General features: G+C 72.8%; 135 protein-coding genes and 1 pseudogene (2 of these 136 running past the window's edge). 53 read left to right on the top strand and 83 right to left on the bottom strand.

Translation table 11 applies throughout. The features are described 5' to 3' along the window. Together ACQPXB_RS24720 and ACQPXB_RS24715 are read right to left on the bottom strand one after the other, a co-directional pair. Nucleotides 1-26,834, bottom strand: the 5' portion of a protein-coding gene (locus tag ACQPXB_RS24720) for a type I polyketide synthase (protein ID WP_432856763.1). The gene continues 3,958 nt to the left of window position 1, outside the view; 26,834 of the gene's 30,792 nt are visible here — the first part of the coding sequence; its start codon is at nt 26,832-26,834; its stop codon lies off the left edge, out of view. Nucleotides 26,835-26,891: 57 nt separating this feature from the next. Then, a pseudogene (locus ACQPXB_RS24715) lies at nt 26,892-27,179 on the bottom strand (acyl carrier protein); the annotation flags it as partial. Between the two features lie 173 nt (nt 27,180-27,352). Here ACQPXB_RS24715 and ACQPXB_RS24710 point away from each other — a divergent pair. Further along, a complete protein-coding gene (locus ACQPXB_RS24710) occupies nt 27,353-29,005 on the top strand; it encodes a flavin monoamine oxidase family protein (RefSeq protein WP_432844594.1) in 1,653 nt (550 codons plus the stop codon). Nucleotides 29,006-29,105: 100 nt separating this feature from the next. Here ACQPXB_RS24710 and ACQPXB_RS24705 read toward each other — a convergent pair whose 3' ends face one another. Together ACQPXB_RS24705 and ACQPXB_RS24700 are read right to left on the bottom strand one after the other, a co-directional pair. Beyond that, on the bottom strand, nt 29,106-30,071 hold the full coding sequence (locus ACQPXB_RS24705; RefSeq protein WP_432844593.1) for an ACP S-malonyltransferase: 966 nt from the start codon (nt 30,069-30,071) through the stop codon (nt 29,106-29,108). Further along, nucleotides 30,068-31,474: a class I adenylate-forming enzyme family protein gene (locus ACQPXB_RS24700; RefSeq protein WP_432844592.1), complete on the bottom strand. Its 1,407-nt coding sequence runs from the start codon at nt 31,472-31,474 to the stop codon at nt 30,068-30,070. The genes ACQPXB_RS24705 and ACQPXB_RS24700 overlap by 4 nt, the downstream gene beginning before the upstream one ends. Nucleotides 31,475-31,697: 223 nt before the next feature. Here ACQPXB_RS24700 and ACQPXB_RS24695 point away from each other — a divergent pair, with 223 nt between their 5' ends. The 4 genes from ACQPXB_RS24695 to ACQPXB_RS24680 are packed head-to-tail and all read left to right on the top strand — an operon-like array spanning nt 31,698 to nt 35,590. Beyond that, nucleotides 31,698-33,110 carry a glycosyltransferase gene (locus ACQPXB_RS24695; RefSeq protein ID WP_432844591.1) on the top strand — a complete coding sequence of 471 codons (1,413 nt, stop codon included), beginning with the start codon at nt 31,698-31,700 and terminating at the stop codon, nt 33,108-33,110. Nucleotides 33,111-33,137: 27 nt separating this feature from the next. After that, nucleotides 33,138-34,196, top strand: a complete 1,059-nt coding sequence (locus tag ACQPXB_RS24690; RefSeq protein ID WP_432844590.1) for a DegT/DnrJ/EryC1/StrS family aminotransferase — start codon at nt 33,138-33,140, stop codon at nt 34,194-34,196. Nucleotides 34,197-34,223: 27 nt separating this feature from the next. Continuing rightward, on the top strand, nt 34,224-35,393 hold the full coding sequence (locus ACQPXB_RS24685; protein WP_432844589.1) for a cytochrome P450: 1,170 nt from the start codon (nt 34,224-34,226) through the stop codon (nt 35,391-35,393). Between the two features lie 14 nt (nt 35,394-35,407). Then, nucleotides 35,408-35,590 (top strand): ferredoxin, encoded by a 183-nt coding sequence (locus ACQPXB_RS24680; RefSeq protein ID WP_432844588.1) that lies wholly within the window; start codon nt 35,408-35,410, stop codon nt 35,588-35,590. Nucleotides 35,591-35,641: 51 nt separating this feature from the next. Here ACQPXB_RS24680 and ACQPXB_RS24675 read toward each other — a convergent pair whose 3' ends face one another. The 5 genes from ACQPXB_RS24675 to ACQPXB_RS24655 all read right to left on the bottom strand — a co-directional run bounded on the left by ACQPXB_RS24675 (nt 35,642) and on the right by ACQPXB_RS24655 (nt 81,630). Continuing rightward, on the bottom strand, nt 35,642-36,076 hold the full coding sequence (locus tag ACQPXB_RS24675; RefSeq protein ID WP_432844587.1) for a hypothetical protein: 435 nt from the start codon (nt 36,074-36,076) through the stop codon (nt 35,642-35,644). 177 nt (nt 36,077-36,253) lie between these two features. Further along, complete coding sequence (locus ACQPXB_RS24670; RefSeq protein ID WP_432844586.1) at nt 36,254-43,339, bottom strand: SDR family NAD(P)-dependent oxidoreductase; 7,086 nt, start codon at nt 43,337-43,339, stop codon at nt 36,254-36,256. A 23-nt stretch (nt 43,340-43,362) separates the two neighbouring features. Further along, nucleotides 43,363-52,995 (bottom strand): SDR family NAD(P)-dependent oxidoreductase, encoded by a 9,633-nt coding sequence (locus ACQPXB_RS24665; protein WP_432856459.1) that lies wholly within the window; start codon nt 52,993-52,995, stop codon nt 43,363-43,365. A gap of 30 nt (nt 52,996-53,025) precedes the next feature. Beyond that, a complete protein-coding gene (locus tag ACQPXB_RS24660; protein ID WP_432856456.1) occupies nt 53,026-80,430 on the bottom strand; it encodes a type I polyketide synthase in 27,405 nt (9,134 codons plus the stop codon). 165 nt (nt 80,431-80,595) lie between these two features. Next, complete coding sequence (locus ACQPXB_RS24655; RefSeq protein WP_366582063.1) at nt 80,596-81,630, bottom strand: GDP-mannose 4,6-dehydratase; 1,035 nt, start codon at nt 81,628-81,630, stop codon at nt 80,596-80,598. 281 nt (nt 81,631-81,911) lie between these two features. Here ACQPXB_RS24655 and ACQPXB_RS24650 point away from each other — a divergent pair, with 281 nt between their 5' ends. Beyond that, nucleotides 81,912-82,673: a thioesterase II family protein gene (locus ACQPXB_RS24650; protein ID WP_432856452.1), complete on the top strand. Its 762-nt coding sequence runs from the start codon at nt 81,912-81,914 to the stop codon at nt 82,671-82,673. 53 nt (nt 82,674-82,726) lie between these two features. On the opposite strand, the gene ACQPXB_RS24645 is transcribed toward ACQPXB_RS24650, so the two are convergent. From ACQPXB_RS24645 to ACQPXB_RS24615, 7 genes are all read right to left on the bottom strand, one after another. Beyond that, entirely contained in the window at nt 82,727-85,474 is a 2,748-nt protein-coding gene (locus ACQPXB_RS24645) for an AAA family ATPase (RefSeq protein ID WP_432856449.1), read from the bottom strand. Nucleotides 85,475-85,478: 4 nt separating this feature from the next. Beyond that, a complete protein-coding gene (locus ACQPXB_RS24640; RefSeq protein ID WP_432856446.1) occupies nt 85,479-86,165 on the bottom strand; it encodes a LuxR C-terminal-related transcriptional regulator in 687 nt (228 codons plus the stop codon). Nucleotides 86,166-86,698: 533 nt separating this feature from the next. After that, nucleotides 86,699-89,506 (bottom strand): AAA family ATPase, encoded by a 2,808-nt coding sequence (locus ACQPXB_RS24635; protein WP_432856443.1) that lies wholly within the window; start codon nt 89,504-89,506, stop codon nt 86,699-86,701. Nucleotides 89,507-89,512: 6 nt separating this feature from the next. Beyond that, on the bottom strand, nt 89,513-92,158 hold the full coding sequence (locus ACQPXB_RS24630) for an AAA family ATPase (RefSeq protein WP_432856440.1): 2,646 nt from the start codon (nt 92,156-92,158) through the stop codon (nt 89,513-89,515). Between the two features lie 223 nt (nt 92,159-92,381). Beyond that, a complete protein-coding gene (locus ACQPXB_RS24625; RefSeq protein WP_432856437.1) occupies nt 92,382-95,210 on the bottom strand; it encodes an ATP-binding protein in 2,829 nt (942 codons plus the stop codon). Nucleotides 95,211-95,316: 106 nt separating this feature from the next. Continuing rightward, nucleotides 95,317-96,078, bottom strand: coding sequence for a DeoR/GlpR family DNA-binding transcription regulator (locus tag ACQPXB_RS24620; protein WP_366582056.1), 762 nt, complete (start codon nt 96,076-96,078; stop codon nt 95,317-95,319). 355 nt (nt 96,079-96,433) lie between these two features. Next, complete coding sequence (locus tag ACQPXB_RS24615; protein WP_432856434.1) at nt 96,434-96,619, bottom strand: hypothetical protein; 186 nt, start codon at nt 96,617-96,619, stop codon at nt 96,434-96,436. 308 nt (nt 96,620-96,927) lie between these two features. Here ACQPXB_RS24615 and ACQPXB_RS24610 point away from each other — a divergent pair, with 308 nt between their 5' ends. Then, nucleotides 96,928-97,329 (top strand): ABC transporter substrate-binding protein, encoded by a 402-nt coding sequence (locus ACQPXB_RS24610; RefSeq protein ID WP_432856431.1) that lies wholly within the window; start codon nt 96,928-96,930, stop codon nt 97,327-97,329. Nucleotides 97,330-97,336: 7 nt separating this feature from the next. Here ACQPXB_RS24610 and ACQPXB_RS24605 read toward each other — a convergent pair whose 3' ends face one another. The 5 genes from ACQPXB_RS24605 to ACQPXB_RS24585 all read right to left on the bottom strand — a co-directional run bounded on the left by ACQPXB_RS24605 (nt 97,337) and on the right by ACQPXB_RS24585 (nt 103,473). Next, nucleotides 97,337-98,197 (bottom strand): hypothetical protein, encoded by an 861-nt coding sequence (locus ACQPXB_RS24605; protein ID WP_432856428.1) that lies wholly within the window; start codon nt 98,195-98,197, stop codon nt 97,337-97,339. 35 nt (nt 98,198-98,232) lie between these two features. Continuing rightward, nucleotides 98,233-99,087, bottom strand: a complete 855-nt coding sequence (locus ACQPXB_RS24600; RefSeq protein ID WP_432856425.1) for a LysR family transcriptional regulator — start codon at nt 99,085-99,087, stop codon at nt 98,233-98,235. 88 nt (nt 99,088-99,175) lie between these two features. Continuing rightward, nucleotides 99,176-99,544, bottom strand: coding sequence for a DoxX family protein (locus ACQPXB_RS24595; RefSeq protein WP_432856422.1), 369 nt, complete (start codon nt 99,542-99,544; stop codon nt 99,176-99,178). A 115-nt stretch (nt 99,545-99,659) separates the two neighbouring features. Further along, a complete protein-coding gene (locus ACQPXB_RS24590) occupies nt 99,660-102,020 on the bottom strand; it encodes a glycosyl hydrolase family 95 catalytic domain-containing protein (protein WP_432856419.1) in 2,361 nt (786 codons plus the stop codon). A gap of 217 nt (nt 102,021-102,237) precedes the next feature. Further along, complete coding sequence (locus ACQPXB_RS24585; protein WP_432856415.1) at nt 102,238-103,473, bottom strand: lipase family protein; 1,236 nt, start codon at nt 103,471-103,473, stop codon at nt 102,238-102,240. A gap of 107 nt (nt 103,474-103,580) precedes the next feature. On the opposite strand from ACQPXB_RS24585, the gene ACQPXB_RS24580 reads away from it, so the two are divergent. After that, entirely contained in the window at nt 103,581-104,264 is a 684-nt protein-coding gene (locus ACQPXB_RS24580) for a TetR family transcriptional regulator (protein WP_432856412.1), read from the top strand. On the opposite strand, the gene ACQPXB_RS24575 is transcribed toward ACQPXB_RS24580, so the two are convergent. Together ACQPXB_RS24575 and ACQPXB_RS24570 are read right to left on the bottom strand one after the other, a co-directional pair. After that, nucleotides 104,206-104,982, bottom strand: a complete 777-nt coding sequence (locus ACQPXB_RS24575) for an SDR family oxidoreductase (RefSeq protein WP_432856409.1) — start codon at nt 104,980-104,982, stop codon at nt 104,206-104,208. The genes ACQPXB_RS24580 and ACQPXB_RS24575 overlap by 59 nt on opposite strands. Nucleotides 104,983-105,079: 97 nt before the next feature. Next, a complete protein-coding gene (locus ACQPXB_RS24570; RefSeq protein WP_432856406.1) occupies nt 105,080-105,517 on the bottom strand; it encodes a winged helix-turn-helix transcriptional regulator in 438 nt (145 codons plus the stop codon). A 152-nt stretch (nt 105,518-105,669) separates the two neighbouring features. On the opposite strand from ACQPXB_RS24570, the gene ACQPXB_RS24565 reads away from it, so the two are divergent. Together ACQPXB_RS24565 and ACQPXB_RS24560 are read left to right on the top strand one after the other, a co-directional pair. Then, entirely contained in the window at nt 105,670-106,863 is a 1,194-nt protein-coding gene (locus ACQPXB_RS24565; RefSeq protein ID WP_432856403.1) for a thiolase family protein, read from the top strand. A 60-nt stretch (nt 106,864-106,923) separates the two neighbouring features. Continuing rightward, nucleotides 106,924-108,222, top strand: coding sequence for a serine hydrolase domain-containing protein (locus ACQPXB_RS24560; protein ID WP_432856400.1), 1,299 nt, complete (start codon nt 106,924-106,926; stop codon nt 108,220-108,222). A 3-nt stretch (nt 108,223-108,225) separates the two neighbouring features. Here the strand turns inward: ACQPXB_RS24560 and ligD are convergent, their stop codons facing one another. The 5 genes from ligD to ACQPXB_RS24535 all read right to left on the bottom strand — a co-directional run bounded on the left by ligD (nt 108,226) and on the right by ACQPXB_RS24535 (nt 115,997). Beyond that, complete coding sequence (ligD, locus tag ACQPXB_RS24555) at nt 108,226-109,167, bottom strand: non-homologous end-joining DNA ligase (RefSeq protein WP_432856397.1); 942 nt, start codon at nt 109,165-109,167, stop codon at nt 108,226-108,228. A gap of 35 nt (nt 109,168-109,202) precedes the next feature. Then, a complete protein-coding gene (locus tag ACQPXB_RS24550) occupies nt 109,203-110,732 on the bottom strand; it encodes a hypothetical protein (protein WP_432856394.1) in 1,530 nt (509 codons plus the stop codon). Between the two features lies 1 nt (nt 110,733). Further along, nucleotides 110,734-112,269 carry a hypothetical protein gene (locus ACQPXB_RS24545; RefSeq protein WP_432856391.1) on the bottom strand — a complete coding sequence of 512 codons (1,536 nt, stop codon included), beginning with the start codon at nt 112,267-112,269 and terminating at the stop codon, nt 110,734-110,736. Between the two features lie 34 nt (nt 112,270-112,303). Further along, a complete protein-coding gene (locus ACQPXB_RS24540) occupies nt 112,304-113,791 on the bottom strand; it encodes a hypothetical protein (protein ID WP_432856389.1) in 1,488 nt (495 codons plus the stop codon). 157 nt (nt 113,792-113,948) lie between these two features. Next, complete coding sequence (locus tag ACQPXB_RS24535) at nt 113,949-115,997, bottom strand: DHA2 family efflux MFS transporter permease subunit (RefSeq protein ID WP_432856386.1); 2,049 nt, start codon at nt 115,995-115,997, stop codon at nt 113,949-113,951. A gap of 149 nt (nt 115,998-116,146) precedes the next feature. Between ACQPXB_RS24535 and ACQPXB_RS24530 the strand changes: the two genes are divergently transcribed. Further along, nucleotides 116,147-117,259, top strand: coding sequence for a threonine synthase (locus ACQPXB_RS24530; protein WP_432856383.1), 1,113 nt, complete (start codon nt 116,147-116,149; stop codon nt 117,257-117,259). A gap of 12 nt (nt 117,260-117,271) precedes the next feature. On the opposite strand, the gene ACQPXB_RS24525 is transcribed toward ACQPXB_RS24530, so the two are convergent. After that, on the bottom strand, nt 117,272-118,210 hold the full coding sequence (locus ACQPXB_RS24525) for a catalase family peroxidase (protein WP_366582038.1): 939 nt from the start codon (nt 118,208-118,210) through the stop codon (nt 117,272-117,274). 287 nt (nt 118,211-118,497) lie between these two features. Here ACQPXB_RS24525 and ACQPXB_RS24520 point away from each other — a divergent pair, with 287 nt between their 5' ends. The 7 genes from ACQPXB_RS24520 to ACQPXB_RS24490 all read left to right on the top strand — a co-directional run bounded on the left by ACQPXB_RS24520 (nt 118,498) and on the right by ACQPXB_RS24490 (nt 129,735). After that, nucleotides 118,498-119,895, top strand: a complete 1,398-nt coding sequence (locus ACQPXB_RS24520; RefSeq protein WP_366582037.1) for an amino acid permease — start codon at nt 118,498-118,500, stop codon at nt 119,893-119,895. A gap of 140 nt (nt 119,896-120,035) precedes the next feature. Continuing rightward, on the top strand, nt 120,036-121,007 hold the full coding sequence (locus ACQPXB_RS24515; protein ID WP_366582036.1) for a LacI family DNA-binding transcriptional regulator: 972 nt from the start codon (nt 120,036-120,038) through the stop codon (nt 121,005-121,007). A 97-nt stretch (nt 121,008-121,104) separates the two neighbouring features. Then, on the top strand, nt 121,105-122,394 hold the full coding sequence (locus tag ACQPXB_RS24510; protein WP_432856378.1) for an ABC transporter substrate-binding protein: 1,290 nt from the start codon (nt 121,105-121,107) through the stop codon (nt 122,392-122,394). Further along, nucleotides 122,391-123,362 (top strand): carbohydrate ABC transporter permease, encoded by a 972-nt coding sequence (locus ACQPXB_RS24505; RefSeq protein ID WP_432856375.1) that lies wholly within the window; start codon nt 122,391-122,393, stop codon nt 123,360-123,362. The genes ACQPXB_RS24510 and ACQPXB_RS24505 overlap by 4 nt, the downstream gene beginning before the upstream one ends. Continuing rightward, a complete protein-coding gene (locus ACQPXB_RS24500) occupies nt 123,359-124,183 on the top strand; it encodes a carbohydrate ABC transporter permease (protein WP_366582033.1) in 825 nt (274 codons plus the stop codon). Before ACQPXB_RS24505 ends, ACQPXB_RS24500 begins: the two co-directional genes overlap by 4 nt. Nucleotides 124,184-124,192: 9 nt before the next feature. Beyond that, a complete protein-coding gene (locus ACQPXB_RS24495; RefSeq protein ID WP_432856372.1) occupies nt 124,193-127,057 on the top strand; it encodes a glycoside hydrolase family 2 TIM barrel-domain containing protein in 2,865 nt (954 codons plus the stop codon). Continuing rightward, nucleotides 127,054-129,735: a glycoside hydrolase family 38 C-terminal domain-containing protein gene (locus ACQPXB_RS24490; protein ID WP_432856369.1), complete on the top strand. Its 2,682-nt coding sequence runs from the start codon at nt 127,054-127,056 to the stop codon at nt 129,733-129,735. The genes ACQPXB_RS24495 and ACQPXB_RS24490 overlap by 4 nt, the downstream gene beginning before the upstream one ends. A gap of 3 nt (nt 129,736-129,738) precedes the next feature. Here ACQPXB_RS24490 and ACQPXB_RS24485 read toward each other — a convergent pair whose 3' ends face one another. Continuing rightward, on the bottom strand, nt 129,739-130,425 hold the full coding sequence (locus ACQPXB_RS24485; RefSeq protein ID WP_366582030.1) for an NUDIX hydrolase: 687 nt from the start codon (nt 130,423-130,425) through the stop codon (nt 129,739-129,741). Between the two features lie 83 nt (nt 130,426-130,508). On the opposite strand from ACQPXB_RS24485, the gene ACQPXB_RS24480 reads away from it, so the two are divergent. Continuing rightward, nucleotides 130,509-131,510: an SPFH domain-containing protein gene (locus tag ACQPXB_RS24480; protein WP_366582029.1), complete on the top strand. Its 1,002-nt coding sequence runs from the start codon at nt 130,509-130,511 to the stop codon at nt 131,508-131,510. Then, nucleotides 131,507-132,361: a hypothetical protein gene (locus tag ACQPXB_RS24475; protein WP_366582028.1), complete on the top strand. Its 855-nt coding sequence runs from the start codon at nt 131,507-131,509 to the stop codon at nt 132,359-132,361. Before ACQPXB_RS24480 ends, ACQPXB_RS24475 begins: the two co-directional genes overlap by 4 nt. Here ACQPXB_RS24475 and ACQPXB_RS24470 read toward each other — a convergent pair. Continuing rightward, entirely contained in the window at nt 132,294-133,166 is an 873-nt protein-coding gene (locus tag ACQPXB_RS24470; RefSeq protein WP_432856364.1) for a helix-turn-helix domain-containing protein, read from the bottom strand. The two genes, ACQPXB_RS24475 and ACQPXB_RS24470, sit on opposite strands and share 68 nt — an antisense overlap. Nucleotides 133,167-133,257: 91 nt before the next feature. Here ACQPXB_RS24470 and ACQPXB_RS24465 point away from each other — a divergent pair, with 91 nt between their 5' ends. Continuing rightward, nucleotides 133,258-134,085 (top strand): SDR family oxidoreductase, encoded by an 828-nt coding sequence (locus ACQPXB_RS24465; RefSeq protein WP_432856361.1) that lies wholly within the window; start codon nt 133,258-133,260, stop codon nt 134,083-134,085. Nucleotides 134,086-134,612: 527 nt separating this feature from the next. Here ACQPXB_RS24465 and ACQPXB_RS24460 read toward each other — a convergent pair. Further along, nucleotides 134,613-136,823: a glycoside hydrolase family 15 protein gene (locus ACQPXB_RS24460; protein ID WP_432856358.1), complete on the bottom strand. Its 2,211-nt coding sequence runs from the start codon at nt 136,821-136,823 to the stop codon at nt 134,613-134,615. A gap of 196 nt (nt 136,824-137,019) precedes the next feature. Between ACQPXB_RS24460 and ACQPXB_RS24455 the strand changes: the two genes are divergently transcribed. Continuing rightward, the gene (locus tag ACQPXB_RS24455) at nt 137,020-137,496 is read left to right on the top strand and encodes a single-stranded DNA-binding protein (RefSeq protein ID WP_432856355.1); all 477 of its coding nucleotides are present in this window, start codon (nt 137,020-137,022) and stop codon (nt 137,494-137,496) included. Between the two features lie 595 nt (nt 137,497-138,091). On the opposite strand, the gene ACQPXB_RS24450 is transcribed toward ACQPXB_RS24455, so the two are convergent. Together ACQPXB_RS24450 and ACQPXB_RS24445 are read right to left on the bottom strand one after the other, a co-directional pair. After that, entirely contained in the window at nt 138,092-138,589 is a 498-nt protein-coding gene (locus ACQPXB_RS24450) for a MarR family winged helix-turn-helix transcriptional regulator (RefSeq protein WP_432856352.1), read from the bottom strand. 65 nt (nt 138,590-138,654) lie between these two features. Further along, nucleotides 138,655-139,017 carry an ArsR/SmtB family transcription factor gene (locus ACQPXB_RS24445; protein WP_364177866.1) on the bottom strand — a complete coding sequence of 121 codons (363 nt, stop codon included), beginning with the start codon at nt 139,015-139,017 and terminating at the stop codon, nt 138,655-138,657. 67 nt (nt 139,018-139,084) lie between these two features. On the opposite strand from ACQPXB_RS24445, the gene ACQPXB_RS24440 reads away from it, so the two are divergent. Beyond that, nucleotides 139,085-140,089, top strand: a complete 1,005-nt coding sequence (locus tag ACQPXB_RS24440) for a cation diffusion facilitator family transporter (RefSeq protein WP_432856348.1) — start codon at nt 139,085-139,087, stop codon at nt 140,087-140,089. A gap of 184 nt (nt 140,090-140,273) precedes the next feature. Here ACQPXB_RS24440 and ACQPXB_RS24435 read toward each other — a convergent pair whose 3' ends face one another. Next, complete coding sequence (locus tag ACQPXB_RS24435; RefSeq protein ID WP_432856345.1) at nt 140,274-140,981, bottom strand: cation transporter; 708 nt, start codon at nt 140,979-140,981, stop codon at nt 140,274-140,276. Nucleotides 140,982-141,483: 502 nt separating this feature from the next. After that, nucleotides 141,484-141,828, bottom strand: a complete 345-nt coding sequence (gene cmtR, locus ACQPXB_RS24430) for a Cd(II)/Pb(II)-sensing metalloregulatory transcriptional regulator CmtR (RefSeq protein WP_386945687.1) — start codon at nt 141,826-141,828, stop codon at nt 141,484-141,486. A gap of 137 nt (nt 141,829-141,965) precedes the next feature. Between cmtR and ACQPXB_RS24425 the strand changes: the two genes are divergently transcribed. Together ACQPXB_RS24425 and ACQPXB_RS24420 are read left to right on the top strand one after the other, a co-directional pair. Further along, complete coding sequence (locus ACQPXB_RS24425; protein ID WP_432856342.1) at nt 141,966-142,583, top strand: hypothetical protein; 618 nt, start codon at nt 141,966-141,968, stop codon at nt 142,581-142,583. A 10-nt stretch (nt 142,584-142,593) separates the two neighbouring features. Further along, nucleotides 142,594-143,406: a helix-turn-helix transcriptional regulator gene (locus ACQPXB_RS24420; protein WP_432856339.1), complete on the top strand. Its 813-nt coding sequence runs from the start codon at nt 142,594-142,596 to the stop codon at nt 143,404-143,406. A 196-nt stretch (nt 143,407-143,602) separates the two neighbouring features. Here the strand turns inward: ACQPXB_RS24420 and ACQPXB_RS24415 are convergent, their stop codons facing one another. The 7 genes from ACQPXB_RS24415 to ACQPXB_RS24385 form a co-directional block, all read right to left on the bottom strand. Then, entirely contained in the window at nt 143,603-144,493 is an 891-nt protein-coding gene (locus ACQPXB_RS24415) for a 2-hydroxy-3-oxopropionate reductase (protein WP_432856336.1), read from the bottom strand. Continuing rightward, nucleotides 144,490-145,317, bottom strand: a complete 828-nt coding sequence (locus tag ACQPXB_RS24410) for a hydroxypyruvate isomerase family protein (RefSeq protein ID WP_432856333.1) — start codon at nt 145,315-145,317, stop codon at nt 144,490-144,492. Before ACQPXB_RS24410 ends, ACQPXB_RS24415 begins: the two co-directional genes overlap by 4 nt. 97 nt (nt 145,318-145,414) lie before the next feature. Continuing rightward, entirely contained in the window at nt 145,415-146,494 is a 1,080-nt protein-coding gene (locus tag ACQPXB_RS24405) for an acyl-CoA dehydrogenase family protein (RefSeq protein ID WP_432856330.1), read from the bottom strand. 121 nt (nt 146,495-146,615) lie between these two features. Next, on the bottom strand, nt 146,616-147,539 hold the full coding sequence (locus ACQPXB_RS24400; protein ID WP_366582013.1) for a 2Fe-2S iron-sulfur cluster-binding protein: 924 nt from the start codon (nt 147,537-147,539) through the stop codon (nt 146,616-146,618). Between the two features lie 34 nt (nt 147,540-147,573). Further along, entirely contained in the window at nt 147,574-149,355 is a 1,782-nt protein-coding gene (locus tag ACQPXB_RS24395) for an NAD(P)H-dependent oxidoreductase subunit E (protein WP_432856327.1), read from the bottom strand. Between the two features lie 10 nt (nt 149,356-149,365). After that, on the bottom strand, nt 149,366-151,303 hold the full coding sequence (locus ACQPXB_RS24390) for a molybdopterin oxidoreductase family protein (protein WP_432856324.1): 1,938 nt from the start codon (nt 151,301-151,303) through the stop codon (nt 149,366-149,368). Nucleotides 151,304-151,335: 32 nt separating this feature from the next. Next, nucleotides 151,336-152,322 (bottom strand): 2-dehydropantoate 2-reductase, encoded by a 987-nt coding sequence (locus tag ACQPXB_RS24385; protein WP_386945695.1) that lies wholly within the window; start codon nt 152,320-152,322, stop codon nt 151,336-151,338. Between the two features lie 292 nt (nt 152,323-152,614). Here ACQPXB_RS24385 and ACQPXB_RS24380 point away from each other — a divergent pair, with 292 nt between their 5' ends. After that, nucleotides 152,615-153,352: a GntR family transcriptional regulator gene (locus ACQPXB_RS24380; protein WP_366582009.1), complete on the top strand. Its 738-nt coding sequence runs from the start codon at nt 152,615-152,617 to the stop codon at nt 153,350-153,352. A 60-nt stretch (nt 153,353-153,412) separates the two neighbouring features. Here ACQPXB_RS24380 and ACQPXB_RS24375 read toward each other — a convergent pair whose 3' ends face one another. From ACQPXB_RS24375 to ACQPXB_RS24360, 4 genes are all read right to left on the bottom strand, one after another. After that, on the bottom strand, nt 153,413-154,816 hold the full coding sequence (locus ACQPXB_RS24375) for an OFA family MFS transporter (RefSeq protein ID WP_432856319.1): 1,404 nt from the start codon (nt 154,814-154,816) through the stop codon (nt 153,413-153,415). Between the two features lie 173 nt (nt 154,817-154,989). Next, nucleotides 154,990-157,128: an acetate--CoA ligase family protein gene (locus tag ACQPXB_RS24370; protein ID WP_432856316.1), complete on the bottom strand. Its 2,139-nt coding sequence runs from the start codon at nt 157,126-157,128 to the stop codon at nt 154,990-154,992. Between the two features lie 11 nt (nt 157,129-157,139). Then, nucleotides 157,140-158,369: a formyl-CoA transferase gene (frc, locus tag ACQPXB_RS24365; protein WP_432856313.1), complete on the bottom strand. Its 1,230-nt coding sequence runs from the start codon at nt 158,367-158,369 to the stop codon at nt 157,140-157,142. Between the two features lie 16 nt (nt 158,370-158,385). Continuing rightward, a complete protein-coding gene (locus ACQPXB_RS24360; protein ID WP_432856310.1) occupies nt 158,386-160,128 on the bottom strand; it encodes a thiamine pyrophosphate-binding protein in 1,743 nt (580 codons plus the stop codon). A gap of 324 nt (nt 160,129-160,452) precedes the next feature. Between ACQPXB_RS24360 and sucC the strand changes: the two genes are divergently transcribed. The 7 genes from sucC (at nt 160,453) to ACQPXB_RS24325 (ending at nt 167,320) form a co-directional block, all read left to right on the top strand. Next, nucleotides 160,453-161,634, top strand: a complete 1,182-nt coding sequence (sucC, locus tag ACQPXB_RS24355; protein ID WP_366582004.1) for an ADP-forming succinate--CoA ligase subunit beta — start codon at nt 160,453-160,455, stop codon at nt 161,632-161,634. A gap of 3 nt (nt 161,635-161,637) precedes the next feature. Then, nucleotides 161,638-162,528 (top strand): succinate--CoA ligase subunit alpha, encoded by an 891-nt coding sequence (sucD, locus tag ACQPXB_RS24350; protein WP_366582003.1) that lies wholly within the window; start codon nt 161,638-161,640, stop codon nt 162,526-162,528. Nucleotides 162,529-162,530: 2 nt separating this feature from the next. Next, on the top strand, nt 162,531-163,040 hold the full coding sequence (locus ACQPXB_RS24345) for a beta-class carbonic anhydrase (protein WP_432856305.1): 510 nt from the start codon (nt 162,531-162,533) through the stop codon (nt 163,038-163,040). A gap of 10 nt (nt 163,041-163,050) precedes the next feature. Further along, nucleotides 163,051-164,193, top strand: coding sequence for a molybdopterin molybdotransferase MoeA (locus ACQPXB_RS24340; protein ID WP_432856302.1), 1,143 nt, complete (start codon nt 163,051-163,053; stop codon nt 164,191-164,193). 26 nt (nt 164,194-164,219) lie between these two features. Continuing rightward, a complete protein-coding gene (locus ACQPXB_RS24335) occupies nt 164,220-165,077 on the top strand; it encodes a LysR family transcriptional regulator (RefSeq protein WP_432856299.1) in 858 nt (285 codons plus the stop codon). 46 nt (nt 165,078-165,123) lie between these two features. Further along, complete coding sequence (locus ACQPXB_RS24330; RefSeq protein ID WP_432856296.1) at nt 165,124-166,056, top strand: LysR family transcriptional regulator; 933 nt, start codon at nt 165,124-165,126, stop codon at nt 166,054-166,056. 103 nt (nt 166,057-166,159) lie between these two features. Continuing rightward, nucleotides 166,160-167,320, top strand: a complete 1,161-nt coding sequence (locus ACQPXB_RS24325; protein WP_432856293.1) for an NAD-dependent formate dehydrogenase — start codon at nt 166,160-166,162, stop codon at nt 167,318-167,320. Nucleotides 167,321-167,381: 61 nt separating this feature from the next. Here ACQPXB_RS24325 and fdhD read toward each other — a convergent pair whose 3' ends face one another. The 4 genes from fdhD to ACQPXB_RS24305 form a co-directional block, all read right to left on the bottom strand. Further along, nucleotides 167,382-168,233, bottom strand: a complete 852-nt coding sequence (gene fdhD / locus ACQPXB_RS24320; protein WP_366581997.1) for a formate dehydrogenase accessory sulfurtransferase FdhD — start codon at nt 168,231-168,233, stop codon at nt 167,382-167,384. Nucleotides 168,234-168,249: 16 nt separating this feature from the next. Continuing rightward, on the bottom strand, nt 168,250-169,605 hold the full coding sequence (locus ACQPXB_RS24315) for an OFA family MFS transporter (protein ID WP_432856289.1): 1,356 nt from the start codon (nt 169,603-169,605) through the stop codon (nt 168,250-168,252). Nucleotides 169,606-169,709: 104 nt separating this feature from the next. Then, on the bottom strand, nt 169,710-170,618 hold the full coding sequence (locus ACQPXB_RS24310; protein ID WP_432856286.1) for an MBL fold metallo-hydrolase: 909 nt from the start codon (nt 170,616-170,618) through the stop codon (nt 169,710-169,712). A gap of 42 nt (nt 170,619-170,660) precedes the next feature. Continuing rightward, a complete protein-coding gene (locus ACQPXB_RS24305; protein ID WP_366581994.1) occupies nt 170,661-171,590 on the bottom strand; it encodes a LysR family transcriptional regulator in 930 nt (309 codons plus the stop codon). Nucleotides 171,591-171,673: 83 nt separating this feature from the next. On the opposite strand from ACQPXB_RS24305, the gene ACQPXB_RS24300 reads away from it, so the two are divergent. The 3 genes from ACQPXB_RS24300 to ACQPXB_RS24290 are packed head-to-tail and all read left to right on the top strand — an operon-like array spanning nt 171,674 to nt 175,058. After that, nucleotides 171,674-172,384 carry a succinate dehydrogenase cytochrome b subunit gene (locus ACQPXB_RS24300; RefSeq protein WP_366581993.1) on the top strand — a complete coding sequence of 237 codons (711 nt, stop codon included), beginning with the start codon at nt 171,674-171,676 and terminating at the stop codon, nt 172,382-172,384. Continuing rightward, complete coding sequence (locus tag ACQPXB_RS24295; RefSeq protein WP_432856281.1) at nt 172,372-174,315, top strand: fumarate reductase/succinate dehydrogenase flavoprotein subunit; 1,944 nt, start codon at nt 172,372-172,374, stop codon at nt 174,313-174,315. Before ACQPXB_RS24300 ends, ACQPXB_RS24295 begins: the two co-directional genes overlap by 13 nt. After that, nucleotides 174,312-175,058: a succinate dehydrogenase/fumarate reductase iron-sulfur subunit gene (locus tag ACQPXB_RS24290; RefSeq protein ID WP_432856278.1), complete on the top strand. Its 747-nt coding sequence runs from the start codon at nt 174,312-174,314 to the stop codon at nt 175,056-175,058. The genes ACQPXB_RS24295 and ACQPXB_RS24290 overlap by 4 nt, the downstream gene beginning before the upstream one ends. Before the next feature lies 1 nt (nt 175,059). Here ACQPXB_RS24290 and ACQPXB_RS24285 read toward each other — a convergent pair whose 3' ends face one another. The 3 genes from ACQPXB_RS24285 to ACQPXB_RS24275 form a co-directional block, all read right to left on the bottom strand. After that, on the bottom strand, nt 175,060-176,010 hold the full coding sequence (locus ACQPXB_RS24285; protein WP_432856275.1) for an alpha/beta hydrolase: 951 nt from the start codon (nt 176,008-176,010) through the stop codon (nt 175,060-175,062). Nucleotides 176,011-176,247: 237 nt separating this feature from the next. Beyond that, nucleotides 176,248-177,462 carry a helix-turn-helix domain-containing protein gene (locus tag ACQPXB_RS24280; protein WP_432856272.1) on the bottom strand — a complete coding sequence of 405 codons (1,215 nt, stop codon included), beginning with the start codon at nt 177,460-177,462 and terminating at the stop codon, nt 176,248-176,250. A gap of 44 nt (nt 177,463-177,506) precedes the next feature. Then, nucleotides 177,507-179,240: a pyruvate dehydrogenase gene (locus tag ACQPXB_RS24275; protein WP_432856269.1), complete on the bottom strand. Its 1,734-nt coding sequence runs from the start codon at nt 179,238-179,240 to the stop codon at nt 177,507-177,509. 106 nt (nt 179,241-179,346) lie between these two features. Here ACQPXB_RS24275 and ACQPXB_RS24270 point away from each other — a divergent pair, with 106 nt between their 5' ends. Then, nucleotides 179,347-180,255, top strand: a complete 909-nt coding sequence (locus ACQPXB_RS24270; protein ID WP_366581988.1) for a LysR family transcriptional regulator — start codon at nt 179,347-179,349, stop codon at nt 180,253-180,255. A 69-nt stretch (nt 180,256-180,324) separates the two neighbouring features. On the opposite strand, the gene ACQPXB_RS24265 is transcribed toward ACQPXB_RS24270, so the two are convergent. Both ACQPXB_RS24265 and ACQPXB_RS24260 read right to left on the bottom strand, forming a co-directional pair. After that, nucleotides 180,325-181,182, bottom strand: coding sequence for an SAM-dependent methyltransferase (locus tag ACQPXB_RS24265; protein WP_366581987.1), 858 nt, complete (start codon nt 181,180-181,182; stop codon nt 180,325-180,327). Nucleotides 181,183-181,331: 149 nt separating this feature from the next. Then, entirely contained in the window at nt 181,332-182,045 is a 714-nt protein-coding gene (locus ACQPXB_RS24260; protein ID WP_366581986.1) for a hypothetical protein, read from the bottom strand. Nucleotides 182,046-182,360: 315 nt separating this feature from the next. On the opposite strand from ACQPXB_RS24260, the gene ACQPXB_RS24255 reads away from it, so the two are divergent. Next, the gene (locus ACQPXB_RS24255) at nt 182,361-183,683 is read left to right on the top strand and encodes a hypothetical protein (RefSeq protein WP_432856264.1); all 1,323 of its coding nucleotides are present in this window, start codon (nt 182,361-182,363) and stop codon (nt 183,681-183,683) included. Here ACQPXB_RS24255 and ACQPXB_RS24250 read toward each other — a convergent pair whose 3' ends face one another. Then, entirely contained in the window at nt 183,684-184,148 is a 465-nt protein-coding gene (locus ACQPXB_RS24250; RefSeq protein ID WP_432856261.1) for a GNAT family N-acetyltransferase, read from the bottom strand. Nucleotides 184,149-184,539: 391 nt separating this feature from the next. Here ACQPXB_RS24250 and pip point away from each other — a divergent pair, with 391 nt between their 5' ends. Further along, complete coding sequence (gene pip / locus ACQPXB_RS24245) at nt 184,540-185,496, top strand: prolyl aminopeptidase (RefSeq protein ID WP_432856258.1); 957 nt, start codon at nt 184,540-184,542, stop codon at nt 185,494-185,496. 1 nt (nt 185,497) lies between these two features. Here pip and ACQPXB_RS24240 read toward each other — a convergent pair whose 3' ends face one another. The 3 genes from ACQPXB_RS24240 to ACQPXB_RS24230 form a co-directional block, all read right to left on the bottom strand. After that, on the bottom strand, nt 185,498-186,673 hold the full coding sequence (locus ACQPXB_RS24240) for a cytochrome P450 (RefSeq protein WP_432856255.1): 1,176 nt from the start codon (nt 186,671-186,673) through the stop codon (nt 185,498-185,500). A gap of 103 nt (nt 186,674-186,776) precedes the next feature. Continuing rightward, complete coding sequence (speB, locus tag ACQPXB_RS24235; RefSeq protein WP_432856252.1) at nt 186,777-187,805, bottom strand: agmatinase; 1,029 nt, start codon at nt 187,803-187,805, stop codon at nt 186,777-186,779. Between the two features lie 121 nt (nt 187,806-187,926). Next, nucleotides 187,927-188,757 (bottom strand): SDR family NAD(P)-dependent oxidoreductase, encoded by an 831-nt coding sequence (locus ACQPXB_RS24230; protein ID WP_432856249.1) that lies wholly within the window; start codon nt 188,755-188,757, stop codon nt 187,927-187,929. Between the two features lie 101 nt (nt 188,758-188,858). Here ACQPXB_RS24230 and ACQPXB_RS24225 point away from each other — a divergent pair, with 101 nt between their 5' ends. Then, a complete protein-coding gene (locus tag ACQPXB_RS24225; RefSeq protein WP_432856246.1) occupies nt 188,859-189,527 on the top strand; it encodes a TetR family transcriptional regulator in 669 nt (222 codons plus the stop codon). Here ACQPXB_RS24225 and ACQPXB_RS24220 read toward each other — a convergent pair. Then, on the bottom strand, nt 189,510-190,049 hold the full coding sequence (locus tag ACQPXB_RS24220; protein WP_432856243.1) for a dihydrofolate reductase family protein: 540 nt from the start codon (nt 190,047-190,049) through the stop codon (nt 189,510-189,512). The two genes, ACQPXB_RS24225 and ACQPXB_RS24220, sit on opposite strands and share 18 nt — an antisense overlap. A 112-nt stretch (nt 190,050-190,161) precedes the next feature. Here ACQPXB_RS24220 and ACQPXB_RS24215 point away from each other — a divergent pair, with 112 nt between their 5' ends. After that, nucleotides 190,162-191,250: a mandelate racemase/muconate lactonizing enzyme family protein gene (locus ACQPXB_RS24215; protein ID WP_432856240.1), complete on the top strand. Its 1,089-nt coding sequence runs from the start codon at nt 190,162-190,164 to the stop codon at nt 191,248-191,250. Here ACQPXB_RS24215 and ACQPXB_RS24210 read toward each other — a convergent pair. The 4 genes from ACQPXB_RS24210 to ACQPXB_RS24195 form a co-directional block, all read right to left on the bottom strand. After that, nucleotides 191,141-192,382 (bottom strand): MFS transporter, encoded by a 1,242-nt coding sequence (locus ACQPXB_RS24210; protein WP_432856237.1) that lies wholly within the window; start codon nt 192,380-192,382, stop codon nt 191,141-191,143. The genes ACQPXB_RS24215 and ACQPXB_RS24210 overlap by 110 nt on opposite strands. A 298-nt stretch (nt 192,383-192,680) precedes the next feature. Further along, nucleotides 192,681-193,409: a GntR family transcriptional regulator gene (locus ACQPXB_RS24205; protein ID WP_432856234.1), complete on the bottom strand. Its 729-nt coding sequence runs from the start codon at nt 193,407-193,409 to the stop codon at nt 192,681-192,683. A gap of 27 nt (nt 193,410-193,436) precedes the next feature. Beyond that, the gene (locus ACQPXB_RS24200) at nt 193,437-193,631 is read right to left on the bottom strand and encodes a hypothetical protein (protein WP_366581974.1); all 195 of its coding nucleotides are present in this window, start codon (nt 193,629-193,631) and stop codon (nt 193,437-193,439) included. Nucleotides 193,632-193,744: 113 nt separating this feature from the next. Then, nucleotides 193,745-195,931, bottom strand: a complete 2,187-nt coding sequence (locus ACQPXB_RS24195; RefSeq protein ID WP_432856231.1) for an FUSC family protein — start codon at nt 195,929-195,931, stop codon at nt 193,745-193,747. Nucleotides 195,932-196,107: 176 nt separating this feature from the next. On the opposite strand from ACQPXB_RS24195, the gene ACQPXB_RS24190 reads away from it, so the two are divergent. Continuing rightward, nucleotides 196,108-196,608 (top strand): MarR family winged helix-turn-helix transcriptional regulator, encoded by a 501-nt coding sequence (locus ACQPXB_RS24190; RefSeq protein ID WP_386945748.1) that lies wholly within the window; start codon nt 196,108-196,110, stop codon nt 196,606-196,608. Here the strand turns inward: ACQPXB_RS24190 and ACQPXB_RS24185 are convergent. After that, on the bottom strand, nt 196,584-198,215 hold the full coding sequence (locus tag ACQPXB_RS24185; protein WP_432856228.1) for an acyl-CoA synthetase: 1,632 nt from the start codon (nt 198,213-198,215) through the stop codon (nt 196,584-196,586). The genes ACQPXB_RS24190 and ACQPXB_RS24185 overlap by 25 nt on opposite strands. Before the next feature lie 124 nt (nt 198,216-198,339). Between ACQPXB_RS24185 and ACQPXB_RS24180 the strand changes: the two genes are divergently transcribed. Beyond that, nucleotides 198,340-200,571: a protein kinase domain-containing protein gene (locus ACQPXB_RS24180; protein ID WP_432856225.1), complete on the top strand. Its 2,232-nt coding sequence runs from the start codon at nt 198,340-198,342 to the stop codon at nt 200,569-200,571. Nucleotides 200,572-200,578: 7 nt separating this feature from the next. On the opposite strand, the gene ACQPXB_RS24175 is transcribed toward ACQPXB_RS24180, so the two are convergent. Then, the gene (locus tag ACQPXB_RS24175; protein ID WP_432856223.1) at nt 200,579-201,052 is read right to left on the bottom strand and encodes a hypothetical protein; all 474 of its coding nucleotides are present in this window, start codon (nt 201,050-201,052) and stop codon (nt 200,579-200,581) included. A gap of 55 nt (nt 201,053-201,107) precedes the next feature. Here ACQPXB_RS24175 and ACQPXB_RS24170 point away from each other — a divergent pair, with 55 nt between their 5' ends. Next, the gene (locus ACQPXB_RS24170; protein WP_432856220.1) at nt 201,108-201,833 is read left to right on the top strand and encodes an FHA domain-containing protein; all 726 of its coding nucleotides are present in this window, start codon (nt 201,108-201,110) and stop codon (nt 201,831-201,833) included. Nucleotides 201,834-202,009: 176 nt separating this feature from the next. On the opposite strand, the gene ACQPXB_RS24165 is transcribed toward ACQPXB_RS24170, so the two are convergent. Further along, on the bottom strand, nt 202,010-203,134 hold the full coding sequence (locus ACQPXB_RS24165; protein WP_432856217.1) for an alpha/beta hydrolase: 1,125 nt from the start codon (nt 203,132-203,134) through the stop codon (nt 202,010-202,012). Between the two features lie 181 nt (nt 203,135-203,315). On the opposite strand from ACQPXB_RS24165, the gene ACQPXB_RS24160 reads away from it, so the two are divergent. The 6 genes from ACQPXB_RS24160 to ACQPXB_RS24135 all read left to right on the top strand — a co-directional run bounded on the left by ACQPXB_RS24160 (nt 203,316) and on the right by ACQPXB_RS24135 (nt 210,295). Further along, nucleotides 203,316-204,248 (top strand): MurR/RpiR family transcriptional regulator, encoded by a 933-nt coding sequence (locus ACQPXB_RS24160; protein WP_432856214.1) that lies wholly within the window; start codon nt 203,316-203,318, stop codon nt 204,246-204,248. A 114-nt stretch (nt 204,249-204,362) separates the two neighbouring features. After that, nucleotides 204,363-205,139, top strand: a complete 777-nt coding sequence (locus ACQPXB_RS24155; protein ID WP_432856211.1) for a hypothetical protein — start codon at nt 204,363-204,365, stop codon at nt 205,137-205,139. A 613-nt stretch (nt 205,140-205,752) separates the two neighbouring features. After that, nucleotides 205,753-207,045, top strand: coding sequence for a sugar ABC transporter substrate-binding protein (locus ACQPXB_RS24150; protein WP_366581964.1), 1,293 nt, complete (start codon nt 205,753-205,755; stop codon nt 207,043-207,045). Beyond that, a complete protein-coding gene (locus ACQPXB_RS24145; protein WP_366581963.1) occupies nt 207,042-208,028 on the top strand; it encodes a carbohydrate ABC transporter permease in 987 nt (328 codons plus the stop codon). The genes ACQPXB_RS24150 and ACQPXB_RS24145 overlap by 4 nt, the downstream gene beginning before the upstream one ends. Continuing rightward, nucleotides 208,025-208,855: a carbohydrate ABC transporter permease gene (locus ACQPXB_RS24140; RefSeq protein ID WP_364048234.1), complete on the top strand. Its 831-nt coding sequence runs from the start codon at nt 208,025-208,027 to the stop codon at nt 208,853-208,855. Before ACQPXB_RS24145 ends, ACQPXB_RS24140 begins: the two co-directional genes overlap by 4 nt. 3 nt (nt 208,856-208,858) lie before the next feature. Beyond that, nucleotides 208,859-210,295 (top strand): glycoside hydrolase family 3 protein, encoded by a 1,437-nt coding sequence (locus ACQPXB_RS24135; protein WP_432856206.1) that lies wholly within the window; start codon nt 208,859-208,861, stop codon nt 210,293-210,295. A gap of 48 nt (nt 210,296-210,343) precedes the next feature. Here the strand turns inward: ACQPXB_RS24135 and ACQPXB_RS24130 are convergent, their stop codons facing one another. From ACQPXB_RS24130 to glyA, 11 genes are all read right to left on the bottom strand, one after another. Continuing rightward, the gene (locus ACQPXB_RS24130; RefSeq protein WP_432856203.1) at nt 210,344-211,348 is read right to left on the bottom strand and encodes a zinc-dependent alcohol dehydrogenase; all 1,005 of its coding nucleotides are present in this window, start codon (nt 211,346-211,348) and stop codon (nt 210,344-210,346) included. Between the two features lie 80 nt (nt 211,349-211,428). Beyond that, nucleotides 211,429-211,590: a hypothetical protein gene (locus tag ACQPXB_RS24125; protein ID WP_432856200.1), complete on the bottom strand. Its 162-nt coding sequence runs from the start codon at nt 211,588-211,590 to the stop codon at nt 211,429-211,431. A 226-nt stretch (nt 211,591-211,816) separates the two neighbouring features. Beyond that, the gene (locus ACQPXB_RS24120; protein ID WP_432856197.1) at nt 211,817-212,653 is read right to left on the bottom strand and encodes an oxidoreductase; all 837 of its coding nucleotides are present in this window, start codon (nt 212,651-212,653) and stop codon (nt 211,817-211,819) included. A 58-nt stretch (nt 212,654-212,711) separates the two neighbouring features. Beyond that, nucleotides 212,712-213,191 carry a hypothetical protein gene (locus tag ACQPXB_RS24115; RefSeq protein ID WP_432856194.1) on the bottom strand — a complete coding sequence of 160 codons (480 nt, stop codon included), beginning with the start codon at nt 213,189-213,191 and terminating at the stop codon, nt 212,712-212,714. A 27-nt stretch (nt 213,192-213,218) separates the two neighbouring features. Beyond that, nucleotides 213,219-215,663, bottom strand: coding sequence for a GcvT family protein (locus tag ACQPXB_RS24110; RefSeq protein ID WP_432856191.1), 2,445 nt, complete (start codon nt 215,661-215,663; stop codon nt 213,219-213,221). Between the two features lie 11 nt (nt 215,664-215,674). Then, a complete protein-coding gene (gene purU / locus ACQPXB_RS24105) occupies nt 215,675-216,517 on the bottom strand; it encodes a formyltetrahydrofolate deformylase (protein WP_432856188.1) in 843 nt (280 codons plus the stop codon). After that, entirely contained in the window at nt 216,502-217,128 is a 627-nt protein-coding gene (locus ACQPXB_RS24100; protein ID WP_432856185.1) for a sarcosine oxidase subunit gamma, read from the bottom strand. Before ACQPXB_RS24100 ends, purU begins: the two co-directional genes overlap by 16 nt. After that, the gene (locus ACQPXB_RS24095) at nt 217,118-219,751 is read right to left on the bottom strand and encodes a 2Fe-2S iron-sulfur cluster-binding protein (RefSeq protein WP_432856182.1); all 2,634 of its coding nucleotides are present in this window, start codon (nt 219,749-219,751) and stop codon (nt 217,118-217,120) included. The genes ACQPXB_RS24100 and ACQPXB_RS24095 overlap by 11 nt, the downstream gene beginning before the upstream one ends. Continuing rightward, nucleotides 219,748-220,026, bottom strand: a complete 279-nt coding sequence (locus ACQPXB_RS24090; RefSeq protein WP_432856180.1) for a sarcosine oxidase subunit delta — start codon at nt 220,024-220,026, stop codon at nt 219,748-219,750. The genes ACQPXB_RS24095 and ACQPXB_RS24090 overlap by 4 nt, the downstream gene beginning before the upstream one ends. 9 nt (nt 220,027-220,035) lie before the next feature. Continuing rightward, nucleotides 220,036-221,268 carry a sarcosine oxidase subunit beta family protein gene (locus ACQPXB_RS24085; RefSeq protein WP_432856178.1) on the bottom strand — a complete coding sequence of 411 codons (1,233 nt, stop codon included), beginning with the start codon at nt 221,266-221,268 and terminating at the stop codon, nt 220,036-220,038. After that, entirely contained in the window at nt 221,265-222,572 is a 1,308-nt protein-coding gene (glyA, locus tag ACQPXB_RS24080; protein WP_432856175.1) for a serine hydroxymethyltransferase, read from the bottom strand. The genes ACQPXB_RS24085 and glyA overlap by 4 nt, the downstream gene beginning before the upstream one ends. An 80-nt stretch (nt 222,573-222,652) precedes the next feature. Between glyA and ACQPXB_RS24075 the strand changes: the two genes are divergently transcribed. Further along, nucleotides 222,653-223,315 carry a GntR family transcriptional regulator gene (locus tag ACQPXB_RS24075; RefSeq protein WP_386945779.1) on the top strand — a complete coding sequence of 221 codons (663 nt, stop codon included), beginning with the start codon at nt 222,653-222,655 and terminating at the stop codon, nt 223,313-223,315. A gap of 21 nt (nt 223,316-223,336) precedes the next feature. Here ACQPXB_RS24075 and ACQPXB_RS24070 read toward each other — a convergent pair whose 3' ends face one another. The 4 genes from ACQPXB_RS24070 to ACQPXB_RS24055 all read right to left on the bottom strand — a co-directional run bounded on the left by ACQPXB_RS24070 (nt 223,337) and on the right by ACQPXB_RS24055 (nt 227,790). After that, a complete protein-coding gene (locus tag ACQPXB_RS24070) occupies nt 223,337-224,962 on the bottom strand; it encodes a flavin-containing monooxygenase (protein WP_432856171.1) in 1,626 nt (541 codons plus the stop codon). Between the two features lie 73 nt (nt 224,963-225,035). Then, nucleotides 225,036-225,794 carry an IclR family transcriptional regulator gene (locus tag ACQPXB_RS24065; protein ID WP_432856168.1) on the bottom strand — a complete coding sequence of 253 codons (759 nt, stop codon included), beginning with the start codon at nt 225,792-225,794 and terminating at the stop codon, nt 225,036-225,038. A 31-nt stretch (nt 225,795-225,825) separates the two neighbouring features. Then, nucleotides 225,826-226,947, bottom strand: a complete 1,122-nt coding sequence (locus tag ACQPXB_RS24060) for an aromatic ring-hydroxylating oxygenase subunit alpha (protein WP_432856165.1) — start codon at nt 226,945-226,947, stop codon at nt 225,826-225,828. A gap of 261 nt (nt 226,948-227,208) precedes the next feature. Beyond that, entirely contained in the window at nt 227,209-227,790 is a 582-nt protein-coding gene (locus ACQPXB_RS24055) for a TetR/AcrR family transcriptional regulator (protein ID WP_366581946.1), read from the bottom strand. A gap of 197 nt (nt 227,791-227,987) precedes the next feature. On the opposite strand from ACQPXB_RS24055, the gene ACQPXB_RS24050 reads away from it, so the two are divergent. Continuing rightward, nucleotides 227,988-229,454: an aldehyde dehydrogenase family protein gene (locus ACQPXB_RS24050; protein WP_432856161.1), complete on the top strand. Its 1,467-nt coding sequence runs from the start codon at nt 227,988-227,990 to the stop codon at nt 229,452-229,454. A 35-nt stretch (nt 229,455-229,489) separates the two neighbouring features. Then, a protein-coding gene (locus tag ACQPXB_RS24045; protein WP_432856158.1) for an amino acid permease crosses the window boundary here: on the top strand, nt 229,490-230,686 show its 5' portion. 381 nt of this gene lie beyond the right edge of the window; the window shows 1,197 of its 1,578 coding nt (coding positions 1-1,197); the start codon lies at nt 229,490-229,492; its stop codon lies beyond the right edge, outside the window.

Here is a 230,686-nt window from a genome sequence, read left to right as displayed (position 1 = left end):
CAGCCGGTGCCGTCCGCGCCGTCGGCGAACGCCTTGCACCGGCCGTCGGGCGCGAGCCCGCCCTGGCGGGTGAACTCGCTGAACGAGTCGGCGGTGGTCATGACGGTGACGCCGCCGACGACGGCCAGCGAGCACTCGCCCGAGCGCAGCGACTGGCTCGCCCAGTGCAGCGCGACCAGCGAGGACGAGCACGCCGTGTCCACCGTGACCGCCGGGCCTTCGAAGCCGAACGTGTAGGCCAGCCGGCCGGACGCGACGCTCGCCGCGAGCCCGGTGCTGACGTGGCCTTCCAGGTCTTCGGCGGCGTGGGCGACGAGGTCGGCGTAGTCCTGGCCGTTGGTGCCGATGAACACGCCCGCGTCGGTGCCGCGCACGGCGGCAGGGTCGATGCCCGCGCGCTCGAACGCTTCCCAGGTGGTTTCGAGCAGCTGCCGCTGCTGCGGGTCCATCGCCAGCGCCTCGCGCGGCGAGATGCCGAAGAACGCGGCGTCGAACAACGGGAGGTCGTGCAGGAAGCCACCGTGCAGGGCGTCGCTGCGGCCGCGGCCGTCGCCGTCGCCGTGGGCCAGCAGGTCGAGATCCCAGCCGCGGTCGGTCGGGAACGGCGTGATGCCGTCGCGGCCTTCGGCCACCAGCTCCCAGAACTCCTCGGGCGAGGTCACGTCGCCGGGCAGGCGGCAGCTCATGCCGACGATCACGACGGGGTCGTCGTGGTCGGCCCCCTGGGTGGAAGGACGAGTGCCCCGCGCCGCGGTGCCGGTCTTGCGCTCGCCGAGCAGCTCGGCGAGGAGGTGGTCGGTGAGCACCGAAGCCGTCGGGTGGTCGTAGACGAGCGTGGCCGGCAAGGCGAGTCCCGTCGCCGCCTTGAGGCGTGTGGGCAGCTCGACGGCCGTGAGCGAGTCGAACCCGAGGTCGCGGAACGCGCGGTCCGGCGCGATCGTCTTGGTCCCGGCGTGGCCGAGGACGCGGGCGACGTTCTGCCGCACGAGGTCCAGCACCACCGCGCGGCGCTCCTGCTCGGGCAGGCCGCGCAGCCGTCCGGTGAGCGCGGATCCCGCCGCGGCGGCCGCGGCGCGCTGGTCGGCCAGCACCTCCCGGGCCTCCGGCAGCCCGGACAGCAGCGGCGACGGGCGCAGGCCCAGCACCGCCTCGAGGAACGGCCGGTGCCGCAGGTCGGCGACCACAGTCGAGGTCTCGTCCGCCGCGACCAGCCGCCGCAGTTCGGTGAGGGCGAGCTGCGGGTCGAGCGCGCCGGGTTCGGTGCCCCACGCGCCCCAGCCGATGGCCGTCGCGGGCTTGCCCTCCGCGCGGCGGCGGGCAGCGAGGGCGCGGAGAGCCGCGCCGGCCGTCGCCTGGGTGGCGTGGGCCGGGGTGCCGACCGAGCCGGAAGCCGAGGCGAAGAGCACGAACGCGTCGAGGTCGGTGGCCAGCTCGTCGAGGACGAGGGCGGGCTCGACGGTCGTGGCCCAGTCGTCGCCGTCGAAGCCGGCGGTGTGGACCACGGCGGTGATGTCGTGGTTCGCGATCAGTTCGACGATCGCCGCCCGATCCGGGCTGGCCAGGAGCACGTCGTCGGCGCCCCATTCGGTGAGGCTGCGGGCGACTTCTTCGCCGAGTGGGCCGGCGGTGGTCACGAGGACGGTGCCGGACGGCGTCCACTCGCCGCGGTCCGGCGCCGGAGCCGGTTCCAGGCGCCGGGCCAGCATGCCGGGCTCGCGGATGGCGAGCTCGTCTTCGTCCCCGGCACCGCTCAGCACGGCGGCCAGGCTGGCCAGCACGTCGTCGTCGAGCGCGGCCGGCAGGTCGACGAGACCACGCCACGTCGCCGAGTGTTCCAGCGCCGCGACGCGGCCGAAGCCCCACACCGCGGCCTGGGCCAGGTCGGCCCCGTAGTCCCGGGTGACCGTCCACAAGGGAGCGTTTGCGGTGCGGGCCAGCTCGCCCGTCTGCTCGACGTTCGGCAGCAGCGACACGACGCCGGTGACGTTCTCGACGTCGGCCAGCTCATCCGCGGCGACCGGCGTCAGGCCGAGACCGTCGACGATCCGCTCGGTCCACTCGTCGTGCTCGTGGACGACGGCGAGCCAGGTGCCGGTGAGGCTGCCCGTGACGGCTGCCGGGACCCAGGTTTCGCGGTACCGCAGGGAGTCCGCGCGGCTGCGGTTGCGCCAGGCGGCCAGCGCCGCGACGTCACCGCGGTCGACGGCGGCCCAGAACTCGTCGTCGGCCACGTGCTCGTCGGCGCGCTCGGGCCAGAACCGCTCGCGCTGGAACGCGTACGGCGGCAGCACCACGCGGGCCGCCCCGGTGCCGGTGAACAGCTCGGACCACCGCACGTCCACGCCGGCCACGAACACTTCGGCCAGCGCGGTCACCGCGGCCTGCTCCTCGTCGCGGTCCTTGCGCAGCAGCGGAACCGCAACCTCGGCGCCGTTCGCGCGGGCCATCGCGGAGAGGGTGCCGTCGGGCCCGAGCTCCAGGAACGCGGTCGCGCCCTGCTCGGCGAGCGCCCGCACGGCGTCGGCGAACCGGACGGTGGCGCGGACGTGCTCGACCCAGTAGCCGGCGTTCGCCGGTTCGGCGAGCGCGCCGGTCACGGTGGAGACCATCGGGATCGCCGGCGCCGAGTACTCCAGTGACTCCGCCACCGTGCGGAACTCGGCGAGCATCGGCTCCATCAGCGGCGAGTGGAACGCGTGCGAGACGGCCAGGCGCTTGGTCTTGCGGTCGGCGAAGTGCGCGGCAACGGCATCGACCGCGGCCTCGGTACCCGCCAGGACGAGCGCGGCCGGTCCGTTGATCGCGGCGATCGCCACGTCGTCCGTCAGGTGCGGCGTGACCTCGTCCTCGGTGGCTTCCAGCGCGAGCATCACGCCGCCTGCGGGAAGCGCCTGCATCAGCCGCCCGCGAGCAGTGACGAGCTTCGCGGCGTCTGCGAGGCTGAACACCCCGGCGACGTGGGCCGCGGCGATCTCGCCGATCGAGTGCCCCGCAACGAACTCCGGCGTGACACCCAGCGACTCGGCGAGCCGGAACAGCGCCACCTCCAGCGCGAACAACGCGGGCTGCGCCCAGCCGGTCTCGTCGAGCCGGTCGGCGTCCTCGCCCCACACGACGTCGCGCAGGCCTTCGGGCAGCACCGCCAGGACCTCGTCGAACGCCTCGGCGAAGACCGGGAAGCGCGGGTAGAGCCCACGGCCCATGCCGAGCCGTTGGGCGCCCTGGCCGGCGAACAGCACCGCGAGCGTCCGATCCTGTGCTTCGCCGCGAGCGAGTTCCACGCCGGCGACGACGACCGAGCGCTGCGCGAACACACTGCGGCCGGCCAGCGTGCGGCCGACGGCCAGCGGCTCACCGGCGACCCGGGCGATCTGCGCGTCCAGCGCCTCCGGCATCTTCGCGGAGTACACCCACGGCACCACGGTCGGCGCCAGCGTCGCCGGCTCCGGTCGCTTGGCCGCCGGGGCCTGTTCCAGGATGAGGTGCGCGTTGGTGCCGCTGATGCCGAACGACGACACCGCCGCACGCCGCACGCGGTCGACCTCGGGCCACGGCCGCGGTTCGGTGGCCAGCTCGATCGCGCCCGACGTCCAGTCCACGTGCGACGAAGGCGCGTCCACGTGCAGCGTCTTCGGCACGGAGCCTTCGCGCACCGCCATGATCATCTTGATCACGCCCGCCACGCCGGCGGCGGCGAGGCTGTGACCGATGTTGGACTTGACCGAGCCCAGCAGCATCGGCGTCTCACGGTCCTGCCCGTAAGTCGCGAGCAGCGCCTGGGCTTCGATCGGGTCGCCCAGCGCGGTGCCGGTGCCGTGGCCCTCCATCACGTCGACGTCCTGAGTGGACAGTCCCGCGTTGGCCAGCGCGGCCCGGATCACGCGTTGCTGCGAAGGCCCGTTCGGTGCGGAGAGGCCATTGGAGGCGCCGTCCTGGTTCACGGCGGAGCCGCGGATGACGGCCAGGATGTCGTGGCCGTTGCGCTTCGCATCGGACAGGCGTTCCAGCAGCACGAGCCCGACGCCCTCGGCGATGCTCATGCCGTCGGCGGCCTCGGCGAACGCCTTGACGCGCCCGTCGGCCGCCATCATGCGCTGGCGGCTGAAGCCGACGAACGTGCTCGGCGTCGCGACCAGCTGCACACCACCGGCCAGCGCCAGCGTGCTCTCGCCGCTGCGCAGTGACTGGCACGCCAGGTGCATCGACACCAGCGAAGACGAGCAGGCCGTGTCGATCGTCACCGCCGGGCCTTCCAGCCCGAAGACATAGGAGATCCGACCGGACAGCACACTCGAGTCGGCGCCGGTCACGCGGTGGCCTTCGGCCCCGTCGGGAGCTTTGAAGGCGGATGAGCTGTAGTCGTCGGCGCTGGCGCCGACGAACGTGCCCGTGCGGCTGCGGCGCAGCGTCGCCGGGTCGATGCCGGCGTGTTCGAACGTCTCCCACGCCGTCTCCAGCAGGAGCCGCTGGCGCGGGTCCATCGCGACGGCCTCGCGGGGCGAGATGCCGAAGAACTCCGCGTCGAAGTCGGTGGCCTGGTCCATGAACCCGCCGTGCGTGGCGTAGGTCTTGCCGGCGCGGTCGGGGTCCGGGTCGTAGAGGTCGCGGATGCGCCAGCCGCGGTCGGCCGGGAACTCCGTGACCGCGTCGGCCCCGGCGCCCACCAGGGCCCACAGGTCTTCGGCCGAGCGCACGCCGCCCGGGTAACGGCAGCCGATGCCGACGACCACGATCGGGTCGCCGTCCAGCGCCTTCGCCGGCGCCGCGACGGCTTCCGGTGCCGCTTGCGCGTCGCCCACCAGGTCGGTCAGCAGCAGCTCGGCGAGCCGCTCCGGCGTCGGGTGGTCGAAGACCAAAGTGGACGGCAGCCGCAGGCCGGTCGCGGCCGTGAGCCGGTTGCGCAGCTCGACCGCGGTGAGCGAGTCGAAGCCCTGCTCACGGAACTCGCGGCGCACGTCGATGGCGTGTCCGGACGCGTGGCCGAGCACCGCCGCCGCCTCCGTGCGGACGAGCTCGGCCAGGAACTTGAGCCGTTCGCCCGGCCGAAGCTCGCCGACGCGACGGCCGAGCGAGCCGGCCACGCCCGTCGCTGAAGCCTTGGCCGCCGTGCGCCGGCCGCCCGTGACGAGGCCGCGCAGTAACGCAGGGACCTCAGTCTGGCGGCGCAGTGCCGCGGTGTCGAGCTTCGCGGCGACGACGAGCGGCTCGTCGGTGCCGACCGCGCCGTCGAACAACGTCAGGCCGTGGGCGGTGTCGATGGGTGGCAGCCCCGCGGCGCTCATGCGCGCCACGTCGGTGTCCCTCAGCTCGCCGGTCATGCCGCTGGCCTGCGCCCACAGCGTCCAGGCGATCGACGTCGCCGGAAGTCCTTGTGCGGCGCGGTGGGCGGCGAGCGCGTCGAGGTAGCCGTTGGCCGCGGCGTAGTTGCCCTGGCCCGGGCTGCCGGTCACGCCGGCCACCGAGGAGAACAACACGAAGTCCGCGAGATCCTCGTCGCGGGTCAGCTCGTGCAGGTGCCACACGGCGTCGACCTTGGGCCGCAGCACCTGCGCCAGCCTTTCGGGCGTCAGGGATTCCACAGTGCCGTCGGCGAGCACACCGGCCGTGTGGACGATCGCGGTCAGCGCGTGCTCGGCCGGCACCGATGCGAGCAGGGCAGCGACGGCGTCGCGGTCCGCGGTGTCGCACGCGGCGAGCGTGACCTCGGCGCCGAGCTCCGTCAGGGCGGCGTGGAGTTCGGCCGCGCCGGGCGCGTCCGCGCCACGGCGGCTGACCAGCAGCAAGTGGCGCATCCCGCGTTCGGTCACCAGGTGCTTGGCCAGCTCTCCGCCGAGCACGCCGGTGCCGCCGGTGATGAGGACGGTGCCCTCGGCGTCCCACGCCCTCGGCTGGGTGAGCACGATCTTGCCGGTGTGTTTGCCCTGGCTCATGAACCGGAACGCGTCGCGGGCGCGGCGGATGTCCCACGTGGTCACGGGCAGCGGCTTCAGCACGCCGGCGTCGAACAGCTCCAGCAGCGCCGCGAGCATTTCCTGCGTGCGGTCGGCGCCGGCTTCGACGAGGTCGAACGCGCGGTAGCGGATCCGCGGGAAGTCCGCGGCCTCGCGGATGTCGGTCTTGCCCATCTCGAGGAACCGGCCGCCGTCGGTCAGCAGCCGCACCGAGGCGTCCACGAACTCGTGCGCCAGGGAGTTGAGCACCACGTCGACCGGCCCGAACTTCTCCGCGAAGTCGAGCGTGCGCGACGAGGCGATGTGATCCTCCGCGACGCCGAGCTCGCGCAGCAGGTGCTGTTTGCCTTCGCTGGCGGTGGCGTAGACCTCGAGGCCGAAGTGGTGCGCCAGCTGGATCGCGGCCATCCCGACGCCGCCGGCGCCGGCGTGGATGAGGACCGTCTGCCCGCGCTGCACGTCGGCGAGGTCGACGAACGCGTAGTACGCGGTCAGGTAGACGAGGGCGACCGAAGCCGCCTCCTGCGCGGTCCAGCCCTCGGGGACGCGCGCCAGGTAACGCTCGTCGGCCACGGTGACGTCGGCGAACCCGCCGTTGAGGACGCCGAACACAGGGTCGCCTGGCCGTAGCCCGGTCACGGCGGAGCCGACGTCGGTGACCACACCCGAGCCTTCGAGGCCGGGCAGGCCGGACTTGCGGGGGTTCATGCCGAGCGCGTCGATCACGTCGCGGAAGTTCAGGCCCGACGCGGCGAGGCGCACGCGCACCTCACGTTCGCCCAGCGGGGCCAGGACTTCGGGGTTCGGGATCAGGAACAGGTTGTCGAGGCTGCCCTTCTGACGGGTGTCCAGACGCCACGGCTCGCCGCCGGCGGGCGGGACGAGCGCGGAGCCGGTGCCGAGCCGGGCGAGCCGGCCCGCGAGCAGCTCACCGGCGCGCACCGCGAGCTGTGGTTCGGCGGAACCGAGCACAGTGGACAGTGCGTCGGCGCCCGTCCCGTCGAGATCGACGAGGGTGAAACGGCCGGGGTTCTCCGACTGCGCCGAGCGCACCAGTCCGCAGACGGCCGCGCCGGCCAGGTCAGTGACGTCCTCGCCGTCGCGGGTGGCCACGGCGCCGCGCGTGACGAACACCAGCCGGGTGTCGGCGAAGCGGTCGTCGGCGAGCCAGCGCTGCAGCAGCGCGAGTGCGTTCGCGGTGGCTTCGTGGACGGCCGCGGGGGTCGCGCCGCTGTGGACCGGGACGAGCACGACGTCCGGGGTGGCGTCGATGTCGTCGAGGTCGGTCACCGTGAGCGCGTGCAGTGGCGCGGCCAGGCGGTCGTCGCCGAGGACCACGCAGGTGCCGGATGCGGCGTCGGAGGTGACCGTGGTCCACTGGAGACGGAACAGGCTGTCGTACGGGCTCGGCTTCGGCGCGGCACCGGCGGCCCGCAGCAGCAGCGACTCGACGGACACGACGGGCGCGCCCTCGACGTCGACCGCGGCCAGCGAGACCGAGTCGCCGCCGGTCGGAGTGAGGCGTACGCGCAGCGTCTGCGCGCCGGTCGCGTGCAGGGACACGTCGGACCAGGTGAACGGCAGCAGCGCCTTGCCGTCGCCGCCGGGGCCGGGCACGAACTTGATGGCGTGCAGCGCGCCGTCGAGCAGCGCGGGGTGCAGGCCGAACGCGGCGGCGGTGTCCTGGCCGCCCGGCTGGTCGGCCAGCGTGACCTCGGCGAACACCTCCTCGCCGCGCTGCCACGCGGCGGTCAGGCCCTGGAACACCGGGCCGTAGCCGAAGCCGTCGGCCGCGGCGCGCTCGTAGTAGCCGGCGAGGTCGAGCGGTTCGGCGCCGACCGGCGGCCAGGGTGCCGTGTCGAAGGCCGCGGTCTTCGAGCCGCTCGCCAGCACACCGCCGGCGTGTTTCGTCCACGGCGCGTCGGCGTCGTCGGCCGGACGGGCGTGGATGCCGAGCTCACGGCGGCCGGCCTCGTCGGGCGAGCCCGCACGGACCTGCAGCACCACGGCGCGGGCCGGGTCGAGCACGAGCGGCGCCGCGATCGTCAGCTCTTCGACGTGGTCGCAGCCGGCGTGGTCGCCCGCGCGGATGGCGAGCTCGAGGAACCCGGTGCCGGGGAAGAACACGGCGCCGCCCACGGCGTGGTCGGCCAGCCACGGGTGCGTGGCCAGGGAGACACGGCCGCTGAAGACCACGTCGTCGCCTTCGGCCAGTGTCATCGCGGCGCCGAGCAGCGGGTGCTCGGCCGAGGCGAGGCCGGCGGCACTCACGTCGCCCGCGGTCACGGACGGCGCGGGCCAGAAGCGCGTGTGCTGGAAGGCGTACGTGGGCAGTGCGACGCGGCTGCCCTCGATGCCCCAGTCGACGTCGACGCCGCTGACGTACAGCTCCGCCGCCGACGTGAGGAAGCGTGCCATCGTGTCCTGGTCGCGCCGCAGCGTGCCGGTCACGACGATCGGCGCCGGGGTGTCCTCCAGGGTCTCCTGGACGCCCATCACCAGCACCGGGTGGGAGCTGATCTCGACGAACACGCTGTGCTGCTCGGCCAGCGCGCGGATCGCCGGCTCGAAGCCGACGCGCCCGCGCAGGTTGCGGTACCAGTAGCCCGCATCCATCGTGGTCGTGTCGAGCCAGGCGCCCTCGGCGCTGGAGTAGAACGGGATCTCGGCCGCGCGGGGCTCGATCGGCGCGAGCAGGCCGGCCAGCTCGGCCTCGATGGCCTCGACGTGCGCGGAGTGCGACGCGTAGTCCACGGCGATCTTGCGCACCCGCACGCCCTCGGCGCCGAGCTGCTCGAACAGCTCGTCCAGGCCGCCGGGATCACCGGCGACGACGACCGAACGCGGCCCGTTGACCGCGGCGATCGACACTCCGCCGGGCAGCCGCGGCTCGACCTCGTCGACGGGCAGCGACACGGACATCATGCCGCCGTGGCCCGCGAGCGTGCGGGCGATGGCCTGGCTGCGCAACGCCACCACCCGCGCCGCGTCCGCCAGTGACAACGCCCCGGCCACGCAAGCCGCCGCGATCTCACCCTGCGAGTGACCCACCACCGCATCCGGCGAAACCCCGTGCGAGCGCCACAACTCGGCCAGCGACACCATGACCGCCCACGACGCCGGCTGCACCACATCCACGCGCTCCAACGTCGGCGCACCCTCGACCTGCCGCAGCACATCCAGCAACGACCAATCCACAAAAGACGAAAGCGCGGCGGCGCACTCGTGCAACCGCTCCGCGAAGACGGGCGACTCCTCCAGCAGCCGGGCCCCCATACCGGCCCACTGAGAACCCTGACCCGGGAACACGAACACCCGCTTGCCGTCGACGTCGGCCACGCCGCGCACGACGGCGCCGGTCGTCTCGTCTCCCCGCAACGCGGCGACGAGATCCGTGGTGTCGTCGCCGACGAACACCGCGCGCCGGGTGAACACCGAGCGGCTCGTGAGCAGCGAGTGGGCGACATCGGCCGGGTGCTCGGTCCGCTCCTCCAGCTGCGCTGCCAGGTTCACGGCCTGCTCGGCCAGCGCCGCGTCGTCCCGCGCCGAGAGGACCCACGGCACGATCCGGGTGGTCTCCTCGCGCTCCGGCGCCGGCTTCGCGACGGGCGCGGCCTCCAGCACGGCGTGGGCGTTGGTGCCGCTGATGCCGAACGACGACACCGCCGCCCGGCGTGGGCGCCCGGTCTCCGGCCAATCCCGCCGGTGCGTCAGCAACGTGACGGCGCCGGCGCTCCAGTCCACATGCGACGAAGGCGCGTCCACGTGCAGTGTCTGCGGCAGCACACCGGCGCGCATGGCCTGGACCATCTTGATCACGCCGGCGATGCCCGCCGCCGACTGCGTGTGGCCGATGTTCGACTTGATTGACCCGAGCCAGAGCGGCTCTTCGCGGTCCTGGCCGTAGGTCGCCTGCAGTGCCTGGGCTTCGATCGGGTCGCCGAGGCGGGTGCCGGTGCCGTGGGCCTCGACGGCGTCGATGTCCGCTGTGGACAGTCCGGCGTCGGCGAGCGCGGCGCGGATCACGCGCTGCTGCGACGGGCCGTTGGGGGCGGTCAGCCCGTTGGACGCGCCGTCCTGGTTGACCGCGGAGCCGCGGAGCACGGCGAGCACCTCGTGGCCGTGGCGGCGCGCCTCGGACAGGCGTTCCAGCACGACCATGCCGACGCCCTCGCCCCAGCCGGTGCCGTCCGCGCCGTCGGCGAACGCCTTGCAGCGCCCGTCCGGCGCGAGGCCGCCCTGCTTGCTGAACTCGCTGAAGCCGTCGGGCCCGGCCATCACCGTGACGCCGCCCGCGAGCGCCATCGTGCACTCGCCGGAGCGGATCGCCTGCGCCGCCAGGTGCAGCGCGACGAGCGAGGACGAGCACGCCGTGTCGACCGTGACCGCCGGGCCTTCGAGGCCGAGGGTGTAGGCGACGCGGCCGGACATCACGCTGGAGGTGTTGCCGGTCAGCAGGTGCCCGGCCAGCTCCGCCGCGACCGAGCCGAGCATCTCCTGGTAGCCACCGTGCGTGGCGCCGACGAACACCCCGGCTCGCCGGCCGCGCAAGGAGTTCGGCGCGATGCCCGCGCGTTCCAGGGCTTCCCACGACGTCTCGAGCACGAGCCGCTGCTGCGGGTCCATCGCGAGGGCCTCGCGCGGCGAGATCCCGAAGAACGCGGCGTCGAAGCCGGCCATCTCCTGCAGGAACCCGCCGTGGCGGGTCTGGCTGAGGCCGAGGAGCTTCTCGACGTCCCAGTTGCGGTCGGTCGGGAACCCGCCGATGGCGTCGCCCGCGGTGTCCACGAGCCGCCACAGGTCCTCGGGCGACCGCACGCCGCCGGGGTACCGGCAGCCCATGCCGACGATCACGATCGGGTCGTCGCCGGTGTGCGCCCGGGTGACCGTGGCAGTGTCGGCCTCCGCGGCCACGTCGCCGAGCAGCTCGCCCAGCACGTGCTCGGCGAGGACGCCCGGCGTCGGGTAGTCGAAGACGAGGGTCGAGGTCAGGCGCAGGCCGGTCGCCGCGACGAGCCGGTTGCGCAGCTCGACCGCGGTGAGCGAGTCGATGCCCTGCTCGCGGAACTCCTTGCGCAGGTCGATGGTCGAGGCCGACGGGTGGCCCAGCACAGCCGCGACCTCACCGCGGACCAGCTCGGCCACGAACCGCGCCCGCTCCGCCTCGGGCAGCGCGACGAGCTGGTGCACCAGCGTCTTCGCCTTGCCCGACCCGGCCTTGGCCGCGCTGCGGCGCGCGCCGGTGACAAGCCCGCGAAGCAGCGCCGGGATCTCGTGCTGCCGGCGCAGAGCCTGTGTGTCGAGGCGCGCGGCGACGACCTGGGGTTCGAGCGAGGCGACGCCGTCGTCGAACATCCGCATGCCGAGCTCGGCGTCGATCGGCTGCATACCGCCGGCGCTCATGCGCTGGAGGTCTGCTTCGGTCAGCTCGCTCGTCATGCCGCTGCCCTGCCCCCACGGACCCCAGGCGAACGAGGTGGCCGGCAGCCCCAACGCGCGCCGGTGGGCGGCGAGGGCGTCGAGAGCCACGTTGGCGGCGGCGTAGTTGGCCTGGCCCGGGCTGCCCATCGCGCCGGCGACCGAGGAGAACAGCACGAAGGCGGCGAGGTCGTGGTCGCGGGTGGCTTCGTGCAGGTACCAGGCGGCGTCGGCCTTCGGCGCCAGCACGCGGTCGAACCGTTCGGGGGTCAGGGAATCGAGCACGCCGTCGTCGAGCACCCCGGCGGTGTGGATCACGGCCGTCATCGGCCGGTCGAAGCCGTCGACGAGCGTGCGCACCGCGTCGGCGTCGCTGGTATCGCACGCGACGACCGAGACGCCGAGCTCGGCCACCAGCTCGGCCGCGCCGGGGGCGTCCGGGCCGCGGCGGCTGGCGAGCACGACGTGCCGCATTCCGCGTTCGGTCACCAGGTGCCGCGCGAGCAGGCGGCCCAGCCCGCCCGTGCCGCCGGTGATGAGCACGGCGCCGTCCGGGTCCCACGGCCGCGGCACGGTGAGCACGAGCTTGCCGATGTGCTTGGCCATGCTCATGAAGCGGAACGCGTCGCGCGCCCGGCGCACGTCCCACGTGGTCACCGGCAGCGGTTCGAGCACGCCTTCGGCGAACAGCCCGGCCAGGGCGGAAAGCATTTCGCGCGTGCGGTCGGGGCCGGCGTCGAAGAGGTCGAACGCGCGGTAGCCCGGAGTCTCCTCGCGGACGTCGGTCTTGCCCATCTCGAGGAACCGCCCGCCTTCGCCCTGCAGGCGCAGGGAAGCGTCGACGAACTCGCCGGCCAGGGCGTTGAGCACCACATCGATGCGGCCGCCGGAGACCGCGCGGAACTTCTCCTCGAAGTCGAGCGTGCGTGAGGACGCGATGTGGTCCTCGGCCACGCCCAGCTCACGCAGGATGTGCTGCTTGCCCGCGCTCGCCGTCGCGTAGACCTCGGCACCGAGGTGGTGCGCGAGCTGGATGGCGGCCATGCCGACGCCGCCCGCGCCGGCGTGGATCAGGATCGACTCCCCCGCCCGCAACCCGGCCAGGTCCACCAGCGCGTAGTAGGCCGTGAGGAAGACCAGTGGCACGCTCGCGGCCGTCTCGGCGGACCAGCCGTCGGGCACCTTCGTCTGGTAGCGCTCGTCCACCACGGCCAGGGAGCCGAAGCCGTCGGGCACCATGCCGAACACGCGGTCGCCCGCGGCCAGGTGCTCGACGTCCGGGCCGGTCTCCACCACCACACCGGTCGCTTCGGCGCCGAGCGGACCGGCTTCGCCGGGGTACATGCCGAGCGCGTTGAGCACGTCGCGGAAGTTGATGCCGCCCGCCTCGACACGCAGGCGCACCTGACGGCCGGTCAGCGGTGCGGCGAGCTCCGGGTCGGCGGCCAGCACGAGGTCGTCGAGGCTGCCCTTGGCCCGGCTGTCGAGCCGCCACGGCGCGCCGTCCGCGGGCGGCAGCAGGGCCGGGCCCGCGGACAGCTTGGCCAGCCGGCCCACGTGCGCGGTGCCTTCACGCACCACGACCTGCGGCTCGCCCGATTCCACGATCCCGGGCAGCAGCGCGAGCGAGGCCGGGTCGTCGTCCACGTCGACCAGCACGTACTGGTCCGGGTTCTCCGTCTGCGCGGCCCGGATCAAGCCCCACACCGACGCGGCGGCGAGGTCGGCGACGTCGGCACCGTCCACGGTGGACACCGCGCCGCGGGTCACGAAGACCAGCCGGGCATCGGGGTGTTCCTGCACGAGGCCGAGCACGCGGCTCGTCACCTCACGCAGTGCGCCGGGCAGGTCCGTACCGCCGAGCACGGGGACGACGACCACGTCGGCGTCCGCAGGGTCCGCCATCACGGCGGGCAACGGGATGTCGAAGTCGGCGCCGAGCACGGCCCAGCGCAAGTCCTCGCCCGCCGGCAGCTGCGGCGCGGCCACCCAGCCGACGCGGTACAGCGACTCGGCCTCCGGGGCCTTCGCCGCGGTCGCCTCGCGCATCACGAGCGTGCCGACGGACAGCACGGGGGCGCCCTCGACGTCGACGGCGGTGAGCGCGACCGAGTCGGGCGCGGTCCGGGTCAGGCGGACCCGCAGCGCGGACGCACCGGTGGCGTGCAGCGACACGTCGTTCCAGGAGAACGGCAGCACGCGCTTGCCGGCGGCGTCGAGGCCGGCGAAGGAGATCGCGTGCAGGGCCGCGTCGAGCAGGGCCGGGTGCAGGCCGAAGGCGTCGGCGTCCTCGACCCGCGCCGGCAGCGCGAGGTCGACGAACGCCTCGTCGCCGCGCTGCCACACCCACTTCAGGCCCTGGAAGGTCTCGCCGTAGCCGAAGCCCTCGGCGGCCAGTGCGGGGTAGAACTCGCCGAGCTCGACGCGTTCGGCACCGGCCGGCGGCCAGGTGGAGATGTCGAGCTCGGCCGTGTGCTCGCCGGTCGCGAGGAGGCCCGAGGCGTGCAGTGTCCACATGGGATCGGGCTCGCCGGCGGGGCTGGAGTGGACGGTCACCTCACGGCGGCCGTCGGCGTCCGCGTCGCCGACCCAGATCTGCACGGCCACCGCGCCGGTGCGCGGGAGCACGAGCGGGACGGCGAGCGTGAGCTCCTCCACGCGGTCGCAGCCGACCTGGTCGCCGGCGCGCAGCGCCAGCTCCAGGAATCCGGTGCCGGGAAACAGGACGTCGCCGCCGACGGCGTGGTCGGCCAGCCACGGGTGCGTCGCCAGCGAGAGGCGGCTGGTGAACAGCGCGCCGTCACCGTGGGCGAGCCGCACGGCCGCGCCCAGCAGCGGGTGCTCCCCCGCGACGAGCCCGGCAGCCGCGACGTCGCCGGCTCCGGAGACGAGGTTCGGCCAGAAGCGTTCGCGCTGGAAGGCGTAGGTGGGCAGGGTGACGCGGCGGCCGCCGCCGGTGTGCGGGGTCCAGTCCACGCGGACCCCGGCGACGTGCAGGGCGCCGAGCGCGGTGAGCGCCGAGCGGTCTTCCGCCCGGTCGCGGCGCAGGAACGGCACCACCACGGCGTCGTCGTCCAGGCAGCCGAGCGCCATCGCGGACAGCACGCCGTCCGGGCCCAGCTCCAGGAACGTGTCGGCGCCGAGGCCGGCGAGCGTGCGGACGCCGTCGGCGAACCGGACCGCCTCGCGGACGTGGCCGACCCAGTACTCGGGCGTCACGAAGTCGCCCGGGCCTGCGGCCGCGCCGGTGCGCGTGGAGACGAGCGGGATCCGCGGTTCGCCGTAGGTCAGGGTTTCCGCGACGGCCCGGAACTCGGCGAGCATCGGGTCCATCAGCGGCGAGTGGAACGCGTGGGACACACTCAGCCGCTTGGCCTTGCGATCGCCGAACTGCTCGGCGACGGCGGTCACGGCGGCTTCGGTGCCCGCGAGCACCACGGACTCCGGTCCGTTGACGGCGGCGATGGTGACGTCGCCGGTCAGGTGCGGCGTCACCTCGTCTTCGGTCGCCCGCAGCGACAGCATCACGCCACCGGCGGGCAGGGCCTGCATCAACCGCCCCCGGGCGGTGACGAGCTTCGCGGCGTCTTCGAGGCTGAACACGCCGGCGACGTGGGCCGCGGCGATCTCGCCGATCGAGTGCCCGGCCAGGAACGCGGGGCGGATCCCCCACGACTCGGCCAGCCGGAAGAGGGCGACTTCCAGGGCGAACAGCGCGGGCTGCGTCGAACCGGTCGCGTTCAGCGCTTCTTCGTCCACGCCCCAGACGACCTCGCGCAACCCGTCGGGCAGCAGGGTGAGGGCTTCGTCGAAGGCCGCCGCGAACACCGGGAACCGGGCGGACAGCTCCCTGCCCATGCCGAGCCGCTGGGAACCCTGGCCGGCGAACAGGATCGCCAGGGTGCGGTCGGCCGCGGAGCCGCGGGCGACCTCGGTGACGGCGTCCGCGTCGGCCAGCACCACGGCGCGGTGCTCGAAGGTGGTCCGGCCGAGCAGCGAGTGGCCGACATCGAGGCGGTGCGCGCCGGTCAGTTCGGTCAGCTGTGCGACCTGGGCGTCGAGGGCTTCCGGGCTGCGCGCGGAAACGACCCACGGCACGAGGTCGCGGTCCTCGACCGGCGCCGGCTCCTCGGCGAGGGCTCCTTCGAGGACGACGTGCGCGTTGGTGCCGCTGATGCCGAACGACGACACGCCCGCGCGACGCGGCCGGTCCGTCTCCGGCCACACGGCCGCCTCCGTGAGCAGCTCGACCGCGCCCGCGCTCCAGTCGACGTGCGTCGAGGGCGCGCCGACGTTGAGCGTCGGCGGCAGGGTGCCGCGCTGCATCGCGAGCACCATCTTGATCACGCCGGCGACTCCCGCGGCGGCCTGGGTGTGCCCGATGTTGGACTTCACCGAACCCAGCAGCAGCGGCGTTTCCCGGTCCTGCCCGTACGTGGCCAGCAGGGCCTGGGCTTCGATCGGGTCACCGAGCGCGGTGCCGGTGCCGTGCGCCTCGACGGCGTCGACGTCCGAAGTGGACAGTCCGGCGTCGGCGAGGGCGGCGCGGATCACGCGTTGCTGCGACGGGCCATTCGGGGCGGTCAGGCCGTTGGACGCGCCGTCCTGGTTGACCGCGCTGCCGCGTACGGTGGCGAGGACGCGGTGGCCGTTGCGCTGGGCGTCGGAGAGGCGTTCGAGGACGAGCAGGCCGACGCCCTCGCCCCAGGCGGTGCCGTCGGCGTCGTCCGAGAAGGCCTTGCAGCGGCCGTCGGCGGCGAGGCCGCCGTGGCGGGTGAACTCGCTGAAGCCCTCAGGCGTCGACATGACCGTCACGCCGCCGACGAGCGCGAGGGAGCTCTCGCCGCCGCGCAGCGACTGCGCCGCGAGGTGCATCGCGACGAGCGACGACGAACACGCCGTGTCGACGGTCAGCGCCGGGCCTTCGAAGCCGAACGTGTAGGAGATGCGGCCGGACACGACACTGGCGGCGACGCCGGTGCCCGAGTGGCCTTCGAGATCCTCGCGTGCGGTGGCAATGAGGGCCCCGTAGTCCTGGCCGTTGGTGCCGACGAAGACGCCGGTGCTCGACCCGCGCAGCGTTGCCGGGTCGATGCCGGCCTGCTCGAACGCCTCCCACGTCGTCTCCAGCAGCAGGCGCTGCTGCGGGTCCATCGCGAGGGCTTCACGCGGGGAGATGCCGAAGAAGCCGGCGTCGAAGTCGGCGGCGTCGTAGAGGAACCCACCGAGATGGGTGGCGCTGCGGCCTCGGCCGTCGCCCGCGAGCCGGTCGAGGTCCCAGCCGCGGTCGGCCGGGAAGTCCGAGATCCCGTGCTCGCCGCCGGCCACGAGGTCCCAGAACTGCTCGGGGGTGGCCGCGCCCCCGGGGAACCGGCAGGCCAGGCCGACGATCACGATCGGGTCGTCGGTCACGCGCGTCGTCGTGGTCACCGGGCGCAGGGCGGCGTCTTCGCCCAACGCCGTGGTGATCAGGTGGGTCGCCAGCGCGGCGGCACTCGGGTGGTCGAACACCACGGTGCTGCTCAACGCCAGACCGGTGGCGGTCTCGAGGCGGTTGCGCAGTTCGACGGCCGTGAGCGAGTCGAAGCCCAGGTCGCGGAACGCGCGGTCGGCGCCGATGCCGGCCGTGCCGGACAGCCCGAGGACCGCGGCGATGTGCTCGCGGACCAGCGTCAGCGTCGTGGCTTCACGGTCCTCTTCGGACAGTTCCAGGAGACGGCCCCGCAGGGTGCCGGTGGCCTGCGGGGCCGCCAGGTCACGCGCGCCGGGCAGCTCGGCCAGCGACCGCGACGCCCGCGCGGCGACGAGCGGCGCCAGGGCTTCGGGGTCGGCCAGGTCGGCGACGACGAGCGTGGGCTCGGGCTCGGCGGCGGCCTGCAGCAACGCGGTGAGCGCGGTCGTCGGCGCGAGGTCGGCGCGCAGCCCGGCGGCCATGCCGTCACCCGCCCAGGCGCCCCAGGCGATCGACGTCGCGGGGCGACCTTCGGCGTGGCGCCGCTGGGCCAGGGCGTCGAGCACGGCGTTGGCCGCGGCGTAGCTCGCCTGGCCTGGGTTGCCGACGGCTCCGGCGACCGAGGAGAAGAGCACGAATTTCTCGACGTCGCCGGCGAGTTCGTCGAGCAGCAGCGCGGCTTCGGCCTTGGGCCGTAGCACCGCGTCGAGCCGCTCGGGGGTGAGGGCGGTGAGCACGCCGTCGTCGAGCACGCCGGCCGTGTGGACGACGGAGGTGATCTCGTGCCGCGCGAACAGACCGGCCAGAGCGTCGCGGTCGGCGACGTCACAGGACTCGACCACCACGTCGGCGCCCGACTCCGCCAGGTCCGCGCGCAGCTCGGCCGCGCCCGGCGCCTCGGCACCGCGGCGGCTCACGAGCACCAGGCGCTCGGCGCCGGCCGCGGCGAGATGGCGCGCGACCTGCGCGCCGAGGGCACCCGTGCCGCCGGTGACGAGCACGGTGCCCGACGGCGCCCACGTCTCGTCCGCGGCCGCGCCGACCGGCACGATCCGGCGGCCGTAGACCCCGGAGGCGCGGACGGCGACCTGGTCCTCGGCCCCGCCCAGCACGGCGGCAAGCCGATCGGCGATCGTCGCGTCGAGCGTGGCGGGCAGGTCGACGAGACCGCCCCACAGCTGCGGGTGCTCCAGCGCGGCCACGCGCCCGAGGCCCCACACACCGGCCGCGCGCGGATTCACCACGGTGTCGGCGGCGCTCACGGCTTCCCGCGTCACCGCCCAGACCCGGGTGCCTGTCTCGGCCAGGATCTGCACCACTTCGGCGGTGCCGGCGGTGTCCACAAGGGACACCACACCCGCCACCTCGCCGACGCGGCCGGCCAGCTGGCCGACGGTCGTGATCTCGGCATCGAGAGCTCCGGCGACGAAGTCAGTCAGCTCGCTGTCCGCCCCCGCCACCACGAGCCAGTCGCCCGGCTTACGTTCACCGGCGGCGATGCGGACCCACGACTCACGGTGCCGCAGCGGCGCGACCGGATCGCTGCCGGCCGGCGGCTCGGGCCAGTAGCGCTCGTGCTGGAACGCGTAGGTGGGCAGGTCGATCCGGTGTGCACCCGGGAAGAACGGCGACCAGTCGACGTCGGCGCCCGCCACGTGCAGGGTGGCCAGCGCCGTGACGGCGGAGAGTTCCTCGGCACGCTCGCGGCGCAGCGCCGGAACGACGACGGCGTCCGGCACGACAGCCGACGCCAGGGCGGACAGTGTGCCGTCGGGCCCCAGCTCCAGGAACGCGTTGGCGCCCTGAGCCGCCAGCGCGGTCACCCCGTCGGCGAAGCGCACGGTCTCGCGCACGTGCCGGACCCAGTGCTCGGGCGAGGCGAGCTCGGCGGCCGTCGCGAGCGCACCGGTCAACGTGGACACGAGCGGGATCGCCGGCTCAGCGAAGCTCAGCTGCTCGACCTCGGCGCGGAACTCGTCCAGCATCGGGTCCATCAACGGCGAGTGGAACGCGTGCGACACGCTCAGCCGTTTCGTCCGGCGGTCCGCGAAACACTCCACGACGGCAGCGACCGCGTCTTCGTCGCCCGCGACCACCACCGACCGCGGCCCGTTGACGGCGGCGATCGAGACGTCCGCGGTGAGCAGCGGCGTGACCTCGTCGTCGGTGGCCTCCAGCGCCACCATCTCGCCTCCGCGCGGCAACGCCTGCATCAGCTTCGCACGAGCGGTGACCAGCCGGGCCGCGTCCGCGAGCGACAGCACCCCGGCGACGTGCGCGGCGGCGATCTCGCCGATCGAGTGGCCGGCCACGAACTGCGGCGCGATCCCCCACGACTCGACGAGCCGGAACAGCGCGACCTCCAGCGCGAACAACGCCGGCTGCGCCCGACCGGTGTCGTTCAGCGCCTCCTCGTCGGTGCCCCACACGACCTCACGCAGGCCGTCCGGCAGCAGCGCGAGAGCTTCGTCGAACGCCGCCGCGAACACCGGGAACCGGGCGTGCAGCTCACGGCCCATGCCGAGCCGCTGCGCGCCCTGCCCGGCGAACAGCACCGCCGGCGTCCGGTCGGCCGCTTCACCGCGGGCGACCTCGGCCCCGTCGACCAGCACCGAGCGGTGGTCGAACGCCGTGCGCGCGGCCAGCGTGTGGCCGACGTCGGTGGTCCGAGCGTCGTGCTCCTCGACGAAGGCACCCAGCCGTGCGGCCTGCGCGGTCAGCGCCTCGGGCGTACGCGCCGAGAGCGGCCACGGGACGAGTCCCGCTCGTGGCTCGACGACCACCGGCGCGGCGACCGGCGGCGCCTGCTCCAGGATCACGTGCGCGTTGGTGCCGCTGATGCCGAACGACGACACCCCGGCCCGGCGCGGGCGGCCGGCGTCGGGCCACGGCGTGTCCTCGGTGAGCAGCTCGACGTCGCCGGCCGCCCAGTCGATGCGCGAGGACCGCTCCCCTGCGTGCAGGGTGCGCGGCAACACGCCGTGCCGCAGCGCGAGGACCATCTTGATCACGCCGGCCACCCCGGCGGCCGCCTGCGTGTGGCCGAGGTTCGACTTGACCGAACCCAGAAGCAGCGGCGTTTCGCGGTCCTGGCCGTACGTGGCCAGCAGCGCCTGCGCCTCGATCGGGTCGCCCAGCGCCGTGCCCGTGCCGTGGGCCTCGACCGCGTCGACGTCCCAAGTGGACAGTCCGGCATTCGCCAGCGCCGAACGGATCACACGTTGCTGAGCGGGACCGTTGGGGGCGGTCAGGCCGTTGGACGCGCCGTCCTGGTTCACCGCGGTGCCGCGGACCAGGGCGAGGACCTCATGGCCGTTGCGCCGGGCGTCGGACAGCCGCTCGACGAGCAGCATGCCGACGCCTTCGGACCAGCCGGTGCCGTCGGCTCCTTCGCCGAACGCCTTGCAGCGCCCGTCGGCGGCGAGGCCGCCCTGCTTGCCGAACTCGGCGAAGATCGACGGGTCGGCCAGCACCGTCACGCCGCCGACCAGCGCCAGCGAGCTTTCGCCGGTCCGCAGCGACTGCGCGGCCAAGTGCAGCGCCACGAGCGACGACGAGCACGCGGTGTCGACGGTGACCGACGGGCCTTCCAGCCCGAAGGTGTAAGACAGCCGGCCTGACATCACGCTGCCCGTGTTGCCGGTGAGCACGAAACCTTCGGCCCGCGCGGCGCCGGTGAGCAGCTGGGCGTAGTCCGCGCTCGACGCGCCGATGAACACCCCCGTCGCGGAGCCGGCGACGGTGCCGGGCCGGATGCCCGCGCGCTCGAACGCCTCCCACGCGGCTTCCAGGAGCAGGCGCTGCTGCGGGTCGGCGGCCAGGGCTTCACGCGGGCTCATGCGGAAGAACTCGGCGTCGAAGTCGGCCGCGCCGGCAAGGAACCCGCCGCGCAGGCCGCCGAGGCCGGTCCAGCCGCGGTCGGCCGGGACGGGGCCGATCGCGTCGCCGCCGGAGGTCAGCAGCTGCCACAGCTGCTCAGGAGTATCGGCGCCGCCCGGGAAGCGGCAGCTCATGCCGACGATCGCGAGCGGGTCGTCGCCGGTCACGCGGGTGGTCCGCGTCGCGGCGGTGGACGTGGTGCCGCCGAGCTCGCCCGCGAGGAACGCGGCGAGCGCGAGCGGCGTCGGGTAGTCGAAGACGAGCGTCGGCGCCAGGCGCAGGCCGGTCGCGGCGGCGAGCCGGTTGCGCAGCTCCACCGAGGTGAGCGAGTCGAAACCCAGGTCGCGGAACGGGCGGGAGACCTCGACGCCGTCGGCCGAGTCGTGGCCGAGCACGGCGGCGATCTCCGAGCGCACGGTGTCGAGCAGCGCCGCCTCGCGGTCCGCTGTGGACAGTCCGGTGAGCCGGGTGTCCGAGCCGGCCGCCGCGGCGCGGCGAGGTCCGCGCACGAGGCCGCGGAACACCTCCGGCACCGCCGGCAGCGCGCGCAGCGCCGTGGTGTCGACCAGCGCGGGGACGACCACCGGGCTGTCGGTGGCGATGGCGGCGTCGAAGAGGGCAAGCCCTTCGGCCAGGGGCAACGGCGGCTGGCCGTCGCGGGCCAGGCGGGCGAGGTCCGCTTCGGACAGTTCGGCCGTCATGCCGGCCTCGGGTGACCACGCGCCCCAGGCGAGCGCGGTGGCGGGCAGGCCGCGGGCGTGGCGGTGGCGGGCGAGGGCGTCGAGGCCGGTGTTGGCGGCGGCGTAGTTGGCCTGGCCGGGCCCGCCGAGCACACCGGTGATCGAGGAGAACAGCACGAAGGCGGCGAGGTCCACCTCGCGCGTCGCCTCGTGCAGGGCCCAGGCGCCACCCAGCTTCGGCGCGGTGACGGCGTCGAACCGCCCGGCGTCGAGCGAGCCGACCACACCGTCGTCGAGCACGCCCGCGGCGTGGACGACCGCCGTGAGCGGGTGCGCCGGGTCGACCCTCGCGACGAGCGCGCGAACCGCGTCCGCGTCGGCGGTGTCGCAGGCCGCGACCGTGACTTCGGTGCCGGGCAGCTCCGCCAGCAGCTCGTCGACGCCGGGCGCGTCCGGACCGCGGCGGCCGGCGAGCAAAAGGTGCCGCACACCGTGCGTGGCGACCAGGTGCTTCGCCAGCGCACGCCCGAGTCCGCCGGTGCCGCCGGTGATGAGCACGGTGCCGTCGGGGTTCCACGCGCGCGGCATCGTGAACACCAGCTTGCCGACGTGCTTGGCCTGGCTCATGTACCGGAACGCCTCCGGCGCGCGGCGGACGTCCCAGGTCTTCGTCGGCAACGGGGTGAGCGTCCCGGCCTCGAACAGCCCCAGCAACGCGGCGAGCAGTTCGCGCGTGCGTTCCGGGCCGGCCTCGACGAGGTCGAACGCGCGATAGCCGGGCACGCCCGCGCGCAAGTCGGTCTTGCCCATCTCCAGGAACCGGCCGCCTTCGCGCAGCAAGCCGAGCGAGGCGTCGACGAACTCGCCCGCGAGCGCGTTGAGGACGATGTCGACGGGGCCGAACTGCCCGGCGAAGTCCAGGGTGCGCGAGGACGCGATGTGGTTGTCGGCGACGCCCAGCTCGCGCAGCACGGCCTGTTTGCTCTCACTGGCCGTCGCGTAGACCTCGAGGCCGAGGTGGTGCGCGAGCTGGATCGCGGCCATGCCGACGCCGCCGGCCCCGGCGTGGATCAGGATCGCCTCGCCGGGCCGGGCCGCGGCGAGGTCGACCAGCGCGTAGTACGCAGTGAGGAAGACCAGCGGCACGCCGGCGGCGTCGGCGTCGCTCCAGGCGTCCGGGACACGCGCGAGGTAGTGCTCGTCGACGACGGCCAGCGGGCCGAAGCCGCCGTCGAGCATGCCGAACACGCGGTCGCCCGGGGCCAGGTCCTGAACCGCCGAACCGACTTCGGTGACGACGCCGGCGAGTTCGGCGCCGAGCGGACCGGCCTCGCCGGGGTACATGCCGAGTGCGTTGAGGACGTCGCGGAAGTTCAGGCCGGCCGCGCGGACGGCGACGCGGACGTCGTGCGCGCCCAGCGGCGCCTCGGCGACCGCGAACGGCAGCAGGGTCAGCGCGTAGAGGCTGCCTTTGCGCCGGCTGTCGAGCCGCCACGGGGTGCCGCTCGGCGGGACGAGCGAGGAGGAGAACCGGGCGAGCCGCGCGACGCGGACCTCGCCGGCCCGCACGACGACCTGCGTCTCGCCGACCGCCAACGCGTTCGTGACCTCAGCCGCGTCGGTGTCGACCAGCGCGAACCGGCCGGGATTCTCCAGTGCGGCCGAGCGCACCAGGCCCCACACCGGGGCGGTGGTGAGATCGGTGATCTCCTCGGTGTCGTCGACGGCGACCGCGCCCCGCGTCACGACGACCAGGCGGGCATCGGCGAACCGCTCGTCGGCCAGCCAGTCCTGCACCACGCCCAGCACCTCGGCCGGCGCGGCGTTCTCGATCGGGTACAGCACGATGTCGGCGGGCGCGAGGTCGGCCAGCGTGTTCGCGGTGTGGCTGCCCGGCACGGCGAGGCCGAGCGGGTCCGCGCCCAGGACGCCGACGGTGCCGGTGAACGGCGTGGCCGGCTGCGTGGGCACCCAGTCGAGCTGCCACAGCGGCAGCTCGGCACCGTCCACAGCGGACTCGAAGCTCTCCGGCGCCGGGCGCACCAGCAGCGAACCGGCCGAGAACACCGGGGCGCCCTCGGGGTCGGTCGCGTGCAGCACCGTGGTGTCCGGTCCGGCCGGGGTGAGCCGTACACGCAGCGCGGTCGCGCCACTCGCGTGCAGGGTCACGTCGGTCCACGAGAACGGCAGGGTCGCGCGCGACTCCCCCGAGGTGAGCGCGGTGGCGTGCAGGGCGGCGTCGAGCAGGGCCGGGTGCACGGCGAACGGCGCGTCGCCCTGCGCGGCCTCCGGCAGGACGACCTCGGCGAACACGTCGTCGCCGCGCTGCCACGCGGCGGTGAGGCCCTGGAACGCCGGGCCGTAGCCGTACCCCGCGGCGGCGAGGCGGTCGTAGGCGCCGGTGACGTCGACCGGCTCCGCGCCGTCGGGCGGCCACTCCTCGGCGAACGCGAAGTCGGCGGAGCCCGAGGCGACCAGCCCGGTGGCGTGGCGGGTCCAGCCGCCGCCTTGCGGGCGCGAGTGGACGGTCAACGTGCGGGTGCCGGTGTCGTCGGCCTCGCCGAGCGCGAGCTGCAGTTCCACGCGGCCGTCCGCGGGCACGAGCAGCGGCGCTTCCAGGACCAGCTCCGCCACACGGTCGCAGCCGGCCTCGTCGGCGGCGCGGATCGCCAGCTCCACCAGGCCGGTCCCGGGCACGATGGCCGTGCCGCCGATCTCGTGGTCGGCCAGCCACGGGTGCGTGGTGCGCGAGAGCGACCCGGTGACCACGAGCCCGGCCGAACCCGCGAGGTCCAGCACGGAGTCGAGCACGGGGTGGTCGAGCGAGCCGCCGCGGCGGGCCCCGGCGTCGAGCCAGAAGTGCTTGCGCTGGAAGGGATACGTCGGCAGGTCCGTGTGCCGGGCGCCCAAGCCGGCGAAGAACTCGGTCCACTTCGGACCGTTGCCGTGGACGTGCAGCGCCGCGAGCGCCGCGTAGGCATCGTGGCCTTCGCGCTGCAATGGGACGGCGACGGCTTCGCTCTCCCCGGCCAGCCCCTGCGCGAGCGGACCGGACAACACGGCGTCCGGGCCAAGCTCCAGGGCGGCCGTCACACCTTCTTCGCGCAGTGTCGCCACGGCGTCGGCGAACCGGACGGCCTCACGGGCCTGGCGCACCCAGTACTCGGGCGAGCCGAGGTCGTGGCGCGCGCCGGTGAGCGTGGAGACGATCGGGATCCGCGGCTCGCGGTAGGCAAGCACGTCGGCGACCCAGCTCAGCTCGTCGAGCGCCGGCTCCATCAGGGCCGAGTGGAACGCGTGGCTCACCGTCAGCTGTTTCGCGCGCAGCCCACGCTCTCGCACCACGGCCTCGATCGCGGCAATCGCCTCCGCCGCGCCGGAAAGCACGACGGAGCCGGGCGCGTTGATGGCGCCGACGCAGACGTCGTCGTGCTCAGCCAGCAAGTCGGCCAGGTCGGCTTCGTCGGCGCCGACCGCGAGCATCGCCCCTCCGGCGGGCAGCTGCTGCATCAGCCGGCCGCGGTGCGCGGCGAACGCGCTCGCGTCGGCGAGCGACCAGATCCCCGCGACGTGCGCGGCGGCCACCTCGCCGATCGAGTGCCCGGTGACCACGTCGGGCCGCAGGCCCCACGACTCCACCAGCCGGAACGCGGCGACCTGGTAGGCGAACAACGCCGGCTGCGTGTACCCGGTCAGGTCGAGCAGCGCCGCCTCGGGCGTGCCGGGTTCGGCGAAGACGACCGAGCGCAGCGGCACGTCGAGGTGCAGATCGAGCTCGGCGCACGCTGCGTCGAAAGCCGCGGCGAACGCCGGGAACCGCTCGTACAGGTCCCGGCCCATCCCGGCGCGCTGCGCGCCCTGGCCCGGGAAAACGAACGCGAGACGCCCGTGCCCCGCGGTGCCGGTCACGACACCCGGGTGCGAACTCCCCGACGCCAGCGCCGCCAGCCCTTCGGCCGGGTCGCCGAGAATCACCGCGCGGTGCTCCAGCGCAGCACGCTCGATGGCGGCGCTGTACGCGACGTCGAGTGCCGAACCGTGGTCCACCACCGCACTCAGCTGCGCGGCCTGGACCCGCAGCGCCTCCGGCGTGCGCGCCGAAAGCACCAGCGGCACCGCGACCTCCGCCGGCTCCACGGGTTCGGTGAGTTCATCCGGCGCCTGTTCCAGCACGACGTGCGCGTTGGTGCCGCTGAACCCGAACGACGACACCGCCGCGCGACGGGGACGGCCGGTCTCCGGCCAGTCGGTGTCCTCGGTCAGCAGCGACAGCGCGCCGGCCGCCCAGTCGACGTGCGGCGTCGGCTCGTCGGCGTGCAGGGTGCGCGGCAGCACGCCGTGGCGCAGCGCCTCCACCAGCTTGATCACGCCGACGACACCGGCCGCGGCCTGGGTGTGCCCGAGGTTCGACTTCACCGACCCCAGCAGCAACGGCCGTTCCCGGTCCCGCCCGTAGGTCGCCTGCAAGGCCGCGGCCTCGATCGGGTCGCCCAGGCGCGTGCCCGTGCCGTGCGCCTCGACGGCGTCCACTTCGGACGGACGCAGGCCCGCGTCGGCCAGCGCCTGGCGGATCACCCGCTGCTGGGCCACGCCGTTGGGCGCGGTCAGCCCGGCGCTCGCACCGTCGGAGTTCACCGCCGAGCCGCGCAGCACGGCGAGCACGCGGTGCCCGCGGGCGCGGGCGGTCGACAGGCGTTCGACGAGCACCATCGCGGCGCCCTCGCTCCAGCCCGTGCCGTCCGCGCCGGCACCGAAGGCCTTGCACCGGCCGTCGGCCGAAAGGCCCCGCTGGCGGCTGAAGGCGAGGAACGAACCCGGCGTCGCCATCACGGCCACGCCGCCGACCAGCGCCTGCTCGCACTCGCCTTGCCGCAGCGACCGCGCCGCGACGTGCAGGGCGACCAGCGAAGCCGAGCACGCGGTGTCGATCGTGAGCACCGGGCCCTGAAGCCCGAGGTGGTAGGCGATGCGCCCGGAGACGACACTGCCGGCCGTGCCCGTGATCAGGTGGCCCTCGGCGCCGTCCCGCGCGTCCTGCAGCCCGGGGCCGTACTCGTGGTTCTCCGCGCCGACGAACACGCCGGTCGCGCTGCCGTGCAGGCTCAACGGGTCGACGCCCGCGCGCTCCAGGACCTCCCACGACGTCTCCAGCAGCAGCCGCTGCTGCGGGTCCATCGCCGCGGCCTCCCGCGGCGAGATGCCGAAGAACCCGGCGTCGAACTCGGCGGCGTCGGAAAGGAACCCGCCGCGGCGCGCGTAGGTGCGGCCCGGCCGGTCGGGGTCCGGGTCGTAGACGGCGGCGACGTCCCAGCCGCGGTCGTCGGGGAACTCACCGATCGCGTCGGTGCCGGTCAGCAGCGCGTCCCACAGCTGCGCCGGCGAGCTGATGCCGCCGGGCAGCCGGCAGGCCGCGCCGACGATCACGACCGGGTCGTCCGGATCCGCGGGCACCACGGCCGGGGCGGTGTCGTCGGAGCTGTCCCCGCGCAGCAGCCCGGCCAGGTGCTCGGCGAGCGCGCGCGGCGTCGGGTGGTCGTAGACGAGCGATACCGGCAGCGCGAGGCCGGTGTCGGCCACCAGGCGGCGGTGCAGCTCCACGGCCGCCAGCGAGCTCACGCCCAGCTCCGCGAACCCGCGGGCCGGATCGTCCACTCCGGACACATCGCCGTCCAGCGCCGCGGCCAGGTGCTGCCGGACCAGGCCGGTCAGCACCCGCACCGCGTCTTCACGCGCTCCGCTCCCGATGCGCTCCAGGAGCGCCGGTCGGTCGACGTGCTCGTCGAAGGCTTCGCTCGTCATGACGCAGAACCACCCCTAAGCAGGCAGGAGGACACCCATCGTGCCCGGATGTTAGGGACGGTCCCGCTGTACTTTCCCTTAGACGACGGCCCTTTCCCGCCGGGATCTCTCGGGTTTTCCCGGACCGCGCGCCCGCACCATCGGAGGCGATCACCGGAGAATGAGGTGCCGAAATGACGCTGGCCGCGACCGAGCGGATGACGATGCTCGTGCCCGACTTCCCCTTCGGCTACGACCGCTGGGTGACCCACCCGGCCGGCCTCGGCGAACTGCCGGCCCACCGGCACGGCACGCCCGTGGCCGTCGTCGGCGGCGGGGTCTCCGGGCTGGTCGCGGCGTACGAGCTCATGCGCCTCGGGCTGCGGCCCGTGGTCTACGAGGCGGGCGAGCTGGGCGGGCGCATGCGGTCGGTGACCTTCGGCGACCACGAGCACGCCGTCGCCGACCTCGGCGCGATGCGCTTCCCGCCGTCGGCGACCACGCTGTTCCACTACATCGAGGCGCTCGGGCTCGAGACCCGGCCGTTCCCGAACCCGCTCGCCCCCACGACCCCCAGCACCGTGATCGAGCTGGGCGGCACCGTGCACCGCGCCCGCACCGCGCGCGACCTGCCGACGGTGTACCAGGAGGTCGCCGACGCGTGGGACAAGGCGCTGCAGGATCGCGCCGAGCTCTCGACCATGGAGAACGCGATCCTGCGCCGCGACGTCGGCCTCATCAAGGCCGTGTGGAACCGCCTGGTCGCCGAGCTGGACGACGAGTCCTTCTACGGCTTCCTCGCCCGCTCCGGCGCGTTCGACTCGTTCCGCCACCGCGAGGTGTTCGGCCAGGTCGGCTTCGGCACCGGCGGCTGGGACACCGACTTCCCGAACTCGATCCTGGAGATCCTGCGCGTGGTCTACACCCACGCCGACGTGGACCAGGTCAGTATCGTCGGCGGCGCGCAGCAGGTGCCGCGCGGGCTGTGGACGCATTCGCCGGACACGGTGTTCTGGCCGAAAGGCACTTCGCTCGCCGCGCTGCACCGCGGCAGCCCGCGCCCGTCCGTGGCGAAGATCCGCCGTGCGGGCCGCGACCTCGTGGTCACCGACGCGACCGGGCGGTCGGAGGCCTACCCGGCGGTGGTGTTCACCCCGCACGTGTGGGCGTTGCTGGGCCGCGTCGACTGCCACGAACCGCTGCTGACCACCGACGAGTGGACCGCGGTCGAGCGCACGCACTACATGAGCTCGTCGAAGCTCTTCGTGCTCACCGACCGCCCGTTCTGGCTCGACGCCGACCCGGACGGTGGCCACGACGTGATGGGCATGACGCTCACCGATCGCTCGCCCCGCGGCGTGTACCTGTTCGACCACGGCCCCGACCGCCCGGGCGTGATGTGCCTGTCCTACACGTGGAACGACGACTCGGCGAAGTTCGCGACGCTCGACGACCACGAGCGCCTGGCCGTGCTCCTGCGCCGGCTCGAGTCCATCTACCCCGGTGTGGACATCGCGTCGCACGTGATCGGCGACCCGGTCACCATCAGCTGGGAGCGCGAACCGCACTTCATGGGTGCCTTCCGCGCCAACCTGCCCGGCCAGTACCGCTACCAGCGCCGCCTGTTCACCCAGTTCCGCCAGCACGACCTGCCGCCGGACCGCCGCGGCTTCTTCCTCTGCGGCGACGACATCTCCTGGACGGCCGGCTTCGCCGAGGGCGCCGTCACCACGGCGCTCAACGCGGTGTGGGGCGTGCTCGACCACCTGGGTGGCACGACTTTCCCGGCCAACCCCGGTCCTGGCGATGTCTTCGCCGAGCTGGCTCCGGTCGAGCTTCCCGGTTGAGCCGCGGCACCCATCGCGAGCTGTATAGTTCGTTATACACAAGTCTCGGTGGACACAGCGAAGGCCCGCCCCCGTGATCGGGGCGGGCCTTCGGTGGTTTTCAGACCCCCTGCGTGACCGGCCGCTGGGCGGTCTTCGGCGTCACCGGCACGACGGTCGCGAACGCGCGTTTCGTCGCCGCCAGCTTGTGGAACAGCTGGTCCGGGCCGGTCACGAACGCGGTGGCCGCTCCCCCGGCCGCCAGCGACGTCACCATCGCCGGCCAGTCCACGGGGTGGTCGAAGGTGTCGAGCAGCATCGTGCGGACCTCGGCGGCGGTGCGGAGCACGCGGCCGTCCTGGTCGGCGATCAGCGGCAGCGCCGGGTCGGTCAGGGCGCACCGGTCGACGAACGGGGTGGCCAGCTCGCGCAGCGGCGTGAAGCGTCGGGCGTGCACGGCCGGGCGCATCGTCTGCATCACGTACGCGCCGGCCTCGCGCATCGTGGCGATCACCTCGTCGAGCAGGCGCTCCGGCAGCGACAACATCACCGAGCCGTCGCCCAGCTCCACCGACAGCTCGAGCCACTCCCCTCGTTCCGCGAAGTCCGCCAGCAACGCCGACACGACGCCGTCGGGCACGCGGACGAAACACTGCGTCACGAGTTCTTCGCCCAGCTCCCCGAAATACGCGACCTCGCAGCGCGCGAGGTCCGCCGTCAGCCGCACGGCGTCCGGAAAGGACAGTGCCCCGGCGAGCACGGCGGCCGGGCGGTGGCCGAAGCTCGCGCCCGCGCAGACGTCCGGACGCAGGCCCAGTTCGGCCGTGGCCCGCTCGGCGCAGGCGAGGGACGCCACGAGGAACGCGACCTGGGAGAACGGCCCGTACGTCGACTCCTCCGCGCGGTATCCGGTCAGCAGCGAATCGCCCAGCGCCTCGTCGGCCGCCCGCACGAGTGGCCGGGCGTACCGGTCCAGCACGAGGAACCGCCCGAGATCCGCGTACGAGGCCGCGGCCATCCCCGGGAACACCGCGGCGGCGCCGCCCCCGCCGGGAAGCGGGGACGGCGCCGGGTGGGGCGAGCTCATGCCGTGACCGCCAGTTCCTGCAGCCGCTTGCTGTCGGGCTTTCCGTTGCGGTTGAGTGGGAACGCGTCGATCACCACGACGCGGCTCGGCACCTCGTACGCGGGCAGCACCTCCGCCATCCGCGCCCGCCAGAACGCCGCGTCGCGGTCCTTCTCGTCCTCCACGAACGCGATCAGCTGGCTGCCGTAGCGCTCGCACGGCACCGCGACGATCTTCGTCAGGCAGCCGGTCTCGGCCACGCGCCGCTCGATCATGTCCGGGTAGAGCGTGTAGCCGCCGCGGTGCACGGCGCGCTTGCGGCCGAGCACGTGCAGGCTGCCGCCGCGGTCGAGGATCCCGAAGTCGCCGCTCGCGAACCAGTCGCCGAGCACCGGGTCGACCTGGCCGTACTCGTCGAGGTAGCCGGCCATCACGTCGGGCGTGCGCACCAGGATCTCGCCGGTCTCGCCCGCGGGCAGCTCGACGCCGTTGTCGTCCACGATCTTCAGCTCGACGCCGCGCACCGGGCGGCCCGTGGCCACCGGGTTGTCGGTCGTGGCGAACGAGACGTTGCCCAGCTCGGTGCTGCCGTAGCTGTCGAGCAGTGGCTTGCCGAACTCGCCGACGTAGGAGTCGACCAGGCCCGGGATCAGCGGCGCCGCGCCGACGCACAGCATCCGCGCGCGGTTCAGCGTCGCGTGCAGCGCCGGGCGCTTGCGGGCGATGTTGAGCATGCTGCGGTAGGTCGCGGGCGTCGCGTCGAACACCGTGGCCCCGCACAGGTCGGCCATCTTCAGCGCGTGGTCGAGCCGCCGGTAGGGGGCCACCACGAGCGAGCACCGCGTGAGCCACGCGATGAGCAGCATCGACAGCCCGTACTGGTGCGAGAACGGCAGGAACGGCGCCAGTACGTCGCTTTCCCGGTGCCCCACCGCGTCGATGTTGCGGCGCAGGTTCTCGAGGAACGAGCCGCCGGACTTCACGATCGCCTTCGGCTTGCCGGTCGAGCCGGACGACCACATCAGCAACCCGTCGGGCAGCTCGGACCACGAGGTGGTGTCGAGCGTCGCCTTCGGCGTGCGCCCGGCCGAGGCCAGGGCCAGCTCGTAGATCGTGATCCGGCTGACGTCGGTGTCCTCGGGCAGCTCGGCGTTCTCGTCCGTCACGCACAGCACCACGCCGGCCCGGTCCATCAGCTCGCCGGTGGACTCGGGCTTCTCCTGGTGGTCGATGAGCGCGACCGACGCGCCCACGTGCATCAAGGCGAGCAGCGCGGTCAGGTAGCCCACCGAGTTGTCCGCCTTCAGCAGCACCCGATCCGAACGGCCGATCCCCCGCGACGCCAGCTCTTCGGCCATCTTCACGGCGTCGCGTTCGAGGTCGGTCAGTGTGCGGACGGAGTCCGTCCCGCAGATCATCGCCATGTTCGGTGAACCTCTTCCTCGACCCTGCGTGGAATGGGTTGCTCCCCCCGGGCGCCGTCACCGGACGGCCCCACCCGAAGCCCAGTTTCCGCGCGGCGATCAAGGGAAACCCCCAGAAACCGCGCTCCCGGACGCGTTTCGCCGCCGGTTCTAGGGATTTTCCCGGCCCCCGCGTGGGATCACAGAGTCCGGACGTGGGCAGCACCGAGCCGAGGAGAAACCCGTGCACGAGACCGACGACCCCGCCGACCCGGACCTCCGGCGGCCGATCCTGTTCGTCAGCTCACCCGAGGCGGGGCTGCTGAACCCGGTGCTCACGCTGGCCGGCGAGCTCGCCCGCCGCGGCGTGCCCGACCTCTGGTTCGCCACCGACGAGAACCGGCGCGGCGCCGTCGAAGAGCTCGGCGGCGACGGCGCGCGCAGCATCGTCGAGTTCGCCTCCCTCGGCGACGTCGTCCCCGAGATGTCGGCGGTGACCTGGGACGACGAGACCTACCGCGCCGTGACGCAGCGCTCGCGGTTCAAGGCCCACCGCGCGGTCATCGAGCACACGCTCGACCCCGGGCTGCGGGTGGCGAAGTACCGCAAGCTCGAGGCCGCGGTCGACAAGATCGAGCCGGCGCTGATGGTGATCGAGAGCATGTCGCAGTTCGCGTTCGAGCTGGCGATCACACGCGGGATCCCCTACGTGCTCAGCGTGCCGTTCATGGCGAGCACCATGCTCACGGCCTACACGCCGTTCGCCAAGAGCTACACCGGCCGCGACTTCCCCGTGCCGCACTCGGGCCTGCCTTACCGCATGACCGCGCGCCAGCGCTGGGAGAACCGCCTGTTCAAGCTGCGCACGCTGGCGATGTTCCTCAAGCCGGAGATGGCGAAGCAGCTGGCGAAGGACAAGGAGGTCCGCGCCGAGCTGGGCATCGCGCCCGAGGCCGGCGGCGTGATGTCCCGCATCGACCACGCACAGCTCGTGCTGTGCTATTCCGTCGCCGGCCTCGACTACCCCTTCCCCGTGCCGGAGCACATGAAGCTCGTCGGCGCGCTCGTGCCGCCGCTGCCGCAGGCGCCCGGCGCCGAGGAGCTCCCGGCGTGGCTCGACGCGCAGGACTCCGTCGTCTACATGGGATTCGGCACGATCACGCGGCTCACCCGTGAGCAGGTCGCCTCGCTCGTGGAGGTGGCGCGCCGCCTCGGCTCGCGCAGGCATTCGGTGCTGTGGAAACTGCCGAGCGAGCAGCAGCACTTCCTGCCCGCCGACCTGCCGCCGACGCTGCGCATCGAGGACTGGGTGCCCTCGCAGTTCGACGTGCTGGCACATCCCAGCGTGAAGGTGTTCTTCAACCACGGTGGCGGCAACGGGTTCCACGAAGGCATCTACTTCGGCAAGCCGCTCGTCATCCGCCCGCTCTGGGTGGACTGCTACGACCAGGCCGTCCGCGGCGCCGACGCCGGCGTGAGCCTCACCCTCGACCGGCCGGACACCTTCGACCCCGACGACGTCACCGACAAGCTGACCCGCGTGCTGGAGCAGTCGCGCTACCGCACGCGCGCCGAGCACTTCTCCCGCGCGCAACGCGAAGCCGGCGGCCGCGAAGCCGCCGCCGACGCCGTGCTCGCGCTGCTCGCGCGCCCCTGACCCCCGAACCCCGAGCGAGGACTCTCCATGGCGTACCAGTACCCGGTGTCCCGGCCGCACCTGACCGGCCACGAGCTCGACTACGTCACCGAGACCATCGGCGACGGCTGGATCTCTTCCCAGGGCCCGTTCGTCCGGCGGTTCGAGGAGGCGTTCGCCGCCTGGAACGGCAGCGCCCACGGTGTCGCGTGCTCGTCGGGCACCACCGCGCTCACGCTCGCGCTGCGGGCGCTGGGCGTCGGTCCCGGCGACGAGGTGATCGTGCCGGAGTTCACGATGATCGCCAGCGCGTGGGCCGTGACCTACACCGGCGCCACGCCCGTGTTCGTCGACTGCGGTGACGACCTCAACATCGACCCGGCCCTGATCGAGGAGAAGATCACCCCGCGCACCAAGGTGATCATGCCGGTGCACATCTACGGCCGCGCCTGCGCGATGGGCCCGATCATGGACCTGGCGCACCAGTACGGCCTGCGCGTGGTGGAGGACTCCGCCGAGGCCCACGGCGTGAAGCCGGTGGGCGACATCGCGTGCTTCTCCTTGTTCGCCAACAAGATCATCACCGCCGGCGAGGGCGGGATCTGCCTCACCGAAGACGCGTACCTGGCCGGCCAGATGGCGCACCTGCGCGCGATGGCGTTCACGAGCGACCACAGCTTCCTGCACAAGAAGCTCGCCTACAACTTCCGCATGACGGCCATGCAGGCCGCCGTCGCGCTCGCCCAGACCGAGCGCCTGGACGAAATCATCGCCGAGCGCGCCAAGATCGAGGCCCGCTACGACGCCGGCCTCGCGGGCATCGACGGCATCACGCTGATGCCCCCGCGCGACGTGCTGTGGATGTACGACCTGCGCGCCACCCGCCGCGAGGAGCTGCGCGCGTTCCTGGCCGACAACGGGATCGAGACGCGGCTGTTCTTCAAGCCGATGAGCCGCCAGCCCCTGTACCTCGACCCGGTCTGGCCCCAGCTCAAGGCGAACACCTTCGCCGAAGACGGCTTCTACCTGCCCACGCACACCGGGCTGACCGAGGCCGACCAGGACCACATCACGGGCAAGGTCCGCGAGTTCTACCAGGCGGGCTGAGCGCCCGTCCGAAGGGAGACACCTGCCATGCCGAGCGCCGAGTCGACGACCCTCGTCGAGTTCCCCGCCCGCCGGGAGGGAGCGCCGTTCCCGCCGCCGGAATACGCGCGGCTGCGCGAGCAGACCGGGCTGGTGCGGTCGCAGCTGCCCGGCGGGAACACCGTGTGGCTCGTGACGCGCCACGACGAGGTGCGCGCCGTGCTCACGGACCCGCGGATCAGCTCCAACCCGGGTCATGAAGGCTTCCCCCGCATCGGGCGCACGGGCGGGGTGCCCGACGTGCCCGGCTGGTTCGTCGCCCTCGACCCGCCCGAGCACGGCCGGTTCCGCAAGACGCTGATCCCCGAGTTCACCGTGCGCAAGATCCGCGAGCTGCGCCCGGCCATCCAGGAGATCGTCGACGGTCGCATCGACGCCATGCTCGCCGGCGGGAACTCCGCGGACCTGGTGGCCGAGTTCGCGCTGCCGGTGCCGTCCCTGGTGATCTCGGCGCTGCTCGGGGTGCCGTATGCCGACCACGAGTTCTTCGAGTCGAAGACGCGCACGCTGGTCTCCTTCTTCTCCACCGACGAGGAGAAGGAGAAGGCGGGCAAGGAGATCCTGCGTTACCTGGGCCGGCTCATCACGATCAAGAAGAAGCGCCCCGGCGAGGACCTGATCACGCAGCTGCTGGCCAGCGAAGCGATCAGCCCGGCCGAGATGTCCGGGGTGTCGATGCTGCTGCTCATCGCCGGACACGAGACCACGGCCAACAACATCGCCCTCGGCGTGGTCACGCTGCTGCTGAACCCGGACTGGATCGGCGACGACCGCGTGGTCGAGGAGATGCTGCGGCTGCACTCGGTGGCGGACCTGGTCGCGCTGCGCGTGGCGACCGAGGACGTCGAGATCGGCGGCCAGCTGATCCGCAAGGGCGAGGGCATCGTGCCGCTCATCGCAGCCGCCAACCACGACGGCTGCCCGTTCTCGAACCCGGCCGAGTTCGACCCCAGCCGCTCGGCGCGCCACCACGTGGCGTTCGGCTACGGCGTGCACCAGTGCCTCGGGCAGAACCTCGTGCGGGCCGAGCTGGAGATCGCGTACCGGACGCTGTTCGAGCGCATCCCCACGCTCGCGCTCGACGCGCCGGTGGCCGAGCTGCCCTTCAAGTACGACGGCGTGCTCTTCGGCCTGCACGGCCTGCCGGTGCGCTGGTGAGGAAGGAGACCGTGATGGAGCTGGAGGTGGACCGCGGCCGCTGTGTCGGCGCCGGCCAGTGCGTGCTGAACGCGCCCGACGTGTTCGACCAGGACGACGAAGGGATCGTCACCGTCGTCGCGGAACCCGGGTCGGACGCCGAAGTGCGCGACGCGGTGCAGACCTGCCCGTCCGGAGCACTGTCCTTCAAGGACTGAAGCTCTTCCGAAGAGCCGCCCCACACGCCGTGGGGCGGCTCTTTCGTGCGGTCAGGCGGGCCGGCAGGCGGCGAGCTCGCGCAGCGCGTCGCGGAGCTGTTCGTGCACGCGTTGCGCGGGCAGCCCGGACTCGGCGGCCAGCTCTGCCGCGGTGCGCCGCTCCCGCAACGCGGACCAGAGCAGGCCGCGGCGGCCGTGGGGCAGGGTCTGGAACGCGTCGAGCAGCAAGGCGTCGGCCGTCGCCTTGGCCAGGCGTTCCGCCGGCACGCGCGGCCGCAGGGTGTCGTGCAACGCGGCGAGCAGCCGGTCGCGGCCTTCGGCGAGGTGGCCTTCGCGGACCAGCCGGCGGCACAGGCGCGCCGCCGAGCGCCGGGAGATCCCCGCACCGCGGGCGGCGCGGAAGACCAGGGCCAGCGACCGGTCGTCCTCGGCGGGCCACGGCGCGCGCACCCAGCCGGGCGCCTGAGCCGACCGGCCCGCAGCCACCCGGGCAACACCGCCACGGCACTGGTCATGAGGCCTCCCGTCGTCGCGTGTCCGTGATCTCTACCCGTTCTTCCGCCGGGGAAAACCCCGCGACGAGAAAAGCCCGGAACTGGGCCGGGCCTGGTCGCCGCCGGGGTCGAAACGGCGATGACCAGGCCCGAGCTGGGGTAGCGCGGCTCAGAGCGTGCTGAGCCACTCCTCGACCGCCTGCGCGGTCAGGGCGGAGTCCTCCTTGGCGAGGGAGAAGTGGTCGGCGGCGACCGTCGTCACGACGTCGGCCGGGACCCGGGAGAGCAGGTCGTCCTGGTCGTGCTCGATCTCGTCACCGAAGAGGTCCACGGCGCACTGCACGAGCAGCGTCGGCGCGGTCGTCCTCGGCGTCTCGAGGTCGGCCATCTTGCTGAACCAGTGGCCCATGGCCGAGAGCCGGGCGCTGTTGAGCGTCACGGTCGGGTTCTCGATCTCCGCGAGGTAGAACCGCGTGGTCTCCACGAAGTCGACGTTCTCACCCGCGCGGTGCTGCATGCTCAGCGTGTCCAGCAGCGCCACGCCGTCCGGGCGCACGCCCCACGTCTGCTCCAGCACGCCCGCGGCGGCGTAGGCCAGCGAGCCGGCGGACGAGTGCCCGACCAGGATGAACGGGTCCCCGTCGCTGGCGTGCAGCACGCTTTCCGCGACCACGCGCGCGGCCGCCGTCGCCGAAGCCGGCACTGGCTCGCCGAGCGCGAAGCCGACGAGCGGCAGCGCGGACACGTGGCGCTTGCCGCGGAAGTGCGCCGCGATCCGCGCGTACTGGTGCACGCCGCCGGTGACCACCGGGGAGCTGATGCAGATCAGCCGCGGCGAGGCCGGCCCGTCGGCGAGGGTGACGGCCTCGGGCAGGTCCTCGAGCTCCGCCGGCGTCTCGAAGGTGTCGCGGATGGCCGCGACGGCCTTGAGCATGCCGAGCGCTTCGGTGAGCTTGCCGCCGTTGGCGGCGCGGAAGAACAGCCGGTCCAGCGTATCGCCGGCGACCGGGGTCGCGGTGCCGGGCGTAGGCGCGTTGGCGGCCGTGACGGAGCCGGCCAGCTCGTCGCGCAGCCATTCGGCCAGCCGGGCCGGGGTCTTGTTGTCGAACACCGCCGTGGACGGCAGCCGCAGGCCCGTCGCCTCGCCGAGTTTCGTGCGCAGCTCCACCGCGATGAGCGAGTCGAACCCGGCCTCGAGGAAGTCGCGTTCGGGGTCGACGGAGCTCGCGTCGCGGTGCCCGAGCAACGCCGCGGCGAAGTCGCACACCAGGTCCTGCAGCAGCTGCCGCTGGGCGGCCGCGTCCAGTCCTCCCAGGCGGTCGCGGACCGACGACGTCGACGACGAGGCCTTCGCCGCCGCTTTGCGCGGCGTCTTCACCAGTCCCCGCAGCAACGCCGGCACCTCGCCCTGCGGCTTGCCGCCACCGGCGACGCGCAGGGCCGCGATCAGCGGTTCGCGTGCCGCGAGGGCGGCGTCGAACATCGCGAGTCCCTGTCCGGTGCCGATCGTCGGCAGCCCGGCGGCGTCGATGCGCTCGACATCCGCGCGGGACAGCTTGCCGGTGATGCCGCTCGACTCGGCCCACAGGCTCCAGGCCAGTGAAGTCGCGGGCAGGCCGAGGGCCGCGCGGTGCTGGGCGAGGGCGTCGAGGAAGACGTTGGCCGCCGCGTAGTTGCCCTGGCCCGGCCCGCCGCTCACGCCGGCGAACGACGAGAACAGGACGAACGCGGCCAGGTCGCTCTCGCGGGTGAGCTCGTGCAGGTGCCACGCGGCGTCGGCCTTCGGCCGCAGCACGGCGCTCAGGCGATCCGGCGTGAGCGACGGGATCACCCCGTCGTCGAGGATCCCGGCGGTGTGGACCACCGCGGTGAGCGGATGGTCGACCGGCACACTGGCCAGCAGCTCGGCAAGTGAGTCCCGATCGGAGGTGTCGCACGAGGCGATCCGCACGGCCGCGCCCGCGCCGGCGAGCTCCTGCCGCAGTTCGTCGGCACCGTTCGCGTCCGCGCCGCTGCGGCTCACGAGCAGCAAGTTCCGCACGCCGCGTTCACGCACCAGGTGGCGGGCCACGTGGCCGCCCAGCACGCCCGTGCCGCCGGTGATCAGGACCGTCCCTTCGGGGTTCCACGCGGGCGGCGCGGTGAGCACGAGCTTCCCGATGTGCCTGGCCTGGCTCATGAACCGGAACGCTTCCCGCGCGTCGCGCACGTCCCAGGTCCGGACCGGCAGCGGCTCGAGCGCGCCCTCGGCGAACAGCGCGAGCAGGCTCTGCAGCATCTCCTGCACGCGGTGCGGGTCGACCTGGCCGAGGTCGAACGGGTGGTACGCGATATCACCCAGCGTCGCGGGGTCGCGCAGGTCCTTCTTGCCCATCTCCAGGAACCGGCCGCCGTCGGCGAGCAGCCGCAATGACGCGTCGAGGAACTCGCCGGTGAGGGCGTTGAGCACGGCGTCCACGCCGCGGCCGCCGGTGGCGCGCGCGAACTTCTCCTCGAACTCGGTGGTGCGCGAGGAGGCCAGGTGGTCCTCGGCGATCCCGAGCTCCCGGAGCGTGTCCTGTTTGGACTCGCTCGCCGTCGCGAACACCTCGGCACCCAGGTACTGCGCCAGCTGGATCGCGGCCATGCCGACGCCACCCGCGCCGGCGTGGATCAGGACGGACTCCCCCGGCCTCAGGTTCGCGAGGTCCACCAGGGCGTAGTAGGCGGTGAGGAACACCAGCGCGACCGACGCGGCGTCCACTTCGGACCAGGCGTCGGGTGTGCGGGCCAGGAAGCGCTCGTCGGCCACGGCGTGGGTGCCGAAACCGCCGCCGAGCATGCCGAAGACGCGGTCGCCCACCTCGAGGTCGGTCACGGCCGGGCCGATCGCGTCGACGACGCCGGCGGCCTCGGCGCCGAACGCGCCCGCTTCGCCGGGGTACATGCCGAGTGCGTTGAGCACGTCGCGGAAGTTCATGCCCGCGGCCGTCACGCGTACCCGGACGTCGCGCCCGGCCGGCTCGTCGAGGAACTCGGGCCGAGGTTCGAGGACCAGGGTGTCGAGGCTGCCCTTGCCGGTGGTGGCGAGCCGCCACGGCACCCCACCCGACGGCGGCACGAGGCTTGTGCCCGTCGCCAGGCGCGCGAGGCGACCCACGCGGACGGCGCCGTCACGGAGCACGACCTGCGTCTCGCCGCTGTCGAGCAGCCCGACGGCGCCGGCGAGAGCACTGAGCGAGGTCGTCGCGCTGTCGATGTCGGCGAGCAGGAACCGGCCGGGGTGCTCCGCCTGCGCGGAGCGCACCAGGCCCCAGACCGCGGCGGCGGCCGGGTCGGGCACGGCTTCGCCTGCGGCCGCGGCGGCCGCGCCGCGCGAGACGAACACCAGCCGCGTGTCGGTGAACCGGTCGTCGGCCGCCCAGTCCTGCAGCACCGTGAGGGCCCGGGCGGTCAACTCGTGCACGGCCGCCGGCCCTTCGGCGCCGGTGACCGGCACGAGGCAGACATCCGGCGCGCTCGTGCCGGCGACGGTGCCCGCGAGCGTCTCGGCATAGCCCGACACGATCTCCCCGGCGACCACCACCTCGTCGGCGACGCCGAACGGGTCGGCCCCGACCACGGCCCAGCGGCGCCCGCCCGCGACCGTCGGCACCTCGGCCGGCACCCAGTCGAGCCGGAACAGCGATTCGCCCGCGACGTCCGGCTTCGCGGCCGGGGCCGCCGAAGCCGCCCGCAACGCGAGACCTTCGACAGTCAGCACCGGACGGCCCGTCACGTCGGCAGCGGCCACGGTGATCGTGCCGGTGTCGTCGCCGGCCAACCGCACGCGGAACGCGGACGCGCCGCCCGCGTGCAGCGTGACACCGCTCCACGCGAACGGGATCCGGCCGCGCGCAGCACCCGAGCCGACGAAGGTGGCGGCGTGCAGTGCGGAGTCGAGCAGGGCCGGGTGCACGCCGTACGCGTCGGCGCCGTCGGCCCGGCCGGGCAGGACGACGTCGGCGAACACCTCGTCGCCCCGGCGCCACACAGCCTGCAGGCCCTGGAACAGCGGGCCGTAGGAGGAGTTCTCGTAAAAGCCGGTCACATCGACGGATTCAGCGCCTTCGGGCGGCCACACCGAGGCGTCGAAGGCGGCGGCCGGTGCGTCCTCGGTGAGCAGGCCGCTCGCGTGCTCGGTCCAGGCCGCGTCCGGGTCGTCGGCCGGTCGCGAGTGGACGGTCACCGGGCGCCCGCCCTGCTCATCCTCCGCGCCGACGCTCACCTGGATCGTCACGGCGTCCTCCGGGCCGAGCACCAGCGGCACCGCCAGCGTGAGGTCCTCGACGCGCCCGGCGCCGACGTGGTCGCCGGCCCGCACGGCGAGCTCCAGGAAACCCGTGCCCGGGAAGAGGATCACGCCGCCGAGCGTGTGGTCGGCGAGCCACGGGTGCGTGCGCGCGGAGATCCGGCCGGTGCACACGACACCGTCGGACCCGGCCAGCGCCACCGTCGCACCGAGCAGCGGGTGCGCGCCGGGGAACAGCCCGGCCGAGGTCACGTCGCCGGTCATCGCGGCCTTGCGCGGCCAGTAGCGCTCGCGCTGGAACGCATACGTCGGCAGCTCGATCGTGCGGGCGCCGTCGAGCAACGGCCGCCAGTCCACGGGCAGGCCCCGCGTGTACGCGGCGGCGAGCGACTTGAGCGCGCGGACCAGGCCGCCGTCGTCACGGCGCAGCGTGCCGGTGACAAGAGTGCGAGTGGTCCCGGTGTCCTCGACGACGCCGGTGACGTTGGCGGTCAGCACCGGATGGCCGCTGGTCTCGACGAAGGCGCGGTGGCCGTCCGCGAGCAGCGCGCGCACGGCGTCCTCGAACCTCACGACGCCGCGCAGGTTGCGGTACCAGTAGTCCGCGGTCATGGGCTCGTCGAGCTTCGCGCCGGTCAGCGTCGAGTAGATCGGGATCTCGGGGGTGCTCGTGGTGACCTCGCCCAGCTCGGCGAGCAGCTCGTCGCGCAGCACCTCGACCTCGGGCGAGTGCGACGCGTAGCCCATCGAGATCCGGCGCACGCGCACGTCGCGCGCCCTGAGGTCGTCGAACAGCCGGTTGAGGGCCCCGAGCTCACCGGACACCGACACGGACCCGGAGCTGTTCACCGCGGCGACCGCGATCGGCGTGTCGGCCAGCAGCTCCTCGACCTCGTCGAGCGGCAGGGGAATCGCGAGCATGCCACCGCGGCCGGCGATCGTGCGCGTGAGCACCTTCGCCCGCAGCGCCACCACGCGCGCGCCCTCGGCGATGCTCAGCGCGCCCGCGACGACGGCGGCCGCGACCTCACCCTGCGAGTGCCCGACCACGGCGTCGGGCTCGATCCCGGAGGAGCGCCACACCGCGGCCAGCGCGACGGTGAGCGCGAACGACGCCGGCTGCACCACGTCGACGCCCTCCAGCGACGGCGCGTCCGGCCCGCCGCGCAGCACCTCGGCCAAGTCCCACTCCACGTACGGGCGCAGCGCTTCGGCGCACTCGGCGATCTTCGCGGCGAACACCGGGCTCTCGTCCAGCAGCCGCCCGCCCATCCCCGTCCACGGCACGCCCTGGCCCGGGAACACGAACACGGTCTTGCCCGACACATCGGCCACGCCCTCGACGACCTCGGGAGCCAGCCGCCCCTCCTCGATGGCGGCCAGGCCGCCGGTCAGATCGGCCCGCTCCGCCCCGACGACCACGGCGCGGTGCGCGAACGCCGACCGCGTGGTCACGAGCGAATGGGCCAGGTCCAGCAGATCGGCGTCCCCGGCAACGCCGTGCAACCGCTTCGCCTGCGCTTTCAGCGCGGCGGGTGTCCGGCCCGACAGCACCCAGGGCACCGCGGCGGGCGCGGGTCGCGCCGGCACCTCGGCGGGCTCGGGATCCGGTGCCTGCTCCAGGATCACGTGCGCGTTGGTGCCGCTGATGCCGAACGACGACACCCCGGCCCGGCGCGGGCGCTCGACCTCGGGCCACGGCCGCTGCTCGGTGAGCAGCTCGACGGCACCGGCCGACCAGTCCACATGGGACGACGGCGTGCTGACGTTGAGCGTCTTCGGCAAGGTCGCGTGCCGCAGCGCCATGACCATCTTCACGATCCCGGCGACGCCGGCGGCGGCCTGCGTGTGCCCGAGGTTCGACTTCACGGCTCCGAGGTAGACGGGCGTCTCCCGCTCCTGCCCGTAGGTGGCGAGCACGGCCTGCGCCTCGATCGGGTCACCGAGGACGGTGCCGGTGCCGTGCGCTTCGACGACGTCGACGTCCTGAGCAGACAGGCCGCCGCTGGCCAGCGCCTGCCGGATCACGCGCCGCTGCGACGGCCCGTTCGGCGCGGTGAGGCCGTTGGACGCGCCGTCGGAGTTCACCGCGGAACCCCGGACGACGGCGAGGATCGGGTGGCCGTTCTTCCTGGCGTCGGAGAGCTTCTCGACGACCAGCATGCCGACGCCCTCGGACCAGCCGGTTCCGTCCGCGTCGTCGGAGAAGGCCTTGCAGCGCCCGTCCTCGGCGAGCCCGCCCTGGCGGGTGAAGCCGGCGAAGCCCATGGCCGTCGACATCACGGTGACGCCGCCCGCCAGCGCGAGCGTGCATTCGCCGCTGCGCAGCGCCTGCCCGGCCAGGTGCAGCGCGACCAGCGAGGACGAGCACGCCGTGTCGATCGTCATCGCCGGGCCTTCGAGCCCGAAGACGTAGGAGATCCGGCCCGACACGACACTCGCGGCGAGCCCGGTGCCGGCGTGGCCTTCCACGTCCTCGCCGGCACCCAGCGCGAGCTCGGCGTAGTCCTGCCCGTTGGTGCCCACGAACACGCCGGTGCTGCTGCCGCGCAACGTCTCCGGGTCGAGGCCGGCTCGTTCGAACGCCTGCCAGCTCGTCTCCAGCAACAGGCGCTGCTGCGGGTCCATCGCGGTGGCCTCGCGGGGCGAGATGCCGAAGAACGCCGCGTCGAACTCGGCCGCGTCGTAGAGGAACCCGCCGACGTCGGTGGCGCTGTGGCCGCGGCCGTCGCCGGCGAGCACGGCCAGGTTCCACTCGCGGTCGGCCGGGAACTCGCCGATGCCGTCGGCGCCGTCGGCCACCAGGCGCCACAGGTCCTCCGGCGAGCGGACACCGCCGGGGAACCGGCAGGCCATGCCGACGATCGCGATCGGCTCGCCCCGGCCGGCCTCGGCGTCGGCCAGCCGCTGCCGCGTCTGGTGCAGGTCGGCCGTGACCCACTTCAGGTAGTCGACGAGCTTGCGGTCCTCCGGCATGGTGCGCACCTTCCTGTGGGCGTTCGCGCGGGTCAGCGGTCGGTCAGCCGGCCCAGTTCGTGGTCGATGAAGTCGAGGACCTCGTCGGCGCTCGCGTCGCTGAGCCGGTCGGCGACGCCGGTTTCCGCCTCTTCGGTCTCCGTGAGCGCCGAGAGCATCCGGCGCAGCCGGGCGGCGATGCCGCCGCGCGTCACGCCGTCGGGCGCCGCCACGCGCAGGCTCGCTTCGAGCCGGTTCAGCTCGGCGTCCAGCGCCGCCTCGGGCGCCGCGCCGTCGGTGAGCTCCTCGCGCAGGTGCTCGGCGAGTACCACCGGAGTCGGGTAGTCGAAGACGAGCGTCGACGGCAGCGGGGTGCCGGCCACCTCCGTGAGGCGGTTTCGCAGCTCCACCGCGGTGAGCGAGTCGAAGCCCAGCTCGCGGAACTCCTGCCCGGCGTCGATCGCCTCGGCGCTGTCGTGGCCGAGCACGGCCGCCGCCGCGGTGCGGACGAGGTCCACCAGCAGTCGGGTCTGCTCGTTCTCGCGCAGCCCGGTGAGCTGTTCGGCCAGCGACTCGCGCGGCACCGCCCGCGCGGCCGCCGCCCGCCGTCGGGTGCCGCGGATCAACCCGCGGAACACAGCCGGGACCTCGCCTTCGACACTCGCGAACCCGCCCCGCCCGACGGCCAGCGGCACGATCCGGCCGGCCCCCGAGGCGACGGCCGCGTCGAACAGCGCGAGCCCTTCGGCCACCTCCAGCGTCGGCAAGCCGGTCGAGCGCATGCGGCGCCGGTCGGACTCGCCGAGCGTGCCGGTCATGCCGCTGGTCTCGGTCCACGGCCCCCACGCGAGCGACGTCGCGGGCAAGCCGTGCGCCACGCGGTGGGCCGCGAGCGAGTCGAGGGCGGCGTTGGCGGCGCAGTAGTTGGCCTGACCGGGGCTGCCCATCGTGCCGGCGATCGAGGAGTAGACGACGAACGCCGCCAGGTCCGCGCCGTGCGTCAGCTCGTGCAGGTGCCAGGCCGCGTCGGACTTCGGCGCCAGCACCGCGGCGACACGCTCGGGTGTCAGCGAGCCGAGCACGCCGTCGTCGAGGATCCCGGCGGTGTGGACGACGGCGGTGAGCGGGTGGGCCGGGTCGACCTCCGCCAGCGCGCGGGTGACTTCGCGCCGCTCGGCGACGTCCGCCGCGACGAAGCGCACCGTCGCGCCGAGGTGGGTCAGCTCGTCCTCGAGCTCGGGCGCGCCGGGGGCTTCGAGACCACGGCGGCTCGCGAGGACCAGGTGCCGTACGCCGCGTTCGCGCACGAGGTGGCGCGCCAGCTCGCGCCCGAGACCGCCGGTGCCGCCGGTGACGAGCACGGAGCCGTCCGGGTCCCAGGGCCGGCCCCACGTCGCGGTCTCCCCGAGGCGCGCGAGCCGGCCCGCGAGGACCTCGCCGCCGCGGATCACGAGCTGCGTCTCACCCACGGCCAGCAGCTTCGGTGCGCTCGCGACCTCGGCGACCGAAGCGGGGTCGGCGTCGACGTCCACGAGCATGAACCGGCCCGGGTTCTCCAGCTGCGCGGCGCGCACGAGCCCCCACAGCGCGGCGGCGGCCGGGTCCTCGATGGGGTCGCCGTCCTCGGCGGCGACGCCGTTGCGCGTCACGAAAACCACGGTGGTGCGGGCGTACTTTTCGGCCGAGAGCTCCTGTACGAGTTTCAACGCGCGTCCGCCGAGTTCACGCGTGGCGGCGAGCGGGTCCGGGCCGAGGCCGGCCATCGGCACGAGCAGCACCTCGGGTACTTCGTCCACTTCGGACAGTGCGGTGGCGGAGCCGGCGCTCAGCGCGCCGGCGAGGCAGAGACCGTCGGCCCCCAGCACCGTGCAGCGGTCGCCCTCGGTGTGCTCGCCGCGCACCGGGGTCCAGGTGAGGTGGAACAGCGAGTCGTGCCGGGTGTCGTGCGTGTGGTGCTCGGGCTCCGGCAGCGCCCGGTACACGCAGGTGTCGACGGAGGCGACGAGCTGGCCTTCGACGTCGAACAGCGCCAGCGCCACGGACTCCGGTCCCGTGCGGATCAGCCGCGCCCGCATCGCCGACGCCCCGGCGGCGTGCAGGGTGAAGCCGCGCCAGACGTGCGGCACCGGGTCCGGCTCCACGTCGAGGTCCGCGAACGCGGCGAGCCGCGACACCGCGTCGGCGAGCGCCGGGTGCAAGCCGAACTCCGCGGCATCCGGGACCTCTTCGGGCAGCGTGACCTCGGCGTAGACCTCTTCGCGGCGGCACCAGACGGCCGTGATGCCCTGGAACGCGGGCCCGTGCTCCACGCGGTCGCCCTCGTGCGGTTCGTGGAACCCCGTGAGGTCGACGGCCGCGGCATCGGCGGGCGGCCACTCGCCGAGCGAGCCCCCGGGCACGGCACCGTCGGCGACGTGACCGCGCGCGTGCACCGTCCAGGCGGCTTCCGGGTCGTCGGCCGGACGGCCGTAGAGCGTGACCGGGCGGCGGCCGGACGCCGGCTCGCCCACGCGGACCTGCACCGCCACGGCGGTGTCCACGACGAGCGGGGCAGCCACGGTCAGCTCGTCGACGCGGTCGCAGCCGGTCTTCTCGCCCACCCACGCGAACAGGTCGAGCAAGCCGGACTCGGGGAACACCGTCTCGCCGTCGACGAGCCGGTCGGCCAGCCACGGCACGGTCTGCGCCGAGAGCACCCCGCTGAACACCGCGTCGGCCGAGCCCGCGAACGGGACCTCCGCCGCGAGCAGCGGATGCCCGGCGACGGCCAGCCCGAGGCCCGCGGCGTCCGCGACGAGCGGGGCGAGCGTCGGCCAGTAGCGCTGGTGCTGGAACGCGTAGGTGGGCACCTCGGTGTGCCGGCCGCCGGCCAGCAGCGGTGACCAGTCCACGGCCACCCCCGCGACGTGCAGCCGGCCCAGCGCCGTGAGCAGCGCGGTCGCCTCGTCGCGATCCTTGCGCTGGGTCGCGACGACGGTCACGTCGTCCACGTTCTGCTGGGCGAGCGCGGCCAGGACGCTGCCGGGGCCGACCTCGACGAACGTGGTCGCGCCCGCGGCACGCAGCGAGCGCACGCCGTCGCCGAAGCGCACGGCCTCGCGGACGTGGCGCACCCAGTAGGCCGGATCGGTCAGCTGCTCGGCGGTGGCGGGCTCGCCGGTGAGCGTCGAGACGATCGGGATTTCGGGCGCGGACAACGAAAGTCCGCGCACGACCGCGGCGAACTCGGCGAGCATCGGTTCGACCAGCGGCGAGTGGAACGCGTGGGAAACGGTGAGCCGGTTGGTCCGGCGGCCCCGTTCGGCGAACCGGTCGGCCAGCGCCAGCACGGCCTGCTCGGCCCCGGCGACGACCACCGACGCGGGCGCGTTCACAGCGGCGATCGACACCTCGGCCGCGAGCTCCGCCGTCACTTCGTCGAGCGTCGCCTCGACGGCGACCATCGCGCCACCGGCGGGCAGCGCCTGCATGAGCCCGGCGCGCGCGGCGACGAGCGTCGCAGCGTCTTCCAACGTCAGCACGCCGGACAGGTGCGCGGCGGTCAGCTCGCCGATCGAGTGCCCGGCGAACTGCGCGGCCCGCAGCCCGAACGACTCCAGCAGCCGGTAGAGCGCGACCTCGAACGCGAACAGCGCCGGCTGCGTGTAGCCCGTGGTGGCCAGCAGGCCGGCCTCGGGTGTGCCGTCGGCGGCGAAGACGATCTCACGCAGCGGGCGGCCCAGGTGGCGGTCCAGCTCGGCCGTCACCGCGTCGAACGCGGCGGCGAACACCGGGAAGCGCTCGTGCAGCTCACGGCCCATGCCCGGGCGCTGCGAACCCTGGCCGGAGAACAGCACGGCCGTCGACTGCTCGGTGGCGAGCCCGCGGCCGGCTTCGGTGATCCCGTCGGGTCCGGCGAGCAGCAGGGCGCGGTGGCCGAAGTGCGGGCGGGCCGCGAGAGTGGCGCCGATGTCGAGGGCGCTCGGCGCGCCGTCCCGGGCCGCGAAGGCGCGCAGCCGTCCGACCTGCTCGTCGAGCGCCGCCGCCGTTTTCGCCGACACCGTCCACGGCACGACGTCCTCGGCGCGCTGTTCTTGCGTCGAAACTTCTTCCGCCTGCTCCAGCACGATGTGCGCGTTGGTGCCGCTCAGCCCGAACGACGACACCCCGGCGCGGCGCGGCCGGCCCACCTCGGGCCACGGCCGCTGCCGCGTGAGCAGCTCGACCGACCCGGCCGCCCAGTCCACGTGCGACGAGGGCGCGTCGACGTGCAACGTCTTCGGCAGCACGCCGTGGCGCAGGGCGAGGACCATCTTGATGATCCCGGCGACACCGGCCGCGGCCTGGGTGTGGCCGAGGTTGGACTTGATGCCGCCCAGGTAGACCGGCGTCGCGCGGTCCTGCCCGTACGTCGCGAGCACGGCTTGCGCCTCGATCGGGTCGCCGAGCACCGTGCCGGTGCCGTGGGCCTCGACGGCGTCGACGTCCTGAGTGGACAGTCCACCGTTCGCGAGGGCCTGGCGGATCACGCGTTGCTGCGAGGGGCCGTTGGGCGCGGTCAGGCCGTTGGACGCGCCGTCGGAGTTCACCGCCGACCCGCGCACGACGGCGAGGACCGGGTGGCCGTTCTTCTTCGCGTCCGACAGCCGTTCGACCAGCAGCATGCCGACACCCTCGGACCAGCCGGTGCCGTCCGCGCAGTCGGCGAACGCCTTGCACAGGCCGTCCTCGGCGAGCCCGCCCTGGCGCGTGAAGCCGGCGAACCCGATGGCCGTGGACATCACCGTGACGCCGCCGGCCAGCGCGAGGGCGCATTCGCCGCTGCGCAGGGCCTGCGCGGCCGAGTGCAGCGCGACCAGCGAGGACGAGCACGCCGTGTCGATCGTGAGCGACGGGCCTTCGAGCCCGAAGGTGTAGGACAGCCGGCCGGACACCACGCTCGCGGCGAGGCCGGTGCTGGCGTGGCCTTCCATGTCCTCGCGGGCCATCGTGACGAGGTTCGCGTAGTCCTGGCCGTTGGTGCCGACGAACACGCCGGTGCGGCTGCCGCGCAGGGTGGCGGGGTCGAGCCCCGCGCGTTCGAAGGTCTCCCAGGAGATTTCGAGCAGCTGGCGCTGCTGCGGGTCCATCGCGAGCGCCTCGCGCGGGGAGATGCCGAAGAAGCCGGCGTCGAAGCCGGTGGCGTCGTCGAGGAAGCCGCCGCGCGCGGTGGCGCTGCGGCCCCGGCCGTCGCCGGCCAGCGCGGCGAGGTCCCAGCCGCGGTCGTCGGGGAAGTCGGTGATGGCGTGCTCGCCGGCGGTCAGCAGCGACCACAGGTCCCCGGGCGAGCGGACGCCGCCCGGGAACCGGCAGGCCATCCCGATGATCGCGACGGGTTCGGTGCCGGCCGCGGTGGCCGCGACGATCTCGCTGCCGGCCGCGTCGCCGCCGGTCAGCTCGGCGAGCAGGTGCGCGGCGAGATCGTGGGGGGTCGGATGGTCGAACACCAGCGTCGAGGGCTGCGTGAGCCCCGTGGCCGCGCCGAGGGCGTTGCTGAGGTCGATGGCGCTGAGCGAGTCGAACCCGAGGTCACGGAAGGCCTTGTCGGCGCCGATCGCGCCCGCTCCGGAGTGGCCGAGCACGGCGGCGGCACGGGTGCGGACCAGCTCGAGGACGGCGGCCGGACGGTCCGCTTCGGACAGTGCGCGCAGCGTGCGGCCGAAGTCCGGTTCGGACGTCTGCTCCCGGCGCAGGTCGCGGGCGCCGGGCAGCTCGTCGAGCAGCGGGCCGGGCCGTGCCGAAAGCAGCGCCGACAGCAACCGGGGCTGCCGCAGGTCGGCGACCACCACGGTGGCTTCGGGTTCGGTGACCGCGTGCGCGAGAGCGGCGACGGCCGGCGCGGGGTCCAGGGCGGTCGAGTCGGCGTGCCGGTCCGCGGCCACGCCCTGGCTCGCCATTCCGTCGCCGGCCCAGGCACCCCACGCGACGGCGGTCGCGGGCAGTCCCGCGGCGCGGCGCCGCCGGGCGAGAGCGTCGAGCACGGCATTGGCGGCGGCGTACCCGCCCTGGCCGGGGTTGCCGAGGGTGCCGGCGACCGAGGAGAACAAGGCGAAGACTTCGAGGTCCTTGCCGCGGGTCAGCTCGTCGAGCACCAGCGCGGAGGTCGCCTTGGCCCGGAACACGGTCTCGAACCGTTCGGGCGTCAGGGCTTCCAGCACGCCGTCGTCGAGGACACCGGCCGCATGCACGACCGCGGTCAGTGGCAGGGGTTCGACCAGCGCGGCCACGGCGTCGCGGTCGGCGACGTCGCACGCGGCGAGCGTGACGCGCGCACCGAGCGCCTCCAGCTGCGCGGCGAGGTCGGCCGCGCCGGGGGCGTCCGGCCCGCGGCGGCTGGTGAGCACGAGGTGCTCGGCGCCGTGTTCGGCCAGCCACCGCGCGACGTGCGCGCCGAGGGCGCCCGTGCCGCCGGTGATGAGCACGGTGCCGTGCGGCTGCCATTCCTCGGCCGTGGTGGCCGGCGCGGAGACGAGGCGGCGGCCGAAGATCCCGGACGGGCGGACCGCCAGTTCGTCCTCTTCGGACTGGCGCAGCGCCTGCGCCAGCAGCTCGATCGTCCGGTCGTCGAGCTCGGCGGGCACGTCGAGGAGACCGCCCCACCCGCGCGGCTGCTCCAGCGCGGCGACCCGGCCCAGGCCCCACAGGGCGGCCGCGGCCGGATCCGTCACCTCGGCGTCGGCTTGGGCCGCGACGGCGCCCCGCGTGACAACCCACACCGGCAGGTCGACGCGGCGCAGCAATGCGGCCGTCGCCGGGGCGTCCGGCAGGAAGGACAGCACGGCGTCACGATCCGTCTCACCGAGCTCATCCGGTTCGACGCGGACCACGTCGCCCGCGGCCTCGAGCACCAGCTCCACCCACGCGCCGGCGTCCGGGGGCACGACGGCGAGCCACCGACGCGGCGCGCCCGGGATCGCGGTGACCGGGCGCCAGACCTCGCGGAACCGCCAGGAGTCCACGGTGGACTTCTCGACGTCGGACTCGGGCCAGAACCGCTCGTGCTGGAAGGCGTACGTCGGCAGGTCCACCCGCTGGGCTCCGGCCAGCAACCCGCCCAAGTCCACGCGCGCGCCGGCGACGTGGAGTGCGGCCAGCGCGGCCACGAACGTCTCTTCCTCGCCGAGGTTGCGGCGCAGCGCGGGCACGACCGGGATCGCGTCGCCGACGCTCTCGCGCGCCATCGCGATGAGCACGGCGTCGGGGCCGAGCTCCAGGAACGCCCGCGCTCCGGCCTGGTGCGCGGCGACCACGGCGTCGGCGAACCGCACCGGCTCGCGGACGTGGCGCACCCAGTAGTCGGCGGTGCGGATCTCGTCACCCGCGAGAGCGCCGGTCAGTGCGGACACGAGCGGGATCTTCGGCGCGGCGAAGGAAATCCCGTCGAGCGCGGCGCGGAAGCCGGCCAGCATCGGGTCCATCAGCGGCGAGTGGAACGCGTGCGACACGCTGAGCCGCTTGGTCCGGCGCCCGCGCGCGGCGAACGTCTCCGCGATCCGCGTGACGTCGGCCTCGGCGCCAGCGAGCACCACCGAGTCCGGCCCGTTCACGGCCGCGATCGAGACGCCGTCGGTGAGCTCCGGGGTCACCTCGGCCTCGGTCGCGCGGACCGACACCATCGCGCCGCCCTCGGGCAACGCGTCCATCAACCGCGCGCGGGCGGCGACAAGGGTGCAGGCGTCGGGCAGCGACAGCACGCCGGCGCCGTGCGCGGCGGCGATCTCGCCGACGGAATGCCCGCCCAGCACGTCAGGCCGGACACCGAAAGACTCGGCCAGCCGCAGCAACGCGACCTCGACGGCGAACAACGCCGGCTGCGTCCACCCGGTGCGGTCGAGCAGCCCGGCGTCCGCACCCCACACGATGTCGCGCACGGGCCGGTCCAGCTTCGGGTCCAGCTCCGCCGCGACCGCGTCGAACGCCTCCGCGAACGCCGGGAACCGCCCGTAGAGCTCGCGCCCCATCCCGAGCCGCTGCGCCCCTTGGCCGGAGAAGACCACGGCGAGCTTGACCCGCCGCCCCGCGAGCCCGGTCGTGACGCCCGGCGCCCAACCGCCGCTGAGCCAGCGCGCCAGGTCCTCCCGTAGCGCCGTGGTGTCGGACCCGACGGCGGCCAGCCGGTGCTCGAACGCCGAACGGCCCGTGAGCAGCGAGAACCCGACGTCGACCGCGGAACCCAGGTCGTGGCCCACCAGGGCGCGGACCTGCCCGCGCAACGCCTCCGGGGTCTTGGCCGACAGCACCCACGGCACCACTCCCCCGGCCGGCTCGGTCTCGACCGGGTCGCTCGCCGGCGCCTGCTCCAGGATCGTGTGGGCGTTGGTGCCGCTCACCCCGAACGACGACACGGCCGCGCGCCGCGGGCGGCCGGTCTGCGGCCACGCCACCTGCTCGGCCACCAGGGTCACCGCGCCGGAGCTCCAGTCCACATGGGACGACGGCGTGCCCACGTGCAGGGTCTTCGGCACCACTCCGTGGCGCATCGCCTCGACCAGCTTGATCACCCCCGCGACCCCGGCGGCGGCCTGCGTGTGCCCGAAGTTCGACTTCACCGACCCCAGCAGCAGCGGGTGCTCGCGCTCCCGGCCGTAGGTCTCCAACAGGCTCCCGGCCTCCACCGGGTCACCCAGCGGTGTGCCGGTGCCGTGAGCCTCGACCACGTCCACTTCGGACGGTTCCAGCCGCGCCGCCGCCAGCGCCTGGCGGATCACGCGCTGCTGCGAACGCCCGTTGGGCGCGGTGAACCCGTTGGACGCGCCGTCGGAGTTCACCGCCGAGCCGCGGACGAGCGCGAGCACCGGATGCCCGTTGCGCTTCGCGTCCGACAGCTTCTCCAGCACCAGGACGCCGACGCCCTCGGCCCAACCGGTGCCGTCGGCGTCGTCGGAGAACGCCTTGCAGCGCCCGTCCGGCGCCAGGCCGCCCTGGCGGCTGAACTCCAGCAACGAACCCGGCGTGGACATCACGTTCACGCCACCGGCCAGCGCCAGCGTGCACTCGCCCGAGCGCAGCGCCTGCGCCGCCAGGTGCAGCGACACCAGCGAGGACGAGCACGCCGTGTCCACCGTGACGGCCGGGCCTTCCAGCCCGAACGTGTAGGAGATCCGGCCCGACGTGGCGCTCGCGGCGATGCCGGTGCCCACGCTGCCGTCGGCGTCGTCCAGTGAGCGCACCATGAGGTACGCGTAATCCTGGCCGTTGGTCCCGACGAACACACCGGTCCGGCTGCCGCGCAACGACACCGGGTCGATGCCCGCGCGTTCCACCGCTTCCCACGACGTCTCCAGCAGAAGCCGCTGCTGCGGGTCCATCGAGAGCGCCTCACGCGGCGAGATGCCGAAGAAGCCCGGGTCGAAGTCGGCGACGCAGTCGAGGAACCCGCCGCGCCGGCTCACTTCCTTGCCGCGCGCGTCGACCTCGCTCGTCTGCAACGCGCGCAGGTCCCAGCCGCGGTCGGCCGGGTAGCCGCCGACCGCGTCGCGGCCCTCGGCGACGAGCTGCCACAGGTCCTCGGGCGACCGGACGCCACCGGGGAACCGGCAGCTCATGCTCACGATCGCGATCGGCTCGGCCGCCGCGGCCAGCAGCTCCCGGTTCTGCCGGCGGAGGCGGTCGGCCTCCTTCACGGAAGCCCGCAGCGCCTCGACAACCTTTTCGCTGGGCGTGGTCATCTCTTCAGCTCCGTCACTCGCTCGGCTGGGTCACTCGGTCGGCTCTTGCCCGGTCAGCGCGGCCCGCACGAGGTCGTCCACGCCCATGTCGTCGATGTCCGCACCCGCGACCGCCTCGCCGCCTTCGGCCAGGCGCAGCAAGGTGTCCAGCACGCCGCTTTCGCGCAGCTTGGCCAGCGGCACCGCCGAGAGCAGCGCCCGCACCCGGGTCTCCTCGTCGCCGGCCTCGGCCGCTTCCGGAGCCAGCTGCTCCAGGAGGTACGCGGCCAGCGCCTCGGGCGTCGGGTGGTCGAACACGAGCGTCGAGGGCATCGTCAGCCCGGTCGCCGCCGTGAGGCGGTTGCGCAGTTCCACCACGCCGAGCGAGTCGAACCCGAGGTCGCGGAACGGCTTGTCCGGTCCCACCACGTCGAGGTCGGCGTACCCGAGCACCTCTGCGGCTCGCACCCGCACGAGGTCCAGCACGGCCTCTTCGCGCTCGTCGGCGGGCAGGCCGGCGAGGCGCTCGCGGAACGCGGACGACTCCTCGGCCGGCGCGGCCGCTGCCGGTTCGACGTAACCCGGCAGGTCGCGCAGCAATGGATTGGGCCGCGCGGGTCCGCCGCTGAAGCCCCCGGCGTCGACCTGGACCACCACCGCCGTCGGACGTGGTTCGGTGACGAGCTGCCGCAGGGCGAGCACGGCCAGATCCGGGTCCATCGCGGCGATCCCGCTGCGGCGCGCGGCAACCTCGGCCGCCGCCCCGGTCGCCATCCCGGCTCCGCCCCAGGCGCCCCACGCGATCGACGTGGCCGCGAGCCCTTCGGCCCGGCGCCGTTCGGCGAGGGCGTCGAGCACCGCGTTGGCGGCGGAGTAGTTGGCCTGCCCCGGGTTGCCGACCACGGCCGACGCCGAGGCGAACAGCGCGAACACCGCGAGGTCGTGGTCGCGGGTCAGCTCGTCGAGCAGGAGCGCCGAACCGACCTTGGCGCGGAACACGGCTTCGAACCGGTCCGGCGTGAGTCCGTCGAGCACGCCGTCGTCGAGCACGCCGGCGGTGTGGACCACGGCGGTGAGCGGCACGTCGGCCGGGATCCCCGCCAGCAGCTCGGTGAGCGAGGCCCGGTCGGCGACGTCGCAGGCGGCGATCGTCACGCGGGCACCCCGGTCTTCGAGCTCGGCAGCCAGCTCGGCCGCCCCGGGCGCGGCCGCACCGCGCCGGCTGGCGAGCAGCAGGTGCCCGGCCCCGGCCTCGGCGAGCCGGCGCGCGACCAGCGCCCCGAGCCCGCCGGTGCCACCGGTGATGAGCACCGTGCCCGTCGGGTCCCAAGTCCGGGCTTCGCCGCCGGCCGGAGCCGGAGCCAGGCGCGCCCCGAACACCGCGGACGGGCGCACGGCGAGCTGGTCCTCCCCCGCCGGGCCGGCGAGGACACCGGCGAAGCGGGCGGCCGAACGCTCGTCGAGCGTCTCCGGCAGGTCGACGAGCCCGCCCCAGCGGTCGGGGTGTTCCAGCGCGGCGGCGCGGCCGAGCCCCCAGCAGGCGGCCTGCAGCGGGCTGGTCACGTCCGTGCCGCCCGCCGGCACCGCACCCCGCGTCACCGCCCACAGCGGCGCGGTGGTCCCCGCGTCGCCCAGCGCCTGCAGCAGGGTCGTGGTGGCCACGAGCCCGTGCGGCACCCCGGACGTCGTGCGTTCGTCGAGGGCGAGTAGCGAGACGACTCCGGTCACCGGACCCGCCGCGCGCAGCTCCTCGGCGAGCGCGGCCCGGTCCTGGCCGCCGACAGCCAGGCGAACCACGTCGGTGCCCAGCGCGGCCACCGCCGCGTCCGTCCAGGCGTCGCCGTCGTGCGTCTCGGGGACGACCGCGAGCCAGGTGCCCGCCGGAGCGGCCTCGGCCGCGCCGGTCAGCGGCGACCAGGTGACGCGATGGCGCCAGGAGTCCACTGTGGACCGGTCGGCGACCGTCTTGCGCCAGCCGAGCAGTGCGGGCAGGACCTGGCCCAGCGCACCGGCGTCGACGTCAAGTGTGCTGCTGAGGTGCTCGAACTCCTCCTCCCGCACGGCCGACCAGAAAGCGTCGTCACGCGAGGACTCGACGGCGGGGGCGGCGCCGAGGGCCTGGCTCTCGGGCCAGAACCGCTCGTGCTGGAAGGCGTACGTCGGCAGGTCCACCACGCGGTGGCGGCCGAGCAAGGCCCGCCAGTCGGGGCTCAGGCCCGCGACGTGCAGCCGGGCCAGCGCCCCGAGCAGCGCGCCCGGTTCGCCGCGGTCCTTGCGCAGCACCGGAACGAGCGTCGCGCGGTCGTCGAGGGTCGCCGCCGCCATCGCGGAGAGGACCCCGTCGGGACCGATCTCCACGAACACATCGGCGCCGGCCTCGGCCAGGCCGGCAACACCGTCGGCGAAGCGGACCGCGTCGCGGACGTGGCGCACCCAGTACTCGGGGGTGAGCACCTCGTCGCCGGCCGGCGCACCGGTGACCGTGGACACGAGCGGCACCGCCGGAGCGGCGTAAGCCACGCTCCGGGCCACCCGTCGGTAGTCGTCCAGCATCGCGTCCATGTGAGATGAGTGAAACGCATGGGAGACCCGCAAACGCCTAGTCTTCCGGCCCTCGGCCGCGAACCTCGCGGCGAGCGCTTCGGCCTCCGATTCGTCCCCGGCCACCACCACCGCGGCCGGGCCGTTGACCGCCGCCACCGAGATCCCCGGCGTGAGCAGCGGCGTGACCTCGTCCTCGCGGGCCTCGATCGACACCATCGCCGACTCGGCCCCCGGCAGCGCGTCCATCAGCGTCGCGCGGGCGGCGACCAGGCGGGCGGCGTCGGCGAGGGAGAAGACGCCGGCCACGTGGGCCGCGGCCAGCTCGCCGATCGAGTGCCCGGCCACCACGTCCGGCCGGATGCCGAGCGAGGTGACCAGCCGCACCAGCGCGACCTCCATCGCGAACAGCGCGGGCTGCGTGTAGCCCGTGCGGTCGAGCAGCTCGGCCTCGGCCGTGCCGGGCTCGGCGAACACGATCTCCCGCAGCGGGCGCTCGAGGTGCGCGTCCAGCGCGGCCACGACCTCGTCGAAGGCCTCGGCGAACACCGGGAACCGGTCGTAGAGCTCGCGGCCCATGCCGGCGCGCTGCGCGCCCTGGCCGGTGAACAGGAACGCGGTGCGGCCCAGTGACCGCGCCCGGCCCTCGCTCACCGACGGGGACGGCGCGCCCTCGGCGAGCGCGGTCAGCCCGGCCAGCAGCTCGGCGGTGTCCGACGCCAGCACCGTCGCGCGGTGCTCGAACGTCGCACGGGTGGTGGCCAGCGCGTACGCGACTTCGGCGGGCGAGAGGCCCGGCTCGTCGAGCAGGCGGTCGCGCAGCCGCTGGGCCTGCGCCTTCAGCGCCGCCGGCGTACGGCCCGAGACCGGCACCAGCACCGGCCCGGCGGACTCCTCGGCCGAGACCGCGGGCTGTTCGGGCGCCTGCTCCAGGATCACGTGCGAGTTCGTGCCGCTGGCGCCGAACGACGACACCGCCGCGCGCCGCACCCGGCCCACCTCGGGCCAGGCCCGGGACTCGCCGACCAGCTCGATCGCCCCCGCGCTCCAGTCCACCTGGGACGTCGGCGCGTCGGCGTGCAGGGTCTTCGGCAGCACGCCGTGCTGCATCGCGAGCACCATCTTGATCACGCCCGCGACACCCGAGGCCGACTGCGTGTGGCCGAGGTTCGACTTCACCGACCCCAGCAGCAGCGGGTGTTCCCGCTCGCCGCCGTAGATCGCGAGCAGCGCCTGGGCCTCGATCGGGTCACCCAGTTTCGTGCCGGTGCCGTGGGCTTCGACCGCGTCCACTTCGGACGGTTGCAGGCCGGCGCCGGCGAGCGCCTTGCGGATCACCTTCTGCTGCGCCGGACCGCTGGGCGCGGTCAGGCCGTTGGAGGCGCCGTCGGAGTTGATGGCCGAACCCCGCACCACGGCGAGGATCCGGTGGCCGTTGCGCACGGCATCGGACTGGCGTTCCAGCACCAGCATGCCGACGCCCTCGGCCCAGCCGGTGCCGTTCGCCTCGTCGGAGAAGGCCTTGCACCGTCCGTCCGGCGACAAGGCGCCGAGGTCGCTGAACTCGACGAAGTTCACCGGCGTCGACATCACCGTGACCCCGCCGGCCAGCGCGACCGAGCACTCACCGCTGCGCAGGGCCTGGGCGGCGAGGTGCATCGCGACCAGCGAAGACGAGCACGCCGTGTCGACCGACACGGTCGGGCCCTGGAGGCCGAACGTGTAGGCCAGGCGCCCGGAGAGCAGGCTCGACGACTGCGCCGTCTGCCAGTGCCCGCCCTCTTCGCCGAGCACGGGCCGGTAGTCGCCGCTGCCGCCGCCCACGAACACGCCCGCGTCGGTGCCGCGCAGGCCGGCCGGGTCGACCCCGGCGCGTTCCAGCGCCTCCCACGCGGCTTCGAGCACGATGCGCTGCTGCGGGTCCATCACCACGGCCTCGCGCGGCGAGATCCCGAAGAAGCCGGGGTCGAAGTCCGCGACGTCGTAGAGGAAACCGCCCTGGCGCGTCACGCTCGTGCCCGGCGTCTCCGGGCCGCCGGCGAACAGCTCGTCCATCGGCCAGCCGCGGTCGGCGGGCATGTCGCCGACCGCGTCGACCCCGTCGGAGACGAGGCGCCACAGGTCTTCCGGCGACCGGACGCCACCGGGGTAGCGGCAGCTCATGCCGACGATCACGATCGGGTCGTCGGTGACCGCCGCCGTGGTCACCACGCCGGCGCCGCTGTCGTCGGCGCCGAACAGCTCGGCGTCGAGGAAGGCCGCCAGCACCTGCGGGGTCGGGTGGTCGAACGCGAGGGTGGCCGGGAGCGCCAAGCCGGTGGCGTCCCCGAGCTGGTTGCGCAGGTCGACCGCGGTGAGCGAGTCGAATCCGAGGTCCTTGAACGGCAGGTCGGCGGCGACCGCGTCGGCGCTCGCGTGGCCGAGGACCAGCGCCGCCTTCTCCCGCACGGCGGCGAGCAGCCGCCGGATGCGGTCCGCCTGCGGCAGTTCGCGCAGTTCCCCGGCGAGACCGGCCGTCTTCTGCGTGACCGCCTCGGTGAACTCGGGCAGCTCGGTGAACAGGTTCGTGGGGCGGGTCCGGGTGAACGCCGGGGCGAACTTCACCCACTCCACGTCCGCGACGATCGCGGCCGGGGCGCTCAATGCCGTCACCGCGGCCGCGGATGGCATCGCGGGAAGACCCGACAGGCGCAGGTGCCCGGCGAGAGCGTCGTCGGTGCCGGCCCAGGCGCCCCAGGCGATCGCCTGCCCGGCCAGGCCACGCAGGCGCCGGCGTTCGGCGATCGCGGCCAGCTGCGCGCCGATCGCGGCTTCGTCGGCGCGGCCGGCCGAGCCCCAGGCTCCGGCGAGGGAACCGAACACGAGGAACGCGTCGAGCTCGCGGTCGCCGAACAGGGTGTCGAGGGTTTCGGCGCCGCCGAGCACCGCGGCGACCGGGTCGCCGTGGCCGGTGCCGTCGTCGGCGTGGACCACGGCGGTCACGTCCGCGACCAGCTCGGCCGACAGCTCGGTGACGACCTCGGCCGGCACGCCCAGCTCCGGAGCGTCCACAAGGGACGGTGCCGTGAGCAGGAGCCGCTCGGCGCCGTGCTCGGCGAGCCACCCGGCCACGGCCAGGCCGGTGCCGGTCGTCCCGCCGGTGACGAGGACGGTGCCCCGCGGCGTCCACCGCTCCCCCGCGACCGCGCGGACGATCCGGCGGGCGAACACGCCGCCGGAGCGGACCGCGACCTGGTCTTCGCCAGCCGCCAGCACCGCGGCCAGCCGGGCGAGGGCACGGTCGTCGGGCTCGGCGGGCAGGTCGACGAGGCCACCCCAGCGTTCGGGTGCGTCGAGCGCGGCCACCCGGCCGAGCCCCCACACCGCGGCCTGCGCCGGGTCGAGGTCTTCGTCGTCGCCGACGGCCACGGCACCTCGTGTGACGCACCACAGTGGAGCGGCGACGCGGTCCAGCAGGTCGGCCGGCGCGACGTCCAGCAGCGACAGCACTCCGGTGAAGTCCGTCTCCGCGGGCAGCGCGTCGAGCTCGGCGGCCACGGCCGTGTCACCCAGGGCGGCCAGGATCGCGGTCACGTACTCGTCGCGCTCCGCCGGGACGAGCACGAGCCAGCGCCCCTCCGCACCGCCGTCGGGCGTGATCGGCCGCCACACCACGTCGTACTTCCACTGCGGCACCCGCGCCTCGTCCTGCCGGCCGCGGCGCCAGCGCGCAAGCGCCGGCACGAGGGTGGCGAGCTGGTCGCCGTCGAGGTCGAGGCTCGCCGACAGCGTCTCGAGGTCGGCGTCTTCGACCGCGGCCCAGAACGCGGCGTCCGCCGGATCCGGCGCGACCTGCGCGTCGAACTCCGGCCAGTAGCGCTCGCGCTGGAACGCGTACGTCGGCAGCACGACACGGCGGGTGCCGGTGCCGGCGAAGTAGGTCTCCCAGTCCACGGCGACCCCGCGACCGTGCAGCCGGCCGAGGGCGCCGGCCCACGCGGCTTCTTCACCCCGGCCCTTGCGCAGCGCGGCGATGGCTTCGGTGTCCTGCCTGAGACCGGCCTGCGCGAGTGCGGTGAGCACCCCGGCGGGACCGAGCTCGAGGAACGTCGTCACGCCCTGGCCGGTCAGCGTCGCGACGCCGTCGGCGAACCGCACCGGCTCGCGCACCTGTCGCACCCAGTATTCCGGCGACGCGAGCTCCCCGGCGGCCGCGACCCCACCGGTCACAGTGGACACGACCGGGATCTCCGGCTCGGCCAGGGTCAATCCGGCGACCACGGCCCGGAACTCGTCCAGCATCGGGTCCATCAGCGGCGAGTGGAACGCGTGGCTGACGGCGAGCCGCTTGGTCTTGCGGCCCGTCAGCCGTGCCACCACCGCGAGCACCGCGTCCTCGGTACCCGAGAGCACCACGGCGTCCGGACCGTTGACGGCGGCGAGCGCCACGTCACCCGAGAGCAGCGGCGTGACCTCGGCCTCGGTCGCCTGCACGGACACCATGGCGCCCCCGGCCGGCAACGCCTGCATCAGCCGGCCGCGAGCGGCGACCAGCGTGCACGCGTCCGCCAGCGAGAACACCCCGGCGACGTGCGCTGCGGCCAGCTCGCCGATCGAGTGCCCGGCCACGAAGTCCGGCCGGATCCCGAGCGAGGCGGCCAGGCGGAACAGCGCCACCTCGATCGCGAACAACGCGGGCTGCGTGTACGCGGTCTCGTCGAGCAGGTCCGAATCCGTGAAGACCACATCGCGCAGCGGGCGGTCGAGCTCGCGATCGAAGTGCGCGAGCACCTCGTCGAAGGCCTCGGCGAACACCGGGAACCGGTCGTAGAGCTCGCGGCCCATGCCGGCGCGCTGCGCGCCCTGACCCGAGAACAGCACGGCGGTGCGGCCGGTCGCGGCCTTCGTCCGGCCCGCCTCGGCGACACCGTCCGAAGTGGACACCAGCACCGCGCGGTGGCGCAGCGCGGCGCGGCCGGTCGCGAGCGTGTAGCCCACGTCCACCGGCGACAGCTCACCGGCGGCCGCGGTCACCCGGGCGATCTGCGCGTCGAGCGCCTGCTCGGTGCGGCCCGAGACCAGCCACGGCACAGCCACCGGCTCGATCACGGCGGGCTCGGCCGGCGCCGGCTCGGGCGCCTGCTCCAGAATCACGTGGGCATTGGTGCCGCTCACGCCGAACGCGGACACCCCGGCGCGGCGCGGGCGGCCGGTCTCCGGCCACTGCGTGACGTCGTCCAGCAGCGAGATCGTGCCGCCGGTCCAGTCGACGTGCGAGGTCGGGCGCTCGCTGTGCAGCGTCTTCGGCAGCACGCCGTGGCGCATCGAGAGCAGCACCTTGATCACGCCGGCGACGCCCGCGGCGGCCTGGGAGTGACCGAGGTTCGACTTCACGGCGCCGAGCAGCAACGGCGTGGTCCGGTCGCGGCCGTAGGTCGCCAGCAGCGCACCGGCCTCGATCGGGTCGCCCAGCTTCGTGCCGGTGCCGTGGGCCTCGACGACGTCGACGTCCGCAGTGGACAGTCCGGCGTCGGCCAGTGCCTGGCGGATCACCCGCTGCTGCGCGAGCCCGTTGGGTGCGGTGAGGCCGTTGGACGCGCCGTCCTGGTTGACCGCGCCACCGCGCACGACGCCCCAGACCTCGTGGCCGTGGCGCACCGCGTCGGACAGACGCTCCAGCACCAGCACGCCGACGCCCTCGGCCCAGGCCGTGCCGTCGGCGTCCTCGGAGAACGCCTTGATGCGGCCGTCGGCGGCGAGACCGTTCTGCGTGCTGAACTCGAGGAACGAGCCCGGACTCGCCATCACCGACACACCGCCGGCGAGCGCGAGCGACGACGTGCCGCTGCGCAGCGCCTGCGCCGCCCACTGCAGGGCGACCAGCGAAGACGAGCAGGCCGTGTCGACCGTGACGGCCGGGCCTTCCAGCCCGAGTGTGTAGGAAAGGCGGCCGGACAGCACACTCGCCGTGGTGCCGGTGGCGATGTGCCCCTGGATGTCGGCGGACGCGTTCTGCAGCAGCTGCACGTAGTCCTGGCCGTTGGTGCCCACGAACACGCCGGTGTCGCTGCCGCGCAGCCCGTCGGCGTCGATGCCCGCGTGTTCCAGCGCCTCCCACGTGGTTTCCAGCAGGAGCCGCTGCTGCGGGTCCATCGCGAGGGCTTCGCGCGGGGAGATGCCGAAGAAGCCCGCGTCGAAGTCCGCCACGTCGGAGAGGAACCCGCCTTGCAGCGTGGCGGAGGCTCCGGCGGCCAGCGCTTCGAGGTCCCAGCCGCGGTCGGCCGGGAACGGCGCCACGGCGTCACGGCCCTCGACCAGCAGCTGCCACAGGTCCCCGGGCGAGCGGATCCCGCCCGGGTACCGGCAGGCCATGCCGACGACGGCGATCGGGTCGTCGTCCACCGCGCGTGCGGCCGGGGCCGACGACACCGGGGTGTCGAGCGTGCCCAGCAGCTCGCCGAGCAGGAACGCGGCCAGCGCGCGGGGGCTGGGGTGGTCGAACACGATCGTCGACGGCAGCGTCAGCCCGGTCGCGGCGGCGAGCGAGTTGCGCAGCTCGACCGTGGTCAGCGAGTCGAAACCGAGGTCCGCGAACGGCTGGTCGGCCTCGACCTGGCCCGTACCGTCGTGACCGAGCACGGCCGCGACCCGCACCAGCACCAGGTCGAGCACGGCGCGGACGCGCTCGGTTTCGGGCAACCCGGCGAGCGTGCGGCGCAGGGCGTTCTCGTCCTGCTGCTCCGCGACGTCGGTCCGGGCCAGGGCACGGACCTCCGGCAGGTCGGCAATCACCGGGTCCGGGCGCACGGTCGCGAAGCGCGGCCAGTCGACGTCCAGCACCGCGAGCGCGGTGTCGCCGGCCTCGATCGCATGCCACATCGCGGTGATCGCCGCGGCGGGGTCGAGCAGGCCGAAGCCGCCGCGCCGCACGCGGTTCGCGATCTCCGCGTCGCCGGCCATGCCGTCGTCGGCCCAGGGGCCCCAGGCGATCGACGTCGCCGGCCGGCCCGAGGCGCGGCGCTGGGCGGCGAACGCGTCGAGGTAGGCGTTGGCGGCGGCGTAGTTGCCCTGCCCCGCGGCACCGAGCGTGCCGGCGACTGAGGAGAACAGGACGAACGCGTCGACGTCGCCGGCCAGCTCGTGCAAGTTCCGCACGGCCGTGGCCTTGGCGGCGAAGACTGTGTCGAACCGTTCGGGGGTCAGGGTGTCGAGCACGCCGTCGTCGACGACGCCGGCGGTGTGGAAGACGGACCGCACCGGGTGTTCGGCGAGCAGGTCCGCAAGGGCGGCGCGGTCGGCGACGTCGCACGCGGCGATCGTCACGCGGGCACCCAGCTCTGCCAGCTCCTCGGCGAGCTCGGCCGCACCTGGCGCATCGGGGCCGCGGCGGCTCGTCAGCAGCAGGTGCTCTGCGCCTTCCGCGGCGAGCCGGCGGGCCACGCGACGGCCGAGACCGCCGGTGCCGCCCGTGACGAGGACGGTGCCGGTCGGCGTGAACGTCGTCTTCGGGTCGGTGGCACTGTGCGCGAGCCGCCGGACGAAAACGCCCGGCGCGCGCACCGCGAGCTGGTCCTCGTCGCCGGACCCGGCAAGCGAGGCCACGAGCCGTGCGGCGACAGCGGAGTCCAGCTCCGCGGGCAGGTCGATCAGGCCGCCCCAGCGGTCGGGGTGTTCCAGGCCGATCGCCCGGCCGAGGCCCCACACCGCGGCCTGGTCCGGGCTCACCCCGGCGTCGGCGCGGCCCACGGAGATCCCGCCGCGGGTGAGAATCCACAGTGGAGCATCGACGTTCGCGGCACCGAGCGCCTGGACCAGCGCCGCAGCGGTGAGGACCCCGGCGGGAGTATGACCTTCGCCGGTCTCGCCGGGCTCCGGCAGCAAGATCACGCCGGCGTAGGGACCGGCGCCGATCTCGTCGACGCTCGGTACCACAACGGTGTCGGTGCCCAGCGTTTCGACGACGCCGCGGGTCCAGCCGGACTCCGCCGGGACCACCACGAGCCACGTGCCCGACAGGCGTCGTTCGGCGGGCCGGAACGGTTTCCAGTCCACGCGGTAACGCCGGCCGTCCACCGTGGCCCGTTCGGTGCGGCGACGACGCCAGGCCGAGAGCGCGGGCACCATCGGCTGGAGCGTCTCGCCGTCGAGGCCGAGCTGCTCGGCCAGCGCCGTCACGTCCTCCTGCTCGACGGCGGACCAGAAGTCGGCGTCGGCGGGATCGGCCGCGACGGGAGCGAGAGCCGCGGGCTCCGGCCAGTAACGCTTGCGCTGGAACGCGTAGGTGGGCAGGTCGACGACCCGCGCGCCGTTGCCGGCGAACACGCCGTCCCACCCGACCGGCACGCCCTGGACGTGCAGGCGGGCGAGCGCACCTAGCGCGGTCGCGACCTCGTCGCGGTCGCGGCGCAGCACGGGCAGCACGAGCGCCGCTTCGGTCAGCGACTCCTGCGCCATCCCCGACAGCACCCCGTCGGGCCCGAGCTCCAGGAACGTCGTGACGCCGTGACCCGCGAGCCAGGACACGCCGTCGGCGAACCGCACGGCGCGGCGGACGTGGTCCACCCAGTACTCCGGCGAGCACACCTGCTCCTCGGTCGCGAGGTTGCCGGTCACGTTCGAGACGAACGGGATCACCGGCGCCGTGAAGCTCACGGATCCGGCGACGCGGCGGAAGTCGTCGAGCATGGCGTCCATGCGCGGCGAGTGGAACGCGTGGCTCACGCGCAGGCGGCGGGTCTTGCGGTCCAGCTCGGCGAAGTGCCGCGCGATGGCCCCGGCTTCGGCCTCCTCACCGGCGATGACCACCGAACGCGGCCCGTTGATCGCGGCCAGGGACACGCCTTCGGTGAGCAGCGGCGTCACTTCGTCCTCGGTCGCCTGCAGCGCGATCATCGCGCCTCCGGCGGGCAACGCCTCCATCAGCCGGCCACGCGCGGCGACCAGCTTGCACGCGTCCTCCAGCGTCAGCACCCCGGCGACGTGGGCCGCCGCCAGCTCACCGATCGAGTGCCCGGCGAGATAGTCCGCGCGCACGCCCCACGACTCGGCGAGCCGGTAGAGCGCGACCTCGACCGCGAACAACGCCGGCTGCGTGGAGGCGGTCCGGTCGAGCAGCTCGGTGTCGGCGCCCCAGATGACCTCGCGCAGCGGCCGGTCCAGCTCCGCGTCGAAGCAGGCGCAAGCGGCGTCGAAGGCGTCGGCGAACACCGGGAACTGCTCGTACAGCTCACGGCCCATGCCCAAGCGCTGGCTGCCCTGTCCGGTGAACAGGAACGCCGTGCGCCCGCGTCCGGCACTGCGGCCGGTCACCAGGTTCCCCGCAGGCGCTCCGTCGCGCACGGCGGTGAGGCCGGCGAGCAGCTCGGCCCGGTCGCCCGCGACCAGGGCCGCGCGGTGGTCGAACGCCGAGCGCGCGGTGGCCAGCGAGTACGCGACGTCCGCGAGCCGCAGGCCGGGCTCGTCCGTGAGCCGGTCCAGCAACCGCGAAGCCTGGGCGCGCAGGGCGTCTTGCGACCGTCCGGAAAGGACGACCGGAACGGCCTGCTCGACACCCGGCTCCTCGACCACGTCGAGCGGCGGTGCCTGCTCCACCACGGTGTGCGCGTTCGTGCCGCTGAGCCCGAACGACGACACCGCGGCGCGGCGCGGCCGGTCACCGCCGGGCCACGGCGTCGTCTCGGTCAGCAGCTGCACTGCACCCGTGCCCCAGTCCACATGGGACGAAGGCTCGTCGGCGTGCAGGGTCGGCGGGAGCACGCCGTGCTCCATCGCCTTCACGACCTTGATCAGGCTCGCGACGCCGGACGCCATCTGGGTGTGGCCGATGTTCGACTTGATCGACCCCAGCAGCAGCGGCCGCTCGCGGTCCTGGCCGTAGGTCGCGAGCAGCGCCTGGGCCTCGATCGGGTCGCCGAGCGCCGTGCCGGTGCCGTGGCCCTCGACCGCGTCGATCTCGCCGGCCGTCAGGCCCGAGTTCGCCAGCGCCGCGCGGATCACGCGCTGCTGCGCGGGACCGTTGGGCGCGGTCAGGCCGTTGGACGCACCGTCCTGGTTGATCGCCGAGCCGCGGATCACGGCGAGCACCGGATGCCCGTTGCGCCGCGCGTCGGACAGGCGCTCCACCAGCACGAGGCCGACACCCTCGGCGAGGCTCATGCCGTCGGCCGAGTCGGAGTAGGCCTTGCAACGGCCGTCGGGCGCCATCGCGCGCTGGCGGCTGAAGCCGATGAACGCGTTCGGCGTCGACATCACCGACACCCCGCCCGCCAGCGCGAGCGAGCTCTCCCCGCCGCGCAGCGACTGGCACGCCAGGTGCAGCGCGACCAGCGACGACGAACAGGCCGTGTCCAGCGTGATCGCCGGGCCCTCGAGCCCGAACAGGTAGGACAGCCGGCCGGACAGCACGCTGGAGAGCGCGCCGGTGATCATGTGGCCCTCGGAGTTCTCGGCACCGGCCGCGGCGCTCTCGCCGTAGTCCTGGTAGCTGGCGCCGATGAACGTGCCGGTGAGGCTGCCGCGCAGGGCCGACGAGTCGAGACCGGCGCGTTCGAACGCCTCCCACGCGGTCTCCAGCAGCAGCCGCTGCTGCGGGTCCATCGACAGCGCCTCCCGCGGCGAGATCCCGAAGAAACCCGCGTCGAAGTCGGCGACGTCGTGCAGGAACCCGCCCTGGGTCGAGTAGGTCTTACCGTTGACGTCGGGGTCCGGGTCGAAGATCGCGTCGGCGTCCCAGCCGCGGTCGGCGGGGAAGCCGGAGATCACGTCACGGCCCTGGGAAACCAGCTCCCACAGCTGCTCGGGTGAACCGACGCCGCCCGGGTAGCGGCAGCTCATGCCGATGATGGCGATGGGCTCGTCGGTCGCGATCGCGGCCGCCGGTCCGCCGGTCGCCACGGTGGCACCGGCGACCTCGGTGCGGAGGAACTCCACCAGTGCCAACGGGTTCGGGTAGTCGAACACCATCGTGGTCGGCAGCGTCAGCCCGGTCGCGGTCGCGAGGCGGTTGCGCAGGTCGACGGCCGTGAGCGAGTCGAAGCCGACGTCGCGGAACGCCCGTTCCTCGGCCAGGTCCGCCGGATCGGCCAGCCCCAGCACGGCGGACGCCTCGGTGCGGACCAGCGCCAGGAGCCGGTCTTCCTGCTCGGCCGGGCTCAGCGCGCGCAGCTGCGCGGCGAACTCGCCTTCCGCCACCGTGCCGGCGGTCTCCTGTTCGGCGGCCTGCAGCAGCTTGACCTCGGGCACCTCGGCGAACAGGTTCGTCGGGCGCATCGCGGTGAACACCGCGTGGTAGCGGTCCCAGTCCACATCGGCCACGGCGACCACGGTGTCGCCGCCGTCGAGCGCCGTGCGCAGGCCCGAGAGCGCGAGCTTCGGGTCCATGAACACCAGGCCGCTGCCGCGGATCTGCGCCGGGTCGACGCGGCCGAGCTGCAGGTCGTCGGCCCAGATGCCCCACGAGACCGACGTCGCCCGCAGGCCGCGGGCGCGGCGGTGCTCGGCGAGCGCGGCGAGGAACGCGTTGCCCGCCACATAGGCGGCGTGCTGGCCACTGCCCCACATGCCGGCGGTGGACGAGTAGAGCACGAACGAGTCGAGGTCCTCGGGCAGCAGCTCGTCGAGCAGCCGCGCGCCCAAGACCTTCGCGCGGATGACCTCCGCGAACGCCTCGATCGACGTCTCGGCCAGCGTCTGCAGGCCGATGAACGCGGCCGTGTGCAGCACGTTGCGGATCTCGCGGCCCGCGTCGCGCAGCCCGGCGAGCATCGCCTCGACTTGAGCGCGGTCGCTGATGTCGCAGGCCACGACCTCGGCCTCGGTGCCCAGCTCGGCCAGCTCCGCGACCAGCTCGCGCGCGCCGGGCGCGTCGAGGCCGCGGCGGCTGGTGAGCACGACGTGCGGCGCGCCTTCGCGGGCGAGCCAGCGGGCCAGGTGCGGGCCGAGCGTCCCGGTCGCGCCGGTGACGAGCGTGGTGCCGGCCGGCGTCCACGCGCGTTCGGTCGTCCCGGCCGGAGCCCGCACGACTCGGCGGGCGAAGACCCCCGACGCGCGCACGGCCAGCTGGTCCTCCCCGGTCGCGCCGGACAGCACGGTCACCAGGCGCGCGACCGCGCGTTCGTCCGGCTGCTCCGGAACGTCGACCACACCGCCCCAGCGATCCGGGTGCTCCAGCGCGGCGGTCCAGCCGACGCCGTGCACCTGCGCCTGGGCCGGGTGGGTCACGGTGTCGGCGCGGTTGGTGGCGACGGCACCGGTGGTGACCGTCCACAGCGGAGCGTCGAGCCCGGCGTCCCCGAGCGCCTGGACCAGCGCGACGGTGAGCGCGAGGCCACTCGCGAGCTCCGGGAACTCGCCGTGGGGCGCTTCGGCGAGCGCCACCAGCGAGACGACGCCGGTGATCTCCTCGTCCACCGGCAGCCGTCCGGCGAGCACGGAGCGGTCGCTGCAGGACTCGTCGAGCACCAGCGTCCGCACCCGCGCGCCGGCGGCGTGCAGGCCCCGGGCGATCTCGGCGCCCTCGTGGCCCTCGGTCGTGACCAGCAGCCAGGTGCCGGACAGGATGCCGCTCGGCAGCCCGGTCAGCGGCTTCCAGACCGGCCGGTACCGCCAGGAGTCCACTGTGGACGCGTCCTGCCGGCGCCGGCGCCAGTTCGACAACGCGGGCAGCACGGCGGCCAGCGAGGCACCGTCGACGTCGAGGCTCGCCGTGAGCGAGTCGAGGTCCTGACCCTCCACGGCCGCCCAGAACTCGGCGTCGGCCGGGTCGGCGTGCACCACGGGCTCCGGCTCGGCCGGGACGGCCCAGAAGTGCTGGTGCTGGAAGGCGTAGGTCGGCAGCTCGATGCGCCCGCCGCCGCGGGTGTACGGCGTGAAGTCCACCGGCACGCCACGGACGAACGCCTCCGCGGCCGAGGTCAGGAAGCGCTGCAGCCCGCCCTGGTCGCGGCGCAACGTCCCGGTCACGGCCGTGCGGCCCGCGCCTTCCAGGGTCTCCTGCACCGGCATGGTCAGCACGGGGTGCGAGCTGATCTCCACGAACACGCGGTGCTGGTCCTCGGCGAGCGCGCGGATGGCGGGCTCGAAGCCGACGCGGCCCCGCAGGTTGCGGTACCAGTAGCTCGCGTCCATCTCCGTCGTGTCGAGCCAGCCGCCGGTCACCGTCGAGTAGAACGGGACGGCGGAAACCCGCGGCGTGATCGGGGCCAGCGCCTCGGCGAGGTCGGTCTCGATCGCCTCGACGTGCGCGGAGTGCGACGCGTAGTCCACGGCGATCTTGCGGGCGCGGACTTCCTCGGCCGTCAGCTCGGCGTGCAGACGGTCGAGCGCGTCCGGGTCGCCCGCCACCACGACGGACGTCGGCCCGTTGACCGCGGCGATCGAAACGCCCTCGGGCAGGCGCGGCTCCACTTCGGACACGGGCAGGCCCACGGACATCATCCCGCCGTGGCCCGCGAGTGTCCGCGCGATGGCCTGGCTGCGCAGCGCCACCACGCGGGCCGCGTCTTCGAGCGACAGCGCACCGGCCACGCACGCGGCGGCGATTTCGCCCTGCGAGTGTCCGACCACAGCGTCGGGCTCCACGCCGTGGGCCTGCCACAACGCGGCCAGCGACACCATGACCGCCCACGACGCCGGCTGCACCACATCCACGCGCTCCAACGTCGGCGCACCCTCGACCTGCCGCAGCACATCCAGCAGTGACCAATCCACAAAAGGCGAAAGGGCCGCAGCGCACTCGTGCAACCGCTCGGCGAACACCGGCGACTCGTCGAGCAGCTGCGCCCCCATACCGGCCCACTGAGAACCCTGACCCGGGAACACGAACACCCGCTTGCCCTCGACGTCGGCCACCCCGCGCACCGCGGTGGGCAGGTCGCCCCGCAGGCCGGCGAGCAGCTCGTCCCGGCCCGTGCCGAATACCACGGCGCGGTGCTCGAACCGGGCCCGCGTGGTCAGCAGGGAGGCGGCGACGTCACGCGGGTCGGCGGTTTCGAGCGTCGAAGCGACGTTCACGACCTGCTCGCGCAGCGCCGCTTCACCTCGCGCCGACACCACGAGCGGAACCAGGCGTTCGGGCTCGTCCGCGTGGTCGGGGACCTCCGTCGCGGGCGGCTCGGCGAGGATCGTGTGCGCGTTGGTGCCGCTGATGCCGAACGACGAGATCGCCGCGATCCGCGGCCGGTCGCCGCGCGGCCACGCGGCGGCCTCGGTCAGCAGCTGCACCGTGCCGGGCGTCCAGTCGATGTGGGCCGACCGGTCACCGGCGTGCAGCGTCCGCGGCAGGACCTCGTGCCGCATCGCCATGATCATCTTGATCACGCTCGCCATGCCGGCCGCCGACTGCGTGTGGCCGATGTTCGACTTCACCGAGCCGAGCAGCAGCGGCTGCTCCGGGTCGCGGTCCCGGCCGTAGGTGGCCTGCAGCGCCTGCGCCTCGATCGGGTCCCCGAGCGCGGTGCCGGTGCCGTGCGCCTCCACGACCTGCACGTCTTCGGTGCGCACGCCGGAGTTGGCCAGCGCCTGGCGGATCACGCGCTGCTGCGCGGGGCCGTTGGGAGCCGAGAGGCCGTTGGACGCGCCGTCCTGGTTCACGGCGGAACCGCGCACCACGGCGAGGATCGGGTGGCCGTTGCGCTGCGCGTCCGACAATCGCTCCACGAGCAGCACGCCGACGCCCTCGGCGAGCGTCATGCCGTCGGCGCCGTCGCCGAACGCCTTGCAGCGCCCGTCGAGCGCCAGCGCGCGCTGGCGGCTGAAGGCGACGAACGGGCCCGGGTTGGCCATCACGGTCGCGCCGCCGGCCAGCGCCAGCGTGCTCTCCCCGCCGCGCAGCGACTGGCACGCCAGGTGCAGCGCGACCAGCGAAGACGAGCAGGCGGTGTCGACGGTGACCGAGGGTCCTTCCAGCCCGAAGGTGTACGACAACCGTCCGGAAAGGACACTCGGCTGGGTGCCGGTGACGACGTGGCCTTCACCCGCGTCGCCGGCCCCGGCGCCGTAGTCCTGGAAGGTCGAGCCGATGAACGCGCCGGTCGGGCTGCCGTGCAGGGTCGCCGGGTCGATGCCGGCGCGTTCGAAGGCCTCCCACGAGGTCTCCAGCAGCAGCCGCTGCTGCGGGTCCATCGACAGCGCCTCCCGCGGCGAGATCCCGAAGAACGCGGGGTCGAACCGGCCGGCGTCGTGCAGGAAACCGCCCTGCGTCGAGTAGGTGGTGCCGAGGTGGTCGGGGTCCGGGTCGTAGAGGCCGTCGATCTCCCAGCCGCGGTCGGCGGGGAACTCGGAAATCGCGTCGACGCCGTCGGCGACCAGCCGCCAGAACTCCTCCGGCGTGTCGGCGCCGCCGGGGAACCGGCAGGCCATGCCGATGATCGCGATCGGCTCGTCACTCGCGCCCGCGGCGGCCACGACGTTCGCCGTGGCGGCGGTGCCCAGCACCTCGGCGCGCAGGAACTCCGCCAGCGCCGTCGGGTTGGGGTAGTCGAAGGCCAGGGTCGCGGGCAGCGTCAGGCCGGTCAGCGCGCCGAGCCGCTTGCGCAGCTCGACCGCCGTGAGCGAGTCGAAGCCGGCCTCGCGGAAGGCCCGGCGCTCCCCCACCTCGTCCGAGGACGCGTGGCCGAGCACGGCCGCCGCCTCGCCGCGCACCAGGTCGAGGAGCAGCCGCAGCTGCTCGGGCTCGCCGAGCGCGCTCAGGCGGGCGGCGAACTCGCCGGCCTCGGCCTCCGGCTCGTCGGCCCGCACGGCCGCCAGGCCCGCGAGCAGCGGGCTCGGCCGCATCGCCGAGAACACCGGCACGTACCGATCCCAGTCGACGTCGGCGACGGTCACAACCGGCCCGCCCGCGACGACCGCGCGGCGCAGCTCGGCCATGGCCGGGGCGGGCGCCATCATCCCGAGGCCGCGGCGGCGCAGGTCACCCGCGACCGCGTCGTCGGTCGCCATCCCCGCTTCGGCCCACGGACCCCACGCGACGGCCGTCGCGGCCAGGCCGCGGGCGCGTCGCTGCTCGGCCAGCGCGTCGAGGTAGGCGTTGCCCGCGCCGTACGCGCTCTGGCCCGCGCTGCCCCACACGCCCGCGATCGAGGAGAACAGCACGAAGAAGTCGAGCGGACGGTCGCCGAGCAGGGCGTCCAGGTTGACGGCGCCGGCGATCTTCGCCGACAGGACCTGGTCGAAGTAGGCCTGATCGATCTCGTTCAGCGGCGTCGCCTGGCCGACACCGGCCGCGTGGACCACGCCCGTCAGGTCCGGCAGCTCCGCGAGCACGTCGGCGAGGGCGTCGCGGTCGGCGACGTCGCACGCGGCCACGGTGACGCGCGCGCCCAGCTCCTCCAGCTCCGCGGCCAGCTCGGCCGCGCCCGGTGCCTCGGCGCCGCGACGGCTGGTGAGGACCACGTGCTCGGCGCCGCTGCGGGCCAGCCAGCGCGCGACCTCCGCGCCCAGCGCGCCCGTGCCGCCGGTGACCAGCACGCTGCCGGACGCGGTGAACGCGCCTTCCGGCGGCAGGTCCTGCGCCGCGTGCCGCACGAGCCGCCGGCCGGCGACCCCGTTCGCGCGGATCGCGAGCTGGTCCTCGCCCTCCGCATCGGCCAGGACCGCGACGAGCCGGCGGGCGGCGGCCGGGTCCAGAGTGGACGGCAGGTCGACCAGACCGCCCCAGCGGTGGGGCTGTTCCAGCGCGACCACACGGCCCAGCCCCCACACCGCGGCCTGCGCGGCGCTGGTCACGGTCTCGTCCGGCGTGGTGGCGACCGCGCCGCGGGTCAGGGTCCAGATCGGCAGCGGGCCGTGGTCCTCCAGCGCGTGGACGAGCGCGACCGTCAACGCCAGCGCGTCGTCCTCGGCCGAGGCCAGCGTGGAGACGATCCCGGTGACCCCGTCGAGGTCGCCCAGGTTCTCGACGGTGCCGGTGCGCACCTCGGCGCCGTGCTCGGTCAGCGCGTCGACCACGTCCTGCGGCGCGTCGGCGGGGCTGACGACCAGCCAGGTGCCCTCGAGCGCGGGCAGCGCCGAGGGCTGCAGGTGCTGCCATTCGACGCGGTAGCGCCACGAGTCCAGCAGCGATTTCTCGTGCCGCGTCTGGCGCCACGACGAGAGGGCGGGCAGCAACGCGTAGAGCGAGGCGTGCTGTTCGTCCTGCAGACCCAGGATCCCGGCCAGCGCGCCGGCGTCGCCGCGTTCCACGGCGTCCCAGAGCCGCTCGTCGGCCGGGTCCGCCGGCACCGAAGCCGAGGGTGTGTCGGGCCAGAAGAACTCGTGCTGGAACGCATACGTGGGCAGATCGATCCGCCGGCCGCCGACGCCGGTGAAGAACTCCGGCCACGCTACGGCGATGCCGCGCGTGTGCAACCGGGCGAGCGCGGTGACGAGCGTGAGCTCCTCGTCCCGGTCCGCGCGCTGGGTCGCGACGACTTCGACGTCGGGCAGGGTTTCCTGGGTCATCGCGGAGAGGACGCCGTCCGGGCCGAGCTCCAGGAACGTGCCGACGCCTTCGGCCGCCAGCGCGCGGACGCCGTCGGCGAAGCGGACGGTGCCGCGGACGTGGTCCACCCAGTAGTCCGGCGAGCACAGCTGCTCCGCCGTCGCGACGGTGCCGGTGAGGTTGGAGACGACCGGCAACTGCGGTGGCGAGTAGGTCAGGTTCGCCGCGACGGCGCGGAACTCCGCCAGCATCGGGTCCATCCGCGGCGAGTGGAACGCATGGCTCACCCGCAGGCGCTTGGTCTTGCGGTCGAACGCGGCGAAGTGCTCGACGATCGGCGTCACGGCCTCGTCGTCGCCGGAGATCACGACGGACGCGGGACCGTTGACGGCCGCGATCCCCACACCGTCGGTGAGCAGCGGCGTCACCTCGTCCTCGGTCGCCTGCAGCGCGGCCATCACCCCGCCGGTGGGCAGCGCCTGCATGAGCCGGGCCCGGGCGGAGACGAGCGCCGTGGCGTCGGCGAGGGAGAACACGCCGGCGACGTGCGCGGCGGCCAGCTCGCCGATCGAGTGCCCGGCGAGGAACGCGGGCTTCACGCCCCACGAGCGCACCAGGCGGTAGAGCGCGACCTCGAACGCGAACAGCGCGGGCTGCGTCCAGCCGGTCTCGTCGAGCGAGCCGTCGCCGGCCGCCAGGACTTCACGCAGCGGCCGGTCCAGGTACTCGTCGAACGCACCGCAGACCTCGTTCAGCGCCTGTGCGAACACCGGGAACCGCTCGGCCAGGTCGCGGCCCATCCCGGCGCGCTGGCTGCCCTGGCCGGTGAAGAGGAACGCCAGCCGTCCGGCCGCCCCGGTCTCGCCGGTGACGAGCGCGGAGTCCGAACGCCCGTCGGCGAGCGCGCCGAGTGCGCGGGCCGCGGTCTCCGCGTCGGTGGCGAGCACGGCGGCGCGGTGCTCGAAGTCCGACCGCGTGGTGACCAGCGAATGCGCGACGTCGGCGACGTGCGCCCCGTCCACAGTGGACCGCAGCCGGGCGGCTTGCGCGCACAGCGCCTTTCCGCTGCGGCCGGAGACCAGCCACGGCAGCACCCGGTCGGTGGTCGGCGCCTCGATCGCCTTCGGCGCGGCCGGCTGCTCCAGGATGAGGTGCGCGTTGGTGCCGCTGATGCCGAACGACGAGACCCCGGCCCGCCGCGGCCGGGCGGACTCGGGCCACGCGGTGTCCTCGCGCACCAGCTCGACCGCGCCGGCTTCCCAGTCCACATGGGACGACGGTGCGTCGACGTGCAGCGTTCGCGGGACCGTGCCGTGGCGCATGGCCTCGACCATCTTGATCACGCCGGCGACACCCGCGGCCGCCTGGGTGTGGCCGACGTTGGACTTGACCGACCCGAGCAGCAGCGGCGTCTCGCGGTCGCGTCCGTAGGTGGCCAGCAGGGCCTGCGCCTCGATCGGGTCGCCCAGCGTGGTGCCGGTGCCGTGGGCCTCGACGACGTCGACGTCGCCGGTGTCCAGGCCCGCGTTCGCGAGGGCCGCGCGGATCACGCGTTGCTGTGAAGGGCCGTTCGGGGCGGTCAGGCCGTTGGATGCACCGTCCTGGTTCACCGCGCTGCCCCGCACGAGGGCGAGCACGGGGTGGCCGTGGCGTTTCGCGTCGGAAAGCCGCTCCAGCACGAGCATGCCGGCCCCCTCGGCCCAGCCGACGCCGTCGGCGGACTCGGCGAACGCCTTGCAGCGCCCGTCGGGCGAAAGGCCGCGCTGGCGCGAGAACTCCAGCAGCGACGCCGGCGTGGACATCACCGTGACGCCACCGGCCAGCGCGAGCGAGCACTCGCCCGACCGCAGCGCGTGCATGGCCCAGTGCATCGCGACGAGCGACGACGAGCAGGCCGTGTCCACCGTGACGGCCGGGCCTTCGAGCCCGAGCGTGTAGGACACCCGGCCGGACGCCACGCTGGGCGAGGTGCCGCTGCCCTGGAAGCCTTCGAAGTCACCACCCGCGAGGACCGCGCCGTAGTCGTTGTACATCACGCCGGCGAACACGCCGGTCTGGCTGCCGCGCAACGACACCGGGTCGATGCCGGCCCGCTCGATCGCCTCCCACGACGTCTCGAGCAGCAGGCGCTGCTGCGAATCCGTGGCCAGGGCCTCGCGCGGGCTCATGCCGAAGAACGCCGGGTCGAACTCGGGCGCGTCGTGCAGGAAGCCGCCGCCGCGCGCGTAGGTGGTGCCGGTCCTGTCGGGGTCCGGGTCGTACAGCCCGGCCAGGTCCCAGCCCCGGTTCTCCGGGAAGCCGGTGATCGCATCGGTGCCGGACGTGACGAGCCGCCACAGCTCCTCGGGCGAGGTCACCCCGCCCGGGTACCGGCAGCTCATGCCGACGATCACGATCGGGTCGTCGGCCGCCGCGGCGCGAGTGGTGCCCACGGTCGCCGCCGGGGCCGAACCGAGCAGCTCCTCCACGACGTGCGCGGCCAGCGCGGCCGCCGTCGGGTAGTCGAACACGACCGTGGTCGCCAGCCGCAGGCCCGTCACGGACCCCACGCGGTTGCGCAGCTCGACCGCGGTCAGCGAGTCGAAGCCGAGGTCGGAGAACGCGCGGGCCGGGTCGATCGCGTCGGCGCCGCCGTGGCCGAGGACCGCGGCCACCTGGGCGCGGACGAGCTCCAGCACGACGTCGGCGCGTTCGGCCTCGCCGAGCCCGCTCAGCCGCTCCGCCAGGCCGACCGCGGCCGACCCCGCGACGACGGACCGCCGGGCCGGGCCGCGGATCAGCCCCCGCAGCAACGGGGGCACCGCGCCCTGCGAGCGCAGCACGGGCAGGTCGAGGCGGACGGGCACGAGCACGGCGTCGCCGGCGGTGAGCGCGGCGTCGAACAGGGCCACGCCCTGCGCCACCGGCAGCGCGGGCGTCCCGGCGCGGGCCATGCGGCTGAGGTCCTCTTCGGACAGCGTGCCGGTCATGCCGCCGGTGCTCGCCCACGGACCCCACGCCAGTGACACGGCCGGCAGGCCCTGGGCCCGGCGGTACTCGGCGAGCGCGTCGAGGAAAGCGTTGGCGGCGGCGTAGTTGCCCTGGCCCGGCGCGCCGAAGACGCCGGCGAACGAGGAGAACGTGACGAACGCGGTGAGGTCGCTCGTGAGCTCGTGCAGGTTCCAGGCTGCGTCGGCCTTCGGGCGCAGCACGGTGTCGAGGCGCTCGGGTGTGAGCGACGCGAGGACACCGTCGTCCAGCACGCCCGCGGTGTGCACGACGGCGCGCACCGGGCGTTCGACCGACGCCAGGGCCGCGGCGAGGGCCTCGCGATCCGCCGCGTCGCAGGCGAGGACAGTGACTTCCGCGCCCTCCTCGGTCAGGTCCGCGACCAGTTCTGCCGCGCCGGGGGCGTCCGGGCCACGACGGCTGAGCAGCAGCAGGTGCCGCACGCCGTACTCGGCCACGAGGTGATGAGCGAACACCGCGCCCAGTCCCCCGGTGCCGCCGGTGACGACCACGGTGCCCTCGGGATCCCACGTGACCTCGTCGGGGGCGACCGGCAGCGCGGCGCGGCTCAGCCGAGCGGCGTAGGTGACGCCCGCGCGCACAGCCAGGTCCGGCTCGTCACCGGAGTAGACCTCGGCGGGCGGCTCGCCGTCCGCGGCCAGATCCAGCAGGCCGAAGCGGCCCGGCAGCTCGCTCTCGGCCGCGCGCACCAGGCCCCGGACGGCCGCGGCCGCCGGGTCGGTGACCGGCTCCCCCGCCACCGAAACGGCACCGCGCGTCACGAAGACCAGACGCTGGTCGCCCGAAGCCGCGTCCTGGAGCAGCCGCAGGGCGTGGGCGGTCAGCGAGTGGGCGTCGCCGATCGGGTCGCCGGTGCCCTCGAGCGGCACGAGCACGACGTTCGATTCGTCCACTTCGGACGCCTGCACGGCGCGCGGACGGACCCACGACACGGCGAAGAGCGCATCGCGCTGAACGGTCGCGGCGGAGTTGAGGTCGTCGGCCGACATCGGCCGCACCGTCAGGGCTTCGACCGAGGCCACGGGCGCGCCCGTGCTGTCGGCGACCGCGATCGACACCGCGTCGCCGCCCGCGGGCGAGAGCTTCACGCGGACCGAAGCCGCACCGGCCCCGTGCGGGGCCACGCCCTCCCACGAGAACGGCAGGCCCGCCGGGCCACCGTCCGGGCGGCCGAGCAGCAGGGCGTGCAGCGTCGCATCGAGCAGCGCCGGGTGGATCCCGAACGCGCCGGCGTCGGCTCCGGGCCCGGCCGGCAGGGCGACGTCGGCGAACACGTCGTCGCCGCGGCGCCACACCGAGCGCAGGCCCCGGAACGCCGGGCCGTAGGCGAAGCCGGCTTCGGCCAGCCGGTCGTACCCGCCGTCGAGGTCCACGGGTTCCGCGTCGGCCGGTGGCCAGGCGGCCGCGTCGAAGGCGACCGACGCGGTGCCCGGGGAAACGGTGCCCGCCGCGTGCTGGGTCCAGGGCTGCTCGTCCTCGCCGTCGGGCCGCGAGTAGACGTTCACGCCCCGGCGGCCGGCCGCGTCCGGCGCGCCGACCCACACCTGCACCTGCACGGCGCCGTGGTCGGGCAGCACGAGCGGCGCGGCCAGGGTGAGGTCTTCGACGAGGCCGCAGCCGACCTCGTCACCGGCCCGCAGCGCCAGCTCGAGGAACGCGGTGCCCGGCAGCAGCACCGCGCCGCGCACGGCGTGGTCGGCCAGCCACGGGTGCGTCCGGGTGGACAGCCGGCCGGTGAGCAGCAGCCCGTCGGAGTTGGCCAGTGTCACCGCGGCGGCGAGCAGTGGGTGGTGCGCCGCGCCGAGCCCGGCGGCGCGCACGTCGTTGAACTGCGCCATCCCGCCCTTCGGCCAGAACCGGCGGCGCTGGAACGCATAGGTGGGCAGGTCGAGCCGGCGCGCGGCGGTGCCGGCGAAGTACCGCGCCCAGTCCACGGTGATCCCGCGCCCGTGCGCACCGGCCAGAGCGGCAGCCATCGACGCGTCTTCGGGCCGGTTCGCGCGCAGCAAAGCGAACGCCTCGGCGTCTCGGACCAGTGAGGACAGCGCGCTGTCGGGGCCCAGCTCCAGCATCGTCGTGACGCCGTGGCCGGTGAGCCAGTCGAGGGCGTCGGCGAAGCGGACGGTGCGGCGGACGTGGTCGACCCAGTAGTCCGGAGTGGACAGCTGCTCGGCGGTCACGGGCTCGCCGGTCAGCGTGGAGACGATCGGGATCCGCGGAGCTTCGGCCGCGAGACCGGCGACGACGGCGCGGAACTCGGCCAGCATCGGGTCCATCAACGGCGAGTGGAACGCGTGACTCACCCGCAGGCGCTTCGTCTTGCGGCCCAGCTCGGCGAAGTGCGCCGCCACCGCGAGCACGGCGTCCTCCGCACCGGAGACGACGACCGTGCCGGGCCCGTTCACCGCGGCGATCGACACCTCGCCGGTCAGCAACGGCGCGACTTCGTCCTCCGCCGCGGTGATCGAGACCATCGCGCCGCCGGCGGGCAGTGCCTGCATCAGCGTGCCACGCGCGGCGACTAGCTTCGCCGCGTCGGCCAGGGAAAACACGCCGGAGACGTGGGCGGCGGCCAGCTCGCCGATCGAGTGGCCGGTCAGGTGGTCGGGCGTGACGCCCAGCGACTCGACGAGGCGGAACAGCGCCACCTCGACGGCGAACAACGCGGGTTGCGCCCAGCCCGTCTCGTTCAGCTTCTCGGCGTCCTCGCCCCACAGGACCTCGCGCAGCGAGCCGTCGAGGTGGCGGTCCAGCTCGGCGACGACCGCGTCGAACGCCTCGGCGTACACGGGGAAACGCCGGTAGAGCTCACGCCCCGCGCCGAGCCGCTGTGCGCCCTGCCCGGTGAACAGGAACGCGAGCTTCGTCTTCGCCGGCACGACGCTCGCGGGCGCTTCCCCCGCCGCCATCGCGGTGAGCCCGGCCAGCGCGGCGTCCCGGTCCTCGGCGACGACCGCTGCCCGGTGCTCGAACGCGGACCGCGTGGTGGCCAGCGACAGCGCCAGGTCGGCCACGGCCGCGTCCGGGTTGTCTTCGAGGAACTCCACGGCGCGGGCCGCCTGGGCCCGCAGCGCTTCGGCGGTGCGCCCGGACACGAGCAGCGGCACCGCACCCGCCGCGAGTGGTGCGGGAGCGGGTTCCTGCTCCGTCGCTTCGGCTTCCGGCGCCTGCTCGATGATCGTGTGGGCGTTGGTGCCGCTGATGCCGAACGACGACACGCCGAACCGTCGCGGCTCGCCCGTCTCCGGCCACGGCGTGGCCTCCGTGAGCAGCCGCACGGCGCCCTCGGTCCAGTCCACATGCGACGACGGGGCGTCCACGTGCAGCGTCTTCGGCAGCACGCCGTGGCGCAGGGCCATGACCATCTTGATGATGCCCGCGACACCGGCGGCAGCCTGCGTGTGGCTGATGTTCGACTTCACCGAGCCGAGGTAGAGCGGCTTGCCCGCGTCGCGGCCGCGGCCGTAGGTGGCCAGCAGCGCCTGCGCTTCGACGGGGTCGCCGAGCGTGGTGCCCGTGCCGTGCGCCTCCACCGCGTCGACCTGCGCGGCGGTGAGGCGGGCGTTGAGCAGCGCCTGCTGGATCACGCGTTCCTGCGAAGGACCGTTCGGGGCGGTCAGGCCGTTGGACGCGCCGTCCTGGTTCACCGCGGACCCGCGGACCACGGCCAGCACCTCGTGGCCGTGGCGGATCGCGTCCGAAAGGCGCTCCAGCACGAGCACACCGACACCCTCGGCCCAGCCGGTGCCCGACGCCGAGTCGGCGAAGGAGCGGCAGCGGCCGTCGGTCGCGAGACCGCCCTGGCGGCTGAACTCGGCGAACGTGGCCGGGCTCGACATCACGGTGACGCCGCCGGCCAGCGCGAGCGAACATTCCTTGGCGCGCAACGCGTGCGCGGCCAAGTGCAGAGCAACGAGCGACGACGAGCACGCCGTGTCCACAGTGACGGCGGGCCCCACGAGACCGAACACGTACGACAGCCGGCCGGACATCACGCTCGTGGTGTTGCCGGTGAGCTGGAAGCCTTCGACGCCGTCTTCGGGGCCGACCGCGTAGTCCTGGGCCATCGCGCCGACGAACACGCCGGTGCGGCTGCCGCGCAGCGCCGCCGGGTCGAGGCCCGCCCGCTCGAACGCCTCCCACGACGCCTCCAGCAGCACACGCTGCTGCGGGTCCATCGCCAGCGCCTCACGCGGCGAGATGCCGAAGAAGTCGGCGTCGAACTGCGGAGCGTCGTGCAGGAAGCCGCCCGACAGCGTCGAAGACGCGAAGTCGCCGTCGAGGTCCCAGCCGCGGTCGGCGGGGAACTCGGTGATGCCGTGCTCGCCGGCCTCGACCAGCCGCCACAGGTCCTCCGGGCTGGTGACGCCGCCGGGGTAGCGGCAGCTCATGCCCACGATCGCGATGGGCTCGCTCGCCGCCGCCTCCAGCTCCTGCACCCGCTGGCGCGTCCGGCGCAGATCGGCACTGGCGCGCTTGAGGTAGTCCCGCAGCTTCTGTTCGTTGTCCATGCTCAGCTCAACCCATCTGGACGGCCGCGCGGCGGCACACGTTCGGGTCACGATCCCCACCGAGTCTCGACCGGGCGGGCCTGGGAAATCCCTAGTTCACGTCGGTTTTCCCGACAGCAGAAGGCCCCCGCCGCGGGCAGCGGCAGGGGCCGGGGTGCGAGTGGTTCACCAAGCGGCGGCCAGCAGCACGTCGCCGTAGTCGCGCTCGCGCGCGGCCTGCTCGATGTCGGAGTGGACCATCATCGTCATCAGCTCGGTGAAGTCCACGCTCGGCTCCCAGTCCAGCGCCTTGCGCGCCCGGCGGGAGTCGGCACACAGCGTCTCGACCTCCGCGGGCCGCACCAGGGCCGGGTCGACCACCACGTGCTCCTCCCAGTCGAGGTCCGCGGCCGCGAAGGCGATCCGCACGGCGTCGCGCACCGAATGCATCTCGCCGGTGCCGATCACGTAGTCGCCCGGGTCGTCCTGCTGCAGCATCAGGTGCATGGCGCGCACGTAGTCGCCGGCGAAACCCCAGTCGCGCACGGCGTCGAGGTTGCCCAGCGCCAGCTTGTCCTGCAGGCCCAGCTTGATCGCCGCGACGGCGAGGGTGATCTTGCGCGTCACGAACTCGGCACCGCGGCGCGGGGACTCGTGGTTGAACAGGATGCCGGACACGCCGTACATCCCGAAGGACTCGCGGTAGTTCTTGGTGATGTAGTGGCCGTACGCCTTCGCCACGCCGTACGGGCTGCGCGGGTGGAAGATCGTGTCCTCCGACTGCGGCGTCTCGGCGACCTTGCCGAACATCTCCGACGAGGACGCCTGGTAGAACCGGATCAGGCCGTCCTTCGACGCCGTGCGGCTGGCCGAGAGACCGCTCACCATGCGGATGGCCTCGAGCATGCGCAGCACGCCCATGCCGTTGACCTCCGTCACGAGCTCGGGCTGCTGCCACGACATCGGGACGAACGAGATCGCGCCGAGGTTGTACACCTCGTCGGGCTGCACCAGTTCGATCGCGGACACGAGGCTCCGCTGGTCGATCAGGTCACCGTCCACGAAGGACACGTCCGACATCAGGCGGGCGATCCGCGACCGGCGCGGGTTCGCCTGGCCCCGGATGAGTCCCCACACCTGGTAGCCTTGCGCGAGCAGGTGCTCGGCGAGGTATGACCCGTCCTGCCCGGTGATCCCGGTGATCAGTGCGCGCCTGGACATGCTGTCCCCTTCCACCTACGGAAAAGCCACCGCGGCGGTGGCCGGGTGACGCCCCGGACCGGGGCTGTCATCGGAAAGAAGTTGCCGGAAAGCCGTTGCGACACCGGGGAATCGTCCTCGGCGGCTCGGCTCCGACGCTCGCAGCCGCCCCGCGCCGTTGTCAACGACCGGCGCCGGATGCTGGGGAATCACCGAGTTTCGCCCGCGGAAAGACTGAACACTTCCCGGTTTCCGGCGTGCTGGACTGTCCACGAAGGAGCCGCCCCGACGAAAGGACAGCCGTGAACGCCACCACCGGCCTCGACCCGGCACTCTGGCTGCGCCGCTTCCGCCCCGCCGAGCAGGCCGCGCGCCGGCTCGTGTGCTTCCCGCACGCCGGGGGTTCGGCCAGCTTCTACCACCCGGTGGCGGTGGCCCACTCCCCCGGGACCGACGTGGTGGTGCTCCAGTACCCGGCCCGCCAGGACCGCCGCCTCGAGCCCGCGATCACCGACATCGACGGCTACGCCGACGCGGTCGCCGAGGTGCTCGCCACCCAGCCCGTGAAGCCGACCGTCTACTTCGGACACAGCATGGGCGCCGCGATCGCCTACGAGGTCGCCCTGCGCCTGGCCGGCACCCCGCACGCGCCCGCGTCACTCGTGGTCTCCGGCCGCCGGGCCCCCGGCACCACCCGGGACGAGCGCGTGCACGAACGCGACGACGCCGGCCTGCTCGCCGAGCTGAAACGGCTCAACGGCACCGATTCGTCGCTGCTGGACAACGACGAGATCCTCAAGATGACCCTGCCGTCGCTGCGCAGCGACTACCGCGCCATCGAGACCTACCCGACGCGCCCGGGCCGCCCGGTGGCGTGCCCGATCCTCTCGCTCGTCGGCGACGCGGACCCGAAGGCCACGACCGAGGAGGCCGGACGCTGGCGCGAGCACACCACCGCCGGGTTCCGCCTCCGTACGTTCCCCGGCGGCCACTTCTTCCTCACGACGGCCGCGGCCGAGGTCAACCACGAACTCGCGCGGGAGCTGGACGCACTCGACTTCTGAGCACGCACGAGGAGGGCCCGCCGATCGAGTCGCGGCGGGCCCTCTTCGTGCGGTCAGTTCCCCTCGCCGGGTTCCAGGATGTGCGCGACATCCGGCAAGCCGCCCCGACCCGCGATGCCGAGCTTGCGGTACACCTTCGTCAGGTGCTTCTCCACGGCCCGCACGCTGATCTCCAGGTCTTCGGCGATGCGCTGGTTCGCCTGGCCCGCCAGCACGAGCCGCGCGACGCGGCGCTCCGACGGCGTCAGGTCGGCCGGGTGCGCGCCGGACGTCGGGTCGCCGTGGGGTCGTACGTCGGCGACACCGCAGGCTTTCGCGAGCTTCTCGCCGCGGGCCAGGTGTTCGGCGGACGCGGCACGGTCGGTGGACGCCAGGCGCCGGCCGAGCAGGATGTGAGCCTTCGCGAGCTCCAGCTGCCCGAACGAGCCGTCGAGGACCTCGATCGCCTCACGCGCCAGGTCCAGGGCGCGCGGGCCCTCGGTCATGCTCGCCCACACGCGCAGCGCGCGGCCGTGCGCGGTCGACGCGCCCCACGCGGCGGCTCGTTCGTGTTCCTCCTCGATGAGGTCGTGGGCCAGCTCTTCGGCGCCGAGCCGGTGGTGCAGCCGCGCGGCCCAGGTGCGCCACGGCAGCACGGCCGGGTTGCCCCAGCCCATGAGGTCGTACTCGCGGCCGCAGTCGAGCAGGTGCTCCAGCGCGGCCTCCGCGTCGCCGTTGGAGGCCGCGACCACGCCGTCGACGAGGTTGCCCAGCCAAGCCGGGATCAGCGCGTTCTCCCGCGCGCGGTAGGCAGAAAGCGCCCGCCGCGCCAGATCCGGGACCACGGCTTCGGCTACGGTCAGCGCGAGGGTTTCGCAGCAGCGCACGGCGACGGCGGTGAACGCCGGGTCGGCGCGTTCGAGCGTGCGCGCGGCCAGTGTCGCGGCTTCGGTGTGCCAGCCACGGCGGGCGAGCGAGTACGCGCGCTCGGCCTGGGCGACCAACGTCTCGGCCGCGTTCTCACCCCACTGCCGGCGCGCCAGCACCGTGAGCGAGGCGAGCCACGAGTCGGCCTGGTCGAGCAGGTCCAGCGCCAGCATCGAGCGCGCGGCGAGTGGCACGGCCGTCCGCGCGTCGGCGGGCGAGGGCGGCTCGCCGAGCACGACTTTCCGCGCGATCACGCCGCACCGCTCGGCGTCCTGCCCGGCGAGCGTCGCGGCGTGCACGAGCACGGCGGCCTGGTCCCGTTCGGCGCGGGAGCCCGGGGTGGCCGCGGGATCGAGGCGCGCGAACTCGGCCAGGGCGTCGGTGAACGGGCGCAGCTCCCCCAGCCGCGCGTACCGCAGGCGGGCCTCCAGGGCGAGCGCGAGGTCGCGATCCGCGGGGACGCTCAGCCCCGCGGCGGCCGCGGCGAACTGCGCGGTGAGCGAAGCCGGTGCCAGCTCCAGGGCCAGCGGCGGCAGCACCGCGAGCTCCCGGGCCCGGCGGCCGCGGCTGGTGAGTCCCGGCAACGCCTGGGTCAGGTGCCGCAGCGAAGCCACGGGCGCGGACGACCGCTCCACAGTGGCCAGATCCACGAGCAGCTCCGCGCGGTCGGCACCACCGGCCGTCACCCCGAGCAGCGCGCGCAGCAGGCACCGGCGCGCGGTGGCGAGATCGCCCCGCTGCAACGCGTCGCGCCCCGCGGCCTTGAGCAACCCGATCGCCCAGCCGGTCGGCGGGCTCTCGGCGGCGAGCAGGTGGCGGGCGACGTCCTCGGGCGGCCGGCCGGCTTCGGCGAGCACCCGGGCCGCCCGCAGGTGGCGTTCGGCGGTTTCCGAGGCGGGCAAAGAGTTTTCGACGGCGTCGGCGATCGCCGCGTGCGCGAACCACGCGGGTTCGTTCTCGTCGACGAGGCCCGCCGCGGCGAGCGCGGCCAGAGCCGCGGCGCAGTCGTCGGCCGCGAGCCCGGTCAGCGGCGTCAGCAGTCCGGGGCCGGCCGGTTCGCCCAGCACCGCCAGCGCGTACGCGGTTTCCTTGACCGGCGGGCATTCCACGGCCAGCGCCTGCACCGCCCGCGCGCCGATGGCGGCGGGGCGGCACGTCCGCACGGCCTTGACGGCACCGGACTGGGGCCGCCGGCCCGCGGCACGCTGGCTCCGCACGAGAGCGGCGAGGAACAGGGGGCGGCCGTGCGACACTGTGGTGCACGCGCGGACGAAAGCTTCGTCGCCTGGTTCACCGAAACAGTCGGTGATCACCTGCTTCACCCCGGCGCGCGTGAGGGGGCGCAGCGCCAGTTCGTGCGCGGTGCGGCCGTAGATCCGCGCCAGCGGACCGGTTTCCGCCACGCCGGCCCGGTCGTGCCGGCCGGCGACGACGAGGACCACCGGACGGTCCTCAGTGGACTCCGCCAGCAGAGCCAGCCACCGCGCGGAGCACGGGTCGGCCCAGTGGAGGTCGTCGACGAGGGCCAGGAGGGGCCGGCCCGCGGCGTGGGCCAGCACCTCGTCACGCACCCGTATCGCGTCGGCGTCGGCGAGACCTCCCGCCGTCCGGGCACGATCGGGCAAGCGCACCGCCGTCTCCGGCAGGACGTCGAGCATCCGGCGCAGCACCCCGAGCGGGAAGTCGCGTTCGGACCGCACACCGCCGGCCCGCAGCACGAGCACCGCTTCGGGCCCGCTGTCGAGCACGGCCGCCTCGGCCAGGGCGCCGAGCAGGGCCGACCGGCCGATGCCGAGCGGTCCCGAGACGGTCACCACGCAGCCGGTACCGCTGCGTCGCGTGTCGTCCAGGATTCGCGCGACCAGCGCGGTCTCCTGCTCCCGCTCGGTGAGCACGGGCTCAGCGGATGTATTCCGGGCGCACCCGCGGCGGCCACTGGCCGATCCCGAGGATGCCCATCGAGTAGCCCTTGGACACCAGGGCCGGGCGGTTGGTGACCTTCAGCTTCCGCAGCAGCGTGGTCACGTGGTACTCGACGCCGCCGCGGGAAAGGAACAGCTTCGCGGCCAGCTGCACCGTCGACTCGCCGGCGGCCACCCCCTCCAGGATGCGGGCGTCGACCTGGCTCAGGAGCTTCTGCTTGCTGCTGGCCAGCTGCGGCGCGGCGTCCGCGTCGTCCGGCTTCACGAGCACCGTGATCGTGTCGACGCGGCCGCCGCTGCGCACCGCGATGCCGGTCAGCTCGCCCGCGAACACGGAGTCGCGCGGGCCCACGGCCACCATCTGCTCGGCGAACCGGGCGTGCTGGCCCTCGGTCAGCCGCGTCAGCTGGTGCTTGAGCTTGCCCTGCACGCTCGGGTGCAGGAAGTCGCAGAAGCTGCGGCCGTACACGTCCTTGGCGGTGCGCCCGAACTGCCGCGAGAACGGCACGTTGGCTTCCCGCACGCGCAACCCCAGGTCGAGGTTGGCCATGCACATCCCGGACTGCTCGAAAAGGGAGGTGTAGATGTCGCGGTATTCATCGGAATTCCGGGCCATGGTGGTGGCGGAAGGCGCCGGCTTGGCGATGACTGCACTGGAATTCATCGGTATCGACCATTCCTCTCAGGTCACGCGAGGCCATGATCTGCCGACCGGAAGCGAATCGGCCGACATATGACGTTTCATTTGTTGATCTCAGTCTATGGATGGAAAACCAACCAAGTCAACAGCGCCGGAGCCTCCCCGCTTAATCCTGCGGTACCCCCACACAATGGTTCGGTACGGTGCGGTCGGACGCGGTACGGTTCCCTCTGACCAGCCAAAACCGGAATCCCTCAGCCGAAGTTCACCTCGCGTTCGCCCGCCGGCCCCGACCACCGGTGCGGGCGCGCGGTCCCACACGGACGAACATAAACCCACATCGCCCACCCTTGCCCGTGAGACCACCGGGATGTGCCCGTTCTTCGGAGTTCCCGAAATGCCGGGGCCCGTTCCCCCGCGGACCTGAAACTTCTTCGGAAACCCTGTTCCCATTCATTCGGGTCGGCGCATAACTGTGACATTCCCCGATTACGCGCACCAGTTCGTGGCGGTACTTCTGCCGTCAATTCCCGGCCAGCGGCACAACGCGGCCCGGTTCAGCCGATTTCCGGGTCGCCGCCGAGCGCCGCGGCCAGCTCCGCGCGGCCGTCGATGCGGAGTTTCCGGTATGCGCTCGTCAGGTGCTTCTCGACCGCGCGCCGGCTGGTGCCCAGCTCGACGGCGATGTCGGCGTTGGTGAGCCCGCGCGCGGCGAGCTCGGCGACGGTGGCCTCGCCACGTGTCAGCTCGGGGCGGATCACGGGCGCGGCGGTGGATCCGGCCGGGGCCGCGAACAACCCGTCGGCCTCGGCGCCGAGCCAGTGGGCTCCGCACTGCTCGGCGAGCCGGCGTCCGCGCGCCAGAACGCGCTCCGCCTCGTCGCGGTCGACTTCGCGCAGCACCTCGCCCAGCTTGATCAGCGCTTTCGCCTGCTCGAACCGGTCGACCGAACCACGCAGCACCTCGTTGGACTCGCGCAGCAGCTCCAGCGCGCGGTCGCGGTCGGGGTGCACCGAGGCCCGGATGCGCAGCGCCCGCCCGAGCGTGGTCGGAGCGCCCCACTCGAGTGCGCGTTCGTAGTTGTCCTCGGCGTGGCGCACCGCGTCGTCCTGGCGGCCCAGCCGGTGCGACAGCACCGCCGCCCACGTGCGCCACGGGTGCATCGCCGGGTTGTGCCAGCCGGCCCGGTCCAGCCGCCGCCCGCTGTCGAGGAACTGCGCGAGCGCCATCTGCAGGTCACCGCGCTGCGCCGCGAGCGCGCCTCGCAACGAGCGGCGGATCTCGAACAGCCGCAGGTCCCCCGGCGGCGCGCCGTCGAGCACCCGCGCCGCGAGCGGCCGGTCCCGCAACGCGAACGCCACCAGCCCGAGCACCACCGACGGCAGCAGCACGGCGTCGGGCCACGAGCGGTCGACGAGCTCGAACGCCCGCACCGCCTCCTCCCGCGCCTCGACGAGCCGCCCGCAGCCCAGCAGGAGCAGGCCGCGCTGCGCGCCGACGAGGGCCTGCGGTGTCGGGTTGCTGTGGCGCCGGGCGTTGTCGTACGCGGCTTCGAGCCACGACCACCCCGCGTCCACCGCGTCGGCGGCCATCAGCACGGCCGGCAGGGTCTGCAGCGCGGCGAGCGCGCCGTAGGTGTTGGTCGGATCGTGGGCGAGCAGCTTCCGGGCCTGGCCGGCGATCACGTCCGCCGTGGTGCCCGACCCCAGGGTGGCGGCCATCAGCAAGACCACGCGTAGTTCGCGTTCGCCGGCGGTCGGGCCGTGCGGGTGGTCGCGCAGCTCGGCCAGCCGCCGGGCGGCCGCCGCGAGCTTGGCGGGTTCACCGAGACCGGAGAACCAGACCCGGGCCTCGAGCCGCAGCGCCAGCTCGCGGTCGTGGCCGGACAGCTCCTCGGCCGGGCCGAGCCGGTCGGCGACGTCGCGGACCAGCTCGGCCACGAGCGGGCCCTCCCCGGCCACCGGCAAGGGAATCCAGGTCGCCACGGTGGCGCGGTCGCGCACGGTCGGCATCAGCGGCGCCGCCTGCGCGAGGTGACGGACCGCCGAACCCGGGTCCACGTCCAGCTCGGCCGCGGCCAGCTCCACGAGCAGCCGCGCGCGTTCCCCGCTGTCCGGCGACAGATCCAGCAGCGCGCGGCGCAGGTAGCGCCCGGCCGGCGAAGGCGCGGCGCGACGGCGGGCCGCTTGCGCCGCCGCCCGCAACCGCTCGACCTCCCACCCGGCGTTGATCACGTCGACCTGGAGCAGCTGCGCGGCGACCGCCTCGGGCGGGTAGCCGCTCTCGTCGAGCAACCCGGCCGCTTTCCGGTGCAGCGCCGAGCTTTCCCTCGCGTCGAGCAGTTCCTCGACGACGCGGTTGAGCGACGCGTCCCGCACGGTGACGCGGTCGCCGGCCACTTCGAGCCAGCGGCCGCCCAGCGCGGTGAGCGCGGCCGCGCGGCCCGGCGCGTCGACTTCACCCAGCCGCAGCACCAGGTCCAGCTCGGCGTCACCCCCGAGGACCACCAGCGCCTTCGCGAACGCCGCGACGCCGGGAACGCGCCGCAGCAGGAACTGCAGGCGCTCGCGCCGGAACGCCGTGCCCAGCTCGCGGATCCGTTCGCAGTCCGAAGCCTTGCCGGTGACGCGGTGGGAGACGGCGCGGTCGAGCAGCGTGCGCAGTTCCTTCGGGCTGCCGGAAGTCACCTCGTGGCAGGCGAGCGCGAACTCCGCGGCGTGGTCCGCGCCGAACTTGCGGCCGACGAGCCGCGCGGTCGCCTCCGCCGAGAGCGGGGCGGCCCGCAGGTGGTAGCGAGCGACGTCGGCGATCTCGCGGATCAGGGGCTCACGTCCGGCGGTGCCGTCCTGCAGCACCGCCGCGATCAGCACCCGCATGCCCGAAAGCCGCCCGGCGAGGAAGGCCAGCGCCCGCAACGACGGCTCGTCCACCCAGTGCAGGTCGTCCACCAGCACCACCACGGGGCGCTGCGCGGCCAGCCCGACGAACAGCGTGTGCAGCCCGTGCAGCACGCTGGCCGTCGCCGAGCGGGCGGGGTCGTCGCCCACGACCGGCGGCCGGCCGCCGGTCAGCGGGTCCAGCAGCACCCGCGCGACCGGCGCCGCCACCGGCGGGCCGGGCACCGACAGCAGCGGGAGCACGAGCTGGCGCACGACGCCGAGCGGGAAATCCTGTTCGATCTGTGCGCCGCCCGCCCGCAGCACCCGCGCGCCGAGCCGCGTCGCCGACGACCCGATCTCCCGCAGCAGCGCGGATGATCCCGCACCGGCCGGACCGCCGGCCAGCAGCACGGCCCCCTCGCCCGACTGCACCTCCAGCACGGCCTTCTCCAGCACGGCCAGCTCGGGTTCGCGTTCGAGGAGCACCGCCGCTCACTCCCCCCGCCCCGCCGGCACCCACCGGGCCGCGAGCTGTGCGCGGCCGCGGATCCCGAGCTTGCGGTAGGCCTTGGTGAGCCGCAGCTCCACGGTTCTCGTCGCCACAGAGAGCGCTTTCGCGATGTCCCGGTTCGCCATCCCGCCGGCGGCGAGCTCCACCACCTCGCGCTCGGGCTCCGACAGCAGCCCGCCGGTCGTGTCGTCCTCGTCCCGCGGGGCCGGCAGCCGCAGTGCCGGCCGGGCCGCCGGTGGGTGGATCGCCGCGCCTGCACCGAGTTTCGCGAACGACACCTCACGCATCCAGTCGAGCAGCTCGCTCGCGCCCCAAGCTTCGCCGAGCGCCTTCTCCTCGGCGATCAGCTCCTGCGCCGCGGCGCGGTCACCCAGCCGCAGCTGCGCGACGGCCGCGATGGTGCGCCAGCGGGACAACATGGGGTTGAGCCAGTGCCGGCCCCGCAGGATCCGGCCGCACTCCAGCAGCGCCGTCAGCGCGCCTTCGACGTCACCGCGTGCGAGGCGCAGCCGGCCGCGTTCGTAGAGCAGGAACGCCCAGCCGGCCCCGCGTTCGGCTCCGGCCGGTAGCGGCGCCGCCTCGGCTTCCCGCGCCTTCTCGACGTCACCCTGCTGCTGGTACGTCGCCATCTCCCCGGCCACGTGCCGCGCCACCAGCGTCGGGTGCCAGCAGCGCACGGGCAGCTCGCGGCCGGCGGTGTAGAGATCGCGCCGCGCCTGCTCGGCGCGGCCGAGCCAGCCCGCGGCGAGCGCCCGGTACAGCAGCGCCTGCGCCGCGATCGCGCGATTGTCCCGGATGCGCGCCTGGATGAGCACGGCGTCGAGGCCGGAGAGCGCCTCGGCGGGTTCGAAGCAGCACAGGAGCGCGCGGCCGGCCATGAGCTTGGGCATCAGCGGGCCGTCGTCATCCGGGTTGGCGAGCGCTTCGCGCGCGAGCGCGCCGGCGCGGGGGCGGTCCTGCCCGCGGGTGGCCAGCAGCCACGCGAGCGCGCCGGCCTGGGCCGGGTCGCCGTCGGCGGCCGGATCCGCCGGCGCGGCCAGGGGTTCGACCGGCACCTCGGGTTCGGCCGGTCCCTCCTCCTGCGCGATCCAGCCGATCACGCCCAGCGTCGTCAGCGACGGTTGCGGGATGATCCCCGCGCCGCGCTCGCACATCACCGACACGACCTGGCGCGCCGTTTCGTTGTCGCCGCGGCCGACGAGGAGGTCGGCGGCTTCGAGCACCGAGGGCCACGAGCGGGTGCACGGCGGCGCGGTCAGCACCTGCCGCAGCCGGGTGTCACTGGCGTCCGGGCTCTGCGCGACCTCCAGCGTCGCGAGCCGCGTGAGCACGCGCGCCCGCTGCTCGGAACCGAGGGGTTCGCCCAGTGCGCGGCGCAGCGCCGTGACCGCCGGACCGGAGCGGCCCTGCCGCGACCGCAACGCCGCCGCGTCCGTGAGCGCCGTGCCGGCCCAGGCCCGGCCCACCGGCGGCGCCGCGGCGAGCAGGTCGGCGATCGCGCCCGAGCCCACCCCGGTGCGCCGGCCGAGCGCCGCCGCGCGCACGAACAGGTCCTCGCGCTCGTTCGCCGGCATCACCGCCAGCACCTCGCCGGCCAGGTGCGGTTCGGCCAGCCGCGGCGGGTCCGGCACGGCGAGCCCGGTTGTCACGAGGATCTCCAGCGCCTGCGCGGGTGAGGACTCGGAAAGCCGCGCGAGCGCGACGGCGAGCTCGAAGTCGAAGTCCTCGCCGCACACGGCAAAGACCTGCAGCAGCGCGATCGCGTCGGCCGGCAACCCGCGGGCGACGCGGCAGGTGCTTTCCGACCACACCGCCCGCGCGGCCGTGACGAGCGCAGGCGTCCGGTCCGCGACGGGCGGCACGCCCTCGGCCTGCAGCCGGTCGAGCGTGCGGGCCAGCACCGCGGGAAAGCCGCGAGTCGCGGCCGTGGCGGCGGACGCGAAGGCCTCGTCGACCGGTTCGCCCGTGGTGTTCGTCAGGAACGCTGCGGTCTGGGCCGAGCTGAGCGGTTCGAGGCCCACCTCCTGCAGCTCGACGGGCCAGGCCGCGTCGAACGCGGCGTCAGCGCCCAGGTACCGGCCGAGCGGGCCGTGGGAGGTCGTCGCGATCAGGATCGGCGCGCCGGCGACGCGGTGCAGCATCGCCTCGAGCCAGCACAGCGACCAAGGGTCGGCCCACTGCAGGTCGTCGAGCGCGAGCGCCAGCGGGCCGCGGCGGCTCAGCGCCGCGAACTCCGCGCAGACCAGGTGCACCGGCGAGGTGCAGGACCCCGTCTCGCTGCTGTCCCGCACGCACAGCTCCACGAGCTCGGCGAACCGGGCGGGCGTGCACAGCGCGGCGAGCAGCTGCGTGACGGCGCTGTAGGGAATGTCGGTCTCCACCGGCGAACACCGCGCGACGGCCGTCGCGGCCCCGCTCATCGCGGCCGCCTCGGCGACCCGGCCCAGCACCGCGCTGCGGCCGACGCCCAGCGGTCCGGTCACGCTGAGCAACCCCGGGCGGCCCTCGCCGAGCGCCGTGACGAGCTCTCCGGCCGTCCGCAGCGCCGATTCGCGGCCCAGGAGCGGGCCGGCGGACCCGCCGCCGCTCACCACGCCGGTCACGAAGCGTGTTCGGAGGTTCTGCACACCCACCTCCCCGGCCATCCCATCCAGTGACGCTCAGGCTACCGATTCTGCACTGAAGGTTATCCCCGGAGAATGACTATCGCTGTTTCCCACGTTAGGAGGTAGTGAATTTCTGCCCCTGCGCGCCCGACAGCGCCGGACGCGGGGGCAACCGTAACGATCGGTGACCATTCACGGCGGTACTTCTACCGTCCTCAAGCCGTCACGGAGGGTGTAGAACGCTTCACGGCTGCTCGCTCAGCGCCTCGGCGATCTCCGCCCGCCCCTTCAGCCCGAGTTTGCGGTACACGCCCGTCAGGTGCAGCTCGACCGTACGCACCGTGAGGAACAACGACTCGGCGATCTCCCGGTTCGTCGCGCCCTCGGCCGCCTTCTCCGCGACGCGCCGCTCGCTGCCGCTCAACGCGTCGGCCGGCGACGCCGTCCCGCGCCGCATCCGTCCGCCCGCCTCGGCCAGCGCCGGCAGCGACTGGTTCAGCTGCAGCTTGTCCCGGCATAGCACGGCGACGTCGATCGAGCGGCGCAGCCGGTCCCGCGCGCCCTCCGCGTCGCCGCGGTGGAACAGCCGCCGGCCGAGCAGGAACTCCGCGCGGGCGTGCTCCAGTTTCGCCGGGGACGGAGCCAGGATCTCGGCGGCCTCGGCGAGCAGGTCGATGCCCGTGTCGCCCGGCGTCAGCACGCCGCGCGCGGTCCGGACCATGCCGAGCGCGCGGGCGGTGCCCCACCGGGCCGCGCCTTCTTCGGCTTCTTCGATCCCGGCCCAGCCCTCGTCGCCCCGGCCCAGCCCCGCCAGCACCTCGGCCGCCTCGTACCACCACGGCGCGAGCACCGGGTTGGCGATGTCGGCCTCGGCCAGGCTGTCGCGGCAGCGCAACAGCTGCTCCAGCGCGCCGGGCCCGTCGCCGGTGGCGGCGAGCGCGCGGGCCCGCGCCATCAGGACCCAGTGGTACTCCAGCGTGAACCGGTCGAGCCGCGGCCGGCGCACGCTGTCGAGAACCTGCAACGCCCGGGCGGGTTCACCGTGGCGGATCAGCGCCGCCGCGAGCGCCGCCTGCGGCATCGCGCCCGCGTCGCCCCACGCCTCCTGCGTGATGATGTCGTGGGCGAACTGTGCGTCGGAGAGGCCGTCGGCGGAGTTTCCCGTCCACAGCAACACCAGCGAGCGGGTGCTGGCCCCGAGCGTGTAGGTCCACGCCTCGCCGCGGCGCTGCGCGTGCTCCATCAGATCGCCGAGCGCGGCGAGCGACGGCTCGACGTCGTCGACGAGGTACAGCGTGAGCACCGCGCCCAGCACGGCCCAGCCGCCGGGCGTGACGTCACCGATCGAGAGGACCTTGCGGGCGTGCCCGGCGAGCTCGGCCGCCGGTCTGCCCTGCAACGTCCCGAGCGAGGCGAGCATCGCCAGCAGCTGCCGTTCCTCGGCCGTGTCTCCCTGCGGCGGCACGGCGTCGCGGAAGCGCTCTCCGACCTGGCGCACGGTGGCCTTCTCGTCCATGCCCGACAGCAGCAGCACCGACTCCAGCAGCGTCCGCGTCGACCGGTCCTGTGCCGACGGGGTGCCGCCGACGGCCTCGTCGAACCGGTCGAGCACCGACTCCGCCAGCGCGTAGGCGCGCAAGGAGTTCTGCGACGTGAGCGAAGTCAGCGCGTACTGCACCGCCAGCGGCACCCGGCGCCGCGGATCGGTCACGAGGTCCAGCGCCCGTTCGAGGTGCCCGAGCGCCGCCTTCGGGTCGACCTGGGCGAGCACCCGGGCGACGTGCCCGAGCACGGCCACGCTGTCCTCGTCCGCCGCGAGCGCGCGCGTCAGGTAGCGGGCCGCGGCCGCCGGAGCGCCGCGGTTCTCCGCGACGACGGCCGCGTCGCGCAGCACGTTCACCATCCACGGCTGCGGCCGCCCGCTGAGGAGCAGCAGCTGCACCGCGACTTCCTCCGGGGCCCGGCCGTTGTCGTTGAGCAGCGTGGCCGCGCGTTCCCGCAACGCGTGCAGCTGTTCGGCGGAGACGGCGTCCACGACCGCGTGGCGGATCAGGTCGTGGGTGTACTCCAGCCGGTCGGGCAGCAGCAGGTCGTCGGCCCGCAACGCGCGCACGGCGGCCGCCGCCGGCCCCGGCTGGGTGCCGGCGAGTGCCGCGATCAGCTCGAGCTCTTCCCCGCCCAGCACGGCGATCGCGCGGGCGACGGCGAACGCGGCGGCCGGCAGCCGGTCCAGCACCGAGCGCGCCACGACCTCGCGGCCGTGCTCGTCGAGCGCCGGCACGTGCGTCGCATCAGGCACGACGCGCGGATCGGCACTGCCGCGCAGCTGTGTCACCACGCGGTCGAGCAGGAACGGGTTCCCGCCCGTCACCTCCACGCACTTGCGCACGAAGGCCTCGTCCGGACTCGCGCCGAAGCGCGCCTGCAGCACCTCGGCCACCGCTTGCGGCCCCAGCGGTTCCAGGTCGAGCGTGAGGCAGGTCAGCGTCGCCCCGATCTCGCCGAGCACCTCCGGGCGCGGTGCATCACGGCCGGTGCGCTGGGTCATCACCACGAGCAGCGGCAGGTTCTCCGCGCGGCGCAACAGAAAACCCAGCCACCGCAACGAAGTCTCGTCACACCACTGCACGTCGTCCACGGCGAGCACCACGAGCCCGTCGGCGGTGAGCCCCGCCGTGAGCCAGTGCAGGCCGTGCATCACGGCGTACGTGTCGGCCGCCGCGCCCTCGGCGCCGCCCGGCTCCAGCGCGGGCAGTGCGAGCCGGGCACTCCCGTCGGGCAGGCCGGCGCCGGTCAGGTCCAGCGGCGCGAAGAGCGCGCGAACCGCTTCGTACGCCGACGAGCCGCTTTCCGGGCAGGTGACGGTGAGGACCGTGGCGGCGACGGTGTCGAGCTCGTCGAGCGCGGCCGCCACCAGCTTCGTCTTGCCGATGCCCGCCGGGCCGCGCAGCAGCACCGCCTGGCCTTCGCCGAGCGCGGCGTCGCGGGCTTTCCGCACGAGCAGCGAAAGTTCCCAGTCCCGCCCGGCCAGCTCGGTTCCGGGCACCGGCCGCAGGCCACTCCGAAGGGCCACCGCGCCTCCTCCACGCATCGCGGGCGCTCATGCCCGGCGGGATCTTGCTGCCGGTGCCACTGTGCCAGCTGTCGATCAACCGGGTGGGACAGCAGGGCGCTCGCGGTCACACAGTGAGCACCTTCGTACCCGTGTGGCGGATCTCGTCGAGGGCTCCGGGGTCGACGTGGTCGTCGGTGATGAGCGTGTCCACGTCGTCCAGATCGCCGAAGCGCGCGAAGTGGTCGTTGCCGATCTTCGTGTGGTCGGCGAGCACGATCGTCCGGCGCGCGGCCGCGATCGCCGCGCGCTTGACCATCGCCTCCGAGGAGTCCGGGGTGGTCAGGCCGCGTTCCACGGACACTCCGTCGGTGGCCATGAAAGCCACGTCCACGTAGGTGTCGCCGAGCGCGCGCAGCGCCCAGTTGTCCACGGCGGCGAGCGAGCGGCCCTTGACCCGGCCGCCGACGAGCATCACCGTCACGTTGCCGCGGCCGCTGAGGGTGACCGCGATCGTGACCGCGTTGGTGACCACCGTGAGCTCGCGCTCCACCGGCAGGATGCCGGCCAGCTCGCCGACGGTGCTGCCCGCGTCGAGCAGGATCGCGCCTTCGGCGGGCACGAGGTCCAGCGCCGCCTTCGCGATGCGCCGTTTCTCCGCGGCCATGGCCGAGTCGCGCACAGGCAGGCCGAGTTCGGTGCCCCCGCTTTCGACCGGGATCGCGCCGCCGTGGACGCGGCGCAGCACCCCGCGGCGTTCGAGCGCGGTCAGGTCCCGGCGCACGGTCTCCGTGGTGATGTCGAACTGCGTCGCCAGCCCGGCCACGTCCACCCGGCCGTTTTTGCGCGCCATGTCCAGGATCGTCTGATGGCGCTCCTCGGCGTACATTCTCCCGCTTCTCCCCTGTCGGTAACCCGAGAGCCTCCCTTTCGGTTTCCCGAAAGCCGCACGCTACCCACGGTCACACCGGCCACACAACAAGGTCGGCCGGTTTTGAGGGAGATCCCGGTCTTTCGACAGATTCCCCCAGACCACCGTGTTCACGCGCGCCGAGCGGGATGTGTCCTGCGTAACACTCCCGGCGCCACAACGGCTTGACCTGTCACGGTGCGCGCCCGTCCGGACACCGCGCGCAGTCAGTCCACAGTGGACTCGACGCGCGGCGCTACCCACGGTGATCGCGGTCCGGCCTCCCCGCGCGGGGCGGTCCGGCGCGGGCTAGGTTCGAACCATGCGGATCGTGTCACTGCTGCCCGCCGCCACCGACCTCGTCGCGGAGCTCGGCCGCCTCGGTGACCTGGTCGGCCGCACCCACGAATGCGACTGGCCGCCCGGCGTCGAGTCGGTGCCGGTCGTCACCGCGGACGAGGTGGACGACGCCGTGCTGACCAGCCGCGAGATCTCCGACGCCGTCGGCGGTTCGGCCCACCGCGGCTCGTCGCTGTACTCAGTGGACACCACGCGGCTGGCCGAGCTCGCGCCGGACCTCGTGCTCACCCAGGACCTGTGCGAGGTGTGCGCGGTGTCCTACACCCGCGTCGCCGAAGCCGTGCGGATGCTCGACGCGGGACCGAAAGTGCTCAGCCTGGAACCCCGGCGGCTCACCGAGGTCCTCGGCTGCGTCACCACGCTCGGCGACGCGCTGGGTGTGCCGGAGCTCGCCGCCGAGCGCGTCCGTTCGCTCGCCGCCCGGCTCGACGCCGTGCGCGACCGCGTCGCCGGCAAGCCGCGGCCCGCGTGGTCGCGCTGGAATGGCTCGACCCGCTGTGGCCCGCGGGCCACTGGGTGCCCGAGCAGATCACCGCGGCCGGCGGCGAACCCCTGCTCGCGGCGCCCGGCGAGCACACGCACCCGATCCCGTGGGACGCGGTGGTCGCCGCGCGCCCGGACGTGCTGCTCGTCCTGCCGTGCGGCTTCAGTCCCGACCGCACGGCGGCGGAGTTCGACGTCCTCACGGCGTTGCCGGGCTGGGCGGAGCTCCCGGCGGTGCGGGCCGGCGCGGTGTGGCTGCTCGACGGTCCGGCCTACTTCAACCGTCCCGGCCCGCGCGTCGTGCGCGGCGCGGAAGTCCTCGCCCACGTGCTGCACGGCGTCGAGGCCGACCCACCCGTGTCCCCCGCCGAGGCGCGCCGGCCCTGAACCGCCGTCAGGCGAACGCGACGTCCGCGGTCGCCACGGCTTCCGCACGCGCGGAGTCGACCTGCAGCGCCGCGCCTCCTTCGGCGGGCACGCCCGTCGCAAGGAGGTGCTCGCCCGCGAACACGGGGCGGCGCAGTCGGTAGGACAGCGAGGGGATCGCGCGTTCCGGCGCGCGGGTGCGCGCGAGCTCCAGCAGGAGCAGCACGAGCAACGGGCCGTGCACCACGAGACCCGGGTACCCCTCGGTGCCGGTCACGTACGGCTCGTCGTAGTGGATGCGGTGCGCGTTGGCCGTCAGCGCGCTGAACCTGAACAGCAGCACGGGATCCGGCGTCCACACCTGCTGCCATTCGGCGGCCGACTCCGGCTCGCCGGTCACGTCGAGCACGGCCAGTGCGGTGCGCCCGGCGTCCTCGCCGGAGCGGTAGACGATGTCCTGTTCCTCGACCACGCGCACGGTCCCGTCCTGGCTGATCTCCGACCGCACGGTCACGAACAGGATCTCGCCCGTGCGGCCGTGTTTCACCGCGACGTCGCCGAGCGACCGCGTCCGTTCGGCCGGCGTGCCCAGCACGAGCGGCGCCCGGACCTCCAGGCGTCCGCCGGCGAACATCCGCCGCCGGTCCGGCAGCGGCGGCAGGAAGTGGCCGTCCGCCGGGTGGCCGTCGGCGCCGATCTCCGCCTGCCGCGGCCATTCCAGGAAGTACAGCCAGTGCCACAGCGGCGGCAGCGCCTGCCCTGCGACGGCGGCCGGCCGCGGCAGGTCCAGCGCCGCGGACAGCGCGGCGGCCGGTCCGGCCGGGAACGCGTCGGTGTCGGTGACCGGTTCGGGAGACCACGACTCGACGTACGAGCCCAGCGCGTTCATGGTCTTGGCCTACCACACGAGCGCGCGCCCCGCAGTCAGGCTGTGACGAGCTCCGCGAACTCGTAGATCAGCCGCGAGCGCCGCGCGGCGACCCACGCCAGGGCGACCTGGCCCGGCGGCAGGTCGCCGACCGGCACGTGGGTGACGTCCGGGCGCGTGTAGTACTCCGAAGTGGACAGCGGCACGATGGCGATGCCCAGACCGGCGGCCACGTGCTCCAGCTTCTCCTCGATGCTGCGGAACCCGCGGGGCCGCGCGGCGCCGCCGGTGCGCAGCTCGGTCGCGACGGCCCGCCACTCCGGCACCGCGTCCGGGTCGTTGAGCAGGTGCTCGTCGGCGAGGTCGGCCACGTCCACGGACTCCTTGCCCGCCAGCCGGTGCGACACCGGCAGGATGGCCACGCGCGGCTCGCTGAACATCGGCCGCACCGTGAGCCCGCGCGGGTCCACCGGCAGCCGGACGATGCCGACGTCGGCGCGGCCGTCGTGCAGCACCTGGGTCTGGTCGTCCCACGTGGTCCGGACCAGCTCGACGTCGAGCCCGGGATGGCGGTCCGTCAGCACCCGCACGGGTTCGGTCACGGTGATGCCGGGCATGAAACCGATGGTGAAGGTCGAAGCGCCGCGCGCGGCCAGCGCCACGCGTCGCCGCAACGCGTCGGCCGACGCGAGGATCGGCCGGCTGTCCTCGAGCAGCTGCCGGCCGGCGGCCGTGAGCTCCGTCGAGCGCCGGTCGCGGACGAACAGCTGCGCGCGCAGCTCCTCTTCGAGCGCCCGGATCTGGCGCGACAGCACGGGCTGCGCGATGTGCAACCGCTCCGCCGCCCGGCCGAAGTGCAGTTCCTCGGCCACGGCGACGAAGTAGCGCACCTTCCGCAGATCGACGTCCACCTAGGGCCTCCCGTCCGTCGCCGCGTCCAGCCTAGGCCAGCCGCGGCGCCGGAGACCGGTCGAGACCGACGCCCGGGTGAGGGTCCGCTCAGCCGGCGAAGCGGCCCACGGCGACGAACACGGTCAGCACCAGCAGCACCACGTTGATCGGCACGGCCTTCGGCTCCTTGCGCCGCGCGTGCACCACGATCGCCCCGAAGGCCACGATCGCCAGGCCCACCGCCGCGATCGGCGTCAGCACGGGCGCGATGTCCAGGGCCTGCGGCAGGATCAGGCCGATCGCGCCGAGCACCTCCGCGAGCGCGATCAGCTTGACCGAGGTGTCCGAGAAGTCCTCGACCCAGCCCATGTTGGGGTTTTCCAGCAGCTTCTTCCGCGGCGTGGCGAGCTTCATCCCGCCCGCCCCCAGGTACAGCACTGCCGAAATCCCCGCCGCGATCCACAACGCGATGTTCATGCCCGCTCCCGATCCGTCCGACTCATGTAGTTGAACGCTACACTGTTCGAGGTCGAATCGACGATCGGCACGGGCGCCGGAAGGTACGGACGGGAACCATCCGGCGCCCGTCCGGTCACCGCGGGGTGACGGTGACCGACTGGCCCGGACGCAGCCGGACCTGCTGCTTCCAGCTGCCCGCGCGCAGTTCGGTCTCCGTACCGCCGACGCTGCGCACGACCGCCTTGGTGACCTTGCCGCGCCGCCACTCGAGGTCGACCTCGAACCCGCCGCGCGCGCCGATGCCGGTCACATGGCCGGACTCCGCCCAGGCCGACGGCAGCGCGGGCAGCAGCTCGATCACGCCGGAGCGCGAGTACAGCAGCATTTCCAGCACCGCGGCCGGCCCGCCGAGGTTCGCGTCGATCTGGAAGATCGTGTAGCTGCCCTGGCTGTACATGTCGAACAAGTTGGCCGCCGTGCCGTTGCCGTTGTTGAACGAAGGCCGCAGCACGGTCAGGAAGAGCTGATACGCGCGGTCGGCATCCTTGAGTCGGGCCCAGCACGCCGAGCGCCACGCGCAGCCCCAGCCGAAGGTGTCCATACCGCGGGCGATCAGCAGGTTGCGCACCCCGTCGATCAGTTCCTTCGACGCGGTGTCGGTGTTGATGCGGTCGCCGGGGAAGAACCCGATGAGCGGCGAGAGGTGCCGGTGGGTCGTCTCCCCCAGGTTCTCCGGCGAGAGCCATTCCTGCAGCCAGCCGGTGACCGGGCTGACAGTCGGCAGGTGCAGCCGGTCGCGCATCCCGGTGATCGTCCGGCCGTAGTCGCCGTCGCGGCCGAGGATCTGCGTCGCCTGCGCGAAGTGGCCGAACAGGTCGTGGACGAGCTCCTGGGAGTAGGTGTTGCCCTGCGCGTCCGGGCCGTGCTCCGGCGACCAGTCGGTGTCGCTGACGAGGTAGTCCTTGCCGTCGATGGTCTTGGTGACCAGGCGCGCCTCCCAGAACTCCGTCGCGCCCTTGAGCACCGGGTAGACCTTCGCGAGGTAGGCCTTGTCCTGGGTGAACTCGTAGTGGTCCCACAGGTTGTTGCACAGCCACGCGTTGCCTGCCGGGTGCCAGGCCCAGCCGGAGCCGCCGTAGATGTTGGTGGAGAACGCGATGGCCCAGCCGGCTATCTTGCCGGTGCTGTTGCGGAACCGGTTGCGAGGATCGTTGAACAGCCGCTTCGTCGTGTCGGTCCACGACGGCAGCTGCGCGAGGCAGTAGTCGGCCAGCGCGGTGAAGCACTCCTTCAGGCCCGCGCGGTCGGCGAGCCAGTAGTTCATCTCCAGGTTGATGTCGGTGTGGTAGTCGCTGTACCAGTCGGGCGAGTTGTTGTTGAGCCACAAGCCTTGGAGGCTGATCGGCAGGCCGCTGCGGGAGCCGGTGATCGTCAGGTACCGGCCGAACTGCACGTAGCTCGCCTCGAGCTCCGGGTCGGGCGTGCCCGGGTCGGTATAGCGCACCGCGATGCGCGACCACGAGTCGAGGGTGCGCCGGTTGGCCGGCGACTGCCCGAGGTCGACCTTCATGCGGTCGAACAGCTTGCGGTAGTCCTGCACGTGCGTGGCCAGCAGCGCCGTGCCGGAAGCGGCGGCCGCGGCCTTCACCTTGCCGACGGCCACGGAAGCCGGGTTCGCCCCGGCGTCCAGGTAGTGCCGCGCCGCGTCGGGCACGTAGTTCGTGCCGCCGCAGACCACGATCACCACCTCGCCGCAGCCGGTGAAGGTCACCTCCGTGCCCGAGACGCTGACGCGCCCGCCCTTCGACGCGGCGGTGACGGCGGTGCTGTACTTCAGGCCGTTCGCGAAGGTACCGCCCAGCGACACGGCGCCGCCGCCCGCCGTCGGCTTCTCGTCGCGAGTGCCTTCCAGCGTCACCGAGCCGGTGTAGGAGCCACCGCCCTGCTGCGTCAGCCGGATCACCACGACGTCGTCGGGATAGCTGGCGTAGACCTCGCGCCGGTAGGTCGCACCGCGCAGGCCGTAGGTCGCGGTGACGAGGCCGTTGCTGAGGTCCAGGGTTCGCCGGTAGCCGCTGACACCGGTGTGGGCGGGCAGCTTCAGCCGCACCTTGGCCAGGAGGCCGAAGCTGCCGAAGTCGTCCTTGCCGTAGGGCAATTGGCCGTCGTCCTGCACCGTGTCGTTGAGCCCGCCGGTCCAGAGCGACGAGTCGGTGAAGTACACGTAGTCGGCCGCGGGGTCACCGCCGACGAGGCCACCGATCCGACCATTGCCGATCGGCAGCGCCTGCTCGATCACGTGCGACTCGACGGCCGGCGCGGGGTACCACAGGGTCGTCGCGGCGGCGTCGGCCACGAGGTCGGCGGAGGGCGGCCGCACGGGCGACGCTTGCGCCGTGAACGGGCGAAACCCGCTCAAGGCGAAGCCCGCGCCGACGGCGCCACCGAGCTTGAGAAAGGTCCGACGGGAGGGCGGGGAGGAGAGGTCCGACATGACAGGTCCGTTCGTCGTCGAAGGCGGAATCCGGCCGTGAGCGAGGCCTGAAGCTCGCCAAACATAGGATGTCTGCCCGAACCTGGTCAAGATTCTTCGGAATTATTCGCCGCCAACGACGGAGGCGGATCGGTTTCCGGCGCAACCGGATCAAAGCCGTCGGACGACTCGGGTGGCGGCCCCTCCCCCTCCGGCGGGACCGCCACCCGTGCGCGCCTCAGCAGGTGCTGGGCGCGGGCTTGCCCGCCAGCCGGTCGGCGAGGTAGGCCAGCGCGCCGGGGGCGCCCTGCACCGCCACCGTCACGTGGTCGCCGATCGGGATCCGGTGGTACTGCACGGAAACCCCCTGCGCGCAGTACGTGCGCACCAGTTTGTCCACCGGCGGCGAGAACGCCAGTTCGTCGAACACGCCCTGGTAGACGTAGACCGGCGAGCCGGGCTTGAAGCGGCCCATGGTGTTCTCGGCGATCACGCGCTTCACCGCGGGCACGTCGAGCAGCTGCGGCACGGTGGTGTAGTCGCGCATGCGCCGGAACGCCTGCCCGACCGTGAACTGCGCGATGCACTGCTTGCCGACCTCGGCGAACGCCTGTTTGCCGCGCGCGTTGAGCAGTGCGTCCGTGTCGATCTCCGGATACGCGCGGGCGAGCCCGACAGCGGCGCCCACGTAGATGCCCGCGAACGGACCGCCGTCGATGTGGCGCGCGATGTAGTCGAGGTCCGCGGGCACGCCGCCGGCGGCGACCCCGGCGAACCTCAGCTCCGGCGCGTACTGCGGCTGCAGCTCGTTGGCCCATTCGCTGGCGAGCGCGCCGCCCGAATAGCCGATCAACCCCGTCGGCGTGCTCGGGCCGGCGAGCCCGGCGGGCGGGAACGACTGTGCGGCGCGGATCCCGTCCAGCACACCGTGGGCGGTGTTGGCGGCGGCCGCCCACTCGGAGTCCGGGCCTTCGTAGTCGGCGGTCACCACGGTGTACCCCGCCGCGACGAGCGGGAGCATCAGCGCGAGCTCCTCGGCCGGCGGCGCCGTGCCCGTGGTGAGGACGGAGGAAGGCGCGCAGTCGGTGGTCAGCCCGTCCTGCGCGGTCTGGTACGACACGAGCTTGCGCGCACCGCCCGCCGGCGGGTTCACCGGCTGCATGATCGTGGCGACGTCGGCGATGGCGGCGCCGTCGGTGTCGGTCGAGCGGTACTTCACCTGCCAGGCGCGCACGGGCACGGGCAGGGCCAGCGCGCGGATGGTGACGGGCCGCGAGTCGAGCACGGTGCCCGGCGCGACGTCGGGGAACGGCGAGGGCTGGGCGTAGAACGGGTCACCGGCGGGATTTCCGGGCGACGGCGCGTCGGCGGCTGCGGCGGACGGCGCGGCGGCGGTGAAGACCGTCGCGGCCATCGCGGTGACGACGGCGAGGGCGGAGAGCTTTCGGCGGATGTCGACGCTGACAGTGGGCACGGGACCTCCAACTCAATACCAACCGGTATCGGGTCAGAGGCTTACCAGATGACCTGGATCACAGTCAACGAAAAACGTCCAGGTGAGGGAGCTGTAGTCTCCGCCCCATGGCCCCTTCGCGGACCCCGCGCCGTCGCCCGAGCCGCGCCGAGACCCGGCGCAAGATCATCGACGCCGCGGGCGAGGTGTTCGCCCGGCAAGGCATCGCGGCCACGTCGCTCAACGACATCGCCGCGGCGGCCGGCCTCACCAAGGGCGCGGTCTACTCGAACTTCGAGGGCCGCGACGACCTCGTGCTCACCATCATGGAAGAGCACATCGTGGAGCGGATGCGTTCGGCCACCACGGCGTTCGACGAGCTGAGCGATCTCGGCGAGGCCACCGCGGAGGCGGGTGCGCGGCTGGCCGCGGGCGTGGACACGGACGCGACCTGGCACCGGCTCCTGCTGGAGTACTGGGGAATCGCGATGCGCAACCCGGCCGTCCACAAAGGACTCGCGCTGCGCCGGGCCCAGCTGCGCGACGCCATCACCGCGGCCATCACGCGCGCCGCGGCCCAGCACGGCGTCGAGCTGCCGCTGCCGCCGGCGCAGCTCGCCGTGGTGGTGCTGGCGCTGTCCAACGGGCTCGCGGTGGAACGCGGCGTCGAAGCGTCGGCGGTGCCGGACTCGCTCTTCGCCGACGTGCTGAAGCTGCTGGTCACCCCACGCGAAGTCGGTGGTGCCAGTGGCGTCAGTGGTAGCGCAGCGCCGCCGGATTCGCCTGCTCCGCCAGGTACTGCCGGAAGGTGATCACCCCGTCGGAGTGGCCGGGCGCGAGGTTGCCGCCCTCGGCGTAGGCGCGGAACAACGCGCCGGGCAGCCGCACCGGCACCACGCGTTTCGTCCGGCCGCTCGCCGCCAGCACCGCCTTCGCCAGGTCCGTCGCCGCCAGCACCTCCGGTCCGCCGAAGTCCGGCGCCCGGCCCGCGGGCTCGGCCTTGGCCAGCTCGCCCAGGCGCACCGCGAGGTCCCGCACGTCCACCGGCTGGAACCGCCAGCGCGGCACCGGGACCACGGGCAGCCGGGCCGCGCCCGCGAGCACGGCGCGCACGAGCGAGTGGAACTGCGTGGCGCGCTGGATCGTGTGCGGCAGCCCGGAACCCGCGAGCACCTCCTCGGCCGCGAGCTTCGCCGCGTAGTAGCCGAGCGGCACGCGGTCGACACCGACGATGGACACGTACACGACGTGCGGCGGGTTGCCCGTCCACCGCGCGGCCTCCACGAGCGTGCGCGTCGTGGCGACTTCGTGCCGGTAGTCGGTGGCGCAGTGCAGGACGACGTCGCAGCCGGCCAGCGCCGTGTCGATGCCGCGGCCGGAGCGCAGATCGCCGACCACCCATTCGGCGCCGCCTCCGCCGCGGCGCCGGCGGCTCAGCGCGCGCACCTGCTCGCCCGCCGCCACCAGGCGGTCGACCACCACACTGCCGAGCTGACCGGTCCCGCCGGTCACCAGGATCCGTTCCGGCACGCCGCCCCTTCCCGGCACCACCGCCCGGCCGGACGGCTTCCGCGGCCATCCTGGCACGCGCCCGCCCGGCCCGGAAGCCGTGTGCGTCAGGGGAGGATCAGTGCGCCGCGCCGAGCCGGACCGCGTGCAGGCCCGTCGACGCGATCGGCTCGCCGCAGTGCGCGCACACGCTCTTCAGCCGGAGCTCTTCACCGCACTCGTGCTCGTACACCGTGGGCGGCGGGCCCTGGCGGATGAACCGGTCGCCCCACTGCATGAGGGCGAGCAATACCGGCTGAAGCGCCTTCGCGGACTCCGTCGGCAGGTATTCGAAGCGCGGCGGGTGGTTCTCGTACTGACGCTTCTCGAGCACGCCGGCGTCGACCAGCTTGCGCAGCCGCGCCGCGAGGATGTCGCGGCTGGCCCCGGTGTTCTCGGCGATCTGGTTGAACCGCCGCTCGCCCAGCATGATCTCCCGGAGCGCGAGCAGGCTCCACCGCTCGCCGACCACCTCGAGCGCGTCCGCGATCGAGCATTCCCGGCCTCGCGCCGTCATCCGTCCCACCTCCGTTACGCCCCAGCAGGAATTTCCAACCTAGCACGTCACCTGGGCGGTGTGAGGTGGCCGACAGCGCTCACGCAGTGAGTTGTGTTATCCAACTCGGTGGGCGTACAACGGGATCAAGCGGCTATGCGAGGAGGCAGGTCATGAGGGACGCGGTCATCGTCGACGCGGTGCGGACACCGATCGGCAAGGGCAAGCCCACGGGCAAGCTGGCGGGGGTCCACCCGGTCGATCTGCACGCGCATGCCATCCGGTCGCTGGTCGAGCGCACCGGTATCGACCCCGCGCTGATCGACGACGTGATCAGCGGCGCCGTCGGGCAGATCGGCGAGCAGAGCATGAACACCGCGCGCTGGGCCACGCTCGCCGCGGGGCTGCCGGAGTCGGTGCCCGCGGTGACCGTCGACCGCCAGTGCGGCAGCAGCCAGCAGGCGATCCACTTCGCCGCGCAGGGTGTGCTGAGCGGCGCGTACGACATCGCCATCGCGTCCGGCATCGAGTCCATGGGCCGCGTGCCGATGGGCAGCCAGATGGCCGGCAAGGACCCGTTCGGCGCCGGGGTCGCCGCGCGCTATCCCGAAGGTCTTGTGCCGCAGGGCATCAGCGCCGAGCTCATCGCCGCCAAGTGGGGTTTCTCGCGCGAGCAGCTCGACGCGTACTCCGCCGAGAGCCACCGCCGCGCCGCCCAGGCCTGGGCCGACGGCAAGTTCGCCGGCGAGGTCGCCGCGCTCAAAGCGCCGGGCCCCGACGGCACGCTCGTGGACGTGACGACCGACGAGTCGGTGCGCCCGGGCACCACGCCCGAGATCCTCGCGGGCCTCAAGCCGGCGTTCAAGGCCGACCTGTGGTCGGAGCGTTTCCCGCAGATCGACTGGCGGGTGACGGCAGGCAACTCCTCGCCGATCAACGACGGCGCCTCCGCTGTGCTCATCACCAGCAGCGACACGGCGAAGAAGCTCGGCCTCAAGCCGCGGGCGCGGCTGCACTCGTTCTCGGTGGTCGGCGACGACCCGCTGTACATGCTCACCGGCGTCATCCCGGCGACCCGCAAGGTCCTCGACCGCGCGGGCCTGAAGCTGTCGGACATCGACGCGTTCGAGGTCAACGAAGCGTTCGCCAGCGTCGTGCTGGCCTGGCAGGCGGAACTGGGTGCCGACCTGAACAAGGTCAACATCAACGGCGGCGCCATCTCCATCGGCCACCCGCTCGGCGCCAGCGGTGGACGGCTCATGACGACGCTCCTGTCGGTCCTGGAGCAGACCGGCGGCCGCTACGGCCTGCAGACGATGTGCGAGGCCGGCGGCCTCGCCAACGCGACCATCATCGAACGCCTCTGACCCGGGTCCCGGGACGCCCGCCATCCCCCGGCGTCCCGGGACCCCCGCTACGTTGGCGGCATGGGGTGGAATCTGGGCGAGCTCATCGGGAAGTACGACGTACCGGGCGCGCAGGTCGCCGTGCTGGCCGATGGGGAGATCGAGGACGAAGCCGCGGGCGTGCTGAGCCTGCACACGCGCGTCGAGGCCACGACCGACTCGGTCTTCAAGATCGGCTCGATCACCAAGCTCTGGACCGCCACCTTGGTCCGGCAACTGGTGAACGAGGGCGTGCTGAACCTCGACCATCCCGTCCGCGAGTACCTGCCCGGGTTCCGGCTGAGCGACCCGGCCGCCACCGCGTCGCTGACCGCCCGCCACCTGCTCACCCACACCGGTGGCCTCGACGGCAACCACCCGGTCGACAGCGGGCGCAACGACGACGCCATCGAGAAGTTCGTCGCCACCCTCGCCGAAGCCGACCACCGCTTCCCGCCGGGCACCGTGTTCTCCTACTCCAACAGCGGCTACGCGCTCCTCGGCCGGCTCGTGGAAGTCCTGCGCGGCAAGCCTTTCCACGACGTGCTCCGCGAACACCTGGTCGCTCCGCTCGGCCTGCGCACCGTCGCCGTCGACCCGTACGAGGCGATCCTGCACCGCGCCGCCGTCGGCCACGTCGAGGCGGACGGGCAACTCGTGCCCACCACGTCGTGGGCGGTCCGCTACCACTGCGTGCCCAGCGGCTCGCACCTCGCGCTGAGCGCCCGCGACCTGCTGAAGTTCGTCCGCCTGCACCTCACCGACGAGACGCTCGCGCCGCTGCGCGAACCCCAGCTCGACTCCGTCCCGGACTTCGGCGGCGGGATCGTCGGCTGGGGGCTCGGCTGGATGCTCCACCGCGACGGCGTGCTCGGCCACACCGGCGTCTCGAAGGGACAGAAGGCTTTCGTTCGCGTGGCGCCCTCGGCGGGCGTCGCGGTGGCCGTGCTCACCAACAGCTCGGGTGGGGAACCGATGGCCTACGAGATCTTCAGCGCGGTGCTCCGGGACCTCGCCGGGGTCGAGACGACCCCGCTGCCCGTGCCGCCCGCGAACCCGGCTCCGATCGACCCGGACCGCATGGGCGGGACCTACCGCACCACGGCGTACGACATCACCCTCGCCGTCGAGAACGGCCGCGCCTTCCTCACCCACCGCCCCCGAAGCTCGTCCGCCGGCACGCCCCGGAACCGAGCCGAGGTGGTCCGGCTCGGTGACCGCGCGATCATCACCGTCGAGCCGGAATCCGGAGTCCACCAGGTGCTGTCGCTGGTCGGTTCCGACGAGTACGGTCGCGCCCGGTTCCTCCACAACGGAGCCGCCGCGTACCGCATCGGCTGATCGTCAGGAGTCCTCGGCTTCCAGCCCGTCGCGGTCGGCCCACTCCAGCAGCGGCTCCAGGGAGAACACGGCGTCGTCGATGCCCGCGTGCAGGTCGCCGAGCTCGGCGAAGCGCGCGGGCACGGTGGCGATGGTGCACTCGCGCGGCTCGACGTCGTCGACCTCGTCCCAGCGGATCGGCGTCGACACGGTGCCCTCCGGCACTCCGCGCACGGAGTACGCACTGGCGATCGTGTGGTCACGCGCGTTCTGGTTGTAGTCCACGAACAGCTTCTTCGGGTTCCGGTCCTTGCGCCACCACGTGGTCGTCACCTCGTCGGGCGCGCGCCGCTCCACCTCGCGCGCGAAGGCCAGCGCCGCGCGGCGCACGTCGGCGAAGCCCCAGCGAGGCTCGATGCGGACGTAGACGTGCAGCCCGCTGCCGCCCGAGGTCTTCGGCCAGCCGACGGCGCCGAGCTCGTCCAGCACCTCGTGGGCGACGTGCGCGACGCGGCGGACCGTGTCGAAGGGACAGTCGGGCATCGGGTCGAGGTCGATGCGCCACTCGTCCGGCTTTTCCGTGTCCGCGCGCCGCGAGTTCCACGGGTGGAACTCCACAGTGGACATCTGCACCGCCCACGCCACGTGCGCCGCCTCGGTCACGCACAGCTCGTCGGCGTAGCGCCCGTAGCGGGGGAAGTGCACGCGCACGGTCTCCAGCCACGGCGGCGCTCCGTTCGGCACGCGCTTCTGGTGCACCTTCTCCCCCGCGACGCCCGAGGGGAACCGGTGCAGCATGCACGGGCGCTCCCGCAGGGCGCGGACGATGCCCTCGCCCACCGAGAGGTAGTAGTTCACCAGGTCCAGCTTCGTCTCGCCGCGGGCCGGGAAGTACACCCGGTCCGGGTTGGAGATGCGCACCATGCGGTCCCCGACCGCGACCTCCACCGCCGAGTCTTTCGCCATGCCGTGACGGTAACCGTTGCGCGGCGCGGGCGCGATCAGATCCGCACGAGCCGCACCCAGCCGTCGCCCGTCGCCGGTGACCGCAGGTGCCAGGTGTCCGGCCCGGAGATCGGCGTCCAGCTCCAGTCGAGGCGGTAGTCCACGGGCCGGGGCCGTCGCGCGCGGTCGAGCCAGTGGTAGTCGAGCCGCAGCAGGAAGCCCGGAACCGGTCCCGCGGCCGCGATGCGCTGCGCGACCAGCGGGACGACGCGGCCCTGGTCGGAGAACGTGTCGACCATCGTGCACTCGCAGAAGTACGCGAGGGTGCCGATCTCCGGCGGGGCCGCCACCGTCGCGCCGCCGACCCGCGCGCCGATCTCCCGGCCGACCCGGGCGTAGTCGGCCGCCGTGGCCCAGTTGCCGAAGATCGGCGGCGCTGTCCAGGGCACTCCGCGGTGCACGTCGAGGTACGCGGCCGGCAGCACCGCCAGTGCGAACGCCAGGCTCGCCACGCCCACCCGGAACGCGCCACCGCGGGCCAGCCATCCGGCGCCGACCACGAACACGACGGTGAGCGCGACGATCGGCGCCACGTAGTACCACTGGTAGGGCGGCACGCCCAGCAGCGAGTACGCGCCGTAGTACGCCAGCCCGCCCAGACCCAGCACGCCGACCGGCCCGAACCGCGCGGCCTGGTCCCGGCGCACCACCAGCCACCCCAGCCAGCCGAGCAGGACCACCAGACCGGCGACGGCCGGGGCGAACGCCACCAGCGTCGCCTTCCAGCGCTTCGGGTCGAGGTAGTACTCCGGCCCGTTGCCGTAGGTGTATTCGCCGAACGCGCCCTGGGTCGTCTTGATCAGGAAGGTGTCCGGGATCGCCGAGCCGAGCGCGAACCAGCTGAAGACGAACCACGGCAGGCACACCGCGAGCGTCACGCCCGCCACCGGCAGCAGCCGGCGCCGCAGCGCCCCGGCCCCCAGCGCGAACAGCACCACGAAGACCACCAGATCCAGCCGCACCAGCACCGCGAGCCCGGCCACCACGCCGAACCCGATCGCGCGGCCCTCCACCGCGTACGCCGTGAGCAGCACCAGCGCCGCCGAGATGAGGTGCACCTCCAGCCCGGTCGCCGACAGCACGAACGGGTTGACCAGGATCGCCGCCGTCCCCGCCACGGCCGTGAAAAACGGCAGCCGCAGCGCCCGGGTGATGCGCGCGAGCCCCCAGCCCACGGCCGTCATCGCCGCCACGAACACGAGTCCCGCGCCGGCCACCGGGTGCACCTGGCCGCCCGCGACCCGCGTGAGCGTGCCGCCGAGAGCGAGCAGCAGGACGTTCAGCGGCGAGGTCGCCGAGTTCGCCGTCTCGGCCTCGACCAGTCCCCAGTGGAAGTGTTCGGCGAGGTTGCGGGCGTAGGAGAGCGTGATGAACGAGTCGTCGATCAGGCTTCCCCTGACGCCGAGGAACACCACGGCGGAGACCAGGGCCACCGTGGCCGGCCACAGCAAGGCCCGGCCACGGCCGCGTCTCGCGGGCTCCCCCGGCTCGGCCGGGAGACGCGCGGCGGCCACGGCCCGGCCCACGTCAGGTCCCGTCGCCGCGCACGAGGTAGAGCACCTGCTCGCCGGCCCACGGCGACGCGATCCGCCACTGCGCCAGCGCGTTCGCCGGTGCGGCCGCGCCGACCTGGGTCGGCACGAGCGCGTATTCGGGCTTCACGGCCACCGCGCCGTAGTCGAAGTAGTGGAAGTTGAGGTCGACGAGCTTGCGGCCCAGCGAGCCCATCGTCGCCTCCCGTTGCGCGATGGCCGGGCCGACCGCGCCCCGGTCGTCGAACAGGTCCACGATCGAGCAGCCGCAGCCGTAGGCGAGCACGCCGATCTCGCCGCCGCTGCGCACGGTGCCCGTGCCGACGAGCCGGCCGAGCTCCGGCCCGATCCGCTCGTACTGGGCGGTGGTGGTGTGGTTGGACATGATCGGCGCGAACGGCCGCGGCAGACCGCCCCACGCGTAGAACACCGCGCTGACGACCACGAGCCCGACCGCCGCCAGCACCGCGGGCGCCCCGGCAGTCCAGCGGGCCACCGCGGGCGCGCGCCCGGCCACGGCTGCGACCGCCGCGGCGAAGAACAGCGTGGTCACGGCGATGCTCGGCCCGTAGTACCAGTGATAAGGCGGCACGTGGAGCCGCGAGTACGCCAGGTAGTGCACGGCCCCCGCGGGTACGAGCGCCACGAACGGCAGCAGCGTCCGCGCCGCGGGGCCGCGGCGCACCAGCGTGAGGAGCCAGCCGAGGAAAGCCACCGCGCCCAGCGCCGCCGGGAGGAACGAAAGCCAGGTGGCCCAAGGGAAAACGCCCTCGTACAGCACCGGGCCGTTCGAGAACCCGTAGGCGCCCCACGACTTCTGCAGCGTTTTGATGATCAGCGTGTCCGGCACCGCGGAACCGAGCACGAACCAGCTGAACACGAACCACGGCAGCGCGACCACGACCGCCGCCAGCACCGACTTGCCGAGTCCGGCCCAGAACCGCGCCCGCAGCAGGACCACCACGAGCGCGATCAGCACCAGGTCCACCCGGATGAGCACGAGCACGCCGGTGGCCACCCCGACGAGCACCGGCCGCCGCTCCGCCGAGAACACCAGCAGGGCCACCACCGCCGCCACGCCGAACTCGACCTCGAGCCCGATCGACGAGATCAGCAGCGGGTTCACGGTGAGCAGCGCGACGGCCAGCGGCGAGAACCACCGCGGCAGGCCCGCCCGGTCGCCCAGGCGGGCCAGGCCGACGGCGATGACGACCTGGCACAGCACGTACAGGATCGCCGCGGCCAGCACGGCGTCGCGCACCACCAGCGTCAGCCCGGCGAGCACGAGCACGCTCAACGGTGACGTCGCCGTGTTCGACGTGCCCAGCTCGATCAGGCCCCAGTGCCCGTGGAACGCGAGGTTGCGGGCGTAGGACAGCGTGATGAAGGTGTCGTCGATCAGGTGGTCACGGAACAGCGCGAACGCGCCGGCCGAGAGCACGGCGACCACGAGCGCGAGCACGCCGTGGCGGCGCGGTGCCGGTCCGGCGTCCTCGACGTCGCCGGGAGCGGTGGTGCTGGTCTGTGCCACGGGGACTCCTCGTCGGGAGGGGTCGGGCAGGGTCTCAGCGCGCGGGCACCAGCGTGAAGTGCCCGATGCCCTTGGCGGCCGAATACACCGTCCACGAGTCGGGTCCCGAGGCCGGGCCCTTGCCGTAGAGAAGCCGGTAGTCTACCTGGCGCGGCTGCTGGTTGCGGTCGAACCAGTGGTAGTTGATGCGCAGGCCGAGCCGCGAGACGGCCCCGTCCTCCGCGATCCGCTTGCGCACGATCGACGCGACCTGGCTGCGGTCGGAGAACACGTCGAGGATCTGGCAGTCGCAGTAGTACGCGAGCGTGCCGATCTCCCCCGGCCCCGCCACCGAAGCGCCGTTGAGCCGCTGCCCGAGCTCCCGGCCCACGCGGGCGTAGTCGGTCGAGCTCGCCCAGTTGCCGAAGATGACCGGCGACGGCCACGGCACGCCCTGCGCGAGGTCGATCGAGACCATGCCGAGCGCGGTCACCCAGGCCAGGCCCAGCGCCGTGAGCGGCGCGGTCTTGCGCAGGCCCGGCCGCCGGCCCGATTCGGCCAGCCAGATGCCGGTCATCAGGACGGCGAACGAGCCGATCGTGGCCGTCGGCGTCACGTAGTACCAGTGGTACGGCCCGACGCCCAGCGTCGAGTACACGATGTAGTAGACGACGCCGCCCAGGCCGAGCCCGACGACGGGCGCGAGAGCCGGGAAGTCGTCCCAGCGGCGCGCGAAGCGCAGGCCGAACCACGCGAGCAGCACCGCGGTACCCGCGACCGCCGCGGCGAACGTGAAGATCACCGTCACCGGCTGGTACAGGAAGTACATCACCGGGCCGCTGAAATAGCCCCAGGCGCCGAAGAGGCCTTCCTGGTCCTGCTTGATGACCAGCGTGTCGGGGATGAACGAGCCGAGCGCGAACCAGCTGAACAGGAACCACGGCGCGGCGACGAGCACGGCGGTGCCGAACGCGCGCCAGAAGTGCTGCCGGATCGCCCGCGTGCCGAACGTGATGATGAGGACGAACACGACCAGGTCGAGGCGCGTGAGCACCGTCAGCGCCGCGAACACCCCGAACAGGACCGGCCGGCCCTCGACGGCGAACACCGTGAGCCACAGCAGGATCGCCGGCACGAGCAGGACCTCGAGGCCCGTGGCCGAGAGCAGGAACGGGTTCACGACCACGATCACCACACCGAGCAGCCCGACCCACGTCGCCAGCCCGAACGAGCGCGCCAGGCGCTGCCACGCCCAGCCGATGGCGGCCGACGACACCACGGTGAGCGCGCCGAGCGCGAGCACCGGGTGGGCCGCGCCGCTGATGCGTGTGACAAGCGTGAGCAGCCCGAGCAGCAGCACGTCGAGCGGCGAGGTCGCCGAGTTCGCCGTGGTGCCCGGCACCAGCGCCCACTCGCCGTGGAGCGCGAGGTTCTTCGCGTAGGCGAGCGTGATGTACCCGTCGTCGGTCAGGCTCCCGCGCACGAGGAGGAACGACAACAGGCCCAGCAGGGCCGCGGCCCACGGCAGCCAACGGAAGCGCACGGAGCGTGACCGTACGGCACTGCTGGACCGGGGCTCGACACGGCTGTCCGCGTCTTCCGGGATCGTGACCACTGACTCATCCACCGACATGGTCCGGGAACAATAGGGGGTGTTCGTTCCGGCGATGTTAACGCCCCGCCCGTAACCCCCGGGTTTTTCAGACCAGTGCGTGGCGGCCCGTGCGCTCGGCGTCGGCGCTCTGGTCGAGCACGCGGGCCGCGACCCGGCCGATCGCGGCGTCGAGCTCGGCCCGGTCGCCGGTGCCCCAGTCGGCGAGCCGCTCGGCCAGCCAGTCGCGCCAGGCGTGCACGAGCTTGCCGAACTCCTCGCGCCCGGCCCCGGTGAGCGCCCAGCTCCCGCCGGAGAACCTGAGGTAGCCGGTGAGTTCCAGCCGCGCGAAAGCGGGTTCCAGCACCTGCGGGGGCACGCCGTAGTGCTGCCCGATCGCCGTGAGCGTCGCCGGTTCGCCCCGGCGTTCCCGCAGGTGGACCTGCACGAGGCACCACAGGCCGCCGTGGTCGAGCTCGGAGCCCGAACGGGCGGCGATAGCGGGTGCGACCTTGCGCCGCTCGCGGAAGAACAGCGTGGCGATCGCCCGTTCCAGCTCGCGGTCGTGGTCGCGCGCCTCGGGCATCGCGAACCCGTCGCCGAGGTCGGGCGCGGCCGCCCGGGACGTGTCGCGCAGCGGCACCTCCTTGAGGAAGAACGCCAGCGCCAGCGCGACAAGACCCACCGGAGCGGCTGACAAGAACACCACATGCAGTGAATCGCTGTACGCGGCGATCACGGGCTGTGACACCGCCGGCGGCAGCTGGTGCAACGCCTGCGGCACCTGCGTCGCGCGGGGATCCACGCCCGGGGGCAGGGGGTGCGCCGCGAGCGCGCCGGCCAGGTTCGGGCCGAGCTGGTTGGCGTAGACCGTGCCGAAGATCGCCGCACCGAACGAGCTGCCGATGGACCGCAGGAAGGTGACGCCCGACGTCGCGACGCCGAGGTCGCGGTAGTCCACGGTGTTCTGCACCGCGATGGTGAGGACCTGCATGCCGAGGCCGATCCCGAGGCCCAGCACCGCCATGTACAGCGCCGACTCCCAGAAGCCGGTGTCCGGGCCGAGGCGGGAGAGCAGGTAGAGCCCCGCCGTCATCAACGCGGAGCCCACGAGCGGGAAGACCTTGTACCGGCCCGTGCGGCTCACGAGGTTGCCGGACAGGATCGACGCGAGCAGCAGCGCCAGCACCATCGGCAACAGTCGTACGCCGGACGACGTCGCCGAGACGCCCTGCACGTACTGCATGTAGGTGGGCAGGTAGGACAGCGCGCCGAGCATCGCGAAGCCGACGACGAAGCTCATGATCCCGGCCACGGTGAACACCGGGTTCCGGAACAGCCGCATCGGCAGCATCGGTTCCTCGGCCCGCAGCTCCACCAGCACGAAGAGCCCGAGCAGCACGACCGAGCCGATCGCCATCGCGATGATGGTCGGCGAGCCCCACGCGTACGTGGTGCCACCCCAGCTCGTGACGAGCGTCAGCCCGGTGGCGGCGAGGCCGATGAGCAGGATGCCGAGGTAGTCGATCACGGGCTTGAGGACAGCCCGGGCGTTGGGCATCGCGGACGCGGCCACCACGAGCACCACGACGACCAGCGGGATGTTCACGTAGAACGCCCAGCGCCACGACAGGTGGTCCACGAAGAAGCCGCCCAGCATCGGCCCGGCCACGGTCACCACGCCGAACACCGAGCCGAGCGCGCCCTGGTACTTGCCGCGTTCGCGCAGCGGCACGACGTCGGCGATGAGCGCCGTCGAGGTCACCATGAGGCCACCGCCGCCCAGCCCCTGCACGGCCCGCCACACGATGAGCCACACCATGCTGTCGGCGAACCCGCAGAAGAACGACCCGACGCCGAAGATCACGACGGACAGCTGGAACATCAGCTTGCGCCCGAACAGGTCGCCGAGCTTGCCGACGACCACGGTCATGATCGTCTCGGCCAGCAGGTACGCGGTGACGACCCACGACAGGTGCCCCGCCCCGCCGAGGTCACCGACGATGGTGGGCAACGCCGTGCCCACGATCGTCTGGTCCAGGGCCGCGAGCAGCATGCCGAGCAGCACCGCGCCGAACACCGCGTTGATCTTCCGCCGCGACAACCCGGCCCCCAGCGCGGCCGGCTCCTCCTGCGTCACCTCGGCGGTGGCCGTCATGCGCCCTCCTCGTCACCCGCTCGGCGGTCGTTCCCGCGGGTCCACCGTAGGGCGAGGTGTCCACTGTGGATAGCCACTCGTTCCGGTGACGGGGCCACCCGGGACGCGTCACATTGACCGGACGGGTGGGCGTGGCCAGAGTGTCCCTCGTGGACTACGTGGACGAACGCTCCGGCCGCCGCTACCCGCTCGACGCGCTGCGCTGGTGCGGCGACGACGGCGCGCCGCTCACCGTGGAGGCGCTGCCGGGCATCACGCGCGAGCAGGTGGACACCGCCGAGCGGTCGCTGTGGCGCTACCGCGCCGCGCTGCCGGGCGACCTGCGGCCGATCTCGCTCGGCGAGGGCTGCACGCCGCTGGTCGAGCGGCCGTGGCGCGGGCACGACACACGGTTCAAGCTCGAGTGGTTCAGCCCCACGGGGAGCTTCAAGGACCGCGGCAGCAGCGTGATGCTCTCGGCGCTCGCCCAGGCCGGCGTGCGCGAGGTCCTCGAAGACAGCTCCGGCAACGGCGGCTCGTCGGTGTCGGCCTACGCGGCCGCCGCGGGCATCGCGGCCACGATCCTCGCGCCGGAGTCGACCTCGCCCGCGAAGATCCTGCAGAGCCGCGCGTACGGCGCGACGGTGGACCTCGTGCCGGGCACGCGCGACGACACCGCCGCCGAAGCCCTGCGCCGCTCCGGCGAAACCACGTACGCGAGCCACAACTGGCACCCGTTTTTCCTGCAGGGCACCAAAACGCTGGCGTACGAGCTGTGGGAGGACTTCGGCTTCACCGCGCCGGACACGGTCGTGACCGTGGCCGGCGCGGGCAGCATCGTCCTCGGCCTCGACCTCGGGTTCGGCGAGCTGCTCGCGTCCGGCGCGATCGCGAAACGGCCGCGCCTGCTCGTCGCGCAGCCCGCCAACTGCGCGCCCATCGACGCGGCCTTACGCGCCGGGGCCGAGCACGCCGTGCCGACGGAGTTCGCGCCGACGATCGCCGAGGGCACCGCCATCCGCGAGCCCGTCCGCCTGCCCGAGGTGCTCGCCGCGATCCGCCGCTCGGGCGGGACGACGGTGGCGATCGCCGAGGACGAGATCGCCCGCGCCGCGCGGGAGCTCCCCCGGATCGGCCTCTACGCCGAGCCGACCAGCGCGACCGCGGCGGCCGCCGTCGACGTCTTCCGCGCCGGGGGCGTGCTCGCGCCCGGGGAGACCACCGCCGTCATCCTCACCGGCTCCGGGCTGAAGGCGGCCACCACGATGAGCACGCTGCTCTGACCTCGTGCCGGCTCAGCGGTCGTGGCTGCGCCGGTCGTAGGAGACCGCGTAGATCGCGCTGCGGGCGGCCAGGATCGGGTCGTCGGACAGCTCGATGCCCGCGGTGAGCAGCGTGGGGTCGAAGACCTGGGAGTTCCAGTGCTTCTGGTCGGTCACCTCGGCGGTGATCGCCAGGCGCCCGGCCGTGATCTCCGTGCGTTCCCCGGGCCAGACCAGCGTGGCGTCGTTCGTCGGGTCGCCCGGCTCACCGAGCTGCACCTTCAGCGTGAACTCGACGGGGCCGCGCGCCAGCCGCTCGCCGAGCTCGCCGGTGAGGTGCTCGGCCGACCAGTCGCCGCCCTCGCCGGCGGCGAGCACGTGGTCGCCGGCCTCGGGCACCCAGCGGTAGCGCACCGGGCGCAGGGAGCCGTCGGCGGCGCGCCAGAAGAACGCGTGGATGGCCCAGTAGGTGGTGGTGCCGTAGCTGACCGGCGTCGGCAGCTGCGACGCGGTGAACAGGCCCGGGCCCGCGCTCGGGTGCGCGCCCACGTGGGCCTGCACCTTGCCGAGGTCGGGCGCGCCCGTGGCCGGGTCCGGCTCGGCCGACTTGAGCAGCGCGAGGAAGTCCTCGGGCGTCGCGGCGATGAACCGGTCGAGGTTCACGCCGACGATGTCGGTGTTGCTCCCGTCCGGGAGGTGGAACTTCACCGCGAGCCCGCGCACGGCCGTGCCGGCGTCGGGCAGGTGCGGATTGGTGTCGGTGTGGGAGAACCGCACGGTCGCGCGCACGGGCTCGCCCTGCAGGTGCGCGGCCGTGGTGAGGTCGGCGGCGACGCCGGACGGGACGAAAGTGGCGTCGTAGCAGACGCCCCGGGCGTGAGCCCGGCGGTAACCCGGGTAGGTCCCCTTCAGCTGCTCGATCTCGTCCACGATGGACACGGAGAGCTGGGAGGCGGGCAGTTCGGTGGTCATGTCGCGAAGGTAACGGCCGTCGCGCGGGCGCGCCCGCCGCACTACCCTCCCGGCCACCGAAGTGTTCCTGAAGTTTCCCCGCGAACCCGAGAGATATTCCGAAATCCCGGTCAGCGGAATCGCCGGACCTCGTGAATCAAGCCTTGATCAAGTCGCCGGAGGAATGGCGCGGTTGTCAAATCGAGGGAGCGTTTTCTGCGGATTTCCCCCGAGTGAGGTGTCGCACACCTTAAGTCTTCCTTGGTGTGCTTGGTCACGCGCACCCCGACCGCTAGCGTCACGCAACCATGGATTCCACAGTGGCCGCCAAAGACGGCGACAGCTACACGAAAGCACTGGGCAACCGCCAGGTGCAGATGATCGCGATCGGCGGCGCGATCGGTGTCGGCCTCTTCCTCGGGGCCGGCGGCAAGCTCCAGCAGGTCGGCCCGTCGCTGGTGCTCTCCTACGCCATCTGCGGCATCGCCGCGTATTTCGTCATGCGGGCTCTCGGCGAACTCGTGCTGCACGAACCGAGTTCCGGCAGTTTCGTCACCTACGCCCGCAAGTTCATCGGGCCGTGGGCCGGGTTCGTCTCCGGCTGGATGTACTGGGTGAACTGGGCGATGACCGGCATCGCCGAGATCACCGCCGTCGCGATCTACGTGCACAAGTGGCTGCCCGACGTGCCGCAGTGGATCACCGCGCTCGTGGCGCTCGGTGTGCTGCTCGGCGTGAACCTGGTGAGCGTGAAGCTGTTCGGGGAGCTGGAGTTCTGGTTCTCCGTGGTGAAGGTGCTCGCGATCGTGGTCTTCCTGATCACGGCGATCGGGCTCGTGTTCGCGGGCGCCAACATCGGCGGTACGCCGGCCGGCGTGCACAACCTCACCGACCACGGCGGCTTCTTCCCCGCGGGCATCGGCATCGCGCTCATGACCCTGCAGGCCGTGATCTTCGCCTACTCCGCGATCGAGGTCGTCGGCATCGCGGCCGGCGAGACCAAGGACGCGCGCAAGGTGCTGCCCAAGGCCATCAACGGCGTCGTCTGGCGGATCGGTGTGTTCTACGTCGGTTCGGTGCTGCTGCTGGCGATGCTGATGCCGTGGTCGTTCTACAGCGGCGCGGAAAGCCCGTTCGTCACCGTCTTCTCGCGCCTGGGCATCGGCGGCATCGGCGACGTGATGAACGCCGTGGTGCTCACCGCCGCGCTCTCGTCGTGCAACTCGGGTCTCTATTCGACCGGCCGCATCCTGCGGGCGCTGGCCGACCACGGCGAGGCGCCGAAGTTCGTGGGCCGCATGAACAGCCGGCACGTGCCCTACGGCGGCATCCTCTTCACGTCGATCGTCTACGTGCTCGGCGTGGTGCTGAACTACATCGTGCCGCAGGAGGCGTTCGACATCGCCATCGCGGTGGCCTCGCTCGGCGTGGTGGCCACGTGGGCCACGCTCATCTACTCGCAGATGCGGATGCGCCAGGCCGCGCTGCGCGGCGAGGTCGAGCGGCCGAGCTACCGCATGCCGGGCGCGCCCTACACCGGCTGGGCCACGCTCGGGTTCCTCCTGCTGGTGGTGGTGCTCATGGGCTTCTCCGACGGCGCCGAGAAGATCGCGTTCTACTCCATCCCGGTGCTCGCGATCGTCCTGGCGGTCGGCTGGCGGATCGTGTCGCGCCGGCGCGGCGCGCGTGTCGGCGACAACGCCTGAGCCCGGCACCGGACCGCACACGCCCGGCCGGGCACCGTTCCCGGCCGGGCGTGTGCGGTGCGGGCATACTCGGATCCGGCGGCGCGGACGCGCCGCGCGGCGGGAGGTCCGTGATGGTGTCGTCGGAAACGTCCCGGAAGGTGACGATCCACGACGTCGCCCGCAGCGCCGGGGTGTCGCGCCAGACCGTGTCGCGGGCGCTCAACGACAAGGCCGAGATCGACGGCACCACGAAACAGCGGGTGCTCGACGCGGCCCGCGAGCTCGGCTACCGGCCGAGCCGGTTCGCCCGCGGCCTCGTGCGCCAGGACACCACCACCATCGGGCTCGTGATCCCCGACCTGCTCAACCCGTTCTTCACCGAGGTCGCCGCCGCCGCGCTCGAGGCCGCGCGCGCCCGCGGCTGGCACGTGGTCGTGTACGACACCTCCGACAGCGCCGAGGAAGAGCTCGGCACGCTGCAGGTGATCGGCTCGCAGGTCGACGCCGTCGTGGGCTACTTCAGCCGGCCCGAGGACGAGCTCGACCGCTTCACGCGCGGCATCCCCGTGGTCCTCATCGGGCGCGAGCACCACACGCCCCGGTTCAGCTCGATCCGGGTCGAAGGCGCGGACGGCGTGCGGGCCGCCATCACCCACCTCGTGCGCGCCGGGCACCGGCGCATCGGCATGCTCGACCACGCGGGCCGCGCCGAGCCGAGCGTCCGGCGCGACTGGTTCGCCGCCGCGGTCGCCGAGCACGGTCTCGAAGCCGAGGTCGTCGAACGAGCCGCCCAGTCGGTCGACGGCGGGGCCGCGGCCCTGGAGGCGCTGCTGTCCGAGCATCCCGACGTGACCGCCGTGTTCACCTTCAACGACATCATCGCCATGGGTGCTCTGCGCGCGGCCCGCCGTCTCGGGCGCCGGGTCCCGGACGACCTCGCCGTGGTCGGGTTCGACGGGCTGCAGCTCGGCACCGTCGTGGACCCGGCGCTGACCAGCGTCGCCCTCGACACGCGCCGGCTGGGCGCCCTCGCGATCGACCAGGCCGCGCGCCTGCTCACCGGCGCCACCCCCCTGTCGGCCGACGAGCTCGTGATCCGGGCCGAGCTGCTGGTCCGCGAATCCGCCTGAACCGCTCCGCTTGACACCCCACGGCGCCTCGCGCACACTTCCGGGCAATTCGTGAACGTTCACGGGAGCGTTCACGGAGCTCTCCGGAGGGTCCCCGATGACGTTGACTCGACGACGGTTCCTGACCGGCGCGGCGGCACTCGGCGCCGCGGCGTTCGGGACGGTTGCCTGCGCCAGTCCCACGACCGCGAACCCAGGGCGGATCACGCTCTGGTACACCTCGAACGGCCTGTCCGACGCCGTGCTCGGCGAGGCCGTGAAGCGGTTCGCCGCCGACAAGCTGACCCCTTCGCAGGTCAGCGGCGAGCTCAAACAGCGGCTGCTCGCCGCCCTGGCCGGCGAGGCCTACCTGCCCGACATCACGATGCTCGGCGACGACATCGCCACCTACTTCGCCGACACCGACCACTTCGTCGACCTGAACACCCTCGGCGCGGGCGGCGTCCGCGACCAGTACCTGCCCTGGAAGTGGCAGGCGGGCACCAGCCCCGCCGGGTTCCAGCTCGGGTTCCCCGTCGATGTCGGCCCGGCCGCGCTGTACTACCGCCACGACCTGTTCGCCCAGGCCGGCTTGCCCAGCGAGCCCGATGAGGTCGCCGCGGTCGTGTCCACGTGGGACGACTACTTCACCTTCAGCGCGCAGGTGCAGAAGAAGCTGCCCGGGCGGTACATGATCACCGACACGAAGACGGTGTTCACCTACTCGCTCGCGCAGGAGCCGCGCAAGTACTTCGACCGCGCCAACCACTACCTCGACGACCAGTCGCAGGTGCGCCGCGCGTGGGACCGGGCCGTGCAGGCGTTCCGGATGGGGCTGACCGCCGGGTACGCGGGTTCGCAGAGCGTCAACGGCCAGTCGATCGACCGGCACGCGGCCTGGAACAGCGGCAAGGAGCTCAGCTTCGTCAACGCCTCCTGGATCACCGGTGAGCTCAAGGAGTCGGCGCCGGGCACCTCGGGCAAGTGGCGTGTGTGCCGCCCGCCCGGCGGCGCGGGCAACCAGGGCGGTTCGTTCCTGGCGATCACGAAGTACTGCCCCGATCCGCACGCCGCGTTCGAGATCGTGAAGTGGCTTCAGTCGCCGCAGAACCAGCCGCAGACCTTCCTCGACCTCGGGCTCTTCCCGCCCAGCCCGTCGGCCTACACGGACCCGCGGCTGCTCGCGCCGGAGCCGTTCTTCGGCGGGCAGGTGACGATGGACGTGTTCTCGAAGATCGCGCGGGAGGTCAAACCCGTGTACTTCAGCCCGTGGGACATCACGATCAGCGACACGTTCACCGACGAACTGACCAATGTGGAGAGTGCGGGCAAGGACCCCGAGACCGCGTGGCAGGACGCCCGCGCCTCGGTGGAACGCCTGCTGCGCCGCCAGGGGGTGCTCTCGTGACCGCGATCCTGCCCGCCGAGACGGCCGGCGCCCGCCGCGCCCCGGTCCGCCACGCCGCCCACGGCCGCCGCAAGCGGTGGCGTTACCTGCCGCAGTACCTGGCCGTCGCGCCGTTCTTCGTGCTGTTCGCGATCTTCGGCGTCTACCCGGTGCTGTACTCGCTCTACCTCGCGCTGCAACGCTGGGACGGCGTCGGCCCGATGAAGTTCGTCGGGCTGGAGAACTTCGCGTTCCTGCTGTCGGACACCACGTTCTGGGGCTCGATCGGCAACACCCTGATCATCTGGGTGATGTCGACGGTCCCGATGACGGCGCTCGCATTGCTCATCGCGGTCGGGCTCAACTCGTCGGTGCGGTACAAGGGTCTGCTGCGGGTCGCGTACTTCCTGCCGAACGTGACCTCGATCGTGGCCATGTCGCTGGTGTTCGGCTCGATCTTCTCCGACGAGTTCGGGATCCTGAACTGGTTCCTGGGCCTGTTCGGCATCGGCACCGTCGACTGGCTGAGCGACCCGTGGGCCATCCGCGGCGCGATCTCGATCATGATCATCTGGCGCTGGACCGGCTACAACGCGATCATCTTCCTGGCCGGCCTGCAGGCGTTGCCGCCGGACGTGTTCGAGGCGGCCCGCATCGACGGCGCCGGCCCGGTGCAGACGTTCTTCCGCATCACGCTGCCGTTGCTGCGGCCGGTGCTGCTGTTCTCGGTGGTGATGTCGGCGATCAACGGCCTGCAGATCTTCACCGAGTCGCAGGTGCTGCTCGGCAATCGCGGCGGCCCCGGCGGCGCCGGCATGACGATGGTCCTCTACTTCTACAACACGGCCTTCGCGGACAACGACTTCGGTTACGGCGCCGCGATCGCGTGGGGCATCTTCGTGGTCGTCGTCCTGTTCTCGATCCTCAACTGGCGGCTCGTGATGCAGCCCGAGCGCGGCCAGGTCCAGACCAAGGGAGCCGGCCGATGACGACCAGGCGCGCACGGGTGCTGACGCTGGTGGCGCTGATCGCCGGCGCCCTGATCACCCTCTTCCCCTACTACTGGCTCGCCGTGATGGCCTCCAACACCACGGCCGACATCTACGCGACGCCACCGCGGCTGACGTTCGGCGGGCACCTGTTCGCCAACATCGGCGAGGTGTTCGCGAAGATCGACTTCTTCGGCTCGCTGCTCAACACGCTGATCGTCGCCGTGGTCACCACCTTGCTGGTGCTGTTCTTCGACTCACTGGCGGCGTTCACCTTCGCCAAGTACGACTTCCCGGGCAGCAACGTGCTGTTCGGCATCCTGCTCGCGACGTTCGTGGTGCCCACCCAGCTCTCGGCGATCCCGCAGTTCACGCTGATGGCGGACTTCGGCTGGGTCGGCGACCTCAAGGCGCTGATCATCCCGGCCGCCGCCAACGCGTTCGGCATCTTCTGGATGCGCCAGTACGCCCGCGGCGCCATCCCGGACGAGCTGCTGGAAGCGGCCCGGATGGACGGCGCGGGGTTCTTCCGCACGTACCTGTCGGTCGGGCTGCCGGTGCTGCGCCCGGCGCTCGCGTTCCTCGGCATCTTCACCTTCGTCAACGCCTGGAACGACTACCTGTGGCCGCTGGTCGTGCTGATCGACTCCAACCACGTGACGCTGCAGGTGGCGCTTTCGCAGCTGCAGGGCGTGTACGTGAAGGACTACAGCGTCGTGATGGCCGGGACGCTCGTGGCGATCGTGCCGCTGGTCATCGTCTTCCTCTTCGGTGCCCGGCACTTCATCCGCAACATCGCGGCCGGCGCCCTCAAGGGCTGAAAGGAACCCATGTCGTCGTCGTACGTCGAAGACCCCGCCCCCGGCCACGGCTCACTGCCGCCCCGCGCCGCGTTCTCCTCCGACGCGCGGTCGGTGAGCCTGGCCGGGACGTGGCGGTTCCACCTGTCGCCCTCCGCGGCGGCCGCGCCCGAGGGGATCGCGCGCGACGACTTCGACGACAGTGGCTGGGACACGATCACGGTGCCGGGCCACTGGCAGCTGCAAGGCCACGGGAAACCGGCTTACACCAACGTGCACTACCCGTTCCCGGTGCAGCCGCCGCTGGTGCCGTCGGACAACCCGACGGGTGATCACCGGCTCACGTTCGACCTGCCGCCCGGCTGGCCGGACGAGCCGGCGCTGCTGCGGTTCGACGGCGTCGACTCGTGCGCGAAGGTGTGGCTCAACGGCGAGGAGCTCGGCGTCACGCGCGGCAGCCGGCTGCCGTCGGAGTTCGCGGCCGGCCACCTGCTGCGTCCCCGTGGAAACGTGCTGGCCGTGCGGGTGCACCAGTGGTCCTCGGGCAGCTACCTCGAGGACCAGGACATGTGGTGGCTCTCGGGCATCTTCCGCGGGGTCACGCTGCTCTCGCGCCCGGTGGGCGGGGTCGAGGACTACCGGCTCCACGCCGGTTACGACCACGTCAGCGGGCTCGGCACGCTCTCGGTCGCCGCGGCGGACGGCGTGCTGCTGAGCGTGCCCGAGCTGGGTGTCGAGAACCTGCCGGCCGGCTCGGCGGTGGAGCTCCCCGTCGAGCCGTGGAGCGCCGAATCGCCCCGGCTCTACCACGGTGAGGTGCACACCGCGGCCGAACGCGTGCCGGCGCGGATCGGGTTCCGGACCGTGGTGGTCGAGGACGGCCTGCTCAAGGTGAACGGCCGGCGGGTGCTGTTCCGCGGCGTCAACCGGCACGAGCACCACCCCCGGTTCGGCCGCGCGCTGCCGCGCGAGTTCGCGCTGGCCGACGTGCTGCTCATGAAGCGCCACAACGTGAACGCGGTGCGCACCAGCCACTACCCGCCCGACCCGTACTTCCTCGAGCTGTGCGACACCCACGGCCTGTGGGTGATCGACGAGTGCGACCTCGAGACCCACGGCTTCGGTGACCTGGGCTGGGCGGGCAACCCGAGTGACGACCCGCAGTGGGGCGAGGCATACCTCGACCGCATGCGCCGCACCGTCGAGCGCGACAAGAACCACCCGTCGATCGTGCTGTGGTCGCTGGGCAACGAGGCCCACACCGGCCGGAACCTCGCCGCGACGGCCGCGTGGACGCGCGAGCGCGACCCGTCGCGTCCGGTGCACTACGAAGGCGACTTCGAGTGCGAGTACGTGGACGTGCACAGCCGCATGTACGCCGACCACGCCGAGGTCGACCGGATCGGCCGCCGTGACGACCCGAACGAACGCCGCCGGTCGCTGCCGTTCCTGCTGTGCGAGTTCGCGCACGCGATGGGCAACGGGCCGGGCGGGCTGCTGGAGTACCGCGAGCTGTTCGAGCGGTATCCGCACGTGCAGGGCGGGTTCGTGTGGGAGTGGCTCGACCACGGGCTCGCCCGGCGCGACGCCGCCGGTCACGAGTACTTCGCCTACGGCGGCGACTTCGGCGAGCAGATCCACGACGGCAACTTCGTGATCGACGGCCTCGTGCACCCCGACCGCACGCCCTCGCCGGCGCTGGCCGAGTTCGCGAAGGTCTTCGAGCCCGTGCGGATCGGCGCGAGCGCGGGGGGCGTGCGGATCTCGAACCACTACGACGTGGCCGGGTCGGCGCACCTGGTGTTCCGCTGGAGCTTCGAGGACGACGGCGTCGAGGTGGCGGCCGGTGAGCTGGCCGTGCCCGAGGTCCCTTCCGGACAAAGCCTCGACGTGCCGCTCCCCCGGCTGCCCGAGGTCTCGGGGGAAGGCGTGCTCACCGTTCGGGCGGAGCTGGCGGCCGACACCGCGTGGGCGTCCGCGGGCCACGTCGTGGCGTGGGGACAGCTGCCGGTCACGCCCGCGGCCGACCCCGGGCCCGCTGCGGTGCGTGCACCGCTGCTGCGCGAACGCGGGCTGCTGCGCCTCGGGCCCGGCGCGTTCGACGCCGCGACCGGCCGGCTGGTCGCGCTCGGGGGCCACCGCGTCGAGGGGCCGCGGCTGGACCTGTGGCGCGCGCCGACCGACAACGACCGGGGTTCCGGCGACCCGGAGGCGACGCGGTGGCGAGCCGCGGGCCTGCACCGGCTGCAGCACCGGGTGGCCGAAGTGGACGGACGAGCGTCGGCGCTGGTGGTGCGGACGCGCGTCGCGCCGCCCGGGCTCGCGTTCGGGATGCTCGCCGAGTACCACTGGAGCGCCGACGACGACCGGCTGCGCCTGCGCGTCGAGGTGGAGCCCGACGGCGAGTGGCCCTGCACACTCGCCCGCCTCGGCCTGCGGATGGCGGTGCCCGGCGCGTTCGGCGGCGTCGAGTGGTTCGGCGCCGGCCCGGGTGAGGCCTACGCCGACAGCCGCCAGGCGGCGCGGCTCGGCCGGTTCTCCTCCACTGTGGACGCTCTGCAGACGCCGTACGTGTACCCGCAGGAGAACGGCAACCGCGCCGACGCGCGCTGGCTGCGGCTCACGTCGGCGGGCGGCGCCGGGATCCGGATCGAGGGCGAGCCGGTGTTCGACTTCACCGCGCGGCGCTGGACTTCCGAGGATCTCGACGCCGCTCGCCACACCGTCGATCTGATGCCAGGTGAGCTCGTGCACCTCAATCTCGACCTGGCCCAGCACGGGCTCGGCACCGCCTCCTGCGGGCCCGGCGTGCTGCCGCGTTACCGCCTCCACGCCCAGAAGGCGAGCCTCACCCTCACGTTCTCCCCGATCACGCCCGAAGGAGCCGCCCGATGACCGGCGCGCCCGAGGTCCGCCTCGTCCCGCACACGCATTGGGACCGTGAGTGGTACGAGCCGTTCCAGCGGTTCCGCCTGCGCCTGGTCGACCTGCTCGACGAGGTGCTCGACCGCGCCGAGGCCGACCCGCGGTTCCGGTTCACGCTCGACGGGCAGATGGCCGCCGTCGACGACTACCTTCAGGTGCGGGGCGAGAACCGCGACCGGGTGGCCGCGCTGGTCGCGGCCGGGCAGCTCGCGGTGGGGCCGTGGCAGATCCTGCTCGACGAGTTCCTGGTCTCGGGCGAGAACATCGTGCGCAACCTGGAGCTCGGCTGGGCGCGGGCCACCGAGCTCGGCGGCGCGATGCGCGTGGGCTACCTGCCCGACGAGTTCGGCCACTGCGCGCAGATGCCGCAGATCCTCGCCGGCGCCGGGTTGGAGCACGCGTGCCTGTGGCGTGGGGTGCCGTCCGGAGTGGACGGTCACGCGTTCCGCTGGGCGGCGCCGGACGGCAGCTCGGTGCGCGTGGAGTATCTGGCCCACGGCTACGGCAACGCGGCCTACGTGTTCTCCGACCCCGGCTTCTTCGCCTCCCGCATGGCCGAGCTCGGTCGACGGCTGCGGCCGGAGTTCGGCGCCGACCCGGTGCTCGCGATGTACGGCACCGACCACTCCGCGCCCGTCGGCTCGCTCGTGAAGCTCGTCGCGGGCCTCGACCCGGCGTCGGTCGACGTGCGGATCGCCACCCTGGCCGAGTACATCGGGGAGCGCGACGCCGCGGACCCTTCGCTGCCCGTGGTGCTCGGTGAGCTGCGCAGCCACGCGGCGGCCAACATCCTGCCGGGTGTCCTTTCGGCGCGCCCGCAGCTCAAGCAGGCGATGGCCCGGGCCGAGCGCGTCGTGGAGCGCTACGCCGAGCCGTTCGCCGCGCTGTTCTCGGCCGAGTGGCCGCAGCGGTTCCTGGACCTGGCGTGGTGGCGGCTGGTCGACGCGTCGGGGCACGACTCCGTGACCGGCTGCGGCGTCGACGAGACGGCGACGCAGGTCTTCGCGCGCATCAGCGAGGCGGAGCACCTCGGGCAGGCGGTGCGCGACCGCGTCACCGGCCGGCTCGCGCGGTCCGTGGCGCGGGATTCGCTGCTGGTGCTCAACCCGACGCCCGCGGCTCGCCGCGACCTGGTGACGCTCGACGTCGAAGCACCGTGGGACGAGGTTTCACTGGAGCTGCCCGACGGCACGCGCCTGCCCGCCCAGGTGGAGGCGCGCAGCGGCCAGTTGCTGCACGAGGAAGCGGCTGCGGGCCCCGACCTGCCGCTCTTCCTGCCGCGCATCCACGGGCGTGAGCTGTTCGGCAGTGAGATCACGGGCTGGCGGTGCGACTCTTCGGCACGGCTGCTGGAGTTCTCCGTCGCTCGGCACGGCGGCGCGGACCCGTTCGACGTCGAAGCCGTGCGGGCGGCGGTGACCGGCGCGGCGGGTGTGTGGACGATCCGCATCCGCCAGGCCGAGCGGCGGACGGTCACCGCGCTGGTCGACGTCCCGGCCCTCGGGTGGACGACCGCGCGCGTGGTGCCCGGCTCGGTTGAGGTCGCCGTGCCCGTCGTGGCCGGCCCGTCGCTGAGCAACGGGCTGGTGACGGTCTCGGTGCTCGACGACGGCACCCTCCGGATCGCGTCGGCCGACGGCACCGTCCTCGACGGGGTCGGCCGCATCGTCGACGGCGGCGATCGCGGCGACTCCTACAACTACGCTCCGCCGGGCACGGACACCCTGGTCACCGAGCCGGACGCGGTGCGGGTGACGCCCGGGGTCGAGGGTCCGCTGCGCTCGACGGTCACCGTCGAGCGGACCTACTCGTGGCCGGCGGCGATGGACTGGGACGGCGATCGCCGCGTTGCGTCGGCTTCCCGCGGCACGGTGACCATGGCCGTCGAGCTCCGCACGGGGGAACCGTTCGTCCGCCTCGACCTCACGATCGACAACGCCTCGCGAGACCACCGCGTGCGGTTCCACGTCCCCCTCGCCCGCGCCGCGCAGACCTCGCACGCCGAGGGCCAGTTCGCCGTCGTCGAACGCGGCCGCACCGCCGAGGGTGGCTTCGGCGAGTACCCCATCCCGACGTTCCCCGCCCACGGTTTCGCCGACGCCGGCGGCGCCGGGCTGCTGCTGACGCAGGCCTGCGAGTACGAACTGCTCGACGACGCGCTCGCCCTCACCGTGCTGCGCACGAGCGGCCGGCTCAGCCGCAACGTCCACCCGTATCGCGAAGAACCGGCCGGCCCCCAGATCCCGACCCCGCTGGCGCAGCAGATCGGCATCACCACCGTGCAGCTCGCCGTCCTGCCCCACGCGGGCGACTGGCGCGCCGGCGCACTGCTCTCGGCGGCCGAGCGCTACCGCCACCCCCTGCACGCGACCCTCGGCACCGGCCCGCTCGACGCACCGCCGGCCTCGCACTCCGGCCTGTCCGTCGACGGCGCGGTGCTCACCAGCGTGCGTCGCCGCGAAGACGCGCTGGAGGTGCGGCTGGTCGCGCAATCTCCTGAGGCGGCCACGGCCGTCGTGCGCGGGCCTTTCGCGTCCGCGCGGCGCGTGGACCTGCTCGGCCGCCCCGGCGATTCGGTCCCCGTCACCGAGGGCGAGCTGCGGCTTTCCTTGCGCCCCTGGGAAATCGCCACCGTCCGCCTCTCCTGAACCTCACCCCCGCGTCCGCAGCATCGGCGGTGACAACAGCTCGGCCGGCCCCCTCCGGTACAGCCGGGCGGGCCGGCCGCCGTCGCGGGTCGTCGTGGTGCCGACGGGCTCCAGGAGGCCCTCGGCGCCCGTGACCTTGCGGTGGAAGTTGCGCGGGTCCAGGTGCGTGTCCCACACCAGCTCGTACACTCGGCGCAACTCCGCCACCGTGAACTCCGGTGGGCAGAAGGCCGCGGCGAGCGGGGTGTACTCGAGTTTCGCGCGAGCGCGTTCGAGGCCGTCGGTGAAGATCTTCGCGTGGTCGAAGGCGAGTGTCCCCGGGTCCAGGGTCGCGACGGGCGTCCAGCGCGCTTCGGCCGCGTCGGTCCCCGCCTGCGGCACCGGCAGGTCGGGCGCGAGCGCCAGGTAGGCGATGGTCACCACGCGCAGCCGCGGGTCGCGGCCCGGGTCGCCGTAGCCCGCGAGCTGTTCGATGTGGACGGTGCCCGGCGCCAAGCCTGTCTCCTCCGCCAGCTCGCGTCGCGCGGCCGTGTCGAGGTCCTCGTCGGCGAGGACGAAGCCGCCGGGCAGCGCCCAGGCGTCGCGGAAGGGCTCGATCCCCCGCCGCACCAGCAGCACGCACAGCTGCTCCCCGGTGATCGTGAGCACGACGAGGTCCACGGTGACCGCGCTGGGCGGGAACTCCTCCATGTGCCGCACACTACACCTTAATCGTCAGCTTGACGAAAAGACCGGCGAACCAATATCGTCACGGCGACGATAAGGAGGTCCCCATGGTGGACATCAAGCGCCGGTTCGGGTTCCGGCACCTGCGAGGGGTGCCGACCGCGCACATCCGGCACCTGCGCGGCGGCAAGCTCGTGCACGACGGCACCGGGCTGTCGTTCTGGTACCGGCCGCTGGCCGCGGCCCTCTCGGAGATCCCGGTCGACGACCGCGAGCTGCCGCTGCTGTTCCACGCCCGCACGGCCGACTTCCAGGACGTGACGGTGCAGCTCGCCCTCACCTTCCGCGTGGTCGACCCGGCGCTCGCCGCGCAGCGCATCGACTTCTCCGTCGACCCGGACACGGGCCGGTGGCGCGGCGACCCGCTCGCGCAGATCAGCGGCCTGCTCACCGAGAACGTGCAGCAGTACGCCCTCGACGTGCTCACCCGCACGCCGCTGGCGGAGGCTCTCGTCGACGGCGTCGGTGCCGTGCGCGACCGCATCCGCGCCGGGCTGGCCGAGGAGGACACGCGGCTCGCGCAGACGGGTTCGGCCGTGCTCGACGTGCGGGTCGTCGCGATCCGCGCCGAGCCCGAAGTCGAGAAGGCCCTGCAGACGACCGCGCGAGAGAAGGTGCAGCAGGAAGCCGACCGCGCGACCTACGAGCGGCGGGCGCTGGCCGTGGAACGCGAGCGCGCGATCGGCGAGAACGAGCTGCAGAACAAGATCGAGCTCGCCCGGCGCGAGGAGCAGCTGCTGGCCCAGCGCGGCGCCAACGCCCGGCGTCAGGCCGAGGAAGCCGCGGCGGCCGACCACATCGAGACCGAGGCCCGCGCGAGCCGGGAGACGCGGCTGGCGCAGGTGAAGGCCGAGGCCACGCGGACGCTCGGCGAAGCGGAGGCGGCCGGTGAGGCCGCGCGGCTGGCCGCGTACCGCGACCTGCCGGAGCCGGTGCTGCGCGCGTTGGCCGTGAAGGAGCTGGCGGCGAACCTGCCGAAGATCGACAGCCTCGTGCTCACGCCCGACCTGATCGCGCCGCTGCTGGCCCGGCTGGGGATCGGGTCGTGAGCCTCGCCCCGCGGGCCGTGGTGGTGCACCGGCGCACCGAGCTCGACGAGCTGCTCGCCCGCCACGGCACCCTCGGCCAGGCCGAGTTCTTCCTGGCCACGCGCGGCCGTTCGCTCGACGACGTGGTGGCGCAGGACGCGGCGCTGCGGCGGGCGCTGACCGCGGTGTCGGCCGCCATCCCGCTGGACTGGCGCCGCGGCAGCGTCGAGCGAGCGGACCTGTCGCGGTTCCTGTTCACGCCCGAGGACGTGGTGCTCGTCGTCGGGCAGGACGGGCTGGTCGCGAACGTCGCGAAGTACCTCGCGGGCCAGCGCGTCGTCGGCATCACGCCGGGTGAGCCGGGCATCCTGGTGCGCCACCCGGCCGAGGCCACGGCGGACCTGCTGCGCTCGCGGGACTCGGTCGAGCCCCGCACGATGGTCGAGCTGACCGCCGACGACGGCCAGAAACTGCTGGCGCTCAACGAGATCTACCTCGGCCACCCGAGCCACCAGACCGCGCGCTACCGCCTGGGTCCCGAGCGGCAGGCGTCGTCGGGCCTGCTGGTCGGCACGGGCACCGGCGCCACGGGCTGGTGCCGGTCGGTATGGCAGGAGCGGCACAGCGCCTTGCGCCTGCCGGCCGCCGACGAACGCCGGCTCGTGTGGTTCGTCCGGGAGGCCTGGCCCTCCCCCACCACCGGGACGTCGCTCACCGAGGGCGAGCTCACGACGTCGGCGCTGACGGTCGACGTCGAGTCCGATCACCTCACCGCGTTCGGCGACGGCCTGGAGAACGACGCGGTCACCGTGACACGCGGGCAGTCGGTGACGTTCGCCCCGGCGGCGCGGGCGTTCCACCTGGTCCGCTGACGTCTTCCGCCAGCTTCCGCAGGGCGTCGGCCGACCGGGTGCCGGGCTCGGCGTGGTAGATCACCATCAGCTGGTCTTCGGCTCCGGTGACGGCGAACTTGTCGTACTGCAGGTCCAGCTCGCCGACTCGCGGGTGGCACAGGTGGTGGGTGCCGCCGCCGGGCTGCGGGCGGACGTCGTGGCGCGGCCAGAGCCGGCGGAACAGCTCGCTCTCCTCCGACAGCTCCTCGACCAGCCCGGCCAGCCGCGGATCGTCCGGCTCACTGGCGGCCCGCAGGCTCGCGACGAGCCCGCCGACCCGCGCCTCCCAGCCGGTGAAGAACTCCTGCGCGGCCGGGTCGAGGAGGACGGCGCGCAACAGGTTGGTGCCTGGCGTGTACACGGGCGACAGCGCGGCCGCGATGGGGTTGGCGGCGAGGACGTCGAGGTGCCGGCCCTGCACGTACGCCGGCGTCAGCTCCCACGACGCGATCAGCCGCGCGACGCTGGACCGCACGTTTTCGTGGCTCTGCGGCGCACGGCGACGGCGTAGCGCGGGGTCGGCGAGGTCGTGGAGGTACGCGGTGGCCTCGCGGTCGAGGCGCAACCCGCGGGCCACGGCGTCGAGCACCTGCGCCGACGGGTGGCGGTCGCGGCCCTGCTCCAGCCGCGTGTAGTACTCCGTGCTGATGCCGGCGAGCATCGCCAGCTCGTCGCGCCGCAGGCCCGGCACGCGCCGGTGGCTGTTCACGGTGATCCCGACGTCCTCCGGCCGCACCTGCTCGCGCCGCGCGCGCAGGTACTCGCCGATCACGTTGCCCGCCATGTCCTCCACGATAATTCGCCGAAGGTGGCCCTGACGGCACCCCTGTCGGCACGGTCTGGTCGGCCGGGCCGAGAAGGCCCAGGTTGGCGGCATGACACGAACCTGGTTCATCACGGGCGTGAGCACCGGCTTCGGCCGGCACCTCGCAGAACAGCTGCTTTCCGCCGGCGACCGCGTCGCGGGCACCGTCCGCCGTCCCGGCTCGGTGGCCGACCTCGCGGAGTCGTACGGCTCGGCGTTCCACGTCTCCCTGCTGGAGATGACCGACACCGCGGCCATCCGCCCGGTCGTCGACGCCGCGCACGCCCACTTCGGGCGCCTGGACGTCGTGGTCAGCAACGCCGGCTACGGCCTGATGGGCGCTGCCGAGGAGCTCACCGACGAGCAGGTGCGCCACCAGCTCGACACCAACCTGCTGGGCTCCATCCAGCTCATCCGCGCCGCGCTGCCCCACCTCCGCGCCGACGGCGGCGGCCGCATCCTCCAGCTCTCCTCGGTCGGCGGCCAGGTCGCCTGGCCGGGCGGCTCGCTCTACCACGCGACGAAGTGGGGCATCGAAGGCTTCGCCGACGCCCTCGCCGACGAAGTCGCGCCCTTCGGCATCGGCGTCACCCTCGTCGAACCCGGCGGCGCCCGCACCGAATTCCGCTACGGCAACTCCCGCCTGGCCCCCAAAATCGACGCCTACGCGGCCTCCCCGGCCGCCCGCATCCGCCAGATCCTGGAAGAACGCACCACCCTCGCCCCCGGCGACCCCGCCCGCATGGCGGCGGCCATGATCGCCACCGTCGACCACACCCCGGCACCCCGCCGCCTTGTCCTCGGCAGCGACGCGTGGACCGCGATCACGGCCGCGCTGGAGGCCCGGCTGGCGGAGGTGCGGGAGCAGAAGAGCGTGGCGTTCTCGACGGATCTGTAGGAATTTCGGTGCTCGATATCGGCCGCGGTGCCGGTTTTTGACCACCGGAGGCGCGTGAGGTCCGGGCCGCACTGCTCCAGGTGCGTATTCGGGGAAGGTGCCGCGCCGGTCCCTTCGCGCCGGCGCCGCGTCCTCTGCTGTGCCGTTCCGGCCGACCCTCGAAGGAGACGTCTTCGAGGGTCGGCTGCATTTCGCCCCGAAGCGCCAGGAGGCCGAGCCCGCCCGCGCCGGGCCGCGCCAGTCGCGTTCGCCGAATGACAGCCGCCACTCGCGCGGGCCGCGTTTCAGCTGCCGAGGCAGGCTCGCACGTCGAGGGCAAGGTGAGGTTGCCGCGGCGCCCATCGCTGCGCCCGCGACGCGGCCGGCCTCGGCAGCGTCGCGGGCCAAGCGTCAAGGGCGTCCGCGGTGCTTCGCCGCCGAAGTCACGCGAGCCGGCGCCGCATCCGCCGTGCCGGTCCATTCCGACCCGAAGCGCTTGCGGGCCGAACTCGTTAGCAATGCTTCGCGCCGACCGCGGCTTGCGGACCTCAGCTGCCGTACCGCTCCTTCACCACCGAAGGCGTGTCGAGGTTGTGCCCCGCGTCCATGCTCTGGGCCAGCCGCAGGTACTGGCCCTCCGCCCACATCAGGGGTGCGGCGCTGCCCGTCGGGCGGCCGAGGGAGAAGCAGCCGCTCGCGCGATCCCACACCTGTTCGGGGATGAAGTAGCCGTCGTTGGCGGCGTCGGCCATGGACTTGAGGTAGACCGCGGCCGAGCGGCCGTTGGCGAGCTCGTACTCGCCGCGCTCGCCGGACAGCACGGGCCACAGCCGCCCGAAGCGTTGCGGGCCGCCGGCGGGCCAGCCGGTGCACGCGGAGGTGCTTTCGCCGTAGTTGTCGTGCGGGTAGCGGTGGAAGTAGACGTCGCCGTTGGGCAGGGTGGCCTGCATCGGTGCGTTGCCGTCCGACGCGGCGGCCGTCGGGGCGATCGAGGCGGCGATCGTCGGGTCGGCCGGCGCGCGCACGCCGAGCCGAACGAGGTCGAGGAAGCCGAAGTCGACCACGTCGTGCTCGTAGAAGCAGCCTTCGTCGAAGCAGATCTGCCCGCCGTCGTTGGGGTCGGTGCCCTTGTCGAGGCGCTCGTAGTACGTGTGGCCGCCCCAGAAGCCGGACGTCGTCACGGTCCACGAGTCGAGCGAAGCCCGCCACGAGTCCGCTGTGGACTCCCACGTGGCGGCGCTCGCAGTGTCACCGTTGGCCCGGGCGATCGCGCCTGCCGTCACCAGCCCCGCGATCTCGGCGGCGATCGACGAGGGCGACCGGCCGTACTGTTCTTCCCAGCGTTCGGTCGTGGCGGGACCGCTCGTGCGCAGGTGCTCGGCGGTGACCTTGACCTTCGCGTACGTGGCGGCGTCGGTGAGACCGGTCAGCCACGCGAGCACGATCGCGTCGGCGTCCTGGTCGAGCTGCTCGCAGCACCCGAGCTGCTGCGCACTGGCGCCGGCGACGCCGCTCACGGGGCTGTAGCGGGGGAACGCGCCGGCCGGGTACGTCGTGCCGTCGCCGGCGGTCGGCGAGCCGATCCACTGCGAGTTCCACAGGAACTGCGCCATGCGTTTCGGCTGCGCCGTGTCGCCGGCGGCCAGGAGACCGGTGGCCTGTTGGTAGAGGTCGCGGCCCCACACGCGGTGGTAACCGTCGCCGAGGCTGTCGCCGTTGACGACGTCGCCCCACGGCGTCGCCAGCCCGGCAACGCCGGCCCCGCGGAACGTCTTGTCCTCGGCCGCGTGCAACGCCATCGCGGCGACGTAATACGCACGCCGCCGCTGCTGGTCCCCCACGACGCTCGCCGGGGCGGGCTTGAGGCTGCCGACGTAGGAGTTCCAGCCCGTGCGGTAACCGGATTCCAGCGCGCTGAACCCCGCGGTGAGTGAGCCGGTTGCCGCGCTCGCCGCCGCCTGCGCGGTCGATCCGTAGCCGAGGGCGACGGTGAACGTGGTGTCCGCGGCGACCGGGATCTGTCCACACTGGACCACGTTGCCCGCGCCCGAAACCGCATCGAACCCGTTGTCCAGCCGGTGATCCGCGCGCAGGTCGACGGGACAGTCGCTGGCGGCGCCGGAGTATCCGTTGTCGTGCGCCGAAAATCCGGTCGACGCGCGCAGTGAGGACACGACGGTGGTCGTCGTGCCGAAGAGGTTCTCCGTACCGCTCGCCACGAGCCCATTGCCGTCCCACGACGCGGCGTCCCCGCCCGCGCCGCCGGCCATGGACGGGTTGGCGAGCAGGTAAAGCCGATACGTGCCACCGTCGAGCGCCTGGAACCGGGTCCGGGTCACGAGCGTCGCGCGGGCCGGGTCGGTGACGTACGTGGTCGTGATGCGGTAGCGGCCGCTCTTCGCGGTGTTGGTGACGGTGTATTCGAGCGACTTCTCGTCGGGCATCGAGACGACGTGGTCGGTCGCGTCGCGCTCTAGGTCGACGAACGAGGAGCCGTCGGTGACGACGTACTGCATGTCCTGCGTCTCGGGGACGTCCACGCGCGGGTAGAACACCTCCGACGTCACGCCGTCCGCGACGGTGAACCAGACCGGGCTCTGCGTCGTCGCCGAGGTGCCGAGCGCGGACTTGTCCCCGGTGGTCCACGACGAGGGGCCACCGCAGCAGTCGGTCGCGGTGCCACTCGCGGGGGTTGCCGCGGTGCTCGCCACCAATGCCAACGCCAGCACTGCCGCGCGGGCTTTCCGCCAGATCCTCATCCGCTCCCTTTCCGCCGCCTCGGCCGCCCATCGTGCCGTGGCCGCGCCCGTCCGGCCACGGCCGAAGGAAGGGTTCCGGCACACCACCTGATGGGGTGACGACCGCTGCCGGAGAAACTGTCGTACCCGGATGGTCTCCTGAATCCCGGAAGCGGCCCCCACCCCGGGGCGCCGCCGGAACCCCAAGGAGAACACCATGGCCGGAGACACGGTCGTCACCATCGTCGGCAACCTCACGTCCGACCCGGAGCTGCGCTTCACCCCGTCCGGCGCCGCGGTCGCCAACTTCACCGTCGCGTCCACCCCGCGCACCTTCGACCGCGCCACGGGCGAATGGAAAGACGGCGAAGCCCTCTTCTTACGCTGCTCGCTCTGGCGCCAGCCCGCCGAAAACGCCGCGGAATCCCTCACCCGCGGCACGCGCGTCATCGTCCAGGGCCGCCTCACCCAACGCTCCTACGACACCAACGAAGGCGAACGCCGCACCGTCGTGGAACTCCAGGTCGACGAGATCGGCCCCTCCCTCCGCTACGCCACGGCCAAAGTCAACCGCGCCAACCGTTCCGGGCCGCCGGCCGGCGATTCCCCGGAAAGCTCGGGCAGTTCCGACAGCCCGTGGTCCCCGGCCGCCCCGATGCCGGTCACCGCGGGCGCGGGGGATCCGCCGTTCTGACGTCACCCGCCGGCACACGCTGGGGCGTTCGGCTCAGCCGCGGTGCGTTGCCGGGCGCGGTGGCGTCGGGCAGGCCGGGATGGACGTTTCGTCGTCGCGCGCCAAAGGGAGGATCAGCAATCGCGCGATCCCGGCTTGGAGGATGAGCACTGCGACTTGCGGATGCCGCGGATCGGTTGCGACGACACCGCTTTAGTGCTGAGGCACCCAGTCGCAGACCCGACCCCGATCATCGGGACTGACCGGAGCGCACCGCCGACAGTCCGGCAGTGGCCGCCACAGAGGCCGGCTGCCCTCGGCACCACACCCGGCCGGCGGGCGAGCTTGAACACCGCCCGGCCGTCGCGGAGGTTCGGTGGCCGGCTGCCGGCGTTCGATCGTCGGCGATCCGTGCGGCCTGCACCGTCGTCACGTGTCGTCCCGTGTGGGATGGCGCCGCGGGCCATCACCGTGGCCGGACCGCGGTCGAGCTTGCCTGGCCGCAGCCATGCGGCTGCCGGTCGATGCGGTCATCCGACGACCGCCGCGGTGGTTGTCCGCGATCAGCCGCCGCCAGGTCCGTCCACACAGGACGGTTCAGCCCGGCCGACGGCCCTCAGCGCAGTTCCGCGAGCATCGCCTTGAGGATGCGGCTCAACGTCGCCGCGTCGTCGGGGGTCGTGGCCGAAGAGAGGAGTTTCGCGAGACCGGCTGCGTGGTCGGTGAGGGTCGCGTCGATGACGTCGCGGCCGGCCGGGGTGAGGGTGATGCGGAAGCTGCGGCGGTCGGCCGGGTCGAGGCTGCGCTCGACGTAGCCCGCGGCCTCCAGGCGGTCGAGGCGGTTGGTCATGCCGGCGCGGGAGGTCATCAGCGCGGCCGAGAGTTCGGAGGGGGTGAGCGTGTAGGGCGAGCCCGTGCGGCGCAGCGCGGCGAGCACGTCGAACTCGCCGGGGCGCAGGCCGTGTTCGGTGAACACCCGTTCCACGACGGACTCGACCACCCGGGTCAGCTGGGAGAGCCGGCCGAACACGTCCATGGCGGACAGGTCGAGGTCCGGCCGTTCCTGCCGCCACTGAGCGATGACCTCGTCGACGGCATCGCAAGTCTCGCTCACACTTGAAGTCTAGGCGAACGAGAGGAGTACCCACCGCCCGAGACACACCCCGGCGCCGCCGCGGTTTACCCGGCCTCACCCGCGCGGTCCGCGACCCCGAGCCGCAGGTGCTCGCTGTGGTAGACGGCCTCGTCGAGCAGCTGGGCGACGTGGTTGTCGTGCAGGCTGTAGACGATGCTGCGGCCGTTGCGGGTGCCGACGACCAGCCCGAGGTTGCGCAGCAGCCGCAGCTGGTGCGACACGGCCGACTGCTCCATCCCGACCGCGGCCACCAGGTCGCCGACGGCGAGGGGCTGTTCGCGCAGTGCGCTGAGGATGAGCAGGCGGCTCGGGGTCGCGAGGGCCTGCAGTGTGGTGGCGACCGCGGCCGCGGTGGTCGCGTCGAGCGGTCCCGCGGGGCGGCGACGCCCTTCGACCCCGTGTCCCATGGAGAGGAGACTAGAACACGACAGGAGACATGAACATATCTTCATTCGTTCTGCTACCGTTCCGGACATGGAAAGCGCAGGACACGGGCATGGGCACGGCCACGGGCACTGGAGCCGGCTCAAGCACGCCCTGAAACCGCACGGCCACGAGTCGGCGGAGCTCGTCGACGACACGCTCGAGGCGAGCCGCTCCGGGATGCGCGCGTTGTGGCTGTCGTTCGCCGGGCTGCTGGCGACGGCGGTCGCGCAGCTGGTGGTCGTGGGGTTCACCGGGTCGGTCGCGCTGCTCGGCGACACGCTGCACAACTTCGCCGACGCACTGACCGCCGTGCCGCTGGCGGTCGCGTTCCTGCTCGCGCGGAGGCAGGCGACGCGCCGCTTCACGCACGGGCTCGGGCGCGCCGAGGACCTCGCGGGTCTGGTGATTCTCGTGGTGATGGCCGGGTCCGCGGTGCTCGCGGGCTACGAGGCGATCGACCGCCTGCTGAACCCGCGGCCGATGACGGGCGCCGGATGGGTGGCGCTCGCCGGCGTGATCGGTTTCGTGGGCAACGAGCTCGTCGCGCGCTTCCGCATCCGCGTCGGGCGGCGGATCGGGTCGGCGGCGCTCGTCGCGGACGGGCTGCACGCGCGGACCGACGGGTTCGCGAGCCTCGCCGTGGTGCTCGCGGCGGGCGGGGCGCTCGTCGGCTGGACGTGGGCGGATCCGGTGGTGGGGCTGCTCATCACGGTGGCGATCGTGCTGGTGCTGCGCGACGCCGCGCGCGAGGTGTTCGGCCGGCTGCTCGACGCCGTCGACCCGCACCTGGTGGACGACGCCGAACACGCGCTCGCCGAGACGCCCGGCGTGCTGGGCGTCGACGTGATCCGGTTGCGCTGGATCGGGCACACCCTCGCGGCCGAGGCGGAGGTGTCGGTGGACCCCGGTCGCACGCTGGCCGAGGCGCACGGCATCGCGCACGCCGCCGAGCAGCGCATGGCGACGGCCTTGCCGCGGCTCGCGCGGGCGTTGATCCACGCGCATCCGGCGCGTGACGTCAACGTCGTCGCCGCGGGCGTCAAGGAAGCGTGAGCGCCGCGCGCGAGCCGGGCGCCGCCGTCGCACGCTGGGGTTCGTCAGGGTGACGCGTGGGAAGAGAGCGTGCGGTGAGTGATTTCGACGGTTCGGTGCTGCTGGTGGGCGTGTTCATCGCGTTCGCGGTCGTGCTGCGGGGGTTGCAGTGGTGGCTCGCCCGCGACCGCGGGCTGAGGCGCACTCAGCAGCCGTGCTCTCCGCGCCAGGCCTCGCGGCCTTCCCGCACCGCGACCGCCGCGATGACCAGCGCGACGACCGGGTCGGCCCAGTACCAGCCGAACAGCGTGTTGAGCAGCAGCCCGGCCAGCAACACCGCCGAGAGGTAAGTGCACAGCAGCGTTTGCTTGGAGTCGGCCACGGCGCTCGCGGAGCCGAGCTCGCGGCCGGCCCTGCGCTGCGCGGCCGACAGCACCGGCATCACCGCCAGCGAAACCGCCGCCAGCACGATGCCGACGGTCGAGTGCCCAGCCTCGCTCCCCCGCGCCAACGCCAACCCGGCATCGGTCACGACGTAGGCCGCCAGCACGAAGAACGACACCGCGATCACCTTCAGCGCCGCCCGCTCCCGCCGCTCCGGATCCGCCCCGGCGAACTGCCACGCCACCGCGGCCGCCGACGCCACCTCCACCACGGAATCCAACCCGAACCCCACCAGTGCGCCCGAGCCCGCCGCCTCCCCCGCCACCAGCGCGACCACCGCCTCGACGACGTTGTACGCGATCGTCCCCGCCACCAGCCACCGCACCCGCCGCGCCAACACGCGCCGCCGCTCCTCCGCGACGACAGGCACCCGCCGGTCGCCCGCCGGCTCCTCGGCCGCACAGCAGCCGGCGCCACCACAACACTCGTCGACCGCCTCAGGTTCGACCCGCGCCTCGTGACTCACCACGCCACCTCCACAGCAGCCACACCTTCACCCACGCAACCCACCGCGCCCACGCGGCGCCGACCATCCACAACCACCGACGCGGGCACGCAACAACCAGCACCGCCACGCCTCTCGACAACAGCCGCCGGCACACGCCTCAGATCCGCCCGAGGCCACCGGTTCGCGGGCATCGCATCCAGAAGTGCGGGCGCGCGGCGCCGATCGTTCGAGGCCGTCCGTTCGGGCGCGCAGTAGCCGGGAACGCCGCGGTCGTCGTCGGCGGCCGACGGTTCGGCCCGCGATTCATGACTCATCAAGCCATCGCCCTGCCGAGCCGGTCCTCGCCCGCGCGAAAGGTCGCAATCGCGGCGCCGACGGGCGGAAAAGGCATGCGGCGCGGAAGACGATCCGGCGCCGGTGCGGTCGACAGCCGTCGAAGCGGTCCGACGAGTGGCCGGCGCACAGCAGCCGGCGCCACCGCCGCGCGCTTCGACAGCCGCCGCCGTGAGCTGCGCTTCGGGAGTCATCGGGTGGCCTCCACCGCGGGTACGTCCTCATCCGCGCAGTCGGGGGTCGGGGCGACGGCGAGGACGACCTGCGTCAGTTCGGAGAGGGCGTGGGCCAGGTGGGGGTCGGCGAGGGTGTAGCGGACCTGGCGGCCCTCGTAGGTGGCGATGACGAGGCCGCAGCCACGCAGGCAGGACAGGTGGTTGGAGACGTTGGACCGGCTCAACCCGAGTGTCTCGGCCAGGCGTGCCGGGTAGGCCACACCATCGAGCAGGGCGACGAGGATGCGGCAGCGCGTCGGGTCGGCGAGGGCGCGGCCGATCCGGGCGAGGGCTGATTCGCGGGTTTCACAGCTCAGCATGGGCCGAACAGTACAGCACCGGCTGATCTATTGGACAGTCCCTGAACCGAAGACCGAGACAACGGCGAACGCGGGCCGCCGTAGGATTTGCGAGCCGGCGCGTGAAGCGGCGGATCCCCCACGACGCGAGGAGATCGATGTCGGCGACCGGCACGGTGCAGCGCGGCGCGGCGCGCGTCGCGACGGAAGTGCTGGCGCCGTGGGTGTGGGTGCTGGGGTTGCCGCTCGCGGTGGCGTGGGAGGTGACCGGGCACCGGGTCGGGGCGACCGTGCTGTGGGGCCTGGTCGTGGGGGTGACCGCGTCGCTGATTCCGATGGCCGTCATCGTGCGCGGGGCGCGGCGCGGCAAGTGGGACTCGCACCACGTGACGAACCGGGCGGGGCGGATGGTGCCGTTCGCGGTGTGCCTGGGCTCGCTGGTCGCGGGGTTCGTGGTGCTGATCGTGGGCGGGGCGCCGCGGGAGCTGATCGCGCTCACGGCGACCGAGCTGGCGTGCCTGGTGGTGGCGGTGGCGATCACGTTCGCACTGAAGTTCAAGATCTCCATCCACGCCGAGGTCGCCGCGGGCGCGACAGTGATGCTCGTGTGGGTGTACGGGCCGTGGCTGCTCCTGCTGGCGCCGTTCGTGCTGTGGGTCGCGTGGTCGCGCGTGGAGCTCGGTGACCACACGGTGCCCGAGGTGACCAGCGGCGCCTTCGTCGGCGCGGTGGTGGGCGGCGCCGTCTACTTCGGACTCCTGGCCGCGCTCTCGTAGACTGGGGCGCGTGGACAACCTCCTCGGCGACTACCTCCGGGCGCGGCGCGAGCTCGTCTCGCCCGAAGACGTCGGCCTGCCCGCCGGTGGGCGCCGGCGCGTACGCGGCCTGCGCCGCGAGGAGCTGGCGCTGCTGGCCGGAATCAGCAGCGACTACTACATGCGCCTCGAGCAGGGCCGCGACCAGAACCCGTCCGCGCAGGTCCTCGACGCGCTCGCCCGCGTGCTGGGCCTCGACGACGACGCCACGGACCACCTCCACAGCCTCACGGCCCCCGCGCCCGCCACCACCGCGGGCCCGGCGCCGGTGGTGCCGCCGAGCATCGCCGAGCTGATCGGCACGTGGCCGACCACCCCCGCGTACGTGCAGGACCGCCTCACCAACGTCCTCGCCGCCAACGCCATCGCCACCGCGCTTTCCCCGCACTACGCGGTCGGCCACAACCTCCTGCGCGAGGTCTTCCTCGACCCCGCCGAGCGCGACTTCCGCGTCGACTGGCACGAGACGACCGCCGACGGCGTGGGCGGCCTGCGCGCCTCGCTCGGCCGCGACGTCGGCGACCCCGCCGCCACCGAACTCGTCACGGAGCTCTCCGCGAAGAGCGAGCGTTTCCGCGAACTGTGGTCCCGCCACGACATCAAGCCCCGCACCGGCCACCTCGCCCGCTTCCGCCACCCGGCGGCCGGCCCCCTCGACCTCCACAGCGACAAACTCAACCTCCCCGGCCCGGACGCCCTGTCGCTCGTGGTCTTTCACGCCGCCCCGGGCACCGGCCACGCCGAGGCGCTCGCGTCGCTGGCCACGCTCGTCGAGAGCAGGTAGCAGGCAACGCACTGCCGTGGGCGGGCCCCGCACACCCGGGCCCGCCCACGGCAGAAACTCACCTCCCGCTCGATCACGGGCCCACGACAACCGGCCGCGGTGCGCTCGGCTTCCGCGCCCCCGCACCACCGATGAGTGGATCAGGCCGGTCACGGAGCCCATAAGAACAGGTCGCCCACCACGACCGGGATTCTCGTCAGACCTCCGCCGACTCGCGGCCCGAGAGTTCCTCGACGACCTTCAGCAGCGCCGAGTGGTCCAGCGACCCGTGGCCCATGGCGCGCCCGGCGGCCACCAGCTGGGCGACCAGCCCGGTCAGCGGCAGGGCGACGTCGGCCTGGCGCGCTGCGGCGAGCGCGATGCCCATGTCCTTGTGGTGCAGGTCGATCCGGAAGCCCGGCTGGAACTGCCGCGCGACCATCGACTTGCGCTTGAGCTCCAGGATCCGGCTGCCGGCGAGCCCGCCCGCCAGCACGTCGAGCCCGGTGCCCGCGTCCACTCCGGACGCCTCCAGCAGCACGATCGCCTCGGCGACCAGCCCGTAGATACCGCCGACCACGAGCTGGTTGGCCGCCTTCACGACCTGGCCCGCGCCGTGCGGTCCCACGTGGACGATCGTCTTGCCCAGCACCTCGAAGATCGGCTTGGCCGCCTCGAAGTCCTCGGCCTCGCCACCGACCATGATGGACAGTGCGGCCTGCTCCGCGCCCGCCTGGCCCCCGGAGACCGGCGCGTCGAGCACCCGGATCCCCCTGGCACCACCGGCCTTGGCGACGGCGATCGACGTCTCCGGCCGGATGGTGCTCATGTCGGCCAGCAGCGTGCCCGGCTTCACGATGTCGAGCACCCCGCCCGCCGCCAGCACCACCTGCTCGACCTGCGGGTGGTCGGGCAGCATCGTGACGACCACGTCCGCCTCGGCCACCGCGTCGGCCACATCGGACGCCGCGCGCCCGCCCGCCGCCGTCAGCTTCGCCAGCGCGTCCGCGCTCAGGTCGAAGCCGCTCACGTCGTGTCCCGCACCGGCCAGGTGCGCGGCCATCGGCGTACCCATCACGCCGAGACCGATGAAGCCCACCTTGCTCATTTGTCTCCCCTTCGCTCTTCCGGAAGCCAGGCCAGCGACGCGAGTGTGGGACCGTCCGGTTTGTACTCGATCCCCACGTGCCCGCGGTAGCCCGCCGCCTCCAGCTTTTCCAGGTGTCCTTCGAGGTCCAGCTCCCCCGTGCCCGGCTGGTGCCGGCCCGGCGCGTCGGCGATCTGCACGTGCCCGGTGCGCGGGGTGTACCCGGCGATCACGGAGTCGAGGTCGTCGCCGTTCACCGCCAGGTGGTAGAGGTCCGCGAGCAGCCGGACGTTGTCGAGCCCCAGCCGGTCCATCACCGCCACGGCGTCCGCGGCCGTCTTGAGCGGGTAGGCCGGAGTGCCCGAGAGCGGCTCCAGCACCAGCTGAGCCCCGATCTTGCCCGCCGCTTCGGCGGCCGTCGCCAGGTGCTCCAGCGCCAGCGCGTCCTGTTCGGACGGTGCGACGCCGTCGAGCCGGTTGCCGTACAGCGCGTTGAAGCTGCGGCAGCCGAGCCGCTCCGCGATGCCGATCGCGATCGTGAGGCTCACGGCGAACTCCGCCTCGCGCCCGACCCAGGACACGAGCCCGCGCTCGCCCGCGGCCATGTCGCCGGCGAACAGGTTGAGCCCGGTCAGCCGCACCCCGGCCTGCTCGATGGAACGCACGAACCTCTCGACCTCGACCGGGCGCGGGTCGGCGCCGTCGAACGGCCACCAGTACTCGACCGCGGTGAAGCCCGCTGCCCGAGCGGCCTCGGCGCGCTCGAGCAGCGGGAGCTCGGTGAACAGGATCGACAGGTTGGCGGTGTAGGGCAGCGAGTGCCGCACCCCGGCGGGACCGGTCATCGGATACCTCGGCTCATCGGATTGCTCTGACCTCTTGATTTCGTATCGTGGAAGCTTTCTTCCGTAGTTCGAGAATAGCCGTCAGAGCTGTGCCGGGTCAACGGGCCGCGTGCAGTTCCCGGCTCGCGCCGTCGCCGTTCACACGGGCGGCGAGGTCCACCACGGTGTCGACAGTCGGCTCCAGCGCGCAGTGCGCCCGCGCGTCGCGGAAGCAGCGTTCGAGCACCGGGTCACCCGGGTAGCCCGAGCACAGCCGCAGCGCCACCTCGGTGGTCGCCGTGACGGTTTCCGCGGCGGTGAGCCAGAGGTGGAAGAACTTCGGCAACGCGTGCACGGGATCCCAGCTGTAGGTGGCGAACGCGTCGGCGGCCAGCACCCGCACGGCGGAGGAACGCAGGCGCAGGCGCGCGAGATCCGCGCCGGACCCGTCCCGCGAGACCCGCTCGATCGCCGCCTCCGCGAGGCCCAGCGCGACCGCCGCGCCGAGGCCGAGGAACCACGGCAGCGCCAGATCGAGCACCACCTCGGCTCCGTCGCCGTCCCGGCCGAGGACCGTGTTCTCCGGCAGCTGCACCGGATCCGCGCACACGGTGGTGGTCGCGCTCGCCCGCAGCCCCAGGCCGCCACCGGCGGCGGGCACGAACAGCCCGGGCGCGTGGCCGGGCACGAACCACACCGAAGCGCCACCCCGGCCGCTCGCCGGCCGGCTCGACCACACGTAGCTGTCGGCCTCCCCCGCCGCGATCACCCCGGCCTTGCGGCCGGTCAGGTCCACGACCCCGCCGTGCGCACCGGCCCCGCCGTCCGGCGCGAGCAGGCGGCTGCCGGGCCCCGCGTCGACGAGCGCCAGCGTGCTGAGGTGGCGGCCCGCGGCGAGCTCCGCGCGCACGGACTGGTCCGCGTGCGCCTCCAGCACCGCGACGGCCGCGAAGTGCGAACGCAGCACCGTGGCCGTGCTCGCGCACGACCGCGCCACCACCTCGACCACCCGCGCGGCTTCGGCCAGCCCGTGGCCGCCCCCGCCCAGCCGCCGCGACGCCGTCAGTGCCAGCACGCCCTTGCGGCTCAACGCGGCCATCGCCCCTCGCGGGAACCGCGCGAGCCGATCGGCCTCGGCCGCGGCCGGTGCGACAGCGGAAGTCACGACTCGGGAGATTTCTTCGACGGAAGGCACCATTGCCCCCTTCGCTCAGGTTTTCGGCAGGGAAAGAGCGCGCGGGACCCGCCGTCCGCGCACGTCGGCTGAGGCAGCCGGGACGGGGGACGGCGGGTCCGGGGCAGGCGGGTCGGGGCCGCCGTCAGGTGTTCTGCACGTGCTGCCAGCCGAAGCGGCCCTTGATGCAGAGGTTGCCGTGGGTCACAGAGCTGTCGTGCGGGCTCGTGACCTTCACGATCTCGTTGTCCTGCACGTGGAGCGTGAGGTTGCAGCCCACCCCGCAGAACGTGCAGACCGTGGTGGTCTGCGTCTGCGCGGACTCGTCCCAGGTGCCGTCCTCGCGTTTGTCGTGCTCGGCCTTGAAGCTCAGCGCGCCCGTGGGACAGACCTCGACGCAGTTTCCACAGTAGACACACGCGCTGTCGGGCAACGGAGTCGCGAACTCCGTGGAGATCCGCGCCCCGAAACCGCGGCCGGCCACGGAGATGGCGAACGAGTTCTGCCACTGGTCGCCACAGGCGTCGACGCACTTGTAGCACAGGATGCACTTGCCGTAGTCCCGCACGTAGAGAGCGTTGTCGACCTTGACCGGCTGACGGACGGTGGCCGCGGTGAGGCCGTCGACGGGCTCGTGCTCGCCCGGCAAGGCGTCGTCGCGCTCGTCGGAGGGCGGGGCCGGCGGGCCGAACCGCTCGGGGTCGGCGCCCGTCTCCGCCATCCACTCGGCGACGCCGGGCGTGGTCGACAGGTCCGTGGCCGAGCCGAGCAGCTCCAGTACCACCTTGCGGCTCGTGCGGGTGCGTTCGGAATCCGTGTGCACGACCATGCCCGGCTCGGCCTTGCGGGAGCACGACGGCACCAGCGTGCGCGAACCCTCGACCTCGACCATGCACACCCGGCACGCGTTGGCGGGTTTCAGCGTGTCGCCGTAGCAGAGCGTGGGGATCTCTTTCCCCGCAGCCGAGCACGCGTCCAGAATCGTCGCGCCCTCGGGCACCCGGACGGTCTCACCGTCCACAGTGAACTCGACCAGCCGCTTCGGCAGGCCTATCTCGACAATGGTCATGACTCCTCCACGGGAGGGAGTGTGTCGTCGGTAGTCATCGCTGTCCTCCGTCCAACGCGCCCAGCCGCTCGACGGCCGACTCGATCGCGTTCCACGCCGTCTGCCCCAGCCCGCAGATCGACGAGTCCCGCATCACCTGCCCGACCTCGCGCAGCAGCGCCAGATCGTCGGCACCGGTGCTCAGCTTGCGGCCGCCGACGATGCGGCTGACGGCCTCCTCCTGCCGGACCGTGCCGATGCGGCAGGGCACGCACTGCCCGCACGACTCGTCGCGGAAGAACGACGCGATGCGCAGCAGGAACCCGCCGAGGTCGGCCTGATCGTCCAGCGCCAGCACCACGCCGGAGCCGAGCGTGGTGCCGGCGGCGCGCGCGTCCTCCGTCGTCAGCGGCAGGTCGAGCTCGTCGGGCCGCACGAACCCGCCGGCCGCGCCGCCCAGCAGCACCGCCCGCAGCTCACGGCCTTCCGGCACGCCCCCGGCCAGCTCCAGCAGCTCGCGCAGCGTGGTGCCGAACGGGACCTCATACACGCCGGGCTTGCGCACGTTGCCCGAGAGGCAGAACAGCTTGGGCCCGGCCGATTTCTCCGTGCCGATCTCCCGGTAGGCCGCGTAGCCGGCTGTGAGGATCAGGGGCACGTTGACCAGCGTCTCGACGTTGTTGACCACCGTCGGCTTGCCGAACAGGCCCTGCTCCGTCGGGAACGGCGGCTTCGACCGGGGCTCCCCGCGGAAGCCCTCGATCGAGTTGAAGATCGCCGTCTCCTCGCCGCAGATGTACGCACCGGCGCCGCGGCGGATCTCGATGTCGAACGAGAACCCCTCGTGCCCCATGATGTCCGCACCGAGGAACCCGCGCTCCCGGGCGACGTCGATGGCGTTCTGCACGAGCCGGCGTGCCCGCGGGTACTCGCCGCGCAGGTAGAGGAAACCGCGCGTGGCACCGGTCGCGAACCCGGCGATGGTCATCGCCTCGACCAGCGCGAACGGGTCGCCCTCCAGCAGCACCCGGTCCTTGAACGTGCCGGGCTCGCTCTCGTCCGCGTTGCACACCAGGTAGTGCGGCAGCGCGGGCTGGCGGGCCGCGCCCTCCCACTTGCGCCCGGTCGGGAACGCGGCGCCGCCGCGGCCCATCAGCCCCGAGTCGGTGACCTCGCGGATCACGCCGTTCGGCCCGAGCCGCAACGCGTTGCGCAGGGCCGCGTAGCCACCGGTGGCGCGGTAGTCGTCGAGGCTCTCCGGGTCGACCGCGCCGACCCGGCGCAACAGCCGCAGCGACTCCCGATCCGTTTGGTGCAGCACCGGCGCCGGGCCGTCCTCAGTGGACGGCGACCGGCGCGCGGCCAGCACCACCGACGCGCCGGTGGCGGGCGCGAGCAGCTCGCTGCCCGGCGGGTCGCCGGCCTCGAACGCCAGCGCCGCGGGCGCCTTCTCGCACACGCCCAGGCACGGGCTGCGCAGCCACGTCACTCCCCCGCGCGCCTTGCCCGCGGGCCCGACGTGCTCGGTGAGCGTGTCGCACACCGTGTCGGCCCCGTTGACGCGGCACGCGAGGTCGGTGCACACGTGCACCACGCGTTCCGGCTGTTCGGTGAGCGAGAACAGCGAGTAGAAGCTCGCGACGCCGTACGCCTCGGCCGGCGGCACGTGCAGCTTCTCGCAGATGTAGTTCAGTGCGCCCTGGCTGATCCAGCCGACGCGGTCGTTCACCGCGTGCAAGGCGGGCAGCAGCTGGTCCCGGGCCGCGCCCTCGGGCAGCGCGTCGATCGCCGCGCGTTCTTCGAAGGAAGCCTTGGCGTCGAGGAACTGGAGATCCATCCCCGCCCCCTCAGCCCGCGACCGCGTCGGCGGGCAGCTTGTCCACGCGGATGGCCGCGGCCTTGTATTCCGCGGTACCGGCCACCGGGTCCGTCGCCTCGATCGTGATCACGTTGACGTCGATCTCGTCCGGGAAGTGGAACGTCATGAACGCCAGGCCCGGGCGCAGCCCCTCGTCGATCCGCACCGGCGCGACGATCGCACCGCGCCGCGACGAGATCTGCACCAGTTCGTCCTCCGCCACCCCGAGCTGCGCGGCATCGGCCGAGCACAGGTCGAGCGTCTCGCCCCGCCGGAGCGGCGACGGGAACCCGCCCGACTGCACGCCGGTGTTGTACGAGTCCAGCCGCCGGCCCGTGGTGAGGCGCAGCGGGAACTCGTCGTCGAGCACGTCGACCGGCGGGCTGTGGCGCAGCACGGTGAACGGCGCCGGGCGGCCACGCTCGGCCGGGTCTTCGGCCCACAGCCGGCCGTGCAGGTACGACGGTTCCAGCGTTTCCTCGCTGTAGCACGGCCACTGGATGCCGCCGAGGTCCTCGAGCCGCTCGTAGCTCATGCCGGCGTGCATCGGCGAGAGCGAGCGCAGCTCGTCCCACACCTCGCGGCCGTCGTCGCCGCTGTAGTGCCAGTCGTGGCCCAGCCGGCGGGCGAGCTCGCTCAGCAGCTCGATGTCGTCCCGCGCGCCGGCCGGCGGGTTCACGGCCTTGCGCACCCGCTGCACGCGCCGCTCGCTGTTGGTGAAGGTGCCGTCGCTCTCGCACCACGCGGCCGACGCCGGCAGGACCACGTCGGCGAGCTGGGCGGTCTTGGTGAGGAAGATGTCCTGCACCACCAGGTGCTCGATGTTCGACAGGCGCTTGATCGTGTGCTCGCAGTCGGCCTCGGACTGCACCGGGTTCTCCCCGATCACGTACACGCAGGTGATCAGGCCGTCCTCCATCGCCTCGAGCATCTGCGTGAGGTTCTTGCCCTTGTGCGGAGGGATCTGCGAGCCCCACGCCGCGTCGAACTTCGCGCGCACGGCCGGGTCGAGGATGTCCTGGAACCCCGGCATCCGGTCCGGGATCGCGCCCATGTCGCCGCCGCCCTGCACGTTGTTCTGCCCGCGCAACGGGTTCAACCCGGCGCCGTAGCGCCCGACCTGCCCGGCCAGCAGCGACAGGTTGATCAGCGACAGCACGTTGTCGGTGCCGTTGTGGTGCTCGGTGATGCCCAGCGTCCACGACATCTGCCCGCGGTCGGCGCGCGCGTAGGTGTGGGCCAGCTCCTTGATGAGCTCGGCCGGCACCTTGGTGACCTGCTCGGCGACCTCGAGCGTCCACGGCTCCACGGAGGCGGCGAACTCCTCGTAGCCCTCCGTGGCCCGCTCGATGAACGTGGTGTTGGCCAGTCCGGAGTGGATGATCTCCCGCGCGATCGCGTTGGCGAGCGGGATGTCGGTGCCCACCTCCAGCTGCAGCTGCCGGTGCGCCCACTTCGCGGTGCTCGTCTGGCGCGGGTCCACCACGAAGAGCTTCGCTCCCTTGTGGACGGCCTTGAGCACGTGCTGGAAGAAGATCGGGTGTGCCTCGCGCGGGTTGCCGCCCCAGATCACGATCACGTCGGCGTCTTCGATCTCCGCGTACGACGAGGTGCCGCCGCCGCTGTCGAACACCCGCGCCAGCCCCGCCACGCTGGGCGCGTGACAGGTCCGGTTGCACGAGTCGACGTTGTTCGTGCCCATCACCGCGCGGGTGAACTTCTGGGCCACGAAGTTCATCTCGTTCGTGGCCCGCGCGCAGGAGAACATGCCGAACGCCTCGGGGCCCTTCGTCTCCAGCGTGCGCCGGAACCCCGCGGCGGCGCGGTCGAGCGCCTCTTCCCACGTCGCCGGCCGCAGCACACCGGAGTCCCGCACCAGCGGCTCCGTGAGCCGGGCGTACGGCGTGGTGTCCTTCCTGCGCTTCATCTTTCTGCCTCCAGGAGGTGGTGGGATGGGTGTCAGCCGACCGGCACGGCGGTGGCCGTGCGGTTCAGCAGGCCGATGGCCGCGTGCACGTGGCGCAGCGCGGGCGCGGGCACCCCGGTGAGCTCGGCCAGCTCCACGACGGCGCCGATGATCGCGTCGATCTCCAGCGGCTTGCCGGCCTCGAGGTCCTGCAGCATCGACGTCTTGTGGTGCCCGACGCGCCAGGCGCCGTCGATCCGCTTCTCCACGGAGACCTGGGGATCCGCCCCCGCGGCCCGGGCGATCGCGAGGGTCTCGGTCATCATCGTGGCGACGAGCTCGCGCGTGTCGTCGTGCTCGCACATCTGCGCCATCGTCGCCCGCGTCAGGGCGCTCAACGGGTTGAAGGCGACGTTGCCCATGAGCTTGACCCAGATGTCGTCGCGCAGGTTCGGCTCGACCGGCGCCTTGAGACCGCCCTCGATCATCGCCTCCGACAGCGCGACGCAGCGGGGTGAGACCCCGCCCGCCGGCTCGCCCAGGGAGAACCGCGTGCCTTCGAGGTGGCGGATCACGCCCGGCTCCTCGATCACGGTGGAGCAGTAGACGACGCACCCGATGGCGCGCTCGACGGCCATCACCCGGCTGGTCTCGCCGTCCGGGTCGACGGTCTCGACCCGGTGGCCTTCCAACGGATGTCCGGTGAGGCCGTGGAAGTACCACCACGGGATCCCGTTCTGCGCCGCGACGAGCGCGGTGTCCGGGCCCAGCAGTGGCTCGAGCAGCGGGCCGCTGCTCGGGTAGGAGTGGGCTTTGAGCCCGAGGAAGACGAAGTCGACCGGGCCGATCTCGGCCGGGTCGTCGGTGACGTGGGGATGCGCGGTGAAGTCGCCGCGGGGACTGAGCACCCGCACTCCGTGTTCGCGCATCGCCTCGAGGTGCGCCTTGCGCGCGACCAGATGGACCTCGGTGCCGCCTCGGTGCATGGCCGCACCGACGTAGGCGCCGATCGCGCCCGCGCCCAGAACAGCAACCCGCATGGTGTGCCTCCCGCTCGGTCGAACACAGCGATTGCATACAGTATCCCGAGAAGCCGTGCGATGCCAGGATCCGGTGATGGGATTCGCCGATGACACCCGGGCGGAGCAGGCGCACCCGATACTGATTGTCATTTCAGGCCTGTCCGATTGATCCACTTCGGGTGAGATCCAGGCCACAGAGTGAAGAGTTGGGATTTTGCATACCAAAACCTGTATTCTTGCCTCAGCTCCACGAACTCCCGCGGTTTCCCGCATTCGGCCGGACCGCGTCTACCCGGACCAGAGGTGCCCCGTGACCCAGACCGCCTCTCCCCTGCCCGAGCGCGGGCCCACCGGTCGGCGGACGGCCAAGGGGTCGCTCGCGGCCAAGTCCGCCCAGCGCGTGGAGCGGCCGGCGCCGCTGCGCCAGGTCGTGTACGACGCGCTGGCCGAGCTCATCATCAACCGCACGCTCGAACCCGGGCAGCACCTCGTCGAGGCCGACCTGGCCGAGTACCTCGGCGTGAGCCGCCAGCCGGTGCGCGAAGCGCTGCAGCGCCTGCAGACCGAGGGCTGGGTCGACCTGCGGCCCGCGCAGGGCGCGTTCGTGCACATGCCCACCGACGAGGAGGCCGACCAGCTGCTCGGTGTCCGCGCCGTCCTCGAGACCCACTCTGCGCGGCTGGCGGCCGCGTGCGCGACCGAAGCGGACGTCGCCCGGCTGTGGGAGCTGCAGAACGCCGGCCTCGAAGCCCTGGCCGCCGACGACAGCGAAGGCCTGGTCTCGGCCAACGCCGACCTGCACGCGTTCCTCACCGAGCTGACCGGCAACGCCGTGCTGGCCGAGCTGATCGGGCTCGTCGACCGCCGCGTGCGCTGGTACTACACGCCGATCGCCCGGCCCCGCGGCCACGACGCGTGGGCGGAGCACGCCGAGCTGATCGAAGCCGTCGCGGCCCACGAAGTCGAGAAGGCGGAAAAGATCATGGCCCACCACACGGAACGCACGCGTCAGGCGTTCCACGAGCGGCCCGAAGCAGCCCGGGAGTGAGGGGGCGGGCGTCAGCCGCCCCCTCACTCCCGGGCCCTGTACCGAAAACCCCGGCAGGCGTCAGCTGCCGGCGCTCCCGGTGGCCGGTGAGGCCTGCGCGACCACGCCGGTCTCCTCCGAGGCGGTCGGGCCACTGCGGCGGCCCGGCTGGCGCAGGAACAGCACCATGACGGCGGACAGCAACGCGATGCAGCCGGCCAGGACGTAGGCACCGGTGTAGCCCCACGCCGCGATCACGCCCGCGGCGAGACCACCGCCGCCGACACCGCCGATGAGCTTGGCGCTGTAGACGAGGCCGTAGTTCGTGGCGTTGTGGTTCTCACCGAAGTAGTCCGGCACGAGCGCGGCGAACAGCGGGTAGAACGCGCCGCTGCCGAACCCGGTCAGGACCGCGAACACCATGAACCAGAACAGGCTGTGCGTGTTGCCCGACCACATCACGCCGAACTGCGCGACCGCCGCGATCACGAGCACCCAGAACAGCGTCTGCTTGCGCCCGATGCGGTCCGACGCCCAGCCGACCAGGCCGCGGCCGACGCCGTTGACGATCGCGAGGATGCCGGCCGACGAGGCCGCCACGAACGCGCCGAAGTGGCTCTCCTCGGCGAAGGGCACCTGGAAGTTGATGCCGAACAACGACACGCCGCCGATCACGATCAGCGTGACCCACATCAGCGGGAGCATGCCGGTCCTGATCGCCTCCATCGGCGTGAACTGCCGGACGGCCGGCGGGTTCTTCTCCAGGCTCTTGGCGCTGCCCGCCGCCTTGCCCTTCAGCCACGCGATCGGGTCGACCTCGGACGGCCACCAGTTCTTCGGCGGGTCCTTGAACAGGAACCCGCAGATCCCGACGACCAGCAGCATGTAGAGGCCGATGGCGTCGAGCGTGATGGTCAGGTTCTCGTGCCCGAGGAAGGCGCTGAACAGGTAGATGAACGGCACCGAACCGTAGGCGAACCCGCCGTTCACGAAGCCGGTGCGCGCACCGCGCTTCTCGGGGTACCACTTGCCGACCATGTTGATGCAGGTGGCGTAGACCAATCCGGCGCCCGTGCCGCCGAGCACGGAGTACCCGATGAAGGCGAGCACCAGGTTGCCGCTGTGCGCGATGGTGAAGTAGCCGATCCCGGAGAAGACCGCGCCGACGAGCATGGCGGTCTTCGCCGAGACGATGTTCTTCTCGCGCAGCCGGCCGGCCGGGAACGCGACCCCGGCCTGGAACACGGCCCAGATGCTGGCCAGCCAGAACGCGTCCGACAACGACCAGCCGTACTTCTCTTCGAGCGTGCCTTCGACGGCTCCCCAGCCGTACTCGAACACGCTCACCGCCATCATGGCGACCCACGGCAGCCAGACCATGAATGCGCGTGAGCGGCCCATGATGTCTCTGGGACTCTCACCGATCCGGTACTTGCGTCCGTTGTCGTCGACGATCTCCTGGTACGTCGGTAGGGCTGCGGTCATGAGAGTTCTCTTTCGTCAACGTTGACTTCGGTTCCCTCTGAGTGGGGTGGCTCCTTGTCCCCCGCCGGGCGCGACCGCGCGCGCCCGGCGCTTCTTGCGTGCTCGTGTCCCCCGCTGTGGCCGACGGCTAGGTGTCCGGCAAGATACGCCTCCTTCCTCCTCGCCGGAAGTGATCAGCCGAGCAGCCCGGCCGACCGCGCCCAGCGGTACTTGGCACCGAGTACCGCCACCGGCTTCTCGGTCGTGTACGGGTAGGCGACGATCCCGTTGGCGTAGAGGTGGTCGCTCGCGGCCTCCACCTCGACGTCCCCGGACAACGACGCCACCACCGGCTTGTGGATCCCCTTGCGGCGGAACTCCTCGACCACGTCCACCACGAGCTCGGCGAACACCATCGGCGGCGTGACGATCGTGTGCCAGTAGCCGAGGATCAGGGAGTGGACGCGCTCGTCGGAAAGACCGAGCGCGATCGTGTTCCGGTAGGTCGACGGCGGCTCGCCACCCGTGATGTCCACCGGGTTGCCGGCCGCGCCGAACGGCGGGATGAACTCCCGGAACGCCGCGTCGAGGTCGTCGGGGATCTCCATCAGCGACAGGCCGTTGTCCACACAGGCGTCCGACAGCAGCACGCCCGAGCCGCCGGCGCCGGTGATGATCACGACGTTCTCGCCCTGCGGAGCCGGCAGCAGCGGGATGCCGCGGGCGTACTCCAGCATGTCGTTGAGCCCCGGCGCCCGGATCACGCCGCTCTGGCGCAGGATGTCGTCGTAGACCTTGTCGTTGCCGGCCAGCGCGCCGGTGTGCGAGCTGGCCGCCTTCGCGCCCTGCGACGTGCGCCCGGCCTTCAGGACGACGACCGGCTTCTTCGCCGAGACGCGCTTGGCGGTCTCCGCGAACGAGCGGCCGTCCTTGAGGTCTTCGAGGTGCATCGCGACGAGCTGGGTGTTGTCGTCGTGCTCGAAGAAGGTGAGCAGGTCGTCCTCGTCGATGTCCGCCTTGTTGCCCACGCCCACGATGGACGACACGCCCATGCCGGCCGACCGGCTGAAGCCCAGGATCGCCATGCCGATGCCGCCGCTCTGCGAGGAGAGCGCGACACCGCCCTTGACGTCGTACGGGGTGCAGAAGGTCGCCGACAGGTTCTCCGGCGTGTAGTAGTAGCCGTAGATGTTCGGCCCCAGGACGCGCACGCCGTGCTTGCGCGCGATCGCCACGACCTCGTCCTGCAGCTCGATGTTGCCGGTCTCTCCGAACCCGGACGGGATCAGGATCGCGCCGGCCACGCCCTTCGCGCCGGCCTCTTCGAGCGCGGCGGGCACGAACTTCGCCGGGATGGCGAAGACCGCGACGTCCACGTCGCCGGGTACGTCGCCGATGCTCGCGTACGCCTTGCGGTCGAGGATCTCCGAGGCCTTGGGGTTGATCGGGTAGATCTCGCCCGCGTAGCCGCCGTTGACGAGGTTCTTCATCACCGAGTTGCCGATCTTGCCCGCCTCGGCCGAAGCCCCGATCACCGCGACGGCGGCCGGCTTCATGATCCGGTTCATCGACGCGAGGATCTCCTCCTGCGTGAACCGCACCGGCTCCTTGGCCGCGTCCGGGTCGACCAGGATGCGCACGTCGACCGCGGTCGCGCCGGCGGCCGTGGCGAGCACCGGGTTGAGGTCGACCTCGGCCAGCTGCGGGAAGTCCGTGACGAGCTGCGAGAGCTTGTTCACTATGCCCGCGAGCGCCTTCTTGTCCACCGCCTCGCTGCCGCGCACCCCGTCGAGGACCTCGGCCGCCGCGATACCGTCCACCATGGACAGTGCCTCGGCCTCGCTCGTGGGGGCCAGCCGGAAGGTCACGTCCTTGAGCACCTCGACGAGCACGCCGCCGAGCCCGAAGGCGACGATCTTGCCGAAGGTCTGGTCGGTGACCGACCCGATGATCACCTCCTGGCCGGTGGTGAGCATCTGCTGCACCTGCACGCCGACGATGTCCGCGTCGGCGTCGTGCGCCTCGGCGTTGGCGAGGATCGTGGCGTACCCGTCGGCCACCTGCTCGGCCGTGCGCAGGCCGACGAGCACGCCGCCGGCCTCGGTCTTGTGCAGGATGTCGGGCGACACGATCTTCAGCACCACCGGCAGGCCGATCTCCTGCGCCTGCGCCACCGCCTCGTCGGCCGAGGTCGCCAGCCGCTCGGCCGGGGTGGGAATGTCGTAGGCCTCGCACACGGCGCGGCCTTCGGGGGCGGTGAGGGACGAGCGCCCCTCGGCCGCCGCCTTCTCCAGGATCTTCTCGACCGCAGCGCGGCCGGTTCCCGTGGTCATCCAGCTTCTCCTTAGATCACGCCTGCGGTGCGCAGCCGCTCGAGGTCCTGGCCTGCGTAGCCGAGCTCGCCCAGCACCTCGTCGTTGTGCTCGCCCAGCAGCGGCGAGCGGCCGATGTCGACCGGGGAGTCCGACAGCTTGAGCGGGCAGCCCACGGTCTTGAACTTGCCGCGCTCGGGGTGGTCGACCTCGACCACGCTGCCGAGCTCGGCGAGCGTCTCGTCCTCGATGAGCTCCTGGGTGGACAGGATCGGCCCGCAGGGGATGTTGCGGGCGTTGAGCTTCTCCATGACCTCCCACTTGGTGTGGCGCTCGGTCCACTGCTCCACGAGCGCGAACACCTTGTCCAGTTTGGACAGCCGCGCCTCGGGCGTGGCCCACTCCGGGTCCTCGGCGAGCTCGGGCTGCCCGATCAGCTCGGTGATGGGCGCCCAGCCGACGGGCTGGATGATCACGTAGATGTAGTCGTTCGGGCCGCCGGGCGCGCAGCGCACCGCCCAGCCGGGCTGCCCGCCGCCGGACGCGTTGCCCGAGCGCGGCACCTCGTCGCCGAACACCTCGTTGGGGTACTCGCCGAGCGGGCCGTGCGCCAGCCGCTGCTGGTCGCGCAGCTTGACGCGGCAGAGGTTGAGCACCGCGTCCTGCATGGCCACCTGCACCCGCTGCCCGCGCCCGGAGTTCGTGCGCTGGTACAGCGCGGCGAGGATCGCGGCGACGAGGTGGATGCCGGTGCCGGAGTCGCCGATCTGCGCGCCGGTCGCGGTCGGCGGGCCCTCCTCGAACCCGGTGGTGCTCATCGAGCCGCCCATGGCCTGCGCGATCACCTCGTAAGCCTTGAAGTCGGCGTAGCGGCCGGGGCCGAAACCCTTGATGGACGCGTAGATCAGCCGGTCGTTGATCTCCTGCAGCTTCTCCCAGGAGAAGCCGAAGCGGTCGACGACACCGGGGCCGAAGTTCTCCACGAGGATGTCCACTCCGGACACCAGCTTCGTGAAGATCTCCTTGCCCTCGTCGCTTTTCATGTTGAGCGTGATGCTGCGCTTGTTCCCGTTCAGCATCGTGAAGTAGAGGCTGTCCACTCCGGGCAGGTCCCGCAGCTGGCCGCGGGTGATGTCCCCGCGGCCCGGTGTCTCCAGCTTGATCACGTCCGCGCCCAGCCAGGCGAGGATCTGGGTCGACGACGGTCCCGACTGGACATGGGTCATGTCGAGGACGCGGACGCCTTCGAGTGCCTTTCCCATTTCTCGTGCCTCCCGACTACTTGTACATCGTCTGGTTCATGGTTCCGGGGGCGTATGCGTCCGGGTCGACCCAGACGTTGATCAGCGACGGCTTGCCCGATTCGCGGGCGCGCTGCAGTGCCGGCGCGATGTCGGCGGGGTCGCGGACCTCTTCGCCGTAGCCGCCCAGCATGCGGGCGAACTCGTCGTAGCGGACGTCGCCGAGGGTGTTGCCGATGCGCTCGCGCGCGAGGCCGTACTTCTGGGCCTGGCCGTAGCGGATCTGGTTCATCGACGAGTTGTTGCCGACGATCCCGACGAAGGGCAGGTTGAACCGCACCAGCGTCTCGAAGTCCCAGCCGGTCAGGGAGAACGCGCCGTCGCCGAACAGCGCGACGACCTCCTTGTCCGGGCGGGCGTGCTTGGCGGCCATCACGAAGGGGATGCCGACGCCGAGCGTGCCCAGCGGGCCCGGGTCCATCCAGTGGCCGGGCGACTTCGGCTGCACGACCTGGCCGGAGAAGGTGACGATGTCGCCGCCGTCGCCGATGTAGATCGAGTCCTCGGTGAGGAACTCGTTGATCTCGTGCACGAGCCGGTACGGGTGGATCGGGTTCGCGTCGGAATGCTGCTGCGGCAGGCGCTTCTCCTTCGCCTTGTCCTCCACCGCGCGCAGTTCTTCCAGCCACGGCTTGCGGGCCACCGCGCCGTTGTCGATACGGCCCGACGCCGCCTGCGTCACGCCGGCGAGGATCTGGCCGGCGTCGCCGACCAGCCCCAGGTCGATGTCGCGGTTCTTGCCGACGGTGCGGTAGTCCAGGTCGATCTGCACCACCGTGGCGTCGGGCGAGAGCCGCTTGCCGTAGCCCATGCGGAAGTCGAACGGCGTCCCGACGATCACGATCACGTCCGCGTTGTCGAACGCGTAGCGGCGCGAAAGCTGGAAGTGGTGCGGGTCGCCGGGCGGCAGGGTGCCGCGGCCCGCGCCGTTCATGTACGCGGGGATGTTCAGCGTGCGCACGAGCTCGGCCGCCGGTTCGGCCGCGCGGGTGGTCCAGACCTGACTGCCCAGCAGGATCACCGGCTTCTTCGCGTGCACCAGCAGGTCGGCGAGGCGCTCGACGTCGGCGGGGTCGCCGGCGCTGCGGGTGGACGCGCGGTAGCGGCCCGCCTCGGGGATCCGCGCGGCCGACAACGGCACGCGCGCGTCGAGCACGTCGCGCGGGATCTCCAGGAACGCCGGACCGGGCGCGCCCGCCAAAGCTTCGCGGAACGCCATCGACACCAGGTCGGCCGCCCGCGCGGTCGAGGGCACGGTCGCGGCGAACTTGGTGATCGGGGTCATCATGTCCACGTGCGGCAGGTCCTGCAGTGAGCCCATCTTGTGCTGGCTCAGCGCGCCCTGGCCGCCGATCAGCAGCATCGGGCTCTCCGCGCGCAGGGCGTTGGCCACGCCCGTCACCGCGTCCGTGGTGCCCGGGCCCGCGGTGACGACCGCGCAGCCGGGGCGGCCGGTGATCCGCGCGTAGCCGTCGGCGGCGTGCGCGGCGACCTGCTCGTGGCGTACGTCGATGACGTTGATGCCCTCGTCGACGCAGCCGTCGTAGATGTCGATGATGTGCCCGCCGCACAGCGTGAAGATCGTGTCGACGCCCTCCGCCTTGAGCGCCTTGGCCACCAGGTGCCCGCCGGAGATCGTGTCCGGAGCCGGCTGGCCGCCGTTCGTCGCAGGGGCGGCCCGGTCCTTGTCGACGTTCTGGCCGGTCGTGGTTGGCGCCATTGCTCAACTCCTCTGGTCTCACGCCGGACCTCTCTGATCCGGGCGCTCGTTCCGGTGCGCTCCCCGGTCTGCACTGCCGTCGGTCCACAGCCGCGGCGAAGGGCATCCCTCCAGGTCAGCGGCACCTTCGCCGAAAACTGTAGATTGCATACCGTATGAGGTAGGCATTAGGATTACTCTCCGAGCGACCCGCTGTCCAGGGCCATCCGCAGGTTTGTCCGGAGGTTTTTTTCGCCGGAGCCGCAGCGGATGACGGCACGCCGGACGGCCCTTTTCCTCCCCAGTCCCGTTCGCGGCCCACCGGGCCCGCCAGGAAGGACTCAGATGGATCTCTTCGAACACGAGGCGCGCGAGCTGTTCTCCTCGCACGGCGTACCGGTCCCCCGCGGCCGCGTCGCCGCGAACCCGGAGGAAGCGCGCGCGGCGGCCGCGGTGATCGGCGGCACCGTGGTGGTGAAGGCACAGGTCAAGACCGGCGGGCGCGGCAAGGCCGGCGGCGTGAAGCTCGCCGCGACGCCCGACGACGCCGAACAGATCGCCGACGACATCCTGGGCATGGACATCAAGGGCCACACCGTGCACAAGGTGCTGGTGACCGAGGCGAGCGAGATCGCCGAGGAGTACTACGTGTCCTACCTGCTCGACCGCGCGGAGCGGACGTTCCTCGCCATGGCGTCGGTGGCCGGCGGCATGGAGATCGAGGAGGTCGCGGCGACGCGGCCCGAGGCGCTGGCGAAGGTGCCGGTCGACGCGCGCACCGGCGTGGACCGCGCCAAGGCGGCCGAGATCGTCGCCGCGGCGCAGTTCCCGGCGGAGGTGGCCGACCACATCGCCGACGCGCTCGTGCGCCTGTGGGAGGTCTTCGTCGGCGAGGACGCGACGCTGGTCGAGGTGAACCCGCTGGCGCGCACCGAGAACGGCCAGGTGATCGCGCTCGACGGCAAGGTCACCCTCGACGCCAACGCCGAGTTCCGCCACGCCGACCACGAGGCCTTCGCCGACCCGAACGCCGGCGACCCCCTGGAGCGCGAAGCCGCCGAGCAGGGGCTGAACTACGTGAAGCTCGACGGCGACATCGGCGTGATCGGCAACGGCGCCGGCCTGGTGATGTCCACATTGGACGTCGTCGCGGCCGCGGCAGCCGAGGTGGGCGCGCGGGGGCCGGCGAACTTCCTCGACATCGGCGGCGGCGCCTCGGCCGGGATCATGTCGGCCGGGCTCGGCGTGATCCTCGGCGACCCGGACGTGCGCAGCGTCTTCGTGAACGTCTTCGGCGGCATCACCGCGTGCGACGCGGTGGCCGACGGCATCGTGCAGGCGCTGGGGATCCTCGGCGACCGCGCGACGAAACCGCTGGTGGTGCGCCTCGACGGCAACAACGTGGCCGAGGGCCGGCGCATCCTCGCCGAAGCCGGCCACCCGCTCGTGACCGTGGTGGAGACCATGGACGACGCCGCCCGCGAGGCGGCCAAGCTCGCGACCGTTCCTGCTAGCGCGGAGGCCTGAGAAGTGGCGATCTTCCTGGACGAGAACAGCCGTGTCGTCGTGTCGGGCATGACCGGCGCCGAGGGCATGAAGCACACCAAGCGGATGCTGGCCGCGGGCACGAACGTGGTCGGCGGCGTGAACCCGCGCAAGGCCGGGCAGAAGGTGGCGGTCGGCGAGCACGAGCTGCCCGTGTTCGGCAGTGTCGCCGACGCGATGGCCGGGACCGGCGCCGACGTGGTGGTGCTGTTCGTGCCGCCGCCGTTCGTGAAGGACGCTGTCATCGAGGCCGTCGATGCCGAGATCGGCCTGGCCGTGGTCATCACCGAGGGCGTGCCGGTGCACGATTCCGCGGTGTTCTGGGCGCACGCCGTGGCCAAGGGCGGCAAGACGCGGATCATCGGCCCGAACTGCCCGGGCATCGTCTCCCCCGGGCTGTCCAACGCGGGCATCATCCCGGCCGACATCACCGGCCCGGGCCGCATCGGGCTGGTGTCGAAGTCGGGCACGCTCACCTACCAGCTCATGCACGAGCTGCGGGACATCGGCTTCTCCACCTGCGTCGGCATCGGTGGCGACCCGGTGATCGGGACCACGCACATCGACGCGGTCGAGGCCTTCGAGAAAGACCCGGACACCGACGTGATCGTGCTGATCGGCGAGATCGGCGGCGACGCCGAGGAACGCGCGGCCGCCTACGTCCGGGAGAACGTGAGCAAGCCCGTGGTCGGCTACGTCGCCGGGTTCACCGCGCCGGAGGGCAAGACGATGGGCCACGCCGGCGCGATCGTCTCCGGCTCCGCGGGCACGGCCGTGGCGAAGAAGGCGGCGCTGGAGGCGGCGGGCATCCGCGTCGGGCGGACGCCGAGCGAGACCGCGCGGCTCGTGCGCGAGGTCCTCGCGGGAACGCCGTAGCCGTGGGCGAGATCGACGCGCTCGTCGCCAACGCCGGGCGCTACCACGGCAGCCTCGACCACACCCGGTTGGTGAAGCGGCCACGCCGGCGCGTGGCGGTGGTGGCGTGCATGGACGCGCGGATCAGCGTCTACCGGTTGCTGGGCCTGGAAGAGGGCGACGCGCACGTGATCCGCAACGCCGGCGGCGCGGTGACCGACGACGCGATCCGGTCGCTGGCGGTGAGCCAGCGGCTGCTGGGTACCCGGGAGATCATCCTCGTCCACCACGAGGACTGCGGCATGCGAACCTTCACGGACACGGAGTTCGCGCGCCAGGTGGAGCAGGGCACCGGCATCCGGCCGCCCTGGTCGGCCGAGGCGTTCACCGACGCCGAGCAGGACGTGCGCCAATGCCTGCGCCGCGTGCGCAGCAGTCCGTTCCTGCCGCACACCGCGTCCGTGCGAGGGTTCGTGTACGACGAGCAGACCGGGGCGATGACCGAGGTCGGCGCCGCGGGCCGGCCGGACTAAGAGGTACGCCATGCACCGGGGATGGGCCGAGGCCCGCCGGATCGCCCGCGACGCGGTGAAGCCGCTCGAGGCGGTCGAGCTGCCGTTGGGCGAGGCGCTGGGCCGGGCGCTGGCGAGCCCGGTCCGGGCCCCGGTGCCGATGCCGGCGTACGACAACTCGGCGATGGACGGGTACGCCGTCGCCGGGCCCGGACCGTGGACCGTGGTGGGCGCGGTCCGGGCCGGCGGCGCCCCGTACGCCGGGGTGCTGGCCCACGGCACGGCCCTCGAGATCGCCACGGGCGCGCCGGTCCCGGCCGGCACGCGGGCGGTGCTGCCGGTGGAGCACGCCGTCCACAGTGGACGGCGGGTGAGCGGCACCGTGGTGACCGGCAAGCACGTGCGCCGCCGCGGCGAGGACTGCTCCGAGGGCGAGGAGCTGCTCGCCACGTCGACCACCGTGACGGCCGCGGTGCTCGGCGCGGCGGCGGCCGTCGGGCACGACACGCTGCTGGTGCACCGCCGGCCGCGGGTGTCGGTGGTCGTGACCGGCGACGAGGTCCAGACCTCGGGGCTGCCGCGGCCGGGCCGGGTGCGTGACGCGATCGGACCGCTGCTGCCCGGCCTGCTGGGCGCCGCGGGTGCCGACGAGCACGGCCTCGTCCGGCTCGCCGACCGGCCCGACGCCCTCACCGCGGTGCTGACCGACGACGACGCCGACGTGGTGGTGGTCTGCGGCGCCACCTCGAAAGGCCCGGCCGACCACCTGCGGGGCGTGCTGCGCGCACTGCTCGCCGACGTGCGCGTGGACGGTGTCGCGGTCCGGCCCGGGCACCCGCAGCTGCTGGCGGTGCTGCCCGACGGCCGGTGCGTGGTCGGGTTGCCGGGCAACCCGTTCGCGGCGCTCGGGGCCGGGCTGACCCTGCTCCTGCCGTTGCTGACCGAGCTCGGCGGGCACCGCGAGCCGAGGCCCGTCACGGCGTGGGCCGCCGAACCCCTGCCGGCGCACCCGAGCGACACCCGGCTCGTGCCCGTCGTGCGCTCCGGCGGCGACGTCACGCCGGTGGGCCACGACCGGCCCGGTTCGCTGTGGGGCGCGGCGCTCGCCGATGCCCTCGCCGTGGTGCCGCCGGGCTGGCGGGGCGGTGACGTCGAGCTGCTGCCCCTGCCCTGACCACGAGCACCCGAGGAGGACCGCGGATGGACCTGCGGCAGCTGGAGATCGTCGTCGCGGTCGCCGAGGAAGGCGGGTTCACCGCCGCGGCGCACCGCCTGCACACCGTGCAGTCGACGGTGTCCACAGTGGTGCGCGCGCTCGAACGCGACCTCGGCACGTCGCTGTTCGAGCGCACCACCCACCGTGTCGCGCTGACCCCGGCCGGACGGGCGTTCCTGCCCGCCGCGCGCGCCGCGCTGAAGGCCGCCGAACACGCGCGGGCGACCGTGGACGGGGCGCGCTGGAAACTCGCCGGCCGCGTGCGCGTCGGCGTGATGCCCGGCGCGTGGCCCGACCCGCACCGCGCGCTGGCGGCGCTGCGCCGCGAGCACCCGGGTGTGCAGGTGCAGGTCCTGCTGGTGCCGCCGCGGCAGCTGCGCTCGGCGGTGCACGAGTCCAGTGTGGACGTTCTCGTCGCCGTGGAGGACTGCGTGGCCGGTGACGGGTTGATCAGCCGGCCGTTGCGGCGCGAGGCCATGGTCCTGGTGAGTCCCGCGGGCGATCGCGGCGCCGACCGGCCGGTCACCGCAGCCGACGCGGCCGCCGCGGCGGTCGTCGACTTCGCCCCGGGCTGGGCCAACCGCGAGGCGACCGACCGCGCGTTCCACACCGCGCAGGTGCGCCGCACCGTCGCCCACGAGGTCACCGACGTCGCCGCTGCGGCGGAGCTCGTCCGCCACGACCTGGGCGCGTGCATCCTGCCCGCGTCCGTGGCCGCGCGGTTCGCCGATCTCACCTCTCGGCCCTTCTTTCGCGGCGGCCCGACCTGGCACATCACCGTGACCCGCCCGGCCGGTGATCCCCCGCCGGCGGTGGCGGCCGTGCTGCGGCACCTGACCTGAAGCCGCAAAGCCTTTCGCCGGTCCGGGGCGTGCGCCATGATGAGATGTGCTGCTACGCCAACTGGAGTACCTCGTCGCGCTCGCGCGGGAACGTCACTTCGCCCGCGCCGCCGACGCCTGTCACGTCTCGCAGCCTTCGCTCTCAGCCGCGATCCGGAAGCTGGAGCACGAGCTGGGCGCGCCGATCGTGCGCCGGGGCCGACGGTTCGAGGGCCTGACACCCGAGGGTGAGCGGGTGCTGCTGTGGGCGCACCGGATCCTCGCCGAGTGCGACGGGATGCGCCAGGACCTCTCCACGATGCGCAGCAACCTCTCGGGCGTCCTGCGCGTCGGCACGATCCCGACGTCGCTGACCGCCGCGACGCTGCTCACGACCCCGTTCTGCGAACGCCACCCGCACGCCCGCGTGTCGCTGGAATCCCTGCCGTCCCGGGAGATCACGCGCCGGCTCGCGGAGTACGAACTGGACATCGCCCTGACCTATGTGGACGACGAGGAGCTCGGCGCCGTCCGCACCTTCCCGCTCTACGAGGAGCGCTACCTGCTCCTGACACCGCGCGACGGCAAGCTCGCCGGGCGCGAGCGCGTGCGCTGGGCCGAGGTCGCCACCGTTCCGTTGTGCCTGCTCGGCCCGCAGATGCGCAACCGGCGGATCCTCGACGGGTTCTTCGCCGACGCCGGGGCGTCGGTCGTCCCGGCGATCGAGACCGACACCGTGTCGGCGCTCTACGCCCACGTCGCCTCGCGGCGCTGGTCGAGCGTGATCTCCCACGCGTGGCTGCACATGTTCGGCGTGCCGCCGGGCATGCGCGTGGTGCCGCTGGAAACCCCGGCCCGGCCGCCACAGATCGGGCTCGTGATGGCCGACCGGGACCCGGAACCCATCCTCGCCCGGGCGTTGCTCGAGGTGACTCCGCAGGTCGACGTCCGGGGGGTCCTGGAGCGCGTCCTCGCCGGTTTTCTCGCGCCCGCGCGATAGCCGGGACCTATCTCGGCATAGGCACTAACGCTTTGACCCCCTCTCTGCGGCGGAGGAAGGTAAAAGTCGTTAGCTGCCAACGAAAAACCTCGGGAGACAGACCATGGCAAAGGTGGTCTGCGTGCTGTACGACGACCCGGTCGACGGGTACCCCAAGACCTACGCGCGCGACGATCTGCCCCACCTCGACGGCTATCCCGGCGGCCAGACCCTCCCGACGCCCCAAGCGATCGACTTCACGCCCGGCGCCCTGCTCGGCAGTGTCTCCGGTGAGCTCGGCCTGCGGAAGTTCCTGGAGAGCCAGGGCCACCAGCTGGTCGTCACGTCCGACAAGGACCGCGACGGCTCGGTGTTCGACCAGGAGCTGCCCGACACCGACGTCGTGATCTCGCAGCCGTTCTGGCCCGCCTACCTCACGGCGGAGCGGTTCGAGCGGGCGAAGAACCTCAAGCTCGTGGTCACCGCGGGCATCGGGTCCGACCACACCGACCTCGACGCGGCGATCGCCTACGGCGTGACCGTGGCCGAGGTGACCTACTGCAACAGCATCAGCGTCGCCGAGCACGTGGTGATGATGATCCTCTCGCAGGTGCGCAACTACCTGCCCTCGTACCGGACCGTGCTCGACGGCGGCTGGAACATCGCCGACTGCGTCGCCCGGTCCTACGACGTCGAGGGCATGCACGTCGGCACCGTCGCCGCCGGCCGCATCGGCCTCGCGGTGCTGCGCCGCCTCAAGCCGTTCGACGTGCACCTGCACTACACCGACCGGCACCGCCTGCCCGCCGAGGTGGAGCAGGAGCTGGGCCTGACCTTCCACGAGAGTGCCGCGGCGATGGTGCCCCACTGCGACGTGGTGACCGTCAACGCGCCCCTGCACCCGGAGACCGAGGGCCTGTTCAACGACGACCTCATCGCCACCATGAAGCGGGGCGCGTACTTGATCAACACCGCGCGCGCCCGCATCGCCGACCGCGACGCGATCGTCCGCGCCCTGGAGAGTGGCCGGCTCGCCGGGTACGCCGGCGACGTCTGGTTCCCGCAGCCCGCGCCGGCCGACCACCCGTGGCGCACGATGCCGCACCACGGCATGACGCCGCACATCTCGGGTTCTTCACTCTCGGCCCAGACGCGCTACGCCGCGGGCACCCGCGAGATCCTCGAATCGTGGTTCGCCGGCACGCCCATCCGCGACGAGTACCTCATCGTCGACGGCGGCAGGCTCGCCGGCACCGGCGCGCACTCCTACTCGACCAACCGCTGACCCCGGCCGAAGAAGCCCCCTTCACCGATTCTGCGGCGAAGGGGCTTCTTCGTGTGGCGCCTCAGTGTTCGACGAGCTGCAGCGGATCGTGCAGGCCGAGCCGGTCGGCCCGGGTGTAGACGTTCATCGAGCGGCCCCGCAGGAATCCGACGAGCGTGAGCCCGACTTCCTCCGCCAGTTCCACCGCGAGCGACGAGGGTGCGGAAACCGCCGCCAGCAACGGGATTCCCGCCATCGCGGCCTTCTGCACGAGCTCGAACGACGCCCGCCCGCTGACCATCAGCATCGTGGCGGTCAGCGGCAGCCGGCCCTCCCGCGCGGCCCAGCCCACAACCTTGTCGACCGCGTTGTGCCGCCCCACGTCCTCGCGCACGCACAGCAGCTCTCCAGTGGCGTCGAAGAGCCCGGCCGCGTGCAGGCCGCCGGTGCGGTCGAACACCTTCTGCGCCTCGCGCAACGCGTCGGGCAGGCCGGTCAGGACCTCCGGCCCGACGGCGAGCGGGTCGGCGGTCACCGGCCACCGCAGCGTCGTGCGCACCGCATCGAGGCTCGCCTTGCCGCAGAGGCCGCACGAGGACGTGGTGTAGAAGTTGCGCTCCAGCGACGGGTCCGGCAGCGGCACGCCGGCGCGCAGGACGACGTCGACGATGTTGTACGTGTTGGAACCGTCCACAGTGGCCCCGGCGCAGTACCGGATCCCGGCGACATCGGCGCCCTCGTGCACGATCCCCTCGCCGACCAGGAACCCGGCAGCGAGGTCGAAGTCGCTGCCGGGTGTGCGCATGGTGATCGTGAGCGCCTTGCCGGCCACACGGATCTCCAGCGGCTCCTCGGCGCTGAGCGTGTCCGGGCGCATCGTGAGCTCGCCGTCGACGACGCGGAACACGCGGCGTCGGCTCGTCATCCGGCCCATGGGGCCACCTCCGGGTTCAGCGAGCGGGAAGCAGGGACTTGGGCCGGCCCGGCTGCGCGAGCCGTCCGGTGAGGACCGCGCCGGCGAGGCTGAAGAGCCCGGCCGCGGCGAAGGCGCCGAAGTAGCCGTGCGCCGTGACGACGAGGGCGGCGAGCCCGATGCCGAGCAGTGCACCGACGGCTTTGGCGCTGTAGAGCACGCCGAAGTTCTGCAACGCCGACTCCTCGCCGAAGTACTCGCGCACCAGCCCGGTCAGCAGGGTGTAGCAGCAGCCGTTGCCGAGCCCGGCGAGCGCGGCGCCGAGCACGAGGCCGAAGGCGTGCCGGTGTTCGCCGGAGTAGAACAGCACGAACTGGCCGATCCCGCCGGCCACCAGGGCCAGCTGCAGGATGCGGCGGCGGCCCACGCGGTCGGACAGCCACCCGAGCAGCACGCGGCCCGTGCCGGTCACACCGGCGAGCACGGCGAGCGCGACCGCCGCGAGGCCGGTGCCGCCGCCCTGCTCGGCGACGAACGTGGCCAGATAGGCGAGGTCGAACAGCAGCACCGCGGCGGCCAGCACCACCGTGCCGTACAACGCCGCCGTCGTGCCGCAGCGCAGGAGCTCGGCCGGCCGGTAGTGGCGGACGGCGGGGCGGTTGACCGAGACGGTGCGGTTGCGGACCTTGTCCCGCGCCCACTCGCGTGGGTCCGGCGCGCCGGACGGCCACCAGTTGCGCGGCGGATAACGCAGCAGCACGCCCGCGCCCACCACGACGACGAGCACGAGTGCCGCCGTCACGTCGAGGAGCACCCCGCGGTTGCCGACGCCGAGGCCGAAGCCGGCGACGAGCACGAAGGGGACGCTGCCGTAGGCGAAGGCGCCGCTCACCGCCCCGACGCGGGTGGCGGTGTGGTCGGGGAACCAGCTCATGACGGCGCCGACGCACGTGCCGTACACGAGCCCGGTGCCGACGCCGCCGAGCAGCGAGTAGCCCGCGAACACCACGACCAGGCTCGACGCGTGGCCGAGCGTCACGAGGCCGATCGCGCACAGGATCCCGCCCAGCACCACGGCGAACGACGGTGATAGCCGGCCGCGGTCGCGCAGCCAGGCCGCGGGGAACACCACGCTCGCCTGCGCCACCGCCCACACGGCGAGCGACACCACGACCTCGGTGAACGTCCAGCCGTGCGCGCCGGTGAGCACCGGCGCGATGGCGCCGAAGCCGTACTGCTGCAGCCCGGCGGCGAACATCGCGGCGCCGCTGAGCCAGAGCATCCAGCTCCGGGGGCGCCCGAGCAGGTCCAGATCGCTTTCCCCGACCCGGTACCGGCGCCCGTAGACGTCGTTCAGCTCGCGAACGGCGGTGGTGGTCTGGGGTTCGGACATGGCGTCACCCGCTCGACTGGATGTTGTATGCAGTATGGAGTAGTCCGGTTATAGCACCCGCACCGCACCCTGTCCACGAGCGTCGCCCGACGGGTGGAGCGGCCTCAGTCCCCGAGCACGCGCGGCGCGGGCAGCACGGCTTCGGCCTGGACCGGGACCCACTTCAGCGAGCCGTCGGTGTCGCGCTCGACGCGCCCGAAGGCCTGGTCCCCGAAGTGGATGCCGAACCCGATCGCGCCGGGCCGCTCCAGCTCCGCCACGATCCGGCGCCGAGCGGCGAGCACGCCGGCGGCGTCGACGTCGGGCAGCGAAGGCCAGTCGGGGTGCGTGATCTGCGCGGGGATGTGGAAGACGTCGCCGAACGCGACCACGCGCCGTTCCCCCGCCTCGATCACGTACGAGGTGTGCCCCGGACTGTGTCCGGGCGTCACGATCGCGTGCACGCCCGGGAAAACCTCGTCGCCGTCGCCGATCACCTGGTGCGTGCCCGCCAGCGGCTCGATCACCTCGGCCCGGCCCGGTGCGCCCGGGATGAGCTCCCCGCGCCCGTGCGGCGCCCACTCCTGCGCCGCGACGAGGTAGGTGGCCGCGGGGAAGAACTTGCGCCCGTCGACGAACGCCCATCCGGTGTGGTCCACGTGCAGGTGCGTGAACGCGATGGCCTCGATGTCCTCGGGCCGGTGGCCGAGCGCGGCGAGGATGTCGGGCAGGGCGCCGGAATCGCTGAAGGCGACCGGCTCACCGCCGATCTCGACCGGGTCGGTCTCGACACCGAGTCCGGCGTCGACGAGCAGCGACCGGCCGTCGCGCTCCACGAGCAGACCGCCCGCGGACGCCGTGACGCGGCCCTTCGCGTCGAGCACCTCGGGGTGTTCGGTCCAGTAAGCGGCCGGGATGGCGGGGAAGAAGCCGCCGGGCACCATGGCCAGCGCGCCGTCGACCACGTAGGTGAACCGCACTCCCCCGAGCTCCAGCACCCGTACAGCCGACTGCTCGTTCAGCGCTCCCGCCACCACGCACTCCCTTCTCCGCCCGTCGAGTTGATCATGCCCCCGTCAGCGCCCGGCGAGCGAGCGGATCCCCGGCGGCAGGTGACCGAGCCCACCCTCCCCGGCCAGGAACCGGACAATCTCCTCCTGCAGAGCGCGGGCCGCGCGGGTGAGCTCGACGTCGCGGCGGAAGGCGAGCCGGACGACGCGGCTGAGGCCGGGCTCGGTGAACTGCGTCATCCGGAAGCGGTCACCCACCACAGTGCTCGGGACGACGGCGAGGCCGAGGCCCGCCTGCACGAGCTCGAGCACGGCGTCCATCTCGCCGCCCTCGATGGCGAAGGCCGGATCGAAGCCGGCGGCGCGGCAGGCGTTCACCGTGGCCTCGCGCAGGTCGTAACCGCGGCGGAACATGACCAGCGGCCGGCCCTTCAGGTCCTGGATGGCGAGCCGGCCGCGCACCGGCGCCGGCTCGTGCTTCGGCGAGATCACCACGAGCTCTTCGACGAACAGCGGCGTGCTCTCCAGGCGGTGGTCGTCGCGGACCCGGCTGTCGACGATCATCGCGAGGTCGAGCCCGCCTTCCGACAGGTCGGTCTGCAGGTCGCGGGAACCGCTTTCGTGCAGCACCAGCTCGATGCCGGGGTAGGTGCGCCGGAACGCCGCGAGCATCACCGGCAGCAGGCCGGTGCACAGGCTGGGCGTGGCGCCGAGGCGCACGCGGCCGCGCCCCAGCTCGTCGAGCTCGCGGATCGCCCGGTACGCCGCCTCGGTCTCGGCCAGGATGCGCCGCGCGATGGGCAGGAGCGTCTCGCCGGCCTCGGTGAGCGTGACGTTGCCGCGGACGCGGTGGAACAGCGTGGCGCCGACGTCGCGTTCGAGCGCGCGGATCTGTTGGGACAGTGAGGGTTGCGCCACACGCGCCTGCTCGGCCGCGCGCGTGAAATGCCGCGTGTCGGCCACTGCCAGGAAATATGCCAGCTGCTGGAACTGCATAGGGCCCATCATAGGCTTTGACTCTGGTGATGAGAGGAATCATGTGTTTGCCCTCTCGTTCACTCAGACCTAACGTCGCAGGCGTGGCAAGTGAACTCGCCACCGCCCGGCGCAAACGCCCGGCGGTGCGGCTTTTCTGGGAATCGTCGATCGGCAAGAAGGTCGTGATGGCGGCGACCGGACTGCTGTTCGTGGTCTGGCTGCTCGCGCACATGGCGGGCAACCTGAAGATCTTCTTCGGGCCCGAGACCTTCGACCACTACGCGGCCTGGCTGCGCACGATCGGCGAGCCGGCGCTGCCGTACGCGTGGTTCCTGTGGATCCAGCGCGCGGTCCTGGTGGTGGCGCTGGTGCTGCACGTCACGGCGGCGGTGCAGCTGTCCAAACGCGACCGGCGCGCGCGGCCGGTGCGGTACGCGCACGGGCAGCGGCCGCGGGCGACGTTCGCCACGCACACGATGCGCTGGGGTGGTGCGACGCTCGCGGTGTACATCGTGTGGCACATTCTCGATCTCACGGTGGGGGTGGCGAACCGGGATTTCGTGGAGGGGCAGCCGTTTCACAACGTGGTGGCTGATTTCCAGGTGTGGTGGGTCAATGTGATCTATCTGGTGGCGTTGTTGATGTTGGGGTTGCACATCAATCACGGGTTCTGGAGTGCGGCGCAGACGTTGGGGATCAAGAGCGCGACCAAGGACCGCACGGTGAAGACGGTCGGGACGGTGCTGGCGGTGGTCATCACGGCCGGGTTCATGATCGTGCCGGTTTCCGTGATGACGGGATGGGTGAGCTGAGCATGCTCGAGTACACGATCGGTGAGCCGATCACCGATACGAAGGCGCCGTCGGGGCCGATCGACCAGCGGTGGAGTGCGCGGAAGTTCTCGGCGAAGCTGGTGAACCCGGCGAACCGGCGCAAGCATCGGGTGATCGTGGTCGGGACCGGGCTGGCCGGGGGGTCGGCCGGGGCGACGCTGGCCGAGCAGGGCTATCACGTGGTGCAGTTCTGTTTCCAGGACTCGCCGCGGCGGGCGCATTCGGTGGCGGCGCAGGGTGGGATCAACGCGGCGAAGAACTACCGCAACGACGGTGATTCGGTGCACCGGTTGTTCTACGACACGGTCAAGGGCGGCGACTTCCGGTCCCGGGAGTCCAATGTGTACCGGCTGGCCGAGGTGTCGGCGCAGATCATCGACCAGGCCGTGGCGCAGGGGGTGCCGTTCGCGCGGGAGTACGGCGGGCTGCTCGACACCCGCTCGTTCGGCGGGGTGCAGGTGCAGCGGACCTTCTACGCGCGGGGCCAGACCGGGCAGCAGCTGCTGATCGGGGCCTACCAGGCGCTCTCGCGTCAGATCGACGCCGGCAACGTCGAGCTGCACCCGCGCACGGAGATGCTGGACCTGATCGTGGTCGAGGGCCGGGCCCGCGGGATCGTGGCGCGGGATCTGGTCACCGGCGAGGTCTCCACGCACCTGGCCGACGCGGTGGTGCTGGCCACCGGCGGCTACGGCAACGTGTTCTACCTCTCCACCAACGCCAAGGGCTCCAACGCCTCGGCGATCTGGCGGGCCCACAAACGCGGCGCCTACTTCGCCAACCCCTGCTTCACCCAGATCCACCCCACCTGCATCCCACGCTCGGGTGAGCACCAGTCGAAGCTGACGCTGATGAGCGAGTCGCTGCGCAACGACGGCCGCATCTGGGTCCCCAAGCAGAAACAGGACCCGCGCCCCCCGGCGCAGATCCCCGAGGACGAACGCGACTACTACCTGGAGCGGCTCTACCCCAGCTTCGGCAACCTGGTGCCGCGCGACATCGCCTCGCGGGCGGCGAAGAACATCTGCGACGCCGGCTACGGCGTCGGGCCCGGCGGGCTCGGGGTCTACCTCGACTTCGCCGACGCCATCACCCGTCTCGGCCGCCCCGCCGTGGAGGCCCGCTACGGCAACCTGTTCGACATGTACCAGCGCATCACCGCGGAAAACCCGTACGAGGTGCCGATGCGCATCTATCCCGCCATCCACTACACCATGGGCGGGCTGTGGGTCGACTACGACCTGCAGTCCACCATTCCCGGCATGTTCGTGATCGGCGAGGCCAACTTCTCCGACCACGGCGCCAACCGGCTCGGCGCCTCGGCCCTCATGCAGGGCCTGGCCGACGGCTACTTCGTGCTGCCCGCCACCCTCAATGACTACATCGGACAGGGCGGCCTCACCGACGTCACCCCCGACGACCCCGCCGTCCTCGAGGCCCAGACCGGCGTCCACGACCGCCTCCAGCGGCTCCTCGCCGTCAACGGCACCCGCTCGGTCGACTCGTTCCACCGCGAACTCGGGCTGATGATGTGGGACCACTGCGGCATGGCCCGCACCGCCGAAGGCCTGCGCAAAGCCCTCGAACGCGTCCCCGAGCTACGCGCGGAGTTCTGGCGCGACGTCCGCATCCCCGGCACCGGCGAAGAACTCAACCAGGAACTGGAGAAAGCCGCCCGCGTCGCCGACTTCCTCGAACTGGCCGAGCTGCTGCTACTCGACGCCCTCGTGCGCGAGGAATCCTGCGGCGGGCACTTCCGCGAAGAACACCAAACCCCCGAGGGCGAGGCCGCCCGCGACGACGAGAACTTCTCCCACGTCTCGGCCTGGGAATACGGCGAGAAACCCGTCCTGCACAAAGAACCCCTCACCTTCGACTACGTCCACCCCACCCAGCGGAGCTACACGTGAAACTCACCGTGCGTGTCTGGCGCCAAACCGGCCCCGACACCCCAGGCCGCCTCGTCGACTACCCCGTCGACGGCATCAGCAGCGACATGTCCTTCCTCGAAATGCTCGACACCCTCAACCAGCAGCTCATCGAGGCGGGCGAGCAACCGGTCGCGTTCGACCACGACTGCCGCGAAGGCATCTGCGGCTCCTGCGGCGTCGTCATCAACGGCCAAGCCCACGGCCCCGAAACCACCACCACCTGCCAGCTGCACATGCGCGCGTTCAACGACGGCGACACCATCGACGTCGAACCCTGGCGCGCCAAGGGTTTCCCGGTGATCAAGGACCTGGTCGTCGACCGCTCGGCGTTCGACCGCATCATCCAAGCCGGCGGCTACATCACGGCGCCGACCGGCGCGGCGCCCGACGCCCACGCGACGCCGGTCCCCAAACCCGACGCCGACCTCGCCTTCGACAACGCCACCTGCATCGGCTGCGGCGCCTGCGTCGCCGCCTGCCCCAACGGCTCCGCCATGCTCTTCACCGCCGCCAAAGTCAGCCACCTCAACTCGTTGCCCCAAGGCCAGCCCGAACGCGAGCAGCGGGTGCTGGACATGGTCGACACCATGGACGCCGAAGGCTTCGGCGGCTGCACCAACAGCGGCGAATGCACCCTGGCCTGCCCCAAAGGCATCCCGCTGACGAGCATCACCACCCTCAACCGCGAATTCCTCAAAGCAGCACGCAAAGCCCGCAAGTGAGTTATTCGGCGAGGACGCGGCGCAGCCAGTTCACCCGGCTCGCCCGCGCCTCGCGGGACATCGGAGCGTGCGGGACGACCTCGTCGAAGCCGTGGCAGCCGCCCGGCCACACGTGCAGCTCGGCATGCCCGCCCGATTGCCACAGGCGCGACGCGTAGGCGACGGCCTCGTCGCGGAAGGTCTCGACCGAGCCGACCTCGATGAACGCCGGCGGCAGGTCCGCGAGATCGCCGGCGCGGGCGGGCGCGGCGTAGGGCGAGACGTCCGGGCCGCCGGCGTCCTCGCCCAGGAGCGCGGACCAGCCGGTGGTGTTGGAGACGCTGTCCCACACGCCTTCGCCGACCAGCTCGGTGCTCGACGGGGTGCACGCGCGGTCGTCGATCATCGGGCACACCAGCAGCTGGCCCCGCAGCGCCGGGCCGCCGCGGTCGCGCGCCATCAGCGCGGTGGCGGCCGCCAGCCCGCCGCCGGCGCTGCCGCCCGCCACCACGAGCCGGGCGGGGTCGATACCCAGCTCGGCCAGGTGCTCGCCGACCCACGTCAGCCCGGTGTAGCAGTCCTCGACGGGCGCGGGATGCGGGTGCTCCGGCGCGAGGCGGTAGCCGACGCTCACCACGACCATCGGAATCTCGGCCAGCCAGCCGAGCAGCCAGTCGGCGCCCGTGCGGTTGTTCCCGGCCATCATGCCGCCGCCGTGCATGAAGTAGACACCCGGCAACGGCACGGCGGGATCACTGCCCTTGGGCCGCAGCACCAGCAGCGGAACCCCGGCGTCGATCTCGCGCACGTCGGCGTGCTCGCCGATCTCGGCCACGCTCATCGTGTGCCCGGCCGCCGTCAGCTCCCGTAGCCGGCCCACCAGCTCCGGCGTCACCGACGACGGCAACGCCTCGTTCACCGCCACCAGCGCCGCCGCAATCTCGGGGTCGAACGGTGGGTGCACCCTCTTCATGCCGCCTGCTCCTCTCGGGACGTCGACCCCCGACGCTAGGCGCCGCCCCCGCCCCAGGTGAACCCGGCACGCGGCGGCCATTGCCCGCCACACGGCGGTTCAGCGGGTACGGCGAAACCGCCGCAACACCAACGCCACCGAGAGCCGTGTCCGCCCCGCCTGCGACGCAACGCCGTACCCCAACGCCTGAGCGAGCAACGTCCACGCGGCCCTCAGCGTCAAGTGGTGCACGACGGTTCAGCGGGTACGGCGGAACCGCCGCAACACCAACGCCACCGTCAGCCGCGTCCGCCCCGCCGGCGACGCGACGCCGTACCCCAACGCCTGCACGAGCAAGTCCACCCGGCTCTGCAGCGTCGAGTGGTGCACGTGAAGGACGGCCGCGGCGGCCCGCAGGCTCGGCTCCGCCGCGACGGCGGTCAGGGTCGCGAGCGCCCACGGGTGCGCGGCGAGGACGCGGTCGAGGCGTGAAACCTCCGCCGTGGCCGCCGGGCTGTCGCACCCGTCCGCGAGCGCCAGCAGCCCACCCAGCTCGGCGGCGTCCACATGCGACGGTCCCGGCTCGTCGACGGCAGTGAGCCGCAACGCGAGAACCGCCTGCGCGTACGACACCGGCAGCTCCCGCACGGGGACCGCCGGTCCCGACGCCGACCGCACCGCCGGTGGCCCGCCGGCCGAGGCCGGATTGACCACGGCCGAAGCGGGCCTCGCCGCCCGACCGCTGCCGCCCGATGCGGGCACCGCGATCGCGCCAACCTCGCGCATTCGCGCAACGGGCCGCTCCAGCTTCGCCTCTGCAGCGCGCTCGGCGGTCGCGGCTGCGCCGACTTGCGTCACCGAAGCGTCGAAGCGAGCGGACCCCGGCGCGGCTCGCGGTGGGCTGGCGACCGGGTCGATCGTCACCGCCAGGTCGCCGAGGCGGGCCGCGCCAGGTGGAAACGGGCCGTTCGCGCGCACCGTCACGGTGAACGATCCGTCCGCCGACAACCCGAGCCGCCGGGCGGCGGCCAGACGCCCCGTTTCGTCGGCGGTGGCGTCCAGCAGGAGCTCCACCGACGCCGGGTCACCCGGCGGAACCGCGGCGCCGGTGCGGTCCAGCACGATCGCGGCCGTGGTGGCGAGCCGGTCGGCGAGCACGCGGTCGAACTCGGCGCGGCCCGGGTCCTCGGCCACGCGCTCCACCCACACCACCGCGCCCGCGTATCCCGGCAACGGCACCGAAAGGCCCGCGGGCTGCCCGTCTGCCCGACGGCCGTCCGGCTCCACCCGGACCCGCAAGCGACGGCCCGGAACCTCGAGACCCGCGGCGCAGCCGGCGAGGACGGCGGCGGCCCGCACCGTCGCTTCGAGACCGGCGCGGGCTTCGACCAGCGCGTCGAAGTGGGCGACCACCTGCAAGGCGGCCCCGGCTCCTGGGTCGATCGCCCGCATGCGCCCGGCCAGCTCACGCAACGTCGGTCACCTCCTCGGCGACCAGCGTACGGGCCCGCGCCGGCTCAGAACCCCGGCGTGTTGCGCAGGTTGGTGCGCGCGAGCTCGATCATCTTGCCGACGCCGCCGTTGAGCACCGTCTTGCTCGCCCCGAGCGCGAAGCCGCGGACCTGCGCACCGGTGATGTGCGGCGGGATCGACAGCGCGTTGGGGTCGGTCACGAGCTCGACCACGGCCGGTCCGGGGTGGACGAACGCCTTCGCCAGCGCCTCCCGCACGTCGCGCGGGTCCTCGACGCGCGTCGCGTGGATGCCGCACGCCTGGGCGATCGCGGCGAAGTTCACGGGCGCGTGGTCGGTGCCGAAGTCGGGCAGGCCGTCCACGAGCATCTCGAGCTTCACCATGCCGAGCGTGGCGTTGTTGAACACCACCACCTTCACCGGGATGTCGTAGGCAGGCAGCGTGAGCAGGTCGCCCATGAGCATCGCGAGCCCGCCGTCGCCCGAGAGCGACACGACCTGGCGGCCCGGCTGCGCGAACTGGGCGCCGATGGCGTGCGGCAGCGCGTTGGCCATGCTCCCGTGGCGGAACGAGCCGAGCACGCGGCGGCGGCCGTTGGGCGTGAGGTAGCGCGCGGCCCACACGTTGCCCATGCCGGTGTCCACGGTGAACACCGCGTCGTCGTCGGCCACCTCGTCGAGGATCGCCGCGGCGAACTCCGGGTGGATGGGCCGGCGGTGCTCGATCTTCGTGGTGTAGGCCGAAACCACCTTCTCCAGCTTGCGCACGTGCTCGCGCAGCATCCGGTCGAGATAGGTGCGATCGGTCCGCTCGCGCAGCAGCGGCAGCACGGCCTCGATCGTCGCCTTCACGTCGCCGTGGATCGCCAGCTCCAGCGGAGTGCGCCGGCCCAGGCGCGCGACGTCGGTGTCGACCTGGATCGTGCGGGCCTGCGGGAGGAAGTTGTCGTACGGGAAGTCCGTGCCCAGCAACACGATCCGGTCGGCGGCGTGCATCGCGTCGTAGCAGGCGCCGTAGCCGAGCAGGCCGCTCATGCCGACGTCGAACGGATTGTCGTACTGGATCCACTCCTTGCCGCCGAGCGAGTGGCCGACCGGGGCGTTGAGCCGCGCGGCCAGGGCCAGTACCTCGTCGTGCGCGCCGCGGGTCCCGGCGCCGGCGAAGAGCATCACCTTCTCGCCGGAGTTGAGCAGGCGCGCCAGCTCCTCGATCGTCTCGGCCGGCGGCACGACGGGCGACGGCGTCACCAGCCGGACCTTCTCCACACCCGGGTGCGCGGCCTTGCGGTCGGCGATGTCACCCGGGATGGTCAGCACGGACACGCCGCCCTTGCCGACGGCCGTCTGCATCGCGATCCGCAGCATCCGCGGCATCTGCTCCGGCTGCGACACGAGTTCGCTGTAGAAGCTGCACTCGGTGAACAGCTGCTCCGGGTGCGTCTCCTGGAAGAACCCCGTGCCGATCTGGGCCGACGGGATGTGCGACGCGATCGCCAGCACGGGCGCGCCGCTGCGGTGGGCGTCGAAGAGCCCGTTGATCAGGTGCAGGTTGCCCGGGCCGCAGCTGCCCGCGCACACGGCGAGCTTCCCCGTCACCTGGGCGTCGGCGGCGGCCGCGAACGCCGCAGCCTCCTCGTGGCGGACATGGACCCACTCGATGCCGTCGGTGCGGCGCACCGCGTCGACGATCGGGTTGAGGCTGTCGCCGACGATGCCGTAGATCCGTTCCACGCCGGCGTCGCGCAGGGTCCGCACGAGCTGTTCGGCCACAGTGGCCATGAGCCACGCTCCTCTCTCGGAAAACCTGCCTCCAGCATGTGCTGCCAGCGTATATGCGTCCAATGCCTCTTTTTCCTCGGTTCCATGCCGTGGCAGTATGGATGGCATGGACCTGCACGTGCTCCGGCTCTTCCGGGAGGTCGCCCGCGGGGCGACGGTGACCGACACGGCGGCCCGCGCCCGGCTCACCCAGCCCGCGCTTTCCCGTGCGCTGCACCGGATCGAGCGCGAAGCCGGCGCCGCCCTGTTCCAGCGTTCGGGCCGCGCGCTGCGGCTCACGCCCGCGGGCCACGCCTTCGCGACCCACGTCGACGCGATCCTCGAGCGCTACGACGAAGGCATGCGGGCCGTCGCCGAAGCCGTCGATCCCGAGTCGGGGGTGATCCCGCTGGCGTTCCTGCACACGTTCGGCACCTGGCTCGTGCCGCCCGTCGTGAGCAGCTACCGCGCCGAGCACCCGCGGGCGCGGTTCGAGTTGCGCCAGCACGGCGAGGAAGGCCTGGCGCGAGAACTGCTCGACGGCACGGCCGATCTCGTCCTCACCAGTGGCGACCCGGGTGACCCGCTGATCCACTGGGTCCGGCTGCTGGAGGAACCGCTGCTGCTGGCCGTGCCGCCGAAACACCGCCTCGCGCGCCGCAAGCAGGCCCGCCTGGCCGACGTCGCCGAGGAGTCGTTCATCCTGCTGCGCCGGGGATACGCGCTGCGCGAGACCACCGAGCAGCTGTGCGCCCAGGCCGGGTTCACGCCGCGCGTCGGGTTCGAGGGCGAGGAGGTGGAGACGCTGCGCGGGCTCGTCACGGCGGGGCTGGGCGTGTCCCTGCTGCCGCTCCCCCACACCGCGACGTTCCCGCCCGCGGCGACCGCGCCGACGACCCCGCACCTGCGCGTCACGGACGTGCCCGCGGCTCGCGACATCGGCCTGGCCCAGCTCGCCGGGCGCGTGCTGCCGCCGGCGAGCGAGACGTTCCGCAAGCACGTGCTGGCGACGGCGCCCCGCGCGTTGCCGGCGTGAACCCGTTGCCGGACAAGAAAAATCCCCGGTGCCACCCGGGCACCGGGGATCTGCTGAGGGAAAGTCAGCTCACGGCTTGCGGCCGACGATCCCGGCGACGCACTTCGCGGAGTCGCTGAGCGGGGTGAGCCGCGGGCCGTCCGGCCACCACTCGTCGCAGACGGACATGCCAGGGCCGCTGGTCGCGTTGGGCGGCAGCAGTTCCAGGCCCGGCAGCATGCCTTCGATCTCCGCGCGCGTGCGGAAGCGGCCGGCGCCCAGCGGCCCGGACACGAGGATCTCCTCGATCCGCTTCGCGACGGCGGTCAGCTCCGGCACCTCGGGGTCGTAGAAGTGCGCCAGCGCCACGAACGAACCCGGGGCGAGGGCATCGATGTACTGGCGCATCACGTCGACGGCGCCGTCGCCCTCGAAGTGGTGGATGGTGCCGATGTGCAGCAGGCCCAGCGGCTGCGAGAAGTCGATGTACTCGCGCACGGTCTCGTTCTCCAGCACCAGTTCCGGCTGGAAGATGTCGGCGTCGACCATGTGCGTGTACTCGTTCTCGGCCAGCAGTGCGCGGCCGTGGGCGAGGACCACCGGGTCGTTGTCGATGTAGACCACGTGGGCGTCGCGGTGGGCGCGCTGCACGATCTGGTGCGTGTTCTCCGCGGTCGGCAGGCCGGAACCGCAGTCGAGGAACTGGCGGATCCCCGTCTGGTTGGCCAGCATCCGCAGCGCGCGGTTGTGGAAACCGCGGTTGCCGCGCGCGATGTGCACGGCCTCGGGCACCGCCGCGTTGATCTTCTCCATGACCGCGCGGTCGACCTCGTAGTAGTGGTTCCCGCCGAGGAAGCCGTCGTAGATCCGCGCGATGCTCGGCCGGTTCGGGTCGACCCCCACGGGAACCTGGCTGGGCGACAGCGTGGACGGCGGAGCGCTGGGCATGGGTAACCTCGCAAGGCGGCTCGGGGGCGGCTTTGGCCCACTCAGAGTAGTACCTCGGCCCCCTCCGGTTACGGGAGGTCGCCCGCTCAGCTGCACGCCGGGCGCCTAAATCGGTGCCACCTGGGCCTTCCGCGCCCGGCCGGACACCGTCAGCCGCGGTGGCGGGGCGGCGGCTGCTGGTGGCGGCTGCTCCAGTCCTGGAGGTACGAGCTCACGGCCGAGCTCCAGATGTCCTCCGACGTCGTGCCCGCCGAGGTCTGGTGCGGCGCGCTCGGGTGCCCGCTCGCCGGCCGTTGCGGCGGCTTCTGCTCCTCGGTGGTGTGCACCGTGGTGTGGTCCACCTGGTCAGTGGCCGTCGGCGCTGTCGGGCTCGCGGTCATGGTCGTGACCGCGGGCGGCGCGGACGAGGGCTTCGACGGCGCGACCGGCACTTCCGCCGGCCGCCCGGCCGAACCGCTTTCCGGTGCCGGCCACAGCGCCCACGTGCCGAGCCCGGCCAGTGCGACAACCACCGCGCCGGCGATCACCACGTACCGCGTGTTGCGCCGGTTCGTCACAGGAGGTGAGGTCTGCGTCCGCTCGGTTTCGTGCTCGGGTCCCGCGGCGGCGAACATCGCGTCGAGCCCCAGGGGCAGCTCGCCGACGATCGACTGCGGTTTCGTGGCCGGGCCCTCGCCCGAGGTGCGCGGCGCGGTGGCAGGCTCCGGGTACAGCCCGCTCGGATCGGACTCGGGCTTCGGCCGCGTGACGAGCGGCGGCCGTTCGCCGTCGATGCGCGGCATCGGCGCCGTCTCCGACAGGCTCACCAGCTTCGCGACGGAGTCGAGCTCGTCGCGACCTTCGCCGGGCCCCGTGCCTGCCATCCAGACCTCCACACCGCCGGGGCCGCGGGCCCGCGGCACGACCGGCGGCAAGATCCTATGAACCTCCGCCCGATCGTGTAAACCCGCCCCCACTTGCTCACCCAGGGTGACGGATTTTCACGGGTGACACACGACCCCGCGCGAGCGCCGCGCAGATCCGGCAGCTGCGCCCCTGATCCACGCCGTGCCCGGGGTCGGTTACGTGCTGACCCCGGCCTGGCCCGGCACGGTCCACAATGGAACCCGCCCCGTCGCCGGGGACCCCTCCCGGATACGCCGGCCTAGTCTGCGCCGACCGGGGAAAGGGAGTCGGAGATGCGGGTTCGGTCGGCTGTGGTGCTGGGAGCGTTCGCGCTGGTCGCGGCCGGGTGCACCACGGGCGGGCACGCGCTGCCCGCGCCGCTGCCCCCGGTGCCGGCCGCGGCGCGGGCGCTCGTGGCGTGGTCGCAGGCGGTGTGCACGAGCGTGCAGGCGTTGCAGGGCCTGCCGACCGGGATCGACGAGGTGAACCACACCGCGGCCGACCCGGCGCAGGCCGACTTCCTCGCCTCGCAGATCACCTCCTATGTCAGCGGCATCACCGGGCAGGTCGGCCAAGCGGGGCAGGGCCTCAAGTCCGTGCCGCCGTCCGGGATCAAGGCCGCCGACGCGTACGTGATGCAGCTGGGCAAATCGCTCGACCAGGTGGCCAAGAAGGCGCCGCCGGACACCACCGCGCAGCCGACGCTCGCGCAGGCCCGCGATCTCGCCACCGCCGTCGCCGCCCTGAAGCCGGCGGCCGCCGACCTGACCAGGGCGGTGCGCGGCGACGCGAAGCTCAACGCGTCGTACAACGTGGCGCCCGCCTGCACGCCCGTGCGGCAGTTCGGCCCCGTGGACGCCGCCGCGCCGACCCGCCCGCTCGTGACGTGGGCGGACACGATGTGCGGCGCCGTCACCGCCGCCACGGCCCTCAAGGCGCAGAAGATCGAAGACCTGATCATCAGCGACCCGCGCTACGCCCGGTTGAGCGGCTTCGACCTGGGCAGCTTCATCTCTTCGGCCGGCTCCAGCGTCTCCCGGCTGGTCGAGACACTCGGCATCGTCACGCCGTCGGGCATCCCGGCGGCCGACAAGTACCACGACAGCCTGCTCGCCTCGCTGCGCGCGGTGGCGCCGAAGCTGCCGTCCAGCGATTCGGGGACGGCCGACCTGGCCTTCCAGCCCGTCGAGCGGCTGAAACCGCAGGCGGAGCAGATCATCGGGGTGCTGGCGAGCATCGCCCTGCCCACGCCCGACGTGCCCACGATCGCGGCCGCGAACCCAGTGCTGGCCCACTCCCACGACGTCGCGCCACAGTGCCGCCCGCTCGGCTCACCGCCCCCGACGCTGCCGCCCGCTGCCAACGGCACCGACCTGGGCGCGTGCGCCGCGGGCAAGTGCCAGGTCCTGGTCACCGGACAGGCCGACATCACCGCGAGCGGCCTGACGTTCACCGCGTCCGTCACCTCGAACGGCGTCCGCATCCTGCAGGACTCGGGCGAGCTGAGCTTCGGCATGGGCGGCAGTGGCTCCTTCGGCACCGCGGGCCACATGGTGACCGTCCGCCTCTCCGGGGTCCTCGACGGGAAGGCCGTGCTCGACATCTCGACGGGGTGATCAGCGCCGGAGGGTGACCTCGAACTCGCGGAATCCGTGCCGCCGGTAGAACGCGCGGGCGCCGGCGTTGGCGGCATAGGCGGTGACCTCGAATCCGTCCGCACCGCGGTTTTTCGCCCATTCGTCGAATCGCTCGACGAGCGCCGTGCCGACGCCGGTGCGGCGTCGCCCGGCGGTGACTCGCATGCTTTCGAGCACCGCCGTCACTGCACCAGGGTGCAGCGGGTCCTGCCGCCTGAGCCGGCCCACGAGATGCCCGGAGACGCCGCGTTCTCCGTGTGCGACAAGGCAAAGCGCATCCTCGTCGGCCAGCAGGGCGGTGTAGTAGGCCGGGCCTTCGCGCTGCGGCCAGGCGAGGTCCATGCGCGTGTCGTGGCGGCCTCCGTCCTCGCGGAACAGCGCCTCCACCGAGGAGACGAGCGCAGGAATCAGGTCCGCGGACACCGCGGTGATGGTGGGATCCATCCAGGAAACGGTAACCACGTCGATTAAACCTGTAAATATCGAAGGTGCGCCGGCCTCAACCGGCGGGCGCTGCGAGACAAGACAGCCGAGCCGGAAGCGCACGCCGAATCTCCCGACGGGCTGGTCTCCGCGACGGTCGGCCGGCAGGGCGAGTTGCTACTGCTGGAGCTGGACCAGCGGAGCTGGGTCGCGGTCACCAGGTCCAGCTCGCCGGTCTCGGTCGATGCGGCAAGCCCGGATGCGCTCGGCTTCGGTCATACCGGTCAGCCTGCGCGGGCCACGGCCGGCGAGGCCCCCGCCGGCAGCTGACGGCCATCGGCGAAAACCAGGTGCCACCACGTGAAGTGATCAGTAGTCTTCCCGGGCCGCCGACTCCCTGGAGGATCCCGCCATGGCCCCGTTCCCGCCGATCGAACCGTATGCGCACGGACTGCTCGACGTCGGCGACGGCAATCGGATCTACTGGGAGACCGGCGGAAACCCCGACGGCAAACCGGTGCTGTGCGTGCACGGCGGCCCCGGCGGGGGCGGTGCCCGCAACAGCCGCAAGGGCTTCGACCCGGAGAAGTTCCGGATCATCCTGTTCGACCAGCGCGGCTGCGGCGAGAGCGTGCCGAACATCGCGGACCCGGCGGTGGGCCTGGAGCACAACACCACCCACCACCTGATCGCGGACATGGAACGCCTGCGCGAGCACCTCGGCGTCGAGAAGTGGATGCTGTACGGCGGTTCCTGGGGTCCGACGCTCATGCTGGCCTACGCCGAGCGCCACCCCGAACGCGTGTCGGAGATGGTGATGATCGCCAGCTTCACCAGCACTCCCGACGAGGTCGACTGGCTCTACCGCGGCGTCAGCCGGCTGCTGCCCCGCGAGTGGGAAGCCTTCCGCGACGGCGTACCCGAGGCCGAGCGCGACGGCGACCTGCTCTCCGCGTACTCCCGCCTGCTCGCCTCACCCGACCGCGCGGTGCAGCTCAGGGCCGCCCGCGACTGGTGCGCCTGGGAAGACGCCGTGATCGCGCACGAGACCAACGGCAAACCCGGCCAGTACAGCGCCGGCCCCGAGGACCAGCTGATCACGCTCGCCCGGATGTGCGCGCACTACTACGGCCACCACGCCTGGCTGGAGGCCGGCGAGATCCTCGCGAACGTCCACCGCCTGCACGACATCCCGGCGGTGTTCATCCAGGGCCGGCTCGACCTCAGCGTGCCGCTGCGGGCGGCGTGGAACCTCACGCAGGCCTGGCCCTCGGCCGAGCTCGTGGTGATCGACGACTCCGGCCACACCGGCAGCCCCGCGATGGGCGAGGCGGTCCTGAAGGCGATCGCCGGCTTCACACCGGCGTGAGTCAGACGCGGTCGAACGTCACGTCCAGCCGGTACGGGCTGCCCAGGCTCAGCCCGACCTGCCGCCGGATCTCCGCGCCCGGCGCGAGCCGGAACCGCGTGGTCCGGGCCAGCAGCTCCTCGAACGCCACCGCGAGCTGAATCCGCGCGAAGTGCAGGCCCAGGCAGCGGTGGATGCCGAAGCCGAACGACACGTGGGGCACACCGCCACGGTCGAACACCAGCTCGTCCGGCCGCTCGAACCGGGCCGGGTCCCGGTTGGCCGCGGCGAAGAACACGGCGACGCGCTCCCCCGCCTTCACCGGCGTGCCCGCGATCTCGGTGTCCTGCGTGGCCGTGCGGGCCATGAACGCGACCGTGGTCTCGTGCCGCAGGAACTCCTCCAGCTCGCGCTGCCAGCCGCCGGGGGCGCGCAGGATCGGTTCGACGTCGTCGCGGGTCGCGAGGTGGTAGGCGATGTTCGCGATCACGCCGCGCGTGGTGTCGAGGCCGCCGAGGAACAGCGTGGTCACCATGCCGAGCCGTTCCTCGAGGGTGAGCGGCCGGCCGCCGATCGTCGCGGTGACGAGGGCGCGCAGCACGCTGTCCTCGCCGTCGTCCGGTTTCGCTTCCGCTTCGGCCAGCGCCTCCATCGCCAGGCCCGCGAGCGTCTGGAACGCCTCGGGACTGCTGGTGACCGCGGCGTCCTTGGCCGCCGCCACCCCGCGGTCCACGAGGTCGCGGTTGTCCGTCGCGAACACGATCCGCGCGAGCGAACCGGCGCTGAACGGGATCGCGAAGTCGCTCACGATGTCGCACGCGCCGCGGTCCACAAAGGACTCGATCGCCGTGCGCGCGAGCTCACGCAGCTGCGGCTCGTGCCGTGCGAGGGCGGCCCGGGTGAAGAACGGGTTGAGGATCCGGCGGTACTCGCGGTGCTCCGGCGGGTCCGTGTCGATCGGGATCACCCGCACCGGCACGCCGCGGATCGCGGGCTGCGCCGAACTGAACAGCTCCGGCGCGGCGCAGACCGCGCGCACGTCCTCGTAGCGGGTGAGCACGTGGTAGCCGCCGTCCGCGTCGGTGTGCGGGACGGGACAGCCACTTCTGGCGGCCGCGGCCGCCGCCAGCAGGTTCTCGCGCTGGTCTTCGGCGTACAGGTCGACGTTCGCCAGGATCTCCTCGACCGACTTGGCCACGTGTCCTCCCCACTCCGAGGACTCACCACCGTAGGGGCGGGCGGGGGCACGCGGCATCGGCCGCACGGGCGGAAAACGTCGCGCGTTCGGGTCACCGCGCCCGTCACGGACGACGGTCGGGCCGCTCGGCCAGCAAGGGCTTCGCCGGGTCCCACACCGTGCCGTCGGCGTGGTCACGACGCCGGCGCGCGATGCCTGACAACGCTTCCAGCACCACCCGGTTCGCGAGGAACGACGTGATGTCCGCGTGGTCGTACGGTAGCGACACCTCGACCACGTCGACACCCACCACCGGCAGCTCGTACGCGATGCGCCGCACGGAGTCCAGCAGCTGCCGGGCGGTGAGCCCACCCGGCTCCGGCGTACCGGTGCCCGGTGCGTGGCCGGGGTCGCACACGTCGATGTCCACCGACAGCAACACGCCGTCGCACTCGTCGGTGGCGATCCCGAACGCCTCGGTCAGGCACTCTTCGAGCCCTCGCGCGACGATCTCGGTCATCTCGTAGGACCGCATGCCCTGCGCGGCCATCCAGTCGAGCGTCTCCGGGCCGGGCCAGTAGCCGCGCAGGCCGAGCTGCAGGAACCGGTCGCCGCGCACGGCACCCGACTCGATCAGCCGGCGCATCGGCTGGCCGTGGCCCACCAGCGAGCCGAACGCGATGTCGCCGGTGTCGGCGTGCGCGTCGAAGTGCAGCATCGACACCCGCCCCTGGCCCAGGTGCTGTGCCACTCCGGCCGCGTCCGGCCACGCGATCGTGTGGTCCCCGCCCAGCACCAGCGGGATCGCACCCGCGGCAGTGACCGCGTGCACGGCCTCCTGCAGCGAACGCACCGATCGTTCGGCGTCGCCCGAGTACATCTCGACGTCGCCGGCGTCGAAGACCTTCAGGTCCCGCAACGCGTCCACGCGCAGCGCGAGCGACGGGCGCGAACCGTCGGCGGGCAGGTAGCAGCTCTGCCGGATGTACTGCGGGCCGAACCGGGTGCCGGCGCGGTGCGAGGTGCCGCCGTCGAACGGCGCGCCGAGGATCACGACGTCGGCGCCCGGGTAGGTGGCGGGGTCGGCCCAGTCGCAGCGCGCCACGCCGAGGAAGGTGAGGTCCGGGCCGAACTGGGTGCCGTAGCGAGCCATGACGTCCTCCTTGCGGGCCAACCTACCCGCGCGACGCCCTGGATCTGCCCGGATTCGCCCACCGGTCACACCCCGGCCGACACGGCGCGGCTCAGTTCAGCTCAGTTCAGCTCGGTTCGGCTCAGTTCGCGAAGTCGACGGAGCGGCCGAGCTCGGCCCAGCGCTCGTCCTCCGCCATCAGCTTCGTCATCCCGGCCCGCATCATGGCGACTGCGTCACTGCCGAGCACCAGGTGCAGCGGCGGCTCGGCCAGCTCCACGACCTGGAGGAACACCCGGGCGACCGCGGCCGGGTCGATCGGCTCGACGCCCCGTTTGCTCCGCAGGTGCTCGATCAGCGGGCCCATCGTGGGTGCGTACTCGGGCTTGAACGCGCGGACCTCCATCGACGGTCCGGACCAGTCCGTGCGCATCAGGCCCGGCTCGGCCATGGTGACCTTGATCCCGAGGCCCGACACCTCGTCGTTGAGCACTCCGGAGAAGCCCTCCGTCGCGAACTTCGCGCTCTGGTAGGCGGAAAGACCGGGTGCCGTGCCGCGGCCGCCGACCGAGGTGACCTGGATGAAGTGCCCCGAGTGCTGCGCCAGGAACACCGGCAGCGCCGCCTTGGTCACGTGCACCGTCCCGAAGAACACCGCCTCGACCTGCGCGCGGAAGTCGGCCAGGTCGACCTCCTCGACCGAGGCCATGTTGGCGTAGCCCGCGTTGTTCACCACCACGTCGAGCCGCCCGAACCGCTCCACGGCCGCGGCGACGGCGGCCTCGGCCTGCGCCGGATCGGTCACGTCCAGCGGGAAGCGCAGGAGGTGGTCGCCGTAGCGCTCGTCGAGGTCCTTCAGCGAATCGACCGTGCGGGCCGTCGCCACCACGTCGTTGCCGGCCGCGAGGACCTCCTCCACCACCGCCCGGCCGAGACCGCGCGAACCGCCCGTGACCAGCCACACCTTGCTCATCGTTCGTTCCCTCTCGCCTCCGCGGGGCCGATCCCCGCTCCACCAAGTTAGCGCAACGACGTTCTCTTAACAACACAACGGCGTTGCGGTAAACTGTGCAGGTGGTCACCTCCGAGTTCCAGCGCGCCCGGCGTCCCGAGCACAAGGAGCAGCGTCGCGACGCGATCCTCGCCGCGGCGCGCACGCTCGCGACCCGCGACGGCGTGCGGTCGGTGACGCTCGGGGACATCGCCGGCGAGGTCGGCGTGCACAAGTCGGCGCTGCTGCGGTACTTCGAGACGCGCGAGGAGATCTACCTGCACCTCACGGCCGAGGGCTGGCGCGGCTGGGCCGCAGGCCTGCACGCGGCACTGGACGAGACCACCGGCGCGACGCCGGCCGAGGTCGCCGACGTCATCGCGCGCACGCTCGACGAACGGCCGCTGTTCTGCGACCTGCTCGCCCACGCGCCCTTGACGCTCGAGCGGCACGTGTCCCTGGACTCGGTACGGGCGTTCAAGCTCTCGACGCTGGAAGCCGTCAGGGACATCGCCGCCCTTTTCACGCGGACGCTGCCCGGCCTCGGCGCGGCAGGCGGGCGCCACGTCGTCGGTGCCGTGACGTCGCTGGCCGCCTCGTTCTGGCAGATCTCGCACCCGCCCGACACGCTCGCGCAGCTCTACCGCGAGGACCCACGGCTGGGCCACGGCGTCGTCGAGTTCACGCCGCGGCTGCGCCACCTCACGGAAGCCGTCCTCACCGGCCTGATCCGCTCAGCGGACGACGCGTAGCCACAGGTTCGTCGCGAGCGGGGCCTCGGTCTGCGACTTGCGTTCCAGCCGCACCGGCTCGCCACCGGGCCGGTCGAACAGCCGCACGCCGTCGCCCAGCATCACGGGCAGGACCGACACGAGGACCTCGTCGAGCAGCCCGGCGTCGAGGCACGCGCGACCCACGGTCGCGCCCAGGACGTTCACGTACTTCTCCCCCGCGGCCGCCTTCGCCAGCTCGACCCCGCGGTGCAGGTCGTCGACGAACGTCACGTCGGGCGCCGGCTCGGCGGGCCGGTGCGTGAGCACGAACTGCTGCCCCGCCCAGGCCCCGCCGAAGGCCTTGCCCTCGGCTTCGGTGTCGCGGTACGGGTCGTCGCCGCCGTACGTGCGGCGTCCGACGAGCAGCGAGCCGATGTCGGCCACCAGCCGGTCGATCTCCGGGTTCGGGCCGAAAAACTCCTTCACCCACTGCATGTCGCCGCCGGGTCCCGCGATGAACCCGTCGAGCGACATCGCCGCCGAGTAGAGCAGTTTGGCCATTCCGCACCTCCGTGGTCGTTTCCCGTACCGACCGGCGCGGGCCTGGAAACTCATCGGTGCATTTTCCTATAGGATCGCGCACTGTCCCTGCCAAGTCAGCGAGGAGGACCGCGTGACGGTGGTCGTGAAGGCCGAGGCGTTTCTCGTCGATCTCGAAGTGGAGCAGCAGCGCACCGACGCCGTGCAGGCGTTTCTCAAGCAGGAGACGGTGTTCGTCGAGCTGGCCACCGCCGACGGCGGCACCGGGCTCGGCTACTCCTACACGATCGGCACCGGCGGCAGGGCCGTGATCGCGCTGCTGCGCGACCACCTGCTGCCCCGGCTGATCGGCCAGGACTCGCGCCGGGTCGAGGCGGTCTGGACCGACCTGTTCGCCTCGACGCGCGCGACCACCGTCGGCGCGATCACGTCGCTCGCGCTCGCGGCCGTCGACACGGCGTTGTGGGACCTGAAGTGCCGGCGCGCGGGTGAGCCGCTGTGGCGGGTCGCCGGCGGGTTCGCCCCGCGCGTGCCGCTCTACGACACCGAAGGCGGCTGGCTGCACCTGAGCACCGACGAGCTCGTCGCGGGCGCCCGGAAATCCGCGGCCGCGGGCTGGGGCGGGGTGAAGGTGAAGGTCGGCAAGCCCACGGCGCACGAGGACCTGGAGCGGCTCACCGCCGTGCGCGAGGCCGTCGGGCCGCGGTTCGACCTGATGGTGGACGCCAACCAATCCCTCACCGCCGCCGAGGCCATCCGGCGGGCGAAGGCGTTCGAGGCGGTGGACCTGTTCTGGTTCGAGGAACCGCTGCCCGCCGACGACGTCGCCGGCCACGTCCGGCTGTCCGCCGCCACGTCGATCCCCGTCGCCGTCGGGGAGTCCCTGTACTCCGTGGCGCAGTTCCGTGACTACTTGCACCGCGGTGCCGCTTCGATCGTGCAGGTCGACGTCGCGCGCGTCGGCGGGATCACGCCGTGGCTGAAGGTCGCGCACCTGGCGGAGGCGTTCAACGTGCAGGTGTGCCCGCACTTCCTGATGGAGCTGCACGTCAGCCTGACCGCCGCGATTCCCAACGGCCGTTACGTCGAGCACATCCCTCAGTTGCGCGCCATCACGACCGCCGAGATGACGATCTCCGACGGGCACGCCGTCGCCCCGGAGACGCCGGGCCTGGGCATCCCGTGGAACCTCGACGCGATGGACGACCGCCGGGTGGCCTAGTCAACACGAGGAGACCGGCCGCAGGGACCAGGGCCAACGCCAGTGCGGCGGAGGCGCCCCAGGCGTCGGCGGCCTGTCCGGCGAGGGCCGCGGCGAGCGCGGAGCCGGCCGCGCCGGCGGAGTTGTTCCAGGTGAAGGCCTGGGTGAGCGCCGTGGGGTGAACGGCCTTCTCGGTCTCGACGTTCAGCAGGACCAGCGTGGGCGGGATCGCCGCCTCGGTGAGGGCGAGGGCGATCGCGAGCCAGAATGCGTTGGGCGCGAAGGGAAGCAGCAGGGACGCAACGGTGAGGCAGGCGGCGGCTCCGGACAGCTGCCGCCGGGCCGGGGCGCGGTGGCGGCGCAGCCCGTAGCCCCAGCCCGACAGCAGCCCGCTGACGCCGGACGCGGCGACGATCGGCGCGGCCGGGGTGCGGTGGCCGAGGGCGAAGGAGCTCACCGAGACCTGCGTGGTGCCGAAGTGCAGGCCGAGGGCCAGGTTCATCAGGGCGATCCGGACGAAGGCCGGGTCGAGCAGCTTCTGTCCGGTGTGGACTTTCGGCGCGGGCCGGGGTGCCGTGCCGCGCTGGGCGGCCAGCACCGCTCCCCCGCTGAGAAGCAACCCGGCGGCCAGCGCAGTGGCCAGGGCCGGGTGTCCGGCCGCGCCGAGCGAGGTGACCAGGACCGGGCCGAGGAGGAACGCGCCGGCATTGGCCAGCGACTCCAGCGAGAACGCGGTGGGCGCCTCGTCGATCCGCTCTCGCAACAGGTACACCCACCGCGCCCCGGACAGCGCACCGAGCTGCGGCACGACCGCGCCGGCCCCACTGGCGGCGACGACCACCACCGCCGCGCTGGAAGTCCCCAGCACCACGGCCATCGCGCCACCATGCAGAACAAGACACAGCGGCAGCACGCGCGTCTGCCCGAACTTGTCGATGAGCCGGGCAGCTTGCGGCCCCACCACCGCCTCGGCGAGCGCGAACCCACCGCTGGCGAGGCCGGCGGCGCCGAAAGACCCGGTGCGCGCGTGTACCAGCCACACCAGGCCGAGCCCCGTCATGGCAATCCCCACGCGCCCCACCGCGGCGGCCCCGAAGAACGCCGCCGCACCCCGCGTACCCAACAGCGACCGATAACCACCGGCGCGAGACATGACCAGTCCTTCTCGCCACCCGGTGGGGCGAGCCACGCACGCCGGGGGAAGCCAGGCCCGAACCAATGCGGGCCCGGACGACTCCCGCGAACATAGCAGCACACGGCCGGTCACCCTCTACCGAAATTCAGGTGCGCGCAGCCTGCGCCCGACGCACCGCGACTCACCCCGCACCGGTCGCCGAAGGGCCGGTCGCGCCGCCGCCTCCGAAATTCGGGCGCAGTCGGTCCGCGGACCGCGGCCTGGGCCGTGCAGCCGTCAGGCGAAGCAGGAGAGTGGCCCGCGGGCGCGCACCGGATCAGTCCTCTTCGGACTGCTCCGATCCGGCGTCGTAGGCGTTGTGCAGCCGGGCGCGCGAGCGGTCCAGGTGCGTCCGCATCGCGGTCGCCGCGGCGGGGCCGTCGTGGGAGGCGATGGCGTCGACGATCGCCGTGTGTTCGCGGGTCGTCTCAGCGGCGATGCCCACGCGGAAATACAGGCGGTAGCCGTGGGTGTGGGCGTGGAGGCGGGCCAGCGCGTCCGCGATCAGCGGGTTTCCCGAGGCCTCCGCGATGACGCGGTGGAGGCGGGCGTCGAGGACGGCGAAGTCGCGGTAGGCGTGGTAGTCGTCGGCCGCGGGGTGGGCGGTCATGGCGGCGCAGGCCGAGCGCAAGGATTCCACCGACGCCTTCGAGGCGGCGCCGGCGGCGAGGCGGGCGGCCTCGGGTTCCAGGAGGACGCGGACGTCGAACAGATGGTCCAGTTCGGTCTCGTCGAGCACGGGCGCCACGACGTAGCCCGCGTTGGGCCGGGTCGCGACGAGGCCGTCGGACTCCAGCTTGGTGAGGGCTTCGCGCACGGGGGTCGGCGAGACGTCGAGGCGCCGGGCGATGCCGTCGATCGACAGGCGGCTGCCGGGCGCGACGTCGAGGTCCATGAGCATCGCCTTGAGCGCCTCGTACACGCTGTCACGCAGGATGGTGCGCGGCGGCAGGGTCAGCCTCGGGTGCTCGGGCAGGTCCACCGCAGGGTTCTTCCGTCGCGCCACCCGGAAAGCGTAGTCCCCCGCGAACGCTCAGCGGCGCGCCAGTTGCCGGTTGACCGCCGTGTGGCAGCCGAGGCACGCCGGCACGGCCCGCACGTCGGTGCCGGACACCAGCGCGACCGTGGCACCCGGCACGGCGAGCTCGTCGCACACCGAGTGGTGGTGTCCCAGCACCGAACACACGCACCGGCACAGCTGCACGGTCTGCCTCGGTTCCGCGGCCATCGGAGCCCTCCTCCCGGAAATCCCCAGCAGAAGAGTGATAGCCCCTCCACCGCCCGAAAAGCGCAGCCCGATCCGAGAGGAAGGTCGCCCAGGGCACGGTTCGTGCGCGGACGTCAGTTCTCCCGCGTCGACACCGGGTCCGGCACGGCGGCCGGCAGCGGCGGCAGGCCCGCCCGGATCTGCCGGTAGAGCCGCGGCCCCGGCGACACGAGCCCCGGTGCGGGACGCAGCTCGACCGGGCCGGTCGCCGTCAGGTCGCGCAGCACCAGGTACAGGTGGCTCAACGCCCGCAGCACCGGATCCTTCGCGCGGTCGCCCGGCGCCGCCGGCGTGTACGCGAACAACGCCACATCCGCGCTCGCCAGGGGACCGCGCACCGCCGTCGTGGGCTCGCCCACGGGCGTCGCGGCCAGCTCCTCGACCGCCGCCGCCAGCGCCGTGCACGCCGCGACCGGGCCTTCCGGGTTTGCGCTGCACGCGCCTTCCGGCCAGCGGACCGCGACGGCGAGCGCGCGGCCGTGCGTGGCCAGCGCCGCGTAGAGCGAAAGCCGGTGCCGCAGCCTCGGCGAGTCCGTGCCGCCCAGGATGGGCCGGGTCAGCGGCCGCGCGACGAGCGCGAGCTGGTAGCGGCGGTGGTCCAGGGCGCGCGCGAGGGCGTCGAAGTCGGGCTGCGGGTCCACGGCCTTGCCGTACTCCAGCCGCTCGGCCGCGGCCTGCAGGATGTCCCCGAGGGCCGTCAGCAGGTTGTTCCGCGCGTTGCGCACGGTGTCCCGGGTGGACAGTGGGATCACCAGCACCGCGACGAGCAGCCCCGCCACGGCGCCGGCCGCGGTCTCCTCGAGTCTGAGCAGCAGCAGTCCCGCGGAGAACTCGTTGAGCACGCTGTAGAGCTGCCCGACCATGATCGTGACGAAGAAGATCATGTACGCATAGGAAATCTGGATCAGGTAGAAGCCGAAGAACATCGCGCCGCAGATCGTGACCAGCACGGCGGCGGTGTTGCCCGCCGTCAGCTCGGCGAACCCGACCGACGCGAGCAGCCCCACCAGCGTGCCGAGCACGCGGTTGAAGCCCTTGATGAACGTCTCGGTGCGCGTGGCCGTGCCGGTGAACATGAAGAACGCCGCCAGCACCGCCCAGTAGTAGCGCGCCGAGGACAGCTCCTTGCCGATGAGGATGGCGAGCCCGCCCGCGATCGCGCTCTGCACCGCCTGGCGTGTGATGAAGTCGAGCCGCGCCAACGGGTTCCACTTCGACTGCCGCGGCAGCACGTCGCCCGCCGCGGCGGGCGAGCCGGGCAGGTTGCCGAACGCGAGCCCGACGGCGGGTTCGAAGTCGTCCACCGGTTCGGCCGCGATCTCCTCGGGTTTCGGCGCGGCGTCGAACACCGCGACGACCTCCAGGGCCGCCGCCGCGAAGTGCCGAGCAGGCCACCAGCCGCCCCCCGCACCGCCGGTGCCCTCGGCGTGCCCAGCGAGCCGGTAGGCGACCTCGCTCGCGCCGCGGTCGTCGCGGCGGGCCAGGCGATCGGCCACCTCGGCGGCGAGCACGGTGAGGCCGGAACCGCTGCGCAGCAACGAGTCCGCGGCCGTGGCGAGCTCGTCGAGCAGGTGGTGCGCGTCGACCATCTGCCGCCGCAGCGAAGCCGCCGAGCGCCCGCGCGGCACCGCACCCGGCTGCGCCGACCAGCCCTCGACCATCAGCGCGGTGTCGGCCAGCCGGGCCTGCCGCCGTTGCAGCCGGCGCCGCAACCGCGCCTCCTGCTTGGGGTCGCGGTTGGCCAGCAGGTCGGCGCACGCCCGCGCCACGGCCCGGCCGCGCGCGTCGAACGCGCGCAGCACGCGACGCAGCGTCCTCGTGGTGCTCGTGTTCAGCACGGTGACGAAGAGCAGCAGCAGCCACGCGCTCGCGACGACCACGGCGAGCAGCAGGCTCGGCAGCGTCGCGAACGTCGCGTGCAGGAACGCCGCGAAGAAGTAGCCCATCCAGCCCATGAAGCCGTAGAAGAAGAACGGCCCGCCGAACTTGCGGACGTACACCGACAGGAACATCACCAGCACGAACACGGCCAGCATCAGGTTGCCGTTGTCGCCGACGAGCACGCCGAGTGTCATGCCCGTGCCGAGCGCGACCGGGAAGAACGCGGCCGTGCGGGTCTTGACCCACCGGCTGCCGTCGCCGAGCGCCATCGCGCCCATCATCCCGACGACCGCGCCGAGCAGCATCGAGGTGAGCGTGCCCATGGCGTCGGCACCGGTGAGCTTGGCGACGAGGTACTCCACCGCCAGTGCGCTGGCCATGCCGATGGTCGCGGAACCGGCCGATCTCAACCGGTTGAGACCCGGATCCGAAGCGACGACCCTGTCCCGGAACTCCCTGGCCGTGGGCAGCACAAAACCCGCCTTCCCGTGCGTTCGGAGTGATCACCGGTATGATACCGATAAATACCGGTGTCATACAGGGGTTTGGAGTCCGAGTGATCGAACCGACTTTCGCAGCCTCGAAGCTCGCGGATCGGCTCGCCGAGACCGGCGACACACTCGACGTGCTCGAACTGGCCACCGCAGTGCTCGTGCGCAACTTCGAGCTGCTGCGGCGGCGCACCGACGCCTACGCCGAACTGGACCAAGCGGAGTACCTGCTGCTGCGCACTTTGGACGAACTGGGTTCGGCGGACGTCGGAACGCTCGCCGGGGCACTCGGGCTAGACCCGTCCACCGTCGGCAGGCAGGGCTCGGTGCTGCTCGGCAAAGGACTCGTCGAGCGCAGCCCCTCGGCCGCCGACCGCCGGCGCAGCATCCTCACGCCGACGGAGGAGGGGCGCCACCGCATGCGCGTGACGCAGTCGCGCCGCCGCAACGCGTCCGCGGAGCTGCTCGGCGACTGGAGCGAAGAGGACCTGCGCGCCTTCGGCTCGCTGCTGAGCCGTTACAACAAGGCCGTCGCCCGGCGTTACCTGACGGCGCCCGACGACTGAGCGCCCTGCTCCCCCGCGGCCAGGTCCGCGTGGGTGTCTCGCAGTGCCCGCTTCACGATCTTCCCGCTCGGGTTCTTCGGCAGCGCGTCGGTGAAGACCACGTATTTCGGGCACTTGTAGCCGGCCAGGTGCTCCCGCGCGTGGGCGAGCACGGCCTCGGCCGTCAGCTCCACGCCCTCGCGCGGGACGACGGCCGCCGTCACCGCTTCGATCCAGCGCGGGTGCGCGACGCCGAACACCGCGACCTCGGCCACGCCGTCCAGGCGGTAGAGGGCTTCCTCCACCTCGCGGCTGGCCACGTTCTCGCCGCCGGTCTTGATCATGTCCTTCTTGCGGTCCACCACGGACAGGTAGCCCTCGTCGTCGAGCACGCCGAGGTCACCGGAGTGGAACCAGCCGCCGGCGAACGCGGCGGCCGTCTTCTCCTCGTCCTCGTAGTAGCCGAGCGTCGCGTGCGGGCTGCGGTGCACGATCTCGCCGACCTCCCCCGGCGGCAGCTCGCGGCCGTCCTCGTCGACGATGCGCGTCTCGACGTTGAGCGAAGCCCGGCCCGCCGAGCCGGCCTTCGGCAGTTGCTCGTGCGGGCGCAGGATCGTGGCGAGCGGCGCCATTTCGGTCTGGCCGTAGAAGTTCCAGAACTCGACGCCCGGCAGCCGCCGGGCCAGCTCGCGCAGCACCTCGACCGGCATCGCCGAAGCGCCGTAGTAGCCCTTGCGCAGGCTGGAGAGGTCGGTGGTGTCGAACGCCGGGTGGCGCAGCAGCGAGATCCACACCGTCGGCGGCGCGAACAGCTTCGTGGCGCGCTCGCGCTCGACGGCCGCCAGCAGCGCGGCCGGGTCCGGGCCGGGCAGGATCACGCTGGTGGCGCCGAGGTAGACGTCCACGGAGAAGAAGCAGTCCAGCTGTGCGCAGTGGTACAGCGGCAGCGAGTGGACCTCGACGTCGTCGGCGCTCATGCCGCCGTCGATCACGCACGACACGTACTGCGCGATCAGCGAACGGCTCGACAGCAGCACGCCCTTCGGCCGCGACTCGGTGCCGGAGGTGTACATCAGCCGCAGCGGGTCGTCGTCGGCGACGGCCACGCCGGGGTCGGTCTCGTCGCCCGGGCCGTCGATCCAGGTGTCGACGTCTTCCCAGTCTGCCCAGTCTTCGGCGGTGCCGCCGAGGCGGCCGCGCACCACGTCCCCGAGCCCGGCGCGCTCCAGCGCCGCGGCTCCCGTGGCGAGCAGCGCGTCTTCCGCGATCAGCCCGGACGCTCCGGCGTGGCCGAGGATGTAGGCGATCTCGTCGGCGCCCAGCATGAAGTTGACGGGCACGAGAACGACCCCGAGCCGGGCCGTCGCGAACGTCAGCACCACGTACTGCAGGCAGTTGTGGCTCAGCAGCGCGAGCCGGTCGCCCTTGGCGAGCCCGCGCTCGGCGAGGCGGTGGGCGCAGCGGTTCACGGCCGCGTCGAACTCCGCGAAGCTCAGCCGCCGCTCACCGTCGACCACGGCGACCTTGTCCGGGTACCGCGCGGCCGTGCGCCGCAGCAGGTCACCGACGGAGTGTTGACGCGCGTGCTGGATCGCTTCGCCGGTTTCGGCGCTGAACGGGCTCGGCATGGTCCGGAGTTTCATCCACCGCCGCGCGGGGCGCAACCCTGGCGCGCGGCCGCAAGCGGCCGAGCCGAGCGGCACCCGAGCGTCACCGGTTAAGCTCCGTCGGCGCACCTCGGGGGACGAAGAAGTGGACGAGACGGAAGCACCGACGCTCGATCGGCCGGACATCACCGGCCGGCTGCCCCGATATCGGCTGCTGCGCCAGCTCGCCAAGACGAACATGAGCGAGGTCTTCGAGGCCTACGACCTCGTGGCGCAACGGCCGGTGGCGCTCAAGGTCGTCGGGCCGGAGTTCATGGCCGAGCCGGGGTTCCGCCGGCGCTTCGAGCGTGAGACGAGCATCGCGCTGGCGCTGGACCACCCGCACGTCGTCGCGTCCTACGACGCCGGGTTCTCCGCCGACGGGCACCTCGGCTACCTCGCGATGCAGTTCGTGCCCGGCACGAACCTCGCACGGCTGATCCACCGGCGCGGCGCGCTGTCGTTCGAGCAGACCGTGGCGATCGGACGCGGGGTCGGCGCCGCGCTGGACGCCGCGCACGCCCGCAACCTCGTGCACCGCGACGTGAAGCCGGGCAACATCCTGCTCGAAGCCGCGACCGGTGGCGTGTACCTGTGCGACTTCGGCATCGCGCGCAACCTCGACCTCACGCGGCTCACGGCGACCGGCGGGTTCCTGGGCACGATGAACTACGCCGCGCCGGAGCAGCGCGAGGGCCGGCCGGTCGGCGCGGCCGCCGATGTGTACGCGCTGGCGTGCGTGCTCTACGAATGTCTCTCCGGCAGTCCGCCGCACCACCACGCCGACTTCGCGCACCCGGGCGTCGCCGCGTTGCGCCGCGCCCTCGACCGGGATCCGGCCAAGCGGCACCGGACGTGCGCGGAGCTCGTCGACGACCTCGTGGCCACGACCCGGGCTGCCGAACGGGCCTGGCGCCGCAAACGCCGATGGCAGGTCGTGGGCATCCCGGCCGCCGCGCTCGTGGTGGCGGGCTTGCTCGTGCTGTGGTTCACCACCGGCGGTTCGCCGGGCACCGCCGACTCGACGCTGGCCCGCGTGCCGACCGCTCTGCGCGACGGGTGCGCCGCGGCGAACCGCCCGGCACCCGGCGCGACCGCCACGGTGACGTGCCACGACGCGTCCGGGCAGGCGACGACCACGGCGCTCTACGCGACTGCGCAGCAGGTCGCGGCCGCGTACGCCGAGGCTGTCACGGGGGCCGGCGTCGACACGGACCAGGGCGACTGCGCGAGCGCGCCCGGCGGCGAACACCGGTACCCCGCGACCGGGCCCGCGCGGGGACGAGTGCTGTGCCAGGACCGCGACGGCACCGCGACGGTGGTCTGGACCGACGAGCAGGCCCGCACCGTCACCCGCGCCGAAGCACCCGACGACGTCGCGCTGCGCAGGGCGTGGGCCGGCTGGACGAACTGGGCTCCCGCCGCGTTTCCCACCCCGGACGAGAAGGCCCTCCTCGACGTCGCCGCCGGCTCTGCGTGCCGGCGAGCGGCACCCGCGGACCTCGACGCGTACTCGGGGGCCGTCGCGGGGATCACCTGCACGCCGCAGGGCACGGGCGCCCGCCAGGTGTCGTACTACCGGTTCGCCGACGTGCCGGCGCTGCGCTCGGCGTTCACCGGTCTCGTCGGCGCGGCGAAAGCGCCCAGCGGCAGCGGGTGCCCGGGCGCTTTCCTCGGCACGACGCGATTCGACTGGCTCAGCGTGGACCTCGGGCAGGTGCTGTGCCACCCCGGTCCCGAGGGCACGGTGGCGATGGACTGGAGCCTCGAAGCGTTCTCGATGATCGGCCACGTCACGGGTTCCTCGCCCGACGCCACCGGCGGGTGGTGGTCGCAGTGGCACCTCGCGCCGTTGGGCCGGATCGTGAGCGAGGTGAACACCCACGCCACACCGGCGTTCCCCACTGACGCCGAGCGCGCGTTGCTGCAGCACGTGCCGCCGCAGTCGCGGTTGAACTGCGTGCGCCCGTCAGCGGACCAGAAGTGGCAGGACCTCGGTGCGGTGACCGCGGTCGCGGCTGTCGCGTGTGGACGGACGAGCGGCGCCGGGCTGGTGGTCTACTACCAGCTGCCCGACGCCGCGACGATGCGGCAGGTGTTCAACAGCACCGGCGACAGCGAGGCCGCGTGCACGAGCCTGCCGAAGGACTTCTCGGGCGACCGGCCGTACTCACGCGGCGGGCGCACGGGCCGGCTTTCCTGTGCGACCGAGGATCCCAGCGGCGAGCGCGTGCTCAAGTGGACGGACGACGCGACGGGCATCGAGACGGTCGCCCACCGCGGCAACGATCCGTTCGCGCTGATCGACTGGTGGACCCCCGACGCCGGGCCGGTGTGAGCGCTTTTCAGCCCTGTACGGTCCCGCCGACGGACGCGCTGCCGCTGATGTGCGAGCCGGGCGAACCCGCGCCGGCGGCGCCGGTGTGGATGCCTTCCTTGCCGTCGACGATCGAGAACATGTCGACGGTGCCCTTGGTGCCACCCGCGTAGGAGATTTCGAGTGTCCACTGGTGCGGTTTGCCGTCGGCGGGCACGGTGAGCGACTGGCGCCACGGCAGGGTCACCGCGCCGGTCTGCTTCGTCTCGCCGTCGAGGGTGTACTTGATCTGGGTCAGCTTGCCCTCGCCCGTCGCGTTGAGCACGAGGGTGTGGGGCTCGCGGTCGGGCACCGAGGACGAGGGCGGGGCGACCGAGGTGGACGGCGCGGGTGCGGAGGTCGCCGGCGGCGCCGCCGCGGGGGCCGGGTCGCTCCCGCACGCGGTGAGGGCGGCGAGCAGAGCCGCGGCGGCGGCCGCCCTGGCGGTGGTGCGAAGATCCATGCGCGCACCGTACCGGCCTGCGACGGGACCGGTCCCCGATTCGAGAGGACCCGAGGTGGCTCCTTTTCCCGCTGACGATCCCGCGTCCGAGACACCGGGCGCCGTCGTCGTCCGCGGCCTGGCGGGCACGGCCGTGGTGCTGCCCGCCGAGTACGCGCGGCTGCCGTTCGGCCGGCAGCCCGGCCCGGACGGCGTCAAGGTCGGCGAGGACGACCCGCGCGTGAGCCGGGAGCACGGCGCGCTGACCTACCGGCGGGGCTGGTGGCTGCTGAGCAACTCCGGCCACACGCCGATCGAGTTCTCCCCCACGCGGCTGCTGCACTCCGACGACGAGCCCGAACCGCTGCCGGCCGGCTTCACCACGCTGCTCGTGGTCGGCTCGGGCGGGCGCAAGCACCCGCTCGAAGTCCGCGTCAACGCGCCCGACCACAACCGCCCGATGCCCGTCACCGGCCCGACCCTGCCCGGCCGGCGGTGGGACCTCACTCCCGCCCAGCGGCTCGTCCTCACGGTTCTCGGCCAGCAGTACCTGCGGCGGGAGATCCAGCCGCAGCCCATGAGCCGCGGCCACGTCGCCGAGATCATGGGCGCGCTCGAGCCGGGCGGCGAGTGGGACGTGAAGAAGGTCGACCGCGTGATCGCCGCCGTGCGCGGGCTCAAGCGCACGGAGGTGCCGGAGCCGATCGGGAACTCGCTCAACCACAACCTGCTGACGGAGCTGGCGATCACCACGAACTCCCTGACCCGCGCCGACCTCGACGTCCTGGACCGGCTCGACTGACCGGCGCCACGGTGCGGCGGCCGGAAGTCCTCGGCGAAGATCCGCACCGTGACCACCGTCGCCACGCCGACCGGCTGGGCCAGCTGCCGAACCACCCGACGAGCACGGACCCGGGCAAACCCGCGCAAAGCCGGACGAGTGGCGGCCATGTGCGGCACCGCGGCGACCGGGGCTGGTCACACGGCGAGCTTCGTCTCCAGCCACGCCACCACGCGCTCCCACGACGGGTTCGCCGGGTCGATCACCTCGAAGTGGCCCGCGCCCGGGACGTTGAGGGTCTCGGCGGCGTAGGGGCTGCTGGCCTGGGCGGCCGGGACGATCTCGTCCGCGTCGCCGTGGACGATCAGCAACGGGACGCCCGTGTCTGCCGGGGTGGCGACGGTGTAGCGGTCCGGGACCGCGGCCGGGGTGCCGCCGAGGAGGGCGGCGACCAGGCCGTCGCCGGCGAGGGCGGCGACGGCCGGGACGTACGCGGGGTCTGCTTCGACAGGGGCGCCGGCCGGAGCCGGCAGATCCGGGTCGGCCAGTTCACGGCCGAGGCGGGCGTCGGCGGCCCCGCGCAGGTCGAGCAGGCCGGCGAGGGACACGACGGCGACCGGCGTGATCTTCGGGCCCGCGCCGGGCGCGGAAGCGGGCAGAGCCGAGCGCCCCGCGGCCCAGGCCGAGAGCTGGCCGCCGGCGGAGTGGCCGACGAGGACCACCTTCGAGACGTCGAGCGCCGGGTCGAGGGTGGCGACGGCGTCCACGGCCGCGGCGAAGTCGGTCAAGGTGCCCGGCCAGCCGCCGCCGGGTTCGCCCAGGCGGCGGTACTCGACGTTCCACACCGCGAACCCGCGCGCGACGAGGTCGTCGGCCAGGCGGGTCATCTGGCGGCGGTCGTACAGCGCCGTCCAGAACCCGCCGTGGGCGAGCACCACCACCGGGAACGGCCCGGCTCCCTCGGGCCGGTACAGCTCCCCCACCTGCGACGGCGAAGGCCCGTACGCAATGGTCCGGACCCTCGCGCCCGCCGGGTCGTCGTAGCGGACGCCCCGCTCGGAGCTCACCAGAGTGTCGAGCGTGGCGAAGAACGCGGCGATCTCCGGCTGGTTCGCCCCCTTCGCCCGCGAGGCGTCCCACGCCGTGTCGTCGGTCCACTCGACGAAGTCCAGCCAGGTGTCCGCCGAAACCCGCACCAGGCGCGCGGCCACGAATCCGCGCCGGTCCCGGCGGAACGCCTCCACCATGCCCGGGCGGGCGTCCAGCATCGCCTGGGTCCGCTCGGGACGGACCGTGAAGGTCGTCAGCTCGATCACCGACATCATGGGCCCCTCGGGTCGAATTAGTCACCAAAAATGACTAACACGGACCCTAGCCACCCCATTCCCGGCGGGCAACCCGCGCCGCGGATCGGCGGGGCACGCCACACCGTCCACTGTGGTCCCGCACACGGCGGCGCCGCGGACCACTACGATGCAGGCGAGCCGACAGGAGAGTGATCCGATGCCCGACGACGCCACCCCCGCCGACGGCGGCGATTCGCTCACCGAGCGGATCACCGGCCGCCTCGCCGGGATGTCGCGGGCCGAGCGCGCCGTCGCCGAGTACCTGCGCCACCACGCGCGCGAGGCGATCTTCGCCACCGCCGAGCAGATCGGCTCGGCCACGGGCACGAGCGACGCCACCGTGGTCCGCACCGCCAAGACGCTCGGCTACAGCGGCCTGGCCGACATGCGCCAGCACCTCGCCCGGCAGGTGGTCACCGAGACCAGCCCGTCGATCGAGCTGCGCCACCGCCAGATCGGCGAGCCGACCGGCGAGCCCACGACCGTGCTCGCGCGCGTGTTCACCGAGGCGACGGAACGGCTGGCCGAGACCTGGCGCCTCGTCTCGGAGGAGGACTTCGAGAAGGCGGTCGACCTGCTGGCCGGCGCGCGTGAGGTGCTGGCCTTCGGCATCGGCCCGTCGAGCTTCCTCGCCGGGTACGTCGCGCTGCGCCTGGGCCGGATGGGGCGGCGCGCCCGCGCCAGCGGCGCCACCGGGTTCCGCCTCGCCGACGACCTGCTCGGCCTCGGCGAGGGCGACGTCGTGGTGCTGTTCCTGCCCAGCCGGCTCCTCGGCGACATCGAGGTGCTGCTCGACCGCACGCGCGAGGTCGGCGCGCACACGCTGCTGATCACCGACTCGCTCGCGCCCGTGTTCGGCGACCGCGTGGCCGTGGCGCTGCGGGCGACGCACTCCCCCAGCAACTTCACCGGCGAGATGCTCAGCGCCGAGGTGCTGGCCGACGCGCTGCTGCTCGGGCTGGCCTCGCGCGACGAGGACCACGCCAACCGGACCTCGGAGCTGCTCACCACGTTGCGCTCGCGGCTGATCCAGGGCGACAGCCGCGACTACGTGCCGCGGCGCAAGTCCGGCAACCCCCGCAAGGGCTGACCGCGCGCCAGGAATGTCCGGGGTTCAGGGCCGGCGTGATCGCATTTGTACGGCGCGTGTATCGGCTCGGGCGAACCTGGTTCCCACACCCACTGGGGATCAGGAGGACCGAGGATGAGAATCGCGAAACGCACGCTGGGCCTGGTCGCGTTCGCCGCGGCACTGACGCTGTCGGGCATCGCGCCGGCGCTGGGCGCCGACGCCAGCGGCACCGTGCACACCGACTCCGGCGCGCCGCTCACGGTGCGCTCGGCGCCCGGCACCGGCGCGAGCTCCGTCGGCACCATCGCCGACGGCACGGCCGTGGTCATCGACTGCCAGACCACCGGCGACACCGTGACCGGCAAGTACGGCACCAGCAACATCTGGGACCACGTCGCCGCCAAGGGCGGCTACATCACCGACACCTACGTCTACACCGGTTCCGACGGCCGCATCGCCCCGGACTGCACCGGGGTCCCGACGCCGCCGCAGAGCACCTGCTCCACCTCGGGTCTGGGTGACGCGAAGACCTGCGCGGAGGCCGTGGCGTACGCCAAGACCCGCGTGCACACCACCAACATCGCGTCCTACGACGGCTGGTGCGACCGCATCAACGCCCAGAACTACGGGTTCTCCGCCAGCGGGTCCGAGACCGCGTACGTGCACTGGACCCAGATCCCCGCGCAGTACAAGCACGCCGGCGACCAGAACGTGCCGGCCGGCGGCCTCGCCTTCTTCTCCAACGGCGGCGCGGGCCACACCATGATCTCCATCGGCGGCGGCCAGTTCCTGTCGAACGACATCCACGGCGCGGGCACCTACACCCAGACCACGATCTCGGAGATCAAGAGCAAGTGGGGCCAGACCTACCTCGGCTGGTCGCAGCCGTGGTTCAAGGTCAACCACTGACCGGTCCGCCACTGGACCTTCGAACGCCGCACGATCCCGCACCGCTCGGTCCACCGCCGAACGGTCGGCCCTGACCCGCTCGGGGAGCGCACCACGGCCCCGCCCGGCACCCGCCGGGCGGGGCCTTTCCGTATCTCCGGCCCTTTGCCCGGCAGTCGGTTCGCGGTGTCCCGGACAGCGGGACCCGCCCGCTCGAACCACGGCAGCGGCCTTCCGTACGCTCGCGGGAGCGATGTCCGTTCCGAGGCCTCGCCGAGCCGCGCCGATTTCCCGCCGTCCGCGCGCCAGGCGGACCAGCCCGTACCACTGGACCGGGCCGCGCCCCTTTTCGCGGACAGCTTCTGTCCGCGTCCCGCGTTCCGGCGAGGTCTTCACGAACAACCGCCACGGCGGGACAAACCCTGCCCGGTAAAGGTTTTCCGGTGCGCCACCTGCACTTTTGCGCCGCGCGTTGGTAACCGGCCGGACACGCAGCGTCAAACTCCGCGTCGCGATTACAACGTCTTGGCAACCGGCTTGACACCAGCTGTGGTCCGGACCACTCTGCTCAACATTGGTCTACACCATTTGTCACTCGACCGGCCTGGGGGCCGGACACCGAAAGGACAGACAAGTGAAGCGCTGGCTCAAACTGGCGGCGGGTGCCGCCGCCCTCACCCTCGCGACAGCCGGGTGTGCCGGTTCGGGCGGCGGTGACACCGCGTCCGGCTCGGGTGGTTCGGACGGTGGCACGCTCACGGTCTGGCTCATGGACGGCTCCGCGCCGGACAGCCTCACGGGTGCCCTCAACAAGGAGTTCGAGGCGGCCCACGCCGGGGTCAAGGTCAACTACCAGATCCAGCCGTGGAACGGCATCCAGCAGAAGCTGACCACCGCGCTCGCGAGCGACACCCCGCCCGACGTGATCGAGGTCGGCAACACCCAGACCCCGGCGTTCGCCTCCGACGAGGTGCTCACCGACCTGTCGGCCGACGTCAACAGCCTCAACGGCTCGCAGTGGCTCACCGGGCTCAAGGCCTCGGGCGAGTACGAGGGCAAGACCTACGGCGTGCCGTTCTACGCCGCCAACCGCGAAGTCCTCTACCGCAAGGACATGTTCGAACAGGCCGGCATCACCGCGCCGCCGACCACGGACGCGGAGTGGCTCGACGACATCGCCAAGCTGAAGGCGAAGTTCGGCAGCGACAAGGACTTCCAGCCGCTGTACCTGCCGGGTCAGTACTGGTACGCCCTGCTGTCGTTCATCTGGGACAACGGCGGCGACGTCGCCAAGGCCGAAGGCAAGGGCTTCAAGTCGACGCTCGACTCGGCCGGTTCGAAGGCGGGCCTCGAGTTCTACAAGCAGCTCGTGGACGCCTCCGGCACCACCGCGCCGAAGGACAACGACGAGGCCACGCCGCAGCAGGCCGGCATCTACGGCGGCGGCAAGGTCGCGATGTTCATCGGCACGCCGGGCGAGGTCGCCACGGCCGCGAAGACCGACCCGAGCATCGCCGACAAGACCGGCGCGTTCCCGATCCCGAGCAAGACCGCCGGCCAGTCGGCCCCGGTGTTCCTCGGCGGCTCGAACCTGGTGATCCCGCTCAACAGCAAGCACGCGGACCTCGCCAAGGACTACCTGAAGCTGCTCACCAGCACCAAGTACATGAGCCAGATGGCCGCCGCCGGCTACGTGCCGGGCACCTCGACCGACACCAGCGCGCTGGACAAAGACCCGCTCGGCGGCGTGATGGCGAAGGCCTCGAAGAACGGCCGCGCAGTGCCCACCAGCCCGAAGTGGGGCGAGGTCGAGGCCGGCCAGAACCCGCTGAAGGACATGCTCACGGCGTATCTGACCGGGAAGAAGTCGATCGACCAGGCCACGGCTGACGCCAACGCCGCCCTCGACAAGATCATCGGCGGATGACCGCCACCAAAGTCGTGCCGATGCCGGCGGGGGCCACCCCGCCGGCATCGGCGCGCGTCACCCCGGAGAAGCCGCGGCGCCGGGTCGGGATCGGCGAGCGGATGATGCCGTACCTGCTGCTCCTGCCCGCCCTCGTCGCGGTGCTGGTGCTGCTCGGCTGGCCCACGATCCAGATGCTCGGCATCAGCCTGCGCAAGCTCGACCTGCACGAGCTCGTGACCGGCAAGGCCGTGTGGATCGGGTTCGACAACTACACCGAAGAGCTGACCGACCCGGAGTTCTGGTCGGTCGCGGTGCGGACGGTCGTGTTCACCGCCCTGCTGGTGGCGGCCACGCTGCTGGTCGCGCTGGTCATCGCCGTGCTCATGCGCCACCTCAACCCGGTGGTCCGGATCATCCTGCAGATCTCGCTCGTGCTCGCCTGGGCCGTGCCGGTGATCGCGACGACCACGGTGTTCCAGTGGATCTTCGACCAGCAGTACGGGATCCTGAACAAGACCCTGGACCGGCTGGGGTTCCACTCGTTCATCGGCTACTCGTGGTTCTCCACCGGCGCGAGCACGCTCACGGTGATCGGGCTGCTGGTGCTGTGGCAGGCCGTGCCGTTCGTGGCGTTCACGCTGTACGCGGGCCTGCTCGGCGTGCCGCGGGAGCAGTACGAGGCCGCGGGCATCGACGGCGCCGGGCCGTGGCAGACGTTCCGCGCGGTCAGCTGGCCCGCGATCCGGCCGATCCTGACGATGGTCACGTTCCTGTCGGTGCTGTGGGACTTCAACATGTTCGGCCAGGTCTGGGCGATCCGCCAGGGCGGGCCCGACGGCGCGAGCACGACGCTCGCGATCCTGCAGTACCTCAAGGGCATCGCGGGCAGCCACTTCGGTTCGGCCGCCGCGATCGCCACCATCATGCTGGTGCTCCTGCTGCTGGTCACCGGGCGGTACGTGCAGCTGCTGGTTCGTTCGAAGGACGGTGAGCTCGCGTGAGGAAGTCCCTGACCCAGCGGGTCACGCTCTCGGTGGTCGGCGTGCTCGTCGCGCTGCTGTTCTTCTTCCCGACGTACTGGATGTTCACCACGTCGCTCAAGACGCCGGGCGAGGTGCTCTCCCCCAAGTACGACCTGTTCCCCACTTCGGCGACGCTGGCCAACTTCGCGTCGGCGCTCACCAAGCCGGGGTTCGTGACCTACCTGAGCAACAGCCTCATCGTCACGCTCGGGGCCGTCCTCGCGGCGCTGGTCGTCGGGGTGCTCGCGGCGATCCCGCTCGCGCGGTTCCGCTTCAAGGGGCGCAAGGGGTTCCTGCTGCTGATCCTGGTCGCGCAGCTGGCGCCGCTCTCGGCGCTGTTCATCCCGATGTACCTGCTGATGCGCGACCTCGGGCTGCTCAACACGCTGCCCTCGCTGCTGCTGGTGTACTTCGCGACGTCGCTGCCCTTCACCGTGTGGATGCTCTACGGGTTCATCAACGGCATCCCGTACGACCTCGAAGAGGCCGCGATGATCGACGGCTGCAGCCGCGCGGGCGCGTTCCGCCGCGTGACGCTGCCGCTGCTGGGCCCGGGTCTGGTGACCACGTCGGTGTTCAGCTTCATCACCGCGTGGAACGAGTTCCTGTTCGCGCTGGTGTTCATGCAGGACAAGCCGAAACAGACGCTGCCGGTGTGGCTCTCGTCGTTCAAGACCGCGTTCTCGGTCGACTGGGGCGGCATCATGGCGGCGTCGGTCGTGTACGCGATCCCGGCGCTGATCTTCTTCCTGATCGTGCAGCGCAAGCTGGTGTCGGGCCTCACGGCCGGCGCGGTGAAGGGGTGAGCGATGTCTGATCCTCGGGCGTGGGCGGAAGCGGTGCTGCTGCCCGGTTTCGCGGGCACGACGGCGCCGGACTGGTTGCGGCGCCGCCTGGGCGAGGGCCTCGGTGGCGTGATCCTGTTCGGGCGCAACGTGGTCGACGACGCGCAGGTGGCGGCGTTGACCACGGCGCTGCGGGCCGAACGCGACGACGTGGTGGTAGGCATCGACGAGGAGGGCGGCGACGTCACCCGCCTCGACGTGAACACCGGCTCGTTCGTGCCCGGCCCGCTCGCGCTGGGCGCGGCCGACGACCCGGAGCTCACCACGGCGGTCGCGGCGGCGCTCGGCGAGCGGCTGGCCGCGTGCGGCGTGACGGTGAACCTGGCGCCGTGCGCGGACCTGACGCTGGCGGCCGAGGACCCGATCATCGGGGTGCGCGCGTTCGGGTCCGACCCGGCCAAGGCGTCGCCGCACGTGGCGGCGTTCGTGACGGGGCTGCAGAAGTACGGCGTGGCCGCGTGTGCGAAGCACTTCCCCGGCCACGGTGCGGCGACGGAGGATTCGCACGTGGCGCTGCCCGTGCTGCCGCGGACGGTCGAGGAGCTGCGGGAGATCGAGCTGGTACCGTTCGCCGCGGCGATCTCGGCGGGCGTGCGGTCGATCATGTCGGGCCACCTCGTGGTTCGGGCCTGGGGTGACGAACCGGCGACGTTGAACCGGGTCGCGCTCACCGACGTGCTGCGGGGCGAGCTGGGCTTCGACGGCGCGGTGATCACGGACGCGCTCGAGATGGGCGCGGTCTCGGGCGCCTACGGCCGGCACGACGGCCTCGGCAGTGCGGCCGTTCGGGCCCTGGCCGCGGGCGCCGACGCGTTGTGCATCGGCGGCGCGGCGTTCGAGGCGGACACACTGGACGCCATCACGGCCGCGATCGTGGCCGCGGTTTCGGACGGGACGCTTTCCGCGGAGCGGCTGGCGGACGCGGCGGCCCGCACCGCGGCGCTGGGCACGTCGCCGACACCCGCCGAGCTGCAGCCGGTCGACTACACGCTCGGCCTCTCGGCGGCTCGCGCGGCGCTGCGGATCCAGGGCTCGCCCCGGCTGGCGGGTGCGCCGCTGGTCGTCGACGTCGGCACCGACCCGACGATCGCGGCCGGCCCGATGCCGTGGGGCCTGGGCCCGCACCTGACCTCGCTGGTACCGGGAACAGTCGCGCTGACCGTGTCGCCCGCCGACGCCGAGGTGGTGCGGGCCCGGGCTCGGGAGTTCGCGAGCGTGGTCGTGGTGACGCGCGAGGCGCACCGGCATCCGGCGGTGCTCGCGTTCCTCGCGGAACTGTCCGATGTGGACTACATCCGCGTCGAGACCGGGGTGCCCGGGCCGGCGGGCTCGGGGCCGCGGATCGACACGTTCAGCGGCTCGTACGTGAGCCTGCGCGCGGCCGCGGAGTTCCTCGCCTGACCCCGGTCCGTGGGCGCGGTGCCCCGACCCGGGCCCACGGACCGGCCTTCACATCCGGTTCGGGTCAACGAGGATTTTCGGCCCCGCGCCCGGCGGGCGGCGCCCGGCGAAGACGCCGGCGACCTCGTGCAGCCCCACCGTCGCCGCGACGATGGGCCGTGGGTCGACGTCCCCGTCGGCGTAGCGGTCGATGGCCGCCTCGAGCCCGGGTGACGCGCTGAGGATCCCGACGGCCGTCACGTCCTTCAGTGCCAGCTGCCGCGTGTCGATCCCGCTCGGTTCCCCGGCGAGTCCGATGTAGACGATCCGGCCCGACGGCTCCACCAGCTCCAGCGCGGCCGCCGGGACGGCCGGGTCGCTGGTGGCGTCCACGACCGCGTCCACCGGCGGCGCGGGCGGCTCGGCGGCCGCGGAGAACCCCAGCCCGCGGGCGAAGGCGATGGAGTCGGCCGTGACGCCGACCAGGTGGACCTCGGCGCCGGCCGCGCGCAGGAACATCGCGGTGAGCAGCCCGATCGTGCCCGGCCCGTAGACCGCGACCCGCATCCCGTCCTTCTCGCCCAATGCGGCCTGCGCCGCCCGCAGCGCGTTCCCGCCGGGCTCCACCAGCGCGCCGGCCGTCGCGTCGAGGTGCGGGGGCAGCTCGTGCAGCGACGTCACCGGCACCGCGATCTTCTCCGCCAGCGCCCCGGCCCGCCCGCCGCGGATCCCGACCTCCTGCCGGTTCGCGCACACGTGCTGGTGACCGCCGCGGCACCGCCGGCACTGCCCGCACCCGAGCATCGTGTCGCCGACGACCCGCCGCCCCACCCACGCGGGGTGCACGCCCTCCCCCGTCTCGACCACCGTGCCGCACCACTCGTGCCCGATCCGCATCGGGTAGCGCGCCTGGCCGTCGGCGAGGTAGTGCATCTCGCCGGTGAAAAACTCGAAGTCGGTGCCACACACCCCGGCGCGCTCCACGGCCACCACGACCTCGCCCATCACCGCGACCGGCTCGGGCACCTCGGCCACCCCGGCCTCACCGGGCCCGGTGACGACGAAGGCCCTCACTGCCGGAACCCAGCGCATCCACTCATGCGCCCGATGCTAGTGCCCCGCGCCGGCCCCGCGACTCCTTCGAGGGGCCGACGTCACTCCCCCGGCGGGAAGTCCGCCGAACGGCTCACGTCGGCCCACTTCTCGGCCTCCGCCGCGCGTTCGGCGGACGAGCGCGCCGCCAAGTCCACCGCGCCGGCGCCCAGCAGGAGGCTGCGGGGCGGCTCGGCACGCGCGCCCGGTACTCGGCTGCGCACACCAGCATCGGGCAGGATTCCAGGTCGGACGCGGCCGGCGTCGCGCGCGATGCGAGACGGCGCGGCGGATCGAACATCCTGGCATCACTCGCCCGGCAGGAGTCGATCGAACATCGCAGGATCGCCTACTTTTCAGCCTGCCGGAGGCTTCGTGGCCAATGAGGCGTGGCCAGGTCGACCGCCGCACCCCGAGCAAACACCGGAACGGAGCGCCGGGTCAGCACAGTCACTCCCCCGGCGGGAAGTCCGCCGAGCGGCTCACGTCGGCCCACTTCTCGGCCTCCGCCGCGCGTTCGGCGGACGAGCGCGCGGCCAGCTCCACCGCGCCGGCGCCCAGCAGGAGGCGGCGGGGCGGGTCGGTGTGGTCGACGACGTCGATGATGATGCGCGCGGCGCGGGCGGGGTCGCCGGGCCAGGTGGCGGAGTCGGTGCGGCGGCGGTTCATGGCGCCGACCGTCTCGTCGTACTCGGGGCGCACCGGGTCGACGCGCATGGAGGAGCCGGCCCAGTCGGTGCGGAAGGCGCCGGGCTCGATGATGGTCACCTTGACGCCGAAGGGGGCGACCTCGTTGGCCAGCACCTCCGAGAAGCCCTCGACGGCGAACTTCGCGGCCTGGTAGGCGCCCATGCCGGGTGAGCCGCCGACGCGGCCGCCGACGGAGGAGAACTGCACGATGTGCCCCGAGCGCTGGGCGCGCAGGATCGGCAGGGCGGCCTTGGTGACGTTGACGACGCCGTAGAAGTTCGCGTCCACCTGGGCGCGGAAGTCGTCGTCGGGCATGTCTTCGATGGGTGCGGAGTTGGCGTAGCCGGCGTTGTTCACCACGACGTCGAGCGAGCCGAACGCGTCGACCGCCGCCTGCACGGCCGCGCGGGCGGCGGCCGGGTCGGTGACGTCGAGGGCGAGGGCGCGCACGCGGTCGCCGTGGCGAGCCACGAGGTCGTCGAGCTGTTCGGGCCGGCGAGCGGTCGCGACGAGCCGGTCGCCGTGGTCGAGGACCGCGTTCGCCAGCTCCCGCCCGAAGCCGCGGGAGCTGCCGGTGATGAGCCAGGTCTTGGACATGAGTGCCTTCCGGGAGTTCGTGCCTACCTCTCCATCAGACACCGATCCGAGCAACCCGTCAACCAACCAGTTGGTTAGTTAGACCACTCCGCACCGCCTCCGTGATCCGCTCCGCCCGCGTGACGAGCTCCTCCACCCCGAGCGCCTCCACCCCGAGCGCCGGCACCGGATCCGTCCGGCTCTCGATCGCCACCCGCGCGATCACCACGGCCGAGCGCACCGCCTCGGCCGCGGCCGCCACGTCGAGCAGCGCCGCGCCGCCCACCTCGGACAGCCGGCGCTCGGCCGCGGCCAGCACCGAGGCCGCCGCGGTGATCACGTCCGCCGAGGGCCGCCAGGCCTCGAGATCCGCCGTCCGCACCGCGAACGCGTCCTGCTCGGCCAGCCGCAGCCCGTGCATCCAGCCGCCGCCCGCACCGTCGCCGGTACGCGCCAGCAGGGCCGCGGCCTGGGCCAGCGCGAGCGCCGCGACGGTCCCGCCCGCCGGCACCGCGGGCCCGACCGGCGGCGTCGCCAGGGACTTCAGGAACTCGCTCATGATCTGATCCCGCATGAAAATGCCCTCTCAGCGTCGAATGCGTTCCATGCCCGGGTCGACCAGCGGTTCCGCGGCCACCGTCGCCGCGACCCGACGGCCGAAGTACTCGATCTCCACCGCGTCCCCGATGCCGACGGTCCCCGGCAGCCAGGCGTACGCGATCGGCCGCCCGATGGTGTAGCCGTACGCCGCGCTCGTCACGTATCCCGCGGCCGCACCGTCGACGAACACCGGCTCCTTGCCCAGCACCACCGTCCGCCCGTCGTCGACGGTCAGGCACCGCAGCCGCCGCGCGGCCGTCTCCTCCGAACGGCCCTCGATCGCCGCCCGCCCCGCGAACGGACCTTTCGCCGGGCGAACGGCGAACCCGACCCCGGCCTTGTACGGATCGTGCTCGGTGGTCATGTCCGTGCCCCACAGCCGGTAGCCCTTCTCCAGCCGCAGGCTGTTGAACGCCGCCCGCCCCGCCGCGATCACGCCGAGGGACTGCCCCGCCGCCCACAGCGCGTCCCACAACCGCAGGCCGTTGTCCGCCGAGGTGTAGATCTCCCAGCCGAGCTCGCCCACATAGGACAGTCGCATCGCCGTCACCGGCACCCCGGCGATCCGCGCCGAGCGCGCCCGGAAGTACTTCAGCCCCGCGTGCGAGAAGTCCTCCGCCGACAGCGGCTGCACCAGGTCCCGCGCGAGCGGTCCCCACACGCCGACACAGCACGTGCCCCCGGTGATGTCCCGGACGCGGACCCCGTCCGGCGCCAGCGAGTTCAGGTACGCGACATCGATGTTCCCGTTGATCCCCACCTGGAACACCGCAGGCTCCAGCCGTGCCACCGTGACATCACTGCGCACCCCACCGGCGTCGTCGAGCATCAGCGTGTAGGTCACCGACCCGACGGACTTGTCGAGCTGGTTCGTCGTCAGCCCCTGCAGGAACTCCAGCGCGCCGGGCCCGCTCACCTCCACGCGCTTGAGCGGTGTCATGTCGTACAGCGCCACCCCGTTGCGCGTGTGCCACGCCTCCGCCGCCACGATCGGTGAGTGGAACTGCCCCGCCCACGCGTCACGCGCCGGCGGCAGGTACTCGTGCGGCAGCTTCTTCAGCAGCGGTGCGTTGGCCTCGAACCAGTGCGGCCGCTCCCACCCGCCCGCCTCCAGGAACACCGCGCCGAGCTCGCGCTGCCGGACGTGGAACGGGCTCACCCGCAGGTCGCGCGGCGAAAGCTTGGGCTGCAACGGGTGCAGCACGTCGTAGATCTCCACGAAGTTCTGCTGCGACGTCTCGCGGACGTACTCCGGCGCGAGCTGCACCTCCTCGAACCGGTGCACGTCCACCTCGTGCAGGTCCGTCTCGGCACGGCCGTGCACGAGCAGCTCCGCCACGGCCTTGGCGATACCGGCCGAATGCGTCACCCACACCGCCTCGGCGATCCAGAACCCGCGCACGTGCTCCGACTCCCCCACCAGCGACCCACCGTCGGGGGTGAAGGAGAAGATGCCGTTGAAGCCCTCCTCGACCTTCGTCCGGCCGAGCGCGGGCAGCAGCAGCTTGCTCTCCTCCCACGACGGCGCGAAGTCCTCGTCGGTGAACGGCAGCATCGAGGGCATCGACGTCTCCGTCACCTCGCCGGCCACGCCGGTGGGTTCGACGGGCATCGGCCGGTGCGCGTACGAGCCGATGCCGAGCCGGTCCACGTGCTCGCGGAAGTACAGGTCCTGGTCCTGGTGGCGCAGGATCGGCAGGCTCGCCTCGCTCGCCTCCGTGTTGCGTCCCACCAGTTCCGCGACCTGGCCGGTCTTCGCGTACTGGTGCGCGAGCGGCAGCAGCGGCACCGACATCCCCGCCAGCGCGCCCAACTCGACGCCCCAGAACCCGGCGCACGACACCACGATGTCCGCGGAGAACTCGCCCTGGTCCGTCTCGACGCCGGTCACCCGGCCACCGGCCTGCTTGAGGCCGGTCACCTTCGTCGACCCCACGAACCGCGCGCCCCGCGACTCGGCGCGGCGGGCCAGCGCGACGACCGCGCGCGACGCTTTCGCCAGCCCGTCGGTCGGCACGTACAGCGCGCCGTGGATTCGCGAACCGTCGAGCAGTGGCCAGCGCCGCAGGCACTCGTCAACGTCGATCAGGTGCGCCTCGACCCCCCACGACGTGGCCCAGCCGTGCTTGCGGTGCAGGTCCTGCCACCGCGCCGGCGTGCTCGCCACCTCCATGCCGCCGACCTGGTTGAAGCACGGCAGCCCGTCGACCTCCAGGCCGCTGAACTTCTCGACGGTGTAGCGCGCGAACTCGGTCATCGTCTTGGACGGGTTGGTCTGGAACACGAGACCGGGCGCGTGCGAGGTGGAGCCGCCGGTGAGCGGCAGCGGCCCCTGGTCCAGCACGGTGACGTCGGTCCAGCCGCGCGCGGTGAGCTCGTCGGCGAGGTTGGCGCCCACGATGCCGGCGCCGATGATCACGACTCGGGTCATGGCGGAACTCCTTACCGGAAGACGACGGTGCTGTTGCCGTTGAGCAGGACGCGGCGTTCGCTGTGCCAGCGGACCGCTCGCGACAGGGCGAGCGCCTCCGCGTCACGTCCGACGGTGACCAGCTCCCGGGGCGAGTACGTGTGGTCCACCCGCTGCACCTCCTGCTCGATGATCGGGCCCTCGTCGAGGTCGGGCGTCACGTAGTGCGCGGTCGCGCCCACGTACTTCACGCCCCGGTCGTAGGCCTGGTGATACGGCTTCGCGCCCTTGAACCCCGGCAGGAACGAGTGGTGGATGTTGATCGCGCGGCCCGCGAGCTTGCCGCACAGCTCGTCCGAGAGCACCTGCATGTACCGGGCGAGCACGACGAGGTCGATCTCGTGTTCCCACAGCAGGTCCAGCAGCCGCTGCTCGGCCCCGGCCTTCGTCGCCGGCGTCACCGGCACGTGCTCGAACCGCACCCTGGCGGCCTCGACCATCGGACGCAGGTCTTCGTGGTTCGACACCACCAGCGCGATCTCCGCGCCCAGGCTGCCGGCGCGCCACCGGAACAGCAGGTCGCTGAGGCAGTGCCCGAACTTCGACACCATCACCAGCACCCGCGGCGGCGTGCCGTCGGCGAACTCGAACTCCATGCCGAAGTCACCGGCCACCGGCACGAACGCGCGCCGGAGATCGTCCACAGTGGCCGGTACGGAACACGTGAAGGAGGTGCGCAGGAACAGGGAGCCGCGCACGTCGTCGTCGAACTGCTGGTGCTCGACGATGTCGCAGCCGCGTTCCAGCAGGAACGTGGTGACGGCGTGGACGATGCCCGCGCGTTCCGGGCACTTGAGCGTCAGTGTGAAGGCCACGGTGCCTCCTCGGTGTACACGGCCTCCTCGGTGTACACGGGTTCGTGGGTGTACTCGGTGGCGGCGTCGGCCAGCCAGGCGGCGAAGTAGGGCGCGAAGGACTGGCGCACGAGCACGGTGAACTCGCCGGCTTCGCGGACCAGCAGCACGATTCCCGTGCGGGCCAGCAACGTCTGCACGCAGGTCCCGGGCGGCGACACGGCCGGGTCCAGGTCGATCGCGCAGCCGTGCGCGAGCACGTCGCGCACCGCCGGGCCGGCCAGCCGGACAGTGGTGCGCTGCGCCGACGTGTCGGTCACCGCGCCCACTCCGATCGCCGGCCGCAGATCCGCTTCGGTCACCGCGCCGGGCTCGGCGAGGACCAGATATTCGTCCGGGCCCAGCCACGCCACGTCGACGGTGCCGAAGGGACCGGCACCCGAGGCGAAGGTGCACGGCTCGGCCGGCAACGGCACCCCCAGCACCTCCCCCACGGCATCGTGGCCTTCGCGCACCCGCACGGTCAGCTGCGTCCGGAACGGCCGTTCCTCCGCGACCACGGCGGGCCCGAGAGTCGCCAGCGCCGCCGCGTGGCCCGCGAGCGGGGCGCGGCGCATCAGGTCAACCGTCACGACGGGTCCCCTCCTTGTCGAACAGCACGGACTCGGTCACGGTCACCGGCACCACGGCGTCGCCCACCGGCACGTACAGCGTCTGGCCGACGCGTTCCCGGCCGGACCGCAGCAGGGCGAGGGCGAACGTGCGGCCCAGCGCGGCGCTACGGTAGCTGGACGTGACGTGGCCGAGCATGCGCACGGGCGGCTCGGGTACGTGGTCGGTCTCGATCAGCTGCGAGCCCTCCGGCAGCAGCACGGCGGGGTCCTGCGGCAGCAGGCCGACGAGCTGCTTGCGGTCGGGCCGCAGGTTCTCCGCGCGGGTGAAGGACCGCTTGCCGAGGAAGTCGGGCTTCTTCTTCGACACGGCCCAGCTCATGCCGAGATCCTGCGGCGTCACCGTGGCGTCGGTCTCCTGGCCGATGATCGGGTAGCCCTTCTCGGCACGCAGCACGTGCATGGTTTCCGTGCCGTACGGCGTGATTCCGTCTTCGGCGCCGGCCGCCAGCAGCGCTTCCCACAGCGTGATCCCGTGCCAGGCGGGCACGTTGATCTCGTACGCCAGCTCACCCGAGAAGCTGATCCGGCAGACGCGCGCGTCGATCCCGGCGACCAGCGCGTCCTGCCAGGTCATGAAGCCGAAGGCGTCGTTCGACACGTCGAGGCCCGGCGCGACCTTCGCCAGCACCGCGCGGGACCGCGGGCCGACGAGCGGGATCGTGGCCCAGTGCTCGGTCACCGACGTGGCGAACACGCACAGGTGCGGCCACTCCGTCTGCAGCCACTCCTCCATCCACTCCAGCACCATCGCGGCGTTGCCGGTGGTCGTGGTGACGAGGAACCGGTCCTCGGCCACGCGGATCACGGTGCCGTCGTCGATCACCATGCCGTCGACGCCGCACATCACGCCGTAGCGGATGCGGCCGACCTGCAGCGAGCTCATCAGGTTCGTGTAGAGCAGGTCGAGGAACGCCGCGGCGTCCGGGCCCTGCACGTCGATCTTGCCGAGCGTGGAGCCGTCCATGAGCGCGACGCCGGTGCGGGCCGCGCGGCATTCCCGCAGCACCGCCGTTTCGAGGTCCTCACCGGGCCGCGGGTAGTACCACGGCCGCTTCCACTGGCCGACGTTCTCGAACTCCGCGCCGTGCTCGACGTGCCACGGGTGAAGCGCCGTCACCCGCACCGGGTCGTGCAGTTCGCCGCGGTTGCGCCCGGCCAGTGCGGCGAACGACACCGAGGTGTACGGCGGGCGGAACGTCGTCGGCCGCTGCCCGGCCAGGTCGCGCCCGAGCGCCTCGGCGGTGATGCCCGCCGCGAGCAGCCCGGAAGTCTTGCCCTGGTCGTGTGCGGTGCCGATGGTCGTGTAGCGCTTCACGTGCTCCAGCGACCGCAGGCCGGCGCCGGTCGCGCGCAGGACGTCGGACACGGTGGCGTCGCGCTGCAGGTCGACGAACCGGGTGTCCACTTCGGACTCCGCGGCCGGGACCTGCCACAGCACCTTCGCCTCCGGCAGGCCTTCCCCCGCGGCACTGCCGACCACGCGCACGGCCGGCAGGTCACCGTCGGGCACGTAGGCGCCGAGCTCGGGGGCGTAGCGCAGCGTACCGCGGGCCTGGCTGAACAGGTGCACGGCCGGGTTCCAGCCGCCGGACACGAGCAGCAGGTCGCAGGCGAAGCGATCCCCTTGCGTGGCCCCGAGTTCCGCGACGACCGCCGACGTGATGCGGTCACCGCCGGCGGTGCCGACGACCCCGTGCCCGGTCCGGATCTCGATGCCCCGGGCCGCGGCGTCCTCCCTCAGCCGGGCGGACACGATGTGCCGCGCGTCGGCGATCACCGCGATCTCCGCTCCGGCGTCGGCCAGGTCGAAAGCGGCGTCGTACGCGCTGTCGTTCGTGGTGAACACGACCGCGCGCTGCCCGGCGAGCACGCCGTAGCGGTTCAGGTACGTCCGCGCGGCGCCGGCGAGCATGATGCCGGGCCGGTCGTTGTCGGGGAACACCACGGGACGCTCGTGCGCGCCGGTCGCGAGCACAATCCGTTTCGCGCGGATCCGCCACACCCGCTGGCGTGACATCCGCTCGGGTGCCGCGTTCTCACCACGGCGTTCCAGCGCCAGCACGAACCCGTCGTCGTACGCGCCGAACGCCGTCGTGCGGGAGAGGAACCGGACGCCGTCGGGGATCTCCCCGCTCGGCTCGGGCCGGTCGTCGACCAGGAGCACGCGGCCGGAGGCCTCGGCCGCGGCGGCCAGCCCGGCCGGCCCGGCGCCGACGACCAGGACTTCGCAGTGGATGTGCTTGGCGTCGTAACGCGCCGGGTCGGGCCCGGCGGCGAGCCGGCCCTGCCCGGGCAGGCCGCGGGCGACCAGGCCGTCGTACAGCTCGACGGTGGTCGCGCTGAGCATCGGCTCCGGGAACGGCGCTTCGATCTGCACGAGCGCGGTCGCGTCCTCGACGCCCGCCGCGAGGATGCCACGCGGGCGCCCGTACTTGATGCTCGTGGCCACCTGGTGCACGCCGTTGGCGAGCAGGGCCGAAGCGAGGGTGTCGCCGCGGAAGCCGGTCAGCTCGCGGCCGTCGAAGGTGAACTTCAGCGGGGCGGCGCGGTCGACGGCGCCGCGGCCGGGCAGCCGGGTCACGGGATCACCGGCCTGGTCTCGTCGAGGCGGTAGACCGCCAGGAGGTCGTGGGTGCGGGTGTCGCGCACGGCGTTGAACCAGCGGCGGCAGCCCGCGCTGTGGGTCCACCGCTCGGGCAGCGGACCGCTCGGGTTGGCGCGGAAGAAGACGAACCTCGCCCAGTCCTCATCGGACAGTGCGGCCGGATCCTGCGGGTAGGCGACGTGCGCCTGGCCGCCGTAGTGGAACTCGGTCTCCTCGCGGGGACCGCACCACGGGCACGGGATGAGTTGCACAGGGAGCTCCTAATGGGCGACGGCAGCGGCGCCGTGCTCGTCGACGAGGGCGCCGGTGGTGAACCGGTCGAGGGTGAACGGCTCGGTGTACGGGTGCGGCTTGCCCTTCGCCACAGTGTGGGCGAAGCAGTCGCCGACGCCGGGCGTGGCCTTGAACCCGCCGGTGCCCCAGCCGCAGTTGACGTAGAGGTTCTCCACGGGCGTGAGGCCGACGATCGGCGACGCGTCGGGCGTGACGTCCACGATCCCGGCCCACGTGCGCAGCAGGTGCGCCCGCGCGAACACCGGGAACAGCTCCAGCGCGGCGGCCATCTGGTCCTCGATGATGTGGAACGCGCCGCGCTGGCCGTAGCCGGCGTAGGAGTCGATGCCGGCGCCCATCACGAGCTCGCCCTTGTGCGCCTGGGACACGTAGACGTGCACCGCGTTCGACATCACCACGGTCGGGTGCACCGGTTCGAGCAGCTCCGACACCAAGGCCTGCAACGGGTGCGACACCAGCGGCAGGTCGAACCCCGCCAGCTTCGCGACCACGGACGAGTGCCCGGCGGCGCACAGCGCGACCTTGCCCGCCGCGATCCGGCCGCGAGTCGTGTCCACGGCGGTGACCCGGCCGGCCGCGGTCTCGATGCCGGTGACCTCGCAGTCCTGGATGAGGTCCACCCCCAGCGCGGCCGCGGCGCGCGCGAAGCCCCACGCCACGTAGTCGTGCTTCGCGATCCCCGCGCGCGGCTGGTAGGTGGCGCCCAGCACCGGGTAGCGCACGTCGGGCGAGGTGTTGACGATCGGGCAGATCTCCTTGACGCCCGCCGCGTCGACCCACTCGGCGTCGATGCCGTTGAGCTTGTTGGCCTCCACGCGGCGGACGCTGTCGCGCACGTCCTGCAGGCTGTGCGCGAGGTTGAGCACGCCGCGCTGGCTGAACAGGATCGGGTAGCCGAGGTCCTCTTCGAGGCCTTCCCACAGCTTCAGCGAGTGCTCGTAGATGCCGGAGCTCTCGTCCCACAGGTAGTTGGAGCGGATGATGGTGGTGTTGCGCGCCATGTTGCCGCCCGCGAGCCAGCCCTTCTCCAGTACGGCGACGTTGGTGATGCCGTGGACCTTCGCGAGGTAGTAGGCGGTGGCGAGGCCGTGGCCACCGCCGCCGACCACGACGACGTCGTAGGAGCTCTTCGGTTCCGGGTTGTCCCAGAGGAAGTCGGGGTGGTCGGGCAGGTCGGCACCGGGAGCCGTCGGGGTCACTGCGGGGCCTCCGAGTCCGGGTAGAGCGGGAACTTCTCGGTGAGGGCGGCGACTCGGGCCCGCAGCTTCCCGGCGACGATCTCGTCGAAGCTCGGCAGCAGCGCCGTGGCGACGATGTCCGCGACCTCGCGGAACTCGTCGGCACCGAAGCCGCGGGTGGCCAGGGCCGGGGTGCCGATCCGGATGCCGGAGGTGACCATCGGCGGGCGCGGGTCGAACGGCACGGCGTTGCGGTTGACGGTGATCCCCACCGAGTGCAGGCGGTCCTCGGCCTGCTTACCGTCCAAAACGGAATCGCGAAGGTCCACGAGCACCAGGTGCACGTCGGTGCCGCCGGTCAGTACGGAGATCCCGGCGGCCGCGGTGTCCTCGGCCAGCAGGCGTTCGGCGAGCAGCTTCGCGCCGCGCAGTGTCCGCCGCTGGCGCTCGGCGAACTCCGGTTCGGCGGCCATCTTGAACGCCACCGCCTTCGCCGCGATCACGTGCTCCAGCGGGCCGCCCTGCTGGCCCGGGAACACCGCGGAGTTCACCTTCTTCGACAGCTCGGGGTCGTTCGTCAGCACGACGCCGCCCCGCGGGCCGCCGAGGGTCTTGTGCGTGGTCGTGGTCGTGACGTGCGCGTGGGGCACCGGCGACGGGTGCAGCCCGGCGGCCACGAGGCCGGCGAAGTGGGCCATGTCGACCATCAGGTACGCGCCGGCCTCGTCGGCGATCTCGCGGAACCGCGCGAAGTCCAGCTGCCGCGGGTAGGCCGACCAGCCGGCGATGATCAGCTTCGGCCGGTGCTCCCGCGCGAGCCGCGCGACCTCGTCCAGGTCCACCCGGAAGTCCGTTTCGGACACCTCGTAGGCCGAGACTTCGTAGAGCAGGCCGGAGAAGTTGATCCGCATGCCGTGGGTGAGGTGCCCGCCGTGGGCGAGCGAGAGGCCGAGGATGCGGTCGCCGGGCTTGAGCAGCGCGGCCATGGCCGCGGCGTTGGCCTGCGCGCCCGAATGCGGCTGGACGTTGGCGAAGCGGGCACCGAAGAGCTCCTTCACGCGCTCGCGGGCCAGGTTCTCCAGCACGTCCACGTGCTCGCACCCGCCGTAGTAGCGCCGGCCGGGGTAGCCCTCGGCGTACTTGTTGGTGAGCACGGAGCCCTGGGCCTGCAGCACCGACCTCGGCGCGAAGTTCTCGCTGGCGATCATCTCCAGCGTCGCCTGCTGGCGGCGCAGCTCCGCACCGATCGCGGCGGCCACGTCCGGGTCGAAGTCCCGCAGGGAACGGCCGAGCACGGCGGCCGCTTTCCCGATCGTCGAGGTCATTCCTGCCTGCTTCCGTTCGCTGAACTCAGAACTGGCTGGTCGACTTCTGATATATCAATCTTCGATGTAGGGTAGGCGGGGTGCGCACCCAGGTCAACAGCCCGATCCCGGTCAGCGGCCCGTCACTCGCGGAACAGGCCTACCTGTTCATCCGCGACCGCCTCGTCATGCTCGACATCAAACCGGGCGACCCGATCAACGAAGACTGGCTCGGCAGCACGCTCGGCATGGGCCGCACGCCGGTGCGCGAGGCGCTCAAACGCCTCGAGACCGAGCACCTCGTGGTCGCCTACCCGCGCCGCGGCACCTTCGCCACCGACGTGAACATCTCCGACCTCGCACACATCTCGGAGGTGCGCCGCACGCTGGAGCCGATGGCGACGGCGGCCGCGGCCGAACGCGCGTCGGAGGCGGACCGAGCGGGCCTCACGGTGCTGCGCGAGCAGCTCGACGCGGCGAACCCCGCCGGCAACACCGAACTGCTGCGCACCGACCTCGAACTGCACCGTGCGATCTACGGCTGCGTGCACAACCCGTTCCTCGAGGACACCCTGATCCACTACGACAACCTCGCCACCCGCATCTGGTGCGTGTTCCTGCCGCGCCTGCGCGGCATGGCCGGCCACGTGAACGAACACGTGCCGCTGCTCACGGCGATCATCGAGGGCGACGCGAAGAAGGCCGCCGATCTCACGCTCGACCACGTGACCGGGTTCGAGGCGGCGATCCGCGCGCTGATCTGAGGCGGGCCCGCCGGATTCCGGTCAGGACAGCAGGAATCCGCGGTACCCGTCGGCCGCGATCTCGTCGGCCCGCCGGCGGTAGGCACCGACCCCGCCGACGTAGGGCATGAACACCCGGGGTTTGCCGGGCGTGTTCGCGCCGAAGAACCACGTCTCGGTCGAGCGGGCGTAGAGGGTCGCCTCCGCCGCGTCCCGGACGTGGTCGACCCAGGCGTCCTCGGCCTCGACGGTGGCCTCGGCCCGGCGCACCCGGTGCTCGCGGGCGTGGTCGAGGAAACCGGCCACCCACTCGACGTGCTGCTCGGCCGAGTTGACCATGTTGCTGAACACCGAGGGGCTGCCGGGGCCGGTGAGCAGGAACAGGTTGGGGAAGCCTGCCACGGAGAGGCCGAGGTAGGTGCGCGGGCCGGCGGCCCACTTTTCGGTGAGCGGCCGGCCACCGGCACCGCGGATGTCCATCCGCGACAGCGACCCGGTCATCGCGTCGAATCCCGTGGCGAACACGAGGACGTCGAGGTCGTAGTCCGCGGCGGCGGTGCGCAGCCCCGTCGGGGTGATGGCCTCGATCGGCGCGGAGCGCACGTCGACCAGGGACACGTTGTCCCGGTTGAACGTCTCGTAGTACCCGGTTCCCGAGCAGAGCCGCTTGGTCCCGAAGGGGAAGCCCTTCGGGACGAGGAGTTCCGCCACCCGGGGGTCCTCGACGGTGGCCCGGATCTTGCCCCGCACGAACTCGGCGGTGGCCTCGTTCGCCTCGGGGTCGGTGAGCACGTCCTGGAACGCCCGCATCATGTAGAGCCCGCCGGACTGCCACCGGGACTCGAGCTCGTCAAGCCGTTGCGCGGCGGTGAGATCGCGGTACCGGTTCGGGTTCTGCGGCTGGCTGTGCCCGAATCCCGACACCCGCGCCCGCGCGCGCCGCTCGGGATATTCCGCCTTCCACAGCGCCTCTTCCCGGGTGCCGAGCGGCCGGTTGCGCGCCGGCATGCAGTAGTTGGCCGTGCGCTGGAACACGTGCAGGTGCTCGGCCTGCTCGGCGACGATCGGGATGAGCTGGGTGCCGGACGAGCCGGTGCCGATCACGCCGACGCGCCGCCCCGAGAAGTCGACGGGCCCCCTCGGCCAGTCACCGGTGTGGAACCACTGTCCGGCGAAGCTCTCGAGCCCCGGGAACTCCGGCACCTGGGCCACGGTCAGGCAGCCGGTCGCCATCAGGCACCAGCGCGCCACGACGGATTCGCCGGTCTGCGTGGTGACGGTCCATTCCGCCGTGGCGTCGTCGAAATGCGCGCTGGTGACTCGGGCGTCGAGGGTGATGTGCGGGCGCAGCTCGTAGCGGTCGGCGACGTGGTCGAGGTAGCGCAGCAGTTCCGGCTGCCCGGCGTAGCGCTCGTGCCAGATCCACTGCTGCTGGAGGTCGTCGTCGAACGAATACGAGTAGTCCATGCTCTCGATGTCGCAGCGGGCGCCGGGGTAGCGGTTGTGGAACCAGGTGCCGCCGACGCCCGAACCCGCTTCGAACAGGCGGACCGAGAACCCGAGGCGCAGCAAGCGGTCGAGCAGGTACAGGCCGGTGAAGCCGGCGCCCACCACCACGGCGTCGAGCCGTCCGGTCGAGGTCGCCGCGGGTGTCCGGGTGGTCGTCATGGTCCGCCTTCCTGCTCGCCGTGCCCCGCCACGATCGGCGGTCGGGGCGGGCGAGGACCACACCGTTTCCCGTTCAGCGAGAAAGTGCGCGGCTGATGCCGCGAGCGGTGGCCAGCACGGCCGGCGTGGCGGCCGAAACGTCCGAAGGGGAATTCGGCACGATCACCGACACCGCCGCCACGACGACGTTCGCGTGGTCGCGGATCGGCGCGGCGATCCCCGCGGCCGCCGGGTGCACCGAGCCGCGCTGGACCGCGCCGCCGATCCGCCGGGTGTGGGCGAGGGCGCGGCGCAGGTCCTTCGGATCGGTGATCGTCGCGGAGGTGTAGGCGGACAGGCGTGGTTGCGCGAGCACGTCCTCCTGGAGGTCCTTCGGGCCGAACGCGAGCAGCACGAGCCCGGACGAGCACGTGTGCACCGGCAGCCGGCCCGCGACGCGGGTGATGTTCACCGTCGTGCGGCCACGGGCGCTGAGCCGTTCGAGGTAGAGCACGTCGAAGCTGTCCAGCACGGCGAGCTGGGTGTGCTGGCGCACCACCGCGTGGAGGTCTTCGAGGTAGGGCAGGGCGACGTTGCGCAGCCCGAGCGCCGCTGTCGAACGCCAGCCCAGCTCCCACAGCCGCACGCCCACGCGCAGCAGCTTGTCCGGCCCCTTCTCGAGCAACCCGAGTTCGACCATCTGCGCGACGAGACGGTGGGTGGAAGCCATGGGGATCCCGGTGCGGCGGGCGATCTCGGAGGCGGACAGCCGCGGCGTCGCGGGGCCGAACACCTCGAGGACCCGGGTGGCCCGGCTCAGCGTCGTCTCACCACCCTGCTCCACACCGGTCACGCGGTCACGCTACCGCCGCGCGGCGCCGGACCTAGCCTTCGGTCCGCGCGCGGACCCAGTCGTGGAACGCGCCGATGTGGTGCTCGCTCGGCACGAGGACCCCGCCGCGCGCGTAGGAGCGCGAGTCCATCGCGAGCTGGCAGCGTTCGCACGCCTCGAAGTCCTGCAGGTTCACGCGGTGGAACAGCTCCACGGAGCGGTCGAGGTCCACTCCGGACTCCACGACCTCCGGCAGGTAGAGCCAGTCGCACACCACGAGGGTGCGGTCGGGGGCCAGCGGGAACATCCGGTGCAGGATCACGTGGTCCGGCACGAGGTTCACGAACACCTGCGGCCGGATGGTGATCGCGTAGTACCGGCGGTCCTGGTGCTCCCCCACGCCCGGCAGCCGCGTGACGCCGGCGCTGCCGTCCACGGTGAACCCGGCGATCTGCTCGCCGAACTCCGCGCCGTGGCCCACGTAGTACTGCGCGGCGTAGCCGTCGGCGAACTCCGGCAGCACCTCGGTGAGCTCCGGGTGGATCGTCGCGCAGTGGTAGCACTCCATGAAGTTCTCGATGATCTGCTTCCAGTTGGCCTTCACGTCGTACTCGATGCGCCGGCCGAGCGCGAGCCCCTCGAGCCCGTACGCCGCGATCTCCCCCGGGCCGCCGAGCCGCTCCGAGACGTCGGCCATCACCGTGGCCTCGAACGACGGCGGTTCCTCGGCCAGGCACACCCACGCGTACCCGAGCCACTCGCGCACGGCGAGCTTCGTGAGCCCGTACTCGGTGCGGTCGACGTCGGGCATGCCGGTGAGGTTCGGCGCGGCGATGAGCTTGCCGTCGAGGCCGTAGGTCCACGCGTGGTACATGCACTGGAACGCGCGCTTCACCTGCCCGCTCCGGTCGGTGCACAGGCGGGCGCCGCGGTGGCGGCACACGTTGAGGAACGCGTTCACCTTGCCGTCGCGGCCGCGGGCGACGAGCACGCTCTCGCGGCCGATCTGCACCGTCTCGAAGGTCCCCGCGGTCGGCAGGTCCGCGGTGCGCACGGCGCAGAACCAGTCCGTTTCGAAGATCCGCTCCTGCTCGCGGGCGAAGATCTCCGGGTCGGTGTAGTGGCGGCCGGTCAGCGTCGGCAGGAGGCTCTGCGGGAGGTCGGTGGTGGTCACCGGCGGTGCTCCTCTCGGGGCGGGACGGTCGGTGCGGGAGTGCGGGAGTGCGGGAAGCGCCGGGTGCGTGACCGGCAGAAGTCATGGGGAGAGCCACCGGCGTTGATGTTGCACAGGGCGCGCCGCGTTGCTCTCTCCGGAACACAATGCGGGCGCTCGAGGGCGCTGTCAAGGACGGGATTTTCGCGTCACCCGATTACCGGACGCGGCCGGGAAACCGGTGCGCGGAACCGGTTTCGGCTCAACCCCAACGAAAACCCGTCAGGCCGAGGGACCTTCGATGGCCCGCCGGAAGAGGGCTTCGATCTCCGGCCGGGCCGGCTGCGGGTCGGCCAGCGCCGCCTGCATGAGCAGGCCGCAGAACAATCCGGCGAGCAGCCGCCCGGTGAGCGGGTCGGTGCGGGTGGAGAAGAGCTTGATCAGCGCGTCGTCCCACGCCGCGCTCGCCGGACGCAACCGCGGCCGGTGCAGGGCGGCGACGTAGAGGTCGTACTCGACGACCGTGTGCGGGTAGAGCTCGTGGATGTAGCCCATCACCAGATCGGCCAGCGCCGCGGCGAAGTCGGCTTCCGGGTCGAGCGCCTGCTCCCACTCCTGAAGCTCGCGCACGTTGTTCGCGGCGGCTTCGTGCAGCGCCACCTCGAGCAGGTCGTCCAGCGTCGCGAAGTGGTAGGTCGTGGAGCCGAGCGGCACCCCGGCGGCGGCCGCGACGGCGCGGTGGGTCAGCCCGTCGATGCCGCGTTCGGCTACGACCTCGATGGCCGCCTTCGCGATCCGGGCCCGCCGCTCGGGGTCGTTGGGGCCGCGCAGCTTCCTGCGCCCGGCGGTGTCACGCGTCGTCATCGCCGCCAAGCTCCTTCACTCACCGGTCTCGTCGGGCACCGCTGATCGTCGCACGGCCTCGCGCGAACGCCCGGTGTCGGCTCCGAGAACTCGTTGTGGACATGTGTACACGCTTAGCGTACAAATGTACGCACTCGAAGTGCCGCGCGTCACACCCCGCGTGGCAAAAGGCTCCGCGAGCTGCTTGGGAAGGCCTGATGAAGGACCTCCACATCGACGGAATCTGGACCGAAGCCGCCGGCGAGGCGCGCTCGGAAGTGCTCAACCCGGCCAACGGCGAGGTGCTGGCCACCGTGGCCGTGGCGGGTCCCGCCGAGGTCGGCGCCGCCGTGACCGCGGCCCGCCGCGCGTTCGACGGCGGGCCCTGGCGAAGAACGACCGCGGCCGACCGCGCGGACCTGCTCACCCGCATCGCCGCGCTGCTGCAGCGCGACCGCGAGGACCTGGCCCGCACCGAAACGCTCGACACCGGCAAGACCCTCGCCGAGGGCCGCATCGACATCGACGACGTCACCGCGGTCTTCCGCTACTACGCCGCCCTCGCCGCGCACGACGCCGGCCGGGTGGTGGACACCGGCGACCCGCGCGCGATCAGCCGGATCACCCACGAGCCGGTGGGCGTCTGCGCGCTCATCGCGCCGTGGAACTACCCGCTGCTGCAGATGTCGTGGAAGCTCGCCCCGGCGCTGGCCGCGGGCAACACCACCGTGCTCAAGCCGAGTGAGGTCACCCCGCTGTCCACGATCCGGCTCGTCGCGCTCGCCGAAGAAGCGGGCGTGCCGGCCGGGGTGGTGAACCTGCTGCTCGGCCCGGGCGCGGTCGGCGCGGCAATGGTGGAGCACGCCGGCGTCGACCTCGTGTCGTTCACCGGCGGGCTCGCCACGGGCGAGAAGATCATGGCCGCGGCCGCGCGCGGAGTCCGGCGTGTGGCGCTCGAACTGGGCGGCAAGAACCCCAACGTGGTGTTCGACGACGCCGATTTCGAGACCGCGCTCGACTACGCGCTGGCCGCCGCGTTCGTCCACTCCGGACAGGTCTGTTCGGCCGGCGCGCGGCTGATCGTGCAGGACGGCGTACACGACCGCTTCGTCGCCGAGCTCGCCGCGCGGGCCGACCGGATCCGCGTCGGCGACGGGCTCGACCCCGCCAGCGAAGCGGGCCCGCTCGTGTCCGAACAGCACCGGGCGAAAGTCGAGGGCTACATCGCAGGTGCGATCGAAGCGGGCGCGACGCTGCTCGCGGGCGGCGGCCGGCCCGACGATCCCGCGTTGCAGCGGGGGTTCTTCCTGCGCCCCACCGTGTTCTCCGGCTGCACCCGCGAAATGGCCGTGGTGCGGGAGGAGGTCTTCGGGCCGGTGGTGACCGTCGAGCGGTTCACCGACGAGGCCGAGGCGATCACACTCGCCAACGACACCGACTACGGGCTGGCCGGTGCCGTGTGGACGTCGGACGCCGGGCGGGCGCAGCGCGTGGCCGGGGCACTTCGCCACGGCACCGTGTGGATCAACGACTACCACCCCTACCTGCCGCAGGCGGAGTGGGGCGGGTTCGGCCGGTCGGGCATCGGCCGTGAGCTCGGCCCTTCGGGGCTGGCGGAGTACCGCGAGACCAAGCACGTCTACCACAACATCGATCCCGTACCGCAGCGCTGGTTCAAAGGCTGATTCCCCTCCCCCACCACCTTCGAGGACGACGAACCATGACCACACGATCCAAGCCGGCGGGCGGGGGGTCCGCCGGGGACCACTCCGACAGCTCCGAGCTCGCCAAGTTCGGCTACCGCCAGGAGCTCGAGCGTTCCCTCGGCTCCTTCTCCAGCTTCGCCGCCGGGTTCAGCTACATCTCGATCATGACCGGCGTGTTCCAGCTGTTCTTCTTCGGCTTCGGCTCGGGCGGCCCGGCCTTCATCTGGACCTGGCCGCTCGTGTTCATCGGCCAGCTGGCCGTGGCGCTGTGCTTCGCCGAGCTGGCCGGGCAGTTCCCGCTCGCCGGTTCGGTGTACCAGTGGGCCAAGCAGATCGCGAAACCCGCGACGTCGTGGCTCGCGGGCTGGATCATGATCATCGGCGCGATCGTGACCGCCGCGGCCGTCGCGGTCGCGTACCAGATCATCCTGCCGCAGGTCTCCACCGCGTTCCAGATCGTCGGCAGCGACTCCGACGCCGGCCTCACCTCCACGCCCGGCGGCGCGCAGAACGCGATCATCCTCGCGCTCGTGCTCGTGGTGTTCGCGACGATCGTGAACATCATCGGCGTGAAGCTGATGGCGAAGATCAACAACTTCGGCGTGGCGGTGGAGCTCGGCGCGAGCGTCCTGCTGATCATCGCGCTCGCCGTGCACATCAAGCGTGGCCCCGGCCTGGTGTTCGACACCCACGGCACCGGCGACGGCCAGTCGCTCGGGTACCTCGGCGCGTTCCTGGTCGCATCGCTGATGAGCGCGTATGTGTTCTACGGCTTCGACACCGCGGGCTCGCTCGCCGAGGAGACCACGCAGCCGCGCAAGCACGCGCCCCGGGCCATCATCCGCGCGATCACGGCCGCCTTCATCGTGGGCGGGCTGATGATGCTCGTCGGCATGATGGCCGTCGGCGACCTCAACGCCGAGGAGCTCTCCACGTCCGGCATGCCGTACCTGCTCAAGAGCACGCTCGGCACCGGCCTCGGCGACGCGTTCCTGATCTGCTCGGCCATCGCGATCACCGTGTGCTGCCTGGCCGTGCAGACCGCCGCGATCCGCATGACGTTCGCGATGGCGCGCGACGGGCGGCTGCCGTTCAGCAAGGCGCTGGCGAAGGTGTCGCCGCGCTCGAAGACGCCGATCCTGCCGGCGCTGATCACCGGCGGGCTCACCGTGGTGGTGCTGCTGATCAACCTCGGCAACCAGCGCGCGTTC

The organism is Amycolatopsis sp. CA-161197 (genome assembly GCF_050942255.1).
Taxonomy (GTDB): domain Bacteria; phylum Actinomycetota; class Actinomycetes; order Mycobacteriales; family Pseudonocardiaceae; genus Amycolatopsis.
This window is presented reverse-complemented; position numbering and strand designations above follow the sequence as displayed.

Bases quoted from the DNA above. Each gene is read 5' to 3' on its own strand.
- ACQPXB_RS24390 (WP_432856324.1), bottom strand. From the start codon at position 151,303: ATGAAGCGCAGGAAGGACACCACGCCGTACGCCCGGCTCACGGAGCCG.
- ACQPXB_RS24220 (WP_432856243.1), bottom strand. From the start codon at position 190,049: ATGGCCAAACTGCTCTACTCGGCGGCGATGTCGCTCGACGGGTTCATC.
- ACQPXB_RS24525 (WP_366582038.1), bottom strand. From the start codon at position 118,210: ATGACCACCGAACTGCCCGCCTCCCAGCTCTCCGTGTCCATCGTGGAC.
- ACQPXB_RS24195 (WP_432856231.1), bottom strand. From the start codon at position 195,931: ATGGCCAGCGCACTGGCGGTGGAGTACCTCGTCGCCAAGCTCACCGGT.
- ACQPXB_RS24230 (WP_432856249.1), bottom strand. From the start codon at position 188,757: ATGAGCAAGGTGTGGCTGGTCACGGGCGGTTCGCGCGGTCTCGGCCGG.
- ACQPXB_RS24115 (WP_432856194.1), bottom strand. From the start codon at position 213,191: ATGAGCGAGTTCCTGAAGTCCCTGGCGACGCCGCCGGTCGGGCCCGCG.
- ACQPXB_RS24135 (WP_432856206.1), top strand. From the start codon at position 208,859: ATGTCTGATCCTCGGGCGTGGGCGGAAGCGGTGCTGCTGCCCGGTTTC.
- sucC (WP_366582004.1), top strand. From the start codon at position 160,453: ATGGATCTCTTCGAACACGAGGCGCGCGAGCTGTTCTCCTCGCACGGC.
- ACQPXB_RS24175 (WP_432856223.1), bottom strand. From the start codon at position 201,052: ATGGATCTTCGCACCACCGCCAGGGCGGCCGCCGCCGCGGCTCTGCTC.
- ACQPXB_RS24445 (WP_364177866.1), bottom strand. From the start codon at position 139,017: ATGGGACACGGGGTCGAAGGGCGTCGCCGCCCCGCGGGACCGCTCGAC.
- ACQPXB_RS24055 (WP_366581946.1), bottom strand. From the start codon at position 227,790: ATGACGACGCGTGACACCGCCGGGCGCAGGAAGCTGCGCGGCCCCAAC.
- ACQPXB_RS24595 (WP_432856422.1), bottom strand. From the start codon at position 99,544: ATGAACATCGCGTTGTGGATCGCGGCGGGGATTTCGGCAGTGCTGTAC.
- ACQPXB_RS24295 (WP_432856281.1), top strand. From the start codon at position 172,372: ATGGGTGAGCTGAGCATGCTCGAGTACACGATCGGTGAGCCGATCACC.
- ACQPXB_RS24665 (WP_432856459.1), bottom strand. From the start codon at position 52,995: ATGACCACGCCCAGCGAAAAGGTTGTCGAGGCGCTGCGGGCTTCCGTG.
- cmtR (WP_386945687.1), bottom strand. From the start codon at position 141,828: ATGCTGAGCTGTGAAACCCGCGAATCAGCCCTCGCCCGGATCGGCCGC.
- ACQPXB_RS24460 (WP_432856358.1), bottom strand. From the start codon at position 136,823: ATGAGGATCTGGCGGAAAGCCCGCGCGGCAGTGCTGGCGTTGGCATTG.
- ACQPXB_RS24210 (WP_432856237.1), bottom strand. From the start codon at position 192,382: ATGTCTCGCGCCGGTGGTTATCGGTCGCTGTTGGGTACGCGGGGTGCG.
- frc (WP_432856313.1), bottom strand. From the start codon at position 158,369: ATGGGAAAGGCACTCGAAGGCGTCCGCGTCCTCGACATGACCCATGTC.
- ACQPXB_RS24570 (WP_432856406.1), bottom strand. From the start codon at position 105,517: ATGACGGCGCGAGGCCGGGAATGCTCGATCGCGGACGCGCTCGAGGTG.
- ACQPXB_RS24465 (WP_432856361.1), top strand. From the start codon at position 133,258: ATGACACGAACCTGGTTCATCACGGGCGTGAGCACCGGCTTCGGCCGG.
- fdhD (WP_366581997.1), bottom strand. From the start codon at position 168,233: ATGGGCCGGATGACGAGCCGACGCCGCGTGTTCCGCGTCGTCGACGGC.
- ACQPXB_RS24655 (WP_366582063.1), bottom strand. From the start codon at position 81,630: ATGTCCAGGCGCGCACTGATCACCGGGATCACCGGGCAGGACGGGTCA.
- ACQPXB_RS24455 (WP_432856355.1), top strand. From the start codon at position 137,020: ATGGCCGGAGACACGGTCGTCACCATCGTCGGCAACCTCACGTCCGAC.
- ACQPXB_RS24660 (WP_432856456.1), bottom strand. From the start codon at position 80,430: ATGGACAACGAACAGAAGCTGCGGGACTACCTCAAGCGCGCCAGTGCC.
- ACQPXB_RS24360 (WP_432856310.1), bottom strand. From the start codon at position 160,128: ATGGCGCCAACCACGACCGGCCAGAACGTCGACAAGGACCGGGCCGCC.
- ACQPXB_RS24050 (WP_432856161.1), top strand. From the start codon at position 227,988: ATGAAGGACCTCCACATCGACGGAATCTGGACCGAAGCCGCCGGCGAG.
- ACQPXB_RS24315 (WP_432856289.1), bottom strand. From the start codon at position 169,605: ATGTCCGAACCCCAGACCACCACCGCCGTTCGCGAGCTGAACGACGTC.
- ACQPXB_RS24265 (WP_366581987.1), bottom strand. From the start codon at position 181,182: ATGCCCAGCGCTCCGCCGTCCACGCTGTCGCCCAGCCAGGTTCCCGTG.
- ACQPXB_RS24705 (WP_432844593.1), bottom strand. From the start codon at position 30,071: ATGAGCTCGCCCCACCCGGCGCCGTCCCCGCTTCCCGGCGGGGGCGGC.
- ACQPXB_RS24275 (WP_432856269.1), bottom strand. From the start codon at position 179,240: ATGGCCACTGTGGCCGAACAGCTCGTGCGGACCCTGCGCGACGCCGGC.
- ligD (WP_432856397.1), bottom strand. From the start codon at position 109,167: ATGGCGAAAGACTCGGCGGTGGAGGTCGCGGTCGGGGACCGCATGGTG.
- ACQPXB_RS24070 (WP_432856171.1), bottom strand. From the start codon at position 224,962: ATGACGACCACCCGGACACCCGCGGCGACCTCGACCGGACGGCTCGAC.
- ACQPXB_RS24680 (WP_432844588.1), top strand. From the start codon at position 35,408: ATGGAGCTGGAGGTGGACCGCGGCCGCTGTGTCGGCGCCGGCCAGTGC.
- ACQPXB_RS24370 (WP_432856316.1), bottom strand. From the start codon at position 157,128: ATGACCACGGGAACCGGCCGCGCTGCGGTCGAGAAGATCCTGGAGAAG.
- ACQPXB_RS24375 (WP_432856319.1), bottom strand. From the start codon at position 154,816: ATGACCGCAGCCCTACCGACGTACCAGGAGATCGTCGACGACAACGGA.
- ACQPXB_RS24495 (WP_432856372.1), top strand. From the start codon at position 124,193: ATGTCGTCGTCGTACGTCGAAGACCCCGCCCCCGGCCACGGCTCACTG.
- ACQPXB_RS24160 (WP_432856214.1), top strand. From the start codon at position 203,316: ATGCCCGACGACGCCACCCCCGCCGACGGCGGCGATTCGCTCACCGAG.
- ACQPXB_RS24685 (WP_432844589.1), top strand. From the start codon at position 34,224: ATGCCGAGCGCCGAGTCGACGACCCTCGTCGAGTTCCCCGCCCGCCGG.
- speB (WP_432856252.1), bottom strand. From the start codon at position 187,805: ATGGCTCGCTACGGCACCCAGTTCGGCCCGGACCTCACCTTCCTCGGC.
- ACQPXB_RS24590 (WP_432856419.1), bottom strand. From the start codon at position 102,020: ATGTCGGACCTCTCCTCCCCGCCCTCCCGTCGGACCTTTCTCAAGCTC.
- ACQPXB_RS24470 (WP_432856364.1), bottom strand. From the start codon at position 133,166: ATGGCGGGCAACGTGATCGGCGAGTACCTGCGCGCGCGGCGCGAGCAG.
- ACQPXB_RS24165 (WP_432856217.1), bottom strand. From the start codon at position 203,134: ATGTCGGTGATCGAGCTGACGACCTTCACGGTCCGTCCCGAGCGGACC.
- ACQPXB_RS24620 (WP_366582056.1), bottom strand. From the start codon at position 96,078: ATGTACGCCGAGGAGCGCCATCAGACGATCCTGGACATGGCGCGCAAA.
- ACQPXB_RS24410 (WP_432856333.1), bottom strand. From the start codon at position 145,317: ATGACCGGTCCCGCCGGGGTGCGGCACTCGCTGCCCTACACCGCCAAC.
- ACQPXB_RS24395 (WP_432856327.1), bottom strand. From the start codon at position 149,355: ATGGATCTCCAGTTCCTCGACGCCAAGGCTTCCTTCGAAGAACGCGCG.
- ACQPXB_RS24565 (WP_432856403.1), top strand. From the start codon at position 105,670: ATGAGGGACGCGGTCATCGTCGACGCGGTGCGGACACCGATCGGCAAG.
- ACQPXB_RS24285 (WP_432856275.1), bottom strand. From the start codon at position 176,010: ATGAAGAGGGTGCACCCACCGTTCGACCCCGAGATTGCGGCGGCGCTG.
- ACQPXB_RS24255 (WP_432856264.1), top strand. From the start codon at position 182,361: ATGCGGGTTCGGTCGGCTGTGGTGCTGGGAGCGTTCGCGCTGGTCGCG.
- ACQPXB_RS24580 (WP_432856412.1), top strand. From the start codon at position 103,581: ATGGCCCCTTCGCGGACCCCGCGCCGTCGCCCGAGCCGCGCCGAGACC.
- ACQPXB_RS24560 (WP_432856400.1), top strand. From the start codon at position 106,924: ATGGGGTGGAATCTGGGCGAGCTCATCGGGAAGTACGACGTACCGGGC.
- ACQPXB_RS24535 (WP_432856386.1), bottom strand. From the start codon at position 115,997: ATGACGGCCACCGCCGAGGTGACGCAGGAGGAGCCGGCCGCGCTGGGG.
- glyA (WP_432856175.1), bottom strand. From the start codon at position 222,572: ATGACCTCGACGATCGGGAAAGCGGCCGCCGTGCTCGGCCGTTCCCTG.
- ACQPXB_RS24700 (WP_432844592.1), bottom strand. From the start codon at position 31,474: ATGGCGATGATCTGCGGGACGGACTCCGTCCGCACACTGACCGACCTC.
- ACQPXB_RS24510 (WP_432856378.1), top strand. From the start codon at position 121,105: ATGACGTTGACTCGACGACGGTTCCTGACCGGCGCGGCGGCACTCGGC.
- ACQPXB_RS24110 (WP_432856191.1), bottom strand. From the start codon at position 215,663: ATGACCCGAGTCGTGATCATCGGCGCCGGCATCGTGGGCGCCAACCTC.
- ACQPXB_RS24335 (WP_432856299.1), top strand. From the start codon at position 164,220: ATGGACCTGCGGCAGCTGGAGATCGTCGTCGCGGTCGCCGAGGAAGGC.
- ACQPXB_RS24145 (WP_366581963.1), top strand. From the start codon at position 207,042: ATGACCGCCACCAAAGTCGTGCCGATGCCGGCGGGGGCCACCCCGCCG.
- ACQPXB_RS24270 (WP_366581988.1), top strand. From the start codon at position 179,347: ATGGACCTGCACGTGCTCCGGCTCTTCCGGGAGGTCGCCCGCGGGGCG.
- ACQPXB_RS24485 (WP_366582030.1), bottom strand. From the start codon at position 130,425: ATGGAGGAGTTCCCGCCCAGCGCGGTCACCGTGGACCTCGTCGTGCTC.
- ACQPXB_RS24385 (WP_386945695.1), bottom strand. From the start codon at position 152,322: ATGCGGGTTGCTGTTCTGGGCGCGGGCGCGATCGGCGCCTACGTCGGT.
- ACQPXB_RS24405 (WP_432856330.1), bottom strand. From the start codon at position 146,494: ATGGTGCCTTCCGTCGAAGAAATCTCCCGAGTCGTGACTTCCGCTGTC.
- ACQPXB_RS24200 (WP_366581974.1), bottom strand. From the start codon at position 193,631: ATGGCCGCGGAACCGAGGCAGACCGTGCAGCTGTGCCGGTGCGTGTGT.
- ACQPXB_RS24605 (WP_432856428.1), bottom strand. From the start codon at position 98,197: ATGAACGCGCTGGGCTCGTACGTCGAGTCGTGGTCTCCCGAACCGGTC.
- ACQPXB_RS24400 (WP_366582013.1), bottom strand. From the start codon at position 147,539: ATGACCATTGTCGAGATAGGCCTGCCGAAGCGGCTGGTCGAGTTCACT.
- ACQPXB_RS24490 (WP_432856369.1), top strand. From the start codon at position 127,054: ATGACCGGCGCGCCCGAGGTCCGCCTCGTCCCGCACACGCATTGGGAC.
- ACQPXB_RS24185 (WP_432856228.1), bottom strand. From the start codon at position 198,215: ATGCCGAGCCCGTTCAGCGCCGAAACCGGCGAAGCGATCCAGCACGCG.
- ACQPXB_RS24155 (WP_432856211.1), top strand. From the start codon at position 204,363: ATGAGAATCGCGAAACGCACGCTGGGCCTGGTCGCGTTCGCCGCGGCA.
- ACQPXB_RS24690 (WP_432844590.1), top strand. From the start codon at position 33,138: ATGGCGTACCAGTACCCGGTGTCCCGGCCGCACCTGACCGGCCACGAG.
- ACQPXB_RS24305 (WP_366581994.1), bottom strand. From the start codon at position 171,590: ATGCAGTTCCAGCAGCTGGCATATTTCCTGGCAGTGGCCGACACGCGG.
- ACQPXB_RS24425 (WP_432856342.1), top strand. From the start codon at position 141,966: ATGTCGGCGACCGGCACGGTGCAGCGCGGCGCGGCGCGCGTCGCGACG.
- ACQPXB_RS24415 (WP_432856336.1), bottom strand. From the start codon at position 144,493: ATGAGCAAGGTGGGCTTCATCGGTCTCGGCGTGATGGGTACGCCGATG.
- ACQPXB_RS24260 (WP_366581986.1), bottom strand. From the start codon at position 182,045: ATGGCAGGCACGGGGCCCGGCGAAGGTCGCGACGAGCTCGACTCCGTC.
- pip (WP_432856258.1), top strand. From the start codon at position 184,540: ATGGCCCCGTTCCCGCCGATCGAACCGTATGCGCACGGACTGCTCGAC.
- ACQPXB_RS24710 (WP_432844594.1), top strand. From the start codon at position 27,353: ATGACGCTGGCCGCGACCGAGCGGATGACGATGCTCGTGCCCGACTTC.
- ACQPXB_RS24520 (WP_366582037.1), top strand. From the start codon at position 118,498: ATGGATTCCACAGTGGCCGCCAAAGACGGCGACAGCTACACGAAAGCA.
- ACQPXB_RS24440 (WP_432856348.1), top strand. From the start codon at position 139,085: ATGGAAAGCGCAGGACACGGGCATGGGCACGGCCACGGGCACTGGAGC.
- ACQPXB_RS24325 (WP_432856293.1), top strand. From the start codon at position 166,160: ATGGCAAAGGTGGTCTGCGTGCTGTACGACGACCCGGTCGACGGGTAC.
- ACQPXB_RS24480 (WP_366582029.1), top strand. From the start codon at position 130,509: ATGGTGGACATCAAGCGCCGGTTCGGGTTCCGGCACCTGCGAGGGGTG.
- ACQPXB_RS24340 (WP_432856302.1), top strand. From the start codon at position 163,051: ATGCACCGGGGATGGGCCGAGGCCCGCCGGATCGCCCGCGACGCGGTG.
- ACQPXB_RS24250 (WP_432856261.1), bottom strand. From the start codon at position 184,148: ATGGATCCCACCATCACCGCGGTGTCCGCGGACCTGATTCCTGCGCTC.
- ACQPXB_RS24500 (WP_366582033.1), top strand. From the start codon at position 123,359: ATGACGACCAGGCGCGCACGGGTGCTGACGCTGGTGGCGCTGATCGCC.
- ACQPXB_RS24120 (WP_432856197.1), bottom strand. From the start codon at position 212,653: ATGTCCAAGACCTGGCTCATCACCGGCAGCTCCCGCGGCTTCGGGCGG.
- ACQPXB_RS24640 (WP_432856446.1), bottom strand. From the start codon at position 86,165: ATGAATTCCAGTGCAGTCATCGCCAAGCCGGCGCCTTCCGCCACCACC.